General features: G+C 45.5%; 246 protein-coding genes, 1 tRNA gene, 4 pseudogenes and 1 riboswitch (2 of these 252 running past the window's edge). Of the genes and pseudogenes, 58 read left to right on the forward strand and 193 right to left on the reverse strand.

From position 1 onward, the window contains the following. Nucleotides 1-557, forward strand: the 3' portion of a protein-coding gene (locus NYE38_RS11740; protein WP_007408393.1) for a membrane protein insertase YidC. Its footprint begins 280 nt before the window's first position; 557 of the gene's 837 nt are visible here — the last part of the coding sequence; the start codon falls outside the window, past its left edge; the stop codon is at nt 555-557. A gap of 114 nt (nt 558-671) precedes the next feature. Here NYE38_RS11740 and NYE38_RS11745 read toward each other — a convergent pair whose 3' ends face one another. Genes NYE38_RS11745 through mce form a run of 3 tightly spaced genes read right to left on the reverse strand, consistent with a single transcriptional unit; the run spans nt 672 to nt 3,742 of the window. Continuing rightward, nucleotides 672-1,787, reverse strand: a complete 1,116-nt coding sequence (locus NYE38_RS11745) for a tripeptidase T (RefSeq protein WP_014472086.1) — start codon at nt 1,785-1,787, stop codon at nt 672-674. Nucleotides 1,788-1,803: 16 nt separating this feature from the next. Continuing rightward, nucleotides 1,804-3,327, reverse strand: a complete 1,524-nt coding sequence (locus tag NYE38_RS11750; RefSeq protein WP_014472087.1) for an acyl-CoA carboxylase subunit beta — start codon at nt 3,325-3,327, stop codon at nt 1,804-1,806. Continuing rightward, a complete protein-coding gene (gene mce / locus NYE38_RS11755; RefSeq protein WP_017418104.1) occupies nt 3,314-3,742 on the reverse strand; it encodes a methylmalonyl-CoA epimerase in 429 nt (142 codons plus the stop codon). The genes NYE38_RS11750 and mce overlap by 14 nt, the downstream gene beginning before the upstream one ends. Nucleotides 3,743-3,835: 93 nt before the next feature. Between mce and prli42 the strand changes: the two genes are divergently transcribed. Beyond that, nucleotides 3,836-3,931 (forward strand): stressosome-associated protein Prli42, encoded by a 96-nt coding sequence (gene prli42 / locus NYE38_RS11760; RefSeq protein ID WP_007408390.1) that lies wholly within the window; start codon nt 3,836-3,838, stop codon nt 3,929-3,931. Nucleotides 3,932-3,944: 13 nt separating this feature from the next. On the opposite strand, the gene NYE38_RS11765 is transcribed toward prli42, so the two are convergent. From NYE38_RS11765 to brxB, 6 genes are all read right to left on the reverse strand, one after another. Beyond that, nucleotides 3,945-4,475 carry a L,D-transpeptidase gene (locus NYE38_RS11765; protein WP_014418329.1) on the reverse strand — a complete coding sequence of 177 codons (531 nt, stop codon included), beginning with the start codon at nt 4,473-4,475 and terminating at the stop codon, nt 3,945-3,947. 69 nt (nt 4,476-4,544) lie between these two features. Further along, a complete protein-coding gene (locus NYE38_RS11770; protein ID WP_025649867.1) occupies nt 4,545-5,498 on the reverse strand; it encodes an aromatic acid exporter family protein in 954 nt (317 codons plus the stop codon). A gap of 76 nt (nt 5,499-5,574) precedes the next feature. Then, on the reverse strand, nt 5,575-6,297 hold the full coding sequence (locus NYE38_RS11775) for an amino acid ABC transporter ATP-binding protein (RefSeq protein WP_014470639.1): 723 nt from the start codon (nt 6,295-6,297) through the stop codon (nt 5,575-5,577). Then, nucleotides 6,290-6,949 (reverse strand): amino acid ABC transporter permease, encoded by a 660-nt coding sequence (locus NYE38_RS11780; RefSeq protein ID WP_014470640.1) that lies wholly within the window; start codon nt 6,947-6,949, stop codon nt 6,290-6,292. Before NYE38_RS11780 ends, NYE38_RS11775 begins: the two co-directional genes overlap by 8 nt. A 61-nt stretch (nt 6,950-7,010) precedes the next feature. Next, entirely contained in the window at nt 7,011-7,778 is a 768-nt protein-coding gene (locus NYE38_RS11785) for a transporter substrate-binding domain-containing protein (protein ID WP_025649866.1), read from the reverse strand. A 245-nt stretch (nt 7,779-8,023) separates the two neighbouring features. After that, nucleotides 8,024-8,461, reverse strand: a complete 438-nt coding sequence (brxB, locus tag NYE38_RS11790) for a bacilliredoxin BrxB (RefSeq protein WP_003153223.1) — start codon at nt 8,459-8,461, stop codon at nt 8,024-8,026. 178 nt (nt 8,462-8,639) lie between these two features. On the opposite strand from brxB, the gene NYE38_RS11795 reads away from it, so the two are divergent. Continuing rightward, nucleotides 8,640-9,536, forward strand: coding sequence for a YegS/Rv2252/BmrU family lipid kinase (locus NYE38_RS11795; RefSeq protein ID WP_163113635.1), 897 nt, complete (start codon nt 8,640-8,642; stop codon nt 9,534-9,536). A 43-nt stretch (nt 9,537-9,579) separates the two neighbouring features. Here the strand turns inward: NYE38_RS11795 and NYE38_RS11800 are convergent, their stop codons facing one another. The 8 genes from NYE38_RS11800 to NYE38_RS11835 form a co-directional block, all read right to left on the reverse strand. Continuing rightward, nucleotides 9,580-10,842: a dihydrolipoamide acetyltransferase family protein gene (locus NYE38_RS11800; protein WP_095352957.1), complete on the reverse strand. Its 1,263-nt coding sequence runs from the start codon at nt 10,840-10,842 to the stop codon at nt 9,580-9,582. A gap of 21 nt (nt 10,843-10,863) precedes the next feature. Continuing rightward, a complete protein-coding gene (bfmBAB, locus tag NYE38_RS11805) occupies nt 10,864-11,847 on the reverse strand; it encodes a 3-methyl-2-oxobutanoate dehydrogenase subunit beta (RefSeq protein ID WP_003153216.1) in 984 nt (327 codons plus the stop codon). Nucleotides 11,848-11,859: 12 nt separating this feature from the next. Beyond that, nucleotides 11,860-12,852, reverse strand: coding sequence for a thiamine pyrophosphate-dependent dehydrogenase E1 component subunit alpha (locus NYE38_RS11810; protein WP_017418111.1), 993 nt, complete (start codon nt 12,850-12,852; stop codon nt 11,860-11,862). A 22-nt stretch (nt 12,853-12,874) separates the two neighbouring features. Next, a complete protein-coding gene (lpdA, locus tag NYE38_RS11815; protein ID WP_070082090.1) occupies nt 12,875-14,296 on the reverse strand; it encodes a dihydrolipoyl dehydrogenase in 1,422 nt (473 codons plus the stop codon). Further along, nucleotides 14,286-15,401, reverse strand: coding sequence for a butyrate kinase (gene buk / locus NYE38_RS11820; protein WP_095532169.1), 1,116 nt, complete (start codon nt 15,399-15,401; stop codon nt 14,286-14,288). The genes lpdA and buk overlap by 11 nt, the downstream gene beginning before the upstream one ends. Nucleotides 15,402-15,418: 17 nt before the next feature. Next, complete coding sequence (gene bcd, locus NYE38_RS11825) at nt 15,419-16,513, reverse strand: branched-chain amino acid dehydrogenase (RefSeq protein ID WP_003153209.1); 1,095 nt, start codon at nt 16,511-16,513, stop codon at nt 15,419-15,421. 13 nt (nt 16,514-16,526) lie between these two features. Continuing rightward, nucleotides 16,527-17,420 (reverse strand): phosphate butyryltransferase, encoded by an 894-nt coding sequence (yqiS, locus tag NYE38_RS11830; protein ID WP_039063302.1) that lies wholly within the window; start codon nt 17,418-17,420, stop codon nt 16,527-16,529. 122 nt (nt 17,421-17,542) lie between these two features. Beyond that, nucleotides 17,543-19,612 carry a sigma-54-dependent Fis family transcriptional regulator gene (locus tag NYE38_RS11835; protein ID WP_167340747.1) on the reverse strand — a complete coding sequence of 690 codons (2,070 nt, stop codon included), beginning with the start codon at nt 19,610-19,612 and terminating at the stop codon, nt 17,543-17,545. Nucleotides 19,613-19,765: 153 nt separating this feature from the next. On the opposite strand from NYE38_RS11835, the gene NYE38_RS11840 reads away from it, so the two are divergent. Continuing rightward, on the forward strand, nt 19,766-20,008 hold the full coding sequence (locus NYE38_RS11840) for a DUF2627 domain-containing protein (RefSeq protein ID WP_007408378.1): 243 nt from the start codon (nt 19,766-19,768) through the stop codon (nt 20,006-20,008). 29 nt (nt 20,009-20,037) lie between these two features. Here NYE38_RS11840 and prpB read toward each other — a convergent pair whose 3' ends face one another. The 10 genes from prpB to ytaF form a co-directional block, all read right to left on the reverse strand. Further along, a complete protein-coding gene (gene prpB, locus NYE38_RS11845; RefSeq protein ID WP_052827637.1) occupies nt 20,038-20,943 on the reverse strand; it encodes a methylisocitrate lyase in 906 nt (301 codons plus the stop codon). A gap of 18 nt (nt 20,944-20,961) precedes the next feature. Next, on the reverse strand, nt 20,962-22,389 hold the full coding sequence (locus NYE38_RS11850) for a bifunctional 2-methylcitrate dehydratase/aconitate hydratase (protein WP_340802461.1): 1,428 nt from the start codon (nt 22,387-22,389) through the stop codon (nt 20,962-20,964). Nucleotides 22,390-22,414: 25 nt separating this feature from the next. Beyond that, nucleotides 22,415-23,512 carry a citrate synthase gene (mmgD, locus tag NYE38_RS11855; protein WP_017418116.1) on the reverse strand — a complete coding sequence of 366 codons (1,098 nt, stop codon included), beginning with the start codon at nt 23,510-23,512 and terminating at the stop codon, nt 22,415-22,417. Between the two features lie 23 nt (nt 23,513-23,535). After that, on the reverse strand, nt 23,536-24,669 hold the full coding sequence (locus NYE38_RS11860; RefSeq protein ID WP_014418343.1) for an acyl-CoA dehydrogenase: 1,134 nt from the start codon (nt 24,667-24,669) through the stop codon (nt 23,536-23,538). 29 nt (nt 24,670-24,698) lie between these two features. Beyond that, nucleotides 24,699-25,550 carry a 3-hydroxybutyryl-CoA dehydrogenase gene (locus NYE38_RS11865; RefSeq protein WP_065180866.1) on the reverse strand — a complete coding sequence of 284 codons (852 nt, stop codon included), beginning with the start codon at nt 25,548-25,550 and terminating at the stop codon, nt 24,699-24,701. A 19-nt stretch (nt 25,551-25,569) separates the two neighbouring features. Continuing rightward, the gene (locus NYE38_RS11870) at nt 25,570-26,751 is read right to left on the reverse strand and encodes an acetyl-CoA C-acetyltransferase (protein ID WP_123117326.1); all 1,182 of its coding nucleotides are present in this window, start codon (nt 26,749-26,751) and stop codon (nt 25,570-25,572) included. Nucleotides 26,752-26,892: 141 nt separating this feature from the next. After that, the gene (locus NYE38_RS11875) at nt 26,893-27,630 is read right to left on the reverse strand and encodes a glycerophosphodiester phosphodiesterase (RefSeq protein ID WP_015240188.1); all 738 of its coding nucleotides are present in this window, start codon (nt 27,628-27,630) and stop codon (nt 26,893-26,895) included. 87 nt (nt 27,631-27,717) lie between these two features. After that, nucleotides 27,718-28,344 carry an N-acetylmuramoyl-L-alanine amidase gene (locus NYE38_RS11880; protein WP_017418119.1) on the reverse strand — a complete coding sequence of 209 codons (627 nt, stop codon included), beginning with the start codon at nt 28,342-28,344 and terminating at the stop codon, nt 27,718-27,720. A 19-nt stretch (nt 28,345-28,363) separates the two neighbouring features. After that, a complete protein-coding gene (locus tag NYE38_RS11885) occupies nt 28,364-28,681 on the reverse strand; it encodes a hypothetical protein (protein WP_014721488.1) in 318 nt (105 codons plus the stop codon). 308 nt (nt 28,682-28,989) lie between these two features. Continuing rightward, entirely contained in the window at nt 28,990-29,613 is a 624-nt protein-coding gene (gene ytaF, locus NYE38_RS11890; RefSeq protein ID WP_007408366.1) for a sporulation membrane protein YtaF, read from the reverse strand. 146 nt (nt 29,614-29,759) lie between these two features. Here ytaF and NYE38_RS11895 point away from each other — a divergent pair, with 146 nt between their 5' ends. The 6 genes from NYE38_RS11895 (at nt 29,760) to alr (ending at nt 34,073) form a co-directional block, all read left to right on the forward strand. Then, a complete protein-coding gene (locus NYE38_RS11895) occupies nt 29,760-30,392 on the forward strand; it encodes a helix-turn-helix domain-containing protein (RefSeq protein WP_014418348.1) in 633 nt (210 codons plus the stop codon). A 296-nt stretch (nt 30,393-30,688) separates the two neighbouring features. Further along, nucleotides 30,689-30,826 (forward strand): hypothetical protein, encoded by a 138-nt coding sequence (locus NYE38_RS11900; protein ID WP_014470646.1) that lies wholly within the window; start codon nt 30,689-30,691, stop codon nt 30,824-30,826. A gap of 93 nt (nt 30,827-30,919) precedes the next feature. Then, nucleotides 30,920-32,038, forward strand: a complete 1,119-nt coding sequence (locus NYE38_RS11905) for an NADH-dependent flavin oxidoreductase (protein WP_025649857.1) — start codon at nt 30,920-30,922, stop codon at nt 32,036-32,038. 126 nt (nt 32,039-32,164) lie between these two features. Next, nucleotides 32,165-32,377 (forward strand): spore germination protein, encoded by a 213-nt coding sequence (locus NYE38_RS11910; RefSeq protein WP_029973891.1) that lies wholly within the window; start codon nt 32,165-32,167, stop codon nt 32,375-32,377. Nucleotides 32,378-32,502: 125 nt separating this feature from the next. Beyond that, on the forward strand, nt 32,503-32,715 hold the full coding sequence (locus NYE38_RS11915) for a spore germination protein (RefSeq protein WP_014418351.1): 213 nt from the start codon (nt 32,503-32,505) through the stop codon (nt 32,713-32,715). Between the two features lie 176 nt (nt 32,716-32,891). After that, nucleotides 32,892-34,073 (forward strand): alanine racemase, encoded by a 1,182-nt coding sequence (alr, locus tag NYE38_RS11920; RefSeq protein WP_007408361.1) that lies wholly within the window; start codon nt 32,892-32,894, stop codon nt 34,071-34,073. A 147-nt stretch (nt 34,074-34,220) separates the two neighbouring features. On the opposite strand, the gene spo0A is transcribed toward alr, so the two are convergent. The 26 genes from spo0A to NYE38_RS12050 all read right to left on the reverse strand — a co-directional run bounded on the left by spo0A (nt 34,221) and on the right by NYE38_RS12050 (nt 56,581). Continuing rightward, nucleotides 34,221-35,021, reverse strand: a complete 801-nt coding sequence (gene spo0A / locus NYE38_RS11925) for a sporulation transcription factor Spo0A (RefSeq protein WP_003153177.1) — start codon at nt 35,019-35,021, stop codon at nt 34,221-34,223. A gap of 280 nt (nt 35,022-35,301) precedes the next feature. Further along, entirely contained in the window at nt 35,302-36,582 is a 1,281-nt protein-coding gene (spoIVB, locus tag NYE38_RS11930) for a SpoIVB peptidase (protein ID WP_007408360.1), read from the reverse strand. A gap of 163 nt (nt 36,583-36,745) precedes the next feature. Next, entirely contained in the window at nt 36,746-38,476 is a 1,731-nt protein-coding gene (gene recN, locus NYE38_RS11935) for a DNA repair protein RecN (RefSeq protein WP_007408359.1), read from the reverse strand. 31 nt (nt 38,477-38,507) lie between these two features. Further along, nucleotides 38,508-38,957 carry a transcriptional regulator ArgR gene (gene argR, locus NYE38_RS11940; protein ID WP_003153173.1) on the reverse strand — a complete coding sequence of 150 codons (450 nt, stop codon included), beginning with the start codon at nt 38,955-38,957 and terminating at the stop codon, nt 38,508-38,510. 96 nt (nt 38,958-39,053) lie between these two features. Beyond that, nucleotides 39,054-39,899 (reverse strand): TlyA family RNA methyltransferase, encoded by an 846-nt coding sequence (locus NYE38_RS11945; RefSeq protein WP_007612503.1) that lies wholly within the window; start codon nt 39,897-39,899, stop codon nt 39,054-39,056. Then, nucleotides 39,896-41,797 carry a 1-deoxy-D-xylulose-5-phosphate synthase gene (gene dxs, locus NYE38_RS11950; protein WP_340802458.1) on the reverse strand — a complete coding sequence of 634 codons (1,902 nt, stop codon included), beginning with the start codon at nt 41,795-41,797 and terminating at the stop codon, nt 39,896-39,898. Before dxs ends, NYE38_RS11945 begins: the two co-directional genes overlap by 4 nt. Before the next feature lie 143 nt (nt 41,798-41,940). Then, nucleotides 41,941-42,831, reverse strand: a complete 891-nt coding sequence (locus NYE38_RS11955; protein ID WP_007408353.1) for a polyprenyl synthetase family protein — start codon at nt 42,829-42,831, stop codon at nt 41,941-41,943. Beyond that, a complete protein-coding gene (locus NYE38_RS11960; RefSeq protein WP_007408352.1) occupies nt 42,821-43,075 on the reverse strand; it encodes an exodeoxyribonuclease VII small subunit in 255 nt (84 codons plus the stop codon). Before NYE38_RS11960 ends, NYE38_RS11955 begins: the two co-directional genes overlap by 11 nt. Next, nucleotides 43,072-44,418, reverse strand: a complete 1,347-nt coding sequence (gene xseA, locus NYE38_RS11965; protein WP_003153166.1) for an exodeoxyribonuclease VII large subunit — start codon at nt 44,416-44,418, stop codon at nt 43,072-43,074. The genes NYE38_RS11960 and xseA overlap by 4 nt, the downstream gene beginning before the upstream one ends. Before the next feature lie 123 nt (nt 44,419-44,541). Continuing rightward, nucleotides 44,542-45,393: a bifunctional methylenetetrahydrofolate dehydrogenase/methenyltetrahydrofolate cyclohydrolase FolD gene (gene folD / locus NYE38_RS11970; protein WP_007408350.1), complete on the reverse strand. Its 852-nt coding sequence runs from the start codon at nt 45,391-45,393 to the stop codon at nt 44,542-44,544. An 11-nt stretch (nt 45,394-45,404) separates the two neighbouring features. Next, entirely contained in the window at nt 45,405-45,797 is a 393-nt protein-coding gene (gene nusB / locus NYE38_RS11975) for a transcription antitermination factor NusB (protein WP_007408349.1), read from the reverse strand. Nucleotides 45,798-46,061: 264 nt separating this feature from the next. Further along, nucleotides 46,062-46,469, reverse strand: coding sequence for an Asp23/Gls24 family envelope stress response protein (locus NYE38_RS11980; protein ID WP_003153156.1), 408 nt, complete (start codon nt 46,467-46,469; stop codon nt 46,062-46,064). 21 nt (nt 46,470-46,490) lie between these two features. Next, entirely contained in the window at nt 46,491-47,843 is a 1,353-nt protein-coding gene (gene accC / locus NYE38_RS11985; protein ID WP_007408348.1) for an acetyl-CoA carboxylase biotin carboxylase subunit, read from the reverse strand. 14 nt (nt 47,844-47,857) lie between these two features. Beyond that, a complete protein-coding gene (accB, locus tag NYE38_RS11990; protein ID WP_007408347.1) occupies nt 47,858-48,337 on the reverse strand; it encodes an acetyl-CoA carboxylase biotin carboxyl carrier protein in 480 nt (159 codons plus the stop codon). Nucleotides 48,338-48,490: 153 nt separating this feature from the next. Continuing rightward, the gene (locus NYE38_RS11995) at nt 48,491-49,141 is read right to left on the reverse strand and encodes a SpoIIIAH-like family protein (protein ID WP_340802457.1); all 651 of its coding nucleotides are present in this window, start codon (nt 49,139-49,141) and stop codon (nt 48,491-48,493) included. Between the two features lie 3 nt (nt 49,142-49,144). After that, nucleotides 49,145-49,837 (reverse strand): stage III sporulation protein AG, encoded by a 693-nt coding sequence (spoIIIAG, locus tag NYE38_RS12000; protein WP_012117967.1) that lies wholly within the window; start codon nt 49,835-49,837, stop codon nt 49,145-49,147. Further along, nucleotides 49,830-50,450, reverse strand: coding sequence for a stage III sporulation protein AF (gene spoIIIAF, locus NYE38_RS12005; protein WP_003153146.1), 621 nt, complete (start codon nt 50,448-50,450; stop codon nt 49,830-49,832). The genes spoIIIAG and spoIIIAF overlap by 8 nt, the downstream gene beginning before the upstream one ends. A gap of 16 nt (nt 50,451-50,466) precedes the next feature. Beyond that, nucleotides 50,467-51,675, reverse strand: coding sequence for a stage III sporulation protein AE (gene spoIIIAE / locus NYE38_RS12010; protein WP_015240197.1), 1,209 nt, complete (start codon nt 51,673-51,675; stop codon nt 50,467-50,469). 32 nt (nt 51,676-51,707) lie between these two features. Continuing rightward, nucleotides 51,708-52,097, reverse strand: coding sequence for a stage III sporulation protein AD (gene spoIIIAD / locus NYE38_RS12015; protein ID WP_071392571.1), 390 nt, complete (start codon nt 52,095-52,097; stop codon nt 51,708-51,710). A gap of 12 nt (nt 52,098-52,109) precedes the next feature. Continuing rightward, the gene (gene spoIIIAC, locus NYE38_RS12020) at nt 52,110-52,316 is read right to left on the reverse strand and encodes a stage III sporulation protein AC (protein WP_003153142.1); all 207 of its coding nucleotides are present in this window, start codon (nt 52,314-52,316) and stop codon (nt 52,110-52,112) included. A 22-nt stretch (nt 52,317-52,338) separates the two neighbouring features. Beyond that, nucleotides 52,339-52,854: a stage III sporulation protein SpoIIIAB gene (spoIIIAB, locus tag NYE38_RS12025; protein ID WP_007408343.1), complete on the reverse strand. Its 516-nt coding sequence runs from the start codon at nt 52,852-52,854 to the stop codon at nt 52,339-52,341. Next, nucleotides 52,848-53,771, reverse strand: a complete 924-nt coding sequence (spoIIIAA, locus tag NYE38_RS12030) for a stage III sporulation protein AA (RefSeq protein ID WP_007408342.1) — start codon at nt 53,769-53,771, stop codon at nt 52,848-52,850. Before spoIIIAA ends, spoIIIAB begins: the two co-directional genes overlap by 7 nt. Nucleotides 53,772-53,848: 77 nt before the next feature. Continuing rightward, nucleotides 53,849-54,130, reverse strand: coding sequence for a YqhV family protein (locus NYE38_RS12035; RefSeq protein WP_003153124.1), 282 nt, complete (start codon nt 54,128-54,130; stop codon nt 53,849-53,851). Nucleotides 54,131-54,275: 145 nt separating this feature from the next. Continuing rightward, nucleotides 54,276-54,833: an elongation factor P gene (efp, locus tag NYE38_RS12040; RefSeq protein ID WP_003153123.1), complete on the reverse strand. Its 558-nt coding sequence runs from the start codon at nt 54,831-54,833 to the stop codon at nt 54,276-54,278. Between the two features lie 24 nt (nt 54,834-54,857). Next, on the reverse strand, nt 54,858-55,919 hold the full coding sequence (locus NYE38_RS12045; protein ID WP_003153122.1) for a Xaa-Pro peptidase family protein: 1,062 nt from the start codon (nt 55,917-55,919) through the stop codon (nt 54,858-54,860). A 131-nt stretch (nt 55,920-56,050) separates the two neighbouring features. Continuing rightward, a complete protein-coding gene (locus NYE38_RS12050) occupies nt 56,051-56,581 on the reverse strand; it encodes a YqhR family membrane protein (protein ID WP_003153121.1) in 531 nt (176 codons plus the stop codon). A gap of 221 nt (nt 56,582-56,802) precedes the next feature. Between NYE38_RS12050 and NYE38_RS12055 the strand changes: the two genes are divergently transcribed. Together NYE38_RS12055 and NYE38_RS12060 are read left to right on the forward strand one after the other, a co-directional pair. Beyond that, nucleotides 56,803-57,759, forward strand: a complete 957-nt coding sequence (locus NYE38_RS12055; protein WP_007408341.1) for a DUF1385 domain-containing protein — start codon at nt 56,803-56,805, stop codon at nt 57,757-57,759. A gap of 34 nt (nt 57,760-57,793) precedes the next feature. Continuing rightward, nucleotides 57,794-58,189 carry an SA1362 family protein gene (locus NYE38_RS12060; RefSeq protein ID WP_017418130.1) on the forward strand — a complete coding sequence of 132 codons (396 nt, stop codon included), beginning with the start codon at nt 57,794-57,796 and terminating at the stop codon, nt 58,187-58,189. Here NYE38_RS12060 and NYE38_RS12065 read toward each other — a convergent pair. The 3 genes from NYE38_RS12065 to NYE38_RS12075 all read right to left on the reverse strand — a co-directional run bounded on the left by NYE38_RS12065 (nt 58,186) and on the right by NYE38_RS12075 (nt 60,540). After that, complete coding sequence (locus NYE38_RS12065) at nt 58,186-59,061, reverse strand: patatin-like phospholipase family protein (protein ID WP_015388011.1); 876 nt, start codon at nt 59,059-59,061, stop codon at nt 58,186-58,188. The genes NYE38_RS12060 and NYE38_RS12065 overlap by 4 nt on opposite strands. 114 nt (nt 59,062-59,175) lie before the next feature. Continuing rightward, the gene (mntR, locus tag NYE38_RS12070; RefSeq protein WP_007408338.1) at nt 59,176-59,604 is read right to left on the reverse strand and encodes a transcriptional regulator MntR; all 429 of its coding nucleotides are present in this window, start codon (nt 59,602-59,604) and stop codon (nt 59,176-59,178) included. A gap of 99 nt (nt 59,605-59,703) precedes the next feature. After that, entirely contained in the window at nt 59,704-60,540 is an 837-nt protein-coding gene (locus tag NYE38_RS12075; RefSeq protein ID WP_167340752.1) for a biotin/lipoate A/B protein ligase family protein, read from the reverse strand. Nucleotides 60,541-60,733: 193 nt separating this feature from the next. Between NYE38_RS12075 and NYE38_RS12080 the strand changes: the two genes are divergently transcribed. Then, nucleotides 60,734-61,114 (forward strand): rhodanese-like domain-containing protein, encoded by a 381-nt coding sequence (locus tag NYE38_RS12080; RefSeq protein WP_007408335.1) that lies wholly within the window; start codon nt 60,734-60,736, stop codon nt 61,112-61,114. A 52-nt stretch (nt 61,115-61,166) separates the two neighbouring features. Here the strand turns inward: NYE38_RS12080 and gcvPB are convergent, their stop codons facing one another. Genes gcvPB through gcvT form a run of 3 tightly spaced genes read right to left on the reverse strand, consistent with a single transcriptional unit; the run spans nt 61,167 to nt 65,096 of the window. Then, entirely contained in the window at nt 61,167-62,642 is a 1,476-nt protein-coding gene (gene gcvPB / locus NYE38_RS12085; RefSeq protein WP_007408334.1) for an aminomethyl-transferring glycine dehydrogenase subunit GcvPB, read from the reverse strand. After that, a complete protein-coding gene (gcvPA, locus tag NYE38_RS12090; protein ID WP_017418133.1) occupies nt 62,635-63,981 on the reverse strand; it encodes an aminomethyl-transferring glycine dehydrogenase subunit GcvPA in 1,347 nt (448 codons plus the stop codon). The genes gcvPB and gcvPA overlap by 8 nt, the downstream gene beginning before the upstream one ends. A 14-nt stretch (nt 63,982-63,995) precedes the next feature. Then, nucleotides 63,996-65,096 (reverse strand): glycine cleavage system aminomethyltransferase GcvT, encoded by a 1,101-nt coding sequence (gcvT, locus tag NYE38_RS12095; protein WP_017418134.1) that lies wholly within the window; start codon nt 65,094-65,096, stop codon nt 63,996-63,998. A 178-nt stretch (nt 65,097-65,274) separates the two neighbouring features. Continuing rightward, nucleotides 65,275-65,375: riboswitch (glycine riboswitch) on the reverse strand. Nucleotides 65,376-65,519: 144 nt separating this feature from the next. Between gcvT and NYE38_RS12100 the strand changes: the two genes are divergently transcribed. The 4 genes from NYE38_RS12100 to sinR all read left to right on the forward strand — a co-directional run bounded on the left by NYE38_RS12100 (nt 65,520) and on the right by sinR (nt 68,725). After that, complete coding sequence (locus NYE38_RS12100; protein WP_017418135.1) at nt 65,520-67,190, forward strand: SNF2-related protein; 1,671 nt, start codon at nt 65,520-65,522, stop codon at nt 67,188-67,190. Between the two features lie 21 nt (nt 67,191-67,211). Then, a complete protein-coding gene (locus NYE38_RS12105; protein ID WP_014305407.1) occupies nt 67,212-68,006 on the forward strand; it encodes a YqhG family protein in 795 nt (264 codons plus the stop codon). Between the two features lie 176 nt (nt 68,007-68,182). Further along, nucleotides 68,183-68,356, forward strand: coding sequence for an anti-repressor SinI family protein (locus tag NYE38_RS12110; protein WP_014418369.1), 174 nt, complete (start codon nt 68,183-68,185; stop codon nt 68,354-68,356). Between the two features lie 33 nt (nt 68,357-68,389). Then, entirely contained in the window at nt 68,390-68,725 is a 336-nt protein-coding gene (sinR, locus tag NYE38_RS12115) for a transcriptional regulator SinR (RefSeq protein ID WP_003153104.1), read from the forward strand. A gap of 47 nt (nt 68,726-68,772) precedes the next feature. Here the strand turns inward: sinR and NYE38_RS12120 are convergent, their stop codons facing one another. From NYE38_RS12120 to tapA, 3 genes are all read right to left on the reverse strand, one after another. After that, nucleotides 68,773-69,558, reverse strand: a complete 786-nt coding sequence (locus tag NYE38_RS12120) for a TasA family protein (protein WP_017418136.1) — start codon at nt 69,556-69,558, stop codon at nt 68,773-68,775. 64 nt (nt 69,559-69,622) lie between these two features. Further along, the gene (locus NYE38_RS12125; RefSeq protein WP_012117977.1) at nt 69,623-70,207 is read right to left on the reverse strand and encodes a signal peptidase I; all 585 of its coding nucleotides are present in this window, start codon (nt 70,205-70,207) and stop codon (nt 69,623-69,625) included. After that, nucleotides 70,179-70,850, reverse strand: a complete 672-nt coding sequence (gene tapA / locus NYE38_RS12130; protein ID WP_025649852.1) for an amyloid fiber anchoring/assembly protein TapA — start codon at nt 70,848-70,850, stop codon at nt 70,179-70,181. Before tapA ends, NYE38_RS12125 begins: the two co-directional genes overlap by 29 nt. Before the next feature lie 258 nt (nt 70,851-71,108). On the opposite strand from tapA, the gene NYE38_RS12135 reads away from it, so the two are divergent. Then, nucleotides 71,109-71,438, forward strand: a complete 330-nt coding sequence (locus tag NYE38_RS12135) for a DUF3889 domain-containing protein (protein WP_012117979.1) — start codon at nt 71,109-71,111, stop codon at nt 71,436-71,438. 40 nt (nt 71,439-71,478) lie between these two features. Here NYE38_RS12135 and NYE38_RS12140 read toward each other — a convergent pair whose 3' ends face one another. The 9 genes from NYE38_RS12140 to NYE38_RS12180 form a co-directional block, all read right to left on the reverse strand. Continuing rightward, nucleotides 71,479-71,658: a YqzE family protein gene (locus tag NYE38_RS12140; protein WP_003153093.1), complete on the reverse strand. Its 180-nt coding sequence runs from the start codon at nt 71,656-71,658 to the stop codon at nt 71,479-71,481. Between the two features lie 56 nt (nt 71,659-71,714). After that, nucleotides 71,715-72,092 carry a competence type IV pilus minor pilin ComGG gene (gene comGG, locus NYE38_RS12145; RefSeq protein WP_017418138.1) on the reverse strand — a complete coding sequence of 126 codons (378 nt, stop codon included), beginning with the start codon at nt 72,090-72,092 and terminating at the stop codon, nt 71,715-71,717. Continuing rightward, nucleotides 72,093-72,488: a competence type IV pilus minor pilin ComGF gene (gene comGF / locus NYE38_RS12150; RefSeq protein WP_025649850.1), complete on the reverse strand. Its 396-nt coding sequence runs from the start codon at nt 72,486-72,488 to the stop codon at nt 72,093-72,095. It lies immediately after the preceding gene. 13 nt (nt 72,489-72,501) lie between these two features. Further along, entirely contained in the window at nt 72,502-72,816 is a 315-nt protein-coding gene (gene comGE, locus NYE38_RS12155) for a competence type IV pilus minor pilin ComGE (protein WP_017418140.1), read from the reverse strand. After that, a complete protein-coding gene (gene comGD / locus NYE38_RS12160; protein WP_007612572.1) occupies nt 72,800-73,237 on the reverse strand; it encodes a competence type IV pilus minor pilin ComGD in 438 nt (145 codons plus the stop codon). Before comGD ends, comGE begins: the two co-directional genes overlap by 17 nt. Then, nucleotides 73,227-73,535, reverse strand: a complete 309-nt coding sequence (gene comGC / locus NYE38_RS12165) for a competence type IV pilus major pilin ComGC (protein ID WP_014418376.1) — start codon at nt 73,533-73,535, stop codon at nt 73,227-73,229. Before comGC ends, comGD begins: the two co-directional genes overlap by 11 nt. A gap of 4 nt (nt 73,536-73,539) precedes the next feature. Continuing rightward, complete coding sequence (gene comGB, locus NYE38_RS12170; RefSeq protein WP_014418377.1) at nt 73,540-74,577, reverse strand: competence type IV pilus assembly protein ComGB; 1,038 nt, start codon at nt 74,575-74,577, stop codon at nt 73,540-73,542. Next, on the reverse strand, nt 74,564-75,634 hold the full coding sequence (gene comGA / locus NYE38_RS12175) for a competence type IV pilus ATPase ComGA (RefSeq protein ID WP_012117985.1): 1,071 nt from the start codon (nt 75,632-75,634) through the stop codon (nt 74,564-74,566). The genes comGB and comGA overlap by 14 nt, the downstream gene beginning before the upstream one ends. 192 nt (nt 75,635-75,826) lie before the next feature. Continuing rightward, on the reverse strand, nt 75,827-76,777 hold the full coding sequence (locus tag NYE38_RS12180; protein WP_014418379.1) for a magnesium transporter CorA family protein: 951 nt from the start codon (nt 76,775-76,777) through the stop codon (nt 75,827-75,829). 145 nt (nt 76,778-76,922) lie between these two features. Between NYE38_RS12180 and NYE38_RS12185 the strand changes: the two genes are divergently transcribed. Next, entirely contained in the window at nt 76,923-78,224 is a 1,302-nt protein-coding gene (locus NYE38_RS12185; RefSeq protein ID WP_017418142.1) for a hemolysin family protein, read from the forward strand. Nucleotides 78,225-78,261: 37 nt separating this feature from the next. Here NYE38_RS12185 and NYE38_RS12190 read toward each other — a convergent pair whose 3' ends face one another. After that, nucleotides 78,262-79,092 (reverse strand): STAS domain-containing protein, encoded by an 831-nt coding sequence (locus NYE38_RS12190; RefSeq protein ID WP_017418143.1) that lies wholly within the window; start codon nt 79,090-79,092, stop codon nt 78,262-78,264. 71 nt (nt 79,093-79,163) lie between these two features. On the opposite strand from NYE38_RS12190, the gene NYE38_RS12195 reads away from it, so the two are divergent. Beyond that, a tRNA-Gln gene (locus NYE38_RS12195) sits at nt 79,164-79,234 on the forward strand. Nucleotides 79,235-79,298: 64 nt separating this feature from the next. Here NYE38_RS12195 and NYE38_RS12200 read toward each other — a convergent pair. Continuing rightward, on the reverse strand, nt 79,299-79,679 hold the full coding sequence (locus NYE38_RS12200; protein ID WP_003153079.1) for a Spx/MgsR family RNA polymerase-binding regulatory protein: 381 nt from the start codon (nt 79,677-79,679) through the stop codon (nt 79,299-79,301). A 236-nt stretch (nt 79,680-79,915) separates the two neighbouring features. On the opposite strand from NYE38_RS12200, the gene NYE38_RS12205 reads away from it, so the two are divergent. After that, nucleotides 79,916-80,161: a DUF2626 domain-containing protein gene (locus tag NYE38_RS12205; RefSeq protein ID WP_003153078.1), complete on the forward strand. Its 246-nt coding sequence runs from the start codon at nt 79,916-79,918 to the stop codon at nt 80,159-80,161. A 38-nt stretch (nt 80,162-80,199) separates the two neighbouring features. Here NYE38_RS12205 and NYE38_RS12210 read toward each other — a convergent pair whose 3' ends face one another. Then, a complete protein-coding gene (locus NYE38_RS12210) occupies nt 80,200-80,838 on the reverse strand; it encodes an MBL fold metallo-hydrolase (protein ID WP_017418145.1) in 639 nt (212 codons plus the stop codon). A gap of 154 nt (nt 80,839-80,992) precedes the next feature. On the opposite strand from NYE38_RS12210, the gene NYE38_RS12215 reads away from it, so the two are divergent. Further along, on the forward strand, nt 80,993-81,166 hold the full coding sequence (locus NYE38_RS12215; protein ID WP_003153076.1) for a DUF2759 domain-containing protein: 174 nt from the start codon (nt 80,993-80,995) through the stop codon (nt 81,164-81,166). A gap of 32 nt (nt 81,167-81,198) precedes the next feature. Here NYE38_RS12215 and NYE38_RS12220 read toward each other — a convergent pair whose 3' ends face one another. The 5 genes from NYE38_RS12220 to NYE38_RS12240 all read right to left on the reverse strand — a co-directional run bounded on the left by NYE38_RS12220 (nt 81,199) and on the right by NYE38_RS12240 (nt 85,046). Then, the gene (locus tag NYE38_RS12220) at nt 81,199-81,513 is read right to left on the reverse strand and encodes an MTH1187 family thiamine-binding protein (protein ID WP_003153073.1); all 315 of its coding nucleotides are present in this window, start codon (nt 81,511-81,513) and stop codon (nt 81,199-81,201) included. Between the two features lie 5 nt (nt 81,514-81,518). Next, a complete protein-coding gene (locus NYE38_RS12225; RefSeq protein ID WP_017418146.1) occupies nt 81,519-82,556 on the reverse strand; it encodes a hypothetical protein in 1,038 nt (345 codons plus the stop codon). A 72-nt stretch (nt 82,557-82,628) separates the two neighbouring features. Continuing rightward, entirely contained in the window at nt 82,629-83,756 is a 1,128-nt protein-coding gene (locus tag NYE38_RS12230) for a M14 family metallocarboxypeptidase (RefSeq protein WP_065180872.1), read from the reverse strand. 82 nt (nt 83,757-83,838) lie between these two features. Then, nucleotides 83,839-84,801 carry a glucose kinase GlcK gene (gene glcK / locus NYE38_RS12235; RefSeq protein ID WP_017418148.1) on the reverse strand — a complete coding sequence of 321 codons (963 nt, stop codon included), beginning with the start codon at nt 84,799-84,801 and terminating at the stop codon, nt 83,839-83,841. A gap of 35 nt (nt 84,802-84,836) precedes the next feature. After that, entirely contained in the window at nt 84,837-85,046 is a 210-nt protein-coding gene (locus NYE38_RS12240; protein ID WP_007408313.1) for a YqgQ family protein, read from the reverse strand. 197 nt (nt 85,047-85,243) lie between these two features. On the opposite strand from NYE38_RS12240, the gene nhaC reads away from it, so the two are divergent. Continuing rightward, a complete protein-coding gene (nhaC, locus tag NYE38_RS12245) occupies nt 85,244-86,608 on the forward strand; it encodes a Na+/H+ antiporter NhaC (RefSeq protein ID WP_017418149.1) in 1,365 nt (454 codons plus the stop codon). A gap of 76 nt (nt 86,609-86,684) precedes the next feature. On the opposite strand, the gene NYE38_RS12250 is transcribed toward nhaC, so the two are convergent. From NYE38_RS12250 to rpmG, 3 genes are all read right to left on the reverse strand, one after another. Further along, complete coding sequence (locus NYE38_RS12250; protein WP_003153061.1) at nt 86,685-86,858, reverse strand: hypothetical protein; 174 nt, start codon at nt 86,856-86,858, stop codon at nt 86,685-86,687. A gap of 70 nt (nt 86,859-86,928) precedes the next feature. Continuing rightward, complete coding sequence (locus tag NYE38_RS12255; protein WP_017418150.1) at nt 86,929-87,483, reverse strand: 5-formyltetrahydrofolate cyclo-ligase; 555 nt, start codon at nt 87,481-87,483, stop codon at nt 86,929-86,931. A 78-nt stretch (nt 87,484-87,561) separates the two neighbouring features. Next, nucleotides 87,562-87,711 carry a 50S ribosomal protein L33 gene (gene rpmG, locus NYE38_RS12260; RefSeq protein ID WP_003153056.1) on the reverse strand — a complete coding sequence of 50 codons (150 nt, stop codon included), beginning with the start codon at nt 87,709-87,711 and terminating at the stop codon, nt 87,562-87,564. Nucleotides 87,712-88,057: 346 nt separating this feature from the next. Here rpmG and NYE38_RS12265 point away from each other — a divergent pair, with 346 nt between their 5' ends. Together NYE38_RS12265 and NYE38_RS12270 are read left to right on the forward strand one after the other, a co-directional pair. Then, nucleotides 88,058-88,411 carry a hypothetical protein gene (locus NYE38_RS12265; RefSeq protein ID WP_003153047.1) on the forward strand — a complete coding sequence of 118 codons (354 nt, stop codon included), beginning with the start codon at nt 88,058-88,060 and terminating at the stop codon, nt 88,409-88,411. Next, a complete protein-coding gene (locus tag NYE38_RS12270; protein WP_003153042.1) occupies nt 88,408-88,872 on the forward strand; it encodes an endolytic transglycosylase MltG in 465 nt (154 codons plus the stop codon). The genes NYE38_RS12265 and NYE38_RS12270 overlap by 4 nt, the downstream gene beginning before the upstream one ends. Before the next feature lie 97 nt (nt 88,873-88,969). On the opposite strand, the gene pstB (NYE38_RS12275) is transcribed toward NYE38_RS12270, so the two are convergent. From pstB (NYE38_RS12275) to NYE38_RS12315, 9 genes are all read right to left on the reverse strand, one after another. Then, complete coding sequence (gene pstB / locus NYE38_RS12275; protein WP_003153040.1) at nt 88,970-89,752, reverse strand: phosphate ABC transporter ATP-binding protein PstB; 783 nt, start codon at nt 89,750-89,752, stop codon at nt 88,970-88,972. Between the two features lie 11 nt (nt 89,753-89,763). Continuing rightward, nucleotides 89,764-90,570 (reverse strand): phosphate ABC transporter ATP-binding protein PstB, encoded by an 807-nt coding sequence (gene pstB / locus NYE38_RS12280; protein WP_017418152.1) that lies wholly within the window; start codon nt 90,568-90,570, stop codon nt 89,764-89,766. An 18-nt stretch (nt 90,571-90,588) separates the two neighbouring features. Beyond that, nucleotides 90,589-91,473 carry a phosphate ABC transporter permease PstA gene (gene pstA, locus NYE38_RS12285; RefSeq protein ID WP_017418153.1) on the reverse strand — a complete coding sequence of 295 codons (885 nt, stop codon included), beginning with the start codon at nt 91,471-91,473 and terminating at the stop codon, nt 90,589-90,591. Continuing rightward, nucleotides 91,473-92,402 carry a phosphate ABC transporter permease subunit PstC gene (pstC, locus tag NYE38_RS12290; RefSeq protein ID WP_017418154.1) on the reverse strand — a complete coding sequence of 310 codons (930 nt, stop codon included), beginning with the start codon at nt 92,400-92,402 and terminating at the stop codon, nt 91,473-91,475. The genes pstA and pstC overlap by 1 nt, the downstream gene beginning before the upstream one ends. 48 nt (nt 92,403-92,450) lie before the next feature. Next, the gene (locus NYE38_RS12295; protein WP_017418155.1) at nt 92,451-93,353 is read right to left on the reverse strand and encodes a phosphate ABC transporter substrate-binding protein; all 903 of its coding nucleotides are present in this window, start codon (nt 93,351-93,353) and stop codon (nt 92,451-92,453) included. A 155-nt stretch (nt 93,354-93,508) separates the two neighbouring features. Then, entirely contained in the window at nt 93,509-95,656 is a 2,148-nt protein-coding gene (gene pbpA / locus NYE38_RS12300; protein ID WP_017418156.1) for a penicillin-binding protein 2A, read from the reverse strand. Between the two features lie 101 nt (nt 95,657-95,757). Continuing rightward, nucleotides 95,758-97,047 carry an MFS transporter gene (locus NYE38_RS12305; RefSeq protein ID WP_014305429.1) on the reverse strand — a complete coding sequence of 430 codons (1,290 nt, stop codon included), beginning with the start codon at nt 97,045-97,047 and terminating at the stop codon, nt 95,758-95,760. A gap of 117 nt (nt 97,048-97,164) precedes the next feature. After that, nucleotides 97,165-97,770, reverse strand: coding sequence for a superoxide dismutase SodA (gene sodA / locus NYE38_RS12310; protein WP_003153025.1), 606 nt, complete (start codon nt 97,768-97,770; stop codon nt 97,165-97,167). Nucleotides 97,771-97,936: 166 nt separating this feature from the next. Continuing rightward, the gene (locus NYE38_RS12315) at nt 97,937-98,419 is read right to left on the reverse strand and encodes a DUF456 domain-containing protein (protein WP_017418157.1); all 483 of its coding nucleotides are present in this window, start codon (nt 98,417-98,419) and stop codon (nt 97,937-97,939) included. A gap of 158 nt (nt 98,420-98,577) precedes the next feature. On the opposite strand from NYE38_RS12315, the gene NYE38_RS12320 reads away from it, so the two are divergent. The 3 genes from NYE38_RS12320 (at nt 98,578) to ispG (ending at nt 100,987) form a co-directional block, all read left to right on the forward strand. Further along, the gene (locus NYE38_RS12320) at nt 98,578-99,342 is read left to right on the forward strand and encodes a DUF1189 domain-containing protein (RefSeq protein ID WP_017418158.1); all 765 of its coding nucleotides are present in this window, start codon (nt 98,578-98,580) and stop codon (nt 99,340-99,342) included. A gap of 91 nt (nt 99,343-99,433) precedes the next feature. Further along, a complete protein-coding gene (locus tag NYE38_RS12325) occupies nt 99,434-99,736 on the forward strand; it encodes a LysM domain-containing protein (RefSeq protein WP_003153022.1) in 303 nt (100 codons plus the stop codon). A 132-nt stretch (nt 99,737-99,868) separates the two neighbouring features. Next, entirely contained in the window at nt 99,869-100,987 is a 1,119-nt protein-coding gene (ispG, locus tag NYE38_RS12330) for a flavodoxin-dependent (E)-4-hydroxy-3-methylbut-2-enyl-diphosphate synthase (RefSeq protein WP_170616544.1), read from the forward strand. A gap of 34 nt (nt 100,988-101,021) precedes the next feature. Here ispG and NYE38_RS12335 read toward each other — a convergent pair whose 3' ends face one another. Further along, a complete protein-coding gene (locus NYE38_RS12335; RefSeq protein ID WP_087920773.1) occupies nt 101,022-101,399 on the reverse strand; it encodes a DUF308 domain-containing protein in 378 nt (125 codons plus the stop codon). Nucleotides 101,400-101,532: 133 nt separating this feature from the next. On the opposite strand from NYE38_RS12335, the gene NYE38_RS12340 reads away from it, so the two are divergent. Then, nucleotides 101,533-102,114 (forward strand): nucleotidase, encoded by a 582-nt coding sequence (locus NYE38_RS12340; RefSeq protein WP_007408297.1) that lies wholly within the window; start codon nt 101,533-101,535, stop codon nt 102,112-102,114. A gap of 30 nt (nt 102,115-102,144) precedes the next feature. Here the strand turns inward: NYE38_RS12340 and NYE38_RS12345 are convergent, their stop codons facing one another. Both NYE38_RS12345 and NYE38_RS12350 read right to left on the reverse strand, forming a co-directional pair. Next, on the reverse strand, nt 102,145-102,555 hold the full coding sequence (locus NYE38_RS12345; protein WP_003153018.1) for a Fur family transcriptional regulator: 411 nt from the start codon (nt 102,553-102,555) through the stop codon (nt 102,145-102,147). Nucleotides 102,556-102,678: 123 nt separating this feature from the next. After that, nucleotides 102,679-103,560 (reverse strand): YitT family protein, encoded by an 882-nt coding sequence (locus tag NYE38_RS12350; RefSeq protein ID WP_017418159.1) that lies wholly within the window; start codon nt 103,558-103,560, stop codon nt 102,679-102,681. 118 nt (nt 103,561-103,678) lie between these two features. Between NYE38_RS12350 and NYE38_RS12355 the strand changes: the two genes are divergently transcribed. After that, complete coding sequence (locus NYE38_RS12355; protein ID WP_017418160.1) at nt 103,679-103,933, forward strand: DUF2624 domain-containing protein; 255 nt, start codon at nt 103,679-103,681, stop codon at nt 103,931-103,933. A 28-nt stretch (nt 103,934-103,961) separates the two neighbouring features. Here NYE38_RS12355 and NYE38_RS12360 read toward each other — a convergent pair whose 3' ends face one another. Continuing rightward, on the reverse strand, nt 103,962-104,855 hold the full coding sequence (locus NYE38_RS12360; RefSeq protein WP_017418161.1) for a deoxyribonuclease IV: 894 nt from the start codon (nt 104,853-104,855) through the stop codon (nt 103,962-103,964). An 11-nt stretch (nt 104,856-104,866) separates the two neighbouring features. Beyond that, a complete protein-coding gene (locus tag NYE38_RS12365) occupies nt 104,867-106,183 on the reverse strand; it encodes a DEAD/DEAH box helicase (protein ID WP_017418162.1) in 1,317 nt (438 codons plus the stop codon). 165 nt (nt 106,184-106,348) lie between these two features. Between NYE38_RS12365 and vrrA the strand changes: the two genes are divergently transcribed. Together vrrA and NYE38_RS12375 are read left to right on the forward strand one after the other, a co-directional pair. Then, entirely contained in the window at nt 106,349-107,065 is a 717-nt protein-coding gene (vrrA, locus tag NYE38_RS12370) for a VrrA/YqfQ family protein (RefSeq protein WP_017418163.1), read from the forward strand. Nucleotides 107,066-107,187: 122 nt separating this feature from the next. After that, nucleotides 107,188-108,132 (forward strand): 4-hydroxy-3-methylbut-2-enyl diphosphate reductase, encoded by a 945-nt coding sequence (locus NYE38_RS12375; protein WP_017418164.1) that lies wholly within the window; start codon nt 107,188-107,190, stop codon nt 108,130-108,132. A gap of 20 nt (nt 108,133-108,152) precedes the next feature. On the opposite strand, the gene NYE38_RS12380 is transcribed toward NYE38_RS12375, so the two are convergent. From NYE38_RS12380 to rpsU, 25 genes are all read right to left on the reverse strand, one after another. Next, nucleotides 108,153-109,274 (reverse strand): Nif3-like dinuclear metal center hexameric protein, encoded by a 1,122-nt coding sequence (locus NYE38_RS12380; protein ID WP_017418165.1) that lies wholly within the window; start codon nt 109,272-109,274, stop codon nt 108,153-108,155. Next, nucleotides 109,267-109,971, reverse strand: coding sequence for a tRNA (adenine(22)-N(1))-methyltransferase TrmK (locus tag NYE38_RS12385; RefSeq protein WP_032860295.1), 705 nt, complete (start codon nt 109,969-109,971; stop codon nt 109,267-109,269). The genes NYE38_RS12380 and NYE38_RS12385 overlap by 8 nt, the downstream gene beginning before the upstream one ends. A gap of 125 nt (nt 109,972-110,096) precedes the next feature. Continuing rightward, nucleotides 110,097-110,459, reverse strand: coding sequence for a cytochrome c550 (gene cccA, locus NYE38_RS12390; protein ID WP_017418167.1), 363 nt, complete (start codon nt 110,457-110,459; stop codon nt 110,097-110,099). A gap of 350 nt (nt 110,460-110,809) precedes the next feature. Continuing rightward, entirely contained in the window at nt 110,810-111,931 is a 1,122-nt protein-coding gene (gene rpoD / locus NYE38_RS12395; protein WP_003152998.1) for an RNA polymerase sigma factor RpoD, read from the reverse strand. Nucleotides 111,932-112,123: 192 nt separating this feature from the next. Next, nucleotides 112,124-113,935, reverse strand: coding sequence for a DNA primase (dnaG, locus tag NYE38_RS12400; protein ID WP_110085428.1), 1,812 nt, complete (start codon nt 113,933-113,935; stop codon nt 112,124-112,126). A gap of 21 nt (nt 113,936-113,956) precedes the next feature. Continuing rightward, nucleotides 113,957-114,463, reverse strand: a complete 507-nt coding sequence (locus NYE38_RS12405; RefSeq protein ID WP_014418404.1) for a YaiI/YqxD family protein — start codon at nt 114,461-114,463, stop codon at nt 113,957-113,959. Between the two features lie 255 nt (nt 114,464-114,718). Then, nucleotides 114,719-115,531: a pyruvate, water dikinase regulatory protein gene (locus NYE38_RS12410; protein ID WP_003152991.1), complete on the reverse strand. Its 813-nt coding sequence runs from the start codon at nt 115,529-115,531 to the stop codon at nt 114,719-114,721. A gap of 25 nt (nt 115,532-115,556) precedes the next feature. Next, on the reverse strand, nt 115,557-116,195 hold the full coding sequence (gene ccpN, locus NYE38_RS12415; protein ID WP_003152989.1) for a transcriptional regulator CcpN: 639 nt from the start codon (nt 116,193-116,195) through the stop codon (nt 115,557-115,559). 99 nt (nt 116,196-116,294) lie between these two features. Continuing rightward, nucleotides 116,295-118,334 (reverse strand): glycine--tRNA ligase subunit beta, encoded by a 2,040-nt coding sequence (gene glyS, locus NYE38_RS12420; RefSeq protein ID WP_340802410.1) that lies wholly within the window; start codon nt 118,332-118,334, stop codon nt 116,295-116,297. Further along, nucleotides 118,327-119,214, reverse strand: a complete 888-nt coding sequence (gene glyQ, locus NYE38_RS12425; RefSeq protein ID WP_106067886.1) for a glycine--tRNA ligase subunit alpha — start codon at nt 119,212-119,214, stop codon at nt 118,327-118,329. The genes glyS and glyQ overlap by 8 nt, the downstream gene beginning before the upstream one ends. Nucleotides 119,215-119,515: 301 nt before the next feature. Beyond that, entirely contained in the window at nt 119,516-120,283 is a 768-nt protein-coding gene (gene recO, locus NYE38_RS12430; protein ID WP_106067885.1) for a DNA repair protein RecO, read from the reverse strand. A gap of 36 nt (nt 120,284-120,319) precedes the next feature. After that, a complete protein-coding gene (locus tag NYE38_RS12435; protein ID WP_007408286.1) occupies nt 120,320-120,463 on the reverse strand; it encodes a YqzL family protein in 144 nt (47 codons plus the stop codon). Nucleotides 120,464-120,618: 155 nt separating this feature from the next. After that, nucleotides 120,619-121,524 (reverse strand): GTPase Era, encoded by a 906-nt coding sequence (gene era / locus NYE38_RS12440; RefSeq protein ID WP_014470680.1) that lies wholly within the window; start codon nt 121,522-121,524, stop codon nt 120,619-120,621. After that, the gene (locus tag NYE38_RS12445; RefSeq protein ID WP_017418172.1) at nt 121,505-121,915 is read right to left on the reverse strand and encodes a cytidine deaminase; all 411 of its coding nucleotides are present in this window, start codon (nt 121,913-121,915) and stop codon (nt 121,505-121,507) included. Before NYE38_RS12445 ends, era begins: the two co-directional genes overlap by 20 nt. A 123-nt stretch (nt 121,916-122,038) precedes the next feature. Then, nucleotides 122,039-122,413, reverse strand: coding sequence for a diacylglycerol kinase family protein (locus NYE38_RS12450; protein ID WP_340803135.1), 375 nt, complete (start codon nt 122,411-122,413; stop codon nt 122,039-122,041). Continuing rightward, complete coding sequence (gene ybeY, locus NYE38_RS12455) at nt 122,394-122,867, reverse strand: rRNA maturation RNase YbeY (RefSeq protein WP_003152973.1); 474 nt, start codon at nt 122,865-122,867, stop codon at nt 122,394-122,396. The genes NYE38_RS12450 and ybeY overlap by 20 nt, the downstream gene beginning before the upstream one ends. Then, complete coding sequence (locus NYE38_RS12460) at nt 122,868-125,000, reverse strand: HD family phosphohydrolase (protein WP_065180881.1); 2,133 nt, start codon at nt 124,998-125,000, stop codon at nt 122,868-122,870. 80 nt (nt 125,001-125,080) lie between these two features. Further along, nucleotides 125,081-126,040: a PhoH family protein gene (locus tag NYE38_RS12465; RefSeq protein WP_007408283.1), complete on the reverse strand. Its 960-nt coding sequence runs from the start codon at nt 126,038-126,040 to the stop codon at nt 125,081-125,083. 3 nt (nt 126,041-126,043) lie between these two features. Continuing rightward, complete coding sequence (gene yqfD / locus NYE38_RS12470) at nt 126,044-127,228, reverse strand: sporulation protein YqfD (protein WP_015417843.1); 1,185 nt, start codon at nt 127,226-127,228, stop codon at nt 126,044-126,046. Between the two features lie 17 nt (nt 127,229-127,245). Next, on the reverse strand, nt 127,246-127,527 hold the full coding sequence (gene yqfC / locus NYE38_RS12475; RefSeq protein WP_003152966.1) for a sporulation protein YqfC: 282 nt from the start codon (nt 127,525-127,527) through the stop codon (nt 127,246-127,248). A gap of 56 nt (nt 127,528-127,583) precedes the next feature. Next, on the reverse strand, nt 127,584-128,018 hold the full coding sequence (locus NYE38_RS12480) for a hypothetical protein (RefSeq protein ID WP_014418408.1): 435 nt from the start codon (nt 128,016-128,018) through the stop codon (nt 127,584-127,586). A 27-nt stretch (nt 128,019-128,045) separates the two neighbouring features. Beyond that, entirely contained in the window at nt 128,046-129,038 is a 993-nt protein-coding gene (gene floA / locus NYE38_RS12485; protein ID WP_014418409.1) for a flotillin-like protein FloA, read from the reverse strand. Between the two features lie 24 nt (nt 129,039-129,062). Next, a complete protein-coding gene (locus NYE38_RS12490) occupies nt 129,063-130,379 on the reverse strand; it encodes a nodulation protein NfeD (protein WP_224443290.1) in 1,317 nt (438 codons plus the stop codon). A 122-nt stretch (nt 130,380-130,501) separates the two neighbouring features. Next, nucleotides 130,502-130,948 (reverse strand): GatB/YqeY domain-containing protein, encoded by a 447-nt coding sequence (locus NYE38_RS12495; RefSeq protein WP_007408278.1) that lies wholly within the window; start codon nt 130,946-130,948, stop codon nt 130,502-130,504. Nucleotides 130,949-130,962: 14 nt separating this feature from the next. Next, a complete protein-coding gene (rpsU, locus tag NYE38_RS12500) occupies nt 130,963-131,136 on the reverse strand; it encodes a 30S ribosomal protein S21 (protein ID WP_003152957.1) in 174 nt (57 codons plus the stop codon). 171 nt (nt 131,137-131,307) lie between these two features. On the opposite strand from rpsU, the gene NYE38_RS12505 reads away from it, so the two are divergent. After that, nucleotides 131,308-132,234, forward strand: coding sequence for a Na/Pi symporter (locus NYE38_RS12505; protein ID WP_021494332.1), 927 nt, complete (start codon nt 131,308-131,310; stop codon nt 132,232-132,234). A gap of 37 nt (nt 132,235-132,271) precedes the next feature. Here the strand turns inward: NYE38_RS12505 and mtaB are convergent, their stop codons facing one another. From mtaB to gpr, 12 genes are all read right to left on the reverse strand, one after another. Next, entirely contained in the window at nt 132,272-133,627 is a 1,356-nt protein-coding gene (gene mtaB, locus NYE38_RS12510) for a tRNA (N(6)-L-threonylcarbamoyladenosine(37)-C(2))-methylthiotransferase MtaB (RefSeq protein ID WP_014305444.1), read from the reverse strand. Beyond that, complete coding sequence (locus tag NYE38_RS12515; protein ID WP_007408275.1) at nt 133,627-134,397, reverse strand: 16S rRNA (uracil(1498)-N(3))-methyltransferase; 771 nt, start codon at nt 134,395-134,397, stop codon at nt 133,627-133,629. Before NYE38_RS12515 ends, mtaB begins: the two co-directional genes overlap by 1 nt. A gap of 22 nt (nt 134,398-134,419) precedes the next feature. Next, the gene (gene prmA / locus NYE38_RS12520) at nt 134,420-135,355 is read right to left on the reverse strand and encodes a 50S ribosomal protein L11 methyltransferase (RefSeq protein ID WP_025649832.1); all 936 of its coding nucleotides are present in this window, start codon (nt 135,353-135,355) and stop codon (nt 134,420-134,422) included. 23 nt (nt 135,356-135,378) lie between these two features. Further along, the gene (gene dnaJ / locus NYE38_RS12525; protein WP_003152895.1) at nt 135,379-136,506 is read right to left on the reverse strand and encodes a molecular chaperone DnaJ; all 1,128 of its coding nucleotides are present in this window, start codon (nt 136,504-136,506) and stop codon (nt 135,379-135,381) included. A 185-nt stretch (nt 136,507-136,691) separates the two neighbouring features. Then, nucleotides 136,692-138,530: a molecular chaperone DnaK gene (dnaK, locus tag NYE38_RS12530; RefSeq protein ID WP_007408273.1), complete on the reverse strand. Its 1,839-nt coding sequence runs from the start codon at nt 138,528-138,530 to the stop codon at nt 136,692-136,694. A gap of 24 nt (nt 138,531-138,554) precedes the next feature. After that, complete coding sequence (gene grpE / locus NYE38_RS12535; RefSeq protein WP_003152892.1) at nt 138,555-139,130, reverse strand: nucleotide exchange factor GrpE; 576 nt, start codon at nt 139,128-139,130, stop codon at nt 138,555-138,557. A 59-nt stretch (nt 139,131-139,189) separates the two neighbouring features. Then, nucleotides 139,190-140,221, reverse strand: coding sequence for a heat-inducible transcriptional repressor HrcA (gene hrcA, locus NYE38_RS12540; RefSeq protein WP_017418176.1), 1,032 nt, complete (start codon nt 140,219-140,221; stop codon nt 139,190-139,192). 80 nt (nt 140,222-140,301) lie between these two features. After that, the gene (gene hemW, locus NYE38_RS12545) at nt 140,302-141,441 is read right to left on the reverse strand and encodes a radical SAM family heme chaperone HemW (RefSeq protein WP_025649831.1); all 1,140 of its coding nucleotides are present in this window, start codon (nt 141,439-141,441) and stop codon (nt 140,302-140,304) included. 59 nt (nt 141,442-141,500) lie between these two features. Beyond that, the gene (gene lepA, locus NYE38_RS12550) at nt 141,501-143,336 is read right to left on the reverse strand and encodes a translation elongation factor 4 (RefSeq protein WP_013352938.1); all 1,836 of its coding nucleotides are present in this window, start codon (nt 143,334-143,336) and stop codon (nt 141,501-141,503) included. 132 nt (nt 143,337-143,468) lie between these two features. Further along, complete coding sequence (locus NYE38_RS12555; RefSeq protein ID WP_017418178.1) at nt 143,469-143,807, reverse strand: YqxA family protein; 339 nt, start codon at nt 143,805-143,807, stop codon at nt 143,469-143,471. 16 nt (nt 143,808-143,823) lie between these two features. Continuing rightward, nucleotides 143,824-145,017: a stage II sporulation protein P gene (locus NYE38_RS12560; protein WP_007612673.1), complete on the reverse strand. Its 1,194-nt coding sequence runs from the start codon at nt 145,015-145,017 to the stop codon at nt 143,824-143,826. A 67-nt stretch (nt 145,018-145,084) separates the two neighbouring features. After that, nucleotides 145,085-146,191: a GPR endopeptidase gene (gpr, locus tag NYE38_RS12565; RefSeq protein ID WP_003152878.1), complete on the reverse strand. Its 1,107-nt coding sequence runs from the start codon at nt 146,189-146,191 to the stop codon at nt 145,085-145,087. A gap of 202 nt (nt 146,192-146,393) precedes the next feature. On the opposite strand from gpr, the gene rpsT reads away from it, so the two are divergent. Continuing rightward, the gene (gene rpsT, locus NYE38_RS12570; RefSeq protein WP_003152876.1) at nt 146,394-146,660 is read left to right on the forward strand and encodes a 30S ribosomal protein S20; all 267 of its coding nucleotides are present in this window, start codon (nt 146,394-146,396) and stop codon (nt 146,658-146,660) included. A gap of 16 nt (nt 146,661-146,676) precedes the next feature. On the opposite strand, the pseudogene holA reads toward rpsT, so the two are convergent. Beyond that, nucleotides 146,677-147,718 (reverse strand): annotated as a pseudogene (gene holA, locus NYE38_RS12575) (DNA polymerase III subunit delta). Between the two features lie 39 nt (nt 147,719-147,757). Further along, nucleotides 147,758-147,909, reverse strand: a pseudogene (locus NYE38_RS12580) (hypothetical protein). 40 nt (nt 147,910-147,949) lie between these two features. Between NYE38_RS12580 and NYE38_RS12585 the strand changes: the two are divergent. Continuing rightward, nucleotides 147,950-148,084 (forward strand): YqzM family protein, encoded by a 135-nt coding sequence (locus NYE38_RS12585; protein WP_003152870.1) that lies wholly within the window; start codon nt 147,950-147,952, stop codon nt 148,082-148,084. Nucleotides 148,085-148,102: 18 nt separating this feature from the next. Here NYE38_RS12585 and NYE38_RS12590 read toward each other — a convergent pair whose 3' ends face one another. The 3 genes from NYE38_RS12590 to NYE38_RS12600 all read right to left on the reverse strand — a co-directional run bounded on the left by NYE38_RS12590 (nt 148,103) and on the right by NYE38_RS12600 (nt 151,705). Then, nucleotides 148,103-150,454, reverse strand: a complete 2,352-nt coding sequence (locus tag NYE38_RS12590) for a DNA internalization-related competence protein ComEC/Rec2 (RefSeq protein ID WP_017418179.1) — start codon at nt 150,452-150,454, stop codon at nt 148,103-148,105. Next, nucleotides 150,455-151,024 (reverse strand): ComE operon protein 2, encoded by a 570-nt coding sequence (locus tag NYE38_RS12595; protein ID WP_003152868.1) that lies wholly within the window; start codon nt 151,022-151,024, stop codon nt 150,455-150,457. It abuts the gene before it with no gap. 66 nt (nt 151,025-151,090) lie between these two features. Continuing rightward, nucleotides 151,091-151,705, reverse strand: coding sequence for a helix-hairpin-helix domain-containing protein (locus tag NYE38_RS12600; protein WP_017418180.1), 615 nt, complete (start codon nt 151,703-151,705; stop codon nt 151,091-151,093). 58 nt (nt 151,706-151,763) lie between these two features. Between NYE38_RS12600 and comER the strand changes: the two genes are divergently transcribed. Continuing rightward, nucleotides 151,764-152,585 (forward strand): late competence protein ComER, encoded by an 822-nt coding sequence (gene comER / locus NYE38_RS12605; protein ID WP_014305449.1) that lies wholly within the window; start codon nt 151,764-151,766, stop codon nt 152,583-152,585. 68 nt (nt 152,586-152,653) lie between these two features. Here the strand turns inward: comER and NYE38_RS12610 are convergent, their stop codons facing one another. From NYE38_RS12610 to NYE38_RS12645, 8 genes are read right to left on the reverse strand one after another with little or no spacing between them, the layout of a single operon-like run. After that, entirely contained in the window at nt 152,654-153,391 is a 738-nt protein-coding gene (locus tag NYE38_RS12610) for a class I SAM-dependent methyltransferase (protein ID WP_014305450.1), read from the reverse strand. After that, nucleotides 153,388-153,744 carry a ribosome silencing factor gene (rsfS, locus tag NYE38_RS12615; protein WP_003152864.1) on the reverse strand — a complete coding sequence of 119 codons (357 nt, stop codon included), beginning with the start codon at nt 153,742-153,744 and terminating at the stop codon, nt 153,388-153,390. The genes NYE38_RS12610 and rsfS overlap by 4 nt, the downstream gene beginning before the upstream one ends. Then, complete coding sequence (gene yqeK, locus NYE38_RS12620; protein WP_017418181.1) at nt 153,741-154,322, reverse strand: bis(5'-nucleosyl)-tetraphosphatase (symmetrical) YqeK; 582 nt, start codon at nt 154,320-154,322, stop codon at nt 153,741-153,743. The genes rsfS and yqeK overlap by 4 nt, the downstream gene beginning before the upstream one ends. Then, on the reverse strand, nt 154,312-154,881 hold the full coding sequence (locus NYE38_RS12625) for a nicotinate-nucleotide adenylyltransferase (RefSeq protein ID WP_017418182.1): 570 nt from the start codon (nt 154,879-154,881) through the stop codon (nt 154,312-154,314). Before NYE38_RS12625 ends, yqeK begins: the two co-directional genes overlap by 11 nt. Nucleotides 154,882-154,891: 10 nt before the next feature. Beyond that, the gene (gene yhbY, locus NYE38_RS12630) at nt 154,892-155,182 is read right to left on the reverse strand and encodes a ribosome assembly RNA-binding protein YhbY (RefSeq protein ID WP_003152858.1); all 291 of its coding nucleotides are present in this window, start codon (nt 155,180-155,182) and stop codon (nt 154,892-154,894) included. Next, the gene (gene aroE / locus NYE38_RS12635) at nt 155,176-156,018 is read right to left on the reverse strand and encodes a shikimate dehydrogenase (RefSeq protein ID WP_017418183.1); all 843 of its coding nucleotides are present in this window, start codon (nt 156,016-156,018) and stop codon (nt 155,176-155,178) included. The genes yhbY and aroE overlap by 7 nt, the downstream gene beginning before the upstream one ends. Nucleotides 156,019-156,037: 19 nt before the next feature. Beyond that, the gene (gene yqeH / locus NYE38_RS12640; protein ID WP_014418423.1) at nt 156,038-157,138 is read right to left on the reverse strand and encodes a ribosome biogenesis GTPase YqeH; all 1,101 of its coding nucleotides are present in this window, start codon (nt 157,136-157,138) and stop codon (nt 156,038-156,040) included. A 2-nt stretch (nt 157,139-157,140) separates the two neighbouring features. Then, complete coding sequence (locus NYE38_RS12645) at nt 157,141-157,659, reverse strand: YqeG family HAD IIIA-type phosphatase (protein ID WP_007408254.1); 519 nt, start codon at nt 157,657-157,659, stop codon at nt 157,141-157,143. A 357-nt stretch (nt 157,660-158,016) separates the two neighbouring features. Here NYE38_RS12645 and NYE38_RS12650 point away from each other — a divergent pair, with 357 nt between their 5' ends. Then, nucleotides 158,017-158,157 (forward strand): sporulation histidine kinase inhibitor Sda, encoded by a 141-nt coding sequence (locus NYE38_RS12650; protein ID WP_003152850.1) that lies wholly within the window; start codon nt 158,017-158,019, stop codon nt 158,155-158,157. A gap of 132 nt (nt 158,158-158,289) precedes the next feature. On the opposite strand, the gene NYE38_RS12655 is transcribed toward NYE38_RS12650, so the two are convergent. The 3 genes from NYE38_RS12655 to NYE38_RS12665 form a co-directional block, all read right to left on the reverse strand. Then, the gene (locus tag NYE38_RS12655) at nt 158,290-158,424 is read right to left on the reverse strand and encodes a hypothetical protein (protein ID WP_003152848.1); all 135 of its coding nucleotides are present in this window, start codon (nt 158,422-158,424) and stop codon (nt 158,290-158,292) included. Nucleotides 158,425-158,498: 74 nt separating this feature from the next. After that, on the reverse strand, nt 158,499-159,230 hold the full coding sequence (locus NYE38_RS12660) for an SGNH/GDSL hydrolase family protein (RefSeq protein WP_025649828.1): 732 nt from the start codon (nt 159,228-159,230) through the stop codon (nt 158,499-158,501). 69 nt (nt 159,231-159,299) lie between these two features. Further along, nucleotides 159,300-160,034 (reverse strand): polysaccharide deacetylase family protein, encoded by a 735-nt coding sequence (locus NYE38_RS12665; protein ID WP_013352949.1) that lies wholly within the window; start codon nt 160,032-160,034, stop codon nt 159,300-159,302. A gap of 234 nt (nt 160,035-160,268) precedes the next feature. On the opposite strand from NYE38_RS12665, the gene NYE38_RS12670 reads away from it, so the two are divergent. Then, entirely contained in the window at nt 160,269-160,895 is a 627-nt protein-coding gene (locus NYE38_RS12670; RefSeq protein WP_017418184.1) for a TVP38/TMEM64 family protein, read from the forward strand. Between the two features lie 15 nt (nt 160,896-160,910). On the opposite strand, the gene NYE38_RS12675 is transcribed toward NYE38_RS12670, so the two are convergent. Together NYE38_RS12675 and NYE38_RS12680 are read right to left on the reverse strand one after the other, a co-directional pair. Next, complete coding sequence (locus NYE38_RS12675) at nt 160,911-161,381, reverse strand: GNAT family N-acetyltransferase (RefSeq protein WP_063636714.1); 471 nt, start codon at nt 161,379-161,381, stop codon at nt 160,911-160,913. Next, entirely contained in the window at nt 161,347-162,603 is a 1,257-nt protein-coding gene (locus NYE38_RS12680) for an MFS transporter (RefSeq protein WP_134986546.1), read from the reverse strand. Before NYE38_RS12680 ends, NYE38_RS12675 begins: the two co-directional genes overlap by 35 nt. Before the next feature lie 458 nt (nt 162,604-163,061). On the opposite strand from NYE38_RS12680, the gene sigK reads away from it, so the two are divergent. From sigK to NYE38_RS12720, 8 genes and pseudogenes are all read left to right on the forward strand, one after another. Further along, a complete protein-coding gene (gene sigK, locus NYE38_RS12685; protein ID WP_014418430.1) occupies nt 163,062-163,787 on the forward strand; it encodes an RNA polymerase sporulation sigma factor SigK in 726 nt (241 codons plus the stop codon). Nucleotides 163,788-164,261: 474 nt separating this feature from the next. Then, on the forward strand, nt 164,262-165,104 hold the full coding sequence (locus tag NYE38_RS12690) for a sialate O-acetylesterase (RefSeq protein ID WP_065180885.1): 843 nt from the start codon (nt 164,262-164,264) through the stop codon (nt 165,102-165,104). Then, on the forward strand, nt 165,101-165,628 hold the full coding sequence (locus tag NYE38_RS12695; protein WP_065180886.1) for a PadR family transcriptional regulator: 528 nt from the start codon (nt 165,101-165,103) through the stop codon (nt 165,626-165,628). The genes NYE38_RS12690 and NYE38_RS12695 overlap by 4 nt, the downstream gene beginning before the upstream one ends. A 545-nt stretch (nt 165,629-166,173) precedes the next feature. Beyond that, the gene (locus NYE38_RS12700; RefSeq protein ID WP_017418188.1) at nt 166,174-168,027 is read left to right on the forward strand and encodes a T7SS effector LXG polymorphic toxin; all 1,854 of its coding nucleotides are present in this window, start codon (nt 166,174-166,176) and stop codon (nt 168,025-168,027) included. 11 nt (nt 168,028-168,038) lie between these two features. Further along, nucleotides 168,039-168,494 (forward strand): SMI1/KNR4 family protein, encoded by a 456-nt coding sequence (locus tag NYE38_RS12705; RefSeq protein ID WP_003152829.1) that lies wholly within the window; start codon nt 168,039-168,041, stop codon nt 168,492-168,494. A gap of 131 nt (nt 168,495-168,625) precedes the next feature. Further along, nucleotides 168,626-169,468: a hypothetical protein gene (locus NYE38_RS12710; RefSeq protein ID WP_003152826.1), complete on the forward strand. Its 843-nt coding sequence runs from the start codon at nt 168,626-168,628 to the stop codon at nt 169,466-169,468. 100 nt (nt 169,469-169,568) lie between these two features. Beyond that, nucleotides 169,569-169,685, forward strand: a pseudogene (locus NYE38_RS12715) (sigma factor-like helix-turn-helix DNA-binding protein); the annotation flags it as partial. 232 nt (nt 169,686-169,917) lie between these two features. Further along, nucleotides 169,918-170,790 carry an AraC family transcriptional regulator gene (locus NYE38_RS12720; protein WP_017418189.1) on the forward strand — a complete coding sequence of 291 codons (873 nt, stop codon included), beginning with the start codon at nt 169,918-169,920 and terminating at the stop codon, nt 170,788-170,790. Between the two features lie 98 nt (nt 170,791-170,888). Here the strand turns inward: NYE38_RS12720 and NYE38_RS12725 are convergent, their stop codons facing one another. Beyond that, the gene (locus NYE38_RS12725) at nt 170,889-171,788 is read right to left on the reverse strand and encodes a LysR family transcriptional regulator (protein WP_017418190.1); all 900 of its coding nucleotides are present in this window, start codon (nt 171,786-171,788) and stop codon (nt 170,889-170,891) included. Nucleotides 171,789-171,918: 130 nt separating this feature from the next. Here NYE38_RS12725 and NYE38_RS12730 point away from each other — a divergent pair, with 130 nt between their 5' ends. Continuing rightward, the gene (locus NYE38_RS12730) at nt 171,919-173,175 is read left to right on the forward strand and encodes an amino acid permease (RefSeq protein WP_017418191.1); all 1,257 of its coding nucleotides are present in this window, start codon (nt 171,919-171,921) and stop codon (nt 173,173-173,175) included. Nucleotides 173,176-173,836: 661 nt separating this feature from the next. Here NYE38_RS12730 and psiE read toward each other — a convergent pair. From psiE to yrkP, 3 genes are read right to left on the reverse strand one after another with little or no spacing between them, the layout of a single operon-like run. Beyond that, complete coding sequence (psiE, locus tag NYE38_RS12735) at nt 173,837-174,253, reverse strand: phosphate-starvation-inducible protein PsiE (RefSeq protein WP_012118039.1); 417 nt, start codon at nt 174,251-174,253, stop codon at nt 173,837-173,839. A 45-nt stretch (nt 174,254-174,298) separates the two neighbouring features. Beyond that, nucleotides 174,299-175,597 carry a two-component system sensor histidine kinase YrkQ gene (gene yrkQ, locus NYE38_RS12740; protein WP_021494348.1) on the reverse strand — a complete coding sequence of 433 codons (1,299 nt, stop codon included), beginning with the start codon at nt 175,595-175,597 and terminating at the stop codon, nt 174,299-174,301. Next, the gene (gene yrkP / locus NYE38_RS12745; RefSeq protein ID WP_022552925.1) at nt 175,584-176,279 is read right to left on the reverse strand and encodes a two-component response regulator YrkP; all 696 of its coding nucleotides are present in this window, start codon (nt 176,277-176,279) and stop codon (nt 175,584-175,586) included. The genes yrkQ and yrkP overlap by 14 nt, the downstream gene beginning before the upstream one ends. A 267-nt stretch (nt 176,280-176,546) precedes the next feature. On the opposite strand from yrkP, the gene NYE38_RS12750 reads away from it, so the two are divergent. The 3 genes and pseudogenes from NYE38_RS12750 (at nt 176,547) to NYE38_RS12760 (ending at nt 178,800) form a co-directional block, all read left to right on the forward strand. Further along, complete coding sequence (locus tag NYE38_RS12750; protein ID WP_017418195.1) at nt 176,547-177,764, forward strand: DUF418 domain-containing protein; 1,218 nt, start codon at nt 176,547-176,549, stop codon at nt 177,762-177,764. Continuing rightward, nucleotides 177,683-177,927: pseudogene (locus tag NYE38_RS12755) on the forward strand (hypothetical protein). Before NYE38_RS12750 ends, NYE38_RS12755 begins: the two are co-directional and overlap by 82 nt. 315 nt (nt 177,928-178,242) lie before the next feature. After that, a complete protein-coding gene (locus NYE38_RS12760; protein ID WP_263612077.1) occupies nt 178,243-178,800 on the forward strand; it encodes a GNAT family N-acetyltransferase in 558 nt (185 codons plus the stop codon). A 475-nt stretch (nt 178,801-179,275) separates the two neighbouring features. Here the strand turns inward: NYE38_RS12760 and NYE38_RS12765 are convergent, their stop codons facing one another. From NYE38_RS12765 to NYE38_RS12800, 8 genes are all read right to left on the reverse strand, one after another. Further along, nucleotides 179,276-179,812 (reverse strand): AAA family ATPase, encoded by a 537-nt coding sequence (locus tag NYE38_RS12765; protein WP_014305463.1) that lies wholly within the window; start codon nt 179,810-179,812, stop codon nt 179,276-179,278. A 159-nt stretch (nt 179,813-179,971) separates the two neighbouring features. Then, nucleotides 179,972-180,190, reverse strand: a complete 219-nt coding sequence (locus NYE38_RS12770) for a hypothetical protein (RefSeq protein ID WP_063636810.1) — start codon at nt 180,188-180,190, stop codon at nt 179,972-179,974. Between the two features lie 98 nt (nt 180,191-180,288). Beyond that, nucleotides 180,289-181,665 carry a Tet(L)/Tet(K)/Tet(45) family tetracycline efflux MFS transporter gene (tet, locus tag NYE38_RS12775; RefSeq protein ID WP_224443294.1) on the reverse strand — a complete coding sequence of 459 codons (1,377 nt, stop codon included), beginning with the start codon at nt 181,663-181,665 and terminating at the stop codon, nt 180,289-180,291. A gap of 208 nt (nt 181,666-181,873) precedes the next feature. Beyond that, nucleotides 181,874-182,395 (reverse strand): streptothricin N-acetyltransferase SatA, encoded by a 522-nt coding sequence (gene satA, locus NYE38_RS12780; RefSeq protein WP_017418199.1) that lies wholly within the window; start codon nt 182,393-182,395, stop codon nt 181,874-181,876. A gap of 140 nt (nt 182,396-182,535) precedes the next feature. After that, a complete protein-coding gene (locus tag NYE38_RS12785) occupies nt 182,536-183,036 on the reverse strand; it encodes a DinB family protein (RefSeq protein ID WP_025649660.1) in 501 nt (166 codons plus the stop codon). Between the two features lie 195 nt (nt 183,037-183,231). Beyond that, complete coding sequence (locus tag NYE38_RS12790) at nt 183,232-183,516, reverse strand: DUF2651 family protein (protein ID WP_077722623.1); 285 nt, start codon at nt 183,514-183,516, stop codon at nt 183,232-183,234. A 231-nt stretch (nt 183,517-183,747) separates the two neighbouring features. Next, nucleotides 183,748-184,551 (reverse strand): HAD-IIB family hydrolase, encoded by an 804-nt coding sequence (locus NYE38_RS12795; protein ID WP_017418202.1) that lies wholly within the window; start codon nt 184,549-184,551, stop codon nt 183,748-183,750. Between the two features lie 32 nt (nt 184,552-184,583). Continuing rightward, a complete protein-coding gene (locus NYE38_RS12800) occupies nt 184,584-185,396 on the reverse strand; it encodes a Cof-type HAD-IIB family hydrolase (protein WP_017418203.1) in 813 nt (270 codons plus the stop codon). 236 nt (nt 185,397-185,632) lie between these two features. Here NYE38_RS12800 and NYE38_RS12805 point away from each other — a divergent pair, with 236 nt between their 5' ends. Continuing rightward, nucleotides 185,633-186,358, forward strand: a complete 726-nt coding sequence (locus tag NYE38_RS12805) for a MurR/RpiR family transcriptional regulator (protein ID WP_017418204.1) — start codon at nt 185,633-185,635, stop codon at nt 186,356-186,358. A gap of 94 nt (nt 186,359-186,452) precedes the next feature. Here NYE38_RS12805 and manA read toward each other — a convergent pair whose 3' ends face one another. The 6 genes from manA to NYE38_RS12835 all read right to left on the reverse strand — a co-directional run bounded on the left by manA (nt 186,453) and on the right by NYE38_RS12835 (nt 194,096). Then, a complete protein-coding gene (gene manA, locus NYE38_RS12810; RefSeq protein ID WP_017418205.1) occupies nt 186,453-187,400 on the reverse strand; it encodes a mannose-6-phosphate isomerase, class I in 948 nt (315 codons plus the stop codon). Nucleotides 187,401-187,414: 14 nt separating this feature from the next. Continuing rightward, a complete protein-coding gene (locus NYE38_RS12815) occupies nt 187,415-189,373 on the reverse strand; it encodes a fructose-specific PTS transporter subunit EIIC (protein ID WP_017418206.1) in 1,959 nt (652 codons plus the stop codon). A 152-nt stretch (nt 189,374-189,525) separates the two neighbouring features. Next, the gene (locus NYE38_RS12820; RefSeq protein WP_065180375.1) at nt 189,526-191,478 is read right to left on the reverse strand and encodes a BglG family transcription antiterminator; all 1,953 of its coding nucleotides are present in this window, start codon (nt 191,476-191,478) and stop codon (nt 189,526-189,528) included. A 223-nt stretch (nt 191,479-191,701) separates the two neighbouring features. After that, on the reverse strand, nt 191,702-192,619 hold the full coding sequence (locus tag NYE38_RS12825) for an MBL fold metallo-hydrolase (protein WP_025649665.1): 918 nt from the start codon (nt 192,617-192,619) through the stop codon (nt 191,702-191,704). Between the two features lie 46 nt (nt 192,620-192,665). Further along, nucleotides 192,666-193,148: a Cys-tRNA(Pro) deacylase gene (ybaK, locus tag NYE38_RS12830; RefSeq protein ID WP_063636726.1), complete on the reverse strand. Its 483-nt coding sequence runs from the start codon at nt 193,146-193,148 to the stop codon at nt 192,666-192,668. 63 nt (nt 193,149-193,211) lie between these two features. Further along, the gene (locus NYE38_RS12835) at nt 193,212-194,096 is read right to left on the reverse strand and encodes a LysR family transcriptional regulator (protein ID WP_007408231.1); all 885 of its coding nucleotides are present in this window, start codon (nt 194,094-194,096) and stop codon (nt 193,212-193,214) included. Nucleotides 194,097-194,220: 124 nt separating this feature from the next. On the opposite strand from NYE38_RS12835, the gene NYE38_RS12840 reads away from it, so the two are divergent. Beyond that, entirely contained in the window at nt 194,221-195,429 is a 1,209-nt protein-coding gene (locus NYE38_RS12840) for an MFS transporter (RefSeq protein WP_017418209.1), read from the forward strand. 149 nt (nt 195,430-195,578) lie between these two features. On the opposite strand, the gene NYE38_RS12845 is transcribed toward NYE38_RS12840, so the two are convergent. The 7 genes from NYE38_RS12845 to NYE38_RS12875 form a co-directional block, all read right to left on the reverse strand. Then, nucleotides 195,579-198,740 carry a bifunctional cytochrome P450/NADPH--P450 reductase gene (locus tag NYE38_RS12845; RefSeq protein ID WP_017418210.1) on the reverse strand — a complete coding sequence of 1,054 codons (3,162 nt, stop codon included), beginning with the start codon at nt 198,738-198,740 and terminating at the stop codon, nt 195,579-195,581. Nucleotides 198,741-198,767: 27 nt separating this feature from the next. Then, nucleotides 198,768-199,334 carry a TetR/AcrR family transcriptional regulator gene (locus tag NYE38_RS12850; protein ID WP_003152789.1) on the reverse strand — a complete coding sequence of 189 codons (567 nt, stop codon included), beginning with the start codon at nt 199,332-199,334 and terminating at the stop codon, nt 198,768-198,770. Nucleotides 199,335-199,543: 209 nt separating this feature from the next. Next, on the reverse strand, nt 199,544-200,083 hold the full coding sequence (locus tag NYE38_RS12855) for a methyltransferase domain-containing protein (protein ID WP_013352999.1): 540 nt from the start codon (nt 200,081-200,083) through the stop codon (nt 199,544-199,546). Nucleotides 200,084-200,254: 171 nt separating this feature from the next. Further along, the gene (locus tag NYE38_RS12860; RefSeq protein ID WP_007408227.1) at nt 200,255-200,410 is read right to left on the reverse strand and encodes a hypothetical protein; all 156 of its coding nucleotides are present in this window, start codon (nt 200,408-200,410) and stop codon (nt 200,255-200,257) included. 172 nt (nt 200,411-200,582) lie between these two features. Further along, a complete protein-coding gene (locus NYE38_RS12865) occupies nt 200,583-200,723 on the reverse strand; it encodes a YrzI family small protein (RefSeq protein ID WP_003152787.1) in 141 nt (46 codons plus the stop codon). A gap of 389 nt (nt 200,724-201,112) precedes the next feature. Continuing rightward, nucleotides 201,113-201,913, reverse strand: coding sequence for a formate/nitrite transporter family protein (locus NYE38_RS12870; protein ID WP_017418211.1), 801 nt, complete (start codon nt 201,911-201,913; stop codon nt 201,113-201,115). A gap of 267 nt (nt 201,914-202,180) precedes the next feature. Continuing rightward, nucleotides 202,181-202,549, reverse strand: coding sequence for a DUF2294 domain-containing protein (locus NYE38_RS12875; RefSeq protein ID WP_007408224.1), 369 nt, complete (start codon nt 202,547-202,549; stop codon nt 202,181-202,183). A 306-nt stretch (nt 202,550-202,855) separates the two neighbouring features. On the opposite strand from NYE38_RS12875, the gene fdhF reads away from it, so the two are divergent. After that, nucleotides 202,856-205,798 (forward strand): formate dehydrogenase subunit alpha, encoded by a 2,943-nt coding sequence (gene fdhF / locus NYE38_RS12880; protein WP_139068256.1) that lies wholly within the window; start codon nt 202,856-202,858, stop codon nt 205,796-205,798. A 17-nt stretch (nt 205,799-205,815) separates the two neighbouring features. Next, on the forward strand, nt 205,816-206,307 hold the full coding sequence (locus tag NYE38_RS12885; protein ID WP_007612765.1) for a DUF1641 domain-containing protein: 492 nt from the start codon (nt 205,816-205,818) through the stop codon (nt 206,305-206,307). A 38-nt stretch (nt 206,308-206,345) separates the two neighbouring features. On the opposite strand, the gene NYE38_RS12890 is transcribed toward NYE38_RS12885, so the two are convergent. The 5 genes from NYE38_RS12890 to NYE38_RS12910 form a co-directional block, all read right to left on the reverse strand. Next, complete coding sequence (locus NYE38_RS12890) at nt 206,346-206,576, reverse strand: YrhC family protein (protein ID WP_012118061.1); 231 nt, start codon at nt 206,574-206,576, stop codon at nt 206,346-206,348. Between the two features lie 83 nt (nt 206,577-206,659). Beyond that, complete coding sequence (locus tag NYE38_RS12895; RefSeq protein WP_025649668.1) at nt 206,660-207,802, reverse strand: bifunctional cystathionine gamma-lyase/homocysteine desulfhydrase; 1,143 nt, start codon at nt 207,800-207,802, stop codon at nt 206,660-206,662. 1 nt (nt 207,803) lies between these two features. After that, nucleotides 207,804-208,727: an O-acetylserine dependent cystathionine beta-synthase gene (locus tag NYE38_RS12900; RefSeq protein ID WP_061862423.1), complete on the reverse strand. Its 924-nt coding sequence runs from the start codon at nt 208,725-208,727 to the stop codon at nt 207,804-207,806. A gap of 47 nt (nt 208,728-208,774) precedes the next feature. After that, on the reverse strand, nt 208,775-209,470 hold the full coding sequence (mtnN, locus tag NYE38_RS12905; protein ID WP_003152774.1) for a 5'-methylthioadenosine/S-adenosylhomocysteine nucleosidase: 696 nt from the start codon (nt 209,468-209,470) through the stop codon (nt 208,775-208,777). A gap of 20 nt (nt 209,471-209,490) precedes the next feature. Then, on the reverse strand, nt 209,491-210,132 hold the full coding sequence (locus NYE38_RS12910; protein ID WP_025649669.1) for a class I SAM-dependent methyltransferase: 642 nt from the start codon (nt 210,130-210,132) through the stop codon (nt 209,491-209,493). A 183-nt stretch (nt 210,133-210,315) separates the two neighbouring features. On the opposite strand from NYE38_RS12910, the gene NYE38_RS12915 reads away from it, so the two are divergent. Continuing rightward, nucleotides 210,316-210,519 carry a YrzA family protein gene (locus NYE38_RS12915; RefSeq protein WP_003152771.1) on the forward strand — a complete coding sequence of 68 codons (204 nt, stop codon included), beginning with the start codon at nt 210,316-210,318 and terminating at the stop codon, nt 210,517-210,519. 39 nt (nt 210,520-210,558) lie between these two features. Here the strand turns inward: NYE38_RS12915 and NYE38_RS12920 are convergent, their stop codons facing one another. From NYE38_RS12920 to greA, 3 genes are all read right to left on the reverse strand, one after another. Then, a complete protein-coding gene (locus NYE38_RS12920) occupies nt 210,559-211,275 on the reverse strand; it encodes a YrrS family protein (protein WP_021494371.1) in 717 nt (238 codons plus the stop codon). 63 nt (nt 211,276-211,338) lie between these two features. Then, nucleotides 211,339-213,093 carry a penicillin-binding protein 2 gene (locus NYE38_RS12925; protein WP_029973382.1) on the reverse strand — a complete coding sequence of 585 codons (1,755 nt, stop codon included), beginning with the start codon at nt 213,091-213,093 and terminating at the stop codon, nt 211,339-211,341. Nucleotides 213,094-213,146: 53 nt separating this feature from the next. Beyond that, nucleotides 213,147-213,620 (reverse strand): transcription elongation factor GreA, encoded by a 474-nt coding sequence (gene greA, locus NYE38_RS12930; RefSeq protein ID WP_003152766.1) that lies wholly within the window; start codon nt 213,618-213,620, stop codon nt 213,147-213,149. 613 nt (nt 213,621-214,233) lie between these two features. On the opposite strand from greA, the gene NYE38_RS12935 reads away from it, so the two are divergent. The 3 genes from NYE38_RS12935 (at nt 214,234) to NYE38_RS12945 (ending at nt 215,870) form a co-directional block, all read left to right on the forward strand. Next, complete coding sequence (locus NYE38_RS12935; RefSeq protein WP_340802363.1) at nt 214,234-214,893, forward strand: hypothetical protein; 660 nt, start codon at nt 214,234-214,236, stop codon at nt 214,891-214,893. A 255-nt stretch (nt 214,894-215,148) separates the two neighbouring features. Then, nucleotides 215,149-215,658 carry a hypothetical protein gene (locus NYE38_RS12940; protein WP_165417701.1) on the forward strand — a complete coding sequence of 170 codons (510 nt, stop codon included), beginning with the start codon at nt 215,149-215,151 and terminating at the stop codon, nt 215,656-215,658. Between the two features lie 17 nt (nt 215,659-215,675). After that, complete coding sequence (locus tag NYE38_RS12945; protein ID WP_063095592.1) at nt 215,676-215,870, forward strand: hypothetical protein; 195 nt, start codon at nt 215,676-215,678, stop codon at nt 215,868-215,870. 56 nt (nt 215,871-215,926) lie between these two features. On the opposite strand, the gene NYE38_RS12950 is transcribed toward NYE38_RS12945, so the two are convergent. The 9 genes from NYE38_RS12950 to NYE38_RS12990 all read right to left on the reverse strand — a co-directional run. Continuing rightward, the gene (locus tag NYE38_RS12950; protein WP_340802357.1) at nt 215,927-216,940 is read right to left on the reverse strand and encodes an N-acetylmuramoyl-L-alanine amidase; all 1,014 of its coding nucleotides are present in this window, start codon (nt 216,938-216,940) and stop codon (nt 215,927-215,929) included. A 41-nt stretch (nt 216,941-216,981) separates the two neighbouring features. Beyond that, entirely contained in the window at nt 216,982-217,404 is a 423-nt protein-coding gene (locus tag NYE38_RS12955) for a holin family protein (RefSeq protein ID WP_044802500.1), read from the reverse strand. A gap of 51 nt (nt 217,405-217,455) precedes the next feature. Next, nucleotides 217,456-217,644 carry an XkdX family protein gene (locus NYE38_RS12960; protein WP_043867136.1) on the reverse strand — a complete coding sequence of 63 codons (189 nt, stop codon included), beginning with the start codon at nt 217,642-217,644 and terminating at the stop codon, nt 217,456-217,458. Continuing rightward, entirely contained in the window at nt 217,641-218,003 is a 363-nt protein-coding gene (locus NYE38_RS12965) for a hypothetical protein (protein WP_069007352.1), read from the reverse strand. The genes NYE38_RS12960 and NYE38_RS12965 overlap by 4 nt, the downstream gene beginning before the upstream one ends. Continuing rightward, entirely contained in the window at nt 218,000-219,277 is a 1,278-nt protein-coding gene (locus tag NYE38_RS12970; RefSeq protein ID WP_069007353.1) for a BppU family phage baseplate upper protein, read from the reverse strand. The genes NYE38_RS12965 and NYE38_RS12970 overlap by 4 nt, the downstream gene beginning before the upstream one ends. Before the next feature lie 12 nt (nt 219,278-219,289). Further along, entirely contained in the window at nt 219,290-221,785 is a 2,496-nt protein-coding gene (locus NYE38_RS12975) for a peptidase G2 autoproteolytic cleavage domain-containing protein (protein WP_342399235.1), read from the reverse strand. A 119-nt stretch (nt 221,786-221,904) separates the two neighbouring features. Further along, on the reverse strand, nt 221,905-223,608 hold the full coding sequence (locus NYE38_RS12980) for a phage tail spike protein (RefSeq protein ID WP_340802348.1): 1,704 nt from the start codon (nt 223,606-223,608) through the stop codon (nt 221,905-221,907). A gap of 14 nt (nt 223,609-223,622) precedes the next feature. Next, complete coding sequence (locus tag NYE38_RS12985; RefSeq protein ID WP_340802346.1) at nt 223,623-224,462, reverse strand: phage tail domain-containing protein; 840 nt, start codon at nt 224,460-224,462, stop codon at nt 223,623-223,625. Continuing rightward, a protein-coding gene (locus NYE38_RS12990) for a phage tail tape measure protein (protein WP_340802343.1) crosses the window boundary here: on the reverse strand, nt 224,456-228,054 show its 3' portion. 889 nt of this gene lie beyond the right edge of the window; the window shows 3,599 of its 4,488 coding nt (coding positions 890-4,488); its start codon lies beyond the right edge, outside the window — the gene reads right to left on this strand; it ends in the stop codon at nt 224,456-224,458. The genes NYE38_RS12985 and NYE38_RS12990 overlap by 7 nt, the downstream gene beginning before the upstream one ends.

A 228,054-nucleotide genomic window follows, 5' to 3' on the forward strand; every position in this document is an offset into this window, starting at 1 on the left:
TCCAGGAAAAAATGGCTGTGATCAAACCGCAGGTCGACAGCATTCAGGCTAAAATGAAACAAACGAAAGATGCGGAAAAACAAAAAGAACTGCAAATGGAAATGATGAAGCTTTACCGTGAGCACAATCTGAATCCGATGGCAATGGGATGTCTTCCGATGCTGGTGCAATTCCCGATTTTGATCGGTTTTTATTACGCCATCCGCTCAACGCCGGAAATTGCTTCACACTCATTTCTGTGGTTCAGCTTAGGGCATTCTGATATTCTTGTATCACTGTGCGCGGGAGCCATGTATTTCTTACAGGCTTATATTTCCCAAAAATTAAACGAGAAATATTCACCGGCTGCTCAAAATCCGGCCGCGATGCAGTCAGCCAAAATCATGGTCTTTATTTTCCCTGTCATGATGACCGTTTTTTCACTTAACGTACCGGCTGCGCTGCCGCTTTACTGGTTTACAAGCGGACTGTTTTTAACAGTGCAGAATGTACTTTTACAGCAGACGCATCATAAAAAGAAACAAGCTGCGGCTCAGGCGGAGCCCGCCAAATCATAATACTGAAACCCTGCCGGAACCTATCCGGCAGGGTTTTTTTCTTGTATCTGCAAGGCTTTAAGCCAATTATTATGAAGAATGAAAAAAGCACCCAATCAACTGGGTGCTTCGTTTTTAGTTGGCCGCTGTTTCGATAATGGCAACGACCATTTCCGCCGTTTTGACGAGCTCTTCAATCGGCATTTTTTCATTTTTCGTATGGATTTGTTCATAGCCTACTGACAGGTTGACTGTCGGAATGCCGTGGCCGGCAATGACGTTTGCGTCACTTCCGCCGCCGCTCGTCTGAAGTTCGCTCGGCCGGCCGATTTTTGCCGCCGCTTTTTTCGCGACTTCCACAACCTGATCGCCGTCCTGATATTTGAAACCCGGATACATGACAGCGATGTCCACTTCCGCGCGGCCTCCCATCTCAGCTGCAGCAGATTCGAAAGCTTCTTTCATTTTCTGCACTTGCGCTTCCATTTTTTCAGGGACTAATGAACGCGCTTCAGCCAGAATATCGACTTGGTCGCAGACGATATTGGTTTGTGTGCCGCCTTCAAAACGCCCGATATTAGCCGTTGTTTCTTCATCAATACGGCCGAGCGGCATTTTTGAGATCGCTTTTGACGCGATTGTAATAGCGGAGATGCCTTTTTCCGGTTCTACTCCTGCATGAGCCGTTTTCCCGAAAATGGTTGCCCTCACTTTCGCTTGTGTCGGCGCGGCTACAATGATGTTGCCGACTTTCCCGTCTGAATCAAGCGCAAAACCGTATTTCGCGGTAATATCTGAACGATCCATTGCTTTTGCCCCGACTAATCCTGATTCTTCTCCGGCTGTGATGATGAATTCAATTGTTCCGTGCTCGATGTTTTGTTCTTTGAGTACTCTGATGGCTTCAAACATTGCGGCAAGGCCCGTCTTATCATCAGCGCCGAGAATCGTCGTGCCGTCGGTTTTTACATAACCGTCTTCCACAACCGGCTTAACGCCTTTGCCCGGGACAACCGTGTCCATGTGCGATGTGAAATAAATCGTATCCGCATCTTTTGTGCCCTTTAAAGTACAGATTAAATTGCCGGCTCCGTGACCCGTCACTTCTTTTGTATCGTCTTCTTTTACGCTCAATCCTAAATCAGTGAATTTTTGTTTGAGCACTTTGCTGATTTCCGCTTCATGCTTTGTTTCTGAATCAATTTGGACGAGTTCCAGAAATTCTTCCAGCAGGCGTTTTTCGTTTACCATTTACAGTTCCCTCCGTTTAAAGCGGTATATTACCGTGCTTTTTTTTCGGTCTTTCCTCTTCCTTATGCGCAAGCATGTCAAATGCCTGAATCAATTTTTTCCTCGAGTCTTCCGGCCGGATGATATCATCCACCATTCCGCAGGCCGCCGCTTTATACGGACCGGCATTTTCCTTTTCGTATATGGCTTTTTTTTCGCGCTTCGTTTTTTCCGGATCATCAGAAGCCTGTATGTCTCTGCGGTATAAAATCGACGACGCGCCTTCAGCTCCCATCACGGCAATTTCCGCATTCGGCCAGGCGAATACAAGATCTGCCCCGAGGCCTTTCGAATTCATGGCGACATAAGCGCCTCCGTAAGCTTTTCTGATGATGAGCGTCACTTTCGGCACGGCCGCTTCGGCAAAAGCATACAGCAATTTTGCTCCGTGACGGATGATTCCCGCGTGCTCCTGCTGAAGGCCCGGCAGAAATCCCGGTACATCAGCGATCGTTAACAGCGGAATATGAAACGCGTCGCAAAAACGGATGAATCTCGACGCTTTGTCAGCGGCATCTATCGTAAGGCTCCCCGCCAAATGTTTCGGCTGGTTTGCGATAACACCGACTGTGCGCCGTCCGATCTTCAGAAAACCGACAGCAATGTTTTTGGCAAAATACGGCTGAATGTCAAAAAACGTTCCGTCATCCGCCAGTTCTTTTATCACCTGTAACATATCGTAAGGTTTCGAACTGTCCGCGGGAACGAGGGTATTTAATAACGGCCTGGCGTCTTCCTTTTTAACGGGTGATGCCGTCTGTCTGCCGTGCGGAAGATAAGAAAGCAGCGTTTTCACTGCGGAAAGAGCCTCTTTTTCCGTTCGTGCGGAATAGTGGGCATTTCCGCTGATCACATTATGTATTCCCGCACCGCCTAAACTTTCCGCGTCAATCTGTTCACCCGTAACCTGTTCAATGACTTTCGGGCCTGTAATAAACATGTGCGACGTATTTTCCGCCATAATTACAAAATCCGTCAGAGCGGGTGAATAAACAGCACCGCCGGCACACGGCCCAAGGATGACGGAAATTTGCGGAATCACTCCCGAGTAAAGGACGTTGCGCCTAAAGATATGACCGTATCCATTTAATGATACCACACCCTCTTGAATTCTCGCACCACCTGAGTCGTTCAGCCCGATGATCGGGGTTTTATTTTTCGCGGCCAGATCCATCACCGCTGCGATTTTCTCCGCATGTGTCTCGCCGAGCGTCCCGCCGAGTACGGTAAAGTCATGAGCAAACAAATACACGGGCCGTCCGTCAATTGTGCCGTATCCGGTAATGACGCCGTCTCCCGGCGCATTTTGACACCCGGGCATGCGGCTTTTGGCAAACGGCTGAAGCTCTGAAAAACTGTCTTTGTCCAATAAATAGGCAATTCTTTCTCTTGCCGTCAGCTTGCCTTTTTTATGCTGTTTTTCATTTCTTTCCGCTCCGCCGCCGTTTGTTAAAAAGGAACGTTTTTCGTTTAAGTGTCTGATATGCTCACTCATGCTCATCTTGAGTTTCTCCTTTTTCAATTGTTTCACAAAGCTCAATCAGGACCCCGTTCGCCTCTTTTGGAGAGAGAAATGCGATCTTCTTCCCGCCCGCGCCGTTTTGCGGTTCATGATGGATCAAAGTCATGCGGCATGATTCAAGCTCCTTGATCGTTTCCTTCATATCGGCGCAGCGGAATGCCAAATGATGCAGTCCTTCGCCTCTTTTCTGTAAAAAAAAGCTGACGGGAGACGCGTCCGACAGCGGCTCAATCAGCTCAAGCTTTGTGCCTCCCGCTTCTAAAAAAGCAACTCTCACATTTTGGCCGCTTACCAGCTCGTCTCCCATATACGTAAACACGAGCATCCGTTCGTAAAATCCTCTCGCGGCATCAATAGAGCTGACGGCAATGCCGACATGATCAAGTTTTTTCATAGCGCGGCCACCTGCTTTCCGCCATAGGATATGGCTTGTTCATACAAGCAAAACACGTTAAAATGATAGACAGTAATCTTAAGGAGTGAAACAATGTCTCAAAAATTTATGAAAAGCGCCGTCATCGTCATTTTGGGCGTATTTATACTTTCAACCCTCCTCTCAGGCATTATGATGTATTTGCGGTAAAAAAGCAGGCGCCTCATTGCAAGGGGGTTTCCTGCTTTTTTATGAGGGCTTTCCGCTCTATTGCAATGTCCTCGAATGAGCGGTTTTCTTTTGTAATCAATACTTTCGTTCCGGGAGGGATAATCCGGAAAATACGGATGACATCCCGGTTTTTCATACGGATGCAGCCGTTTGATACAAACCCCCCGATCAGCTCTTCTCTGTTTGTTCCGTGAATGCCGTATATCCTGCCGTCGGTTCCTTTCGCGTCAAAACCGATCCAGCGGACGCCGAGCGGGTTTTCCGGCGCGCCTCCCTTTACATTTTTCTTCCGGTAATACGGATTGACGGCTTTGACCGTTACCGTAAATTCTCCTTCAGGCGTCAAATCATCCGTTTTTCCCGTCGCCACCTGATAAATGCCTTCTATTCGGTTATCCTTCACAACAGCAAGCGCATTTGTGGCTTTATTGACGATAATATAAGGGTCACCCGGCAAAGGGTTTGCGCCAAGCGGCCAAAGCGGAGACAGCAGCAGGGCGGCTGACAATAAAAAAAATCGCATGGGCTCCCCTCCTTTTTTCATTAGAATGACCAATGAAAGGAAGACTCATGCGATTGATCCATATGTTTTTTACAGCTTGATGCCTTTGAAATAACTTTTAATCACGAGATATTGTTCCATCTCACCGAGGAGGTGGAACAAAGCCGCCCGCGCTTCAAACTCCTCGCGCGTTGCCGGGAGCGGCATTTCTTCAAATTCCGTTCTCATTTCTGCAAGTCTTTTTAAAAATTTATGAGCGGTATTGCCGGGGTGAATGGCTTCCCTTAATTCATGGATGAAATGGGCGATTATTTTGCCCTGCTCCACCGTTATTGAAATAGAGGTAATCTTCGGCAGCAGCCGTTCAATGATTTCAAATTGTTTCTGTCTCATCTTAAAATAATGATAGTAAAGATTTTCATGGCGCAAAATATGATTCTGCACGTCCCGGTAGGCAAGGTTTTTCGCCTCTTGAATCATCTGATGCGTCTCCGGTATTTCCTTTCCCGTCCAATCTTGCTCACCAGTTAACAAATACCGTTCGATTTCAGCGAAGATGACGGCAAAATTGTCCTCAATTTTTTTCCGGTACGCCGCAAGTTTCCTATCGAGGCTCGGCATATACAGATTCATTAACAGCGCGACACCGATACCTACGGTGATCAGCTGGAACTCATTCCAGATAAACGCCATCGTAATGCCGCCGGACATATATAGATGAAGAATGATAACTGAGCTTGTGACGATCCCTTCGTTTATTTTCAAGACGACTGTAGTTGGAATAAACAGCACAAGCAATATTCCGATCACAAACGGATAATAGCCGATCAGTCCGAAAAAGACATATGAAAAGACGATTGCCAATAAACAGGCGGCAAATCGGGCCCACGAGGCCTGAAGCGACCGCTTTTGCGTAATTTGGATGCACAATATGGTGATGATTCCTGCGGATGCGAAGTTTTGCAGATGCAACAGCTGGGCTAAATAAATGGCCAGCGCCGTTCCAAGTGCGGTCTTTAGTGTGCGGTAACCGATTTTAAACATTGCTTGCTCCATTCTGTTTGTTTCTTTCTCAAAAAAAAGAAGAAGAGCATTCTTCTTCTTTTCTTACAGTTATATTTTATAATATTTTTTCTAAAAAGTCCTGTGCTCTTTTTGACTTCGGAGAAAGAAAAAATTCTTCCGGCTGCCCGTCTTCCACTATCGTGCCTTCATCCATAAATAATACGCGGTCTGCGACTTCTTTGGCAAATCCCATTTCGTGCGTGACGATGACCATCGTCATGCCCGTTTGAGCGAGCTCCTTCATAACCTCAAGAACTTCTTTGACCATTTCCGGGTCAAGAGCTGAGGTCGGCTCGTCAAACAGCATGATGTCAGGATTCATGGCAAGGGCACGCGCGATGGCGACACGCTGCTTCTGCCCGCCTGACAAACGGTTCGGATAGTCGTTCCGTTTTTCAAGCAGTCCGACTTTTTCAAGGAGAGCGCACGCCTTTTCCTCCGCCGCCTTTTTGGACTCTTTCTTCACGCTGACCGGCGCATATATGATATTTTCAAGCACCGTTTTATGCGGAAACAGATGAAAATGCTGAAATACCATCCCGATATTTTCCCGCACTTTCAGTTTATTCGTTTTAGCAGCGGTGATTTCTTTTTCTTTAATGGCAATCGTTCCGCCGCTCGGGGTTTCCAGCAGATTTAAGCAGCGCAGAAACGTTGATTTGCCGGAGCCGGAAGGTCCGATGACAGCGACGACTTCCCCTTCTGCGATCTGTGTTGAAATGTTTTTCAGTACTTCATGTTTTCCGAATGATTTTGACAGGTTGTCGACCTTAATCATTGGCTTTCAGCTTCCTTTCTACGCCTTTTCCGATGAATGCTAAGATCAAAACGAGCACGTAATAGATGAAACCGGCCACAATGAGAGGTTCTAAATAGTTGTATGTTGCGGCACCGGACTGGTAGGCCCGTCTCATAATATCGCCGAGACCGATTACGGTGACGATCGCCGATTCTTTCGTCAAGGTGATTAATTCGTTAATAATGGCCGGAGAAATGTTTTTAAATGCCTGCGGCAGAAGCAGATCTTTCATCATTTTTCCGTACGGCACACCGAGAGCGACGGCAGCTTCTTTTTGTCCTTTGTCAATCGCGTTGATTCCCGCTCTGATAATTTCAGAGACGTAAGCTGCTGAATTAAGTGATAATGCGGTGACCGCCGCCCAAAATTGGTCGATCTGAAAGCCGAGAAGCTGCGGCATCCCGAAATAAATAATCATCAGCTGCAGCACGAGCGGCGTGCCGCGGAATATCGAAGTATAAAAATCCGCAATCCATTTCAGCGGACTGATCGTGCTGATTTTAAACAAACTGAGCACGATGCCTAATACAAGGCCGATGACCGCTGAAACGAGCACAATTTTCAATGTGACGGCAAGGCCTTCCAATATAAAAGGAATTTGGGGTATTGTCGCTGAGAAATCCAAATTCATACGTTTGATCTCCTTTACCTGTATTCAAGATAAAAAGCTCAACGAAAAGTTGAGCTTTCTTTTATTTCTCGTTGGTGAACCATTTTTTCTTCAGTTTTTCGATTTCTCCGTTTTTCTCCATTTCTTTCAGCGCTTTGTTAAACTTCGCTGTCAGATCACTGTCTTTGCGGAACGCAATCGCGGAGCCCGATTCGTCTGATTTCGCATCTGCTGACGCAAAGCCCTGCAGATCTTGATTTGAATTGAAATAGCCTTGTGCTACGATGTCTTCGATAATCGCGGCATCAAAACGCCCGGATTTAATCTCTTCCGTTAAGTCTGAGATCCGGTTGCGGTCTTCAAGCTGGAAACCGTATTTCGAAGCAAGTTTCTTGCCTTTTTCTTCTTGAATGGAGCCGAGCTGAACACCGACGGTTTTGCCTTTCAGATCATCCAGGGATTTAATGCTGCTTCCCTTTTTCGTAACGATCATATTGTTAGCAGTATAATAAATACCGGAGAAATCCACTTGCTTTTTCCGTTCCGGCGTAGGTGTCATTCCTGATAAAATCATATCAACCTGCTTAGACTTCAGGGCTGTGATCAGGCTGTTGAAGTCCATGTCCTGCACCTCAACGTCATAGCCGGTCTTTTTGCCCAGAGCTTTTGCCAAATCAACGTCAAACCCGACGATCTGATCGCCGTCTTTATATTCAAATGGTTTATAATCAGCCGATGTACCCATAATCAATTTGTTCTTTCCGCCCTCTGAGCCTGAATTGCCTGATCCGCAGGCGGACAGCGCAAAGGTGATACATGCGGCAACCAATACCAACAGCCATTTCTTCATGATTCATTTCCCCCATATCTACTGATCTCTTAAATTTGAATATTTATTCGTTAACTTGTATTTTAAACACTTTTTAATTGTGATGCAATACTATTTTTGAAAAATATATTTTCCTTTCTGTGTTTATTATAGTCATTGTTTTTCAGGTTAGTGACAGCTGAACGCCGATGTATAAATATTTATATTTATACAGATACCATATAAAAAAACCCCGCAAGCGCTTGGCTCCGGGGTTTTTCTTTCACTTATACTTCTTCACAATATTCTTCAAATGCTTCCTGCAGTTTTGTGACGACGGCCATCGGCTCATGGCCTTCAATTTCATGGCGTTCCACCATTTTCATGATTTTCCCGTCTTTTAAAATGGCAAATGACGGAGAGGACGGCGGATAGCCTTCAAAGTATTCTCTCGCTTTGGCTGTCGCTTCTTTATCCTGTCCGGCAAATACCGTCACAAGCTGATCCGGGCGTTTATCGTAATGTACGGAATGGTACGCGGCAGGCCGTGCAATACCGCCTGCGCATCCGCACACAGAGTTGACCATGACGAGTGTCGTTCCTTTTTTCGAAAGCGCTTCGTCCACTTCCTCAGCGGTTTTCAGCTCTGTATACCCGGCGGCCGTGATTTCCTGGCGGGCTTGACGCACGACATCATTCATAAATAAATTAAAATCCATATTCAATTGGGACCTCTCCTTTTTGATCATCTCTTCTTATGATAGCAAGGAACCTCCCTATCGGCAAATGACACCGCTCATATCCAATTGTTTTTTGTCCCTTTTATGTTCCCGATGTAAGTTTATGACCCTTTAAAAACGGGAAACTTGTTAAGGAGATTGTCTGAAATAAAGGAGCAGTCATATGAGCCAACGGAAAGCAGTTTTAATTTATAACGGAAACGCCGGTCAAAAACAGATTGATAAAACGCTCGGCACGGTCGTCCCCATTTTGGCCCAGTCAGCTGATGAACTTTTGATTAAACCGACCAAACATCAGGATGATGCCCGTCAGTATTGTGAAAATCTCGACAGTTCAGTTGACCATTTATATATTTTAGGCGGAGACGGCACTGTGCATCAATGCATCAACAGCATCAGCAAGCTTGATCACAGACCCGCTGTCGGCATTTTGCCGGGAGGAACGTGCAACGATTTCTCCCGGGCGCTCGGCATCCCGCAAAACCTTCAAAAGGCCGCTGAAGTGCTCGCGGCCGGACATAAACGGATGATTGACGTCTGTAAAACGGATGACGGCTATTTTCTGAACTTCTGGGGCATCGGACTGATCACCGAAGCATCAAGCCATATTAATGAAACTGAAAAAGCATGGCTTGGTAAAATCAGCTACTTCACGAGCGCCTTGCGGACGATGACAAGCGCGAACCCGTTTCCTGTCAAATTGACGATTGACGGCGAGGTGAAAGAAGACGAAGCCGTAATGGTGCTTGTCATGAACGGGCATTATATCGGGACAAACAGAGTTCCCCTGCCTGATGCCAGCCTCCAGGACGGCTTAGCCGATGTGTTAATCTGCCGCAACACAAGCCTTGCCGCGTTGCGGGAGCTGATGACGATGGAACAGGGTTCGTTTGATGATTTCAAAGGGGAGCTGTCCTATATTCAGGCCTCCAGGATTGAAATCGAAACCGGACGTGAGATGGACGCGGATACAGATGGCGAGGTATACGGAACAACACCTTGTACGATCGAAGTGAAAAAACATCATCTCACTATGCTTGTTCCCGAGGATTCACAATGAAAATAAAAAAACTCCTTTTGCCGCCCGGGCAAAAGGAGTTTTTTTAATAGACGGAAGTATGTTCATCAATGTTTTCTAAGATCTCTTTGACGCGTCCGAGGAATCGGCCGCACACGAGCCCGTCGAGCACTCTGTGATCTAAAGACAGGCAAAGATTAACCATATCACGAACGGCGATCATCCCGTTATTCATGACAACCGGACGTTTGACGATAGATTCTACCTGAAGAATCGCCGCCTGCGGATGGTTGATAATGCCCATAGATTGAACTGAGCCGAATGATCCCGTGTTATTGACGGTAAATGTGCCGCCCTGCATATCTTCCGCGGTAAGTTTTCCGTTTCTCACTTTTTTCGCAAGGTCTGTTATTTCTCTGGCTATGCCTTTAATCGTTTTTTCATCAGCATGCTTAATAACCGGAACAAACAGCGAATCTTCCGTGGCAACGGCAATGGAGATGTTGATGTCTTTCTTTTGGACGATTTTGTCTCCCGCCCACATGCTGTTCATCTGCGGGAACTCCTTGAGAGCCTGCGCCGCCGCTTTTACAAAGAAAGCGAAAAACGTTAAATTGAAGCCTTCTTTCTGTTTAAATGAGTCTTTAATGCTGTTTCTGTACGCCGTCATATTCGTGACGTCCACTTCCATCATCGTCCAGGCATGCGGAATTTCTGTTTTGCTTTTATGCATATTGGCGGCGATGGCTTTTCTGACGCCTGTAACCGGAATTTCAATATCACCGGCTGACAGAGCGGGTGCCGGCGCTTGTTTTTGCTGTTGTTTCGGCGCTTGTTGCGTTGTTTGAACGGCAGCCGGCACCGGTGCTTCCGACTTCTGCTTCATTCCCGAATCAATGATCTTTTGAATGTCTTTTCGCGTAATTCTTCCGCCTGCACCCGTTCCTTCAACTTCTTCAAGCTGAATGCCGTGTTCTCCCGCTAACCTGAGCACGGCCGGCGAATAACGCGCTTTATTTGACTGATCTTTACCTTGACGGTTTGCATCTGTGTCTGAAGGGGTATTCTGCTCTTCTTCCCGCTTCGGCGCCTCTTCGGTTTCCGTTTCTTCTGTTTCAATTTTGCAGATGATCTCGCCGACTGCAAGAGTCTGGCCTTCTTCTCCTACAAGTTCTCTAATCGTACCGGTAAAAGAAGACGGCACCTCCGCGTTCACTTTATCTGTCATGACCTCCGCGATGGGGTCATATTTATTCACTTGATCACCGGGGGATACCAGCCACTTGCTGATCGTCCCTTCCGTCACGCTCTCTCCGAGCTGAGGCATAGCCATTTGTTCAATCGCCATGTCAAAAACCTCCTTACGTCTTTAAAACTCCGCTAATTCTCTCATCGCGGCTTCTGCTTTGTCAGGATTCATCATGAAGTATTTTTCCATTGTCGGCGCATAAGGCATTGCCGGAACATCAGGACCTGCAAGCCGCTTGATCGGCGCGTCTAAATCAAATAAGCAGTTTTCAGAAATAATAGCGGCGACCTCGCTCATAATACCGCCTTCTTTCGTATCTTCTGTGATCAGCAATACTTTTCCCGTTTTAGACGCGGCTTCAATGATGGCTTCTTTATCTAACGGATAAACCGTACGCAAATCTAATACGTGTGCGGAAATTCCGTCTTTTTCAAGGCGCTCGGCAGCCTGCAGAGCAAAATGGACGCATAATCCGTACGTAATAACAGTAATGTCGCTGCCTTCGCGTTTTACATCCGCCTTTCCGATCGGAAGGACGTAATCATCCGCAGGGACTTCGCCTTTAATCAGACGGTACGCCCTCTTATGTTCGAAAAACAGCACCGGATCTTCGTCACGGACTGCAGCTTTCAACAGCCCTTTTGCGTCATAAGGAGTTGAAGGCATGACAATTTTAAGGCCCGGCTGGTTGGCAAAAATAGCCTCCACAGATTGGGAATGATACAACGCGCCGTGCACGCCGCCGCCGTAAGGCGCTCTGATGACCATTGGACAGCTCCAATCATTGTTTGAACGGTAGCGTATTTTGGCCGCTTCTGAAATGATTTGGTTGACCGCAGGCAGAATGAAATCGGCAAACTGCATCTCGGCAATCGGGCGCATGCCGTACATCGCGGCGCCGATCCCGACTCCGGCAATCGCTGATTCCGCAAGCGGCGTATCCATCACCCGCTCTTCTCCAAACTGTTCATAGAGACCCGCCGTGGCTTTAAACACGCCGCCTTTTCTCCCGACATCTTCCCCGAGAACAAAAACGCGCGGATCTCTTTCCATTTCTTCTTTCATTGCTGCATTAATACTGTCAATATAAGACATTACAGACATAAGTATTCCTCCCTACTTCGCATAAACGTGATCAAGCGTTGATTCAGGAGATGCGTATGGCGCTTTCTCCGCTTCGTCTGTCGCTTCGTTTACGATAGCCATGATGTCATCCAGCATGGTCTTTTCTTCTTCTTCACCTAGAAGCCCGGCTTCTTGCAAGTATGCTTTGTATATAAGAAGCGGATCCTGTTTCTTTGCTTCTTCTACTTCTTCGCGTTCTCTGTAGCTGCTGTCGTCGTCATCACTGGAATGCGGCGTCAACCGGTAGGAAACCGTTTCTATTAATGTAGGACCTTCGCCTTTAGATGCCCGTTCGCGCGCTTCTTTCACGGCCCGGTAAACTTCCAGCAGGTCGTTTCCGTCAACTGTGACTCCCGGCATGCCGTAGCCTGCCGCCCGGTCGGAAATATTTTCGCACGCCACCTGTTTGTCATACGGAACAGAAATAGCATACTTATTGTTTTCACACATGAAAATGACCGGCAATTTATACACGGCGGCAAAGTTTGCCCCTTCGTGAAAATCCCCCTGGTTGGAAGATCCTTCTCCAAAGGTAACGAAAGAGACGATATCCTTTTTATCCATGCGTCCCGCAAGCGCGATTCCGACTGCATGAGGCACCTGCGTTGTCACAGGGGATGAGCCCGTTACGATTCTGTTTTCCTTTTGCCCGAAGTGGCCAGGCATCTGCCTTCCGCCTGAGTTCGGGTCAGCCGCTTTCGCAAAACCGGACATCATCAAGTCCTTTGCAGTCATACCGAATGCAAGCACAACTCCCATATCTCTGTAGTAAGGAAGCACATAGTCGGTATCACGGTTTAAAGCATAGGCCGCGCCTACTTGAGCCGCTTCCTGTCCTTGACATGAAACAACGAACGGAATTTTGCCCGAGCGGTTTAAGAGCCACATTCTTTCGTCGATTTTTCTGGCTAACAGCATGGTTCTATACATTTCAACGGCTTCTTCGTCAGAGAGCCCTAATGCTTGATGGCGGTTTGTAGTCATTCAAACCCCTCCTTCTTTCCTTTTAAAAATGAATCGCGTTTCCGTCTGCGGCTAACGCAGCTTCTCCAATCGCTTCTGAAAGCGACGGATGCGGATGTATGGACTGGCCGATTTCCCAAGGAGTCGCGTCGAGCACCTTGGCAAGCCCCGCTTCAGAGATCATATCGGTGACGTGCGGGCCGATCATATGAATACCGAGAATATCATCTGTATTCCGATCGGCGACGATTTTAACAAAGCCATCGCTTTCTCCGTATACAAGAGCCTTTCCGATTGCCATGAACGGAAACTTCCCGATCTTCAGTTCATGTCCTTTTCGGGTTGCTTCCTCTTCTGTCAGACCGACACTCGCCGCTTCCGGATTTGAATAAATGCATTTCGGCACAAGAGCTGCATCAAGCGGAGCCGGATTAAGACCCGCCATATGCTCAACGGCAATGATGCCTTCACGGGAGGCCACATGTGCAAGCTGAAGACCGCCCACAACATCACCGATCGCATAAATGTGCGATTCCTTCGTCTGCCCGGCTTCGTTCACGATGATAGAACCGTTTTCCGCTTCAATATCCGTGTTTTCAAGGCCGATCCCTTCAATGTTCGGCTGGCGGCCGATGGAAACAAGCATTTGTTCCGCGTGATACGTTTCTTTTTTTCCATTCTTTTCAGCGGCAATTGAAACGCCGTCCGCTTTTTCCAATGTATCCGGAAGCACTTTCGCACCCGTCACGATCTTAATTCCTTTTTTCGTTAACAGTTTTTCCATCTCGCTTGAAATATCACGGTCTTCCGTCGGCAAAATGCGGTCCGCATATTCAATCACAGTGATATTGACGCCGAAATCGTTCAGCATGGATGCCCATTCAATTCCGATGACACCGCCGCCGACGATCATCATGGATTGGGGCAGACGTTCAAGCTCTAACGCTTCATCTGATGTCAGAATATATGTACCGTCTGCTTCTAAACCCGGCAGCATTTTCGGCCTTGAACCGGTTGCGATAATCAATTGTTTCGGTATCAGCATGTCGTTTTCTTCACCATTTGCGTATTCGACGGAAACCGTACCGGGAAGAGGTGAGAAGATGGAAGGGCCGAGCATACGTCCGTACCCGTTGAATACATCAATCTTCCCCTTTTTCATCAAGTGGGCGACACCGCCGGCCAGCCGGTCAACGATTCCCTGCTTTCGTTTTTGCACGCTGTCAAAGCGGAGGGAGACACCTTCCGTTTCAATGCCGAATGCTGCCGCTTCCTTTGCGGTTCGGTACACTTCCGCGCTTCTTAACAGCGCTTTACTCGGGATACATCCTTTATGCAGGCATGTTCCGCCGAGCTTTTCTTTTTCTACAACGGCCGTTTTTAAGCCGAGCTGGGCCGCTCTGATGGCGGCTACATAACCGCCCGTGCCGCCGCCCAGAATGACCACATCATACTCAGTCGCCATTTGTTTTCACTCCTTCGCCGATCTGATATTGCTTTGACTGCTCCTCACCGGCTAAAACCCGAAGCGCGCCTTGCGCGAGAGATTGCAGTTCATTTTCTCCCGGGTACACCAGTACATCCGAAATCCAATCTATGTACGATTTGATGGCGGATACGAAACTTTTCCCGTACGCCAATCCGCCCGTCAGAACGATAATGTCTACTTTTCCTTTTAAAACGGCGCTTGCCGCCCCGATTTCTTTTGCTACTTGATAAGCCATGGCGTCATAAATGAGACGCGCGTTTTCATCGCCGGCCTGAATGCGTTTTTCCACCTTCACCGCGTCCGTTGTCCCCAGGTAGCCGGAGAGTCCGCCCGTGCCGACAAGTTTTTTCATCATATCGGCTTTTGAATACTTGCCGGAAAAACACATTTCTACCAAATCACCCGCCGGAACAGTTCCCGCGCGCTCCGGGCTGAAGGGTCCTTCTCCGTGAAGCCCGTTGTTGACATCCGTCACCCGTCCGCAATCATGGACACCGACTGTGGTGCCGCCTCCCATATGAGTGACGATCATCTTCATCTGTTCATACCGTTTGCCGAGGGACGCCGCCGCCTGACGGGCAACAGCTTTTTGGTTCAAAGCATGGAAAATGCTTTTCCGCTTGATTTCAGGCATTCCTGATACTTTAGCGAGCGGAGTCATCTCATCCACCACGACCGGATCGACGATATACGCGGGGATATTTAATCCGTCAGCTATTTCCCTGGCAATAATTCCGCCCAGATTAGAAGCATGCTGGCCGTTGTAGCCGTTTTTCAAATCAGTGATCATGGCGTCATTCACTTCATATGTGCCGCCCTCAATCGGTCTGAGCAGGCCGCCTCTGGCACAAACGGCATCGAACTTTGAAATGTTGATGCCCTGTTCGTGCAAAGACTCAAGAATGCTTATTTTTCGAAATTCGTATTGGTCGATGATGCTGTTAAATGTTTTCAGCTCTTCTTCGGGATGCCGCAGCGTCTTTTCAAAGATACAGCGTTCATTGTGAAAGACACCGATTTTCGTTGATGTTGAGCCTGGATTCAGAATGAGAATGCGTTTTTCCTTTTCGAACATTTTCATACCTCCAGATCAAATTCCTATCGTCTGCTTAATATACTTTGGCCGTTTTGCAGAAACTGGCTTCTTGAACGGCGCATGCGCTCAATTCGTTCCTCAGCCAGACGGTCGGCCGCTAAGTATGTCGGAATGCCGTCACGCGCGGAAATATCGAGCACCCGCTCAATGTTTGCATAGATGCCTTCAACCTTTTTCAAAGCCCGCTCAGCATTGTAGCCGTAAAGCTCATCGGCCACATTGATGACCCCGCCTGCATTGATGACATAATCCGGAGCGTACACGATTCCCATTTCATGAATGGTATCGCCGTGACGTGTTTCTTTCAGCTGGTTATTGGCCGCTCCCGCAATGACTTTCGCCTTCAGCTGTTTAATCGTGTCATCGTTAATGACGGCGCCGAGAGCACATGGGGCATAAATATCGCACGCCTGTGAGTAAATGTCGCCGGGATCAACTGCGCGGGCGCCGAAGTCCTCAACGGCACGTTTAACAGATTCTTTATTGATATCCGTTACGATTAAAGAAGCGCCTTCTTCGTGAAGGTGGCGGCATAGATTGTAAGCCACATTTCCCACGCCTTGCACGGCAATTGTTTTACCTTCCAGGGAATCAGTGCCAAACGCCGCTTTCGCTGCGGCTTTCATCCCTTTGTAGACGCCGTACGCCGTAACGGGAGACGGATTTCCTGATGAACCGAATGCCGGAGAAATTCCGGTTACATAGTCTGTTTCATCATGAATGATGTCCATATCTTCAACGGTCGTGCCGACGTCTTCCGCCGTAATATACCTTCCGTTTAAGCCTTGGATGTAGCGGCCGAACGCGCGGAACATTTCTTCATTTTTATCTTTGCGCGGGTCTCCGATAATAACGGTTTTCCCGCCGCCTAAGTTTAAACCGGCAGCCGCATTTTTATAAGTCATGCCTTTTGCAAGTCTTAGTGCATCTTCAATCGCCGCTTCTTCACTGTCATATGTCCACATTCTTGTTCCGCCGAGTGCGGGGCCGAGCGTCGTATCATGAATCGCGATGATCGCTTTTAATCCGGATTGTTCATCTTGGCAGAATACCAATTGTTCGTAATCATAAGTCTCCATATATTTAAAAATTTCCATAGGTTCGTTCCTCCTACTGTTCTTGTGATGCGCAAATCGCAAGCGCAATTGAATACAGTTTATTTTCTGCGGTATCCGCTCTGCTCGTTAATGCGATCGGCGCTTTTGCACCGGCGATGACGGCAGCAACACTTGCTTTCGCAAAATAAATCATTGACTTATAAAGCATATTTCCAGCCTCGATTGAAGGAACCAAGAGAATATCCGCCTGGCCCGCTACGCTTCCGGAAATCCCTTTTTGCAGCGCAGCCGCTTGGGATACGGCATTATCCAAAGCAAGCGGTCCGTCCGCAATGCAGCCGGTAATCTGTCCTCTGTTGCACATCTGGACGATCGCAGCCGCGTTCAGCGTCGCCTCCATTTTCGGATTAACCGTTTCAATAGCGGCAAGGACTGCGGCTTTCGGCATAGGGTTCCCTACTGAATGTGCGACATGAACCGCATTTTGCAGAATATGCCCGAGCTCTTCAAGAGACGGGGCAATGTTCAGCGCTGAATCAGTCACATACATCAGCCGGTCATAGTCCGGCACCTCAAAAACGGCTACATGTGATAACACCCTTTTTGAACGAAGCCCTTCATGGCGGTTTAAAACCGATTTCAGAAGAGTTGAGCTCGGGAGATTCCCTTTCATTAAAACGTCCGCCTCTTGTTCACGCACTGCGCGCACTGCTTTTGCCGCAGATTCTTCGGGTGAATCGGCGTGGATGATTTCAGCATTGAACTTCGGCTCATTTGCCAGAAGCTCTTTCAGCTTTCCGCTGTCACCCGTCAGTAAAAATCGTGCCGACAAGTGTTCTGCCGCCATTTTGACGGCCTGGATCACTTCTTTATCTGCTGCGTGGGCCACTGCAATGGTTTTTGCGTTTTTTGCCGCGGCTTTTTCAACTAGGTCTCTCAGCTTCATTTTGTACCACCTTCCTTGTGCGAATCCGCTTTTAACAATGCAAGTTCCGTGCCAAATATACGGGAGGGTTTATTCCGGCTTTTTTCAAGAAAACATGCAGCTGTTTGCGCTTTCTCTGCAATTTATTGCATGCCGTCATTTGCAAGGCCGTACTTGTCCATTTTGTAGTACAGATTCCGAATGCTGACACCAAGCGCTTTTGCCGTTTTGGTTCGGTTGAATTTATGCTTTTCAAGCGTTTTTTGAATGACGTGTGCTTCAAATTTTTCAACAGCCTGAGACAGCTTTTCCCCTTCCACATCCGGAAAATCACTTTGGGTGCCGTTTTTTTCATTCAGCTCTGATTCAAAAACAGGCAGATGCTGCTGTTCGATCCGTTCCATGTGCGGCTCTAAAAATATCATTGCCCGTCCGAGAACATTTTCAAGCTCTCGGACGTTTCCCGGCCAGCTGTAGGCTGATAAAGCTCGCAGCGCGTTCGGCGTGAGCCCCTTTACATTGCGGCCGTAATCCTGATTGATTTTTTCAATGAGCCGAATGCTCAGCGCTTCAATATCTTCTTTGCGCTGCCGAAGCGGCGGGATTGAGATCGGATAGCGGTTAATCCGGTAATACAGGTCTTCACGGAACGCGCCTTCCGCCATGGCCTTTTCGATGTTGACGTTTGTCGCTGCGATAATTCTGACATTGACAGAAATCGCTTTAGCGCCGCCGACTCTGATAATTTCTTTTTCCTGCAGAACTCTGAGCAGCTTTGCCTGGGTGCTTTGGGTCAGCTCTCCGATTTCATCTAAGAAAATGCTGCCGTTATTCGCTTCCTCAAATAGTCCTTTTTTGCCCCCGCGCATCGCGCCCGTAAACGCGCCTTCCTCATAGCCGAAAAGCTCGGATTCTAGCAGTGATTCAGACAAGGCCGCACAATTGACCCGAATGAACTTATTGTATTTTCGGTCGCTTTCATTATGGATGGCGTGGGCGAAAAGTTCTTTTCCTGTGCCGGATTCTCCCCGCAGCAGAATCGTCGCCGGCGTTTTCGCCCCGAGCTTCGCCTGTTCAAGGGCGACCAGCATTTGCTCACTCGTGCCGATAATGTCGTCAAACGTGTATTTCGCTTCAAGCGTGCGGATGATCTGGCGCGCCCGATTCAGCTCAGCAGTCAGCGTTTTAATTTCTGACACGTCGTGGATGACGCCGACGCTGCCTTTTAAAATACCGTCCACAATAACGGGGGCAACATTTACGATAACATCCTTTTTATTGGGGCCGACCTTCATTCTCACACCCCGCACGGGCCGCCTTGTCCCCAATACTTTCAGGTGCATGCTCTCCCCTTCTGAGATATCGGTGGAAGCGGGTTTTCCGATGACTTCGCTTTCTGACAGCCCGGTCATTTTTGTATACGCTTTGTTGATTAACATTCCGATGCCGTTTTCATCAACGACAGAAATGGCCTCGTCGGATGATTGTATAATCGCTTCAAGCATGGTGCGGATTTGTTTTAAGTTCGTGACCTCTTCCGCCAGTTCAACTGCGTCGGTGATATCTTTAAACACGCATAACGCGCCAAGAAGTTTTCCGCCTTCATCAATGATCGGCAGTCTTGTCGTGACAATCTGCAGGTGCTTTCCGAGAAGCTGCTTCTGGTTATATTCCGGCTCTCTCGTTTCCAGAATCCGCGGCAGCTTTGTGTTCGGCACTACATCTTTAATTTGGCGGCCGATGACATCCTCCCGTTTTTGGCCGACCATTTTTTCTGCCATCTGATTAAATAAAATGATCGTTTCGTTGACGTCTATAAAAATCATGCCGTCGTGCGTTGAATTAAAAATCCGGTCATGCTTATACGTCTGCGACTTCAGCATTTGGATAAGCTGCTGTTTTTCCTCCATCAGCTGAAACACCATGTACGCCAATTTTCCCGGCATGACGATGGTTTGTTCTTTTTTCTCATGGAGCAGCTCATCCATGACCGCTTTATCGCCTGTTGTATGGATGATAATATCTATATCTTCAGTTATGTAGGGTTTCCAATCTGATGAGGTTGCAATTCCATATTTCCGGGCTTCTTGCAGCCCTTGCGCCTCCGGATCTTGATCAACCACCGCAATAATCCGGATCAGCTTTGTTTTCATCAAAATCTGTAGGAGCGCCGTGCCTCCTTTACCAGCACCTATAATCAGCACCTTCTGCATCCCGATACCCCTTTATATGAAAAAATTTGCACACCTGTATTTCCCGTTGCAATAATTTGCACAACCCCTATGTTACCACGTTTTGATCTCTTGACAAAATATTTTTTCGATTGGACAATAAAGGAAAACATATCGTAAAGGGGTTTTCTGAATATGAGCCGGCTTGTTGCGCTTTTGATTCTGGTCCTCCCCGGCGCTGTCGCGGCGCTCGGCATTAAGCTGATGAGAGATGCATTATTCGGGCATGCGTTTTCCCCGTTTCCGTCCCTTTTTCTTCAGGGGGCGGCCGGATTGGCGTTTTTTTTGTTCGGCCTTTATGTTCTGGCCGGGTTTATTCTGTACAGAGATCGGAAACGCAATCAAGTCAGCCCGCGGTTCAGGAAAAAAAAGCTGTAAAAAAAGCCCTTGCAAAAAAAAGGGCTTTTTCAGTCGTCCGGCAGTATCGTTTTGGCAATGGATTGATCCAGTTCTTCATAGTCATCGTAAGCGATCGTTTCATATAGTTCTTTTCTCGTCTGCATATCCGAAAGCCCCTCTTTTTGCGAGCCTTCTTCTTTCAGAAGGCGGAAAATACGCTCAAAAGCCTTGGCCGCCGTTCTGAGTGACGTGACCGGGTAAATGACCATCTGACAGCCCATATCGGAAAATTCATCAGCACTGTAATACGGCGTTTTTCCGAATTCAGTCATGTTTGCGAGAATCGGCACACTGATTTGTTTGGAAAACGCTCTGAATTCACTTTCGGATTGGAGCGCTTCCGGAAAAACAGCGTCAGCACCCGCTTTTATATAAGCGGACGCCCTTTTTAATGCCCCCTCCAATCCTTCCTGCTGTCTGGCGTCTGTTCTCGCAACAACAAGAAGAGTCGGCGCGGCCCGCTTGACCGCTTGGATTTTTTGCGCCATTTCTTCAATCGGCACGAGCTGCTTCCCATTCAGATGTCCGCATTTTTTCGGCAGGCGCTGATCCTCCATCTGGACGGCGGCCGCGCGCGCTTCATACATTTCTTTCGCCGTCCGGGCGGCATTCAGCACTCCTCCGAAACCCGTGTCAATATCGACAAGGACGGGCAGATCAGACGAGCGGACCAGATCTTTAACCCGTTCAGCCATTTCCGCCGACGTGATGATCCCTAAATCGGGCAGCCCTCTGCTCGCCGTGTAAGCCGCGCCTGATAAATAAAGAGCCGAAAACCCCGTTTTCTTGGCGATAAGAGCGGCCATCGCATCATGGGCGCCGGGGATCTGCAGTAGATCCGGCGCTGTCATCAGCGTACGGAACCGCTCTGCAAGCTCCTCTTGAGACGACTGCTCGCTGACGATCCACGTCATGTTTGTCACCCTCCTATTTTATACGAGAAATAAGTCCATAAATTCACTGACGCTGAGCTTCTGCATTCGGCCGCTATGTTCGCAGGCCTCTTTGATTTTACGCTGCTGCTTCAATGAAAAATGAGTGCTGATGTTTGCTGAAAACTTGGCAAGAATCTTCGGAACGGCTTCTTTTCTGCGGAACCGGTGCCCGAGCGGGTATTCACATTCAATCCGTCCCGTAGCCGTGCCGTCTGTAAAATGCACCTGTACGGCATTTGATATGGATCGCTTATTCGGGTCTAAGTAATCTTTTGAGTACGCTTTGTGTTCCGTCACCTCCATTTTGCTCCGCAATGTATCAATTCGCGGGTCAGACGCCGTTTCCTCTTCATAATGATCCGCCGTGATATCTCCGAAAAGCAGCCCGATTGCCGTAATATACTGGAGGCAGTGATCCCGGTCAGCCGGATTGTGAAGCGGCCCTTTTTTATCGATAATCCGGATAGCCGACTCATGGGTCATAATCGTGATCCTGTCAATGTCTTCGATGCGGTCTTTCACCTCAGGATGAAGCCGGACCGCGCATTCCGCCGCTGTCTGGGCGTGAAATTCAGCCGGGTAGGATACTTTAAACAAAACATTCTCCATCACATAGGACTCAAGCGGGCGGGCAAGCTTCATTTCCTGCCGGTTAAACAATACGTCTTGAAATCCCCACCCAGATGCGGTCAGAGCCGTCGGGTACCCCATTTCACCTTTTTGCGCCATAAGGGCCAAATATACGCCTCTGCTCGTCGCGTCGCCGGCCGCCCATGATTTGCGTGATCCGGTGTTCGGCGCATGACGATACGTTCTGAGGCTTGAATTATCAATCCAAGCGTGAGATACGGCGTTATTGATTTCCTCTCTTGAGCCGCCCAGCATTTGTGCGCAAACAGCCGCAGTCGCCACTTTCACAAACAGCACATGGTCAAGCCCGACTCTGTTTAAACTGTTTTCCAAAGCGAGAATTCCTTGAATTTCGTGCGCTTTGATCATTGCGCAAAGCACATCACGCACGGTAAGCGGTTCTTTCCCTTCTGAAATCCGCACTCTGGATATATAATCCGCACAAGCCAATATGCCTCCGAGATTGTCAGACGGATGCCCCCATTCGGCCGCAAGCCACGTATCATTATAATCGAGCCACCTGTTGATACAGCCGATATTAAAGGCAGCCGTGACCGGGTCTAAAACAAAAGGCGTGCCCGGGACTCTGCTGCCGTTGGGCACGGAGGTTCCCGGGACAATCGGGCCGAGCAGCTTTGTACATTCGGGATAGCTGAGCGCCAAAATTCCGCAGCCTATCGTATCAAGAAGCACATGTCCTGCCGTAGTGAAAGCTTCTGAACTGTCAATCTCCTGATGGAGCACGTAGTCAGAAATCTCTTCGATTACAGCATCCATTCGGCGGGGTTCTGTCATGTTTTCATCTTCCTTTCTCATCTGTTTACAGGCGCGCTCCGGTATAGCGGACACGCGGGCGGAAAAGCCGGTTTCGGCTGTGCTGTTCAATAACATGAGCGCACAGTCCGACCGTCCGTGCGCTGAAGAATATAGGCGTATACAGCGGGATCGGGATGCCGAGCATGTAATAGACCGGCGCTGCGTAGTAATCTAAGTTCGGATAAAGGCCTTTTTTCTCCCGCATGACGGTTTCTCCGGCTTCACACATATGATAAAGACGGAAATCACCTGAAAGATCAGACAGTTTTTTCAATGCTTCTTTCATCATGAGCGCCCTCGGGTCCATTTTTTTCATGTAGACACGGTGGCCGAAGCCCATGATTTTTTCTTTGTTTGCGAGTTTTTGAGTTAATAATTGTGTAAACCCGTCTGTATCCTTCGCTTCCTCAAGCATGTACATAACCGCTTCGTTCGCTCCGCCGTGAAGGTTTCCTTTAAGCGAGGCGACGGCTCCGGTCAGCGCGCCGTAAATATCCGATTGCGTCGAAGCAATGACACGGGCCGTAAACGTTGAGTTCGGCAATTCATGCTCACTGTATAAAAGAAGCGACCGGTCGAAGATTTCTTCTTCCAAAGATGACGGCGTTTTTCCGGTAATCATATATAAAAAGTTTGCGCTGTATGATAAGGTTCCGACCGGCGCCAAAGGCTCCAGCCCGTTGATGACTCGATAGCTGTTGACCGTCAGATTCGGCATTTTGCCTATCAGTCCGCGTACGCGGCGCTGATTTACGGAAGATGAACGGTCATCGATGTCCTTGTCAAAGCCTCCAAGGGCGGACAAACCCGTCCTCAGTCCGTCCATCGGGTGAGTATGTTCGGGCAGCAGACGGCATATGTGCAAGATTTCCTCGGGAAGATGTCCGCCGCGCCGAACGTCTTCTTCAAGCGCCGCCTTCTCTTTCGCATCAGGAAGTCTGTCTTCCAATAAGAGATGAACAATGTCCATATAGCCGGCCGTTTTAGAAAGCTCAATCAGATCGTGGCCTTTGATTAAAATACTGCCCTGCTGTGTATCCAGGAAAGAAATCCCCGTTTCCACCGCAATGACGCCATCTAAACCGGGAGAATAAGATTCCATGGTTTCGCTCCTTTGCGCACTTTTTATTGAAGAAGATACTTAGAAATAATCAGCCTTTGAATCTCATTGGTTCCTTCATAGATTTGCGTGACTTTCGCATCCCGAAATAAACGCTCCGCGGGATATTCTTTCATATAGCCGTAGCCGCCGTGAATCTGCACAGCCTCCACCGCCGCTTTCATCGCCGCATCGGACGCGAATTGCTTCGCCATAGATGCTTCTTTTCCGCACGGAAGCCCTCGCTGATACAGATCAGCAGCATGATAGACCAATAATTTGGCAGCTTCCGCATTCGTCGCCATGTCAGATAATTTAAATGAAACGGCCTGATTCGAAGCGATTGGTCTGCCGAACTGGCTGCGGGTTTTGGCGTACTCCACCGAGCAGCCGAGCGCCGCTTCGATAATCCCGAGCGCCTGAGCCGCTATGCCGATCCGTCCGACGTCAAGGTTTTTCATGGCGATTGAAAAGCCCTCGCCCTCTTCGCCGAGCCGGTTTTCAATCGGAATTTCCGCTTGGTCAAACTGCAATTCGACAGTATTGGAACCTAACAGTCCGAGCTTTTTTTCTTTTTTTCCGACAGAAAAACCGGGTGTGTTTTTTTCAACGATAAACGCGGAAATCCCCTTTCTCCCCTTACCCGGATCGGTTATGGCGAATGTCAGATACAGATCTGCCGCTCCGCCGTTTGTAATAAAGATTTTTGAACCGTTCAGAATATATGAACCGCCTTTTCGCACGGCCGTTGTTTTCAGGCTTCCCGCATCAGATCCGGATTGAGGCTCAGTAAGCGCAAACGCCCCAATATATTCGCCCGCTGCCAGCTTCGGAATATACGTTTGTTTTTGGGCTTCTGTCCCGAAATGCAAAATCGGGATTGTCCCTACCGATGTGTGGACGGATAAAATGACGCCGACGGCCGCGCTGACTTTTGATATTTCATGAATCGCTAAAATGTAAGATGTTGTATCAGCACCCGCCCCGCCGTAAGCTTCCGGGACGGGAATGCCCATCAATCCCGCTTCGCCCATTTTTTTAATCAGCCGCTCCGGAAATTCATCTGTTGATTCCATGAGCTCAACCACCGGCGCGATTTCCTTGCGGGCAAAATCACGCACCATTTTTCTCATCATGATGTGCTCTTCTGTAAAATGCATGGCTGCCGTCTCCCCTCATGATCTTTACGTCATCTGCCGTACTCATAAAAACCGCGCCCGCTTTTTTTGCCGAGCCAGCCGGCGCTGACATATTTTCTGAGCAGAGGGCATGGGCGGTATTTCGGATCTCCGAGCCCCGCATAGAGAACCTCCATAATGGAAAGGCACGTATCCAGCCCGATGAAGTCAGCTAATGTTAAAGGACCCATCGGATGCCGCATGCCGAGCTTCATCACCTCATCAATCGCTTCCTTTGAAGCTGCTCCTTCGTAAAGGCAATAAACGGCTTCGTTAATCATCGGCATTAATATGCGATTAGATATAAAGCCCGGGAAGTCATTGACTTCGACAGGGGTTTTATTCATCCGGACGGCAAGCTTCTTTACTGTTTCCGCTGTTTCTTCCGATGTGGCGAGTCCTCTGATGACTTCGACAAGCTCCATGACAGGAACCGGATTCATAAAATGCATGCCGATTACTTTTTCAGGCCTTTTTGTGGCCGCGGCAAGCTCCGTAATGGGAAGAGAAGACGTATTGCTTGCCAATACGGCATGAGAGGGACAGATTTTATCAAGTGTGTCAAACAATTCCGCTTTTGCTTTTTTGTTTTCGGCAATGGCTTCAATTACAAAATCAGCATCTCCCGCTTCTGTGAGCTCTGCCGGAGAAATACGGCTGAAAACGGCATCTGTCTCCTGCTGTGACTTCCGTCCTTTTGCCTGCTCTTTCTCCAGGTTTGCCTTTATGCGGTGAAGACCCTTTTTTACCATTTCCGGCTCCCAATCGTATAACTTGACGGCAAACCCGGCTTCTGCAGCCGTCTGAGCGATGCCTGCTCCCATCTGACCGGCACCTGCGACCATGATTGTTTTCATCTTCATCCGGCGCTCCCTCCTTTGATCAGTACACCTCCAGCAGGACGGCATCTCCTTGAGCCGCTCCGCTGCATATAGCCGCTATGCCTAAACCTCCTCCGCGACGCTTTAATTCGTATATTAAACTCATGATGATTCTCGCTCCGCTTGCGCCGATCGGGTGGCCGAACGCAATCGCCCCTCCGTTTACATTCACTTTTTCCCGGCTGAACCCGGCTATTTTTTCACTCACGAGCACGACGGACGCAAATGCTTCATTTACTTCAAACAAATCAATATCGTCAACGGACAGTCCGGTTTTTTTCAAGAGCCGGCTGATGGCCTCTCCCGGCGCGCTTGCCAGCTCGGACGCTTCCAGTCCGACTGACGCAAAGCCAAGTATCGCTGCGAGCGGCCTGACATGCTGCTTTGCGGCTTTTTCCTCTGACATCAGCACAAATGCTCCGGCCCCGTCATTTACACCTGGAGCGTTTCCGGCTGTAACCGTTCCGTCGGCTGTAAAAATTGGCTTGAGCGCTGCGAGCTGCTCAAGGCTTGTATCAGGGCGCAGCCCCTCATCCGCTTCAACAGTATGCTGTTTGCCTTTTTTGCCGGTCCAGGTGACAGGGACAATTTCTTCACGCAATTTGCCCGCTTCAGACGCCTCTGCCGCACGTTTCTGGCTCAAAAGAGCGTAATGATCCTGTTCATCCCGGGAAATGCCGTACTTTTTGGCCGCAGTGCTTCCGTGGACAGCCATATGCACCTGGTCGAACGCACAGGTCAGCCCGTCATGAACCATTAAATCCTGAAACACCCCGTCCCCCATCCTCACACCCCAGCGGCCGGCCGGAATGGCGTACGGAATGTTGCTCATGCTTTCCATTCCGCCTGCAATCAGCACGTCCGCACCTTTCGCCCGGATCATTTGATCACAGATGGTAACGGCCCTGAGCCCTGATGCACAGACCTTATTAATGGTTTCAGCCGGAACGGACCACGGAAGCCCGGCATATCTTGCAGCCTGCCGTGCCGGAATCTGCCCGGCACCCGCCTGGACGACCATTCCCATCACCGCTCCTTCCGCTTCGCTTTCACTGATAGCGGCGCGCTTGATTGCTTCTTTTATGGCAATGCCGCCAAGCTCGGCTGCCTTTACTTCTTTTAATGCGCCGCCGAATTTTCCGAACGGCGTTCTTGCCGCACTGACGATAACCGTTTTTCCCACAATTTTGCCTCACTTTCAATAAGATAAAAGATAACGCTTACACAAAACGCCCTGTTACAATATATGAACCGGCTGACCGAGTTATGATTGCACCGCCTTTTTCCCGCCCATAAAAAAAAGAAGACTGTCTGAACAGTCTTCTCAGCTGCGGCATTCTTCTTTTATAGAAACAGCCAGCTTTGGATAATCGGTAAAAATCGCGTCTGCTCCCGCTTTCATCAGCTGCTTCATATCCTCAGGACGATTGACGGTGAACGGACGGAGCGCCGCTTGGTGTTTTGCAAGATGTTTGATCACTTCAGCGCTCACCGCCGGCGTACCGAGCTTCGGATGATAACCCGAAGCGGGAATGGCTGCAAGATACCGTTCAGGCCGGTACAGCACATCCATTGTCAGCACCGCCCGTTCAATTTCAGGCGCCAGGGCGTGGCAAACCGCGAGACTCTCATGATTAAATGAAGAAAAAATAACGCGCTTTTCCAGTCCGTAATATCTGACTTTTTTAATCACTTCTTCTTCCATTCCTTCGTAACGGAATACACTGTTTTTCAGCTCAATGTTTATCAGAAAATCAGCACGTTCCGCAAAACGCAGCACATCTGACAAAAGCGGAATTCTGACACCTTTAAAAGCATCTTTCCATTTTCCGGCGGCATCGGCGGTTCTGATTTTGTCATACGCCGTATCTTTCACAAATCCTTTCAAAGACGTCGTGCGGTCGAGGGTTTCATCGTGAATGACCACGATCCGGCCGTCTTTTGTCATCTGTACATCAAGTTCAATTCCGTCAGCCCCGTCCTCAATCGCTTTTTTGAACGCGGGCATCGTATTTTCCGGGCAGTCGCCCGACGCCCCCCGGTGGGCAAAAATATTCGTCATATGTGTCACCTCAGGTGTTTGTCATCGGTTTTCTCTATTATAATCGTTATGCACATAAGGAGGGCGCTATTTACACATATTTTATAATTACCGGCCGCTGTAATAGGTTTCGATTCCGTTTACAACGGCGTCCGCGGCGTGCTCTTGTCCGTTATCGCTTTTCAGCTTGTCCGCATCTTGAGGATTTGTGATAAAACCTAATTCAGCCAGCACACTCGGCATCTTTGAATATGTAATGACATAAAAAGGAGCTTCTTTTACGCCTCTGTCCTTCATCCCTAAAGACGTGACAAGCTGCTGCTGGATGTCGGAAGCAAGCCTTTCGCTGTCTGCGCCTTCATATGTCGAATTAAAATACGTTTCCGTGCCCGATGCCGTTGAGACGGCTGAATTCGTATGGAGGCTGACGAATAAATCGGATTGGCTGGCGCTTGCTTTCGCCACCCGCTCGTCCAAACGTAAAAAAGTATCGTCAGTCCTTGAAGCTACAGGTTTTGCGCCTTCTGTCTCCAATTTGGCGATCACCTTGTTTGACACCGCTAAATTGATGTTTTTCTCAAGCAGTCCATTTCCGCCGGCCCCGCTGTCTTCTCCGCCATGTCCGGCATCGATATAAATGGTTTTCCCTTGCAAAGGTTCAGCTGCATAAGCAGACGGCGCAAGCAGAAGCAGAGCGGCACCGAAGGCAGCAGCGCTTTTTGTCAGTAAACCCACGTTTTTTTCCTCCCCGTTTTCACATATCTGTTTCTTTTTTCAGTTCCTCAAGCCGTAATTGTCCGTTGCTCTCTTTTTTATAGGTGATTTGCACCGCCGTATGTTCAGGCAGAGACTGACATTCAAACCGCTTGGCGAAAGGCACCTTCACCTCTTGCCTTTCTCCGTCAATTTCGACCGCGATTGTATCGTTTCCGGCCGCTTTTATAAATGTTCCTTCCTGTGTAAATGACGGCGCCGCATCAGCCTCCGCGGTATACTCGCAGCCTGATAACAGCCATGCGGTGAAGATCAGAAGTATGACAGACTTCACACAGATCACCTCACGTTTTCTCATTCGGCTTTATCTTTGAACAGAATGGCCGATTTGTAAAGGGAGCCTTCATTCCTCCAGCGCTTTTCCATATTTGGAATGAAGGCTATCTGACCTGCTGTTTACCTGAACTTAGAAAGAAAACAAGCTGATCAGTCTATGAAAAAGGTTCTGTCTGAAGGCCGAATATGCAGAATTTAACGGAAACGGACGACTTTCTGTTCATTTTGAAAAAATATCAGATCGGCAAAAAAAGAGAGCCGCGTCATGCGCTCTCCCGAATAGAAACATTCATATTTATTTTGAGCTTTTCATAAAATGAACGGGACAACTTAAAAGAGCAGCGTATTGGCGGCAATGATGAGAATAATCACTCCGCTCAGCACCGTGCTGAACTGTCCGACGTGAAAAGAACCGATGCGCAATGATGCGGCTTTTTTTCCAAGCGAGCAGCCGATCCATATGGTCAAAAAGCTTCCGACCGCCGCAGTGATGGAAATGGCAGCGGGAGAAAGTCCGATCAACCCCGCGCTTAATCCGTTGGTCAGCGCATTTGCGGATACGGCCACCCCGAGAACCATGGATTCCAATATACCGATTTCTCCCGAACCGTCGGCATCCGCTGCCTCCGGATTTTGCAGCAGACCGGCAAAACGGCCTTTTTTTCCTGACGCGCCAACACGCGCTGTTTTTCTCGGCACAGCCAGCAGAATGATGCGGATACCGATGACAGATAAAATAAACGCCGCCAGCAATACAGGAAGAAAGCCCGGTAAAACGGCTGAAATCCATTTGCCGAAATAAATTCCGATATAACTGAATACAAAACAGATAAAAGCGATCATCATATTCGACGCATGCGATATTTTGATTTTTCTGATGCCGTATGACATCCCCACTCCTAAATTATCAATGCTCGAGGACACTGCCAAACCTAAAATCAATAACCAAGCCATGTTCGTTTCTCTCCATTCTTTGATGTCTTTTCAACATGTTGTGCCGTTGAATCTACACTATCCTATTCAGCAGCACAGAAAAGGTACCTTTTCTGCAAAAATTATTGATTAATGATCATCATTCCGGCGGAAACGAGGTGACACCCTTGACAGAAAATAAAAATAAGACACTGGGGCCCCTTTTAAAATCACTGCTTGATAAGCACTCGCTCTCCATGAGAAAACTCGGCGCCTTAACAAACATTGATACGGCCACCATCTCCCGGATTATAAACGGCAAGCAGAAGGCCAATTTAAAGCATCTTCAGGAATTTTCAAAACATCTCCGCACCCCGCTGGAGGAATTGCTTGAGGCGTCAGGCATAGACATCGGCCATGAAAAAGAAGCTGCGCCGCAAGACCCGATGCACGCGATTCAGGATATGCTGAATATGGCCGAGATGTTTGATCAGCCTTTTTCCCGGGAGCAAATTGAACGCGAACTGACCAGATATGAACAATATGCCAAAACCCAGCAGGGCCATCGCCTGATTTGCGATGAGTTTCAAAAGAAAATGGACAATGAAGAAAGCGTCGGCCCTTTTATTGATCATTTGAAAAACATGCATCATCAGTATATGGATGAATCAACACCGGCTGAAGACCGCGCGATTCTCGGGAGCGCGCTGCTGTATTATATTTTAGCGACCGACGTCATTCCGGATTACATGTTTCCGATCGGCTACCTGGATGACGCCATCGCCGTTCAAATCGCTTTGAACCGGCTGAAAAAAAAGTAAAGGCGCTTAAAAAAGCGCCCTTTTTGTGTTGAAAAATATGAAACACCGCATTACGGTTTTGTCAAAACAGAGACAGCTGTCATATGATACATCAACCTAACAAAAAGGAGGGTGTCTTCTATGGACAGCAACACAGTTGTGGCAGTGTGCGCTCTGTTAAGTGTTGTGATTCAGATCGGAACGATATTCGCCGCAGGAAAGTGGAAAAAAGAATAAATAAAAACAAATTGACGGTTTTTTCGCACAAGCGTATGCTTATAAATAACCTTGTAAAAGATAAGAAAGAAGATATGCATATGAAAAAAATCATTCTCCTCTTCGCCGCCGCTGTCATATTCAGCTCGATCGGCCATCAAATTTCAGGAGGATATAAAGATCCTGAAAAGGAACGGAGAAAACCGTTTCATTCGTTTAAATGGTTCAGCCGGTCATAACCTCAGGAAGAAGAACAAGCAAAATAATTGCACACAATTAAAACATAAGCTAGAATACGGACGAGTTAAACTCCTAAGGAAGAAGGCGAAATGATGAAGCAAACTTATAAACCGCTGTTTGAACCTTTTACGTTCGAAAGCGGCGTCACCATACCAAACCGTATTTCAGTCGCACCCATGACACACTATTCATCAAATGATGACGGAACGATTTCCGACCGTGAATTAAGCTACATTACTCCCCGTTCAAAAGAAATGGGCATGGTCATTACGGCATGTGCAAACGTAACGCCAGACGGCAAAGCGTTTCCAGGCCAGCCCGGCATCTATGATGATTCTCACATTCCCGGCTTGAAAAAACTCGCTCAGGCGATCCAGTCTCAAGGAGCGAAAGCCGTTGTGCAGATTCACCACGGAGGATTGGAATGCCCTCCTGAACTCGTGCCAAACAACGACGTCGTCAGTCCGAGCGGCTCAGAAGAAGACGGGAGACAAACGTCCCGGGCTCTCACCGAACAAGAAATTGAGCACATCGTGAAAGCATTCGGCGAAGCGACACGCAGAGCGATTGAAGCCGGCTTTGACGGTGTTGAAATTCACGGGGCAAACGGGTACCTGATTCACCAATTTTATTCACCGAAAACAAACCGGCGCACAGACCGCTGGGGCGGAAGCGATGAAAAGCGCCTTGCGTTCCCGCTTGCAGTCGTTAACGCTGTCAAACAGGCAATTGATACACACGCTGAAAATCCATTCGTTCTCGGCTACCGCCTGTCACCGGAAGAGCCGGAAACACCGGGGCTTACAATGAAAGAAACATTCATGCTCGCCGACGCGCTTGCGGAAGAGAACTTGGATTATCTGCATATTTCACTGATGGATGTCAATTCCAAAGCCCGCCGCGGGGCGGATACTTCACGGACCCGGATGGATTTATTAAACGAACGCGTCGGCCATAAAGTGCCGCTGATGGCCGTCGGTTCCATCTATACCGCGGACGAAGCGCTTGCCGTATTAGAAAGCGGAATTCCGCTGGTGGCTCTGGGACGTGTCATTTTGATTAACCCCGAATGGGCGGTGCTGGTCAAAGAAGGCCGCGAACAGGAAATCGAAAAAGCCATTCAAGCATCTGAAATTGAGAAATACCGACTTCCTGAACCGTTATGGGAAATGATTCAGAATACAGGCGGCTGGGTGCCGTTTGAAAAGTAGACTAAAAAAACTGCCGGATGTCCGGCAGTTTTTTTGATTCACAAGTTTTTACCGCTTTGTTTACTCCTATTTCTAACACACAGCGTACATATAGTAAATAGATTAATAGAAAGGAGACCGTATATGATGGCTGGTTTTCCTATTACGATTAACAGTCTTTCCGGAAACGGGGTTGTCAATGTCGGCGGTGCGTTTTCGATAAGTCCTTTAACCGTATCAAAAACCGTCTACGGCTCAGGAGGGGGAAATACAGGGTTGGTCCTGCAAATGAATCAATCCAGTACATCTCAATCTTCAAGCTCTCAATACTCTGATCAAAATGTAACGAAAACACTATGACATCCCCATTTCCCTCCCTTTCCGGCTGGCAGCAGCCGGATTCTTTTTGCCGTTTTGTTTAATCTTATTCCATATCACAGCGTACATATAGTTAGTAGACTGTGAGAGAAAGGAGAAAAAATAGAATGAGCGGTTGCCCGATTACGATAAACAACGTATCAGGAAACGGAGTTGTCAATGTTGGCGGCGCCATATCCATCAGTCCGCTGACTGCATCAAAAACCGTTTTCGGTGCCGGAGGGGGAAATATCGGCATTGTCATTCAAAACAATGCTGTGAGCCACACCAAAATGTTTGAACATCAATTTTCAGATCAGAATATTGTAAAGTCAATTTAAGGGCTGACAAGCAGCCCTTTCAGCATAAATAAAGCAGGCTCACTGATTTCCCGAAAACTAGATTTTTAAACATCAGCGATCACCTTTCCATGTTTTGAATGATTTCAGTTCAAGATGAATAGAATGCAGATTGAAAGCATGAGTACTGAATCTCATTAAGGAAAGAAGGAATCGTGATGAAAAAACTTTGCCGGGAAGTTTGGATTGAAGTTGACCTTGATGCGATAAAAAAGAATGTACGGGCGATCCGCCGCCATATTCCGAATACGTCTAAAATTATGGCCGTCGTAAAAGCGAACGCTTATGGCCACGGGTCTGTGGAAGTAGCGCGGCAGGCACTGGAAAGCGGGGCGAGCGAGCTCGCTGTCGCCAGCGTCGAAGAGGGAATTGTGTTACGGAGAGCGGGAATTACGGCACCTATTCTTGTGCTCGGCTTCACAGCTCTCAGCTGTGTGAAAAAATCTGCCGTTTGGAACATAACATTATCAGCGTTTCAGGTCAGCTGGATCAAAAAAGCGAATCGGATATTGGAAAAAGAAGCAGATTCGAAACGGCTGTCCATTCATATCAATGTGGATACCGGAATGGGCCGGCTGGGTGTGCGTACGGAAGAAGACCTTTTAGCAGTGGTGAAAGCGCTCAAGTCGAGTACATACCTGTCATGGGATGGCATCTTTACACATTTTTCAACAGCGGATGAACCGGACACTGAGCTGACGATGCTGCAGCATGAAAAGTTTATCAGCTTTCTCCGCTTTTTAAAAAATCAAGACATTACGCTGCCTACCGTGCATATGTGCAATACAGCCGCCGCTATCGCCTTCCCGGAATTCAGCGCCGACATGATCCGTTTAGGCATTGGGTTATATGGTTTATATCCGTCCGCCTCGATAAAGGAACTGAACCTCGTGGATCTCACACCCGCACTAAGTTTAAAGGCGCGTATCGCTTATGTGAAAGCCATGGTGACAGATCCCCGGACCGTCAGTTATGGCGCCACATATATTGCCGAACCGGGTGAAATCATCGCGACGATTCCGATCGGCTATGCTGACGGTTACTCCCGCGCCCTGTCCAACCGCGGGTTTATTCTGCACCGCGGCAGACGGGTGCCGGTGGCGGGGAGAGTGACAATGGATATGATCATGGTCAGTTTAGGTGAGAATGAGGGCAAACAAGGAGAAGAAGTCGTCATCTACGGTAAACAACAAGGAGCCGAGATTTCCGTTGATGAAATTGCCGAAATGCTCGGTACGATCAGCTACGAAGTCCTATCTGTGTTAAGCCGCCGCGTCCCCCGCTTTTATTTCAGAGACGGCAAAATCATTAAAATATCAGCTCCGGTATTATACGTGTAGACGTCATAGATCCCGCTTTTATGTATAAAACAAGTACCGGCGTGGGTGATTCCCATTGTTTTCGTCAGCAAAATTTCAAAACGCCTTCTATTCCGCGTTCATGCACGGAATAGAAGGCGCGAAAAAGACATTTAGCCAAAAGCTTTGTTACGAAGCTTTATGCTCCAATCTCAGCTTGTCAGCAACCATCGCGATGAATTCTGAATTGGTTGGTTTTGCTTTTGTCATGCTTACCGTATATCCGAACAGTGAAGAAATGGAATCAATATTTCCCCTGCTCCATGCGACTTCAATGGCGTGGCGGATGGCCCGTTCTACACGGCTTGCGGTCGTGTTGAATTTTTTGGCGATGTCGGGATAAAGGACTTTTGTGATGCTGCCGAGGAGTTCAATATCGTTATACACCATGGAAATGGCTTCCCGCAAATAAAGATAGCCTTTGATATGGGCAGGCACACCGATCTCATGGATAATGCTTGTAATGCTGGCATCGAGATTTTTCCGCTTCGGCTCCGGCTGGCTGCGGATAATGCTGCTTTGCGCGGACGGCGCACGGTGTGTGACACTGCTGACATTTCCGCTTACCTGGCGGATATGGCCGACAAGGTTTTCCATATCAAACGGCTTCAGGATGAAATAGGACGCGCCTAAATCGACGGCTTTTTTCGTAACGTCTTCCTGACCGAATGCCGTCAGCATGATGACGTTCGGCTGCTTCTCGAGCTCTGATTCCCGCAGACGCTCCAAAACCGCAAGTCCGTCCAGATGCGGCATGATAATGTCTAAAACGAGCACATCGGGATTCTTATCTTTAAACAAAGAAAGACATTCCTGTCCGTTATAAGCAACGCCGATCACTTCCATATCATCCTGTCCCTCTATATATTCACTCAACAGGCTTACAAGCTCTCGATTATCATCAGCAACACAAACTTTAATTTTCTCCACGTTTCTTCCTCCCCCAATGTATTAACAGGACGCAACCCATTTGACTGCTACATGTTACATTCGACAAAACCACTACTTCCCCTTTTAAAAAATCCATATTTACCAATAATAGTGGTATATCTTTGTTTTTCTAGCATTTTCTAGGTTTTTCGACTAAAAATTAAGTTTGACAAATCAGGAAACGTGAATTTGTCGAAAAATCTTCATGTCTTATTTTACATGAATCCAGGAAAGAAGTGAAGAACGCATCACATAAAAAAACTGCCGGATCATCCGGCAGTCAGCTTGCTTTGTCTTTCCCGTAAACATCAACACCCGCTTCAGACAGCATCCATTCGATATGAACGCCGTAGCCGCTTGTCGGATCATTGACAAATACGTGGGTTACGGCTCCGACGACCTTTCCGTTCTGGATGATCGGGCTTCCGCTCATCCCCTGAACGATTCCGCCTGTTCTTTTCAGCAGTTTCGGATCTGTCACCTTCAACACCATTCCCTTTGTCGCCGGGAATTTTTGCGGCGTGGTGCTGACGATTTCAATATCAAATTTCTCTACTTTATCGTTTTCAATAACCGTCAGCATTTGCGCAGGTCCTTTTTTTACTTCATTTGACAAAGCAATCGGAAGCGCTTTGTCGGAAATGTTGTTTTTAATCGGCTGATGCAGTGTCCCGAAAATGCCGAACGGGCTGTTGCGGTTAATATCGCCGATCGTTTTCCGTTCTGACGAAAACCTTGCCAGTTTTTCGCCGGGATTGCCTCCTTTTCCTTTTTCAATCGATGTTACAGTTGAACGGACGATTTCTCCGTCTTCTACAACAATCGGTTTTTTTGTATCCATATCAGAGATGACGTGGCCCAATGCGCCGTATTTTTTTGTTTTCGGTTCAAAAAATGTCATGGTGCCGATGCCGGCTGCCGAATCGCGGATATAAAGGCCGATTCGATATTTCCCCTCGGCTTCGTCCTTTGTCGGAATCAGCTTTGTTTTGATTTTTTGCTTATCGCGTTTCACCAATAAATCCAAAGATTCACCGGTTTTGCCCGCTTTTTGAATAAACGGGGCGATATCGCTCATTTTTTCAATTTTATGTCCGTTCATTTTAATAATGATGTCGCCAGATTCAATTCCCGCTTGTTCTCCCGGAGACTTTTTCCCATCCTTTGTCATCACCTGGTGAAAACCGACGACCAAAACACCGACTGAATGCAGTTTTACACCGATGGACTGTCCGCCCGGAATGACCTTCAATTCTGGAAGAACACGCACTTTCGTTTTTTTAATGGGAAACCCGGCAAGATCATATACTACTTCTGACCGGCCTTGTGTTTGCCCTGTTATGTTTGCATGGCCGTGCTCTTCTTTCAGCGTAAAGGCTTCTGATAATTCGCCCTTTTCAGCGCTTATTGATGCATTGACCGGAACGGCTTGTGTCTGGTTTTCAAAGACGCTCATTTCTGACGGTATCAGTAAATATTCTTTAAATGGCTTAAAAAAGCCTACACTTAGTAAAGAAACAAGGAGAATTACACCTATTGCTTTCCTCATGTTATCGTGCATTCATTCCTTCACTCTCCTCGCTCCTATCCCACACCACTTTCTTTTTCTGCTACATCTATACTTTTGCCTTCCTGCGCTTGATTTATAACCGGCATACGAAGAAAAACATTGGATACACTGTTAGAGAAATGGAACAAAAAAATAAGCTGCCTGTATCAGCAGCTTATCCTGTCGTTTTTACCTGTCCGGCCTGTTTTAAAAGCTCTTGTGCATGCCGTTTTGTCAGATCGGTCACTTCAACGCCCGCAATCATGCGGCCGATTTCCGCTACCTTGTCCTGTTTGGAAAGCGGCGTGACATGCGTTGTCGTCCGGCCGTCTTTGAATTCTTTTGCGATCAGAAGGTGCGTATCCGCCATGGCGGCAACCTGCGGCAGGTGTGTAATGCAGAGCACCTGTGAACCGGTCGATACTTTATGGATTTTTTCCGCGATGGCTTGGGCAACCCGCCCGCTTACACCGGTGTCCACTTCGTCAAAGATGATGGAGGTGACATCCTGCTGGGAAGAAAAAATACTCTTCATCGCCAGCATCACCCGTGAAAGCTCGCCTCCGGAAGCGACCTTTGACAGCGGTTTTAAAGGCTCACCGGTGTTTGTTGAAATTAAAAACTTCACAAGGTCAATCCCCTTTTGGGTAAGCTGCACGGGCTGCCCGTTGACAACCGGTGCTTCACTTGCTGACGGATCGGTTTTCACGAGAAATTCCGTATCAAACGTTGATTTGCCCATATACAGACTTTTTAATTCCTGATGAATCGCTTCCGCCAGTTTCTTAGCCCAAGCTTTTCTGATTTTTGATAAATTGGCGGCTTCTACGGCCACATCTTTGCCGACCGACTCCAGTTCCTTCTTCAGCGCTTCAAGGTGGCTGTCGCGGTTCTCGATTTGATCGATTTCCTCTTCTATTTTGGAGCCGTATTCCAAAATGTCTTCTACCGTCGCTCCGTATTTGCGCTTCAGCTGTTTAATCTCGTTTAAACGGGTTTCAATAAAATTCAGCCGTTCCGGGTCATATTCCAGATCATCTAACAGATTGCGCATCTGAAAGGTGGCATCCTCCAGCAGATAATAGGAACTTGACACGCTTTCTGACAGCTTTTGCAGCGGTTCATTGATATCCGAAATATCTTCAAGCTGGGCAGAGGCCATTCCGACCCAGTCAAGCCCCCCCTGCTCGCTGCGGAGCGCATTATAGGCGTTTTGCAATGATTCATAAATTTTTTCAAAGTTGGATATCTGCTTCCGCTCTTCCTGAAGAAGCTCGTCTTCATTCAATTCAAGCTTCGCCGACTCGATTTCTTCAAGCTGAAATTGAATCAGGTCTAACCGATGCGCCATTTCCTGCTCGCTTTCTGACAGCTTCTTCACTTTTTTGAGCAGCTTCATATAACGCTCATAGCCTTCATGGTAAGCCTGAAGCGCGGATTCGGCCTCAGCGCCCGCAAACCTGTCCAACAGCTCTAAGTGTTTATCGTCCTCCATTAACAGCTGGTTATCATGCTGTCCGTGAATATCTAATAAAAGTCTGCCGATTTCCCTTAAAGCCGCAATCGTCACTAATTTTCCGTTGACACGGCAGACGCTTTTTCCTCCGGCATTGATGTCCCTTCTCATGACAATCATGTCGTCAGATGCGTCTATTCCCTGCTCACGGCATACTTCAAACACGGGATGACCGCTGTCCAATAGAAACAGTCCTTCAAGCTCGGCCTTTGTTTCACCGTAACGGACAAATTCAGACGAGCCGCGGCCGCCGACTAATAGGGAAACGGCGTCTATAATAATTGACTTGCCGGCCCCTGTTTCTCCCGTCAGGACGGTGAGCCCCCGTTCAAACGAAATCGTCAGTTCCTCTATAATGGCAAAGTTTTTTATTGATAGTTCAGCTAACAAACAGCATTCCACCTTTTATCTGATAATTACGCTACAGCAGCTCCAAAAGACGGCTTTGTACGCCTTCTGTATCTTCAGGCGTCCTGCAGATGATTAAAATTGTGTCATCTCCGCAGATCGTGCCCATGATTTCTTCCCATTCGAGATTATCCATCAGAGCGCCGATTGCCTGAGCATTCCCCGGCATCGTTTTTAATACGATCATATGGCTTGCTGAGTCAATTTTTACGAACGCATCCATTAATGAACGCTTCAGTTTTGACAGCGGATTGAACCGCTGATCCGCCGGCAGGCTGTATTTGTAGGAGCCGTTGTTCGTCGGCACCTTTACGAGATGCAGCTCTTTAATGTCTCTGGAGACAGTCGCCTGGGTTACCTTATACCCTTCTTCTCTCAGCATGTCAACTAAGTCATCCTGCGTTTCAATCTCATGGCTTGTAATAAGCTCTCTGATTTTTATATGCCTTTGGCCTTTTGTCATGTAAGCACCTCTGTTTTCAAGCTGTTCTTGTCATTATGTTAACCGCTTCTTGATAAAAAGTACATGATGGCAGAAAAAAGGAATAATAGCCCCCTATTATTCCGGTACATCTGTCTTTTTGGCTTTTAATGTCTCATGTGCTTCGCGGACGGTACGGAGAATGTCTTCTTCCGGCAGTTCAGCGCCGTTTCCGTCTTCTCCGCCCCATTCCAAATGAAGCAGAAACTCAATATTGCCGTCTCCCCCTGTAATCGGTGAGAAGGACAGTCCTTTCACTGTATATCCTTCAGAAGCGGCAAATTGATTCATGCGGCGGAGAACGTCAGTATGAACACCGGGATCTCTGACAATGCCTTTTTTTCCGACGGATTCCCGTCCGGCTTCAAATTGCGGCTTCACCAGTGCGATACAATCGCTCCCCGGTACAAGCAGCGTTTTTAAAACCGGCAGAATGAGGCGGAGTGAGATGAAAGAAACATCGATTGTCGCAAATTCCGGCAAACCCTCTGTGAAATCGGAAGGCTCGGAATAGCGGAAATTCGTCCGTTCCATGACGACGACCCTCTCGTCCTGTCTGAGCTTCCAAGCAAGCTGATTATAGCCGACATCCACTGCGTAGGACCGCTCGGCTCCGTTTTGGAGGGCGCAATCCGTGAATCCCCCTGTAGACGAGCCGATGTCAATCATCGTTTTTCCTTTTACCGAGACGGGAAACACTTCCAGAGCTTTTTCAAGCTTTAATCCGCCTCTGCTGACGTATTTAAGAGGGTTTCCTTTTACCGTTAACGGAAGATCCCGGGCGATTTTTTCACCCGGTTTGTCCAATCGGTTTTCATTTGAGTATACGATGCCCGCCATAATGGCGCGTTTCGCTTTTTCCCGCGTTTCCGCAAGGCCTTTTTCTACAAGAAGTACATCTAATCGTTCTTTTTTTGCTGTCATGATCCAATTCCTTTATGTGTCTTCGGCGGCATCAGCAGTTTGATCCGGTTCATAACCTCAACCTTAGTGAGACCGATTTCTTCAAGCAGGGCGGTTACGCTGCCGTGTTCAATAAACCGGTCTGGGATGCCCATTCTGTCAATCGGTGTATGATACATGCCGAGGTCATGAGCGTATTCAAGAATCGTGCTGCCGAATCCGCCTTCAAGCACGGCTTCTTCTATCGTTAAAATCGGCAGACCTTCATTAAGAATGGCCTTCATCATTTGTTTATCAATCGGTTTTATGAACCGCGCATTCACGACACGCACGGACAGGCCTTCTTTTTGCAGTTCTTCAGTCGCTTCCAGCGCCATTTCAATGGTCGTACCGAATGTTAAAATGACCGCGTCTTTTCCGGGACGGAGCACTTCCCATGTTCCGATCGGAATGGTTTTCAGCTCTTTATCCATCTTTACGCCGAGCCCGTTCCCGCGCGGGAAGCGCATCGCGATCGGACCCTCCTCATAATTAAGGGCTGTATTGACCATATGGCGGCCTTCATTTTCATCCTTCGGCATCATTAAAACGAGGTTTGGTATATGCCGCAAAAAGGCGATGTCAAAGACGCCTTGATGCGTCTCCCCGTCAGCGCCGACCAAACCGGCGCGGTCAATGCCGATAAACACATTCGCGTTTTGACGGCAGATGTCATGGACGACCTGATCGTACGCCCGCTGCAAAAAGGTCGAATAAATCGCAAGAAACGGCTTCATGCCTTGGAGCGCCATTCCAGCCGCCATCGTCGCCGCATGCTGTTCTGCGATTCCGACATCAAACATGCGTTCAGGGAATTCTTTCGCAAACCCTTCCAGTTTAGAGCCGACCGGCATGGCCGGTGTAATCGCGACAATTCTGTCATCCTCGCGCGCCAGCTCCTGCACGGTGCCGCTGACAAGTCCGCTCCATGAAGGCGCCGCGGCTTTCGGCTTGACGAAATCACCCGTATTGATTTTATACGGACCCGTTCCGTGCCATGTGCCGATTGTGTCGGTCTCAGCCGGTTTATAGCCTTTGCCCTTTTTCGTAATGACATGTAACAGGACAGGGCCTTTCGTTTTTTTGGCGTATTGCAGGTTTTCAAACAGTTCGTGGTAGGAATGACCGTCAACCGGGCCTAAATACGTAAAGCCCAGCTCTTCAAAAAACATGCCTGACACAAGCATATATTTCAAACTGTCTTTTATCCGTTCCGCTGTGGCGGCCAATTTTCCGCCGACGGCCGGGATGCGCTTAAATAAATATTCAAGCTCGTCTTTTACCCATTGATATTTGCCGGCCGTGCGAAGCCGTCCAAGCATAGAATGAATCGCCCCGACATTCGGCGCAATGCTCATCTCATTATCATTCAGGATGACGATCATATCTTTTTTCTCATCACCGATATGGTTCAGCGCTTCAAGCGCCATTCCTCCGGTTAAAGCGCCGTCTCCGATAATCGGGATGATATATTCTTTCGATCCTTTAATATCACGGGCGGCAGCCATTCCCATCGCGCCTGAGAGCGAGGTTGAACTGTGGCCTGTTTCCCATACGTCATGTTCGCTTTCGCTGCGTTTCGGGAAACCGCAAAGCCCTTTATATTGGCGCAAGGTTTCAAACTCCTTGCCGCGTCCGGTTAACAGTTTATGAACATAGGACTGATGTCCGACATCCCATAAAAATTTATCTTTCGGACTGTCAAATTCTTTGTGAAGCGCAATTGTCAGCTCGACAACCCCGAGGTTCGGCCCGATATGGCCGCCAGAGGCAGATAGCGATGTGATGAGGAAATTGCGGATCTCCTCACTCAGCTCTTCCAGCTCTTCAATTGACATCTTTTTAAGAAATGACGGGTCCTGTATTGATAAAAGATCCAAAGCGGATCAACTCACTTTCAGCATGAATTTCTGGAAATTAAACAGTGTCTTTTTGAAAAAAGAAAAAGACTCCCTTTGTATTTTCATCGAAACTGCTTACATTTTACCATAGGAGCGGCAGCCCCTTCAAATCAGGACCGTTTTTAATGATCTCTCGCCGCGATTAAATCACAGAGGTCATGCAGCAGTTCTTTCTGAAGAGAAAGGCCGCTGATAATCTGTTTCGCCTCGCTGATATGATACGCAAGCTTTTCTTTCGCGCCTTCAAGCGTTAAAAGCGACGGATACGTTGATTTTTCGTTCGACGTGTCTGAGCCGACCGGTTTGCCGATCCTCTCCTCATGCCCTTCAATATCAAGGATGTCGTCTCTGATTTGAAATCCGATGCCAATATGGCTGCTGAACAAACGGAGCTTTTCGACTTCATCCTCCGGCGCATCTGCCAAAATGGCGCCCGCCGTCACGGAAAAACCGAGGAGCTTGGCCGTTTTCCGCTCGTGGATGGATTCCAGCTCCTCAAGCGTTATCCGCTTTTGTTCCGCTTCCATGTCGGCAGCCTGCCCGCCGACCATTCCTTCCGTTCCTGCCGCACTAATCAGCTCATCGACGAGACGGAGGCGTTTTTCTGCTGAAACCGCCTCAGACACGTGAGATGTGATCAATTTAAAGCTTTCTGTCAGAAGCCCGTCTCCGGCCAATACGGCCGCCGCTTCCCCGAAGACTTTATGGTTTGTGGGCTTTCCCCGGCGCAGATCATCATCGTCCATGCAAGGAAGATCATCATGGATTAAAGAATACGTATGAATCATTTCGACAGCGCACCCAACCGGAATCCCGTCTTTTTCATCTTTTCCGTAAGCATTCAGAACGGCTAAGACGACGAGGGGGCGCAGCCTCTTTCCGCCCGCTTCCAAAGAATACAGCATAGATTTTTTGAGGGTTTCCGGCATCGCAAGCCGTTCTGTATATAAAGAAAGCTGCTGTTCAATCAGTTGTTTGCGCGATGCTAAAAATGCGTCCAGTTTATTTGTCACCTTCGTCTTCCTCCTGAACGCTGAAAGGTGCAAGTTCTCCGTTATCTTTTAAAATAAAGTCCATTTGCTTTTCGACATGCTGAAGCTTTTCATGGCACATTTTTGAAAGGGCCATCCCTTCCTGAAAATAATTAATCGCCTGCTCCAGCGGCACGTCTCCTTCTTCAAGCTTTGCCACAATGCCTTCAAGGCCTTTCATCGCCTCTTCAAATGTCAGCTCTTCACTTTTTTTGGTTTCTGTCATTTTCGTTCGCCTCTCTTTTGCAATACTTCACACGTCAGAACGCCGTCTGTCATCTTTACTTCAAGCGTATCATTTTGTTCCACTTGATCAACGCTTTTGATCAGCTCTTTGTCTTTATAGGCCAGACTGTATCCTCTCTCCATCACCTGAAGGGGACTTAATGCATTCAGTTTACCAAGAACCGTCTGAAACTGCGAATGAAGCTGCTTCAGCTGGACATTCATGCTTCGGGCGAGCTGATTTGAGCGCTCCTCGTACCGTTTTTTCGCCTGTTTCAGCTGGGTTTCAGGGTGGAGCGCCGTTAATCTGTACGTATTCCGCTCCAGCTGCCTTTGTTTCCTGTCCGTAAGCCCTGTGAGCTGTGATTGGAACTGCTGATACAAAAGGTCAAACTGCTGTTCTTTTTGGGTATACAATCGTTTCGGAAAACGGAACGCGTAGGATGACTGGAGCGATTGGACCCGTTCTTTTTTCTTGCTGATATGCTGCTGCATCGCTCTTGTCAGGCGGACTTCCGCCGTTTTTGTCCGTTCCATTAAGTCCGTCGTGTGGGGAACGGCGATTTCTGCCGCTCCTGTCGGCGTTGCCGCCCGGATATCCGCGACGAAATCACTGATTGTAAAATCTGTTTCATGTCCGACGGCTGATATAATCGGAATGGCGGAAGCAAAAATCGCCCGGGCCACGATTTCTTCGTTAAATGCCCACAATTCTTCGATCGATCCCCCTCCCCTTCCGACGATCAGGACGTCACACATTTTTTGTGCATTGGCTTCTTCAATGCGCTTCACAATCGATCTGCTGGCATTTTCACCTTGAACGAGCGCGGGAAGCACAATGACTTTCACAAGGGGGTATCTTCTTTTGAGTGTGGTAATGACGTCTCTGACGGCTGCTCCCGTCGGTGACGTGACGACCCCGATCGTGGCCGGAAAAGCGGGGATGGCCTGCTTATGCCGGTCATCAAACAACCCTTCGCCGGCAAGTTTTTTCTTTAATTCTTCATATGCTAAGTAGAGCGCCCCCACACCGTCCGGCTGCATTTCTTTCGCGTACAGCTGATAGCTTCCGCTCGGTTCATAGACGGAGATGCCGCCTCTTACGATGACCTTCATTCCGTCTTCTGGCTTAAACGCAAGCCTCGAACTTTGCCTCTGAAACATGACGGCCTGCATGCGGGCATGCTCATCTTTTAATGTAAAATAGATGTGGCCTCTCGTATGAATTTTAACATTTGAGAGCTCACCCTTAATCCAAATGTCTTCAAGATGAGGGTCCACATCGAATTTTCGTTTAATGTATTTGGTCAGCGCGGAAACCGTGACATATGCCGCTTCACTCACATCCTGCACTCCTTTCATAAAGGCTTTTTGCCCTAAACTAAGAAAACCCGCTCTGGCTGAAAGGAGCCTTAAGAAGCGGGTATTGTGCTCATTGTCACAATTTTTGTGACTGTCTCCGGTTATCTATGATAACGTACGTCTGGCAGATTTAACAGTATTATGCGCAAGCATTGTGATGGTCATCGGACCTACTCCGCCCGGCACCGGCGTAATGAAAGATGCTTTTTCTTTCGCTTCATCAAACTGAACGTCTCCGCAGAGTTTTCCGCTTTCGAGACGGTTGACGCCGACATCAATGACAATGGCGCCCTCTTTGATTTGATCAGCTTTGATGAAGTTCGCTTTACCGACCGCTACCACAAGAATATCTGCTTTTTTCGTATGCTCAGACATATTTTTCGTGCGGGAATGGCAATATGTGACGGTCGCGTTTTCGTTCAGCAGCAGCTGGCCGACCGGTTTACCGACAATATTGCTTCGTCCGACTACAACAACTTCTTTGCCGGAAAGATCTACGTTCGTCTTTTTCAATAACTCGACAATTCCGTGCGGCGTGCATGGAAGAAATGTATCTTCGCCAAGCAGCATTTTCCCGACGTTGAGAGGGTGGAAACCGTCAACATCCTTATCAGGGGAGATCCGCTCGATTACGGCTTTTTCAGAAATATGATCCGGGAGCGGCAGCTGGACGAGAATGCCGTGGAATTCCGGATTTTGATTATACTGATCAATCACTGTTAAAAGCTCCGCCTCGGTTAAGCTTGAGTCAAAGCGGTCAAGCTTAAATTTCATTCCCATTGTTTCAGCGGCTTTTTTCTTGCCTGTCACATATGAAACAGAAGCGGGATCGTCTCCGATTAAAATGACCGCCAAGCCAGGCACTACGCCTTGTGCTTTCAGCTCTTCTACTTCTTTTGCCAATTGTTCGCGTTTTTCTTTAGCCGTTTCTTTTCCGTCGATGATTGTTGCAGTCATTTTCTTTCCTCCTATGATTCGATATCAGTTTTAATGTTAGAAAGAACCCCGTTTACGAATTTTGCAGCTTTATCGTCGCCGAACCGTTTTGCCAGCTCGATTGCTTCATTTAATGACACGTTAGCAGGAATGTCGTCAGAATAAACCATTTCATACACCGCCAGACGCAGGATCGCGCGGTCTACGTTTGCAATCCGGTCAAGCTTCCAATTGACGAGATGGCCGGAAATCATTTCATCAAGCTGAACCTGATGTTCGATCACTCCGTACACCAGCTGTTCAAAGAAGGCATCTGTTTTTTCACCATCAAGCGCGTGCTCAATGGCATCGTTCGGTGCAATATCGCTGACATCAATCTGAAAAAGTGCCTGCAAAGCTTTTTCTCTAGCTGTTCTTCTTTTCATTTTCTTTCTCCTTCAGATCCGCTTTATCCGCTTGTCGTTAAGCTTAAAGAGATCATAACATATTTTTTTCTCAATCGCATGTCGAAATTTAGGTTTTTTCACCCTAATGCCGAATATTTTCACAAACCGTATTAATTTCATTCGGATTTCACAGCATGAAGAAACTCGGCTGCCGTTTGTAAGCCGGCTTTCTTCATGCCTGAAATGACGGGAAACGTATAAAAAACCAAAGGGCTGCCCATCCCCTTGGTTTTTATACGCTCATTACATTTCTTCGTCGATTTCGACTTCTTGGGCTTTCGTGTCAAATTGAATGCCGACGATATGAATATTGATTTCATTAATGGTCAGAGACGTCATGTTTAATAAGGTTTGGCGGATATTCTCCTGAACGCTTGCCGCCACTTTCGGGATCGAGATCCCGAATTGAACGACGCAATAGACGTCGATGGTAATCCCGTCATCGGCTAAATCGACCTTTACGCCTTTGCCGTGATTGATTTTGCCGAAGCGTTCTACGACGCCCGTGGCGAAATTGCCGCGCATTTCAGCAACTCCTTCAACTTCGGAAGCCGCGATGCCGGCAATGACTTCAATGACCTCAGGAGCAATTTCAACCTTGCCTAAATGAGCCTCATCATGATCCATTTTAAGCACACTGTTGTCTTCCATTCAATTCACCTCCCGCAAAAATTATGAGCCCATTACATCATATGTTTCTAAAAACTTTGTATTAAACTCTCCGCTGACAAATGTTTCGTGTTCAAGCAGTTTCAAATGGAACGGAATCGTCGTTTCAATACCTTCAATCACGAATTCGCTCAGCGCGCGTTTCATCCGTGCGACTGCCTCATCACGCGTTGTTCCGTATGTGATGACTTTAGCAATCATACTGTCATAGTACGGCGGGATCGAGTAGCCGGGATATGCGGCTGAATCCACGCGCACACCGAGTCCGCCCGGCGGCAGATACATGTTAATTTTACCGGGTGAAGGCATGAAGTTTTTCGCAGGATTTTCAGCGTTGATGCGGCATTCAATCGCCCAGCCGTTAAATTCAACGTCTTCCTGTCTGAGCGAGAGCTCCTGTCCGGATGCCACTTTGATCTGTTCTTTGATCAGATCCGTTCCCGTCACCATTTCTGTGACAGGGTGCTCTACTTGAATACGCGTGTTCATTTCCATGAAGTAGTAGCGCTGTTCTCTGTAGTCATAAATGAATTCTACTGTGCCGGCTCCCGTGTAACCGACGGCCTTCGCTGCTTTTACCGCTGCTTCACCCATCTGCTCCCTGATTTCAGAATCAAGCGCAGGTGACGGTGACTCTTCAAGAAGTTTTTGCAGACGTCTTTGGATAGAACAGTCACGCTCTCCGAGATGGATCGTGTTTCCGTAATTATCCGCAAGCACCTGAATTTCAACATGGCGGAAATCTTCTATGTACTTCTCGATGTACACACCCGGATTTCCGAATGCCGTAGCGGCTTCCTGCTGGGTAATCTCAATGCCTTTGATCAGTTCTTCTTCTGTGCGTGCGACCCGGATGCCTTTTCCGCCTCCGCCCGCAGTGGCTTTTATAATGACAGGATACCCAATTTCACCTGCAAGCGAAACCGCTTCTTCCGTATTTTTTATGATTCCTTTTGAACCGGGCACAATCGGCACGCCCGCCAGCTGCATCGTGTCGCGCGCGATATCTTTTGTTCCCATTTTTGAAATGGCGTCAGCCGTAGGGCCGACAAACGTTACGTTTAATTCCTCGCACAGCTCGGCAAAGTCGGCGTTTTCAGCTAAAAACCCGTATCCCGGATGAATCGCATCCGTGCCGGTCAGCTTTGCGACGCTGACGATGTTCGTTACATTTAAATAGCTTTCTTTTGATGTTTTCGGCCCGATACAAAAAGCCTCATCGGCCATTTGGACATGCAGGGCGTCTTTATCTGCCTCAGAATAAACGGCTACAGTTTCAATGCCCAGCTCTTTGCAGGCACGGATGATTCTGACGGCGATTTCTCCTCGGTTGGCGATCAATAGCTTTTTAATCATAATAGCAGGTCTCCTTACTCAGCTTTTACAAGAAATAGAGGTTGTCCGTATTCGACCAGCTGGCCGTTTTCAACTAACACTTCAACGATTTCTCCTTTTACTTCGGCTTCAATCTCGTTAAAGAGTTTCATTGCTTCTACGATACAAACAACTGTATTTTCGCTCACTTTTGAACCTTGGTTTACGTAAGGGCCGGCTTCCGGCGATGAAGAAGCATAAAACGTTCCGACCATCGGAGACGTAATTTTGTGCAGGTTTTCGTCTTGTTTCGGCGCTTCCTGAGCAGGAGCGGCTTCACTCGCTTCCGGTTTTGCAGCCTGCGGAGCAGGTGCGTAAGCGGCGGGAACGGCTTGGGCTTGTCCCGTTACATTCACTGCCGGCGCTTCATTTTTTTTCAGTTTGAGGCTTACGCCTTCAATTTCGTAAACAAATTCGTCGATGGAAGATTCATCGATTCTTTTTATCAGTTCATGAATTTCGTTGATTTTTAACATCAGTTTCCACTCCTATGTATAAAAAATAGAAATTTATGGGTTGCTACTAAAAGTACATACTATGTTTATCTTACAGGAGCGCTTGTGTAAATTCAACACTGATCTAAAATGACATCAGAAAAGCCCGCAGCGGGTGCGGGCGGTTCAGGTCTCTTACTTTGTCGGTTCAAACGTGACGGCGACGTCTTTCATCGTCTTGATTTCTTTTTTTACCAGGTCAATGATAGCGGAAGCTTTTGCGTTTGAATGTTTGTCAGACATGACGGTAATGTTGATTTTGTCTCCTTCAGCATCCACGAGCGCATCTTTGTAGCCTTGTGTTTTAATCAGCGTTTCCAGCTGTTTTTCCGTCCCTTCAGCATTGCTCAGCGCCGTCATTTTATCGTAGGCTTCGCTTTTTTCCTTTGCGGTCGCATCATCGCTTGAAACAATGCTGTTTAACTGTTCCCTTTCTTTGCTTCTCGCGTCTTCAAGCTCCATGCGGTATGCGGTAAATAAGTTTTCATCAGCTGTTTCTGTGGCGACCGATCCGACTTTGTCCGATGCTTCGGCAGATGTTTCTTTATCCTCTTTTGTGCCTTTAGAATCTTTCGTTCCTTTAGTGCCGTCTTCTTTTTCCGTGCCGCTTCCGCTCTTATCTTTCGTTTCAGGAGCCGGCGTTTTTTCAGTGGCGACTTCTCCGCTGCTTTTTTCGCTTTTCATCTGCACGGCATTTTTGCTTTCCGGCGACATAATATAATAAACACTTAATACCACGACGAGACTGAGCATTGTTAAAAGCCAAACCGTTTGTTTTTTCAGCATGATTTATGAATCCTCCTTGATTTTTTTAGGGGCAACCGCTACACGGTAGCTCGGAACATCAAGCACCCTTGTGACGGCATCAATGATGGTTTTTTTTATTTGAACGTTGTCCACTCCCTGAGCGACAACGAGTACACCGCGGATATCGGGCTTTTTCGTCTGGACGACGACCGGGGTTTCCTGATCCCCGTTTCGAATCATGACAATTTGTTCTTCAGAGGTTTGATCGGTTACGCTTCTTTTGCCGCCTTCTTTATCGGTTTCTTCAGTGGTGGTGTCTTTTTTCGTTTTATTTTTCTCAAACACTTTCAAAGATGTTGCGTCTACGTTTACGACAATTGAGACATCCTCCACGCCGATAATCGTTTCAAGGATTTCTTTCAGCTGGTTTTCATAGTCTCTTTCGTAATCATCGATCGTGGTTTTTGCGCTGCCGTCTTTCGATGCCTTAAAAACGGGTGCGCTTTTTTGCCCGCTTTTGTCTTCCGTTCGGCCGGACATGACGGTCTGCGCCGCTTGGTCCTTCCCGGTTTTCTCCGGTGAAGAGAACAGCTGGCTGACCAGCATAAAAGATACCCCGAGCACAAACACGAACAGAAAGTAATGATATTTTGTCAGTTTTGGTTTTTCTCCGTCTTTCGCCTGTCCGATCATCAGCTGTTTTTTGAGTATGGTCCATAGTCCGTTTTTATTCATGGCCGTTTTTCTCCCCGCCTTCCATATAAACCGTAATTTTCTCACTGCCGATTTCCCATATATCCGCAAGTTTTTCTTTGATGTCTGCGGCCTCTTTTTTGTCGGCTGCGCCTTCCGGTTCGTATTTGCGGTCTGTGCGGATGTCGATCGGTGCGACGGTTTGCACGGTTTTTTCAGAAGATGGGGCCATATACACGCTGATCGTTTTTACATCTTCTTCTGAACGAACCTGTTCTTCCGCTGTAAGGCGGATGTCGTCTATTTTGTATTCGTCATGACTGAACATCTCCTCCGCTTTCTTTTTTAGTTGGACAGCCATTTCTTCTAAAACATATGCGCGGTTTGATGCTTGTATTTCTTTTTTTTCTGATTTAATTTGATTTTTTATATCAGCGGATTGAGATTGCTCTTGTTTTGTCAAATAATCGAAGATGATTTCCGGGTCTGTTTTGAAAAGTTTGAATATCGGGTTGAGCATGACAATGATTAACAGCAGGCTGACAACCATCTTGGCGTATTTTTGCATACTGGAGCTGGGCAGCAGCATGTCGATGACGATGGCGAATAAGATAAATAAAATAATGCTTGTCAGCCATTCTGTTAAAAAGCTCATATCCAATGGGCCTCCTTTATTTCATCATCATGGTGAGGTTGCCTGCTGTAATAATGACTGTGATGCTGAGGAAAAACATGAGAGAGACGATGGCGAGCGCCGCGAAAATATACAGTACGCTTCTGCTGATGACGCCGAGGCACGTAATGACGGGCCCGCCTCCGAGCGGCTGCAGAATAGCGGCCGCGAGCTTATAAATAAAAGCGAGCGAGAGCACTTTGATCGCCGGAAACGCGGAGATGCAGATCAAAATTCCGACTCCGAGGATTCCCACGGTGTTTTTTAATAGGAGCGAGGCGCTGATGACCGTATCCGTCGCATCCGTAAACATCCGGCCGAGTACGGGAATAAAATTGCCTGTTATAAATTTTGCAGTCCTGAGCGTAATCCCGTCCGTCACGGCAGCCGAAGCCCCCTGTACGGAGATGACGCCGAGAAACACGGTGAGGAATACGGCAAGCGCTCCGATCGCGATATTTCTGAGCAGATTGGCAAGCTGCGTGACTTTATATTGATCCGTCATCGTGCTGACGATGCTTAAAATCGCTGACAGGAAGATAAGCGGCATGACGATGTTTTGAATGAGAAGGCCGCTCGTATTCATCAGAAATAAAATAACGGGGTGAAAAAAAGCTGCGGAGACGGCTCCCCCGGAAGACGCCAAAAGCGCGAGTAAAAGCGGGATGAGCGCGAGAATGAAGCTTGTCATCGTCTGGATCGCTTCACTTGCATAATTGACGGCAACATGAAAGCTGTTTAAAGCGAGAATAATCAGCACCATGTAGACGATTGCATAAGCCACTTTGCTGACGGTGCTCTGCTGGAACGCATTTTGCAGGAGCTGCAGAATGACACAAAAAATGGTGAGAAGAATCAAAGTTCCCAGAAGCTTTCCGTTTGCGAGCACTTCATGAAACAAGTATGAAAATAAAGCCTTCAGCCATGCCTCCGGTGAGAACGTTTTTTCTCCGTTAATAAAGTCGACGATGCTTCCCTTTTGGCTTTCAGGCAGAAGACCGCCGTATTCTGTCATGATGTCGTCCCAAAACTTTCCGATGCCTTCTGTTTTCAGCGCTTCGGCCTGCTTTTTCGCCACTTCATCAGCGGATTCTTGGTGAACTGCGGTTTCCTGCGACGCACCGTCTGTTCCGGCAGCTTGTACACATTCAGTCTGAAAAAATAAGAGGATGAACAAAAAAGCTCCCGCCCACCGAAAGCGCTTCATTTTTTGTGCCCCCCTTTCCATTTTATTTATGATCAAGAAGGAATAAGTCCGAGAATCGTTTCAATAATGACGGTGAGTATCGGCACGGCCATTACCAGTATCAAAATTTTTCCGGCCAGCTCTATTTTCGAAGCAATCGCTCCCTGGCCCGCATCCTTTGTCAGCTGCGCTCCGAATTCAGCGATGTAGGCGATGCCGATAATTTTTAAAATGGTTTCCACATAGACCATATTGACATTTGCATTGACGGCTATTTTTTCTATCATTCTGATAATGTCGTAAATCTGGTCGATGAGATAAAGAAAGATCACGCAGCCGCTGAAGACGACAATCATAAACGCGAAAGTCGGTTTCTGTTCTTTTACGATCAGGGAGAGAAATGTGGCGATCAGGCCTAAACCTACAATTTGAACAATCTCAATCTGTAAGCCCCCCTATCCTTGGAATAGAAACACAGCTTTGATCTTTTTGAACAGGTCATCGACAATCGTCGCCACCATAAATAAAATATAGATAAAGCCAAGCAGCGTCACCCATTGGGCGTATTCTTTTTTTCCCATTTGGTCAAGTATGGTGTGCAGAAACGCAACCACGATACCGACTCCGGCGATTTGAAAAATGACATTTACGTCGACTCCCATTTTATGTTTGCTCCCCTCATGTTTACATCAATAGAAGAATGAGTAACAGTCCGGCTAAAAATCCTAAGCTTTTCACCATTTTTTCATTTTTCGCCTGCGCCCGTCCGGCATCCGCTTCCGCCGCTTCCAAATGTGTAAGCGCAAGCTTGATATGTTTCTGCTGAGAAACACGGTCATGGAGCCCGAGCGTCTCTCCGAATTGCTTCAGCACATCATATTCGCTTTTTTTCATCGCCATGGACGACCAATTATGTTTCAAGCTCTGTTCCCAAGCCGTTTTGGCGGAATCGCTTCCCTGCTCAAGCCTTCTGCTGAAAGCTTGAAACAATAACGATACAGGTTTGGAAAGCTGTGCAGCAATTTGTCCCGAGGCGGTATGCAGCGGTGTATGTCCGAACATGATTTCCGCTTCAAGCGATTGGAGCGCCGCGCGCAGCTGACGGATCTGCCTCGGCCTTTCTATATACATTTTGGCGATCTCAAATCCGGTCCAAGTCGTCGCTGTCAGAATAAACACGGCACCCAAAAGCTTCAGCATGTCATCACGCTTTCAGCATGTGGAACAGGTTCCCCATCCTTTCCGTACATCCTGCTGATCGTTCCCGGACCGCGGCGCCTTGACAGTTCAACATACCGGTCAAACACGTTTTCCTCCCAAAGCATTTTCAGCGACGGCCTCTTGACCAAGTCTTTCATATTCCACCCGTGCGCAGATACGATGACGGATACGCCCGCATGGAGCGCCTCCAGCAGCGCTTGTGAGTCTTCCATTCTCCCGATTTCATCCACAATTATGACATCAGGACTCATAGAGCGAATCATCATCATCAGCCCTTCCGCCTTCGGACAGGCATCAAGGACATCGATTCTGCGGCCGAAACTGTGCTGGGGAATGCCCCGCAGGCAGCCGGCAATTTCCGAACGTTCATCTACGATACCTGTCTTTTTTGCGGGAATGCGTTTTGATCCGGTGCTGGAAAGCCGGGCCAAATCACGAAGCAAAGTCGTTTTCCCCGTTTGCGGAGGACCGATGATCAGCGTATTCAGCCAGTTTTCTTTCCATAAGAAAGGAATGAGCGGTTCTGCGATTCCCAGCTTCTCCCGGGCGATTCGGATATTAAAAGAAGTAATATCCCGGAGTCCTTTGACGGCTCCGTTTTCGACGATGACTCTTCCGGCCAGCCCCACGCGGTGGCCTCCTCTGATTGTGATATATCCTTTTTTCAGCTCTTCTTCCAGCGTGTACATACTGTAATTGCTGAGCCGGCTGAGGATCAGCTGTGCGTCGCCGGCCGTACAGACATATGACAAATACAAAGGTTGTCCTTTTTGGATCAGTTCAACCGGCCTGTCGACGCGGATTCTGATTTCTTCTGTATCCCGCCTCGCTTCTTCGGGCACGGCGGAGATGGCATCTCTCAATAATTCAGGGAGAACCTCTGTAATCTCATTCAATAGAGTCTCCTCCTTTTTTACCGATTGGCTTCTTTAAAATGTATGATCCGGGACAGACTTTATGACACCCCGGCCCTCTATTTATGCACACCGGCCAAAATCAGCACCACTCCCGCAAAAATCAATATTAATTTTGCATATGAGAGCTGTCCGGCAATCTGATAAATGCCGATCGTCATTGTGATGATAAAGATCAGCGGGCCGACGATTGCCAAAATACTATTCACCACAACCGCCTTTCTGATGTCGTTTGTCAAAAGCATGATAATAGCGGCCGATAATTCAATGAGCGAGGACAAAACTCGTAAACCGGCCATCGTTAAAACAGTAGAATTGATTGAACCAAACAAAAATTTCATTGCAATCCCCCAACTTCAAGCATTTTGTTACACTATATGCTCTAGCTGACGGAAGTAGTCTCACTATTTTCATATAGAAGAAAGATTCAGGCAGAACGCAAAAAAAGCCTGCCCCGTAAAAGGAGCAGACTCCGAATTTCTTTGACTACGCTCTTGACACGTAAGAGCCGTCTGATGTATTTACAACAAGCGTATCGCCTTCGTTCACGAAGAACGGTACGTTTACGACAAGACCTGTTTCCGTTTTGGCAGGTTTTGTGCCGCCTGACGCCGTGTCGCCTTTAATTCCCGGCTCTGTTTCAACAACTTTCAGTTCAACTGTGTTCGGCAGTTCAATACCGAGCGTTTCAGACTGGTACATCATGATGTGCACAGACATATTTTCCAGAAGATATTTTAATTCTTCTTCGATTTGGTTTTCGTTCAATTCAAGCTGTTCATATGAGCTTGTATCCATGAACACGTGCTGATCGCCGTTGGCATAAAGATACTGCATCGTTTTTGTTTCGATTTGCGCTTTCGCGACTTTTTCACCTGCACGGAATGTTTTCTCCTGAATAGCGCCCGTGCGCAGGTTACGCAATTTAGAACGGACAAATGCCGCTCCTTTTCCCGGCTTTACGTGCTGGAAGTCAACGACGCGCCAAATGCCGCCGTCTACTTCAATCGTTAGTCCTGTACGAAAATCGTTAACTGAAATCATGTTTGGTGTCCTCCTATATTCCGATCACAAAATAATTAATTCTTTAGGGGAATGCGTAATTGTCCGGTTGCCGTCCTCAGTAATGATGATATCATCTTCGATTCTTGCGCCCCCAACTTCCGGTATGTATATGCCCGGCTCAACCGTTACCGCCATGCCGGGCTCAAGAACAGCCGATGACCTGAAAGACAGCCCCGGTGATTCATGGACTTCCATTCCAAACCCGTGTCCTGTCGAATGGCCGAAATACTGTCCGTAGCCTTTTGCGGTGATGTGATCCCTCGTCAGGGCGTCCGCTTCTTTTCCCGTCATGCCGGGTTTAATATGCAGGACACCAAGCGCTTGGGCATCGTATACGACCTGATAAATCTCTTTCAGTTTATCACTTGGCTCTCCGACCGCGACGGTGCGTGTGATGTCAGAACAATAGCCTTTATAATAAGCGCCGAAATCGAGCGTGACCAAGTCTCCCTTTTCAATCAATTTGCCGCTTGCCACTCCGTGGGGAAGGCTGGATCTGACTCCCGAGGCGACAATCATATCAAAGGAAGAGCCGTCTGCTCCTTGACGTCTCATATAAAATTCAAGCTCGTTTGCAACTGAAATCTCTGAGATGCCCGGTTTGATAAACGTCAGAATATGTTCAAACGCATCATCCGCAATCTTCGCAGCTTCCTCTAATATCTTAATCTCTTCACTTGACTTAATCAAGCGCAACTTTTCAACGGAATCCGCGACGGGAACCATCTCCGCTTCCTGCAGCACCGCTTGGTAGGATGCATATGTTCCGTACGTCATGCTGTTTTGCTCGAAGCCGAGTTTTTTAATGCCGTACTCAAGAATCGTATCCGCAGCCGTTTGGATTAAGCTTCCGCCGTGCTCGATAATGTCAAAACCCTTCACTTGCGTCTTCGCCTGCTCGGTGTAACGGAAATCCGTGATAAATGCCGCACGTTCTTTCGATATGACCGCAAGGCCTGACGAACCCGTAAATCCCGTCATATACTGCAGATTGGCGGAGCTTGTCACCAACATTCCGTCTATATCCAGCTGACCGAAAAGATTTCGCAATTTCTCAAGTTTCATTCCCTTTCTCCTCCTCGCCGATTCTTGACTGCCGCCTGACAACGCGGGAGCATCCCCGCCCGGTTTTCAGCATAAAAAATGTTCACTTCTCGTGAACATTTTACCATACCGGACAGGGATTATACACTTATTCACTTGTTGCCTAGCGCCCTTGCAAGCTTGTCTGACGTAAGTTCATTGTAGTTGAAGGAAATTGAGTAGCCGACAAACAAACCGTACAGAATGTAAAGGCAAAGCGTCGTCACGATTGTATCTGATTTCAATTCAGTGACGGATTTCACATCTTCGAAAATCGGATTGAATAAGAAAAAAACCGCACACCATAAAATGACGCCGTACACCATCCCCGGCCACATGGTTTTAAAACGCTTCAGGCAGACGAAATAAATAAACGCCCCGGCAATTGAAATGAATCCGATGACAACGATGCTGACCATCGTGCCGAGCCATTGTTTTTTCCATTCTCCGATCATAAACGGCTGAAGAATCATGTTGGGGCTGATCTCTGAAAAATGAAAGACATACCCGAGATAGCCGATCAAACTCCAAAATACACCGCCGGCAAATCCGATACCGCAAATTCTGCCGGTAAATGAAACAGGCTGCTGATCATCATCCTGCTTCTTTTTTTCTTCCTGTTCTGAATGTTTTTCGCTTGTCATCATGGCACCTCCAGTCATAGACTGCCCCAAAATTGAAAAGTCATAAAAAACTGCGCCATATTTTCATTCAATGAGTAAAATCTAAAGAAACGGGGTATACTGCATGTAGAAAAAGCATTGATTTTCCGGCTGTCTAACTAGAGGTTTACCGCGGTTTCCTGTACAATAGAGTGAAAGGAAATGGTTAGTAAATCCTAAAAAAACAGGCAGGTTGATAAACAATGTCCAAACAAAAAACGCCCCCTGCTTACGGCGGGCAGGCTGTCGTTGAAGGGGTCATGTTCGGCGGCAGAAAAAATTATGTTACCGCCATCCGCAGGAATGACGGAAGCATTGATTTTTTCAAGCTTCCGAGAGTGCCGAACGCGAAGCTTTCGGCTTTAAAAAAGATTCCTTTTTTGCGGGGAATCGTCGCCATCATTGAGGCGAGCGCCAACGGCACAAAGCATTTAAACTTTTCCAGCGAACGTTACGGGCTTGATCCTCAAGATGACGCCAAGCTGGAGCAGGAAGATAAGAAAGGTTCGGGCTTATCGATGTTTTTCAGCCTGGCGGTGATCGGCGTTCTGTCGTTTTTGTTCAGCAAATTCGTTTTTACGCTCGTCCCGGTCTTCTTAGCGGAGCTTGTAAGGCCCGTATTTTCCTCAGACGCCGCGCAGATCGGAATCGAAAGTCTGTTTAAGCTTATTCTGCTTCTCGGCTACATTTATTTTTTATCAATGACGCCGTTAATTAAAAGAGTGTTTCAATATCATGGAGCCGAACATAAGGTCATAAACTGTTATGAACAGAATTTGCCAATTACAATAGAAAATGTTCAGAAGCAGTCACGGCTTCATTACCGTTGCGGTTCAAGCTTTATTTTATTTACGATCATTGTCGGCATGTTCATCTATTTACTCGTTCCGACAGATCCGCTTTGGGTGCGGATTTTAGACAGGATTGCGCTTATACCGGTCGTTCTCGGCATCTCCTTTGAAGTGCTCCAGCTGACGAACAGAGTGCGGAATATCCCCGTTTTGAAAGTGCTCGGTTATCCCGGCCTGTGGCTGCAGCTTTTAACGACAAAGGAACCGGCGGATGATCAGGTCGAGGTTGCCATAGAAAGCTTTAACGAGCTTCTCAGACTGGAAGACATTTCAGAACAGAGCGAAAAGCCGTCTCACAACGTAATCTGAACCGTTACCGTTATTATTTTGGAGGTGGGCAGTTATGAATCATCGTGTACAACCTTTTTTTGCTGTATTGATAGCGCTTGGCGCATTCGGTTTCATTTATGCGGCGGTAACCAACCCCGGGCAGATGATTTCAAGAGCGATCACCGTTATTATCGCAGGCGTTATTATTTATTTTATCGTGAGGACGGTCCTGAACCGCCGCACCGGCCGTGACGGAACCGCTTTCAAAAAAGCGGCCAGACAATCGCGGCTCCGAATGAAGGAGCAAAAAGCGAAGCACCGCGCCGGACACAGAGGCCGGGTCAGCCATTTGCGGAGCGTGCCGAGCAGCAGCAGACCGAAGCCGATGATTCTTAAGAAAAAAAGCCAGACCCAGCTTACCGTCATAGAAGGCAAAAAGAATAAAAAGAAAAACAGAGCGCTTTTTTAATAGCTCCATTGCTTCAAAAATTGCTCTGTTCTGCTTTTTCCTAGCTCAATGAGAGCTAGTTTTTTTTGCGGTGTGAGATGAAACTCCGTCGCCATCACATGTTCCACCGGAATAAAAATAATATTCTGTTCGTACTTTGTCGCGATATGCCTGGCATCATGAGCGTCTTTCATCGTTTCAAACAGAGCCCCGAACAGCTCAAAAGCGTTGCGGATTGATTTTTTCGGGCGCTCTTTTTCGTTGGGCGAAAGCGAAATTCCGATGACCGGCCGTTTGCGTTCTTTTGAATACAGCCAAATCGGGAAATTGCTTAACACACCGCCGTCAACGACCGTTGAGGTGCCTTTTTCGGTCTTCAATTTTATCGGTTCAAAAAAATAAGGAATGCTGCAGCTCATTCTGACGGCTCTGGCAACCGGGAACATCTCCGGATTTAATCCGTAGCGGGGAAGATCGTCAGGAAGCACGATCATCGTTCCGTTCGTCAGATCTGAAGCGATGAGACGGAGCGAGCCTTTTTTCAAATCGCCGAACGCGATGATGCCCTTCGCTTTTAATTTATCCGCAATCCACTTTTCCAGCATATCGCCTCTGTATAGTCCGAGGCGCCAATATATCGACACCCACTGCAGGATTTTCAGCGGGAGGAATGAGCATCTCTGATCAAGCAATTGCCTTCCGTCCACCTCATCTATGATGGAATGAACCTCTCTGCTCGTATAGCCCGCAGCGATAAATGCGGCAATAATCGCGCCGGCGCTTGTTCCGGCGAGCCTTTCAAAGCGAAAGCCCTTTTCTTCCAGCGCTTCATAAGCGCCGGCAAGCGCCACCCCTTTTATCCCCCCTCCCGAAAATACGCCGTCAATCTGCATAGCGCGCCCTCTCCCTTCCATCTCAAGGTGTATTATTATTTTAAGAAACGGCTGGGCGAAATAGACCAAAGAATGAAGACATTAAAAAAAGGGCGCCCCATTTCGGGCTGCCCTTTATTCACCGGGATTTTCGGTTTTTTTCTGTACGGATTTCAATTCTTTTTTCCGGCTTTCGTCATCTTCAAAATACTGAACGAGGTCGCCGATGCGGTCAATGCTGTTCCAGCTCAGATGATGTTCGATTCCTTCAACATCATTGTAAATCTTCTCTTCATCAACACCAATGATTCTTAAAAACTGCTCAAGCAATTCGTGTCTGTATACAAGCCGTTTGCCGATCTTTTTGCCTTTTGACGTCAATACGAGCCCGCGATATTTTTCATAAATCAAATACTCGTCTTTATCTAGTTTTTGAACCATTTTCGTTACAGAGGAGGGGTGGACTGCCAAAGCTTCCGCGATATCAGAAACCCGTGCATATCCTTTTTCTTCTATCAGCATATAAATCTGTTCAATATAATCTTCCATACTTGGTGTTGTCATAAGTAACCCTCCCAAAAAGCACCTTAACTTTATAAACCATTACAAGTTTACACTAACGGTCATGAAAAAACAAGGATGCTTCCGGTCTGTCAAGCCTTATCAGCGCTTATAATTCCATTCATCAGACGCGTATTTCGTCTCAGCCAGCTCATTGACAAATGCAAGCTCTTCAGACGTGAGTGTGTAAGGCTCAAGATGAATGTTCAGCCCTTCCTCAAAACCGGCTTTAAAAGCGATTCTGGCCTCATCCATCGTTACCCGTTTCGGTGCTAAGGCGTTGATGGCTACCGCTTTGTTTTTGAAATTCCGCTGCATGCGCTCACGGACTCTGTCGCTCGGATATAAAAACAGATCAAACAGCTTATCCTCATCAATGTCAAGCAGGATGGAACCGTGCTGAAGAATGACGCCTTTTTGGCGTGTCTGTGCGCTTCCGGCAACTTTCCGTCCTTCGACGACCAGTTCATACCACGAAGGCGCATCAAAGCAGACGGACGAGCGCGGATTTTTCAAGCTTTCTTTTTCTTTCTCCGTTCGCGGAATCGCAAAGTAGGCATCAAGTCCAAGGTTTCTGAATCCCTGCAGAATACCTTCTGAAATCACCCGGTACGCCTCTGTCACCGTGGCCGGCATTTCCGGGTGATCCTCTGAAACGATTACGCTGTATGTCAATTCTTTATCATGCAGAACACCCCGTCCGCCTGTCGGTCTTCTGACAAACCCGAGGCCGTGTTTATGTACTGCGTCAAAGTTAATTTCCTTCTTAATATTTTGAAAATACCCGACAGACAAAGCTGCCGGATTCCAGCCGTAAAAACGGATCACCGGAGGAATTTTTTTTTGGCTGTGCCAATATAAAAGCGCTTCATCCAGCGCCATGTTAAATGCCGGGCTTTCATTCCCTGAGTCAATAAACCGCCATGTTTCTTTTTCCATACACTGAACCCTTCTTTATCGTTTTAATAAAATCAGTTTAACAAACTGCCTTGAAAATGAAAAATATTTCGTTTCATTAAGGATGACAATCGCTTCATGCTTTACTATAATAGTATTTGTCCCAAAACGTCCGGTAAGCCTTGTTTTCAGGAAGCGGGGCTTTGATTTTATAAGCTAAAGGAGTAGAATCGCATTGTCTAATATGATTGCTTTAATTATTGTTGCGGCGTTTATCGTTTATATGATCGTGTCGTATTTTTACCAGCAGCGTTTAATGAAAACACTTACGGAAGAGGAATTCCGCGCGGGCTACAGAAAAGCGCAGCTGATTGACGTCCGTGAACCGAATGAATTTGAAGGCGGCCATATTCTCGGCGCGCGCAACATTCCGCTGTCACAGCTGAAACAGCGCAAAAGTGAAATCCGTCCTGATAAACCCGTTTATCTGTACTGCCAAAACAATGTCCGCAGCGGACGCGCGGCACAGACGCTCCGCAAACACGGCTGTAAAGATATTTACAACCTGAAAGGCGGATTTAAAAAATGGGGCGGAAAAATTAAAGCAAAAAACTAATCATAAAAAAGAGCTTCCGTATAAAACGGACAGCTCTTTTTTTTACACCGTGTCAGCGGCTGCCGTCAAGTGTACGTTCGTATTTTAAAACGGGCTTTCTTGCCGCCTTGGTTTCATCCATTCTTTTGACAACTGTTGTATGCGGCGCCTCCTGAACGATTTCAGGCGATTCCTCCGCTTCCCGCGCAATTTGAATCATGGCATCTATAAACGCATCTAGCGTTTCCTTTGATTCCGTTTCCGTCGGTTCGATCATGATGCTTTCTTCAACATTGAGAGGAAAATACACAGTCGGCGGATGATAGCCGAAATCCAAAAGCCGTTTGGCAATATCAAGCGTTCGTACGCCGAGCTTTTTCTGCCTTCTTCCCGATAACACAAATTCATGCTTGCAATGACGGTCATACGGGAGATCATAATAAGGCGCGAGTCTTCTCATCATATAATTTGCATTTAAAACCGCGTTTTCGGTCACAGCTTTTAAGCCGTCAGGCCCCATGGACCGGATATACGTGTAGGCTCTGACATTAATGCCGAAGTTGCCGTAATAAGGTTTTACACGCCCGATCGACTGCGGCCGGTCATAGTCAAAAGTCAAACGCCCCTCTTTTTTCGTGAGAACGGGTTTCGGCAGATACGGAATGAATTCTTTTTTCACGCCGACCGGACCTGAGCCCGGTCCTCCCCCGCCGTGCGGCCCGGTAAATGTTTTATGCAGATTAAGGTGAACGACGTCAAATCCCATATCTCCCGGTCTTGCTTTACTTAAAACGGCATTTAAATTCGCTCCGTCATAATAAAGCTTTCCGCCGGCCTGATGGACGATTTCAGCCATTTCCGTAATGTTTTCCTCAAATAACCCGAGGGTGTTCGGATTCGTCAGCATCAGCGCCGCTGTTTCTTCGTTTACCGCTCTTTTCAAATCTTCAATGTCAACCAGCCCGTGCTCATTTGACTTAACGGTAATCGTTTCAAAACCGGCGACCGTGGCGGATGCCGGATTCGTACCGTGGGCTGAATCAGGGACAATCACCTTCGTCCGTCCGAAGTCTCCCCGCGCTTCGTGATAGGCGCGGATCATCATCAGGCCGGTCCATTCGCCGTGAGCGCCCGCCGCAGGCTGCAGCGTCACCTCGTCCATGCCCGTAATCTCCTCCAAGTGTCCGCTTAAATCGTATAAAAGCTCAAGCGCCCCCTGAACCGTGTCCTCGTCCTGAAGCGGGTGAATGGCGGAAAAACCTGCGATCCGGGCAATTTTTTCATTTAATTTCGGATTGTATTTCATCGTACAGGAGCCGAGCGGATAAAAGCCTGAATCAACTCCGTGGTTCCTCTTAGAAAGAGCGGTATAATGCCGCATAATATCGAGCTCTGATACTTCCGGCAGCTTTGCGTCTTCATCGCGGATATAGTCACCGGGAAGAAGGCTTTCAAGCTCTGTTTCCGGCACATCAAGCTCCGGAAGGCTGTAACCGATACGCCCTTCGCGGGACATTTCAAAAATAAGCGCCTGATCTTGATTATTCATGTTGATCCCCCAATCCCGCAATAAGCGAATCGATCTCTTCTTTTGTTCTCAGCTCTGTGACGGCAATGAGCATATGCTGATTCAGTTCCGGATACGCAAGGCCTAAATCATATCCGCCGATTATGCCGTCTTGCAGGAGCCGCCGGTTTGCTTCCTTGACGGGAAGATTCAGCCTGACGGCAAATTCATTAAATATCGGGCCGTCAAATGCTACGTGCAAGCCGGCTTTTTCCGCTTGGCGTCTCGCGTAATCAGCTTTCAATATATTTTGGCGGGCCATGTCTTTGACGCCGTTTTTTCCGAGCGCCGTCATCGCGACTGAAGCCGCTAAAGCATTCAGCGCCTGATTTGAGCAAATGTTAGACGTGGCTTTGTCTCTTCTGATATGCTGCTCGCGCGCCTGAAGAGTGAGAACAAAGCCTCTTCGCCCGTTTTCATCTTCCGTTTGGCCGACAAGCCGGCCCGGCACCTTTCTCATCAGTTTTTTCGTTACTGCAAAATAGCCGCAATGCGGGCCGCCGAACGCCGCAGGTATGCCGAAAGGCTGCGCGTCCCCGACGACGATATCAGCTCCGCATGCCCCGGGCGGTGTCAAAATACCGAGCGTGAGCGGGTTTGAAGAAACAATCAGCTGGCTGTTTCCTTTATGTGCGAGCGGCTCAATGTCCTTTAACGGCTCGATTTGTCCGAAGAAGTTCGGATACTGGACGATCACGGCGGCCGTTTCATCACAAACGGCATGTTCCAATGCTTCAAGATCTGTGACGCCGTTTTTCGCGGGAACCTCTACAACCTCAATATATTGGCCCTTTGCGTATGTTTTCAAAACATCACGTGATTCCGGATGAACGGCTGCGGAAATGACGATTTTTTTCTTTTTCGTATGGCCCGACGCAAGCATCGCCGCTTCCGCCAGCGCCGTTCCCCCATCGTACATAGAGGAGTTTGCGATATCCATTCCCGTTAATTCACAGATCATCGTTTGAAATTCAAAAATCGCCTGCAGCTCTCCTTGTGAGATTTCAGGCTGATAAGGCGTATATGCCGTGTAAAACTCTGATCGGGATATCACATGATCGACGATAACCGGCTGGTAGTGATCGTACACTCCTGCACCCAGAAAAGATGCATATGTAACAGCGTCTTTATTTTTCGCCGCAAGCTTTGTCAGCTCTCTCGTCAGCTCAGTTTCTGACTTTGCTTGTTTAATGCGGTAGTCTTTTTGAAACCGTACATTTTCCGGAATATCGGCAAACAGTTCATCAATTGTTTCTGCGCCGATGGCTTTCAGCATTTCTTTTTTATCCTGTTCTGTCGCGGGCAAATATCGATGCTTCATATGACTCTCCTTTTTCAGCTCTGTTTTGGACGTTTATAAAACGGTGTGCGGACAATCTTCGCTTTTACCGTTTTTTTACGGATTTCCACTTCTACTTCCGTTCCGACTTCACTGAATTCCGTTTTGATTAAGGCAAGGCCGATATTTTTCTTTAAAGTCGGAGATTGCGTGCCTGTCGTGACTTCACCGATCGGAACACCGTCTTTTTTCACGGCGTACCCGTGTCTCGGAATCCCTTTTTCAATCATCTCAAGTCCGACCAGCTTTCGCGGGGCTCCTTTTTCTTTCTGTTCGCGCAATACAGACTTCCCGAAAAAATCGGAATCTTTCTTGTGTTTCACGGCAAATCCGATTCCGGCTTCAATCGGTGTAATATCTTTCGTCAATTCCTGACCGTATAAAGCAAGCTTCGCTTCAAATCTCAGCGTATCACGGGCGCCGAGGCCGCACGGAACGAGACCTTCATACTCTCCCGCTGCAAGTATCTCCTTAAATAGATGAACTGCATCTTCATTGCGGCAATATAACTCAAACCCGTCTTCACCGGTATAGCCTGTTCTTGAAAGCAGGACTTGTCGTCCGGCAACGTCCGCCCCATCAATAAACGTAAACGGCTTTAAGGAGGACAAATCACATTCTGTCAGCTTCGCAAGAACCGACTGAGCATTCGGCCCCTGAACGGCAAGCAGTGAAATCCCGTCAGACTGATTCGTCAGCGTGACATCGCCTTCCGCATGTTCCGTCAGCCAAGCGATGTCTTTTTCAATATTAGACGCGTTAATCACGAGCAGATAGCAGCTCCCGCTTTTCTGATAGATCAGCAAGTCATCCACCGTACCGCCGTCAGGAAAACACATGGCAGTATAGAGCGCGTTTCCCGGCTTTAAATCGGCAACGTCATTTGTCATCATTTTTTGCAGAAAAGACAGGGCGTCTTTACCGGATACTTCAACTTCCCCCATATGGGACACATCAAACAGGCCCGCTTTTGTACGGACGGCTTCATGCTCCTCTTTAATAGAAGAAAATTGAACCGGCAGCTCCCATCCTCCAAAATCAATTGTTTTTCCGCCGTATTCTTTATACACGTCATAAAGCGGTGTTCGTTTCAGCATCATCTTCCCCCTTCAGTCATTGGCGCATTGTAAAAACATATAAAAAAGGACAGAGAAACACCTCATGAAAATGAAGGTTTCTCTGTCCCGGCACCTGAAAGTTTACTTTATGAACATATCATAAAGACGTCCCCTTTGGTGGCCTGCTTCTTCTAAGTGCAGACACTCTCCAGAGTTGCGTCGAGCAAGAGTTCTTTTGCCTGAGAGATTCACTCCGCAGTTTGCTCCTTCGGCGCCCGGACGCACATCTTTCGTCCGAGTCTCTCCCCTTGCTGTCATTCGCTCATATTTACCAATTTTATGGACATACTAAAGCAATATCTTTTAGTGAAATCATTACTTATATCCTACCACCCTCACTTACGTCCGGCAACAAAAATTATGACAAATCAGTTTTTTAAAAGAAAGGCGGTTTTGTTACATATGACAGCAGAGATCATATTTGATGCAAACTGGCCGGGAGAGTTTTCTGAGCGGCTGAAAACGGACGGTCCCTGGTCAAATTGGGAGATGTACAAACTGTCGGCTGAAGTCCAGCAGACCCTTGCCATTCCTGAATTTGAAGGATTGAGGGCTCCTTTATACCTGCCCGATTTTACTCCGCTTCCCCATCAGCTTGAAGTCGCGCAGAAAGTCGTTGAAAAAATGAACGGCAAGGCGATTTTAGCTGATGAAGTGGGGCTCGGAAAAACGGTGGAAGCGGGCCTGATTTTAAAAGAATACATGATTCGCGGGCTGGCCAAAAAAATCCTGATTCTTGTGCCGGCATCACTCGTTTCCCAGTGGGTCAAAGAGCTTCAGGAGAAGTTTTTGATACCCGCTGTTGAACAGAAGAAAAGCTATGTGTGGGAACAGTGCGATATCGTCGTTTCTTCTATTGATACGGCCAAACGCTCGCCTCACAAGGACATTGTGCTTTCTATTCCGTATGATCTCGTCATTATTGACGAGGCGCACAAGCTCAAAAACAGCAAAACGAAAAATTATGAATTTGCGAGAAGTCTTGTGAAGAAATACTGCCTGCTTCTGACGGCGACGCCGATTCAAAACCGGATCGAAGAAATCTTCAATTTAGTGTCACTGTTAAAGCCCGGCCATTTAGGAAATGAAAGCGGATTTCAAGAAACCTTCAATCAGAAGGACGGGATTGACGCTCATGAGCATTTGAAAGAGCTCGTCAATAAGGTGATGATCCGCAACACGCGGAGCGACACCGGCCTTACATGGACGAAGCGCCACGTGGAAACAGTGCCGATCACCTTTTCACCGACGGAACAGGCGCTTTACGATGACATTGCCGCACTGAAAAACGGCACGGAAAAGCCCGCAAGCGCATTTTCCATTATGACGCTGCAAAGAGAGTGCTGTTCAAGCAGGGAAGCCGTGTATATGACGCTCAAAAAAATGCTTGACCAAAAAGACAAACATGCGCCCGCATTCGATGACCAGACGATCGCTAATTTAATGGACCGCATTAATCAAGTCACGCAAAACTCAAAAGCGATTCAAGTTGTTGACTTGATCCAAAAGATTAATGATAAAGTCATTATTTTTACTGAATACAGGGCGACACAGATTTACCTGCAATGGTTCCTTCAGCAGAACGGCATAAGCTCCGTTCCGTTCAGAGGCGGATTTAAACGCGGAAAAAAAGACTGGATGAAGGATCTCTTCCGCGGCAAAGTGCAGGTGCTGATCGCTACAGAAGCCGGAGGCGAAGGGATCAACCTGCAATTTTGCAACCATATTATCAATTATGACCTCCCGTGGAACCCGATGCGGCTTGAACAAAGAATCGGAAGGATTCACAGACTCGGTCAGGAAAGAGATGTCCATATCTACAATATGGCGACAAAACATACGGTGGAAGAGCATATCTTAAAACTTCTGTATGACAAAATTCATTTATTTGAAAATGTCGTCGGAGAATTAGATGACATTTTAACAAAAATCAAAGTGAGCAATTTTGAAGACCATTTGCATGATATTTTATGCCATTCGCTGACAGAGGAAGAAATGAGAATCAAAATGGACAATCTCACCTCTTTTCTGTCGTACGGTACGGACAAGCCCGCCAGAAAAAAAGAATCTTAATCTAAAAGGAGGAAGCGCGACATGAGACAGCAGGAGGTTCACCAATTTTTACTGCGCTTTTTTGAAGCGAACCACTGTCCGATTACAGAACACGGGCCGGGTTTTATGACGGTTCAGTTGACGGTCGAGATGGACAAACAAATTATGAACCGCCCGTTTTATTGGCATTGGCGTGAAAAAACGGGCGGCGAACCGAACCCGATGAAGATCACGTTCATCACTGATAAAGAAACGGCTCCGGAGGATATGGACGGCGAATTTATTTACTTTGGAGCCCCGCGCCTCTTTCAAATCTTTCAAGCAGTTAAACAAAATGGGAGATTTACAAGAATATATGAGAAAATTGTATCAGCCGGAGCCAGAGTGCCGCTTCAGCCCTGGCTGGGATTAAATGTAGTGATTTCATACCAATCCGACATGAAAAAAGACAGACTTTTGTCTTTAGGCCTGCATCTTGTTTCTGGAACAATTATAGAAGGGTTTCAGCAGAAGCTTGCACCGCTTCCGCTGACCTCGCAAATATCAGACTATTGCTTTACCATATCGCCGATGATTAAGCCGGAAAGCGGGATTAAAAGGATGGAGCATTACTTAAAAGACGCTGCCGCCAAAGAGCCGTCAGACTGGGCTGACAGCGCGATCGCCAGATGGAAAAAGGACCTCAGGCTGCTCGATCAGTTTTATGAGCAGACAGAGGAAAAACCTGAGGAATACCATTTGGAAAAACAAGCGCTGAAAGCCTTATATCAGCCGAAAATTCACATTCAGATTGAAAACGGCGGTTTATTTTTCCTGCAAAGTAATTTTTCTGGATAAGCGTTATCCATTCGACACCTTTCCCGTTTTTTCTGGAAATTCTATATTATAATAAAAGTATATAGAAAAAATTTCTGGCGTTTCGCATGCGATGAATCACTTCCAGACATGTAAAGATAAGGTCATGGCCGGATTGGCTGAAATACATAAACAAGTATTTTAGGAGGAGAAAATGCATGAAAAATGCAAAAACAGAATTTTCACAATTAGATAAGGAATGGGTTGAGCTGATATTAGAAGCCCAAAAAGCAAATATCAGCCTAGAAGAAATACGCAAATACCTGCTTTCGAATAAAAAGTCTTCTCAACATATCCAGGCAGCCAGAAGTCATACCGTAAATCCTTTCTGAATGTGCTATAATATCACAAGGAAGGTGATGACATTGATTGGCCAGCGTATTAAACAATACCGAAAAGAAAAAGGCTACTCACTATCAGAACTAGCTGAAAAAGCTGGGGTAGCGAAGTCTTATTTAAGCTCAATAGAACGAAATTTACAGACGAACCCCTCCATTCAATTTCTCGAAAAAGTCTCCGCTGTTCTGGACGTCTCGGTTCATACTTTACTTGATGAAAAACATGAAACCGAATACGATGGTCAATTAGATAGTGAATGGGAGAAATTAGTTCGCGATGCAATGACATCCGGGGTATCAAAAAAACAATTTCGTGAATTTTTAGATTATCAAAAATGGAGAAAAGCGCAAAAAGAGGAGTAGTGCCGCCATATGTGCACAACTCCTCTTTTAACTGTCCGACTTTCGGATTAGTTTTTATCCTCACTGTGAGCCTTTTCATTTTCCTTGACGTAACCGTCTTTATCCGTATGATCTTTCGTAATGGTCAAGCCGTTCCATTGCGTTGCTTCAAAAGAGAATTGAAGAGAAATCGCATTGCCTTGGAACTTGTTTTGCACACTTAATCCGTCCGCAGTTTTTGCGGTGTCATTTTTAAATTGGATTTCCATTCTCACCTGGTCATAATCAGCAGGCGTTTTCGGAACTCCGTCGTACTCAGGAGCTGTTTTGCCGTTAATGGTTGCTACATTGACTTTTCCGCTCCCACTCAGGAATTTCGGATCAATGTGCTTGCTGATCGCTTCGGCAGCTGCTTTATCCTGTTTTGTTGACATTAAGTATAAGTCTTTCAGGCTGGCCGCCTTCAAAATGATATTTTTAGGATAGCCGTTGCCCCCTTCTTTACCGACTGTCAGAACCGTAATTTCAAACTGGCTGAGGAAATCCTCCGCAGATTCATTTCCTTTCTTTGCTCCTTTAAAGTCAGTAAAATTCAAAGCCATCAGCACTTCTTTAATGGCAAGTGAACCGTTGTTTCTGAATTCGAAATCTTTCGTCAATTTATCGCCTGGTTTTAAGTTTGACAAATTGACATTGGCTGATTGTTCTTTAGCCGATAAATCAAGTGTTCCTGACGCAAATGTAGCGTCCGTCGACTTCACATCATTAAATGCGGCCCATGTGCCTCCTCCTACTAATGCTAAACCGAGTGCGGCTGAGGCAACGCCCAAGCTTAATTTCTTTTTCATACCCATGTTTGTACTCTCCCCTTACTTTTTATTTTTGTTATCAAATCCTGTCGCCAGGTTGCAACCGTATTCATGTGGAGATGGTTCCCTTTTTCGCATGTTCTTCCAGCGCTTTCGTTTTCCGCTCAATATCGCGGAGGGCGCTGACAATGACTGTTATTGAGTAAATCAAAAGCATGACGCCGGGAACGATTAACAGAATCGCCGTTCCGATCGGCTGGCTGGCCAAATGTATGACATATCCGGCATACGGAAGCTGATATCCCGTATACTGGGCCGCCACTTTTTCAGCTTGAACGGGTGCGGCATCCGGGGCGGCATTATGGTCCCCTTTTGTCTCAAACAGCAGGTTCCCGTCCTTTTTTGTGATCCCGATTATTCTGTGTGTGACGGCTGTTCCGTCATCTTGCGTAAAGGTGATCACATCCCCTTTTTTTAAGTCATTTACGTCAGAAATTTTCTTTACCGCTATGAGCGAACCCGTCTTAAATTCCGGGTCCATTGAACCCGACAGCACGGATTTCAGCGTATAGCCGAAAATGGCCGGCTCACCCCCGGAAGCCCGGGTCGAAATCACCGTTAACGTCAGCACAATAATCAAGCTGAAGATGACGGCATACAAAATATTACTGATCAGTTTCAGCGTTTTTTTCATGTTCTTCCCCGCTTTCTTTTACCGGCTCAGCCGGCTCTTTCTCCGTTTTCTTTAGATCGGAAACGGTCGCCTGTTCCCGGCATTTGACGAGTTTCATCGGTTTTGACCACTCAAATTTTTCTTCGTCGGCCGGGTACCCTTCAGGCTTGTAAACCTTGAATGCGTATATGCCCGGCTGCAAAGACCGCTTTGACTCAATTTTATAAATCGTTTTGCTTTTTTTATCAGTAATAAGCCCTTTATCCACAACATTGCCGTTTCGTAAAGGCTGCTGCTGAGAAGTGATTTTATGGAGCTCCCATTTCCAGTCAGAAACAGTCCGCTCTTTTCCCTTATTCTCCAGCTCGGCATAGAGCTGAAGCGGCGCACACACGGTGCCTGACGTATCAGTTTGATTTGTTATATGTAAATCACTTTGATCCCAGCGTTCGTCATAACGGCAATCGTCATCCGTATATTGAAAATCTCCGCAAGTTTGAACCGGGAGACTGAAGCTTTTCACATCATTGAAGGAGGAACTTGTATCACCTGTGAACTGAGCACATATCATCACGGACAGGCAAAAAATGAACGAAAGCCGTAAAAATAGCATCATCCGCCATCTCACCTTGCCCTTTTTTTCCATTCGCAACAATCGGAACATGCCTTACCCCCTGTAAAACTGTTAATAAATATGACAACCGTTCTCTTTAAAGAACTGTATGAACAAAGTATAATCAAGGATTATCGTCTTGAAAAATGTCAAATTCGGTCAAATTGTTCGTTTTTGAGAATGGTATCTTTCAAAAACATCGTTTTGCTTCAAATTACACACCTTTTTGGAATTTTTTCTAATAAAACGTGAGAAAATAACGAGGTGCCTAGCACAAAATGGAAAGTATATACAGCGAAAGGACGAAGAATGATGATCAAACAAAGTCTGATTTGCCTTTCTCTTCTTGTTTTCGGGGTTTCAGGAACAGCTCAGGCGGAAACGGTGCCTTATTATGCTGTTCACCATAAATCAAAATGGGAAAAGTTAGCAGAAAAAGAAGCTAAAAAAAGATATCCGCTCGCCCAAACGTTATTTATTCAAAAGGTGTGGGACCGGAAAAGAACGGATGAAGCAGTCAAGCAATACCACTTGACATTGCGGGATGGCGCAAAAGAATTTGGTGTGTTCGTTACGATTTCTTTTAATCCCTACAGCCAAAAAGTAAATAAAATTGCCGTCATTGAGGAATACCAATAAGGCCCTCCTGTATCAGGAGGACCTTTCGTGTGATTCAACTTTATTTTTTCCGCTGCATCCACAGCTTAAAACTGTACGGCAATATTCCGAACCAGTGCTGAGAAGCCGGCACTTTCTTTTCTTTCCGCACTTCTTTTCGCTCTCTCCGTTCCTGTTTCGGCGTATCGAAATATTTAACGAATTGCTCAGTCATATATTTTACATAATCATTTGTTTTCACGGCTCTCACCTCATAGTGCTGTCTTTACTATGAAGTGTTGTCCCGCCGCCTCTTTTTTATACTTCCGTCCATTGAATCAGCTGTTTCTTCTTCTGATCGAACAAAAGGTGAGCCTCCCGTCTCGTGCCTGTCGTGGTTTCCGCCTGAATTGTAACCTGAACCGTTTCCCTTCGATCACTCCCGGTGATGTGAAAAGAAACGGTGCCGTACGGAAAACGCTGTGTACCAGTTTGGCCCTTTTGTCCCTGTGTCATATGGCGGCTTGACAGCAGCGCGCCGTTTTGGAGCAGGTTCTCTCCGATCCAGTACTCCCCGGCCTCTTTTGCAAATGTTTTTCGGGTGATGAAATCAGATGAAGTATAGCTGATGACAAGTAAAACTGCGGCAGAAACAAACAGAACCGCGGGATATATAAAACCGTCAGATTTGTACATTTAATCACCTTTAAAAGAGCTGTAAACCGGAATGACCGCCTGATTCTTTTTACCTGTAACGCTTGAGATCTCTAATAAGAGCAGGCCATTTTTCACATCAGCCGTTAATGATGCCGCGTTTTGCAGGATCGGCACGTGGCCTTTTCCGTTTACTCTTTTCCTTATCATCTTATGATAAATTTCAAAACGCACTTCTTCGCCTCCTGTTTTCCGGCATGCTAACGCCCGTCCGCCGTCCGCCGGCTTCACAGTCTCAGCCTGTTTACATTCGTTCATGATCTGCTGAACGGCAATTTGATGCTCCCGGCTGTCTAATCCGCCGTTATCGGTCCGGTTTGATAAGAACAGATGTAAAATCGGGCCCAGGGTGCCTGATAGGAAAAGACAGACTGCCAAGGAGAACAAAACATTAAGAAGCGTAAAGCCAGTCTGTTTTGAGAATGCTGAGGCACATTTCTTTTTCGCCGGGGTCAGCCGCACACACTTTGTAATACTCACCATCCTCCTTCCACTTCACACCGGGAGACGGCGGCTTTTTTCCGGTCATCATATAAGTGCTGATATGTTTCTGAAGAAGCTGGTACGCTTCCTGGCGATCTTCTATTTTCAGGCCATCTGTCAGCATGCCCGTCCAGACCGGAATGATAGACGTCATAAGGAACAGCCAAATGGCCATTGCTGATAGCGTTTCAATAGTAGAGAACCCCTTATTTCCGTTTAGCATGGACATTTCCGCTCCCTAAGTAAACTGTGATCTCATAGGTGAACCCGGCGCTCTTCAATTGTATCTTTCCTCCCGAATTCGGATGGCCTTTTTCGTTAAATTCAAGGCTCTCCGGTAAAGTCACAAGCGTAATGTGAAGCGAATCAAAAGAACGCTCGACAATCCTTCCGCCTGACTGCAGTTTGTATTTATGCTCTTTTGGAAGAAAAGTGATTTTTGTTCTTTTATGTTCTGCGATAGCCGTTTCCTGAGCAAGCTGAATATCTTTTTGGAGCTGTTCTGTTTTTTGCCGCACGGCAAGGTGGGTGCAGACCGGCGGAACCGTCGTGAACAAAACCGTCAGCAGGACGGACGCCAGGCTTAACACAATCAGGCTTTCAAGAAGGGTAAACCCATTTTCTGTCCGCCTGTTATTGTTCAACTGTAACTTCTCCGCCACTAATTAAGATCTGTTTACCATTCGGGCAGGCTGTATTCTTTTTGATATACCCCTCTGATTGTAAATCGTTCATATCCGGCATTTTACCTTCATGGTCGATTTCGTACGCCGTCACTTGGGCTTTCACCATATTCTGCAGTCCTTCACAGCCTTTACGCTGAATGCTTTGATTATGTTTTGTAACGTTAGGAATGGTGATTAAAAGCAGAATGGAAACGATAAATAAAACAATCAGCATTTCAATTAAAGTAAATCCATCTTGATTTTTCAGACGAAGCACTCCCTTACATTTGGTTCATCATCTGGTACATCGGCATCAGCATTGACATGTAGACAATTAAAATCATACCGGCCACAACACCGTAAATGACAGGCTGGAGAATGCCGGTATACTTCGCCGCGTTTTGTTCAAGACGCTCCATCATAAACTGGCTGTACGTATAAAGTTCGCGGTGAAGCCGGCCGTTTGCCTGTCCGTGGCTGACTGCAGCCGCAAGGTCTTTTTCATAGCACGGATGCCCGGAAAGAGCGGATTCTATGGTTTCTCCGGCTTTCAGACGTGTAATGAGCATCTCTGCTTCTTCACGATAAAAAGGCAGAAAAGATTGTTCTTTAAAAGCTGTTAAGCTGTCATAGATAGAAAGGCCGGATTTCAGAAGACTGCTGAGCTGTAAAGAGAAAAAGTAGCTGTTAAAAAGAACGGCCGCTTTTCCTAATAGTGGTATTTTCACAACAATCAGCATTTTATCTTGCGGGGATTTTTTCTTACATAAGAACCAAACGTACAAAAACAAGCAGAAAGCGGCGGACAGCGCCAGTGCGCAGGCTTCATGAAAATGCCGAAAAAATGCAAAGATGAAAGCAGTCGCACCGGAGGTATTCATATTCATTGATTGATAAATCCCAGAAAACTGCGGAATGATTAAACTTTGCAGGATATAAAACATGACACAGACGGAAGAAATTAAAAACATCGGATACCGGAGCATTTTTTTGATTTGATTCGTCTGCATGAGCTTTCTCTGTAATAATTCGCCGCTTTGTTTCATCGCCCCCGGCAATTCCCCGTGTTTCTCCGCGAAATAGCAGATAGAGACGGCTTCTTTGTGAAAAGACAGTGCCTCAAGCACTTGGTAAAACGCATCACCTTCCCTCAGCCGTCGGATTCCGTCCGTCAGCTCTGCAAGCTGACGTTTATGCAGCTGGAGTTTCAGCAGTCTGAGCCCTTCAATCAGACTGTATCCTTTTTCCGTCATTTCACCGAGCCTTTTCAAAAAAGCCGCTTGATCCTTCAACGGCCAGGTTCGTTTAATCCGCTTCATGATACACCCACCGATCGTAATTGTCGGTCGTGACATAGCCGAGAGCGATTCCTTTTCTGATCAGCCTGCGGAGCGTCTGATATTGAAAATTGGCGTGCTCTCCCTTTGCTTCCTGAAAGCATTGGGTGAGGTTTTTCCCGTAGAGCAGTTCATAAATGCCCGCACGGCGTGTCTGCCTGTACATCCGGCAGTACACGGAACAGTTTTCCTCTTTGCAGAACGGACATGTTAAATCAACCAGACGCTGAGCGGCAATAGCAATGACGGTTTGTTCAATTTCTGTCATGTTCACGCCAAACTCCAGCAGCCTGTATATGGCGCCCTTAGCATCTCTTGTATGCAGGCTTGAAAGAACGAGGTGTCCCGTCATGGCGGCGCGGACTGCGATTTCAGCCGTCTCGGCATCCCTGATTTCCCCTAAGATGATCATATCGGGATCATGTCTTAAAATCGCTTTTAAACCGGCGGAATATGTGACTCCGGCTTTTTCATTCACCTGAACTTGCAGCACATCCTCATCTCTTGTTTCTACGGGGTCTTCAAGCGTGACAATCCGCCGGTTGAAATGCCGTTTTGCATAGTTGACAAGCGAGTAAAGAGTGGTCGTTTTTCCAGATCCGGTCGGGCCGGTAAACAGAAGCAGGCCGTGCGAATGCTTCAGAAAGGACAATAATGCGGCGCCCGCCCCCCGAAATAAAGACAGTTTATCCAGAGGGGGAATCTGCCGCTTAGGCAAAAGCCTGATGACAAGACTTTCATCATTCATTGTCGGCAAGGTTGACATTCTCAAATGAACGGTTTCTGTCGGAAGCGGCAGAGACAATGACCCGTTTTGCGGCTTTCGTCTTTCTCCTATATCCATGGCCGATAAAAACTTGAAATGAGAAATAAGCCTTACACATTCCTCTTTTTTTAAGACTCTTTTTTTCACAAGAGCATGGCCGATGCGAAAATGAATGAAAGCATCCCTTTCTCTCGGCACAATGTGTATATCTGAAGCCCTTGCCGTATAGGCCTCGTTTATGATGTTCCTGCTGTATGTTTCAATATTTTTCACAAGACTTCCCTCCTTCCGCACGTATTGTAAATCAGATACATAAAAGCCGGCAAAGGAGAGATTATGCGTTTTACACTGTGTAAAACGCAAAAAAATAAAAAACAAGCCCCCTGACATTGATTTACCGAATGAAATCCGGAACCATTCGGCCATTTTCAGCCATCAAAAAAAGCAGGCGAATGCCTGCTCTTCTTAGCGTTTCTTTTCTTTCCGCAAATATTTTTTTTGATGCTCCCTCAAAATGTCCCCTGTCCAGCCTTTGTGCCGCAGATAAATATAAATCAGCAGGGTTGATACAATAATGAGCACGATGGAACAGATATACGCATATTTCCAATGAAGCTCCGGCATGTTATCAAAGTTCATCCCCCAGAGAGCTCCAAGCGCCGTCATCGGTGTAAAGAGTGTTGTAAAGATCGTCAAGGCTTTCACAATTTCATTTCCTCTTTGGGAGGTAATGACTTCCTCGGCGTGCAGCAGATTGCTCAATTCCTGATCAAACTCATTGATATATGTAATTCCTCTTTCCATCTTTTGATGAGCTCTGAGGTAATCTTTCTGCCTGTCATTTTTCGGAAGAAAAGCTTCTTTTAAAGCCATTTCTACTTTTTTAGCCCCCAGTGTAAGACCTTTCCAAATGAACAGCTCATGGCGCAGTTTATGCACATTTTCCAAGATTCCTTTGCTGTTGTCATCATGAATCTGCCATTTCAGCGTCCGCTGCTTGACTTCAAATTCATCCAGTCCGATCAGATAGGAATTCATCAGCTCTCCCAGTAAAACGAAAAAGCCTTCAATCGGATTTTCACAGGTTTGAATCTGCTGTGTGGCATGCTTTTCTTTTACACCGCGCAACAGCGAAAAATCAAAATTAATTGTAAAAAAGAAGTCTCTCGTAATATAAAAGTGAAATACGGTATGGTTTTTTTCATCATCTAATCCTTGATGATAGATTAAAGAACCGAAAACCGCTTCATTATTCTGATCATTTGTATCTGAGCGCAGAAAGTTTATATGATTTTCATGTTCAAACCACTTTTCGCATTGCGGCCAGTGATTGTGATGGATCATTTTTTTCGCTTCCGTTTTTTCATGCGGACCGAGCTGGTACCACAGCCAGTCCGCACCCGAATGTACCTTCATCTCTTGTCATCCTCCAGTATCGCTTTCTTGTTTTATTACCGTAAATGAAGCAGACTAAACCAGGTTCGATGTTTGAGCAGCCTTCTACAGTGGTATTATTCCGAAAAAAGGGAGGTGCAAGCCTTCCTTCGCGGAAGGCGTTACATTGTATATCATCAAACTATCTGCCATCGTACTATTTATTTTATTGACGGCGTGTTTTGTCGCCATAGAGTTTTCAATCGTTAAAGCAAGGCGCTCCCGCATTAATCAGCTCATTGAGGAAAATGTAAAAGGAGCAAAAGCAGCCAAGCATGTCATTACACACCTCGATGAATATTTATCGGCGTGCCAATTGGGCATCACCGTCACCGCTTTGGGGATCGGCTGGCTGGGTGAACCGACAGTCAAAGCAATGCTTCAGCCGTTATTTTTAAAAACCGGAGTTCACGAAGCGGTTGCCCAAGTACTGTCATTGATCATCGCCTTTCTGCTGGTTACATATGTGAATGTCGTCATCGGCGAACTCGCCCCGAAAAGTTTTGCTATCCAAAAAGCCGAGCGGATTACACTTTTATCTGCCAGACCGATGATTTTGTTTTATAAGTTAATGTTTCCGTTCATCTGGCTGCTCAATCATTCCGCCCGCCTGATTACAGCAATGTTCGGCTTGAAGCCTGCTTCCGAACATGAAATGGCTTATACGGAAGAGGAATTGCGGGTGCTCCTTGCCGAAAGCTATCGAAGCGGCATGATTAAAAAAAGCGAGCTGCATTACGTAAATAACATTTTTACATTTGATAAGCGCACTGCCAAAGAAATTATGGTGCCCCGGAATGAAATGGTGAGCCTGCCGTTAGACAGCGGATCGGGACATATGCTCCGGGACATTATCAAAACAAATAAATATACCCGGTATCCCGTAGTAAAAGGAGATAAAGATCATGTAGTCGGCATCATCAATATAAAAGAAGTTTTATTCAGATTCCTGTCAGAAGGAGCGGCGTTTACAAAACACGAACTCAGCCCTTACATCCAGCCGGCGATCCACGTGATTGAGACGATTCCGATTTATCAATTATTCGTTAAAATGCAGCGGGAACACGCCCATATGGCCATTCTCATTGATGAGTACGGCGGAACCGCGGGATTAGTAACGGCGGAAGATATCATTGAAGAGATCGTCGGCGAAATCCGCGACGAATTTGATACGGATGAAACACCTTCCGTTCAAAAGCTTGGGAAGAACCGCTATCTCCTGAACGCCAAATTGCTGATCAGTGAAGTCAATGATGTACTCGGAACAGAGATTACGGCTGATCAAGTCGATACACTCGGGGGCTGGTTTCTTACTCAGCATATTGACGCGAAGCCCGGGAGCACCATTGATTTTGAAGGCTACACATTTACGGTAAAAGAAATCGACAGCCATCATATCATTACGATTGAAGCTGACAAAGCTGAATAGCTGAGGGAGAAATCCCTCCCGGCCATTCAGCTTTTTATCATCTTAATGATTCTTTTACGATAAATCCGTTTTTTGCCAGCGCTTTCGCCAGACTCTGCTCCGTTTTCACCTGAGAAAAATCAATGCCAAGCTTCACGACGGTCTGCGCGATTTCCGGCCTGATGCCTGAGATTGTCGTTTCTATGCCAAGAAGTTTTGTGCTGTCAATCACTTTAAAAATCTGATAAGCGACCATCGTATCCACAATCGGCACACCTGATATATCTAAAAATAAATAAGAAAGCCGGAGTGAAGAACATTGATCAAGCACCGATTCCAAAATCATTTTTGCCCGGTAGGTGTCAATTTCGCCGACGAGCGGCAAAATTCCAATACCGTCGGCAATCGGCATAATCGGCGCGCTTAGTTCGTTAATCATTTCTTTTTGGGCGTTTAATTGTGTAACCGTCACTTTATAATATTCCTCTGTAAATACTTCAATCATATGGTCAATTGCTTTGTTCAGCTTCTCTCCCCAATGGAATACCGCATTCACCCCAGGCTTCTCAGACATTTTTTCACAGCATGTCTGTATGCGGTTCCAGACCAATCTCCGGAATTCTTTAAAGCTCGTGACGCTTTCATAGACCGGTACTTCATGGACGGCCCGGTCCCTTGCGAACTGAAGCGCCCATTTTGTCAGCTCCTCTTCCCCGCCGTCTTTTTCCGATAGAATGCCGGCAACGATTTCAATTAACAGACGGTGCTGCATTTCCGCTTTCTGATCGTCTGAAGGCCGCCCCGATTTTGGTATGAGCAGCCACTGGCGTGTGATTTCACCTGATTCTTCAATTAAGGTTCGAGATAATGTTTCGTTCAAATGTTTCACGGGTCTCCTCCATTCAAATTCCTTTGTATGTATAAATCGGCGCCGGACGCACATACTGTAATTACATCCGATGGGCTATAGCCAAGCGGTAAGGCAATGGACTTTGACTCCGTGATCGTTGGTTCGAATCCAGCTAGCCCAGTCCCGCAACCGCAAAAAACGAAGATTAGCTGATAAATTTTGATCAGCGGATCTTCGTTTTTCTCTTATGATACAGATTGATGTACCGTTTTTTTCTTCGTCAGCTTCATCAGTTCTCCCGGATTGTATCCGATAACGAGCTTATTGCGATCGATCAGAATCGGACGCCGCAGCAGTTTCGGCTTCTCAGTCAAAAGCTTCAGCACTTCATTTACAGTCATTTCTTCAATGTTCAGGTTGAGGTTTTTAAATGTTTGGCTTCTCGTCGCCAATATTTCATCAATTCCTTCGGTCGTTAATGATAAGATCTGCTTCAATTCATCAATTGTCGGTGTCTCCCTGAATAGATGGCGCTCTTGAAAGTCAACATTGTGGGCTTTTAACCAATGTTTCGTTTTTCGGCATGATGTGCAGCTCGGGTATGAATAAAAAATAAGTTCTTTCATTTTTAAAAATTCCTCCCTCGGATAATCCGTCTCTTTGTTAACATAAGTACCCTGAACTTTTTTTCATTAAACATATTTCAAAAAAATTTTTCGGATCTTTTTCAGAGAGCGGCATAAGATATAAAACACAGGGAAAGACATAAATTCCACAATAAATATAATCATGAAAATGTTTACATTTCGAGTGCCGATCTATTATAATAAACTTCAGATAGACTCTCGGGAGGGGATAAGGAATGAATCGCATGTTCCGGGTGTTAGGATTTTGGACGGGGATATTTGCAGTCATGTTTTTTTTAGGGGGCATGAAAGACGCTTCTCTTTTGTTTTTTGGACAGACGATCTTTTTCGTATTTCTTTCTTATTTGAATCTGACTGAGCGGATGTATATTTATATTTTCGGAGCTTACTTAACCGTATTTTTCGCCGGATTTACATATTACTCAATTTTTATTATGACACCGGGCGGCGGAACCCACTGACAGAAAAAGACAGACCGATTAGGTCTGTCTTTTTTCATTTACAGTGAAAAACCATTAATAAACGGGTTTCGCTCCTGCTCTGTCTGGATATCCGTTTCCGGCCCGTGTCCGCTTAATACAAGTGTATGTCCGGGAAGCGTGAGCAGTTTTTGATGAATGGAATCAAGCAATACGTTCTGACTTCCGCCGTGTAAATCAGTGCGGCCGATGCCTCCCTGAAAGAGCACATCACCTGAAATCACCAGATCCGCGTCCTTCACATAATAAGAAACGCTTCCCGGTGAATGTCCCGGCGTAAACAATGTCTCCAAATGGAAAGGCCCGATGTCCAAAATGCCGTCGCCTTCGATCAGCCGTTCAGCGGGCCGTGCCGTTACGGCGATGCCCCGCAATATGCCTGATCCGTTTAAAGAAGAGTCCTCCAGCCACTTTTCTTCATTTTTGTGAAGATATACGGGAACGTCCCATCTGTCTCTTACTTCGTCAAGCGCGCCGATATGGTCAAAATGAGCGTGCGTCAGTAAGATGGCCAGCGGCTTCAGATTGTTTTCTTTTATGTAATTGTTGATTTTGTCCGCTTCCCCGCCCGGATCAAAAATAAGACAGGACTGATCCTCACTGACGAGAAAATACGCGTTTGCCTGAATCGGACCGGCCGGCATTCGTCTCCATTTCACTTTCATCACCTCTTTATGTATATGCCCTTATTATGAAGGTTTTCTGCGGAAGATTCAATGAATGCGGCCGGGAAAACGCTATCGACAAACAAAATGAAAACGGTTAAAATGAAATGGAAAGATTTTCAGGTTCCAATGACAAAGGAGGAGCATCATGTTACTTGTTGTAATCTTCGGCCTTGTCGCATTATTAGCTGTATTAGGAGTCCTGCGGGCTGTCAGACAGAGAAATATCCTGGGATTTTTGTTAGCCGCCGCCACGCTGGGCGTGTTTGGCTGGTTTACCGTAATGACCGTTGTAACCAGCGGCTATCCGACTGCACATTAAAAGCCTGTATCCAATGGATACAGGCTTATTTTTTATTGCTGCAAATGTTTGCTGACACTTTTGATTTTGCTCTCCAGCGTTGTTTCTTTATCACGTCTGTCATCAATGCGGATATTTGTCGCCACTCTGTGCAGCCCTTTTTGGAACGGAGCTTCGTGAATGTCCTGAATGACTGCGAATAAGTCGCTCAGCTCACCTTCAATCAACGTGTTCATCGGCGTGAGCTGAAATTTGATTTTGCCGGCAGCTTTGTAACCCTCCAAAATGTTTTGCACATCCGCTACATACTCACTGACGCTCGGTGTTTTTGTTCCGATCGGAATGATTGTCACATCTGCAATTGCCATTTGGTTCAAACTCCTTTTTCATTTGTTATGATTGGTTCTGTCATGCCTGTTTTCAGTGAAATCAGACGGTCATACGTAAAGCCGTATAAAGCGTATTCCCCGTTCGGAGAGATCTGAATCGGCTCCATTTCCGTGTTTTTGAGCACCGTCCGCTCCCGTTCGTCTCCTAAGTCAAAGCTGATCAGATTGTAAGAGCGGCCTTCAGGCTTAAATATGTAAAACCGCTTGTGTGTCTGATCGTAATCATATTCCATCGGCGCAAAGCTCTTATACTTTTCTTGGAGAGGAAATCGGTGTGTCACGGATGCCGGCTTTTGGAAAAGGAACTCGCCGTCTCCGTCCGATTGATCCGTTTGTCTGACGGCAATCGTCATGCCCGGGCGGGAATCGGCCCAGATGACGTGATGAAGCACTCTTTTTTCTTTTTTTGTCTGCAAGTCATAAGAATATAAAGGACCCTCTTCCTCCGTTTTCCCTTGCTTGATATATTGGAATTCATCAGTGGAGGTCCAATGGACAAAAGGGGCCTGAACGGGACTCTTTTTTAAAATGCCGTTGTTCATATCGGCCGTATAGGCTGTGAAGTCCCATGTTTCAGTAAAAACGGTAATCATCATTTGATACGGGTCATACGGATTCCAAGCCGTCTCCAGCTCATAAGAGTTAAAGGCTTTGTGATAAAGTCTTTTCCCCTGCTTGTTCATAAGCACTAGCTCAGTCTGACCGCTGCTTGTCACCTGTACGAGAATCAGCTGTTTTTTCCGGCTGATCTTTACATTGACAATATGGCCCTTTGTTTCATAGAGCCGTTCGGATTTTCCGCTGAAAAGATCATATTTCATCAGCTGATGATGTGCTGTATACAGAATCGTTCTGTTATCCAGCCATCCTTCCGTTTTCTCCGCTTCCTTTTTACTGAGCGGAACGATTTTCTGTTCTGCTGATTTTGCCGAAACGCCTGTGTCTTGCTGCTGATGAGATGGTTCACAGGCCGCTAAACACAGAACGAATGCGGACAGCAGAACACAAACCAAGTATCTCACCAGCCTTCCCTCCATTCTTTTCTATTGTCCCATATTTGTTTATGTAAACAAATGAGAAATTTCACAGATGTCTCAAAAAACAAGCGACCTCCACAAAATACCTTCCGTCGCTTGATAAATATCAGCAAACTGATGAAAAGGCAAAGGGTTTTTTCCCTTCCCAAGCTCAATGGTATAGCCCTCTTTTCCATACTGTTGTATAAACCAATCCCTAAAACCGGCATGGCTGTCAATGGTTTTAACGCCTTGATAGCGGTTTCCGCTTATCGCTTCAAACTCCCGAATCATCTGAGATGATTGCTCCGGTTCACATCCTTCGTATCCCCAATAAATCTCTTCTCCCTGCGTATGAAGCGCGATCAGCCGATCAGGCGGCTGATCCGTTATCAGCCGATGCATCGCCTGCGCCTCCGGTTCAGTGAGCGGCGCCGTTCCCGGAAAATCACGGTATGAAGGGGCTTTCGGTTTGCGCCTTTGTTCAATATCCCAATTGGATGGGAAATGTTTATTTAAATCCACACCGTTTATATTCGCCTTCCATTCGCGGTAATCCGGGCGGTGCTCATTTAATTGATTAAGAAATTCATTTTTTTCTGATAAATCTTCACATCCGTAAAGTACGAGATCAACACCGTCGGGATTTACGAGCGGAACGAATGACAATGATGTCAGGCTGAATATATCAAGCGCAGAGTGCCCGAAAACAGTTTTATTTTCGCATAATGCCGCGCAATATTCTTTACACCATTTAAGCGCGACCGAGGTGGTGATCCATTCATTGGCATGAAATGAGGCGTTTACATGGACTTTTCTTTCAGCCGTATCCGCACCTATTTTCAGCTCATAAAGCGGCTTTCCCAATACGGAACTGCCGATTTTACGGCACGTGACAAACGGAAAGACATCCGTTATTTTCTCAATTTCTTCATAAACCGATTGGGAGCCGTACACCTTTTCTTCCTTCACCCATTGATCATCGGAAAGAATCCTTTCACAGTGCCGGATGTATCGCGAAAGCCCGCTCAGCGTCTCAAGCGGCGGCCCCTCTGACTGCCCGCTCACGGCAAAGCCGGGACAAAATAATTCATCGCTTTCCGCCGTTTTATCAGCGGCTTTCAACAGTTTTTCATCAATTGAAAGCACCTTTGCAATATCTTTCATATGCTGTTTCAATTCAGGTTTGACACGAATTCCCGCCATGTTCATCCCCCTTTTTTTAAAACTATATGACAGGGGAGATAAAAAAAGAAAGCTGCCCGCGATATGGGCAGGCAGACTTTCTTCAGCAGTTTTGATGTTTGAGCCATTCATTTTTGGCAATCCACGCCCCGCCGATGACTCCGGCGTCATTTCCAAGTGCCGCAATCGAAATATCGGCCGCTTCCGCAGAACGCGGGAACGCGGTGATTTTGAAGGTCTCTTCCACTTTTGACCGCAGGATTTCACCCGCTTTAGACACGCCTCCGCCGAGCACGATTTTCGTCGGATTCATGGCGCTTGCCAGATTTCCGAGCACGAGGCCTAAATGTTTTGCGACGTAATCGACGACTTCAAGCGCTGTCTTATCCTGCTGTTTAGCCGCTTCGAACACGTCACGTGCCGTCAGATCGCGCACTTGTAAGAGCGAAGAGTCGGAAACCGCCGCAAGCTTTTCTTTCGCGATGCGGACGATGCCGGTTGCGGACGCAATCGTTTCGATGCAGCCGGATTTTCCGCAATTGCACGGAGCTCCTCCTTCCGGAATACTGCAAATATGACCGATTTCTCCGCCGGCCCCGTTTTTACCGTGAACGATTTCTCCGTTGACGATGATGCCTCCGCCGACTCCGGTTCCGAGCGTCACTAAAATGACATCTTTGGCCCCGTCACCTGCACCCTTCCACATTTCTCCGAGCGCCGCGATATTGGCATCGTTTTCAATGACGGCCGGAATACCCGTTTCCGCCTCGAGATGGTCTTTCAGCGGATAGTTTTTCCACCCCATATTTGTCGTCTCATAGACCATTCCCGTCGCCATTTCCACGGGTCCGGGCGCTCCCATTCCGATCCATTTTACGATCCGTTTCGGCTTGTTCAGTTCTTCCAGCTTCTGATCAAGCGCTTTGGCGATCGTGACCGTAATTGTGTTTCCTGATTTATCGGTCGGAACTTCCCATTTATGCTGAATTTCACCGTACATGTTGATAAAGGCCAGCTTGATGGTTGTTCCGCCAAGATCAATCCCCGCAAACCATGTATCTTCCATAATAATCTCCTTTTCTTATTTAAAATCCTGCTGTGTTATCTGCCTTTAATCCGCTCCGATTCTCTCTGAAGAACTCCGGCGGCTTTTTGCCATAATTCTCTTTCAATCACGTTTGACAAGTACATTTCCTTTAATTCATCTTTCATAAAGTCAATTTCGGCTTGTCTGTCACCGAAATAAACGATATGTCCGAATGACTTAAACAGCTGCTGCACGTCATAAAATGAATTCATCTTCTTCACCATTTCTATTCTTCTTAGTATAAGCGTATTTCATCTCTGATCCGGGCGTCAAGCAAAAAACGATTGGAGAAAATATCCTTGTATTATTTTCATAAATTGTATATTCACAATTGTAAAAAAACACTCATTTATGCGTTTTTCTGTTACAATACTTTCGTGCCCAAAAGCACAAAAGGATTAAAGTTTGATGGGGTGTTGTTTTGAAACAAGAAAAAAGGCTGACGTTCATCTCAGCCATCAGTTTATTTGTCTTGATGTTAGCAGTCATTATTTCCTGCCTGTTTTTCTTTCATACAGAGCCGCATATGCCGCTGTTCTTTTGCGTCATTATTCTGTCTCTGGCAGGTTTGTGGCTCGGTTTCTCGTGGGAGAGTCTTGAAAAAGGAATTGTCAGCGGATTGAAAAACGGTGTGCAGCCGATTATCGTGCTGGCTTTGATCGGTGTGCTGATCGGCGCCTGGATGTACAGCGGCGCCATTCCCACCGTCACCGTTTACGCTTTGTCAATTATACAGCCGAGTCAGCTGCTTTTGACCGCATTATTTTCCTGCATGATTATCAGCACGCTTGTCGGCTCAAGTCTGACAACTGTCAGTACAATCGGCGTCGCGCTGTTAGGGGTAGCAAGCGCGGCGGGAGTTCCGCTCGAATGGACGGCGGGAGCAGTCATTTGCGGGGCTTGTTTCGGTGATAAAATGTCACCGATGTCCGACACGACAAATTTTGCCGCCGGAATTGGCGAAATTCCGATTTTTAAGCATATTCGCCATATGATGGGCACTACCGTTCCGGCACTGCTGATCACGATTGTTCTTTTTTATATTCTCGGTTCATCGGTTTCAATAAATGCCGCTTCAACGCAAAATATTGAGGCGGTCATTTCCGGAATGAAAGAGGCCGTGCACGTTACGCCTTGGTCGCTTCTTTCACCTCTGTTGGTGATCATTTTAGCTGTGAGACGGGTTTCCGTGATTCCGGTGCTTACCGCCGGTATTATTTCCGCAGGGCTTCTGACTGCTGTTTTTATTCCTGACAGCAGCATTCAAGGATTTATATCCGCCCTGCAAAGCGGGACGGCGTTTAAAACCGGCGACCAGGCTGTGGCCAGCATTATCAACAGAGGCGGGCTCCAATCGATGATGGGATCAGTCTCTCTGATCATGATCGCCTTTGCGCTCGGCGGCCTGATGGAAAAAACGGGCCTGATCGCGGCGCTGCTTCAAGGATTGATAAAAGGCGTGCATACGAAAGGACGTCTTGTCATGGCGACCGTCTTCTCAAGTATAGGCGTAAACCTTGCGACAGGTGAGCAGTATTTGTCGATCTTAATTCCGGGTCAATCTTATAAACCTTTATATGACAAGCTCGGCATTAAGCGGATTCACCTTGCGCGGTCGCTTGAGGACGGCGGAACATTGATCAACCCGCTGATTCCCTGGGGAGTAAGCGGTGCTTTTATGGCAAGCGCATTAGGGGTTTCCGTCATCGACTACCTGCCGTTTACCTTTTTCCTGTACATTTCTCCTATGATCTCAATTCTGCTCGGTTTCCTGAAAAAAAGCTGACAATACGAGAAAACCTGCCGTTTTTTACCGGCAGGTTTTCTTATGCAAAAAATCCCGCTGAAAAAACGGGATTTGTTTAAAATGCCTGCTGAATGAATTTGTTTCTGATAAACGGTATTTTTAAAAAGAAATGAATGAATGTCCGTCTGATCCCCGGCTGGCTGAGCACGCTGTTCATCAGACGGTAGCGGTTTTGGTAAACGGCTAAAACAGATACGGCGCATAATGAGTAGATCAACAATTTTTTCATCTTATCCCTCCTGCCCCTATCGTTTGTCAAACAGCGAGAATTATTCCGGTGCAAGAAGTTTTTTATGCGATTAAGCGATGGTTTCAGATTCAGTCACGATCATATCGACCGGAATATCGTGGGGCATGCGGGGAATGCGGTCTGTCAGCTGGCAGTCAAAGAGAAGCGACACGGTACGGCCTTTATAACCGGAGAGGTACCGATCATAATATCCTCCGCCGTATCCGATTCTGAAGCCTTCCCGGTCAAAAGCCACGCCGGGCACAATCACAAGGTCAATGTCTTTTTGGGCGGCTTTTTCCGTCAGGCTCTCGATCGGTTCACTGAGGCCCGCATATACGGTTTCCAGCTGATCATACGCAGAAAATGTACGGAACTCCATCGCTCCCGTCTGCGGAAAGCATTTTGGGATACAGACTTGTTTTTTCTCTTTCCAGGCCTGTTCAATAATCGGCCGTGTCGGAATTTCCAGGCGTGTCGAGATGGTAACGGCGATCACGCGGGCCTGTTTCCATTCTTTTAAAGAAAACAGCGTTTCACGCATGCTGCGGCATTTTTTCTCCCATTCACTTTCTGTCATGTCAGAAAGCTTTGCTTTTATATCGGTTCTGATTTGTGCTTTCACGTTCCTCAAACCTCCCTGAAAGACAAAAAAGCCAGAACTTTATTGAAAGCTCCAGCTTTTTCCGCTGTTTTAAACAGCTTATTTTGTTTCACGGTGTAACGTAGATTTTTTATCACGTGGGCAATATTTTTTAAATTCAACGCGGTCCGGATTGTTGCGTTTGTTCTTTTTAGAAATATAGTTACGCTCACCACATTCAGTGCAAGCCAAAGTAATATTAACGCGCATTATTTTCCCTCCAAACTAAATATCATTTACTTATTCAGACTTATATATAATACCACTATAATGGACGGAATGCTAGAGTGATTTACATGAAATGTTGTTTAAGTGCAGAAAACATCAGTTTACGCTTCTGATCCTCTGAATGAGCCTGCGTCAGATGAAGGGAAAATATGACGAAACAGGACAAAAAAGGACTTTCTGATACGAAATCTATAGAGAAATAACCGTTTGCTCCCCGAATAAAAAAGATTTCCCGACAAAATTCCGTTTTTTTCTCTATTTCCTTTAGAATGGCGGCGTTTTATGGTATAAAAAAGAAGGGCAAATTAATAATAGAAGGTGATGAAACGTGGAAATTGCTATTATTGCGTTGTTTATCGTCAGTATAGCGCTTATTGCATTCTCATATTCTCAAAGAGATCCGATGAAAGACGTGGAACAGGAGCTTGAAACGCTTCAGCTTTCCGCCATGCAGGAAATTTACAAGTTGAAAAAGAAAATGACGGTGCTTGAAGAAGAATTGCTGGAAACCAACCTCGTGATCCGCAAAGCCAAAAGCAGCGGCATTAACCAAAAAATCGCCAAACAAATCATTTCAAAATATAACAACGGAATGTCTGCGGAAGCCATCGCAAAAGCGGAGCACGTGTCTGTCGAGGACGTCAATACCATTATTAAAGATAATGAGAAGGTGCTCGTATGACAAAACGGGGCATTCAGGCTTTTGCAGCAGGCATGATTTTAGCGACGGCCGTTCTCGCCGCTGTCTTCTATTTGACTGACCATGACCAGGCAGCCGCCGTTAAAACTGAAAAAACAGCATTGACAGAAAAAGAAGTAAACAGCTACCTCGACGATCAGCACAAAGTCTCCGTCAACCGGGATGACTATCAAAAACTGCTTGATTCTAAAGAAAAATCATTAAACAACGACCAAAACACAGACGCTAAAAAGAAAAAAGTAACATACAAACTGACGATTAAAGACGGAATGAGCACTGCTGATGTGTCATCCATTCTTGAAAAAGAAGGTATTATTCCTTCAGCGAAAGACTTCAATGATTACGTCATTGACGCAGGCTACCACAAAGAAATCCGCGCCGGCCATTTCAAAGTCGACTCAGATATGAGCTTTAAAAAAATCGTCAAAACATTAACCCGCTAAAAAAGCTTGCAGGCATCGTCCATTCAGATGGATACGGCCGGCAGGCTTTTTTAATAGGCATATAAAAAGGACCCGGTCAATGGCCGGGCCCTTTTTTTTATCCGAATTTTCCGGTGATATAATCATGTGTTTTTTGATGATCCGGCTGAGAAAATATTTTGCCTGTATCGCCCCACTCCACCAGTTCGCCCATATAGAAAAACGCGGTTTGATCAGAGACCCTCGCAGCCTGCTGCATGTTATGAGTCACAATGACGATTGTATACTTTTCTTTCAATGTCAAAATCAGCTCTTCTATTTTCCGCGTGGACACGGGATCAAGAGCGGACGTCGGTTCATCCATCAGAAGGACGTCCGGTTTGGTGGCGAGCGCCCTTGCGATGCACAGCCGCTGCTGCTGACCGCCTGACAGTGAAAGCGCCTGCTGGTGAAGGCGATCCTTCACTTCATCCCAGAGCGCTGCTGCCTTTAAAGATTCCTCGGCGATTTCAAGGAGTTTCTTTTTATTTTTTTCGCCGTGAATTCTCGGACCGTACACGACATTCTCAAATATTGACTGCGGAAACGGATTTCCTTTTTGAAACACCATACCGATCTGTTTTCTTAATTCTGCCGCATCCGTCTTTTCCTTCAGCAGATTGCGTCCGTTATAGATCATGTCGCCTGTCACTTTGACATTCGGAGCCATTTGCAGCATTAAATTTAATGTTTTAATAAAAGTGGATTTCCCGCAGCCGGACGGACCGATGATCGCAGTTACCTTCCGCTCCTCAAAACCGATCGTAATGTCTTTTAAAGCCTGATGGGCTCCGTACCATACATTCATGCCGTGAATATCAAATAAATTCTGTGTGTGCACCGCTTCCTTCACAAGACTCACAGTCCTTCCCCCTATCCGAACTTTCCGTTAATGTAGTCATCTGTCTTTTGCGCTTTAGGACTCGTAAAAATTTGTTCTGTCTGCCCGTATTCCACCACTTCCCCGTTTAAAAAGAAAGCCGTTCGGTCAGACACCCTCAGCGCCTGCTGCATGTTATGCGTAACGATAATAATCGAATAATCTTTTTTCAGTTCTGTCAAAAGCGTCTCGATTCTGGCGTTTGAAATAGGGTCCAGAGCGGATGCCGGTTCATCTAAAAGAAGCACGGCAGGTTTCATCGCAAGCGTACGGGCGATACAAAGGCGCTGCTGCTGGCCGCCTGATAACGACAGAGCCGATGAATGAAGCCGGTCTTTGACTTCATCCCAAAGCGCCGCCTTCGTTAAGCTTTCCTCGACCGCATCATCCAAAACGGCTTTCCTGCGTTCCCCTGCATACTTCAGCGCATGTGTGATGTTATTGTAAATGGATTTCGGGAACGGATTCGGTTTTTGAAACACCATACCGATCTCCCGTCTGAGAGACACGACATTAATCGCTTCACCCAAAATATTCAGCCCTTCATAAAGGATCTCTCCCTCGCTTCTTGCCGAAGCAATGGCATCGTTCATTCTGTTAATCTGTCTCAAAAATGTTGATTTCCCGCAGCCGGACGGACCGATCAGAGCCGTCACCGCATGTTTTTCAATATTCATGTTTACGTCTTTTACCGCTTGTTTGTCACCGTAATAAATTGATAAATGCTTCACTTCCAAAATCGAAGACTCCGGCAAACGCTTTGTCTGTTCCGCTTGTTCCCTGATGATGTGATCAATCATGTTTTCGCCTCTTTCCGATTAATTTGCCGTAAGCTTTTTATAAATGACAGACCCGAGCCATCTCGCACAAAGGTTAAACAAGAGAACCGAAATCACCAGCACCGCCGAGCCGCCGTTTGCAATCGCTTCGGCGTCAGGGATGATTCCCTGCGTATTGACACTCCATATATGAACCGCCAGCGTCTCAGCCGGCCTGAAAATATTGAAAGGAGATGATTCAGAAAACGGGTTCAAATCCGTAAAGTTCAGCCGCGGCGTTGTCAGCCCCGCTGTAAATAACAATGCGGCCGCTTCTCCGAATACTCTTCCTGATGCGAGAATGGCGCCGGTTAAAATCGAAGGAATCGCACTCGGAATCAGCACCGTTTTGACGGTATGCCATCTCGATACGCCTAAAGCGAGAGAAGCTTCTTTCAGCTCCTTAGGGACTGCAGTGAGCGCGCCTTCTGTCACCCGGACCATAACGGGAAGGTTAAAGACCGTTAATGCGAGCGCGCCTCCGATAATCGTGTAGCCCCATCCGGTCAGGTTGACAAACATCAGCATGCCGAACATCCCGATGACAATGGACGGAAGCGAAGACAGCACCTCAATACACGTTCTGATAAAATCGGTGATTTTATTTCGGGGCGCATATTCAGCCATAAAGACGCCGCCCCCCACACCAAGCGGTATCGTGATCAGCATGGTGATAAACAGAATGTAAAAGGAGTTAAAAAGCTGATCCCGTATTCCGCCGCCTGACGCAATGGCGCTTGATTTTGACGTAAGAAAATGCAAGGAGATTTCAGAGACGCCGTGAATAAGAATGTACAAAAACAATCCTGCCAAAATCGCCGCGATTACAGCGGCGCATAACCCGAATACACCGGTGGCCAATTTATCCGTTATTTTCCGGTTCATTACACTTTCCTCCTAGATGACAAGTAGCGTATGAGCAATATAAACAGAAACGACATGATGAGAAGAACAAGCCCCATAGACCATAACGTATTATTTTCAATACTGCCGTATGTGGTATGGCCCATGTTTAACGTAATAATCGTCGTTAATGTTCCCGCCGTATCAAGCAGGCTTTCCGGCAGAAGCTTTGTATTTCCGATAACCATCTGTACGGCGAGTGCTTCTCCGAACGCTCTTGCCATCCCGAGCACGACAGCGGTCAGCAATGTCGGAAACGCCGCCGGGATAAGCACCTTTCTGATTGTCTGCCACCTCGTCGCACCAAGCGCATATGAACCGTCGCGAAGGTGTTTCGGAAGTGACGCAAGCGCATCAGCGGAAATCGATGTAACAGTCGGCAGAATCATTACCGAGAGTATGATCGTCCCCGCCAGAAGGCTGTGACCCGTTCCGCTTGATTTAAAAGAGCCGATAAACGGAACCAATACTGTAAGACCTATGAATCCATAAACGACGGACGGAATGCCGACAAGCAGCTCAATTACCGGCTGCAGCACCTTCTTTCCCCAAGTCGGCGCAATTTCCGTCATAAACACGGCACCCGCAATACCGAGGGGCGCTGCGATCAGAGCGGACAGAACCGTGACCGCAAATGATCCGAAAATAAAAGGCAGCGCGCCGAACTCAGGTTTTGCCAGGGTTGGATTCCAATTCAGACTTGTTAAGAACTCAATCGGGCTTACACCATTTACAAAAAAAGATTGCAGCCCCTTTATGCCGAGAAAAATTGTGATCGCCGCTGATGCCGCAATGATAATCGCGGCACACACAGACACAATCACCCTTCCGCGGACTTCATCCAATTGCCTGTTTTGTTTTGAGCTTATTAAGCGTTCGCTTACAGACTCTTTTTCTCTGTGATTTATCATTTGTTTACACTCCTATAAAGAAGAAGAGGCGGGGAGCCCGCCCTCCCCTCAGCTTTGCTTGCCGTTTGCGTCACGTGTGACTTTCATATCAGAGATCGGAATGTAGCCCTGATCTTTTACGATACTTTTCTGTACTTCATCGCTGTTCATATAGTCAAGAAACGTTTTTGTAAGGCCTGACGCTTCACCTTTCGTATAAGAGTGCTCGTAAGCCCAAATCGGATACTCGCCTGTGACGACGTTTTTCTCTTCCGGTTTGATGCCTCCGATCGATAAAGGCGTTACTTTGTCATCGTTTATATAAGAGAATGCCAGATAACCGATTGCTCCCGGCGTTTCCGCAATGATTTTTTTGACTGTATTGGAGGAATCCTCTGTAATGCCCTCTGCAGGCTCTGCTCCGTCAAGAGCATATTTGACGAACGTAGCGCGTGTTCCAGATGAATCAGGACGGTTCACGAGTGTAATTTTTTGATCTTTACCGCCAAGCTCTTTCCAGTTTTTAATTTTTCCTGTAAAGACGTCTGTCAGCTGTTTTTTGGTTATATCCTTTACGCCCGCACCGGGGTTGACCGCAGCCGCCATCGCCACTACCGCTACTCGGTGGTCTTTTAGGGCTTTCGCATCAATGCCTTCTTTTTCTTCAGCAAAGACATCTGAGTTGCCGATTTGCACTGCCTCTTCAGACACTTGCGAAAGTCCTGTTCCTGAACCTCCCGCTTGCACCTGCACATCAGCATCCGGATGTTTTTCCATAAACTTTTCCGCCGCTGCCAGTACTAACGGCTGCATGGCTGATGAACCAGAAATTGTTAAAGAACCTGATGCTTTTTTATCCTCACTTGCAGATTGACTGTCTGTCTTGCCGCTTTCCTTTGCATTTCCGCATGCTGCAGCAACAATCATAACAGCAGCCATCAGAAGCATAAGCATCCATTTGTTTTTTTTCATTTCCTGAATTCCCCCTGCATTTAATGTGTAATTTGTCCTACACGTATAGAGTAAAGGGTTCTTGTAAAATGCGTATAAATCAAGTGTTAAGGTTTTGTAAATCCGGATGTTTTTTTGTATAAAAAAAACGCTCACAGGTTGTGAGCGTTTTTCTGTTAGTTGCTTGTATTGCCGTTTTCAGCGTCTTCCTGAATTTTATCTTCGTTTTTCTGCTTCGTATTATTATCTTCTTGTTTCTTTTTCAGCTCAAAGTATTTGTCCAGAGCTGCTCTTCCTATATCATTCGTAATCGAATATCGATCGCTGTAATTAATATAGGCCCAAGGAACGACTACAGAAATAGCCACTTCCGGATTATCAGCAGGTGCATACGCGACAAGAGTCGTATTATACGTTCCTTCACCTGTCTCTGATTTGTCAGGACCGTCATAGAAAGATTGCGCCGTACCCGTTTTACCGGCAGGATTGTATGTCGCCGTCGCAAAATCAGTTGCGGCTGTCCCTTTTGTCATGACACGTCTGAAACCTGCCTGCACTTCTTTAATGTCTGCATGATTCATATCAATCTTATTCAGTACTTGAGGCTGAACAGACTCTACAACGGCTCCGATTCCTTTTTTCGAATCAGGCTGTCTGACCTCTTTTACAAGCTGAGGTTTCAAACGATAGCCTCCATTGGCGATCGTTGATACATACTGCGCCATTTGCAGCGGTGTAAACGTATCATACTGTCCGATGGCAAAGTCTAACAGAAGCCCGGAAATTCGCTGTGTCCCTTGGTACCCGGTTGCTTCATTCGGAAGATCAATCCCCGTCTTAACTCCGAGTCCGAACTGATTGAAGTAGTATCTGAAAGTATCGAATGCCTTCATATCAAGCGGCAGGGACTGGCCTTTTTTGTACTCCCCTTTACCAACAGCAATCGCCGTTTTGAACATGAACACGTTTGATGATTCCTGAAGCGCTTTTTGGATATCTACGGGTCCTAAATTCGTCCATGATTTTTTCGGGTTTTTACTTCCCTTGAAATACATAGGTTCATCCTGGAAAACGGTGTTCAAATTAATCGCGCCCGTCTGCAGTCCGGTCAACACCGTCGCTCCTTTGACCGCCGATCCCATTGCGTAGGAGGAAGTCATTGCGCCGAGGGCATAATCATTAATTTTGTACTTTCCATGGTCATTCGTAATCTGCTTGCCGGCCATCGTCAGCACTTCTCCGTTTTTCGGGTTCATCATGACGACGAAGGCCCGATCAAGAAGCTTCGTGCTCGGTCTCGCTTTTGCCGATCTTAAATTTTTCTCAATGATTTTTTCAACGGATTTCTGCAGGTCCATATCAATGGATAAAACAAGGTCTTTGCCGGCCTGTCCTTTTGAAATCACTTTGCTGCCCGTGACATTTCCGGATGAGTCGGTTAAGTTCTGCACTTTCTCTTTTTGACCCTGCAGCAGGCTTTCATATTGATATTCTAAATAGCTTTTTCCGACCCTGTCATTCCGGCTGTAGCCGAGTGACAGATAGTGATCCAGCAGATTGGAAGGAAGACCTTCGTTCGCACTGGATACACTGCCGAGCAATGTCCGGATCAGGCTTTTATAAGGATAAGACCGTTCCCAGTCAGACGTCACGTCAACTCCCGGCAGTTCATCTAAATGTTCACTGACGACGGCCATTTCTTTTGCCGACACCCCTTCATTTTTGATGTATTGAGGCGTCAGTGAGTAGCCTGAATCCATCTGCCTTTTGATCGCAAGGATCTGCATATCTTTTGAAGTGAGCTCATTCAGCTGTTTGTCTGTGATACGTTTCAGCTGAAGCTGATATAAATCATCTTCAGACAGTTTTTTGTCTTCAGCTTTTTGCTTTTCTTCGGCCGTAATCAGTTTTTTCGCTTCATCAGGCCTCGTTAACATCCAATAGTCTTTTTTATCCCGCTCAGTCACCTTTTTGGTGCTTACCTTAATCATACCCGACAGTTTTTTTGCGATTTTTAAACGCTGCGCCTGGGTGGTTGAGGCTGAACGTGTATATGTAATCGCATTTAATGCTTTATTCGTTACGATGGGATTTAGGTTCCGGTCGTATATTTTCCCTCTCGGAACCGCCGTGCTGACATCAGACTCCTCTTGCTTATTAGCGGCGTTTTTATAATCATCACCCTGAACGATCTGCTTGATGCCAAGCTCGACGATAATCCAAGTGAAAATAAGAAACGCAACCAAAAACAAAAAATTAAGCCGGATCGGCAGTGATTTTTTCTTTTCTTTGTTTACAGCTATTTTCTTTTTATTTCTCCTCATGACATCACCTTTTCTTATTTACAGAAAGAAATGACACCTTCTGTTCAGGTGCCATTTTTCATTCTAAAGGTTTTTTCGATATTTTTCTACAGATAACCCTTTTATCTTTCTCCTTTTATAAAATTCGGTTCCGCAGCCTGTTTTTGTCGGTCTTCTTCTACTGTTTCATCAGAAGTTTCCGTATCCAGTCTGATGTCTTTTATAAAGTAATAAATCAGCGGATGGCCGGCTCCGAGCAGCACGAGCGCCGCCGGTATTCCCACTTTTTCCTTGAATAATGTAACGATTACAAGGAAACAAAGGATGGAAACGATCCGGCCCGCATTTAAAAATAACTCCCTGAGCACAATGTATTCAATTCTGGCTTTTCTGGCAAGACGCGCCCGGCCTATCACATCATATGTAAGCGAGACATACGGCACGAGCAGAACTGGATAGCCGATCGCAATAAACACTCCGTACAAAAGGAGCGTCGTGAAGCTCATTTTAAAAATGATGAGAAACAGGGCGCCGTACAAGATCAATCCGCCGATAAGAATCGCCTTTTTCCGAGCTCTTTTTTTGATGAGCCTTGATGCAAAATAATAGGCAAAAAAAGAAACCGCGGAATTGACGAGACCGAATGTTCCGAGCGCCAGCTCACTGTTTGTCGCAATGAATACAAATACGCTGATTAAAAAAACAAAAATCCCTTCTCTCAAGCCTTGAAAAAAGTGCGCGTTGGTAATCCGGCGCCAATTCAGATTCGTATGGCGCTCATCAAAAACTTTTTTCAGCATAAACCGGCCTTTCGACTCCCTCCGCTTCAGAAAAAAGCTCATGACCACGGCAAGGGCAAATAAACCGAGCGACAGGCTGAAAATGATTGTATAACCCGTATTGTTTTCAAGTCTTGAAATGACATATCCGGCCACAATCGGACCGATCATGCCCGCCGATGAAGACAAAATGCCTAAAAACCCGTTAAAAAAATCTCTCGTTTCCGGTTCCGTAATTTCGAACGTCAGCACATTAAAAGCCAGCCAGTAAAAGCCGTATCCAACTCCGAGAACGGCCCCTATCAAAACGAGACGGGAAGCCGCAGTTTCTCCGGCAAGCAGCACACTTAAATAAAAAGCAGCCAAAAAGATAACGCCGAACCTGAGAATAAACACCCTGTCAATTTTTTTAGCCAGCCGGCCGGCCAGCAGAAAGGTAACCGGCTGCATCGTTACGACCGACAAATTGTATATGGCCAAATCAATAAATTTTCCCGACTGCTTCCACAAATACACGTTGACAAATGTATTTGACAGCGCGATGCCCAATGAGTAAAGGCCGCCAATCGTCAATAACAGCAGCAGCCCTTTATTTATTTCGATGTCGCCGATAATTTTTTTTATTTTGCTCATCATTGACTCCCCTTTACTACACATTAGTTTGTCTCACTCAAACTGAGATATGTAAAAGGATTCAAAGTCAATAAAAAAACAAGGCCTCCCGCGGGAGACCTTGTTTGATCGAACTATTTATTTTGCTTCGCTGTAAAGACGGGCAACTTCATCCCAGTTCACAACATTCCAGAAAGCTGAAATGTAATCAGGACGGCGGTTTTGGTAGTTCAGGTAGTACGCATGCTCCCAAACATCAAGACCGAGGACAGGCGTTTTACCCTCTGAAAGCGGTGAATCTTGGTTTGGCGTGCTTGTAATTTCAAGTTTGCCGTTGTTTACAACAAGCCAAGCCCAGCCTGAACCGAAACGGCCGGCAGCTGCTGCGGCGAATTTTTCTTTAAATTGATCGAAGCTTCCGAACGTGCTTTTGATCTCTTCAGCAAGCTCACCAGTCGGTTCGCCTCCGCCGTTCGGAGATAAAAGAGTCCAGAATAAAGAGTGGTTGGCATGTCCGCCGCCATTGTTGCGGACAGCTGTGCGGATGTCCTCCGGCACTGCGTTCAAATCAGCAACAAGCTCATCTACAGATTTCTCTGCAAGCGCTGATCCTTCGATCGCTTTGTTGAGGTTTGTCACGTATGTGTTATGGTGCTTCGTATGATGAATCGTCATCGTTTCCTTATCGATATGAGGTTCTAAAGCATCATAAGCGTAAGGCAATTCTGGAAGTTTGTAAGCCATAATTTTTTTCCTCCTTTAAATATATGTACTGAAATGCCGCTTAACGCGAACTTTTCTAATCTCAATGTAACAAAAGAAAGCATGGTAATCAATGAAAAAGCTCACAATCCGGCGATTCCAGCAGACATATTACACTTTATCCGTTCACTGCCGAAATTAAACCTTTCTAAAGCACCGTCCATAAGAAATATCCGATCATAAAGAGCTGAATGACGCCTTTTGCCGCCACGCTTGTTAAAAAGCCGATTAACGAGCCGAGCCCCACTTTTGCCGCGGACTTGATATCCTTTTGATGAACAAACACCTCAGCGCAGACAGCACCGATAAACGGGCCTATTATAATGCCTGCCACAGGAATAACGAAGGGCCCGATCAACAATCCGATCGTGCTTCCCCAGATTGCCGCCCTGCTTCCTCCGTACCTTTTAACGCCAAGTAAATTTGACACATAATCAGCTGCAAATAAAACGGCCGCAAATACCGCCTCAATGAGCCAAAACAGGTAAGAATAAGGACTGAAGGAAAACAAAAATCCGTAGAGAAGAAAACCGGCCACAATAAAAATAACGCTTGGAATCACCGGATATACAAGCCCGATAAAAGCAATGACGAAGACCGCAATGATAATCAGCCAATACAAAACACTCATGACAAAAACACCCTCCTTTGTTTTGCGGGCGATCACCGCTTCCCGCTTTATCTTATTATGTATGATTCCTTATCACCGCTTTAAATACTCTCACTTGTGTTCATCCCCTGTGAACGATACAATAAGCAACATATACCAGTTTAGGCTAGGAAGTGAAGATGTTGAACATATTTACGGCTTTATTGAAAAGTACATACTCTCCGGCAGATATTGCAAAAACACGGTTTCAGGGGATAGGAAAAGCGATCCTTTATGTATTTTTGCTGTCTGTCCTTTTTACGCTGCCAAGCGCTTATTACCTTTGCTCCGGCACCGTAAACTCAATGAACGGTTTCAAAACCGTGTTAAAGAAAGATTTCCCTGATTTCAGCATTTCAAACGGAGAATTGCAGACGAAAGCATCCGCCTCTAAGGAAACGGAAGCGAACGGGTTCGTCATCGTGTTTGATCCCACAGATGCTTACCGCGCGAAACAAATAGCGGCGAAACAAAATGCGATCGGCATTTTGAAAAATAAAATGGTGCTTGCTGTAGACGGACAGGCGACAGAAATGAATTATTCGCTGATGCCTGCCGATATCACAAAAAAAGAAATCATATCAGCATTAAACCAAAATAAAACAATGATCGTCACCGTCCTGTCCGTTCTGCTGTTCATCATGACAGCGGCCGGAAAATTCATTGAAGTATCATTTCTCGCCGTCATCGGCCTGATATTGAAAAATGCGCAAAGAAAGACATTGAATTACCAGCAGCTCTGGAAGCTTTCGGCTTATTCAATTACACTTTCGACCATATTCTTTACGATCATGCGCGCGCTTGTTATTACGGTGCCGAGTGAATTTTTAGTGAATTGGTTTGTAAACTTTATCATCCTTTTCCTCGTCTTAAAAGAGATACCGCGAAGAAAAACAGCTGTGTAACAAAGACTGCCCCCGGCGGTCTTCTTTTTTGTCATGAACAAAATGGGACAAGCATACAATGAAGTAAAAATGTATGCGGGAGGCGGTTTGAATGAAGCGGCTTACTTTTGTATTCGGCAGTTTATTTGTGATATTCATTATCTTTTACGATCTTAAAATCGGCACGATCCCTTCTCAAGACCTTCCGGCATACGCAGCGGCGGCACAGCCAGCCCAACAAGAAGCTTCATACAGAACGGTTACGGTCAAAAAAGGCGATACGGTGATGTCGATAGTCGGCGCACATAAAGCGCCAGATGATATTGCACAAGATTTTGAAGCGCTGAATCCGAATGTAAAAGCAAACGCCATTCAGGCAGGCACCGCTTATAAATTCCCCGTCTACCGCAATTAAACGTTAATTTCTTGTCAGTTCGGCAAATACACTGTTACAATATAACATGTAAATAGAAGTTGCCTGACATGTAAAAGGCTCAGCCTGCAAAAACGGTAACTACAATTAAGGAGCGATTGACAAGTGAGTGAAATCACACATCGTACAAAAACGCGTCCCGTCAAAGTGGGACCTTTAACAATAGGCGGAAATAACGAAGTCGTCATTCAGAGTATGACGACGACCAAAACACACGACGTAGAAGCAACAGTTGCGGAAATCAACCGTTTAGCCGAAGCCGGCTGCCAAATTGTCCGGGTGGCATGTCCGGACGAACGCGCCGCTAACGCGATTGCCGACATCAAAAAACAAATTTCCATCCCTCTCGTTGTCGATATTCATTTTGACTACAAGCTTGCATTAAAAGCAATTGAGGGCGGCGCCGACAAAATCAGAATCAACCCGGGTAACATCGGCCGCCGCGAAAAAGTGGAAGCCGTCGTAAAAGCGGCGAAAGAAAAAGGAATTCCGATCCGGATCGGCGTAAACGCGGGTTCTTTGGAAAAACGCATTTTAGAAAAATACGGCTATCCGACTGCTGACGGAATGGTTGAGAGTGCGCTTCATCATATCAAAATCCTGGAAGACCTTGACTTTCATGACATCATCGTCAGCATGAAAGCGTCTGACGTCAATCTAGCCATAGAAGCATACGAAAAAGCGTCAAAAGCATTTGATTATCCGCTCCACCTCGGAATTACAGAATCGGGCACGCTGTTTGCCGGAACGGTAAAAAGCGCGGCCGGACTCGGAGCGATTTTAAGCAAAGGAATCGGAAACACGCTCCGGATCTCTCTGAGCGCCGACCCGGTTGAAGAAGTAAAAGTAGCCAGAGAACTGCTGAAATCATTCGGTCTTGCTTCAAACGCGGCTACGCTTATTTCATGCCCGACATGCGGACGGATCGAAATTGATCTTATCAGCATCGCAAATGAAGTGGAAGAATACATTTCTAAAGTCAAAGCGCCGATTAAAGTAGCCGTTCTCGGATGCGCCGTTAACGGACCGGGTGAAGCAAGAGAAGCCGATATCGGGATTGCCGGTGCGCGCGGCGAAGGCCTTCTTTTCCGCAAAGGCCAAATCGTCCGCAAAGTCCCTGAAGAAACCATGGTCGATGAGCTGAAAAAAGAAATCGACAAGCTGGCAGAAGAACACTACGCAAAGCTTGAAGCGGAAAAAGCAAAAGCAGAACAAGAAACACAAAAAGCTTGACGGATATTCCGCCAAGCTTTTTTTTTGCGTTGTGTTAAAAAAACGGTGTAATGAAGATGCCGAGCACAAGGGAAACAATACCGATTCCCATCGCCCATCCGCCTAAAGCGCCTGCTCCTCTTCTTCTGGCGATATAGCCGACGATAATGCCGCATGCCCCTAATAAAACAGGGAGCACAAACAGGGAAATGATAGAAATAGCCAATGCTGCATACCCTATCCCCCGGCCTTCACTTACTCCGTCCCGGTTATCATCACGGTCTGCTGCCCGGTCAGAAGCACGATATGGCTCTGAAATTTCAGCCGCTGTTTCTTCTGAATAAACATCACGCGTGATATCGGTTCCTTCCGATCCATGATCCACATAGTAGTCGTTGCCTTTTCGATTTTCGTAATCGTATGCCACCTTCAATTCCCCCTTTTTCTTTTATGAAAGGAGCTTTTTTAGTTTCCGCGTTTTTTACGGATTCATGTTTGCTAAACTTTTCTGGTATTGTTAATTGTTTATGTTACACTTGAAGGGATGAATTTATAGGAGTGTGGACATGTTACGGTTAGGTATAGATATTGACGGCACAGTTACGGCACAGGATACATTTGTCCCTTATTTAAACCGCTCATTTCATCTTTCCATTACCTTGGATGATATGACTGATTATGATCTGACGAAGCTTTTGAACATTACAGACGAGGAATTTTGGGAATGGATGAACGTTCATGAAGCAGCCATATATAAAGAAGCGAAGCTCGCGGAATTTGCCAAGCAGGCACTGGACGGACTGAAAGAAGAGCACCGTCTGATCTACATTACGGCAAGACGCGGCCACTTAGAAGATGTTACGCTGGACTGGTTTGCAAACCGGGACATTCATTACGATCACATTGAGCTTGTCGGAGGCCATCACAAAGTGGAAGCCGTCAAAAAACACGGCATTGATTTATTTTTCGAAGATCACCACGGCAATGCAACAATGATCGCAAAAGAAGCAGGCATTCCGGTTATCCTTTTTAACTCCCCATATAATCAGCTCCCCATCGATTCCAATATTATCAGGGTGCAGAATTGGCTTGAAGCCGTCGCCTGGATTAATAAAAACAAACATAGCTTTCAGCATGTGAAAAGCTGAAAAAAACCTCCTGTATAAGCAGGAGGTTTTTTATCGGCACGCCGGACAGGTGCCGTAAATTTCAAACTTATGGCCGCTGATTTCATACCCTTCCAAATCATCGTGCAGCTTATCCATCGGACAGGACTCAATTTCCTTCGTTTTCCCGCAGGTTAAACAGATAAAATGGTGATGATGATGGGTATAAGAGCATGTAAAACGGAACAGTTTTTCTCCGGAAAGCTCCGTCGTTTCCAAAATGCCGAGTTCTTCATATAACGAAAGATTTCTGTATATGGTATCAAAGCTCAGACCCGGATAGTCGTCATTTAATGCGGCAAGCACGTTTTTGGCGGTCAGATATTTATCAGAATCAGCAAAAAGCTGCAGCATGTCTTCTCGCTTACTCGTATATTTATACCCTTTTTCTTTCAGCAGGTTCAACGCTTCTTGTACGTTCATGAGGACCTCCCCTTTACAACACGGTATCGCTCCAAAAAGAAAATGGCAGCTGTCTGAACAGCAGGCCATTTTCTTATGATGTATCAAATTATACCTATAAAATGATGAAAAGTAAATGAAAGCCTAGTGAATCGCGGTTTTGAACTTACCGCCCCTCGTTTCATGGGTATTCATGATCGTAATAAAGGCGTTTTTATCAATTTCAAACACAATGGACTTCAATTTAGTCACTTCAAGCCTTGTCACGACCGCGTAAATGACTTCTTTGGTTTCATCCGTATATCCGCCTTTTCCCTGAAGCTTGGTGGTTCCCCTTCCAAGCCGGTGCAAGATTGCGTCTGAAATTTCCGCATACTGATCTGCCACAATAATGACCGCTTTTGTTTCATCAAGCCCCTGGATCACGGCGTCAATCGTTTTCATGGCAATATAATAAGTCATGAAAGAATACATCGCCTGCTCCGGACCGAACACAAAACCGGCCCAAATAAAAATAAACACATTGATGAGCATAACGAATTCTCCGACTGAGAAGGGCAGCTTTTTTGTGAGAAGGATACCGAGTATTTCAGTACCGTCCATCGAGCCTCCGTTTCGGATGACAAGGCCTACCCCGAAACCGAGCAAAAGCCCGCCGAATACCGTCGCCAAAATAGGCTGGGTCGTAATGGCCTCCACATGGTGCAAGGAGGATTCAATCAGCGCTAAACCGACGATTCCGATAACAGTAGAGATGAGAAATGTTTTTCCGATATATTTATATCCGAAAATCATAAATGGAATGTTGAGTAACACAACGAATAAGGCGAAATTGAGGAGGGGATTGGACATAAAGAGGTGGTCTAAAATTAATGAAACACCGATAATGCCTCCGTCGATAAAATTATTAGGGACCAGAAACAATTCAATACTTACAGCGGCTGAACCCGCCCCGATCAGAATCATGATGACCCTGAAGATAAAGTGTAAAAATGATTCTCTTTTATGCTGTTTATTTGGGGTCATAAAATCTCCTTTCCTGTAATAACTATTTTAAACAGTAAGCAACTTCATTTTACCATTAAAAGCCGTAACATTTTAATGATTTGCTCAATACATTATGTCTAAAGAGGTGAAAGTATCGATGATTTTAATACAAAGAATTATTTTGCAGCGGCTCAATCAAGTCACTGCGGACGATCTTCTGAAATATTCCAAGCAATACGGAATCAGCATTACGAGAAGTCAAGCGGCTGAGGTAGCGGCTCTGATGCACGGAAAAAACGTCAATATTTTTGATGAACAGGAGCGGCTTCGCCTGCTGAAAAAAGTGGAAACGATAACCTCAAAAGAAACGGCTCGGAAAGTTGACGAACTTTTCAATCAATTCTCAGGGTAAAAAAGGAGGGGCAATTCCCCCTCCTTTTTTATTGAGCTGATATTTTTTTAAGAAGCTCCTGATCAAACTGCTTTTCTTTCAGCATTTCGATTTCAAAACGGTACGGCGGCTTCTTATTTTTCTTGTCTTCGCCTACATACGGTGTTTCGAGGATTTTCGGAATATCGGCAAGCTGCTCGTGATGAACGATGTACTGCAGAGCGTCAAAACCGATCTCTCCGAACCCGATATTTTCATGGCGGTCTTTCCGGGCGCCTTTAATATTCTTACTGTCATTCACATGAAGGACTTTTATCCGATCGATACCGACGATTTTATCAAACTCGTTAAGAACGCCGTCAAAATCATTGGCGACATCATATCCTGCATCATGGGTGTGACAAGTGTCAAAGCAGACGGATAGATGTTCATTATGCGTAACCCCCGAAATGATCTCGGCCAGCTCTTCAAAGCTTCTTCCGCATTCTGATCCTTTGCCCGCCATTGTCTCCAGCGCAATCTGCACGTGTTGACCGGGAACAATCACTTCGTTTAAACCTTCAATGATTTTTTTGATGCCCGTCTCAGCCCCGGCTCCGACATGCGCCCCTGGATGAAGCACGATCTGTTTCGCGCCGATCGCTGCCGTTCTTTCAATTTCAGAACGCAGAAAATCAACGCCCAGCTCAAACGTTGCCGGATTTGTCGTATTTCCGATGTTAATGATGTACGGCGCATGCACGACAATCTCGTCGATGCCGTTTTCCTTCATATGGGCGCGGCCCGCTTCAATATTCAAGTCTTCAATTTTTTTGCGGCGCGTATTTTGGGGAGCGCCCGTATAGATCATAAATGTGTTCGCCCCGTATGAAACGGCTTCCTTGCTTGCGGCAAGGAGCATATGTTTTCCGCTCATTGAGACGTGTGAGCCTAATTTCAGCAACCCGATTCCCCCTACTTTCCTCTGTTAGATTGGTTTCTTCTCTGCTTCTTTCTGATTTTTTCCATTTCGTAGCTCATTTTCTTTTTATAGCCCGGCTTTACTTTTTTCGGCTTTTTCACAAGGCGTTTCGCCATTTGGTCAGCCTCATTTGCCGTCTTTTTGCGATTTTTGCGGCGGTGGCGGTCATCGCCTTTCTTCCATTCGCCGTTTACAAGCTCCGCATATTCAAACACAATACCCATCTTTTCGAGTCTTACGAGCGCATCTTCGTCAGAAAGCTCATAAATGGTCAGTGCTTGGCCTGATGAACCGGCGCGTGCGGTTCTCCCGACGCGGTGAACATAAAAATCCAGATCGTCCGGAAGCTCATAGTTGATGACGTGGCTTACGCCTTTAATGTCAATTCCTCTTGCCGCAAGGTCTGTCGCAATGACATAAGTGAATTCCAGATCATTAATCTGCTTCATTACCTTCTTACGCTCACGCGGCGTTAATCCCCCGTGCAGAAGACCGATCCTCATGCCCTTTTCAGTCAGGTATTTCGCAATATGGTCAGCCGTGTTTTTCGTATTGGCAAACACAATGCCCAGATAAGGGTTCAGATGAGACATCATATCAAAAAGCAGTTTGTCTTTATCACGCTGTTTAGAAGGAACCAAAACATGTTCAATCTTTTCGGCTGTGATTCTTTTCGGCTCAACATGCGCGTACTTCGGATTTTCCATATACTTTTTCAAAAACGGCTTCAGCTTTTCCGGAATCGTAGCTGAGAACACAAGCATCTGAAGTTCTTCCGGCATCCGCGATCCGATATAATCAACGTCTTCTAAAAAGCCCATGTCAAGCATCAGATCAGCTTCGTCAATGACGAGAGACTGCGCTTTATAGACGTTCAATGCCTGCGCCTTAATCAGATCCGCGATCCGGCCCGGCGTTCCGACGACGAGATGAGGCTGTGTTTTCAGCTTATCAATTGATTTTTGCTTGTCCGTCCCGCCGATGAAGCATTTTGTCCGGATCGGCTCATCTTCCGCACCCTGTGTGATTTTGAGCGCTTCCTGATGAATCTGATTGGCAAGCTCTCTCGTCGGCGCCGTGATAACAGCCTGCACCGTATCAGAACCCGGATCAATCCGATTCAAAATTGGCAATAAATAGGCGTGGGTTTTCCCCGTCCCCGTCTGGGACTGCCCGATCACGCTTTCGTTTTTCAGTACGGCAGGTATCAGCCGCTTTTGAATATCTGTCGGTTCATAAAAACCAAGGCGGTGAACTGCATCTATAATAAACGGTTTTAAGTTGTATCCATCAAATTTAGTTTCTTTCATTTTTCCCAGCTCCTTAAAGCGGCACATTCTGTGTCCATCATCACATTATAACCGATTTTATTTAAAAACACCATGTCTTGGGGGAATCCTGTTTTCGAGACAGAAAAGCAAATGCCCCCTCCGATGCATATTGTAATAGCAGAGAGACAGAAAGGAGGTACAAGTATGTTTCCACAGCAGCCGATGAGAAATATGGCGCAGCAGGGCCGGCCGTTGATGAATCCGCGTATAAGGATGGGAGGAAGACCGTCATTGCCGGGCCGGCAGCTGATGCAGCAGGGCCGGCAGCTTTTCCCTCAGCAGCAGATTGCAGGAGCAGGCCTGAGAAACGCAGGCACAGGCGGAGGGGGCTTAAAAGGAATGCTTTCCCGTTTTTTACCCGGTTCAGGAGGAAGCGCTGCCGCGTCCGCTCCGACAGCGGCCAGCGGAGGAGCAGGCGCCGGACTGCAGGGATTGCAGGGGATTCAGAGTCTGGCAAGTCCGGCATCCCTGTCGAGCATGCTCGGCAACGTCCAGAAGGTGCTGGGCGTGGCGCAGCAGGTTACGCCGATGATCCAGCAGTACGGCCCTTTAGTACGGAATCTGCCCGCCATGATGAAGCTTTACAGTCAGTTAAGCAGCAACGATGATGAGACAGAAGATAAAGATGAGAATAAATCTGACGAGACAAAAGAAACAGACGAACAAGACAAAAAGGATGAAGCTGAAAAAACAGACGAAACAGAAGATGAAAACAAATCAGACGCCTCGTCTAAAACGTCAAAGAAAACGTCTGAAAAAGCATCCGCTTCAAAAGAAAAAGATGACGCTGAAGCAAAATCAGAAGAACGGCCGCGTCCAAAAAGAACATCGGGCAGATCAAAACCGAAATTATATATTTAACATTCTTTGATATCTCACGAAAGATTAGCTATAATGAGATCAGAAGAATGCAAGATTTAAGCCGTTTAACTACGGCTTTTTATATTGCCTCTACACTCACTTTTGATAGGAGGACATCTACATTGGACGTTATCAAAATCTCGCCGCGCGGCTATTGTTACGGCGTTGTTGATGCCATGGTCATAGCCAAAAACGCGTCACTCGATAAAACATTGCCAAGACCTATATATATACTCGGAATGATCGTTCACAATAAGCATGTCACAGATGCGTTTGAAGAAGACGGCATTTACACGCTTGACGGCACAAACCGTCTGGAGATTTTAAAGCAGATTGAAAAAGGAACCGTTATTTTCACGGCTCACGGAGTATCTCCGGAAGTAAGAAAAGCCGCTGAGGAAAAAGGGCTCGTTACGATTGACGCCACATGCCCGGACGTCACAAAAACACATGACTTAATCCGAAAAGTAAAAGCGGAAGGCTATCACGTCATTTATATCGGCAAAAAAGGCCACCCCGAGCCTGAAGGAGCCGTCGGCGTCGCCCCTGAAATCGTGCATCTCGTTGAAACAGAGGAAGACGTGAGAAACCTCGATATTCAGGCTGAAAAATTAATCGTTACAAACCAAACGACAATGTCCCAGTGGGACGTCCACGATATTATGGAATCAGTCAAAGAAAAGTACCCGTACGTGGAATACCATCAGGAAATCTGCCTGGCCACACAGGTTCGTCAAGAAGCTGTATCAGAGCAGGCAAAAAAAGCGGACTTAACCATTGTTGTCGGTGATCCGAAAAGCAATAACTCCAACAGGCTGGCGCAAGTGTCAGAAGAAATCGCCGGAACAAAAGCCTACCGAATCGGAGACATCAGTGAACTGAAGCTCGAATGGCTGAAAGACGTCAATACCGTCGCCATTACCGCAGGCGCATCAACACCGACACCGATTACAAAGGAAGTCATCCGCTTTTTAGAGCAGTTTGACCACAACGATGAATCGACATGGCAGCTTGAACACAGTGTGCCGCTTAAAAAAATCCTTCCGAAAGTAAAAATAAAAAACTGAGGCCCGGGGCCTCAGTTTTTTTATAAGAAGGTAAATGGGTTTGTATCTGTTTCGGAAGCGAAAATGCGCACGTCATAGTTTTTCTCTCCGGCCATTGCCGTAAGCTTCTCAGCCGTGCCTTTTCTCATGATCTTTTCAGCATAATGCCCAGGGTCCACAACGTTTAATCCCATCATCATCGCATCATGCGCTACATGGAAATAAAGATCGCCCGTCACGTAAACATCTGCACCCTTCCGCTTTGCCTGATAAATATATTTATTTCCGTCACCGCCAAGAACCGCGACTTTTTTCACCTTGCTGTTTCGCTCTCCGACCATCCGGACTCCGTTAACGTCAAACTTTTCTTTCACAAACAGAGCAAACTCTTCAAGCGTCATGTCCTGCTGAAGTTTTCCGATCCGGCCGAGTCCTTTTTCAAGCGGAGACTGCTCCACCGGATAAATATCATACGCTACCTCTTCATACGGATGGCTTTTTTTCAGCGCTTTTACGACGGTTTTCTCCATACTTGCCGGAAAAACGGTCTCAAGTCTCACTTCATGGACGAGTTCCAGCTCTCCCGTCTGTCCGATAAACGGGTCTGCCCCCTCCAGCGGCTTAAAGCTCCCGATTCCCTCAGAAGAGAACGCGCAATGGCTGTAATTGCCGATATGTCCCGCTCCGGCGTTGCCGAGTGCGGTTCTTACAGCTTCTTCATAGTCTTTCGGAACATATACGGCAAGTTTTTTCATCGGGTCCGAATATGTCGGGACGAGCACTTCTGTGTCTGTCAGGCCGAGAGCTTCGGCAAGCAGATCGTTAACACCGCCGTCCGCTACATCAAGATTCGTATGAGCCGCATATACGGCAATATCATGCTTTATACATTTCTCAATCAGTCTTCCGCCCGGCTGATCAGTGGTGATCTGTTTAAGCGGCCGAAAAATCGGCGGATGGTGGGCGATAATTAAGTCAACTTTTTTCTCAATGGCTTCATCTACCGTTTGTTCCAAAACATCCAGTGTCACCATGACATTTTTCACCGGCTTATTCAATGTACCGATCTGCAGTCCGATTTTATCTCCTTCCACCGCATAAGCCTTCGGTGAAAATTGTTCAAACAGCTGGATGATTTCCTGTCCGTTCACATGTTTAGGCATGTCCGATTACCTCCTTCAGCAGAGAAATCCGCTCTTTCAATTCAGCTAATTTTTCATGATTTTCATGCTTTGCGCTGCGGCTGATCTGTTCATAAATTTGTTCAGTATGCTTAAGTTCCTGGCTCCATTTCCGAAGAAACACTTCATTCCTCTCTTTTAACAAAAACGGACCCGCAAGCATTCCGGCAGCCATCGGCACGTCCCGATAAGGCGCATCACGGTCGCCAGTTTCCGCAACGAGGATTTCATAACACTTTCCGTCTTCTTCGAGAATCACTTCATCAAGCAGTTCATAGCCTTCCTGATACAGCCACTCTCTTATATGAACGGCATGAATATTCGGCTGCAGAATCAGCCGTTCACGCCCCGTCAATTTCGTTTTTCCCGATTCCAAAATATGAGCGATCAGCGCTCCGCCCATGCCGGCGATCGTAATGGCGCCGGCTTCTCCTTTTTCAAGGACGCTCAGCCCGTCACCTTTCCTTACGGAGATAAGAGTGCTTAAGTCCAGTTTTTCCACCTGCTGTTTGGCGGATAGAAACGGTCCGTCTGTAATTTCACCGGCGATTGCCCGGCTTGCCAAATGATTCAAAACGGCATAGCAAGGAAGATACGCGTGGTCCGACCCGATATCAGCAACCAGGGCACCCGGAGGGATATATTCCGCCACAGACTGCAATCTTTTCGATAACTTCATTTCATTCACAATATCACAACTTTTCTCAGGTTCTTTTTCCTTTACTATCATATAAAAAAACCGCCCGGAATCCAAGCGGCGGATAGAGTTTTTCATATGTCTTTTATATAGGGACCGGTAAAGCTTTATTTAATGTCAGAAACCCATTTTGCCATGTCATCCAGCTTTTCGGCCGGCACAAGGCCCGCGGGCATCCCGTTGCCGCCTTTTTCAATTTTTGTTTTAATCTCAGCGACATCTTTTCTTTTGCCGACGCCTTTTAAGTTCGGCCCTGAGACACCTTCATAGTTTTCCCCGTGACAGGTGATGCAGTTCGCTTTATAAATTTCTTCAGGTGAAGCGTTTGCAGTTTCCTTTTCGGCATTTTTGCTTTCACCGCCGCTTGCGATCTGATGCGCATCTCCATTTCCTTTCACTGACAGAAAGAAAGTCAGCCCTATTCCCAGAACTGCAATGAGCAAAAAAGGAATCAGCGGATTCCACTTCATATCTCCATCCCCCTTTTTCATTCTCCCCCTATGTAAACACTTCTAATTCTAACTTATTTTTACAAAAAGTAAATGGTCTTGCTCAGCAATTTCATTGATTTCACAATTTATACAAAAAGCAAGAATAACTGTTTTGTTTATCACAAAATTATCTTTATTCTATTGTATAATGAATTGTATACGCTTACAATAAAGAATATAAATAAACTTATCTCATTTTCCCCCTTTCAGGACATGCCGCATTTTTTCCGAACTCATTTGCAAAACATATGCTTATCCAGTAAAATAAAGGTATATTATCCATATATCTTATACATAAAAAAGAACGGATCAAAAAGACCCGTTCCATTCTATTCGAGAAAATCCTTCAGACGTTTGCTTCTGCTCGGATGTCTCAATTTGCGAAGCGCTTTTGCTTCAATTTGGCGAATACGCTCTCTCGTTACTCCAAACACTTTGCCGACTTCTTCCAAAGTTCTTGTGCGTCCGTCATCCAGACCGAAACGGAGACGCAGCACGTTTTCTTCACGATCTGTCAACGTATCCAGCACATCTTCCAGCTGTTCTTTTAAAAGCTCATATGCCGCATGATCCGACGGAGATGTCGCTTCCTGGTCTTCGATGAAGTCACCGAGATGTGAGTCGTCTTCTTCACCGATCGGCGTTTCTAAAGAAACAGGCTCTTGAGCAATTTTTAATATTTCACGGACTTTTTCAGGCGTAAGATCCATGTCTTCAGCAATCTCTTCCGGTGTCGGCTCTCTGCCAAGATCCTGAAGAAGCTGACGCTGCACCCGGATTAATTTGTTGATGGTTTCCACCATGTGAACCGGGATACGGATTGTTCTCGCCTGGTCAGCGATGGCGCGTGTAATCGCCTGTCTGATCCACCAAGTCGCATACGTACTGAATTTATATCCTTTACGGTAGTCAAACTTCTCGACGGCTTTCATGAGACCCATGTTTCCTTCTTGGATCAAGTCTAAGAAAAGCATGCCGCGGCCGACATACCGTTTAGCAATGCTGACAACTAAACGAAGGTTTGCTTCAGCCAGTCTGCGTTTAGATTCCTCGTCACCCTCTTCAATTTTTTGAGCGTAGGTGATTTCTTCTTTAGCAGAAAGAAGATTTACCCGTCCGATTTCCTTAAGGTACATGCGGACTGGATCATTGATCTTTACGCCAGGCGGTACGCTGAGGTCATTAAGGTCAAATTCTTCTTCGGCTTTGGCAAGCTGTTGAATATTAGGATCTTCCGTTTCTTCATTTTCACTAATTAATTCAACACCTTGTTCTCCTAAAAATTCATAATACTCATCCATTTGGTCTGATTCAATTTCAAAGCTGGACATGCGTTCAGCAATTTCTTCATATGTTAAAACGCCACGTTTTTTTCCAGTTTCAGTAAGCTGTTCTTTTACCTGGTCTAATGTAAGTTCTGTTTCTGTTTCGTGGGTTTGTTTATCAGCCATTATGGATCCCTCCTTCCAAAGCTTGCAACGAATTCTAAAAGCGGTATGTTTCTTATCCGCCCCGGAAGCCTTCTCTCTTTTTCAGCATGCAGGGCTGCGGATAATAAATGACAATTCATGATGAGGTTAAGCGATCTATTTGCTCCTCCGCAAGGAATCATTGCCAATCAGAACGCAAGCCTCTTTTTGGTGTTACTTTAATGATCGGTTCAATGCAACAATTTCTTGAGCCAGAGACGCAGCTTTCAAGAAGTCTTTCTGCCTCTCCGCATCCGCTCTTTCTGCTTCTTTTTCCTTTATCATTGACCATTTTCGGTGATCCAACACTTTTTTTACGTAATCGGATAACTCGGCCTCTGAGAGCTCCTCGTTTACTTGGAGCATCCCTATATCTGAAAGCAGCTGGCTGATTTCCTCATCCTGCATTCTCGCCATAAGATGCTGCGGCGTCATGTCAGCACCCTCTTCATAAACAGCGTACAGGTATGCTGCCAGCGCACGATGTCCGTCAATGTTAAATTCAAAGCCGACACGCTCAATCACTTTCTTGATGACGTTTCGGTCTCTCAGCATATGAGCGAGCAGAAGTCTTTCCGCGTTCTCATAGGCGGGACGGAGACGGCGCCGTTTCGCTTTTGTCGTCACCCGGGCCCGTCTTGTCTGCGGTTCGGCGTTTTTGTCGCCGGGGGTGTTTTGTCTGGCGTAGATGGAAAGCTGTTCCGTCAAAGATTCTACCGAAAGAGAAAATTCCGAGGCGAGCTGCTTCACATACATTTCCTGCTCAAGCGACCCGGAAAGAGCGCTGATTTCTTTCAGCACTTCTTTCATATAAGCGAGCCGGTCTCCTTCGTCAGATAAGTTTTTCCCTTTGCGGAAATATTGCATTTTAAAAGCCATGACCGTAACGCTTGCATCAATGATATCGGTCCGGAATTTTTCTCCGCCCCGGGTTCTGATATAATCATCAGGATCAAGCCCGTCAGGCAGCATGCTTACTCTTACCTTACAATCGGCTTTCTGGAGCAGGCCGGCCGCTTTCAGCGTAGCTTCGTACCCGGCTTTATCCGAATCGTAACAGAGAATGACCTCCTGAACATTTCTCCTGAGGATTTTCACATGTTCTTCGGTGAGCGACGTCCCCATTGTGGCGATACTTTCTTTTACGCCTGAGCTGACGGCGGATATGACGTCAGCGAAGCCTTCAAACAGAACGGCTCTCTCCTCTTTCCTGATCGGCAGGCGCGCCTTATGAAAGTTATACAGAAGCTTAGATTTATGAAACAGCGGCGTTTCCGGGCTGTTCATATATTTCGGCTGCTGGCTTCCGAGCGCCCTTCCTGAAAAAGCCGCCACGGCTCCGTGGTGATCATGAATGGGAAACATAATTCTGTTTCTGAAACGGTCAAAATACCCGCTGCCGTCTTCCCTTCTGATCAGCAGACCCGCTTTTTCCATCAGTTCTTCCTCAAAACCGCGCTTTTTCAAGAATTTCGTCATGAAATCCCAGGAATCCAGCGCGTAGCCGATTTCAAACTCATCTATGAGCTCTTTCGTAAAACCCCTTGATAAAAGGTAATCTAACGCTTCCTGGCCTTCCTTTGTATTTATTAGCAAATGATGGTAAAATTTCTTCAGAAGCTCGTGGGCTTCCGCCATCTTCTGCTCTCCGGAAGATTCCGGCCTGGATGCAGAGTGAATCGTTATATCATCAGGGAAATCAATCTGATATTTATCCGCAAGGTGAGAAACAGCTTCCGTAAATGAATAGCCTTCCATCTGCCGTAAGAAAGAGAAAACGTTCCCGCCCGCACCGCATCCGAAGCAATGAAAGATCTGCTTATCGCTGGAGACGGAAAACGAGGGCGTGTTTTCCCCGTGAAACGGACAGAGCCCAAAGTAGTTGCGGCCTTGCTTTTTCAATTGGACATAATCACCTATGACTTCAACAATGTCTGCTGACTGCTGCACCTGATTAACTACTTCATCTGGTATGCGGTTTCCCATCTTATAACACTCCGTCGTACATTATTCGATGTTTTGATTTGAAATCCCTTCATCATTCGACAGGATTTTTTTAAGCAGGGTAACAAATCGATTCCGATCTTCTTTATTTAATTTTTTAGGTCCTTTGGAATGAATGCCGCTTCTTCTCATTTTGCCTGACATATGACGGCTCATCAGAGCGAAGTCAATCGTGTCTTCAGTATAAGAACGGCCCCTTTCCGATAAGACGGCAATATTTCTGTTCAGCAAAAGAGAGGCTAAACCGATATCCTGCGTGACTACGACGTCTCCCGATCTCACATGGTTTGCGATATATAAATCCGCCGCTTCTTTATGAGGATCAACGTATACCCAGTTCTCGTCTTTGCTTCTGGAAAGCTGGTAGTGTTCAAATGATGCGACGAAAATAACCCGAACGCTGAATTGCGATGCAATGAGCATTATTTCCTCTTTTACGGGGCATGCGTCTGCATCGACAAAAATCGTCTTTTCTTTTTCATTTAGAAGACTAATTCTCCATCCCTCCATCAATCTCCTGCATAAAAACAAGCGAAATCGCATATGCTCCATGACTGCGGATCTATTTTGAGCTTTGTCGAAAAATTTCCGGGAGTTATTCTTGACATCTTACCCATAATAGTTTATTCGTATCACACGAAGCTTAAACCTAAAAATAAACATTTTATCACAATTTTTTATTATAATACAAACTTCGCGAAGATGCCATCCTTTTTGTTTATTCCCTATTTGCATACCCAAAAACCCAGGATAAAGCGTCCTGAGTTATCGGCCCTTTGTTTTGAGATGATGAATGATGTTCGCTGTTTCCTCGACCGCTTTATTCGAAACGTCAACGACTTGGCAGCCGATCCGGTCCACGATTTTCTCAAAATACTCCAGCTCTTCTTTAATTCTGTTGATATTGGCATAAATGGCTTTGTCATTTAAGCCGAGAGATTTTAACCGTTCTTTACGTATATGGTTCAGTTTATCAGGGCTGATTTTTAAGCCGATGCATTTTTTCGGATCAACGCTGAACAGTTCTTCCGGCGGATCGACCTCAGGAACGATCGGCACATTGGCCACTTTCAGACGCTTATGGGCAAGATATTGTGATAATGGGGTTTTAGACGTTCTGGATACTCCGAGCAGGATGATATCGGCTTTTAAAATGCCTCTTGGATCCCTGCCATCGTCATATTTGACGGCAAACTCGATCGCCTCGACCTTTTTGAAATAATCTTCATCAAGCTGGCGGACGCGGCCCGGTTCATATTTGGCGGTCAGACCGTAAGCCGATTCCATTTTATCGATGAGCGGACCGATAATATCGTAATACAGCACATTCGCTTTTTCCGCTTGTTCAACCAGGTATTTGCGCATTTCAGGAACAACGAGCGTAAAACAAATAATGCCGCCGTCCGCTTTGGCGAGAGACACGACTTCATTAATGGTGCCGATATCTTCCACATAAGGTATTCTTCTGATATGCGTATCATCGGCTGAGCCGTTAAACTGGCTGAGCGAGGCTTTTACAACGAGTTCGGCGGTTTCTCCGACTGAGTCTGATACTACATAAATGATGCGATTGTCCATGTTATCCCCCCGTTAGTTTTCAAGCTTATATGATTTCATTTTCTGATAAACTGACAAGTATCTTAGTCATATTCGTTTTGGTAAACCGGCCGATGACCTCAAAGCCTTTATCCGTATCTTTAATAACGGGCAGGGCATCGATCTGTTTCTCAATTAAATACTTGGCGATGTCCATCACATAATCATCACGCCGGCAGACGGCGATATTCGGCATTCTTGTCATGATAATATGAACCGGTATTGAGGCAAGTTCCTGCTGGCCGATGCTCGCCCGCAGCAAATCTTTGCGTGACAGCACACCGACTAAGACAGCATCACGATCTACGACAAATAACGTGCCGACATCTTCTAAAAACATGGTGCAGATGGCATCGTATACCGAGACATTTTCATTGATGACAACAGGGATCGATTGAAAATCTTTCACTTGCAGCTTTTTCAATTTATCGGCAAGCAGCTGATTTCCCGTTTTCCCCGTATAAAAATAACCGACCCGCGGACGGGCCTCTAAGAAGCCTGACATGGTGAGTATGGCCAAGTCCGGCCGCAGCGTGGCCCTCGTTAAATTGAGCTGTTCTGCGATATGCTCTCCGGTAATCGGGCCGTTTTCCTTTACAATCTGTAAAATTTGTTCTTGCCGTTTATTTAATTCGATCGTACTCACCACCTTTATGGAAGGGTTTCTTTATCTATGTTTTCATTCTGTGATGTTATGTAAAAGGGGAAAAGACGATTGCCGATCACACAGCAACCGTCTTTTTCTTTATTTTACAATAAGATGATTCATATTAGCAAAAGACTTGATCACATCTGCTAGAGCGGTCATTTGCGCTAAACGGTTGGTTTTTAATGCTTCATCGTCCGCATTTACCATCGTGTGATTAAAGTAATCTTCGATCGGCTCTTTTAATCCGCTGAGCACGGCAAGCGCCTGTTCATAGTTTTTGGAGGCAAAGCTTTCCGCGACACTGTCTTTTGTTTTTTGATAAGCGTCAAACAGCTTTTTCTCCTGTTCATTTTCAAACAGATCCGGCTTGATATCGCGGCTCTCGCCTTTTTTGCTGATGGAGATGACCCGGCCGAGTGATTCAGCCGTTTCTTTAAAGCCGGGTGTGCCGAGGTGCTTCTCAAGCACTCTTGCCTTATGAACGGCTGCATACGGCTCAAGCTCTGTGCTGTCCAGAACGGCTTCAATAACGTCATGACGGATGTCTTCAGCGTTTAAAACGTATTTCAGACGCTGTGTAAAGAAATCAAGGAGCTCATTTTCTTTTTCCGTTTCTGTCAACGACAGCAGTTCTTTAAAAGAAATGCCCCAGTTGCGGTCGATCAGAATGGAAACAATGCCGCTTGCCTGACGGCGCAATCCGTACGGATCCTGAGAACCTGTCGGAATTACGTCAATGCTGAAGAAGGAAGCAATCGTGTCCAGTTTATCAGCTAACGCCACGACCGCGCCGGTAAAGGTTGAAGGCACTTCTCCCCCGGCCGCTCTCGGCATATAGTGCTCATTGACAGCGGCAGCGACGGCATCATCTTCACCGAGCATGCGCGCATATTTTTCTCCCATCACGCCTTGAAGCTCAGGGAACTCATAGATCATATGTGTAACCAGGTCAAATTTAGAAATCTCTGCGGCGCGCTTCACAAGTTTTTGCGTCTGTTCATCCGCTTTCAGGCGGACGGCAAGTTTGCCCGCAATGGTGACCACTCTTCTTACTTTATCTCCAAGGGAGCCGAGCTCTTCATGGAAAACGATATTTTCCAATTTCTTCACGTTCTCATCAATGTTCAGCTTTTGGTCTTCTTTGTAGAAGAACGCAGCATCTGAAAGCCTTGCTCTCAGCACTTTCTCGTTTCCGCGGGCAACATTTTCAATTGCATGGCTGTTCCCGTTTCTTACCGTAATAAAATGAGGCAGCAGATTCCCGTTTTCATCTTTTACCGGGAAGTAGCGCTGATGCTCTTTCATTGTTGTCACAAGCACTTCTTCAGGGATAGAAAGAAACTCGGATTCAAAAGATCCGTAAAGCGCCGTCGGGTATTCCACCAGATGGTTGACTTCGTTCAGCAGGTCCTCATCGATCGGAATGTTCCATTTCTTCTCAGCCGCAAGCGCATCCAGCTGGCTTTGGATCATTTGTTTGCGTTCTTTCGGGTCAGCAATGACGCTTTGTTCTTTCAGCAGCTTTTCGTATGATGACGGCGCATCAACAGATACTTCTTGGCCGAGAAAGCGGTGTCCCTGCGTGTTCCGGCCCGTCTCGACATTTGTGATTTCAAACGGAATGACGTCTTTTCCAAAGAGGGCGGCAATCCATTTGATCGGACGGATATAGCGCAAATCCTGCGTGCCCCAGCGCATGTTTTTCGGAAAATGCATTCCGGCAATCAAATTTTCCAGCTGCGGTAAAAGTGTCTTCGTCTCTTGTCCCGCCTGGAATTTTTGAACGAAGACATATTCCGTGCCGTTTACATCTTTTATATACAGGTCATCCACTCCGGCGCCTTGGCCTTTTGAAAATCCGATAGCGGCTTTTGTCCAGTTTCCGTCAGCATCCAGAGCGATTTTTTTCGCCGGGCCTTTTGCTTCTTCCTGAATATCAGCCTGTTTTTCTGCTACGTCTTTTATATATACTGCCAGACGTCTCGGCGTATTAAAAAGTTTCACTTCGCCATGGGCGATATTTTTTTCAGCCAGCCAGCCGGTCAGCTTTTCACCGAGCTGCACCATGCTGTCATGTAAAAACCGCGCCGGCATTTCCTCGAGTCCGATCTCTAAAAGCAAGTCTTGTTTACTCATGGGAAGAGCCCTCCTCTTTAAGCATTGGGAACCCTAATTTTTCCCGTTCTTCATAATACGTTTTTGCCACTTTTCTCGCTAAGTTGCGGACACGGCCGATATATCCCGTCCGCTCTGTCACCGAGATCGCGCCTTTTGCATCGAGCAGATTAAATGTGTGAGAGCATTTCAGCACATAATCATAGGCCGGATGCACAAGCCCGTTATCCATTTGTCTGATTGCTTCTTTTTCATAGGTGCTGAACAAATGGAAAAGCATATCCACGTCAGATGTTTCAAAAGTATAAACGGAATGCTCGTATTCAGCCATCATAAATAAATCTTTCACAGTAAATCCTGACGTCCATTCAAGATCAAAGACGTTTTCTTTATCCTGAATATATGACGCGAGACGTTCAATACCATATGTGATCTCAACGGACACCGGTTTACATTCAATTCCGCCCACCTGCTGGAAATATGTAAACTGAGTAATTTCCATCCCGTCAAGCCATACTTCCCAGCCGAGACCTGCACAGCCTAAAGACGGGTTTTCCCAGTTGTCTTCTACGAAACGGATATCATGTTCAAGCGGGTCAATGCCGAGCGCACGCAATGAATCAAGGTAAAGCTCTTGAATGTTATCAGGCGACGGCTTGATAATGACTTGGAATTGGTGATGCTGATAGAGCCTGTTCGGGTTTTCACCGTACCGTCCGTCCGCAGGCCGTCTGGACGGCTCAACGTAAGCTACTTTCCACGGCTCCGGCCCGATGCTCCGTAAAAATGTATACGGGCTCATTGTGCCTGCGCCTTTCTCCACATCATACGCCTGCATGAGCACACAGCCTTCACTCGACCAGTGCTTCTGCAAGGTTAAAATCATATCTTGAATGTTCATTTCAAGCACCTCCACTTTCTCCATTCTTTTACAAGTGCGGCGGCAATCAAAAAACTCCCGTCTCTATGCTTGCCGGCCGCAAACATAGGGACGAGAGTTCTCCCGCGGTTCCACCCTAGTTGCTGAGGATGTGAATCACTCAGCCTCTTTTTAAAGGGTTGCTCAAGAATGCCTTTCGTTGCGCGCTCATCCTTAGCTTACACTGTCCTAAGGTCGCTTATATGAGTTGGACGCAAGTACTTCTTTCTGTCACTGCAACATATTTTATAATAAATGATCATATAAAAAGATGGGCAGAATGTCAACTTTTGTTTTCATCCAAAAGGTGCTTCATGCTTTCCATCTGGTCTAAAAACCGTTTAGACTTTAAATAAAGCCCTGAATATTCCTCATAATACAGATCGATAACCCGTTTAAGTTCGTTTTTGGTTTCCTGTTTTAATGAGACGCTGCCGAGCCTTCCGATATCAAAGTAATAAAAAAGCCTTAGCAGCCTTGCCGTTTGCGGCGAAATCGGAACTCTGTACGGATCCTTTCCAAAGCAGCGGTGGCAGATAAAACCATTATCTCTTACCGAAAAATGAAACGTCCCGTCCCGGCTTTTGCAGTGGACACAATGATTCAGCTCCGGATACAGTCCCATGACGCCGAGCATTTTCATCTGAACGATGAAGGTGATCACGTCCGGGTCAGTCCCTTCATTCAGCCTCTTAAAGGATTCGAGAATCAATTCGAATAAATAGGGGTTCGGTTTCTTCTCTTCCGTTCCTTTGTCAGTAAGTTCAGCGATAAAAGCGGCATATGCCGTCAAAAACAAGTCTTCTCTGATCGTTCTCATGCTGAGAATCATTTCACCCTGCTGGAGCGTGCCGAGTCCAGATGTTCTTTGCATTAAAAATGACCCGTACAAAAACGGCTGGCTGACTGCTGACAGCCGGCTGGCTGACTTCCTGGCGCCCCTTGCCATGACGCCGATTTTGCCGTGTTCCCTCGTCAGCAATGTCACGATTTTATTCGTCTCCCCGTAGTCATTCGTACGGAGCACGATTCCTTCACATTTAGTCAGCATTTCCGCACCTTCCAACAACGGGAGGGGCCAAGAGGTTTACAAAATTGGAAAATCAATTCGGGCTAGCTCATCTTCCGGTTCTTCGGGTCTTTCCAGGTTCTCTTTTTCCAGTTCTTTAAAAAGAAGGTACGTATCAACACTTCCTGTTTGAGAAAATACGTTCCAGGTAAAATTCAACACAAAAAACCCACCTTTCATCATTAAACTAGCTTTGCAATCCAAATTCTTACCCTTATCTTGACCTGATGTCCTCCTTTTCATGTTAAACAAATTTTGCTAACGAATCCCTGCTTCTGTGAGGTAATCTCACACCTCAGGCATGCGCCTTAGATGAATTAATATTCATCCTCTTTGAAGCCGAAATCACGCAGCTGAGACATTTTATTCCGCCAGTCCTTCTGCACCTTCACCCATAATTCCAGGTAAACGCGTGAGCCCAAAAGAGCTTCAATATCAGCCCGCGCTCTTTTGCCGACTTCTTTCAGAAGCGCTCCTTTTTTGCCGATGACGATGCCTTTTTGAGAATCCCGCTCGACCACAATGGTGGCGGCGACATGGATGGAGCCGTTTTCCTGCCCTTTAATGGACTCGATAGCGACAGCGATGCTGTGCGGCACTTCTTCCCTTGTCAGATGGAGCACCTTTTCCCTGATCAGTTCAGAAATAATGAACCGCTCGGGATGGTCAGTCACCTGATCGCTCGGATAGAACTGAGGCCCTTCCGGTAAATACGCTTCAATCTGCGCGAGAAGGGTTTCGACATTGTTCCCTTCCAAAGCTGAGATCGGCACGATTTCCTTAAACGGATAGCGCGTACGGTACTCATCAATTAAAAGAAGCAGCTGGTCAGGGTGGATCTTATCAATTTTGTTTACGATCAGAAAGACCGGCGTGGACGTCTGTCCGAGCTTTTCAATGATAAACTCGTCGCCTTTTCCGTACCCTTCTTCGGCGTTAATCATAAATAACACCAAGTCAACTTCTTTCAGCGTATTCTGCGCCACTTTCATCATAAAGTCGCCAAGCTTGTGCTTTGGTTTGTGAATGCCCGGTGTATCAATAAAAATGGTCTGCGACGTGCCGGTTGTCAGCACCCCTTGGACTTTATTTCTTGTCGTCTGGGGTTTGTCGCTCATGATGGCGATCTTTTGACCGATGACCCTGTTTAAAAAGGTAGACTTTCCTACATTCGGCCTTCCGATGATAGATACAAATCCTGATTTAAAGCTTTCGTTCGTCATGTAAATCCTCCGATGAAAATGCGCCCGGCAATAATTCTTCCGCAGTCATTTCTTTTATTTGTCCTTGTAAGTTGGTCAGAATAACAAGCATATCCTTTGAGCACAGCTCGGAAATTACTTGTCTGCAGGCTCCGCACGGCGAAACCGGTCCCGGAGTATCCGCAGCCACGGCGAGCATCGTAAATTCCGTATCCCCCTCGGAAACAGCTTTGAATATCGCCGTGCGTTCAGCACAGTTGCACATGCTGTATGCCGCATTTTCAATGTTGCAGCCTCTGTACACTTTTCCGTCTTTGGTAAGAAGAGCGGCTCCCACTCTGAAATTTGAATACGGCACATACGCTGTGTCCCGCGCTTTTAATGCTTCTGCAATCAATTCTTGTCTGTTCATGTGTACTTAATTCCTCTCTTACCTTTATCCTGTATGATACCGCTGTCACTTTTATTTTACATAATTATGATTGGTTTTTCACGCCCATTTTTGGCAATGTAAAATAATTGTAAGAATCTTCTGCTAACATATCTTCGGCAAGAAGATGAGTAAACCAATGATACACGATATCACGGCAAAGACGCAAACGGCTCCGGCGGCCGCGTCCTTTGCCGCTTTTGCGAGCGGGTGATACTGATCGGTAACTAAATCCACAACATGCTCTATCGCCGTATTTAAAAGCTCCAAAGCAAGCATCCCTCCGATCAGCACCAAAACAACGGCCCATTCGGCTGTGCTCAGCCCGGTGAGAAAACCGCAAAGAATAACGGCGCAGGCCGCGATGATATGAAATTGAAAATTACGCTCTGACCGCGCCGTTTTCCAGATTCCCCTCCATGCATGGACAAAGCTTTTCAGGAACCTGCTCCACTCGTTTTTATGATCTCGTGAGTCCATACTCATCCAGCAAATCCTTTTGCTTTGAAAACATTTCTTCCTCTTCTTCTTTTGTCATGTGATCATAGCCAAGCAAATGCAAAAAGCCGTGGACAGCCAGAAAACCGAGCTCTCTCATAAACGAATGGCCGTACTCTTCCGCCTGCTCTTTCGTTCTGTCTGCGCTGATGATAATATCTCCTAAAACAGGCGGCATGTCGGCGCCTACGATTTCAACCTCGTCCTCGCCTTCTTCTTCAAGCGCAAACGAAATGACGTCAGTCGGAGTGTCTTTTCCCCGGTAGTCTCTGTTGATTTCTCTGATTTCTTCATTTGTCACAATCGTGACCGATACTTCAGCCTGATCCTGAACGCCTTCTTTTTCCGCCGCGAATTGGAGCAGCTTCTCCACTTCTTGGAGCGCATCAGCTGAGACGCTGTTCGTTTCATCAACAATATCTATGAGTAAACCCATTTATTTCACCTTCTTCGTAGCCTCCGGATATTCAATCCGGGAGTGGAAAATTCCTTTTAACGTCGCACATAGTGTTTTTGCGATCGTATCCAGTTCTCGGAACGTGAGATCACATTCTGAGAATTGTCCGTCCTGAAGCTTATCGGATATAATTCCCCGCACCAGTTTTTCGATCCGCTCGGGATTGGGATTATGCATGGAACGGACGGCGGCTTCAACGCTGTCGGCCACTGAGATAATAGCCGCTTCTTTCGATTGCGGCTTCGGCCCCGGGTAGCGGAACTCTTTCTCTGTAATCTGGTCGCCCTTTTCTTTCGCTTTATAATAAAAGAATTTCAAAAGGGACGTTCCGTGATGCTGCTCCGCGATATCCACAAGCTCTTTCGGAAACTTATAGCTTCTGAGCATATTCGCACCGTCTGTCGTATGTGCGATAATGATATTTTTGCTGAGCTGCGGAGACAGCTTGTCATGCGGATTATCCATATTCATCTGATTTTCAATAAAATATTGCGGACGTTTCGTTTTGCCGAGATCGTGATAATACGCTCCGACCCGTGCTAAAAGACCGTTTGCCCCTACGGCTTCACAAGCCGCTTCCGACAGATTTGCCACCATGACGCTGTGATGATATGTACCGGGTGTTTCCGTTAAAATCTTTCGAAGCAGGGGATGATTCGGATTAGACAGTTCAATCAGCCTCATCGTTGAAAGAATGCCGAATCCCGTCTCAAAAAACGGCATCAGACCGATAATCAGAACGGATGAAGCAAGTCCCGAGACGACCCCCATCAGCATCAGCGTTCCGATTTCAACCGGTGACAGCGCCGTATTTTGTATTAATAAAAGCGACAGCACGATAATCATATTAATAAATGAGACGAACAGTCCCGCCTGCAATATTTTTGATCTCGCATTATGTTTTCCCAGAAACAGAATGCCTGAAATGCTGCTGATTAAATAGTAAATGCCGATGACGTAATTAAATGTTCCCGTCACACCCTGATTAAACATCATACTGCCGCAGATCGCCAGAATGATGCTTCCTAAAATGGCGAGCCTTTCATTGAGCAGCAGCCTGATTAAAATCGCGCCGGCGACGATCGGCACAAGATAGCCGATATTGGTGTATTCAATCTTCTGAAAGAGACTGACGACTTCCATAATGACGAGAATAAGCGTTGTAATGATAGAAAACAGCAAAAGAGATTTATTTTTCAGCTTAAGCTCCTGCTGCTGTTTCTCAAAATAGTAGACAAGCGTGGCAATAAACAGCCCGATCATCAGAAGGAGACCGCTGATCGGTTTTAACAGGTTGGAATTATTCAAAAGCCCCGTCAGTTCGAGCTTCCTGTATACTTCCCGGTCGATCAGATCATTCTCTTCCACGAGAACCTGTCCTTGTTTGATCTGTACCGGCTGGACGCTGTCTGACGCTTCCTGGCGTTTTTCATCCGTCGCTTTCGGATCAAATACATAATTCGGGATGACTGCGTATTTTCCGATTTCAGTCGCAGCCGCTAAATATTTTGACGGCACAGAAGCGCTTTTCAGCTCTTTTGCGACCTTATCCTTCGCTTCGGCAAGCTTTTCAGAAGGAATTTCACTGCTCATCACCGTATTCACCGCGGTAATGACGGAATCCCTCACAAATGAGAAATCTTCATTGTTTGCATGGAGAAGCGATTTAATGGCATCTTCCGAGACGGATTCATTGACATCCTGTGTCAGCTTGTTTTTCACCGATTTTACCAGTGATTTTTCCGAAGGTGACTTTTTGTCTTTTTCCGCATCTTTTTTCACTTCGCCGATGCTGTCAAAAATGGAAGTAATCAGGTCAAGCCGGTTGTCGGTATAGCCTTTTTTCAGAGTGTATTGATCTTCCACCGCATCTTCGGCCGCCTGCTTTTTCGATTCCGTCGCCTGCTGATCTTCCACTGTGGCGGGCGCGTAAATCGTCTTATCACTGACTGCAAACAAATCCAAATTAAGTGATTCAGGTTTTACATGAATAAAGAGCAAACCAAACATGATCGCTGAAAGCAGCAGGTACAGCAGCACATGGGCTGAGCGGGCATGTCTGAAACTGCGGAACCGTTCTCGGGCGCTTTTGCCCTTTCCCTTCTTTTTCAAAACAAGAACCTCCTCCCTGAAACATCAGGAACACATCATATAAAAATGACCCGATAACGGGAGATCGGGTCATTTTTGCATTACTTTTGCTTATCATAAGCTTCAATAATTTTTGCAACAAGCGGATGCCTGACCACATCTGTCTGGTCAAGTTCAATCACGGAGATGCCGTTTACGTCCTTCAGCATGTCCTTCGCTACTGCAAGTCCCGATGTGACGCCTTTCGGCAGGTCAATTTGGCTTACGTCGCCCGTAATGATCATTTTAGAGCCAAAACCCAATCTCGTCAAAAACATTTTCATTTGAGCGGGAGTGGTATTCTGGGCTTCATCAAGAATCACATACGCGTCGTCAAGCGTCCGCCCTCTCATATAGGCAAGCGGGGCGATTTCGATAACCCCTCTTTCCATAAGACGCTCCGTATGGTCGCTTCCGAGCACATCATGGAGCGCGTCATACAGCGGGCGCAGATAAGGATCTACTTTTTCCTTTAAATCTCCGGGCAGAAAGCCGAGGCTCTCGCCGGCTTCCACAGCGGGTCTTGTTAAAATGATTTTTTTAATGTGGCCGTTTTTTAAAGCGTGCACCGCTTTTACGACCGCCAAATAAGTTTTGCCGGTTCCCGCCGGCCCGATGCCGAACACCATGTCGTTTTTCTTCATCGCCGCCACATATTCTCTTTGGCCGATGGTTTTGACACGGATCGGTTTGCCTTTTGCCGTTTTCGTTATTTCCTCTTCATACATGCTTTCAAAATAGTCCAGTTCATCTTTTTTTGCCATTTTCACGGCATACAGCACATCACGTTCCGAAATCTCGATCCCCTTGCGAATTAAAGTAAGGAGCGAGCCCAATAATCTGTCAGCGATCTCAAATGTTTCATCATTCCCGGAAACGTAAATGGTTTCACCGCGTGTGATGAGGCTAATGCCCAGATCCTTCTCCATTAAATGTAAAAAAGCATCTTGGCTGCCGAACAAAGAAAGTGCTTCGTCCGGGCTTTTCAGTTTGTGATTAATCGCAAGTAAATGTTCTGCCATTCTTTAGTCTCCCTGAACAATAGGTGTGGTTTGAACGATATCTTCTATAACTTGGTAGAGAATAATCAACTTTACTTTACCATTCTCAACGGATTGGTGCAAAACTTTTTCACTTTCCACCTCTCCGCTGCCGTTTAATCGCTTTTCTACATCTTGTCTTCCCATTTTGATACCGGCCTGAACCGCTTCGCCTTTCGTATAAGTCCGCACGGATGTTTCACTTTCTCTTGTCTGTTCTTGAACGTAAGAAACCGGAAGCTTCATCCCCAGAAATTGAAACGGATGCTTTTCTTCCTCTGTTTTCGGATGTTTCAGCGGCTTCTCATTAAATTCAAAGCCCCAAAAAGGCACGCCCCATGATCCGAAAGACAGCTTGTGCTTCGTCCTTACTTTACCCGTATATAGCGTAAATGATGTTTCAAGAGGCACGGTTACTTCTGACTTGTACCATGTTTCTCCGTAAATTTCCGCTTTTGAGGCGACTTTCCGGTCTTCATTTCCGATCAGTCCTGAGACGAGGAGCTGTCCTTTGTCAACATGATCGTTCACAAAAGCCATCGGCTGCCCCTTTTGCACGAACATCCTTTTGATGACCGCCTTCTTTTTGGCAACGATATGGCGGGGGCTCACGTACTTTTCTTTTGTCGGTTCGTTTTTTTCGACCACTTTCATATGAAGGGCTGTCCCGTTCAATTCCACACCGACCCACGTAATATTATCGATACCGTTTGTTAATGATTTTTGAATTTTCTCCGGCGTCATCATTAAAAATTGCAAACGGCCTTTTTTCACACCGATTTCTTCAAGGTGCTTTACCATCTGATGCTCGGTTTCGGGCTTGGCCCCTTTAATATCAATTTCCCAAATCATGTTGGACAAAAGAAACAATATAACAAAAAATATCACAAATCCCGCAGTGAAGCCCAGGTTTAATTTTGATTTGAGAAGCAGAAAGGGAAGACCCTTTCTTTTTGTAAAGCTTGCTTTGCATTCATGTTTTCTGATGACTCTTCTGAAAGCATGTACATCCTGAAGCTGAATCATCAGCAGGACACAGTCTTGCTTTTTTTTCACCGCAAAGATGGCGATTCCGTTTCTCGTGCATTCATTCAGCAGCCGTTCAATCCCTTTTCCTTTGACTTCTACTTGGACTTTACCCGAAAAAAATGACAGCCATTTGTTTTTCACATTATTTCCCCCCGGCTTTATGAATCGACATATCGTACGTGATCTATCGTGCCTTCCAAAAGAATTTCCTCAGGAAGGATTGCCTTAATGACCAAGTTTTTTCCTGATATGATACATTGCCCCTGCTTGAGCATCAGCCTGACTTCTTCTTCGCTGAACAGCAGGAGGCCTCTGTGATTCTCTATGTAGATATGAAGTCTGCCGACCATCGTAATACGAGGCAGATCCATCATAACGTCCGGGGGAATTTCCAATGCTCTTGTCAGCCATGCCTTTACACGATTCTTTCTTTGCCCCATAAAAAAAGAACCCCCTTTCATCTCATATGTATGATTTGAAAAGGGGTTCTAACACTTTATTTTTTACCGATGTTCCGCATGGTCCGGTGCGGTTTTTTTGCACGGGGCGGACCCAAAACCTCACTGAATATAATGCCTTGGACCGCAGTTTCTTTATTTATTTTGAGGGCTGATTTCTTCAGAGACGCGTTTCGTGCGCGTGCGGATGTCAGCTTATGTTCAAGCCCGTTAAACATCTGCTCCGTCTCCGCTAGGCGCTTTTCAGCTTCCCTTCTTTTTTGCTCAAAAGGGTTCTCTTTTGAAACGGCAGGCAATTCTTCCGCTTCCGGCTTATGCTCTTTCTGCGGCTGTTTTTGATCCTGCTTTTTTGCCTGATTTCCGGGACGTGTACCCGGCGGACGTTTTTCATCTTTGTTTTTCTTGCCGAATATTGCCGATATAATGCCGATGACGGCGGCAATGACGAGCGGATTTGTCAGAATCTCGTGCATATAGCGGCTCCCTCCTTAATAGAGAGGTTATTGTTGGTCTTCATCTTGCTGGTCATTCGTCAGCTTGCCGATAGAATCCCTCATGTCCGTATCCGCGTCGATATTTTTTATGTTCATATAGTCCATGACGCCGATGTTTCCTTCACGCAACGCTTCTGCCATCGCAAGCGGCACTTCGGCTTCTGCTTCCACGACTTTTGCACGCATTTCTTCTACGCGAGCGCGCATTTCCTGCTCTTGGGCGACCGCCATGGCGCGGCGCTCTTCGGCTTTGGCCTGCGCAATGTTTTTGTCTGCTTCTGCCTGATCCGTCTGAAGAATCGCTCCGATGTTTTTGCCGATATCAACGTCGGCGATGTCAATCGAAAGAATTTCAAATGCGGTGCCTGAATCCAGCCCTTTGCCAAGTACGGTCTGCGAAATCATATCAGGATTTTCAAGCACTTTTTTATGATTGTGTGAAGAACCGATTGTCGAGACAATCCCTTCTCCGACACGGGCGACAACCGTCTCTTCTCCCGCTCCTCCGACAAGGCGCTCAATATTGGCTCTTACCGTGATTCTGGCTTTTGCTTTTACTTCAATTCCGTCCATGGCGACACCCGCGATAAACGGTGTTTCAATGACCTTCGGATTGACGCTCATCTGTACGGCTTCCAATACGTCACGCCCAGCCAGGTCAATGGCTGCGCAGCGTTCAAATGTCAGTTCAATATTGGCACGCTGTGCCGCAATCAGGGCATTGACCACCCTGTCGACATTACCTCCGGCCAGATAATGGCTTTCGAGCTGATTTGTTGTTGCGGATAGGCCGGCTTTATGCGCTTTAATTAACGGATTGACAACGCGGCTTGGTATGACGCGCCGCAGCCTCATCCCGACCAAAGTGAAAATGCTGATTCTGACTCCTGCCGCAAGCGCCGAAATCCATAGCATCACCGGTACAAAGGTGAAGAATATGGCTAACACAATAATGGCAGCAGCAACTAATGCTAAAATCGCCAAACTTGACAGTTCCATCTAATTCCTCCTCAAGGTTATCATCTATATTTCTCTCACGACAATGCGTGAGCCTTCCGCTTTCACTACTTTCACCTGTCTGTCTTTTTCAGTGAATGATCCTTCCGAGACGACATCCAGACGTTCATCATCAATAATGACGGTGCCTGACGGTCTGAGGGCTGTAGCGGTAACGCCGACTTTTCCCAACAGCTCCGTCCGGTTCTGATTTGAAACATAACCGCTCTCCGTGCTTGTTGAATCAGTTAATATTAATTTTTTAAAGAATTTCATTCGTTTCCCCAACACCCTTGTTAATATGATAAAGGCTGTAATAGATACAGCAAAGGCGATCAAGAGAGAAACCGCCATTACAGTAAAGCTGCCCGCAGCGAGAAAGAGGCTCGCTATGACGCCTGCAATACCGATAAGACCGATTATGCCTCCGGGCAGAAATATCTCTAAAAGGATAAAAACCAAGCCCGCGCAAAATAAGAATACGCTGTCATAGCCGGCGAATCCGGCAGCGATATGCCCGGTAAAAAACAGCAGCATGGCCGTCAGTCCGACAGCACCCGGTATCCCGAGGCCCGGCGAGAACAATTCAATGGTCAAACCAAGCAAAGCAAGCGTTAATAAGACGGGGACAACAAACGGATTTGTCAGCCATCTGCCCAGTTTGCCGACGAAACCTTCTTTTGCATGGTGAACATCCGCTTTGTCAAAACCGAGCTTTGTATATAAAGCATCAAGGTCTGAAACCGTGCCCTCCGAATATCCGACTTCCTTGGCTTTTTCAGCTGTCAGTGTCAGCAGTTTTCCCTTTGGGGCGCCCGCTTCCTTTGCGTTGATGGCGGGGTCAGCCATGGCCAGCGCATATTTCGGATTTCGGTTGTTTTTAACCGCTGCGTCCTCCATTTCTGCATGCCACAGTGATTGAGCCTTTTTGTCCGCCGCGTTTCCTTTTCCGTCGATGATGGCTGCGGCACCCATTTTTCCGCCCGGCGCCATATAGATTTCATCTGCCTGAAGCGCTATATACGCTCCGGCAGAAAGCGCCCGTTTATTAACGTAAGCGGTAACAGGCACATCCGCGCGGCCGATGATATCCGCAATATCCAAGGCTGATTGAACGGCGCCTCCCGGTGTATTGATGTCAAGAATAATGTGTGACGCGCCGGACTCCTTCGCTTCTTTGAAAGAACGCGATAAAAACGAGGCGAGCCCCTGTTCGACATTTTTCTCAACCGGGATGACATAAACCGATGGGTGATCAGCTTTCGCGTTCAATTGAACCCCTAATAAAGATAATACAAATAAGCCCAATAGAGCAACAGCAATTCCGTTTTTTTTTCGGAACAAGGCAAATATACCCTCCTTCCCGTTTCGTTCTTCTTTATATACGTAACAAATGTACTTTAGTTTCATTTTTTTATGTATAAAAAAAGACATCTCTCTAGGAAAGATGTCTTTTTTCTCGTCAATTAAGATAATTGACTGCTGACAAGTCTGTTAATTACGCTGCCGTCAGCTTTACCTTTTACTTTAGGCATAATAGCACTCATCACTTTGCCCATGTCCGCTTTGGAGCTCGCACCGACTTCAGCGATGGTTTCATTTACAATTGTCTGCAGCTCTTCTTCAGAAAGCTGCTTCGGTAAATAAACTTCTAAAATGTCCAGCTCTTTTTGAACTTTATCTACTAAATCTAAACGATTAGCGTTTGAAAATTCATGGAGGGAGTCTTTACGTTGCTTAAGTTCACGAGATAGGACAGTAAGTTCCTCATCCTCGGTCAAACTGTCTTTCTTAAGCTTAATTGCTTCGTTTTGAAGTGAAGCTTTCACCATTCGAACGACAGTCAGTTTGTCTTTCTCACGGCTTTTCATATACAGCTTCATATCTTGGTTAAGTCGCTCAAGAAGACTCATAAATCCACCCTCTTTTAGAATTTGCGTTTTCTAGCAGCTTCTGACTTTTTCTTGCGCTTTACGCTAGGTTTTTCATAAAATTCGCGCTTTCTTGCTTCTTGCAAAGTACCTGTCTTTGATACACTGCGTTTGAAGCGACGAAGAGCATCTTCAAGCGATTCGTTTTTTCTAACGACCGTTTTTGACATTCTCTTTCCCTCCCTCCGAATACACCAATCGACTACCTTTAAAAAGATACATATATAAACATGTACTTTGACATTATAATATAAGCCATCAGTCAGGTCAACTAAGCGAGCTCACTTTTCCGTCATGAATAAGGCTGCTTGTCTATATAATGATGGAAAGGGGTGTTTCGTTTGATGATACTGATTCTCTTTACCGCACTTATCCTGATTTTTTTACTCGGAATGAGCCTGCTCAGGCAGGGGCTGATCGCATTAACGTATTCAAAAATTGAGAAGAGCCTGCTCTTATTTACCGACCACCCTTTGAAAGCTTTTCTCATAAGCATCGTATTCACTGGTTTTCTTCAGAGCAGCTCAGCCTTCATGGTCATTGTCATCGGCTTTGTCAGCGCAGGCGCTTTATCTTTTAAACGGACCATTCCGATGATTCTCGGCACGAATGTCGGCTCCACGTTTACGACGGAGTTTTTAGCCATAAAGATGGATGTGCTCATTTGGGTGCTTTTTATCGGAGGCCTTGTGTTTATCCTCATCCGTAAATATCCGTTCAGGCAGATCGGCATAAGCTTCCTCGGTCTCGGCATCATCTTTTTTTGCATCACATGCTTCAGCCGGCTCGCCGTTCCGCTGACAGAAATGAAGGCGGGGGCGGAGGTTTTGCGCCATGTGAATGATTCGAGCTGGTCCGCTCTTTTTATCGGTATGATATTGACGGCAATCATTCATTCAAGCTCCGTCTGCATCGGCATTTTGATGAGTTTTATGAACGAAGGGGTGATCGGCATTGAACAAGCGGTCAGCGTCGTTCTGGGATCTAATATCGGGACATGCGTCACGGCCGTCATGGCTGCTGTTTCAGGCGGTTATGCCGCCAGACAGACCGCCGGTGCTCACGTTGTGTTTAATATTCTCGGCGTGCTGCTCGTATTTCCCTTCCTGTCCGCATCAGCAGGTTTTACGGAGCGCCTGTCTGATGATCCCGCGCAGATGATTGCGCATTTCAGCCTGTTATTTAACGTAGTCACCGCCCTATTGTTTCTGCCGTTCACACATTTGTTTTACCGGCTGATTGACAGGCTGATTCCTCCGAAACCGTAAAAAAACCGATGCGGGAAGGCACCGGTTTTTTTATCTGTTATGAAGACATGCGCATGTTCCGGGTCATTTCATCCTCAACGACACGGACGAATTGTCCTTCGTTATACGGATAGCCCGCTTTTTGAATTTTGACTTTGACAAGTTTGCCGATTACATCCTCCGTGCCTTTGAAGACGACTTTCATGTAATTGTCCGTATAGCCGACGAACATGCCGTCTTCATCAGACTCTTTAAACGCCTCTTCCGGAATGATTTCCAGAACCTCTCCTTCATAATCGGAGGCGTATTCTTTTGCAAGCTGGTCAGACAGCGCGATCAGCTTATGCACCCGTTCGTTTTTCACGTTCTCGTCAACCTGGTCTTCCATTCTGGCCGCAGGTGTTCCGGTGCGTTTGCTGTAAGGGAATACGTGAAGCTCTGAAAACTTATGTTCTTTAATGAACCGGTATGTTTCCATAAATTCTTCTTCCGTTTCACCCGGGAAACCGACGATGACATCAGATGTAACGGCCAGACCAGGCAGCGCTTCTTTCAGCTTATTTAAACGGTCCGCGAAAAATTCCATCGTATATTTGCGTCTCATCCGTTTCAGAACGGTGTTTGATCCTGACTGAATCGGGATATGAAGGTGACGGACGATTTTATCAGACGCATCCAGCACTTCAATCACTTCATCAGTGATTTGGCTTGCTTCAATAGATGAAATTCTGATCCGCTTCAGTCCTTCTACACGTGTATCAAGCTCGCGGAGAAGCTTGGCGAAATTATAATCTTTCATATCTTCGCCGTAGCCGCCCGTATGAATCCCCGTCAGGACGATTTCTTTATAGCCGGCATCCACCAGCTGCTGCGCCTGTTTAATGACTTCTTCCGGATCGCGGGAACGAAGCAGGCCGCGCGCCCAAGGGATAATGCAGAACGTACAGAAGTTGTTGCAGCCCTCTTGGATTTTTAACGACGCTCTTGTGCGGTCAGTAAAAGCGGGAACATCCAGCTCTTCAAACACGCGTGCTTTCATAATATTGCCGACGCCGTTGATCGGCTGGCGCTCTTCCCTGTACTGCTCAATGTAACCGAGCATTTTTTCACGATCCTGCGTGCCGACGACGATGTCAACACCCGGGATGGCCATAATTTCTGCCGGAGAGGTTTGCGCATAGCACCCTGTTACGCAGATGACGCCGTCAGGATTTTGGCGGATCGCCCGTCTGATGACTTGACGGCTTTTTTTATCTCCCGTGTTTGTTACCGTACATGTATTAATGACATATACATCTGCTGTCTGTTCGAATTCTTTTCGTTCATAACCCGCATCTTTAAACAGCTGCCAGATTGCTTCTGTTTCATAATGGTTGACCTTGCAGCCAAGGGTATGAAAAGCAACAGTTGCCATTACTGATCACCTCTTAATAACTCTGTATGATAGGAAACTGCGCTTAACGCGTAAAGAGGCGCAGTTTCAGTCCGTAAAATTCTCGGTCCGAGGCCGCATAAGACGGCGCCTTTTTCTGAAAGCTGATGAACTTCAGACTCAGTCAGACCGCCTTCAGGGCCGAATACGATTAAAAGAGACGAACCTTGCGGAAGGCTTTTGAGCTCCGCGGCGAAAGCGCCCGTTTCTCCCTGCTTTGATGACTCCTCGTATGCAACGACACATTTATCGACATTCTCCGCCATTTCAAGCAGCTGCCGGAACGTATGAACGGTTTTCACTTCGGGAATTTCATTGCGGTACGATTGCTCCGCCGCTTCCTTCGCGATTTTCGCCCATCTCTCCCGTTTTTTCTTTGCCTTTTTATCGTCAAGCTTAACGACGGATCTGGCGCCTTGAAAAGGGATGAACATACTTGCCCCCAGCTCGGTCCCTTTTTGGATAATCCATTCAAGCTTATCACCTTTCGGAAGGCCGCTTGCGATCCTGATCTTCAAAGGCAGTTCACGGTTTTCACCCGTCCACTCAGCAATGCTGCATGATATATGATCTTTAGAAACCTCTTTAAGCAGGCATAACGCTTCATGGCCGTCTTTCGAACAGCAGATAATCCGGTCTCCCGCACTCATTCTCATGACGTTCGCTATATGGTGGACGTCTTCCCCCGTGATTTGAAAATCAGGAGTTTCGTCCATCTCCTGCTTCGTGAGCTCGATAAAATATCGTTGCATACGCTGTGACACCTACTAACTGTTATTTTTTCGCGATGATGCTGACCCAATCTTCCATAGACAGAATTTCTATGATGGTAAAGCCGGCTTTTTCCAACGCTTCTTTTACTTCCTGTTTTTTCTGGCCGATAATGCCTGAAGTAATAAAATGGCCTCCGTCTTTGAGCAGGTCGTACGCCTGTGATGTAAAGCGGAGAATCACTTCCGCCAAAATATTTGCGACAATGACATCATGTTCGCCCGTGATGCCGTCTAACAAATTGTTCTGCTTCACTTCGGCCGTATCACTCACTTTGTTCAATTTCAGATTCAGACGCGCGCTTTCAACAGCGACCGGATCAAGGTCATACGCATGAACCGATTCGGCCTCAAGCATGGCGGCCGCGATGCTTAAAATTCCTGAACCGGTGCCGACATCAATGATACGGTCGCCTTTTTGAACGATACGCTCAAGCGCCTGAATGCATAAAACCGTTGTCGGATGCGTTCCCGTACCGAATGCCATACCCGGGTCCATTTCGATAATCAGTTCATCAGTATGAACAGGTGTATACGTTTCCCATGTGGGAACGATCGTGAACTTTTCAGAAATTTTCACAGGATGATAATACTTTTTCCAAGCTGTCGCCCATTCTTCTTCATTAACTTCAGAAATGGTGATTTTGTTTCTGCCCAAATCAATGTCGTACAAAAGCAGATTGTTAATCGTCTCTTTAATGCCGTCCACCGTTTCGCCGAGGAAACTGTTGATCGGCAGATACGCTTTGACAATGACACCCTCATCGGGGTAATCATTGGGGTCGAGCTGGTAGATTTCCCCGTAAACATTCTCACGCTCTTTCATTAAATCAAGCGGATCTTCGATGACAACCCCGCTCGCACCAGCTTCATGCAAAATATTTGAGATGGGTTCGACCGCTTCATGTGTTGTGTGAATGCTGATTTCGGACCATTTCAAAACTACCAACTCCTATCCAATCATTACTCGCCTTTAAATGCGCGTTTTACTTTGTCAAAGAAACTCATTTCTTGTTCATCCGGCAGGTTTCCGCTGACTTCAGCGAACTCGCGGATGATGTCTTTTTGTTTATCTGTCAGATTCGTCGGTGTGACGACGCGGACGACAATGTGCTGGTCGCCTTGTCCGTAGCCCCGGACGTTCTGAACGCCTTTGCCTCTTAATCTGAATTTCGTGCCGGTTTGTGTGCCGGCAGGTATTTTCAATTTCACTTTTCCGTGAAGCGTCGGCACTTCCACTTCGTCTCCGAGTGCCGCTTGGGCAAACGTTAACGGCATTTCGCAATAAATATCGTCTCCGTCGCGCTCAAAGAACTCGTGGGCGCGCACATGGAATACGACAAACAGATCTCCCGCCGGCCCTCCGTTTACGCCCGGTTCACCTTGGCCCGGAACGCGCAGCTGCTGTCCGTCATCCACACCGGCAGGAATCGTGACATTGATTTTTTTCCGTTTTTTCACTTTGCCCGTGCCGCCGCAGTCAGAACACTTGTTTTTGATGATTTTTCCTGTTCCTTCACAGTGGTGGCAGACTCTTCGGTTAACCACTTTGCCAAACGGCGTGTTCTGTTCGACGTTCAGCTGGCCTGAACCTCCGCAGTGCGAGCACGTATCCGGCTTTGTTCCCGGCTTCGCGCCAGACCCTTTACATGTTTCGCAATTCTCTTCGCGCGGAATTTCAATGATCGTTTCTTTTCCGAAAGCCGCGTCTTCAAATGACAGGGTCATTGTATACTGCAGATCCGCGCCTTGCCGCGGCGCATTCGGGTCACGGCGTCTCGTGCCGCCTCCGAAGATGCTTGAGAAGATGTCATCGAAACCGAAGCCGCCGAAGTCTCCGCCGCCTCCGAAACCGCCGCCGAATCCCTGGTTAGGGTCTGTATGGCCGAATTGGTCATATTGAGCGCGTTTTTGGTCGTCTGAGAGCGCTTCGTACGCTTCTTTTACCTCTTTGAATTTTTCATCTGCTCCGGATTCTTTATTGATATCAGGATGATATTTTTTTGAAAGCTTCCGATAGGCTTTTTTGATTTCATCCTTTGAAGCGCTCTTACTTACCCCAAGCACTTCATAGTAATCACGCTTACTCATCTCGCTTCACTCTCCCGAATTTCTCACATAAATTAGATTGTATCATTTTGAATTATGTTTTTTCAATTCCTTTTATCCCGGGCAAGAAAAAAAGTCAAAGCCAAGAGATGCCTGACTTTGACTTTCTGTCTGTTGAATCAGAATATGCTGTGTGTTCTTCCGCCTATAGCCATGCGGGAAAGAACTTATTTTTTCGTTTCGTCGTCTTTTACTTCTTCGTATTCCGCATCGACAACGTTGTCGTCCGCTTTTTTGCCTTCAGCGTTTGCTCCGCCTTCAGCCTGCTGCGCTTTTGCAGCTTCTTCATAAAGCTTCATAGAAAGCTCTTGAACGATTGTTTGAAGCTCATCTTTTTTCGCTTTGATGTCTTCAATTTCGTTTTTCTCGATAGCGGCTTTCAGCGCGTCTTTCGCGTCGTTTGCTTTTTTCACTTGCTCTTCGTCCACTTTGCCTTCCAGATCTTTTAATGTTTTTTCCGTTTGGAACACAAGCTGGTCAGCTTCGTTGCGGACTTCGATTTCTTCTTTTCTCTTCGCATCAGCGTCAGCGTTTTCTTCCGCTTCTTTTACCATGCGTTCGATCTCATCATCAGAAAGACCTGAAGAAGATTTGATAGTAATGTTTTGTTCTTTTCCTGTGCCTAAGTCTTTCGCTCTTACGTTTACGATACCGTTTTTGTCAATATCGAAAGAAACTTCGATTTGCGGTACGCCGCGCGGTGCCGGCGGGATATCAGTAAGCTGGAAGCGGCCGAGCGTTTTGTTGTCGGCAGACATCGGGCGCTCACCTTGAAGCACGTGAATGTCAACAGCCGTTTGGTTGTCGGCAGCGGTTGAGAATACTTGAGACTTGCTCGTCGGAATTGTCGTGTTGCGGTCGATCAGTTTCGTGAACACGCCGCCCATTGTTTCAATACCGAGAGAAAGCGGTGTAACGTCAAGAAGAACAACGTCTTTTACGTCTCCCGTGATGACGCCGCCTTGAATCGCTGCACCCAGCGCTACAACTTCATCAGGGTTTACGCCTTTATGCGCTTCTTTACCCGTTTCTTTTTTGATTGCTTCCTGTACGGCAGGAATACGTGTTGATCCGCCGACAAGGATAACTTTGTCGATTTCGCTTGCAGAAAGATCCGCATCTTGAAGAGCCTGACGGACAGGAGCCATTGTGCGCTCAACAAGGTGAGCGGAAAGCTCTTCGAATTTAGCGCGGGTCAGGGTCAGCTCAAGGTGAAGCGGACCTGCTTCTCCCGCCGTGATAAACGGTAAAGAAATTTGTGTGGATGATACGCCGGAAAGATCTTTTTTCGCTTTCTCAGCCGCATCTTTCAAACGCTGAAGCGCCATTTTGTCTTTTGAAAGATCAATGCCGTTTTCTTTTTTGAATTCTGCTACGAGATGATCGATGATGACTTGGTCAAAGTCGTCCCCGCCAAGACGGTTGTCACCGGCAGTTGAACGGACTTCAAACACGCCGTCGCCAAGTTCAAGAACAGATACGTCAAACGTACCGCCGCCAAGGTCGTAAACAAGAATTGTTTGGTCTTCGTCCGTTTTATCAAGTCCGTATGCAAGCGCTGCTGCAGTCGGCTCGTTGATAATACGCTCTACTTCAAGACCGGCGATTTTACCGGCATCTTTTGTCGCTTGGCGCTCTGCATCGTTGAAGTATGCAGGAACCGTGATAACGGCTTTTGAAACTGTTTCGCCGAGGTAGCTTTCAGCATATGCTTTCAGATGCTGAAGGATAATAGCTGACACTTCTTGAGGCGTGTAGTCTTTTCCTTCGATTTCCACTTTATAGTCAGTACCCATATGGCGTTTAACAGACATGATTGTGTTAGGATTTGTGATTGATTGGCGTTTCGCCACTTCCCCTACTTGGCGCTCGCCGTTTTTAAATGCAACGACTGACGGAGTCGTACGGTTTCCTTCAGCGTTGGCGATGACTGTAGGCTCTCCGCCTTCAAGCACTGCCACACATGAGTTTGTCGTACCCAAGTCAATTCCGATTACTTTACTCACTTTGAATTACCTCCTGCTATGTAGTTATTGATTCACTTTTACCATTGAAGGACGGATGACGCGATCCTTCAGTTTGTAGCCTTTTTGCAGTTCTTCGATAACAATATTGCTGCCGAAGTTTTCATCTTCCACCTGCATGACGGCTTGGTGAAGGTTCGGATCAAATTCCTGACCGACAGCTTCGATGGCTTCAACGCCTTCTTTTTCAAGTGCGTCCATCAGCTGGCGGCGGACCATTTCCATACCTTGCAGCAAGCTTTTTGTCTGCTCGCTTTCAGCTTCTACCTGTAACGCCCGTTCAAAGTTGTCGAGAGCCGGAAGGATTTCCGTTACGACGTTTTGAGAACGGTATTTCTGAGCAGCTTCCATCTCAAGGCGGCTGCGTCGTTTATAGTTTTCAAAGTCTGCTTGAACACGCAAAAGCTTGTTTTCTTTTTCATCAAGCAAACCCTGCAATTCATCAATTTGGTGCTGAAGGGCTTCTTCCTGACCTGCCGTTTCTTCATGCTGCTCTTGTGAAGCCGCTTGTTCTGCCTGTTCTGTCACTTCTTCTTGTTCTGCTGCTTCAACCTGTTCTGCGGTTTGTTTTTCTTCTGACATTGTGTTCACCTCCCTCAAATGCTGTAAAAAGATGACTGAAAATGATTGCCAAAATTCCCTTATTCATCATACAAACTTGTGAATGCTTTTGACAAGTCCGAAGTCACATGCTGCAGCAGGCTGACGACTCTTGAATAATCCATGCGCGTCGGCCCGATAATCGCGATTGATCCGATCTGTTTCGTATCAACTGTATAAGTGGCCGTGATTAAGCTGCAGTTTTCCATTTCTTCGTAGTCGTTTTCTTTGCCGATTTTGATTGAAATCCCCGCTTTTGATGACTGAAACAGCTTCAGAACATCCTGCTCTTTTTCAATTAAAGATAAAAGCGAGCGGACCCTTTCAATATCATGGAACTCCGGCTGATTCAGCATGTTGATCTTTCCGCCGAAAAACAATTTCTCAACGTGGGCCGCCGGATGGAATGTGGAGCGGAGCGATTCAAGTATGCTGTCATAGTTGGCGATATGCTGCCTTAAATATGTGACAACCTCTTTAAAAATGCGCTCATTCAGTTCGTCCATCGGCACGCCCGCTAATCGATCGTTTAATATATTGACCAGTTTTTCAATATCGGCCAAATCCACTTTAGCCGGGAAATTGATGGTGCGGTTTTCGACATGCCCCGTGTTCGTGACGAGGATGGCGACCGCCTTATCCGGCTGGATCGGAACGATTTGAATCTGTTTAAGATAGTTCTCGCTCAGCGTCGGCCCGAGGACAATCGATGTGTAGTTTGTCAGATCGGACAAGATTTGCGCTGATTTTTGGACTGTTTTTTCCAGCTCGAAGATTTTTTCTTTAAATATCGAGTGAATTAAATCCAGATCGGTTTTTGTCAGCTTGACGGGTGACAGCAAATGATCGACATAATACCTGTACCCTTTTTCCGACGGAATCCGTCCTGAGGATGAATGGGTTTTTTCAATAAAGCCCAATTCCTCCAAGTCAGCCATCTCGTTTCTGATCGTTGCAGAGCTGAATGTAATCTCGTCTTTTTTTGAAAGAGTTCTTGATCCTACAGGCTGCGCTGATTGTATAAAATCATTAATAATCACTTGCAGGATCAACAGCTGACGATTTGTTAACATCATCATCACCCCTGTTAGCACTCAAGGTCAGCGAGTGCTAATTCTATATCAAAAGTAACAAACCAAAAGAAAAATGTCAATTATAACTCACCCAAAAAAGCGCCAAAAACCTCATTTCCTAATAATTTGCCCTCATGCGTTAATGCAACCGATTCTTCCGTGTCACAGATCAGGCCTTTTTCGGTTAAATCTTTGAGAACATCGGGAAACAGTTCGTCAACCGAGCGTCCGAATTTATCGAGGAAAGCTTGCTTTTGTACGCCGGACATTTTTCTGAGACCGAGGAACATTTCTTCTTCAATCTGCTCCTCACGTGTCACCTCGTGCGTGTCACGATAAGGCAGCCCCTTTTCTTCGATGAGCTGAATGTAATGTTTCACAGGCCCGGCGTTGACGGTGCGCGTGCCGCTGATATACCCGTGAGCGCCTGCGCCAAAACCGAAATACGCTTCATTGCTCCAATACGTCAGATTATGCTGCGACTCGTATCCGGGCTTTGCAAAGTTGCTGATTTCATATTGGCGGATGCCTGCTTCACTCATCTGCCTCATGACCGTTTCATACATCTCGGCCTCTTGTTCTTGCGCCGGGAGATGCAGGCGGCCTTTTTGCATTAAATTATAAAACACCGTTTTCGGCTCTACGATCAGCGAGTAAACGGAATAGTGCTCCGCACCAAGAGACAAAGCCGTTTTGACGGAATTGTCAAGATCGGCCAGCGTCTGACCCGGCAGGCCGAACATCAAATCGAGACTGATGTTGTCGAAGCCGAGAGCCCTCGCACGTTCAAAGGAAGTGAATACGTCCTTTTGTTTATGCACTCTGCCGATTTTTTGTAAAAGCTCATCTTCAAAGGTTTGAACACCGAAGCTCAGCCGGTTGACACCGGCATTTTTCATGATTTTTAATTTTTCCGGGGACAAATCATCCGGATTCGCTTCCGCGGCAAATTCTATGAGTCCGTCAGAAGGTTTCAGCACGCGGTGAATGGAATCCATCAATTTTTCCAGCTGGGCGGGTGAGAGCGATGTCGGCGTGCCTCCCCCGATAAAAATCGTGCGGAGATCGGGGCGTCCCGTCCGTTCTATTGTGTTTATCATTTCCTTTTCGAGTGAGTTTAAGTACTCATCGACAGGCTGGCTCTGAATAAAATATTTATTGAAATCGCAATAGTGGCAGATATGCTCACAAAACGGAATATGAATATAAGCTGATTTCATTTTGAAACACCTTCTTCTTTACAGAAAGAAGCCGCAGCGCGGGACTGCGGCGGCTTCCGTTATTTTTTCGGGCTGTCATCCATTTTAAGAACGGCCATAAACGCTTCCTGCGGCACTTCTACCGAGCCGACCTGCTTCATCCGGCGTTTTCCTTCTTTTTGTTTTTCAAGAAGCTTCCGTTTCCGCGAGATGTCTCCTCCGTAACATTTTGCAAGGACGTTTTTCCGCATGGCCTTAATGGTTGAGCGGGCCACGATTTTCTGTCCGATCGCTGCCTGTACGGGCACTTCGAATTGCTGGCGGGGAATCAATTCTTTCAATTTTTCGACGATGACTTTCCCGCGCTCGTATGCGTAATCGCGGTGCACGATAAACGACAGCGCATCAATTTTTTCTGCATTCAGCATAATATCCATTTTGACGAGTTTGGACGGTTTGTAGCCGATCAGCTCGTAATCGAAAGAGGCGTACCCTTTCGTGCTGGATTTCAGCTGATCAAAAAATTCATATACGATTTCCGCAAGAGGCATCTCATATACAATGCTGACCCGGTTGGCGTCTAAGTACTGCATATCGATAAAGTTGCCCCGTTTCCCCTGACAAAGCTCCATAACCGCTCCGACGTAATCGTTCGGAACCATCATCGTCGCTTTGACATAAGGTTCTTCCACCCGCTCTATTTTTTGCGGGTCAGGCATGTTTGACGGGTTATCCACGATGATCTTTTCGCCGTCCGTCATATAAACGTCATAAATAACGCTCGGCGCGGTCGTAATAAGGTCAATTTTAAATTCCCGTTCAATCCGCTCTTGAATGATTTCCATGTGAAGCATTCCTAAAAAACCGCAGCGGAAACCGAAGCCGAGGGCTTGTGACGTCTCCGCCTCGTATTGAAGAGATGAATCGTTCAATTCAAGTTTTTCCAGAGCTTCACGCAAATCATTATATTTGGCTGTGTCAATCGGATAAAGTCCGCAGTATACCATCGGATTGAGTTTGCGGTAGCCCGGAAGCGCTTCTGCCGCAGGCTTAACCGCGCTCGTGATCGTATCACCGACACGGGTGTCGCCGACGTTTTTGATTGCGGCTGTCAAATAGCCTACGTCACCGACTGTCAATTCGTCAGCCGGCTGCGCTTTCGGCGTAAAGACGCCGACTTCAATGACTTCAAACTCTTTTCCGGTTGCCATCATTTTAATTTTCTGGCCCGGTTTGACCGTTCCTTCTACGACTCTGATATACGCGACGACTCCGCGGTACGCGTCATAAAGCGAGTCAAAGATGAGCGCTTTCAGCGGAGCTTCCGGATCTCCCGCGGGAGCCGGCACTTTTTCTACGATCTGTTCTAAAATGTCTTCGATGCCGATGCCCGCTTTCGCTGAAGCGAGGACGGCGTCTGAAGCGTCAAGGCCGATAACGTCCTCAACCTCTTGACGCACACGTTCTGGCTCTGCGCTCGGAAGATCGATTTTATTAATGACAGGAAGAATCTCAAGATCATTATCAAGCGCCAGATAGACGTTCGCCAATGTCTGCGCTTCTATTCCCTGAGCCGCATCAACAACGAGAATCGCGCCTTCACAGGCAGCCAGGCTTCGCGAAACTTCATATGTAAAGTCGACGTGTCCGGGCGTGTCGATGAGATGGAATATATATTCTTCTCCGTCTTTTGCTTTGTATTTCAGCTGAACGGAATTTAATTTGATGGTAATTCCCCGTTCGCGTTCAAGGTCCATTGAATCAAGCAATTGTTCTTTCATTTCCCGCTGGGTGATCGCCGATGTTTTTTCTAAAATCCGATCCGCCAAGGTCGATTTGCCGTGGTCTATGTGGGCGATGATGGAGAAATTCCGGATTCTTGACTGCCTCTCTAAACGCTTTTCTTTATCTGTCACAATCTATCACTCCTACTATTAAACGCAAAATACACTAGCTTAGATTATATCAATAGGATTGTAAACATTCAATTAAAACAAGAAAGAGAAAAGCTTCCTTTAAGGAATCATCCGCTTTTCTCTTCATCAATGCTAACGGTTCAGTTTCGAAACCCACTCATACATCGCCTGCGCCGAGTCCGTCACGGTATTTGAAAGGGTTTCTCCCGCTTTTGAAAACAGGTTGAAGGTTTCCGCCTGTTCCAGCTGTTTTTGTTTTTCTTCCAGATCTTTCGCCGTAACGGTTTGCCCCAAAATGGAAGCTTCTTTTTCCTGTCCTTCTCCGCCGCCGAGCGTGAATGCTCCTTTTAAGGAGGGATCTTTGTATCCTTTCATATCAAGCATTCCGCTGTTTGCCTGCTGCATGCCGAACAAAACGCCGAAAAACATGACAATGGCGATCAGCAGGCATTTGCTGGTAAAACGGATCATTCGAATCACCTGATTTCTATTGTTTTTTCTTCTCTCCTGATTGCGAGCTGACCTTTTCTGCATCCCAGTACAGTTCGCTGAACACATCGGCCACGGCATCTGATGCGCGCCTCAGTTCTTCAAGATTGTTATCCACGCCCCCGAATTCCAGCAGAAGCGACCGATCGTTTAAATCTTGGTTGTATACTCCATTATCTCCCGGAGAGCCTTTTGATAAAACACCGACGCTTAAGCCGGGGTATTTTTTCTCCATCAGCTTATGAAGTTCACTTGCGAGTTTATAGTTTTCTTCAAAATTAGCGCTTTTTTTGCCGACGACGATGGCGACTCTGGCATAGCTTTTTCCTTTGATGTCGGCTGTCGTATTTTTCTTGCGGCGGGAATCCCGGTGAATGTCTATGGTATATTGCAGGTTTTTATTTTTGGCGAGCGCGCTTTTTACGACCGGCCTTGATTCGTCATAGCTTCGCGCATAATTTAAGCCGTCTTTGTTCAGGCGGGCCTGAATGTCGGTTTTATCTACGGTCGCTCCTACACCTTGCGCTTCAAGCGCTTTTCCGAACATATCTCCGACAAGCGTGACATTGGCCTTCGAATGGCGGGCGTTATCCGGATTTGTTTCCCCCTTTAACAGAGGAAGATAGGATTCGGTATTATGAGTGTGGTAAATAAAAACGACTTTTTTGCTGCCTGTTGAATGTTTCGGCGGCGCCGTTTCTTCTTTTTTCGTTTTGTTTTCGATTTCTGCCAGGTTCACTTCTTTTTCTTTTTCCATCACCTTCGACGGCGGCGGAGATTCAGCAGGCATATTCGTATAATCCGTCCCCTGCCCCGCCAGAAGGATCTCCGTATCGTATTGGGCAAATCCCGGCAGCTCACGTCCCAAGAAACTCCGCGGGTCTTCCATATTAATACTTGTCGCCAGTTTTAAGGAAAGCCGGGACAGCTGAAAAGAGTCTTTTTCAGGAAGCTCTGAGGCGAAATAATGATTTTCCATACCGAGGAGGTGTGCAAACGCGTCACCCGGAAGTTCTCCGGCAATTCCGTGAAGAGAATCCGAAGAAAGCCTCAGTTCAGGGCGAAGCGATGTGAGCACACCCGATAATACGAAAATAACGATAAGGCTTGTCATAAACAAAAACATGCCCTTGAGCGCATTTCCACCGTTTACTGCAACGACAATTTGACGGTTTCTGCGTTTTTTTCTCATGATTTGAATCCCTCCAGCGCTTGTCTAGTAATTACTCTATGAACAAGCTAGAGGAGGTAGAACCATTTTAATGATTATAAGAGCCTTTGTTATCTTGTGACACTTTTTCATGAAGGGCGGTGTTTAACCCGTTTGCAAGCACGTTCGCCATATCATCAATAAAGGTGTCAATCTCCTTCGGTGTGACCATCAGATTATGGCCGAGCGGAGAGAGCACTTCGTGAATCAGCTGGCGTTTTTCGTTTTCGTCCAGTGTGCCGACAATACCGAGAAAGGATTGGCGTTCTTTTTCTCCGGGAAGGTCTTCGTCTGTCAGCACCTTCTTTTTGCCGAAGTTCATTCCGGCGGGCACCAGAGATCTTGACGGGCTGTCATCTTTCATCTCTCTGCCGAAATGCTTTAATATATAATCCACCGTATCGCTCGCGATCGTAACCGCATCAACGACAGTCGGTACCCCGATTGCGATGACGGGGATGCCGAGCGTTTCCTTGCTTAATTCTTTTCTCTTATTGCCGACGCCTGATCCCGGGTGAATGCCCGTATCAGAAAATTGGATGGTCGTGTTCACCCTTTCAACGGCTCTTGCCGCAAGAGCGTCTACCGCAATCACAAAATCCGGCTTTGATTCTTTGATCACACCTTGAATAATATCGCTCGTTTCAATTCCCGTTAATCCCATCACACCGGGAGCAAGCGCGCTGACCGGCCTGTACCCTTCCTGTACGTTTTCCGGCTGAAGCCTGAACAGATGCCTTGTCACAAGAAGGTTTTCGGTCACGAGAGGGCCGAGCGCATCCGGCGTCACATTCCAGTTGCCGAGACCGACGATCAAACAGCTTGCATCCTTTGGAATCTTTAATGCCGACAGATAGGCGGAAAATTCCTCGGCAAACACTTCCGTTACTTTTTCCTGCATGTCAGAGTCGTGTTCCCGAACCCCTTGAGCCTCGATCGTGACATAGCGTCCCTGCTTTTTCCCCGATAGCTCGGCGCCTTCTTTGGTAATATCGACGGTTCTGACTTTAATGCCGCCCTTGTCGCGTTCTTTTTCAATAAACCCGTTTATTTCTTTTGTCTGACCGGCTTGTCCGTCTTTTACCGCCTGTTTCGTTTCTACCGCTAAATCCGTCCGTATCAGAAATTGATTGACATCCAGTTCGTTGTTTTTCACAGGAAAGACCTCCTTCAATCATCGTGGTATATAGTGTGACCATTTACAAAACGAATCATGCGAATTTACCCATCAACGAAAAATACTTTACATTTATATTGCAATCTAAAGTTCTGTTTGATAGAATACAATTTGTTCTATTGTGAAGAAGATTTAACCTTAAGACACTGTGCTACAGGTTGTATCTTAGGAGGTGAAACACATGCCAAACATTAAATCAGCGATTAAACGTACAAAAACAAACAACGAACGCCGCGCTCATAACGCGACAATCAAATCTGCTATGCGTACTGCAATCAAACAAGTTGAAGCTTCTGTTGCTAACAACGAAGCGGATAAAGCGAAAACTGCTCTTTCTGAAGCAGCGAAACGCATTGATAAAGCAGTGAAAACAGGTCTTGTACACAAAAATGCCGCAGCTCGATACAAATCTAGACTTGCGAAACAAGTGAACGGACTTTCTGCATAATACAAAAACGATCCCTTTAACGGGGATCGTTTTTTTCATTCAGTCCGGAGAAGCTCAAGGAGAAAGAGCTCCAGCAAGAGCTGCTTGTCCTTTTTCCCCGTTTTCATTTCATAATCCATCACTGCGAGCCTTTCTATAATACGCCGCAGCTCTTCTTCAGAAAAAAGCCTCGCCTGATCCATCGCCAGCTTTACCCGGAAAGGGTGCACCTTTAAGTTGGAAGCGATTTGCTTTTGGCCGTATCCTTGTCCTGCAAAATACTTCGTCTGCATAATCAGACGGAATTGGTTGGCGATCAGCGCCATAATTTTGATCGGTTCTTCGTTTTGTTTTAAAAGATCATAAAATATTTGAAGACTTTCCGTCCGTTTTCGGTTCACGATTTTGTTGATCAGCTCAAAAATATTCTGCTCCAAACTTCTTGCGACGAGCTCCCGGACATCTTCAAGTGTGATCTCATGTCTGTCACCGGTGTAGGCGGAGAGTTTTTGTATTTCCTGATATATGGAAGACAGATGGCCGTTTGCAAGCAGAACCAAATGCTCGGCAGCTTCTGTATCGATCATTTTATTTTCGGATTTCGCCAGATTAATCGTAAAATCAGTCGTCTCCTTTGCATTCAGCTCCTTAGCTTCAATCATAAGGGCTTTTTGCTTCAGCGCTTTCGTCAGCTTTTTCCGTTCGTCCAGCTTCTCATACGGAGCCACAATCACAAAGACCGTGTAAGGTGCAGGCTCCTTCAGATAAGTCTCCAGAGCGGCTGTATTATGCTCTATTTTTTCTTTCTTTTTTTCCCCTGTTAAAAAAGACGGATTTTTTACGATGACCAGCCGCTTCTCTCCCATAAACGGAAACGTTTCCGCATCGGTTACGGCCTGGTCAAGCGGATCTTCTTCAAGATCAAAAACAGACAGGTTAAAATCCTTTGTCTCCTCATCAACGACAGCTTGTCTGATCCGGCTGACAGTTTCTTGGAGCAGATACGTTTCTTTTCCGTATAAACAATAAACGGAGCGGACATCCCCTTTTTTCAGGGCTTTCCAAACATCAAATACCATGATCGTATGACTTCCTCTCTTTCTTGATCCCCTTCTATCCTAAATTGAGTTCGGCAAATAGTAAAGAGGAAGCTTTAAGGACAGCTTCCTCATTTATAATAAACGCCTGATTCACAAGCTCCCGGGTCTGCTTGTAAAAAGGCGATAATCACAAGAACAGAAAACGTTACCATCACTTCTAGATTTTTCAAAACAATTCCAGTATACTTAGGGAAGTCAGGAGGGATGAAATTGAATGATTTTGAAAAAAACGTTCAAAGCAAACGAAATGATGCTGTTGACTCAGCTGTCGGTTTTGTCGTGTCCTTCGGATTTTTCGCCTTTTTGTTCGTGATGGCAACAGCCATCCATCTTATCGGCTCTTAGCCGCATTCCGGGCTGCTGTCAATCGGCAGTCTTTTTTACTTCTTGCGCCCTGATTTCTTCTATATCATATGGAGGGAAGACGGAAAACGTTCCGGCGCCTTTTTTAAATCTGTATTGAATCGTTCCGCTGATATCGGTGCGAAGCACATTGACAGAGTACGCCTTCAAACGATCCAGCACTTCTTCATGCGGATGATGGTATCGATTCTCTTTTCCTGCTGAAATCAGCGCCGCTTCCGGCTGAAGCTGTTTCAAAAAGGCTTCACTCGTTGAGCTTTTGCTGCCGTGATGACCCGCCTTCAATATATCAGCCTTCAGATTCGGATACGTTTTCAGCACTTCCGTTTCGCCGTCCGATTCTAAATCTCCCGTCAAAAGCCAGCTCACTCCGCTTAAAACCGTCCAAAGCACCAGTGACGAATCATTTTTACTCCTTCCGTCAGACGACTCCGGAGACAGCACCTGAAACTGAAGATCACCGGCTGTAATGGTGTCGCCCCGCTTTGCTTCGGCAACGGGAATGTTGTTTTCTTTCGCCATATTTAATATGTTCTGATCCTTCGGTTCTTTTACGAATCCCACGGGGACAATTAACCGTTTGACTCTATGATTTTTGATTAACACTCCGGCTTCTCCGATGTGATCTTGATCCGCATGGGTTAAAATCAGCGCATCCAGCTTTTTCACCCCTTTTCCGTTTAAAAACGGAATCAAAACCTTCTCGCCGATAGAATACGGGTGGCGTTTTTCTTTCCATGATTCTCCGGGATAAGCAATCACTCCCCCTGTATCAACCATTACGGTCCCTTTGCGGTGCGGCGCGCTTATAAACAGTGAGTCTCCCTGCCCGATATCAAGCATATCCGCTTCTCCCCATGGACTGAAATACGGACGGCATATTAAATAAGCCAAAACCGCGCAGAAAAAAAGAACCGATTTCCTGAGTTTTAAAAAACCTCCCTTTTCCAAAGCCGCAAAAAGAGTAAAAACGGAAACCGCAAGCAGAAGAAGGGAAAGAAAGTCAGGCTTTGACACAATCATAGTAAATAAATCAACGGATGCCGCATATGTAATGAAATCATGTACAGGCTTCATCACAAGGTCGAACATATCAAACAAACATTCTCCCATCTGCCCTGAAAGTAAAAGAAGAAGGAAACCGATGACAGAAACCGGAATGACAAATAACGTATAAAATGGCACCATCACCATATTCATCGGAAAACTGACAAGTGAAATTTGCTGAAAATGATAGAGAAGAAACGGAAGTGAGCTGAGCTCCGCAATGAATGAAGCCATCGCAAGCCCGGCAAGTCTGCTTTTCCCTGCTTTCTTTAAAATGGAGGATGACAGAATTAAAGAGGCGCTTACCGCAAAGGAAAGCTGGAAGCCCGCCTGCCAAAGGAAGTAAGGATTAAACAGCAGGAGCAGCAGATAAGACAGGGACAATGCAGCGGAGGAATGAATGCCGCGTTTAACAAGAGTTCCGGCGATATAAAATCCCAGCATGAGGGATGCGCGCAATACGGATGGGGCGGCACCGCTCAGCAGCGTATACACCGGCAAAAACAACAGCAGCAAAATTCCCGCTTTTTCTCTTGTCAGCCCGATTCTGATCAGAGCATAAAATAATCCCGCCGTAATAAGACCGACATGCATTCCGGAAATCGCCATTAAATGAACGACTCCCAAATTTTGATATGCACTCAGTATATCGTCCTCTATAGAAAATCTTTCACCTAAGGTCAGCGCTTCAACAATTCCGGCGGAAGATTCAGGCACGTGATTCCGAATGATCGAAATCAAATTTTTTCTGATGTTCAGCAGTTTAAACAGCGGCTGTTTGGATTTTTCACACTGCTGAATGGAAGTCACGGAAAATAACCAGTGAATCTGCTGAGAGTAAAGATATTCCTTATAATCAAAACCTCCGGGAACCGTCGCATGTGCAGGCTGCTCCAGAGAGCCTGTAAACGTGCAGCGCATCCCCGGTTCAAGCTGTTCAATGAGTCTCTTTTCCTCAAGAGACCGGATTTTGTACGAAGCCGCCCATTTTTCCTTGTCATGTGTACGGATAACGGCTGACATTTTCGCTCCGTCAACCTTCGGAATGTTAGTGATGACGACCTGTTCAGTATAACTGCCGGCCTGATACCGCGTTACATTCGCAGCGTCACAAACCGTATAAAGAAAGAAATAAAGACAAAAAGAAACGAGGCAGACAATAACCGGAGCATGCTGCTTTGTTTTTACAATAATAAAGAGAAGATACAGAAGAAAAAGGAGCAGAACCCAGAAGACATGAGCGGCGGCAATTCCCGCAGTTGCAGAAACCGCCGCCAGAGGCAGAAGAAGGTATTTATATTTCATTTATACGTAACTGGTAAACAGCTCATTGGCCTGTTCATGAATTTTTTTCAGTTCATCTGCCTTAACCCCCGCATCAGATAATTGCTGAATCAGACCTGCTACAAAAGACAATTTTTCGCGGTTTTTCAGATCGATGATCATTTCATCAAGTTCGACCTGCTCCACCTTGACTCCGGCTTGGCTGAACAGCTCTTTTGCATAAGGCTGTGTTTTGTAATCTTCGGCATAATAAACCGTTTTGATACCTGCCTGAATAATTGATTTGCAGCATTGAATACAAGGATAATGCGTCACATAAATTTCGGCGCCCTCCGTCGGAACACCGAACTTAGAACATTGCAGAATCGCATTCATCTCTGCATGTATGGTCCTCTGGCAATGATTATCTATTAAAAGGCATCCTTCATCAGCGCAATGGACGCCGCCGGCAATTGAGCCGTTGTATCCGCCGGCAATCATCCGCTTATCTCTGACTACGGTTGCCCCGACTGACAGTCTCGGACATGTGCTTCTCAGCGCCAGCAAATGGCTTTGCGCCATAAAATATTGATTCCATGAGATTCGTTCCACAAGTGTTCCCTCCAAAAAGTCTTGTTGCTTTTCTAAGTTTACATAGATTTAAGCAGAACCGTCAATTCACTTTACCGTAATGGAAGTTTTTATCCGCTCAAATGACTTTTCTCCAAAGCCTGATACATTCATCAAATCTTCAGCAGTCTGAAACCGTCCGTTTTCTTCTCGGTAGGCGATAATGGCTTCCGCTTTTTTCTGCCCCACCCCGGAAATCGCCTGAAGTTCGTCCAAAGATGCCGTATTGATATTGACAGCTGCATTCTCCTTTTCACCCACTGCTGTTTTCGGGTGATTCTCTTCTTCGCCTTCACTCGGAATATAAACAATCGTCCCGTCCTGCAGCTGCTCTGCTAAATTAACATTCAATTCATCCGCCTTTTTCTTCAGGCCTCCGGCTTTTTCAATGGCTTGCGTCACTCTGTCTCCCGCTTTCATTTCATACACGCCGGGATTTCGGACCGCGCCTTTCACATCAATCATAATCTTATCGTCTGCGGTGTCTTTTTTGTCCGCGACGGATGCCGAGGCTGTTTGGCCGAGCACGGACTGCTGTTTGACCGGCTCTTCCTTTTCAGAACGAAACAGCCAAATACAGATAAAAACCGCCCCTGCCGCAAGACAAGCGCCCAGAATTTTCAGGTTCCGCCGCAGCCGCTCCGTCATCATCGCTTTCGTCATATTGCATTGCCTCCCCGCATAAGGTTTAGAGGATTAAGGGAAAAAGGAGGGGAATTCATTGAAAATAGGCTTTATCGGCACCGGAAACATGGGAACGATCCTGATTGAATCGTTTATCGAATCAAACGCTGCCGATCCCTCACATATCACCATCACAAACAGAACAATCGAAAAAGCATTAAAACTAAAAGAACGTTTCAGCGGCATCCATGTCACCGAGGATCAGGAAAAGCTCGTACAGGATAATGAAATAATATTCATTTGTGTAAAACCGCTGGATATATATCCTTTGCTGAAAAAACTCACACCGCATTTACGGAAAGATCACATTTTAATCTCCATTACCAGCCCCGTTCAGACGGATCAGATTGAACATACGGTTCCGTGTCAGACGGCCCGCGTCATTCCGAGCATTACGAACCGCGCCTTGGCCGGCGTCTCGCTTGTTACGTTCGGCAAAAGCTGCAGCGAGTCTGCAAAAGCGGATATTCAAACGCTGTTCACTCATATTTCAAAACCTGTGGAAATCAGCAGCGGCATTACAAGAGCGGCGTCAGACATTGTCAGCTGCGGACCCGCTTTTATGAGTTATCTCGTTCAGCGCTTTATTGACGCGGCAGTGGAAGAAACGGACATCACCAAAGAAGAAGCCGTGATTATGTCGACAGAAATGCTTGTCGGTCTCGGAAAGCTTCTTGAAACGGGGCATTACACGCTTCCCGCCTTGCAGGAAAAAGTATGCGTAAAAGGCGGCGTCACCGGAGAAGGACTGAAGGCTCTCGAAAGCGGTGTTCAGGATATGTTCAATCGTGTCTTTCAGCGTACACATGACAAATACGATGAAGATATATCGTTAGTGAAGAAGCAATTTCACGTGTAACTGAGTATGCCATAAAGAGCTTTATCGCGCCAATCGCAAAAAATGCATTTTAAAAACCATCGTTCCGTTTAAACGATGGTTTTTGGTTTGCCTGCCGTAAAGAAAAGACGTTCAGACTCTGTTGAAGGAGGCCGGTCTGTAAAATCAGCCGTCACTTTCTTCAATTCAAATCCGGTCTCTGCAAGCATTTGTTTATATTCTTCAATGTAAAATGTTTTTTGCTCATGCGTCTCGTCATAGCGGTCATAAGATTGTCCGTTCCATACGAAAAAGGACATATCATGGATGACAGAAAGCTCTTCATCGCCGGCAAAGCTTTGCCAGATATAGCTGATCTGCTCATCCTGATCCGCATGGGTGCTGTCCGGAAAAAGCTCCGTCATTTTATACGGGGAATGGACGTCAAACAGAAGCAGGCCGCCCTCCTTCAAAACTTGAAAAACACTTTTGAAGGTGCTTAAGACATCATTTTTCGTTTTTAAGTAATTTAGGGAATCACAGCAGATGACTACGGCATCAAACTGTTCTTCAAAACCGGAAAGCTCTCTCATATCCTGCTGGAGAAAAAGAATCGGCTTTCCTGTTTTTTTCTGCTGGGCACAGCTCAGCATATCTTCACTCAAATCAATCCCCGTGACTTCGCAGCCTTTTTCAGCAAGCCTGATGGATATTTCTCCGGTTCCGCAGGCAAGATCAAGCACCCTTCCCTTTTCCGGAAGAGACGCTTCGATCCAGCCCGCCCATTCATCATACGGCGCATGGGACATTAACTCGTCATATACACCGGCGAAGCCTTGGTAAATCATGAGTTCAAGCCGAGTTCAAGCTCTGCGAGCGGCGCGTCGCCCCATAGCTTTTCAAGATTATAGTAGCTTCTTTCATCTTTATGGAAAACGTGGACAATGACGTCGCCGAGATCAACTAAAACCCAGCGGGCCTCATCAAACCCTTCCATCTTTTTGACATCAATGCCGTTTTCTTCTGCCTGATCTTTAATTTCGCGCGCAATGGCCTGAACCTGTTTATCAGAATTCCCGTGGCAGATTAAAAAGTAATCCGCTACAAGTGAGATTCCTTCCATGTCCAGCGCTAAAATATCTTCTGCACGTTTATCGTCGCATGCTTTTGCCGCGATTTTTAATACGGAAGCTTGATTCATTTTCCATATTCCTCCTGTCGTTTTTGAGACACCAGCCAGTTATAGGTTGCAAACGTCTCCGGAAAGACCGGCTGGTTTTTGTTCATCAGAAATATCATTGTATTTTTCATCGCTTGTATGAGCGCTTCGTTCAGATCTGTTTCCGCCAGACGGCGCACCTCTTCCACTCCGGGAAAATGGCGGCCGGGTTCAATGTAATCCGCAACGTAGATGACTTTGTCTAAAAGGGTCATTCCGGGACGCCCTGACGTGTGATAGCGGATTGCATCCAAGATCTCGGGATCAGTGATCCCCGCTTCTTTCTCAGCCAAATACGCTCCCACAGGGGCATGCCACAGCTCGGCATTGTAATCCAAGAGCTCAGCCGGCATTTTTTCCCGCACGATGATCTGCTTCATTTCTTCTTTCGGCCGGAATTTCGCATAATCATGAAAAATAGCCGCCATTTCCGCTTTTTTCGGATCTGCTCCGAACCGGCCTGCGAGAATAACCGCCGTATCTGTCACGCCGATTGTGTGGATGTAGCGATGCTCGGTCAGCTGTTCTTTGACGCAGGCAAGTGCTTCCTCACGATTCATATAAATCATTCTCCTCTATATACTGCCTCACTTTATCCGGCATTAAGTATTGCGTCGGCTTTTTTGCTTTGAGACGTTCTCTCAGCATCGTTGACGAAACGTCAAATTCCGGAACGTCGGCAAAAAGCAGCGGGTACGGGGTCTCAATATGATACCCCGGGCGCCGCACTCCGATAAATTGAATGAGCGTGAGCAGTTCGTCCAGTTTGTACCATTTCGGCAGATATTCAATCATATCCGCCCCGATAATAAAGAAAAGCTTGTCGTTCGGGTGCCGCTCCTTCAGCAAACGGACGGTATCATAGGTATAAGAAGGGCCTTTCCGGTCCATTTCCGCAAGCTCAAGCTTAAAGCCGGAATTAGAGCTGATGGCAAGCTTCAGCATCTCCACCCGGTGCCGGCTGTCTGTAAAGTCTCCATTCTGCTTATGCGGAGGGATTTTATTTGGCATAAACCAAATCTCATCGAGCTCCGCCTGATGAAGGACTTCATTAGCCATCAGAAGATGTCCGTTGTGCGGAGGGTCAAATGTGCCCCCGAATATTCCGATTTTCTTCATGTCAACCACCTTACGGAAGCTCGATTTGTTTATTTTCCTTTGATTCCTTATACAATACGATCGTATTTCCGATCGTCTGCACCAATTGTGAACGACTGCCTTTCACAAGGGCTTCTGCGACATCATTTTTATCGTCTTCGCAGTTTTGAAGCACGCTGACTTTAATCAGCTCTCTTGCTTCTAAAGCCTCGGCAATCTGTTTCACCATGTTTTCGTTGACTCCGCCTTTTCCCACTTGAAAAATAGGCGTTAAGTGATGCGCTTTTGAACGCAAAAACCGTTTTTGTTTTCCTGTTAACATTGTGTTCCTCCTAGTTTTCCTTCAACAATCGCTCTCATTAAGCCGCTGTCAGGCTCTTGTTCCGTCCACAGCTTGAAAGACAGTGCGGCCTGTTCCACAAACATGCCGACACCGTCAAGGGTTGTTAAACCTCTTTTTTCAGCTTCTTTTAAGAACGCCGTTTGAATCGGGTTGTATACGATATCACAAACGATGGCGCCCGTTTTGGCCCGTTCCAATGAGAGCGGCACGGCATCCGTTTTCGGATACATGCCGACAGATGTTGTATGAATAATGACGTCATATTGTTCAAGCTGATTTTCAGCTTCTTTTAAAGTAAGGGCGCGTTTCTGCTGAAAAGAGGGAGCAGCCGCAATCAGACTTTCTGCTTTTTCCGGCGTGCGGTTGCAAACGTCAAATTGTTTCGGCTCTCTGCGGACGATCGTTGTAAAAATCGCTCTTGCCGCTCCTCCCGCCCCAATCATGAGGATGGAGAGCTCTGATATCGATTTGTCCAATACTTTGACTAAGGATTTATAAAACCCATCTCCGTCAGTATTATACCCGATGAGCCTGTCTCCCTCTCTTTTGACGGTATTTACGGCCCCAAGTACTTTCGCGCTTTCATGTATTTCATCCAGATGCTCCATGATCGCGACTTTATGCGGGACTGTGACGTTCACTCCGCAGATGCCAAGCGCCTTGATTCCGTTAACGGCGTCCTTGAGATGATGAGGTTCCACCTGAAACGCAAAATACTGCCCGTTGATGTTTTTATCTTGCAAAGCCGCGTTATGAATATCGGGTGACATTGAATGCCCGATCGGATTTCCGATTACTCCGTACAATTGTTTCATGCTCCCTCTCCCCTTCTCTCTATATTAATGAACGGCGGACAAATACGTGTACGCCTTTCGGAGCGTATGCCGTTATTTTTTTATCTGCTTGCTGCACCGTGACCCAGCCGAGACCGGAAAAAACGATATCCGTCTTTCCTTCTTTAATCGTAAACGTGTGGGGCGTAAGCTCCGGAAATTCATCCAAATGATCTTTTCCGGGCGGGGTAAGCAGTTCTCCCGCATGCTTTTCGTATAAGGCATCAGCATTTTCAAGCTTTGTTCTGTGAATCATCAATTCATTCGGCATATAGCAGACAAACGCCGTTTTATCGCCTGATACATAGTCAAACCGGGCAAGCCCGCCGAAATAAAGCGTTTGTTTTTCATTCAGCTGAAAAGTGCGCGGCTTCAGTTCTTTTTTCGGTGTCAGCACCTTTAAGTCACGCTTGTCCACGTAATGCGCCATCTGGTGATGGTTAATGATTCCCGGCGTATCATAAAGTGCAGATCCGTCATCAAGCGGGATTTCAATCGCGTCAAGTGTCGTGCCCGGAAATTGAGAGGTGGTAATAATATTCTCTTCCCCTGAAACCTCTTTAATAATCCGGTTGATAAATGTGGATTTGCCGACATTGGTACAGCCCACCACATACACATCGCGCCCTTCGCGATAATGTTCAATGGCGTCAATGACTTCTTTCATCCCTTGTCCGCGGGAAGCGCTGATTAAAAAGACATCAAGGGGTTTTAAGCCGTATTCTTTCGCTTCGCGTTTCATCCATTGAACGAGGCGTTCCCGTTTTACGGATTTCGGCAGGATATCGGCCTTATTACCGACAAGAATAATCGGATTACCGCCGACAAAGCGGTTCAGCCCGTTTATCCAGCTTCCGTTAAAATCAAAAATATCAACGACTTTGACAATAAGAGAGTCAGTATCGCCGATTGTGTGCAAGATATTTAAAAAGTCATCATCCGTTAATGAAACATCTTGAATTTCATTGTAATTTTTCAGTCTGAAGCAGCGCTGGCAGATGACATTCTCTTTCGTGAGCGATGCCTTTGGCGCGTATCCGAGACCTTGTTTATCCTCGGTCTGGATCGCTACTCCGCAGCCGATGCAAACAACCTTTTCCATTTCTAATCCTCCCACTGAATATGGCCTTTACGTTTCAAAGAACTCAATATTCTCCGTTCAATCCGGCGGTTAAAGCGCGTCATGACTCCGTCAGAGGAAGCGACAGGCACGACGAGGATCGTATGATACCCGTTTCTGTTTCCGCCGAGAACATCAGTAAGCAGCTGATCGCCGATGACCACACAGTCTTCTTTTTTCAGATCCATGCTGCTGACGGCTCTTTTAAAGGCGCGTCCCATCGGTTTTCTTGCCTTATAAATAAACGGTATGCCAAGCGGCTCCGAGAATAATTTCACTCTTCGTTCATTATTATTGGAGACGATCGTGACTTTAATGCCGTGCTCCTTCATTTCTTCAAACCACTCGATTAATCGAGGTGTCGCACTCGGTCTGTCCCACTCCACAAGCGTGTTGTCAAGGTCTGTAATAATCCCTTTCACATTGCGTTCTTTGAGCTTTTCCGGTGTGATATGAAATATATTTTTCACAAATTCGTCAGGTAAAAAAAACTTTTTTAACAAAACCCGCACCCTTCCTTTTCTTTCTATCATCTATATGTCGAAACCTGTCAGATTTAAAAACAAAGTCGGACTCGGTAAAAAAATTTCGACAAAAATTGGGTTTCTTCACCAGTTGTGGATAAAATTACACACATTATCCACTCTTATTACATCCGGATTTATCCAGATTATAAACAAGATACTAACAAGTTATCCACTTACGAGTGTGGATAACAGAACGATTGTTCTTATTTGTATTTCATGGTAGATTAAAGATAACCTCACCATGATTGAAACGCAACCTTCCATCATATGCTTGCGTCTGATGATTGATTACAATTGTAAGGAGGTGCCACTCCCATTAATTGGGTCCCCGGCATGAGAAAGCTTTCTGATGAATTACTAATAGAATCTTATTTCAAAGCCAATGAAATGAATTTGAGCCGTGAATTTATCGAGTTAATTGAAAACGAAATCAAAAGAAGATCGCTCGGACACATTATTTCCGTTTCCTCTTAAACAGAAAAAAATTCCCGGGCGAATTTCCTTTTTTTACTCAGATGACTGATATTATATCACTTCGGTTATGCGCATTACTACCACTTTCAACAAAAAACACCCCTAAAATAGAGGTGTTTAAGAGGATGGCTGCTATATATTGAACCAATACAGACCGCCCAGGACGAGAATGACGACGAGCAGCACAACAAAAAATGCGTACCAGTACCCCGCATTCACCCGAGGAGGCGGGCATACAGGATATTGCGGAGGGAAACCGCGGTTCATAGCAATCGCCTCCAAAAGATGTTTTTTCTACAGCCTATGAAGCAGAAGCAAAACGGTTTAGGCAGCTGACGGCGTCAGCGTTCCAAAACCCGCCCATTTTTTATGCCTTCAATTAAGATTCTGGCACCTTTTGGCGTCATATGATTTCCGGAGGGATCTATCAGTCCGGATTGGATCAGCGCCCGGTCTGTATCTTTGCCGCCGTCCGCGCGTATAAAGTGTTTCCAGTTATCCACCAGCGGCACTTTCAACTCAGCTGCAACCTGCCTCGTAACGCCGTTATAGGAATTATGCCATTTTCTCGCGCCGCCTTTTTCTTTAAAGGCTGAGGCTTTATATCTCGAATAGTAATAGAGATGATGCGTTCCGTTTCCTTCTATAACCGGGATGCACGTCATTAAAATCGGCTTTATGCCGTGATTTCTGCTTTCGTTTATGAAATAAGTCAGGTTTTCTTTAAACCGTTTCTTTGATACTCGCGGCTGATCTCCCGTCAAAATGCCCGCATCATTTGTTCCGAACATGATAAATAAATATTGGGGCTTACGCTCCAGCACATCGCTTTGAAAGCGCAGGCGCGCATCCTCAGTCGTCTGGCCGCCTATTCCCGCATTTATAACCGTAAGACGGCCGCGTTCCGCTGTTTTTAAAATGTTTACCCACTGCTGCGCCTTCGGATAATCACGATAATCCCAGTTGGAACCGCGCGTATTGCTGTCGCCGAACGCGACAACACTTTTCTCTTTGCCCGCAGCGCATCCTGATAACAGACAGGTTATCGTAATAAAAAGAACAGCAAACTTCATTTTCTCTCCCTCCAAACCTTACCTCCTATGGTACACATCTCTTTGGCGGCTTTCAACGCGGCGCTCTCTTTACTGGATATGAAAAGGACCGGAATCCTGTCCGATCAAATCCGAAACCTTAACAAACGTGTAGCCCTGCTTTTTCAGCTGGGGAATGATTTCTTTCAAAGCCTCCACCGTCTGGCGCCGGTTTCCTCCGCCGTCATGCAGAAGAACGATATCTCCATCTCTGGCATGTGAAACAACGTGCCTGACGATTTTTCCTTTTCCGGGCCTTTTCCAGTCCCTCGGATCTTGGTTCCATGACCACATGATGATATGATAGCCCTCTTTTAAGATGCTTTTGAAAGCCGTCTGATTCAACGACCCTCCCGGCGGGCGGAATAACTTGTCCCCTTCCGGCTGCAGCGATCTGATATGATGCGCGGAGCTGTGAAGCTCTTGTAAAATGTCTTTGCGTTTTAAACGGTGAAAATAAACATGGTTCATCGTATGGTTGCCGATTTCATGTCCTTCTTCAACGATGCGTTTTGCCGTTATGGGGTATTTGTCTATACGGCTCCCGATACAAAAAAAGGTTGCTTTAACATTGTGCTGTTTCAGCACGTCTAACACAGCCTCCGTATAGACAGGATGGGGGCCGTCATCGAAGGTTAAAGATAGCTTCTTTTTTTCAGACCTTATATCCCAGTACACGTTTCCCGTCTTCTCCATGTCACTTCTTTTTAAAGATTTCGCATCGGCGGACACGGCAGTGAGACTCGTGAGAACGCATATCATGATGATCAGATGAAAGCATCTCAACGTTTACACCTCCAGTAAACACTACTGTTAACGTGTCCCCTTTTATAAAAAATCATTCTCTGCATCAAATGATGCACATCACCCGCTTCCCGCTTGTTTTTGTCCAAATCCGGGTGCAGCCGTTTCTCATCAAACGGCAAATGCTGATAAACAAGTACGCTTATCGGACAGCTTATTTTAATAGAAGGAGATAGATTTGTGCTGTATACTAATTGAAAAGAGGTGAACGTACAGATGATAAAAAAGGGATTCAGTCTTGCCGTCATCATTGCTGTCGTGATGATCGGCTTTATGCAAAAAGACGTCTGGCTCAGCATGATTCGCGCGGGCGGCATGTACGCCGTGCTTATGAGTATCCTTCTGGTCGCAGCTGACGTATTTTTTCCGATCGTTCCATTCGCCATTATCGCAGCCTTAAACGGAGCGGTTTTCGGGATTGTAAACGGAGTGTGGATTACATTGTCAGGCGCGATGCTCGGAACAATGGCATTGTTTTTTCTCGTCCGGTACGGATTCAGAGACTGGGCCAGAAAAAAGCTGGTGGCTTACCCGGCCGCGGCTCAATATGAAGATTCATTTCATCAGCACGCGTTTACGGCGGTGCTTTTCGGGCGGCTGATTCCGATTATACCGTCGCTTGCCATGAATACCGTCTGCGGGCTGAGTAACATACGATGGCCGATCTTTTTTTCTGCGTCGGTGCTCGGCAAAATTCCGAACATTGTGATCGTGACCGTCGCAGGCGCTTCATTTACAAGCAACAAACTGCTGTCTTTCGGGATTTACGGAATGTATATGCTCGTCTTAATGGCGGTCATTTATAAGAAGTTTCCCGGTCTTTTAAAAACAACGAGAAAATGAAACGCGTACCGCCCCCTATTCCGGCGGTACGGCTCCTCTCATTCTGAGAACTTTTCCGTTACATTCTGAACCGATCACTTCCATGTTTTTCTTTCTGTAAAATGACAAAGCCGCTTCATTGCCCGGCGAAACTCTCAGGTGATATTCCGAAACACCGTTCGCTCTGAAAAACTGATTCGCGTATTGATGCAGTTTTGTTCCGCTCCCTCTTCCCCTCTGCTGCTCAGTCATATAGTAAAGGTGCACATAACCGATTTTTTGGCTGCGGTAAAATTTGATGGAAGCTTCAAGCTGTCCGATCGGCTGCCCGTTATGAAGAAGCAGCATAAAACCGTCGGGAAAGCATTTGATTTGGGATGACAGCCATCTGAGATATTCATCCTTATTAAAATGATCCGCCGTGCCAAAGCTGACGAAAAACGAATCCTCACGAAATGAAACGGCCGTCTCTTTATGTTTGTTTACATTGATCCGCTTGAAATACATCGGGAGTCCTCCTTTTTGAGGCTGCAAATAAGAACGAGCATAAAACGGCTGCCAACGCCAGCATAACAGCAGCCCCTGCGAGGACGATGCCGCGGACGGAAGAACTGACAGCCGCCGCTCCGAAAACCGCCGTTACCACTATAATGAAGACGGCTTCGACTAATGAATAAAAGCTCCCCACTCTCCCCATAATGTCCACCGGAACATTTTTTTGATAAAACGTCTGAAATCCCGTATTGGCAAACGCCAGAAAAAAAGCGAGAAGGAAAAATCCGAAAGCAGCCGTCCAAAAAACGTCAGAAAACGCATAAATCATATATCCAACCGCTGTGAATAAAGAGCCCATTCCCATCAATAAAGAAGCCGGCATTTTTTTATTAAAGAACACATTGACAAGCGCCCCCGCAATAACCCCTGCCCCTGAGACACTGACGAGAAAACCGTAATCGGCATCAGTCAGCTGAAGAACTTCTTTTGAAAAAGCGGCTTCAAGCGAATCAAGCGCGGATGGCATAACGGTCATGACCAGACTGAATAAAAAATAAATGATCATGACGTTTCGCGCCGTTCGGCTGAAGCGATAGACGAGCTTCCAATCTTCTTTGCACACTGCCAAAGAAAGCTTCTGTCTGGGAGAATGTACGTGGGGCTCATTTTCAAGGTTCGGCAGCATCATCGTGATGAAACCGGACAGCACTAAAGCCGCCGCATTCACCCAAATCGCAAAAATCGGCGTGCCGGCGATAAAAAGCAGCCCGGCCGCAGCCGGACCGAGGAGAAAAGCCCCTGATTCCGACAAAGCCCTTAGTGAATTGAATCGTTTTCTCCTTTCAGCCGGGATAAGCATCGTCACATACGCCATGGAACACGGACGAAACATCGCATTGGCCATTTGAATCAAAAATACAATACAATAAACGGAAAATAAAGACCGTGCAGTAAACATCAGCGGCAGAACGGCAATGAATGCAGCCCGGATGAAATCAAGCGACATCATCATATTCCGTTTGTTGCACCGGTCGATGATGCTGCCCGCCCACCCATTTGTCATCAAAACAGCCGCAGGCCTGATTAAATAAAGGATGGAAACCGCAAAAGCAGACCCCGTTTCTTTTAAGACAATAAGATTAAGAGACAAAAAATAAATCCATTCACCAATATTTGCTATCCCGATTCCGGTTAACAGAAACATCGGGTACCGCCAAGACTTCAGGTTTTTCATCTTATCCCTCCCTTAGAAATAAAAAACGCCCTCAAGACAATAAAGTCTTGAGGACGGGAAACAGCCCGCTATGCCACCTCAATTCGGTTTGGTGCCGGCCATGCCGGGTACAAAGCTTACTCGGTAACAGGAGTATCCGCCGCATCATCCTCGTGTTGCATGATTCCGATGCGAAGCTAAGAGGTTTGTTTCAACACATCCATTCATACTCCTTCACAGCTCCCGGAGCTCTCTGTCATGAATGATATCTGTCTACTCGTCTCTTCAGCGCTTTTCGGTTATATTGTTTTTACCCTTACTTTTTTTAACAATATACAGGCTCAATCAGCAAAAATCAAGAGGCTGTAAGAAATAAAACCCGATTTTGATTAATTTCCCTGTACAGACACAAACAGCCCTACCGACACATACAGTTACATATAGGCGATTGCCTACATAACTTTGTGGAGGTGAGGACGGTGACAGGTGTTTTTGCAGCGCTCGGGTTTATTGTGAAAGAACTTGTGTTTTTAGTATCATACGTGAAAAATAATGCCTTTCCACAACCGCTCTCAAATAATGAGGAGAAAAAATACTTAGACCTTATGGCTGAAGGAGATGAACACGCCCGCAACATGCTGATCGAACATAATCTCCGTTTAGTCGCCCATATTGTGAAAAAATTCGAAAACACGGGAGAGGACGCGGAAGATCTGATCTCCATCGGTACAATCGGGCTGATCAAAGGAATTGAAAGCTACTCAGCCGGAAAAGGCACGAAGCTTGCCACATATGCCGCACGATGTATTGAAAATGAGATTTTAATGCACCTGCGCGCATTGAAAAAAACGAAAAAAGACGTCTCCCTTCATGATCCGATCGGCCAGGATAAAGAAGGGAATGAAATAAGCCTGATCGATGTCCTCAAGTCGGAAAGCGAGGATGTGATCGACACCATTCAGCTCAACATGGAACTTGAAAAGGTCAAAAAATATATCGACATTTTAGACGACCGCGAAAAAGAAGTCATCGTCGGCCGCTTCGGGCTTGATCTAAAAAAAGAAAAAACGCAGCGCGAAATCGCAAAGGAGCTCGGCATTTCAAGGAGTTATGTGTCGCGGATTGAAAAACGCGCATTGATGAAGATGTTTCATGAGTTTTATCGGGCGGAGAAGGAGAAGCGGAAGAAGTCGAAGGGGAAGTGAGCGAAAAGCCGGATCTGACATCCCGGCTTTTTCTGCATTTTAGGACATTGCTCTTCAAGTATAACTTCAGGATTTAAAAATAAAACATAACAAATAAATAGAATTGGTACAATGGTTAACCTTTTTAATAATTTTTTATTGATATTTAACCCCTTCAACACAGCCCTCCCTTTTTAACAATCCATTTCATTTGGGCTACACCCCCATCATTGAATGTATTTCCTATGAAAAATGATTTTGAACCTCATAGGAATCCTTACATAACAGGGTTTTTGTTGTTTTTTCATGTTTATCAAGACCTAAAGCAAAAGAACTTGCTAATTCTCAAATACATCCACCAAATGTTCAATGTTAGTTTGTTCTTCATACATACTAATAATAAAAATAAAACCTAGTTGAAACTTTACAAGACAGCCTGAATTGACTATAGTCTAATTAGACTAAAATATTGATGTAAAGAAGTGAAAAAATTAGATGATAAAGTCTTTTTTAATGTTGGGGCAGTCGAATATGGCGGGCCGTGGATTTTTGAATGAAGTAGACCCTATCTATAATGAAAAAATTAAAATGCTGCGCAATGGACAATGGCAGATGATGACAGAGCCGATTAATTACGACCGTCCGGTTTCCGGCGTTGGCCTGGCGGCATCTTTTGCAGATGCATGGTCAAAAGCTCATCCCGATGAAGAAATTGGCTTGATCCCGTGTGCGGAAGGCGGCAGTTCATTGAATGACTGGCATCCGGAAGGCATCCTTTTTCAGCATGCTTTGTCCGAAGCCCGCTTCGCCCTCCGTTCCAGTCAAATTTGCGGAATCCTTTGGCACCAAGGTGAGAGTGACAGTTATCGTTCGCTGCATGAAACTTATTACGAGAAATTAACTCATATCATTGAGACGCTAAGAAACGAGTTGAAACTTGATGAGGTACCGTTGATTATTGGAGGGCTTGGTGACTTTCTTGGGAAGACCGGTTTTGGACAGCACGCGACTGAATTTCGACAGGTTAATGAACAATTGCTGCGTTTTGCTAATGAACAACAGAATTGTTATTTTGTTACTGCGGCAGGTTTGACTGCGAATCCTGATGGCATTCATTTAGACGCAGCTTCACAACGCAAATTCGGTTACCGCTATTTCGAGGCTTTTTCGAAAAAGCACCATATCCTGAAACCCATTTCGGGAGAGGAGCAATCACTGAAAGTGAATGGTGACTATTCTAAAACAGAACAGATTTACCTTCATAGTATGGATTTGGCTTCGGGTAAAATCACGTACGCGGAATTTGAGGCGCGGATGGCGAAGGTGATGAAACCATGATTCCCTTACTTATCCTTGGCTTGCTCATCCAAAACCCCGGAGCTCACGGCTATGAACTTCTGGCCTTAATGGAAAAACGTCATTACAAATACATTGTTAACTTCACGAAAGGTTCATTTTATTACAATCTGCAGCAACTTGAAGAAAAGTGTTTGATTGAACAGATTCAGCAGAAACCCTCAACCAGCGGGCGTGAAATCCGTAACTTTAAAGTCACAGATTCGGGAAGGGCAGAATTTGAAAAATTAATGATCAAATACGGCACCAAATCGGAATATGTGAACCTGCAATTTTATGGGGCGTTACTCTTTGCCGATGAATTCGACAAAAATAAATTACTGGATCTGATCCAATCACAAATCGATCAGACTAAAACTCGAATCGAGCTCCTTGATGAATACCTGTCCATCACTCAAGAAATTCCCGGCACAATCAATTACTTTCGCCGTATGAATGAAAATTCCCGTTCACATCACTTGGTTAATTTAGAGTGGTTCGAAAAATTGAAAGCAGAAATAGAGTGAACTATTGCATAATAAAAAAATGCAATGTTACATATATCAGAATATTAGTTACCTACATATAAAACCTGTGTCGCAGATATCTAGTAACACCATTGATACAGGTTTTATACTCCTTCTTTAATTAAACCAGTATAGGGTTGTCAACACTTGCCCCAAACAAGAGCAAGTGAATCTGCTGCGTGTTCTTCTTTTTCAATCCGTATGAATAACCGCTTTTTTTACACCTATTCAGTATTCAAGTAAGGCAACTGATTTTTCTCCTTCGTCCGCTAAACTGCTGCTTGCTCTGTTGTTTTAGCTTTATCTGAATCTGTTTTATCTGTAGAAGCAGAATCAGACCCACATGCAGCCAAAGTAAAGCTTAGAGATAATGCACCAATGCCTAACCATTTCTTCCATTTTTCATCAACTGAATTAATCCTATTTTAAGATTTTGTTAAAGTTCAAATCTCCTAAAGAAAGTATCTTTAACAAAAGGAAGAAGCTTCTTACATGTAATATAATGTGGTAAAATTTAGATAAGATTAAGTGGGAAGGAGACAGATATGAAAGTATTTGAAGCATCCTCGTTAATCTCAGCAGCGGAAAAGCGAGCAAAAGAATATGATCAGATTAGAGAACAATTTATCAATCTCAGGAAAGCTTTTCAGGGGATGGCTGACTTAGACGACAGTGAGTTTTCAGGCAAAGGCGCCGACAATATCAAAGCCTTTTTTCAAGACCACGCAGGCGTTACAGACAGCTGGCTTAATCTGATCGATATGAAGATTGCTTTTCTTAACAGTATCTCAGGAAAAGTAACTGATGCGGGATTAGCCGATTCGTTTGTGGAAGAGTCCTTTTTAGAACATGAGCTGATTCATGCGAAGAATAAATCAAAAGCCATCATGCAGGAGCAGCGCAATGAAATGAAAGGTATCCTTGATGAAATCAGCGATATCATTCATCTTGATGTTTTCTCTACAGAAGATGTCGATCAAAAGCTGGATTCAGCAGACAAAAAACGGGATAAGACCATACATAAACTCGGAAAGCTTGATCACGATCTAACGAAAGAATACGCAGAAACAGAAGCGAACGAACAGTTCATCCAGGCCGACTTTCAACAGCTCCAAAATGCCACGGGTAAGGGAAAAAATGCAACACCACTTCACTATAACGCCAAGGCGTACAGAGAAAGTGACATACATAAGAAAAAAGGCGAGATTGCAAGACATTCAGATGCTTATTTGACGATTAAAAAGGAAGAAGCGAAAGAGCGGGAAATCAAGGATCTGAAGAAAAAGCTCGCTGACGGTGTGACCGATCCGGATGAATACTTGGAAATTGCGAAGAAGATCGGTTACGAGAATCTTGAACCTTCCCAGCAACAATATGTGATTCAGCTTGAACAAGCACAACAGCTCGAAGAAGTTGGTGAAACCACATGGGAAGTCCTGAAAGGAGTTGGAGTCGGTCTCTACGATGTCGCTAAGGATACTGTGACTGGCGTTAAAGATTTAGCTGTCGGGACTTGGGAGTTTTCCCAGCTCTCCGAAGAACAAAAATTAGCCAAAACAATTTCAGCTGTATTGAAGACACCTTCCTATGCAAAAATCATATGGACAAACATAGCGGATTCATGGAATGATAAAATGGTTAACGGAGATGCTTACTCACGATCTCATTATGTTACCTATGTGGTCGGGAGCCTTGTTGGACTTAAAGGCGTTGGCTCTGCTGTGAAAGTAACAAGCAAACTTGGTAAAGCCGGTGCTGCCAAAGTAGATAAAGTGATTGAAGCTGGAGAAAAAGCAGCTACTAGACATGTAAACAAAGGGATTACCGTAGGGAAAAACTACATAAATTCTTTATCTAGAAATAAAGATGATCTAGCACTTGTAGGTATAGCACAAGATATTGAGAATACCCATAATGTAAAGAATACGTCTATATTAAAAAAAACAATACAATCCAAACATGATCAATTTGTTAAAGCTGCACCATACACGTACGAAAACAGTGCGGGCAAAACAACGACCATTAACTTAAGAATGGGTCATTTGAAAAATGATGTCCATCCAGTAACAAAAGTTCCCTATGATAAAGACGGATTTCCAATATTCGAATCAAAACATACACTCACACTTGATAAAGCCGACTTTAAAAAAAGTAGAGACCAGCATTTTGACAAATTAAATAAACAATTATATAAGCAGATTGAAGAAGATCCATCATTGATTAAGAAGCTTGATTTGAACGAAGATGATTTACTTGATCTTCAAGATGGAATAACACCAGAGAAATACACATGGCACCACCATCAAACTCCTGGAAAAATGGAGCTAGTAGATCGAGTCATTCATGCTAAAACTGGTCACACTGGCGGATATAAAATTTGGGGGAAAGATGAGAAATAGGAGGTTAATCAATGCAAAGTATTAAATGGAGAAAACGAAGCACTTTTAAAGAGGCGACAAACAGTCAGATCGAAGAGGTAGAAGAAAAATTAAAAATCAAGTTCCCGACAGATTACAGAGAGTTCATTAAAGACCATAATGGATGCTCTCCTATAGATAAAAAGGTTGTCTCATTCCAAAATTCTCGAGAATCAATAAACAATTTACTGAGTATAGGAGATCCAACTCGACCAATTGATCTCCTTAGTACACTTGATAATGTTAAAGATCGGTTAGTTGATAAGATCATACCTTTTGCTACAGATGCAGGGGGAAACCTCTTTTGTTTTGATTATAGATTGTCTTCTCAAGAACCCGTAATTGTTTTTTGGGATCATGAGATCGCTAATGAAGATAAGGGAAGTTCCATTAGCTATGTTTGTGATTCATTTACAGACTTAATGGACAAGCTTGAAGAACAACATTAAGTTTTTTGACTATAGTTCTGAAATTTCCGAACATAACTCTGAGTGTCCTTGGCATTCAAGGTTCTAAAAATAGCAGAGGAATATTGAATAATGTTTGATAATTCATTTTTAGAACAGAAGGAGTTTAACTATTGATTGATCTTACAAATACCGGTCTAAGTATTATTGCATCATTGTTAACCATCATAACAATAATTATAGGGTTTGCCGCTACCAAAGAAACTCCTACTAAAATAATTCAACGAGGCAATAACAACTCTGTGCATATTGGAAAAAAGAAAATCAATATAATAAACATTTTCATGCCTAGTCAAAATCAAATAGATAAAGTCACCAATGCAAAAAGGGAGCCCGGCTCAGATAACTATTTTATGATTGTTCTTTTTTATATAGCTATCATTATCTTTGGTGCATTTTATACTAGTTACTATTATTGGTTTGTTGCAATTCTGTTGGCTGTCTTTATAATCCGGTTTATTAAGTTTATTCGTTTTTCAATTGCCATAAAGCTTACATCAAACTTATATGACAAAAGTAAATTCTTCATCAATTTTATCCAGCAAATAATTTTATGTTGCATTCTTCTAAGTCTGCTGTTTTTTTCAGCACCACAGGAATTACAAATAGTTGCTGATCATATAAAAGTAAATTTTGAAGGAGGCACCTCCTTTAAAATTTGGCTTATAGACTTATTTAAATACACATTCAGTATATGGAATACTACTACTTTTTATTTTTTCATTTTTAGAAGCGCAGGGATGTTGATTCTTACTCTTTTTGTATTCTATTCAACAGGCAAGAATGCATTACCAATTTATAAACACAATTCTTTCAACAGAAGAAAAGTGTTGTTTAATGAACTTTCTTCTTATATTTTTGTTATTATTCTTATTTTTTTCTCACTCTACCCATGGATATTCATAGACCTAAAAAACAGCTTAGAACCTTTATGGAATGAATGGGCACGCAAATAAAAAATGTCAAATTTATTAATGTTAAGGCCCCTATAGAGGGTCTTCTCTTATTTTAATAAAGTTTTAAGTTGCTCTTTCAGTCTATAAATACCATCTCGATAAGCTCGGCATTTCAAGGAGTTATGTGTCGCGGATTGAAAAACGCGCATTGATGAAAATGTTCCATGAGTTTTACCGGGCGGAGAAAGAGAAGCGGAAGAAGTCGAAGGGGAAATGAGCGAAAAGCCGGATCTGACATTCCGGCTTTTTTTATTTTCTTTTCAATATAAAACAATGATAACTTCTTTCATCTTATGAAACCCAAGAGTTATTAGGTGTTTTCTTTATCTGTACAAATACAGGTGAATAACTTAATTTATTACATATAAGTTATCCTGCAAAACTGTGCACGAAATGTCGGGTAGATACATTTCGCTCTTGTTATTCTTTTGTTAAAGGAGGTCAAATAAATGGATTCGCTTAAAAGGATGAACAGCGCATTAACGTATATTGAAGAAAACCTCACGAACGATATTGATTTCAAAGAAGCAGCAAGGCTTGCTTTCTGCTCTGAATATCATTTTAAAAGGATGTTTTCCTTCCTTACAGGTATTTCATTATCGGAATATATTCGCCGCAGACGTCTTACTCTTGCAGCTTTTGAACTTAAAGACAGCCGCGTAAAGGTGATTGATCTTGCGATAAAATACGGTTATCACTCACCAGATTCTTTTGCACGAGCATTTCAAAATCTGCATGGCATAAGACCATCAGAAGCTAAACATAATGGCCATTCACTTAAAGCTTATCCGCGAATGACCTTCCAGTTATCAATCAAAGGAGGAAATGAAATGAACTATCGCATTGAAGAGAAAGAGGCATTTCGCATCGTCGGCATTAAAAAAAGAGTCCCTATTTTGTTTAAAGGCGTGAATCCTGACATTGCATCGATGTGGGAAAGTTTAGATGAAGCAGCAATCAATCAACTAAAAGAGCTTTCTAATGTAGCGCCTGTAGGACTCATTAGTGCATCCACGAACTTTTCTGAAGGCCGGACAGAGGAAAACGGAGAGCTTGATCACTATATTGGCGCAGCCACAACGAAACATTGCCCAAATCACCTATCACAGCTTGAAGTCCCTGCCTCAACATGGGCTGTATTCGAAGCAGCCGGATCATTTCCGGATGCACTGCAGGAAGTATGGGGGCGGATTTATTCCGAATGGTTTCCATCGTCACATTATGAACAAATTGAAGGCCCGGAAATCCTGTGGAACGAGCATAAAGATGTAACATCGCCATCTTTTAAAAGTGAAATTTGGATCCCCATTTCAAAAAAGTAATATATCTTACAATGAAATTAGAGGAATTGAAGGTTTTAAGGGAGGGGTCTCATCCCCTCCTCTTTTTGCACCGACTCGAAAACTTTAATGAGCATCGACTATAAAGTCTGAGTTCTTTTCCATAATTCCGCATGTTTTTTTACGATATTTATAAATTCAGCCATCGCTAAGGAATGCCATCTTTTTTTATGATAAGCCACCTGCGTTAAAATACGTGTTTCATCCAAAATCAATCCACTTAATTTGTTTTCTTTCAACTCTTTTTGTACAGTGATCAACGGTAATAACGAAATTCCTAATCCGCACATCACACACTGCTTAATTGCCTCAACACTCCAGAATTCAAAGGTATTCTCCGAAACCAGTCCTTGGTGTTTCATATACTCTTCAAAGTAAGTACGGTAGCTGCACCCATGTTCTGTATATAAAATCACTTCATCAGATGAAAGATAAAAATCATCAAATGGAATATTTTTTAACTGATGATGTTCAGGGAATATCAATATCATTGGCTCAGTTATCAGTTTTTCTATATATAAATCAGCTTCCTCTTGTTCGTACCCCAAAAGAAACGCTAAATCCACCTTCCCATTTCGGAGATCATTTTTTAATTCCCAGCATGTCGATGATTTTAATGTTATTTTCACTTTAGGAAAGAGCTTTTTGAATTCGTGAATAATTGGAGGTAAACGGTAAACCGTTAAAGATTCCGGAGCACCAATAACGAGAGTCCCGATCGGTTCATCGTTTGATTGTATTTGTTTTACTTTTTCGGAAATCCTGATCATTTCGTTTGCATAAGGAAACAAAAGTTCCCCCGCTTCAGTTAACAGCATTTTCTTCCCAAAACGATTAAATAACGGTTTTCCTATTTCTTGCTCAATATCTTTAATATGTGAAGTTATGGTCGATTGGGCATAACCCAAATATTCAGCTGCCTTTGTAAATCCTCCCTTTTCCACAATTGTTATAAATGTTTTTAAGTGCCGTATTTCCATCATGTCTCCCCCTTTGAACATCACTAATTCCGATGGAAAAGTTCATATATATCTATTTTACCGATGAAAGGAAACAAATTACAATTGGAATATGATCGTAAAACACGTTTAGGAAAGGATGGAATGTAAAGTGAGAGAAAGAAAACTCGGCCCCGTACTTTTAAGCGGATTAATTGTTGGTCCTATTTTAGGATCGGGAATTATATTGCTTCCACCAATCATTTATGGTAAGACTGGAGATTATGCCATATTAGCATGGTTTATGATGATGATCATTAGTTTTCTATTTGCTTCATTGTTTGGAAAATTGAGTGTTTTATTTCCGAATGAATCTGGTGTTGCGCATACAGTCGAACTTGCATTTGGACAACATATAAAACAATTAACTTCTGTATTTTTTATTATTGCGGGCAGTGTGGGGCCAGTTGCCGTTCTCATGACAGCCAGTCAATATCTAAAGGCTTTGTTCAAAAGTAATGGTTGGCCGCTAGAGACATATGGAATCATTCTGATGATGATTTGTTTATTCGTTCTATTATTGAATATCTCTTCTGTAGGAAAAGTGTCATTTATGTTCTCCACAATTGCCACAGTAGTATTGTTAAGTGGAGGAATTAGTTCAATCCCCTTTATGAGGGATAAAGCTTTTATTAAAACACCATTTCATCTTGATGATTTTGGTTATAGTATTCTATTACTTTTTTGGGCTCTAGTAGGTTGGGAAATTATAGGGAATTATAGTTTGGATGTCAAAAATAGAAAAAGAACGATTCCCCAAGCAATAGTAATAAGCTCAGTGGTCATCACAACGGTTTGTATCGTTGTAGCTGCTTCTTATCAATGGATTAATTTACATCAGGCACACACATTAACGATTATTTTAATTCCATTGCTTGGAACGTTTGCTTCACCAACAATGGCTTTCATCACAACAATATTATGTATGAGCACATATTTATTGGTTACTGGCGGAGTATCACGTCTAATAGCCTCAGAGAATAAAAAAATAACCTTGATTTCTTTCCGCTCCAAAACAAACATACCAATTGGAGCCCTAGGCTTATTAACATTAATTCATGCTATCGTTTTTATTCTTTTATTTATAAACTTCATTAATGTTGAACAAATTGTCGGCATAGCAAATGCTTTCTTTATTAGTAATGCGATTTGCGGTATTTTGTCTGCATATAAACTGCTACCTGGTAAGTTCTCAAAGAGTTTATCATTAATGCTTATTATCAGCTTTTTGATTATCCTTTCTTTCTCATCAATATGGATTTTATTAATGATTGCCCTTATAACTGCTTTTTATTTGATCCGACATTTTATTTGGATGCGTCAATTAAAGAAATCCGCTACTAATTCTCAAGACAAATTACGATTTTAAGAATTTCTCACCCAAGCTTGGAGTGTATAAACAAAAACGGGAGATTTTACAGTTCGTATAGGACATAGTTATTTCTTTTACAATGATTACTTACGGACACCTTCCGCTCATTTACATCATTTTATATTCATTTTGACCAGAAAAAGGGCACTGTTTTCAGTCTGTCCAAGTAAAAAAGGAAGGGTTCTTCCCTTCCTTTAGCCCCAACTTGATCCCCTGCCATTTTGAAACCAACATTTGAAGCACTGTCTGCATCAACAAAGTGAGTAAAAGGTAAGATGCTACTTGATCCATACTGTCTGTCAATGAAATTCGACTAATCATCACTAATGATAAGTTCAGTCATTGCAGATAACTTGAGTTTTCATCCATCATTAAGGTTCAAAGTCTGATGTTCAAGCAGCATCACCCCTTGGGTAATGCTATGTAACAGCCGTTTGTCCTGATAAAGTTATTTTCATTACACTCCTTTTATTCATTTGCCATCATTTCTATTTATCAATTATAGTTAAAAAATGTTGAGGAAAAAACAATAAACGTCCGTCCTAACTTTTTCATCTTATTTATTAAAATTTTAATCTCTTCCTTGTAAAATAAAGAAGCAATCTCATTCACAATTAGGACATTTCAGTGGCGTATCGGTATAAAGTGAACTAATTTATTAATGTTCAACAACAGAATTTCGTCTATTGACAATAAAGAATGCACAAATCATTGCCAGAATGGCCATCGCCCACCAGAACGTTGAGATCGCCTGATCATGATCGATGATAATCAAACGAATGACAGCCGTGATGCCAATATAAATAAAGTAGCGAAGCGGGAAATGAAAGTCTGATTTGAAGTATTTGATAATCAAAGCAATGAACTCAAAGTACATGAAGAATATAAGCAGTTCCCCAAGCATCTCATAATAGCTGTCCACTTTGTTGAACAGTGACTTGTATACGAATTGCACGATGTACCATGTCTCGCTGATCAGAAGTCCGCTTAAGGCTATCGCCAGGAAGAACAGACAGACATTGAGAAGCGCTTGTAACAGGTAAGGCGCCTTTTTAAAATTGTTGGAAAATCTCATCTTGTTGTCTCCTATTACAATATTTTCGTCGTTTTGATTCGCAGCCTACATCTTTCTGTTCCAAAATCGCAGCACGATGCAGTACTTGGAATTCTTTTGTATACTGTGAAACTGCCCCTGCATGCGGGACATCATTCGCGCAATGCTTCTTTCACCGAGTCCGTTGCTGTCCGGTGTTACATCCGCAAGTTTAATCGTATTGCTAACATGAATCTCAAATATTTCTTGATCCGATATAAACGTGATGCTGATTTCTTCTTCCGGATCTGCGTATTTAAATAAGTTTGACAACACATTATCAAATACACGCCCAAGCTCCTCCAAATTCACGTTAATATAGGTTTCCGGCAGCTCGCCTGAAATATGGACCCGGAAATGCTCCTGATGAAGGATAGCAATCTGATCTGATATTAGATCGTAGATCACTTCTTTCACTGCAACGGTCTCCAGATCGGCCTCATATTCCTTGTCCAGCAGGAAATACGCAAACAGATTGTCAGACAAGCTTTTTAATTGCAGTGCTTTACCATAAGCATTGGCTACATACCGATCTTTGCTGGAACCCGCTTCGCCTCCCTCTTTTTTGGCAAACTCCAGATTCATGATCAGCGACGTCAGCGGTGTGCGCATATCGTGCGACATTTCGGTAACCAGGCTGCGGCTCTCAGCTTGCAATTCCTCGATAGCTTTAAGTTTATCCAGGAAAGCTTTCCGCAGATCCTCAATGCTCTTTGCAATCATCGCTAATTCATCATGCCCTTTTATCGTCATCTCGTAGTCCAGCTGGCCCCCTTCAAGAATATGAATCTCTTGGTGAAGCGTTTTAAGGTAGCGAAGACTTTGGCGAATGCCCAAGAGAACAATGATTAAAAAGATGAGGGTTGCACCGAGCAAATCCAAAGTAAAGGCCAGATCATAATATCGGGAAGAGTAGAAACCGTCGATAATGACTCGTCCTTCACCATCGCTGAACTTGACCGGATGTGAATGATTTTGAGCATACTGAGTCAGCTTTTCCTTTCCATAATCCGATTCAGAATAAACGGAATCATATTGCAGCTCCTGATCCTTGAATATGGTGAGGTTAATATAATTTTCTTTTTTGACCCACTCGCCAAACGCTTTTCTATCCGATGTAGACAACTCATTTTCTGAAACGTACTGACTGAATTTTTGAATGTATCTCGCTGACTCCTTGTGGTAATACTCATCCGAACTCAGGTATCCCTCGATCAGATCATCTGTGATCTTTTGCAACGTCAGAAAGATCACACCGCTCACAATCGCAGCAACCATGATCAGCAAAGCCAGTTTTTTGGTTAGCGTAAATTTACGATGCGCCAAATCGATATCCTCTTCCCCATTCAGTTTTTATATAAACCGGACGTGCCGGATCATCCTCAATTTTGGAGCGCAGCTTCCGAATATGCACCATCACCGTATTGTTGGAACAGTAAAAGTAAGGCTGTCCCCACACACTCTCATATATATTTTGAGCAGAAAATATTTTGTTGCGTTTGCTCATCAGCAGTTTCAGGATACGATATTCCAGATCTGACAGCTTGATTTGCTGCTCCTCTTTCCAAACCTCATTAAATTCTTCGCTCACTCTCAGTTTGCCCCCGATAAGAAATGTTTCTTCCTGTTCCTTCTTTTCCTGATAGATTGTATATCTGCGTAATTGAGCAATCACTCTGGCGTGAAGTTCCTCTTCCGAGAAGGGTTTAGTCATATAATCATCGCCGCCGGCGAGTAATCCCTCAGTTTTATCGAGTGTACTCGATCTGGCCGTCAGAAACAGAATTGGAACGTTAGAGGTTTTCCTGATGTGCTGACAGGTTTCGATTCCCGAAATGCCTGGCATCATAATATCCAAAATAACCAAATCGAGCGAATCATTCACAAGTTGCAATGCTCGCTGCCCATCCTTGGCTCTTAGCACCTCGTATCCTGCACGCGTAAGGGATTCCTCCAAAAGATCACCAATATCATGATCATCCTCTACGACTAATATTCGATGGGTCATGCCTCTTTCACCTCATGATTCTTGATGTTATTTCTCGTGTGACCTTACTATATATCATTCATAAGTAACACGTACGTTATAAGATACTACGTAAATCTTAACAGTTTATGAAAGCTGATGTTCGCCACAAATTTGTCACATTTTCTAAAAAAATGATGAACCTTCATAAATTGTTAAGATTCTGTCTTTATATTTATCCATTGTAAGGCTCAAGTTTTTCAGATCCGCACTGCACATTGCAATGATAAATGGAAAAGGAGTATTGATATGATTGTACAAAACGAAGGACGCGGGCAACCGGTAAGTCTGCGGGAACGGGTTCATTTTCTGGACATCGTACGTGGATTTGCCTTGCTTGGCATTATTATTGTCAACTATTTCCTGATCGTAGATTCAGTAAAGGGATTCGAAATGGCCTCCGATGACGTACTGCACAATCTGGTTTCCTGGTTTGCCGAAGGGAAATTCGTTACATTATTCTCCTTCTTGTTCGGAGTTGGGTTTATGATCTTTATGGATCGAGCCGCGCAGAAGGTAGATAGTCCCAACAAGCTGTTTGCCCGTAGGTTATCTATCCTGTTGGGATTTGGCATTTTGCACATCACATTTGTTTGGGTCGGTGACATATTGACCTTTTACGCCGTAAGCGGCTTCCTGTTACTCGCCTTCTATAAACGCACGGCCAAAACGGTGCTTAGATGGATTATCGCACTTATCGTGTTTCAATTCCTGACCCCTGTTTTCACAATGTTGTACAATGTCATCAATACTGCAGGGTCAAAAAACCCGAATTTTTCAGAGTTTACTTTGTTTAGCCACACAACCCTTACTTACATGGAATCCATCAGCACTCGGTGGACAGATATGGTCACGATGGCGGCTGGCTCTTTCTCTATGATCTATTCCATGTTTCTCATGTTTCTGCTGGGCGTGTACTTTGTTAAGATGGAATTTTTCAAAGACATGGAAGCGAAAAAGTTCATATGGAAGCGTATCTGGATCATTAGCACAATCGCTTTTCTAATAACACAAAGCAGTATATTACTAGACATGTTTAATCTTTCTGAGAATATGCTGTGGAAGGACATTTCCTCTGTCTTGGGTCAAAATGGCGGCTTAACCGGAAGTATGTTTTATATGAGCACTTTTGCAATGCTGTTTCTGTACGTTCCTCAGCTGCGAGGCCCTATGATGATATTCACCAAAGTCGGACGGATGTCATTGACCTGTTATCTGCTTCACTCTATCATTGGAACAGTTCTGTTCCTCCGGTACGGATTCGGGCTTGCGGATCATATTCAATCCGCCGGCACGTTCATGTTCAGTCTGGCCGTGTACTTCGTGCTTATGAGCTTTAGTACATTGTGGTTGAAACGATTTAAGTACGGTCCGATGGAATTGATATGGCGCAAGCTGACGTACGGCAAAGTAAACGGGAGTCCCAAAGCGACTCCGCTGCATTCGGAAAAATCTATTCAGAAATAACCCCCTTGCACAGATTGCATGACTTCAAATTAGTTGTTGAGAAGCGGGCATTAAACGGACAGATTTGATATATATACTAGTTATTTTTATATCATTTAGGCTTCTTTGGGCTAATAAATTCACCAGAGTTTACTCAATGTGCATTGCTCATGACCGAATCTAAATTGAATCTTTTACGCATGTTCATAGTCAAAGGCGCCACATTCGACTATTTTTGCAACTTTTCGCAGGAAAAGTTTGAGAATGATGGCAAATCCCGCGTACCACACTTAATACGGCAGTGAACAATAGTAAATAAGGGTTACATGCAGCTTGTTTTCTAAGGAAACAAAGAAAAAGACATCATACAAAAAGACAGGAGAAAGCTTTTGAAGTATTTTAACGCCAAAATTACCGCGGAAGAAAAAGCGGCAGAGCAGCTGGAATGTTTTACTGAACGACTGAACTCGTTATTTCAGCAACTGAAGGAGTGACAATCATGAAAACAAAAAAGGAACCAAAAGTTATTCTGGAACCAGCAAAGGAATCTGATCTGCCAGAATTCCAAAAAAAATTACAAGAAGCCTTTGCGATCGCCGTGATTGAAATGTTCGGTGATTGCGAAGGCGGACCGATTCCATCGGACAATGATGTTCAGGAGTCTTTCGACGCTCCCGGAGCAGTCGTTTATCATATTCTTCGGGATGGTAAGAAGGTAGGTGGTGCAGTAGTACGTATCAACAGCGAAACACATCATAATTCGCTTGATTTATTCTATGTATCTCCAGAACATCACAGCCAGGGGATTGGTCTTTCTGCTTGGAAAGCCATAGAAGCACAGTATCCGGATACTGTGCTTTGGGAAACCGTGACACCTTATTTTGAAAAGCGAAATATCAACTTCTATGTGAATAAGTGCGGATTCCATATCGTAGAGTTCTACAATGAACATCACTCTGATCCGCATATGCATCGCAATGGACGCGAAGATGACAAGTCCCTGCCGGATGATGATGACTTTTTCAGATTTGTAAAGGTTATGAAAAAAAAGGACTAAACAATTGAACACTGCGATATGCCGCAGTGAATTGCCGGTAACTTTTTTTAAAGATATTTGTTTGGATCGAAAAAATTCTAAGTTAACCAATAATTCCCCATGTTTACAGAGTTGATTAATAAACTATACGAGGGATAAACGAATAAAGCCTTCCCCTTCTTTTTGAGGAGAAAGTATTAAAAGGCGGAAAGCCCTTCTCGTTATGAGAGGGCTTTAATTCGGTCTGAAAATGAAATGGATAATAAATATAAACAAAGAAATAATTAATTAGGTGATGAACGATTTATACGAATTTTAGAGAAATACTCCAACGGAGAACTTAACGAATAACAAATCACTTCTCTTTTGTGGGATGCTGCCGAAAATAAATCACTTCACAACAGACAAACTGAAAGCGGTATAAAAAAACAGCTCCGTTAAAATGGCCGGAACTGTCTTTGACTTTTGGATTTTGCAGTTATCTCCATCCGTCAGTTTAATTAGAATTCAGATAATCCAAGACACGATCAACTCTTTCATTGACTGAGTAATCTCCTTCAATTTTTAACAATGGACAAGATAAATCTGCCATCCAATGTTCGTGTAAAGCTTTGCTTCTAACTTCCATTCCGGCATGATCATATAAAGAAGCCCACTCTAAAAATGTTTTTGATTGTTCATATTTACTGCCGCCGGCTAACACTTCGTTTCCATAACGCTGAAATTCCCTATGCCTTAATCTCTCAAGCCGTATATCCTGCGGAATCCATAAGAAGATGACAAGGTCAAAATAACTTTTTAGATCATCGCCCCAGCGGCACACTGCGCCAGAAAGAATCCATTTCTCATTTATTGTCAAGTCTTTTTTAAGTAACTTTCTTCTTTCAGGGATTTCTCTTTTTTTAGTGAATTTATCTGTCCAATAGTAATCATCAGTATCAAGATGCGTATGCGGCAAATGCTTTGATAATGCAACACCCAATGTTGACGTTCCGACACCAGAGGCTCCCAATATGTGAATCTTATTTTTCATACTTCCCCCTCCTTATGAAGCAACCAAACTCCCTGTTGCATAAGGTACTTACTATTATTTTGACATAAATCCCCAAAAACCTTTACTTTGCCAGGGGAATCCAGATGCGGTTAAAACCATACCGCTTACGAACATCATGGTCATTTTCAAACAGAATGATTAACTTTCTCTCCGGCCTATTTTAATATCCTCATACACTTTTTCAAAAGTCTCGATTGGCAGTGAAAACTTGGTTGTTTTCTCGTTACGGTGATTGATCACGATCTCAATTTGATTATTTTTTTGTTCAAACTCAATAAGTGCATTCTCCCATTTATCTCTGATTGAAATGATACAATTTCCATTTTTCTTTTCCTTTTTCTTATAAATGTAATTCACTTTAACTCCCCTTTCATTGATCGGCAAAAGGTTTCGGAATAAGGAAGCTCCTCAAAAAAAGGATCAAAACTTTTATCAAGTTTGATCCTTTTCCCTTTTTAGTCATTTCTTCGCGAACGTTTATAGACATTCACGGTTACCAGCCAGCTCATAACAACGATTCCTGCAAAAAGAATGAGCATATTACTGTACAAATAAGCGGAATGATCAGCGTTAACAGGCAGCAGCCTTTGATTCAGCAAGCGGATCGATAATAAACCGCCTGCAATCGAAATACCCGTTCCCTCTGATAAAAAGCTCGTAAAATTAAGAAGACTCATTCCGGCGCCGGCTTCCTTTTGTTTCAAACTGCCAGACACAATTGTAGATATAACCGTTTTTGTGAAGGAGAGCCCCCCAAAAACAAAAACGATGATAACGGTCATGAGCCAAGGTGCCGCATCTATGAAAAAGGCAGCGATTAAAAAGCTGGAAGACATCAATACAATCCCAATGGTCAGCACATACAAAGAACCTTTCCGATCAACAAGCCATCCCCCAATGTAACCGAAGATGATGACGCTCATTGTCCCGGGGAACATAATCCCGCTTCCAATTGCCGCAGTACTTAAATGGTGAACATCTTTCATCATATAAGGAACCATAGAAACAAATCCTGCAGCAGTGCCGAATATCAGGCCTCCGCAAAGGACGCCCATCATAAACAAAACATTTTTCCCCAGTGCAGGGTCAACAAAGGGATCTTGAGTTTTCCTAATATGTCTCACAAATATCAGGAAAGCTAGAATACTGATGATCAGAAAAGACATTCTATATGAAGTTGTAAACAGCAGAAAAAATACGATGCCTGCAGACATTAATATAATCCCCGTCATATCAAAGCACCCGCTGACTCTTTCTTCCTTTTCCAGCAGTTTCATCAGGAATGGAACGGTGATAACTGTTGCTGTCGGAATAAGCAGCAAATATGACCAGTGAATATAATGAGCGATCATTCCGCCAATAGCTGGTCCGACACCTTCCCCCATTGCCACCAGCGAACCGATCAGACCAAATGCTTTACCCCTGTTTTCTTTCGGAATATAGCGTACTACTGCAACCATCACAAGAGCCGGGAATGCGGCTGCACCAGCCCCTTGAATAAATCGGGCCAGAATGAGTACAGGAAAGAAAGAGTGTCCGACAAATCCAATGATCGATCCGAAGCCATTTACCATAATTCCAAATAGGAGCAGTTTTTTGATGCCCAGCTGATCTGATAACTTCCCATACAGAGCAGTTCCGATGGAAAAGGTTAACATAAAGGCCGTGTTCACCCAGTTTGCACTCGCTGGCAGTTTATGAAAATCGTTGGCGATATCAGGTAACGAGACGTTCAAAACCATTTCATTTAATACGCTGAAAAATGACAGAACACAAAGCCAAATGAACACTTGGTTGTGCCGTAAAGCTGACTGTGAATAAGGCGTATTCACAAATTTCCCTCCATTAATGAGGGCAGACGCAGTTTATAGGGCCATTGATACGCTTCCCTCTTTTAATTGTACCCTGTTCATTTTTTTGCACTTCATACATAACTCCCCCTGCATTGATTGATATACCTTATTATAAATCCTCAAGCCGATGTTTTGAATACTTTGCGGCACACACCCGCAAATGACGAAACATCAAATACTGTTATATTTAAAATTTACAGTACCAAAAAACCGCAATTTCATTTGCTGTTGAAAGATTGGAATAAAGCATTGTATCGACCGCTCCTATGACAAAGTTATTTTTGGCATAAAAATGACAAGCTGAAACATTAATATCTTGTGTTTCAAGCATAAGACCGCATAAATGATTCTCCTTTGCCCACTCAATCGCTTTATGTAATAAAGCCGTCCCGACACCATTTTTTCTATAATCTTTTGCAACGGCAATGTCTTCAATCAGTGCGTATCCATTCCAATTAGAACGAAGCTTACTCCGGCCGACACAGTCGTTCTCTGCGTAATAAAAAAAGACAACTTTATCCTCTTCTTCAATATAACTGACATCAATGTCTTCATCATCATATTTTTTGACATAAGGTTCAGCAAATTTCTCCTCTGAATATGTCCAAACATTGTTTTCAAATGAAGGGATGATTCTCCCTGAAACAACGAAAGGTTCGTTTGGTTTATTGAAGTCTTTCATATTGAAACAAGTCATTTTAGTTATCATCATAATCACCTTTCTGCAGTTATTGAATTCACTTTACACCTTTTGAACTGTTGATTCGTCTGCATGTCACGAAGACTAAAACAAAAAAGATACCAACATCGATTGGTATCATCTATTCATTCGAGCCCTGCAACAACATCCTATTTCGGAGCTTCCAAACCAAATGTTGTCCATTCCTCTTTTGCCGGACCATAAATACCCGGAACAGGTAAACCCGCTTGTCTCATAAGGACAGTCATTTGTCCTCGATGATGGTTTTGATGTTGAATTAAAAACATCAAAAGTGAACCATTTGGCAATTGCTGACCAATAAAGTTGACACATTCTTGAAGTGTATCATCAGTCCATTGCGTTTTTAACGCCTGTACAAATGCATTACTGGCTTGGTGATAACTCTCAGCAATAAACCGCGCCGATGCAGGAACAGGAAAATCTTCAGCAGGAGCATGAAACGTTAAATCTGTGTTTGAGGTAATGATGTGAATGGCCGCAACAGTATGCCATGCAATACGGCCTAAAGTCCAATGTTGTGAAGTGATTTCTTGTTTAAGTGATTCATCAGTCAGATGATTCAGCAGTTTTTGTGTCGCATCGGCTTCGAATTCCCAAGATTTCAAAAAATGGTCTAAGGTTTGAAACATAAAAATCCTCCTTATCCTTTTTTGTTTTTCTATGTATCTGCAGTTCAATTATAGTGCTCCGTTTAGTTAAAAAAGAACAAAACGATAGACAGACATGACAATAACAGACAAAATATAAGAACATAACAGATCACTCTATACTTCCTTTTCTTCAATCGGCAAAAAAGGATCGCTGCTCAAACAGGATTTTTCAGTCTAATATTTTCGCTTTGCAAAAGTCCATATCGTCTTAGTGATTGAACCGGAGATAAAACAGCTCCCCGTCATCATAGCCACCCAAATGAAAAATGTCGGTTCGGCACCTATTACAATAAACATAAATATCAAGGACAAAATGAATACAATAACAACCATCATCCATACTTTTTTGAAAATGAAATATCCTAAAATCCCTAACAGAAAAGAAGCTGCCGGAAGAAAAATGAGAATGATATACGCGGGACTCAACAGCGGGCTAATACAAACACCTCCCAATTTCAAAACGAGGAAGTTCCTACTTTTTGTCTGATATCAAATGATATGAAGTGATTTTTTTCATCTTGATATTACGCCGTTTCATTCATTTTATACATATTATACCAATACAATCGAGTCAAATATAGATATTTATTCATTTTTAACATATTTCAGAAAAATCAGGAGTGAATTAAAGTCTGAGAATAGCCCGCTTTTTCTTTCCCTAGTAAGTCCTGCCGCATTGGCTTTAGCCCATCATTGTTTTTGCAGCGCTAATATTCTCATAATCGTGTGCATGACGCTGCTTGCCTCATTTGATTTGATGACAAAGTGTGCTGCATCTTTTATTTCGTCAATGGCATTCTTAACCGCAAAGCTGTAGGATGCCGCTTCCATCAATTCTTTGTCATTGCGGCCGTCTCCGAACGCCATTGTTTCATCAGCCGAAACCCCTAATAATCGCTGCAGTTCTTGTACTGTTGTTCCTTTATGTATTCCGATATTTGATATGTCCATCCAGGTATCCTCTGATGCTACGATATATAATTGGTGAAAAAATTCATGCAGCTTTTCTCTCGTTTCCGGACAGTTGGCGTCGGGATCATGAACCGTAATCTTGATAAAATCGTCTTTTATCTCAGTAAAATCAGTTATTTTCGTTACATGTGCATAAGAAGCATTTACATATTTCATTTCACTTTCAGACAGATTTTCTTTTACGATCGCGCCATTTTTTGTGCATGCGATAATGCTATGCCCGCAGCTGATTTTTTCTAAAGCGCCTATAATTGACAGTCCCGCTTCATTGCTGATCAAAGATTCATATACGAATTTGCCGTTCTTTTTTATACGTGTGGCACTGTCTCCTAAAATCCAAAAATCTTTCGCATCTTCTCCGAATAAGGCTTCCACCCTTTCACACTGCTTCCCGGTGCAGAGGGCGAAAGCGACATGCTGTTCCTCCATTACTCGTTTTGTCTTTTCAAATAACGTTCTGTCAAAATCGCCTTGATTATTTAAAAATGTGCCGTCTAAATCCGTAATCACTAATTTAATCATCGTTCAGCACCTCCGCAGTTAAAATGTCTTTTTCAGACAAAGGGTTTTTCACATTTGAGGATGGAATCAATCGCATTTAAGACCCCTTCTTCATTGTTTGATTGCGTGATATGCGCGGCAGCCTGTTTAATGCTTTCCTGCGCATTATCCATGGCGATCCCGTATTTCACGGCGGACACCATCTCCAGATCATTGCCGCTGTCTCCGAAGGCCGCGCATTCTTCATCATTTATCCCCCATTGTTTCTGGAGAAGCTTAATCCCGCTTGCTTTATGAAGCCCCGGTATGATCAGATCTATGTCACCGTGCCCGCTTGATACAGGCGTGACGAAAGACCCGATGGCGTTTTTTAAATGGCTCAGAAGTGCGGAACAATGTTCGGCGGGAAAGCTGATGGAAAATTTAAAAATGTCATCATCGATGTTTTCAAAATGCGGCACCCTTTTTAACACATAATAATACTTACTGGCATGCAGATATTCATCTTCACTGGCATTTTCATGAATATACGCGCTTTTTTTTCCGCAGACAATGACGTTTTTCACCTCATACTGCTCTAAAGCACGGATTACTGCTATTATAGTGTCTTCAGACATGTTACCCGCGAATACTTCTTCTCCGGCATTCACGACGAAAGCGCCATTCTCGGCAACGAAAGCGATTTCACTTTTGATTTCCGGAAAGAAGGATGTAAGCTGCGCATATTGGTTTCCGCTTGCTACGGCAAATTTAATTCCCCGCGCTTTTAATTCACGATACTGATTCATAAAACGCTCTTTGTTATATGCCATTTCATCATTCAAAAACGTTCCGTCCATATCAACCGCTATCAGTTTGATACTCATATTGTCCTCCTTTTTTCGGCCGCTTTTGTCAGCGGCCCTTGAAGAGATCATGCATAAAGCGTATGAACGAATTATATCCACAGGTGTTCCGTGCCGTAAATCATTGGATGACGTCTTGTTTTGAATGACACAAAAAGTGATTTGTCACATAAATATAACACTATGTTTCTTTTAAAAATGATATGTTACGATGAGATGTACATTCACCATTCTCATAAAAAGGAGAATCCCCCTGCATGTTCACACACGAAATGATTGCTTCATTTAACGAGCTTGAAACTTCTTTATACAACTACATCTCCCAAAACAGCGAGAAAGTCGTCTATATGCGCATCCGTGAATTGGCAAATGAAACCCATGTATCTACGGCTTCTATTTTACGTTTCTGCAAAAAAATAAACTGTGAAGGGTTTTCAGAGTTTAAGGTGAAGCTGAAAATGTATGCGGAGGCAAATAAAAAAACGATTTTAAAGAGTCCCCATCATTCCGTTGCCGAGTTTTTTGAAAGAACAGTAAGCGAAGGGATGGAAGAAAAGCTGAAGGAAGCAGCAGCCCTTGCGGCCGATGCAGAAAGCGTCATTTTTATCGGAGTGGGTAGTTCAGGAATTCTCGCCGAATACGGAGCCAGATATTTTTCGTGCTTAGGGAAACTTTCAATGTATATTAAAGATCCTTACTTTCCGGCCCATTCCCATTTCCGCCATAACAGCATCACGATCGCATTATCGGTTTCAGGTGAAGGAGATTCTACAGTGACTCATCTGAATCAGCTGAAACAAGAAGGAAGCCGGGTCATCAGTATTACAAATCATAAACATTCAACCATTGCCAAAATGTCCGATGTGAATATTTCATATTACGTGACGGAAGAATGGGTTGAAAATGCGAATGTCACCACCCAAATCCCCGCTATGTACATACTTGAATCAATGGCTCGGGAGATATACAAATTGAGAGAATAAATTCAGGAACGAACCACTGATACGCTGGAAATTTCGGCATTTTTGCAAAAGTGATGAGAAACCCTTCTCTGATGCTAGAGAAGGGTTTTGAGGATCACAGATGAGACACAATACAATTTGCATGGCCGGCCAGTTTATATTCTCCCAAACCGGAAGGCAGGAGAATATGATCTCCTTTTCTAAAGGGATATTCATGCCCGCCTGCAATCATTATTCCGTCTCCTTCGATCACGCTGACAAGAAGGAAGGGCTGATGCTGGAATAGATTTGCTTCACCTTTTACATCCCACTTTTCGACTGAAAAATAAGGACATTCTATTAAAATAGCCGCAAGCAGATCATCTGTTTGTTTATAGTGAACGGTCGGCCGTTCACGGACAGATGGAACGTCTATCACTTCTATACTTTTTTCCAAATGGAGCTCGCGCATCCTGCCGTCCGCATCTTTTCTTCCGTAGTCGTACAATCTGTAAGTCGTATCTGAATTTTGCTGCGTCTCTAAAATAAGTGTGCTCTTTCCAATCGCGTGAACGGTGCCGCTTGGAACAAAGAAGAAATCTCCCGGCTTTACCTTAACTCTGTTCAGGAGCCCGTCCCATTCTCCGTGCTTAATCATGGATATCAGTTCTTCTTTTGTAGTTGCGTTGTGGCCGAAAATGATCTCCGCATCTTTTGCACAATCAATGATATACCAGCATTCGGTTTTTCCAAGTTCTCCGTTTTCATGCATTTTGGCAAAGTCATCATTCGGATGCACCTGAACGGACAGGTCTTGGTCCGCATCCAAAATTTTTGTAAGAAGAGGAAAACGGTCTCCTTCAAGGTTTCCGAATAAATCTCTGTGATGCTCCCACAATTCACCGAGCGTACATCCTTTATACATGCCGTTTCGAACTGTGCTCTGTCCATTTTGATGAGCGGCGAAGGCCCAGCACTCCCCTGTCCGCTCGGACGGAATATTATAGTGAAAATCACGCAGGGCGGCGCCTCCCCAAATTCTTTCTTTGAAAACCGGATTGAAAAATATCGGTTCAGTAGACATGATCATCCCCCGCTTTATTCGATTTCTTCCAGAAGCTCATACGCCTCTTCTTTTGTCTGAACGGAGAGCAGCCTTTCCCGATAGCTGTCATCCATCAGTTTTCGGGATAACATCTGCAATATTTTCAGATGCTGATTTCCGCCGCTTTCCTTCGGTACGGCAATCATAAAAATCAGTTTTGCATCAGAACCATCAAGGCTGTTCCAGTCAACACCCGAACGTCTTATTCCGAATGCGACACCCGGCGTTTTGACGGCTTCAGACTTTCCGTGCGGAATGGCGATATTCATACCTATCGCCGTGGTTCCCTGCTGTTCCCGGCTCAAAATGGCCTGCTTAAATCCGCTGTCAGACAGCAGCATACCTTGACGGGACATTTTCTCGATCATTTCATCGATAATGTCATCCCTCGTTTCGCCGGATAAATGCGGTTCAATCAAGTCCGTACTGATAATGTCAGTCAGTTTTTTGATTTCGGTCATCCCGGCTTTTCGGCTGTCAGCCTGAGATGGTTCCTTTGTTTCTTTTGCCGCTGCAGCTTCATTTGGTGCGGCAGACGGCAGCACCTCGCCGGACGCGGGGGATTTCGCCATATCTTTCTTCAGTACATTAACCAACAGAGCGGTGACAAGAGAGCCTGCTGTTACAGCGATAAAAAACATCAATACATGATCTACTGCTCCAAGTACAGCAACGATGGGGCCGCCGTGTGCCACTCTGTCCCCCACATGGCCGATCATCGCTATCACCGAGCCGGTCATAGAACCCGCCATAATACTCGGGATCACACGAAGGGGATCTTGGGCCGCAAATGGAATGGCTCCTTCCGTGATACCGAAAAGGCCCATCGTAAATGACGCTTTTCCCATTTCTCTTTCTGCGGCGGCGAATTTTCTTTTTCCTAAAAACGTCGCAATCCCAAGCCCTATCGGCGGTATACAAATGGAAACGGCAATCGGGCCCATAATTTCATAATTTCCTTCTCCGATCATTGCCGATCCGAATAGAAAGGCCACCTTGTTTACGGGTCCTCCCATATCAAAGGAGATCATCGCTCCTAAAATCAATGCCAGGAGAATTGAGCTCGAGCCTTTCATTCCCGCAAGCCAAACCGTTAATGATGCGAAAATATGAGCGACGGGGGCGCCGATCAGAAATACAAACGCCAAACCGACGATCAGTGAGGCAAACACCGGAATAATAATGATCGGCATAATCGGCTGTATTGCTTTAGGAACTTTACATTTTTTGATTCCAAGCGCCGCATATCCCGCCAAAAATCCCGCAATGATTCCTCCAAGAAATCCTGCGCCGCTCGCACTGTCGTAAAAGCTGCCGGATGCCGCAATATATCCGCCGATCATTCCGGGGACAAGACCCGGCTTATCGGCGATGCTGAACGCGATGTACCCGGCTAAAATCGGGATCATGAATGAAAAAGAAGCGCTGCCGATCTGTTCAATCGTTTTCCAAAAAGACGCATCCGGAATGACTAAGCCCTTTGGTGTTTTTTCTCCTCCAAGCGTCAATGCAACCGCTATCAATAATCCGCCGACGACAATGAAAGGAACCATAAAAGAAACGCCGTTCATTAAATGACGGTAAATCGGGTTTTGTTTTTTGCCCTGCTGACTTGCGGTTTGAGCTTTTGAAGCAGATTGATAGATCGGCACTTCACCGCTAAGCGCTTTTTGAATTAATTCTTCCGGTTTGCGGATGCCTTCCTGAACCCCGACGGCCAGCAGCTTTTTTCCCGCGAATCGGTCTTTGTTCACCGAACGGTCCGCCGCGATAATGATTGCGTCTGCTTCCTGGATTTCCTCTTCGGTCAGCCTATTTTCCACCCCGATTCCGCCCTGGGTTTCCACTTTGATCTCAACGCCTAATCTGCCGGCTGCTTTTTGTAAATTTTCAGCAGCCATATACGTATGGGCAATGCCGTTCGGACATGATGTAATCGCTAACAGTTTCATATAAATCCTCCTTTGCAGTCTGAATTTCAAGATCTTGTCTCAACTTTATACTGAAATCAGCCTGTGATAAGCGCGTTTTTTTACCATAAGTTCCGGAAATAACGGCATTTTTCCCTATAAACAGAAAAAAAGCAGGGAGCCATCCCCTGCTTTTAATAGTTTAAATACGATAAAAACGTCATCACATTTTTTTCTTCCGTCAGTTTTTGAATAAATGCCGGCTGCTCGCTAAGATAGGAAAGCTCACTGAATAATTGCTTTACCTTGTTTTGATCTTCGTGTTTGACGGCAAGCATAAATACAAGCGACACCTGTTCCGTCCCCCACTCAATGGGCTCTTTTAAGGTGGCGATTGCAATGGCTGATTGTTTGATATATTTAGAGTTCGCGTGAGGGATGGCAATACCCGCCCCGATATTTGTCGCCGACATTTTTTCTCTCATTACTGCATGAATGCCATACTCTTTTTCTACATAGCCTTTTTCATACAAAGCCCGCGCCAGCTTTTCAATGACCTGATAACGGTGCTCTGTCTCTTGCTGTAAAAAAACGAGAAACGGAGTCGTATCGTTCAGCATTTTAAACGTTTTTTGCTCCCGGCGGTGCGATGTATCAAGCTGTTGCATAAATGCGCTGAGCTTTTTTTCATCAGCAGGCTCCAAAAGCGGTGATACGACAATATGAGGAATCGTTACATTTCCAAGCCCTATCGTAGAAATGACGAAATCTATATCTTTATGCTTTTTGATATACTCTGTCAGCTCCGCTTTTGCGATACAGTCTTTTACCGTAATGTGATGAAATTTGCGTTCAATTTTAGTCCGCAGCAATTGCGACATGCCAATGCCCATATGGCAGACGATGATCGTCCTTTTAGGGTTATGACTGCTTCGGCGCAGCCGTTCGATCGCTGCCTGAAAATGCAGCGTCAAATAGGCTGCCTCTTCTTCAGGAATATAAAGATCAAATGTTTGATTGATGTCTTCTAAAACGTCAATGATAAGATGAAACAAATAAGGGTACATTTTTTTGATGTCGTGAAGCATGGGGTTTGAAACAGAGAGATCATAGCTCAGCCGCTTCAACACCGGATCGAGATGAATGTTCAATCCGTTGATCAGTTCCTGGTCTTTATGAAAATCCAGCATTTGCAGTTCTGAAACACAGTTGATCAAATGCCTGACGACTTTGGAAAGCTCAGAATCTTCAAGATCAAGCTTCTTTTCTTGCTGCGATGGATAGCGGACTTTCCCGCCTATTATATGTAAAGTTAAATAGACGGCTTCTTCCTCAGGAAACCGGATGGCAAATACCGGCTCAAGCCGTTTTAAACAAGCCAGTGTCCATTCATATTCTTTCTTCTTTTTTACCGCCTCCAGCTGTCTTGCAGAAATGGCGACCGGCTGTTTCATTTTGATACGGCGGATCGTCAGCAATGTATGCAGCAGCAAACTTTCAAATGTTTCATCCGTAAAATAGATAGAATGGTTTTTTTGTAATAACTTGATTTCTTTTCTCACAAAGTCCGCTTCATGACTTAAAAACTTACTTTTTATAAATTGGCTTGTAAATTCCGCATTATCAATCAAATCTGAAATTCGCGCCAATGCTTTTCTTTTGTTTTTTTCGTCCCCTTCAATCTTTAAGCCGAGCCGCTGTTTAGATACCAGCGTGAGATCAAATCGCTTCAGCCACTCTTCAACCGCACTTACATCCTTTTTAATGGAAGCTCTGTTTACAAAATGCTGTGCGGCAATTTCTTTTGCGGAAACGGGCTTTGAATTCATTAATAAATCATAAGCGATGTGAAGTATTCTTTCTTCATCGGTCTTGTGCCGGCATGTAAAGTGCTCATTATAAATTTGCCGGCTTAACCGTAACCTTTCCTGTTCAGATATATGTAAATAGACGCCTAATCCCGGTTTGCGGATCAGCTGCGCTTGAGCATGTTCATTCAGGAAATCTTCAATCGTTTTCAAATCATTCCTGATCGTTTTTTCAGAACAGCGGACCCTGTCTGCGAAATCTTGCACAACTAAGTAGTCATCAGGTTCAGATAACAACAGATACAAAATCTTTTTCTGCCTTGAATTCATGTATTTCATCTGTTTTTCTATCCTTCCTGTCCGTTTCTGCTGGAGCAATTGTGATAGGTTAAATATACTGCGCATACGAAACCGTTTTCATTTTATAGTGAAACAAAAGAGTAAAAAGTTTTGTTTTTTACCGCAGGTTCCGGAAAAATCATGTTTTATACAGAGCTATTCACATTGACAATAAAACACCAACCGTTTTTAAACGATTGGTGTCGGCAGCGAAAACCTGCTGTTACAGCCAAAATGTTTCGCCAAGCGCTAATGCTTTCAGGTTTTCAGGAGGTAATGCAAGCCGGTCCCACTCGCCGTGCAGTCTGCTTAATGCTTCCGGGCCTGTATCATCAGCAAGCCGGAATGCCCCGTAATGCATCGGAATGAAGCTGTCAGCCTTCAGCTCCAAAAACGCTTTCACGGCGTCTTCCGGATTGATATGTGACACTTGCATAAACCATTCCGGTTCGTATGCTCCGATCGGCATCAGAGCCGCCTTAATACGAAACCTCTCTCCGATTTCTTTAAAGCCTTCAAAATAGCCTGTATCTCCTGCAAAATAAATGGACTCGCCGTTTTCGCTTTCTATGACCCAGCCTCCCCAATGAGAGGTATCGGTATCCCAAAGCGTTCTCCGTGTCCAGTGCTGGGCCGGAACAAATGATATATTCACCCCCCGCAACTCAAAACGATCCCACCAATTCATTTCATGAACCTTTTTGCGGCCTTTTTTGATGAACAGCTTTTTCAATCCCGCAGGCACGTAAAAATCCGGGTTTCCTCTCAGTTTATTTATACTCGGAAAATCAAGATGGTCATAATGCCCGTGTGAAATGAGCACGGCATCAATGTCAGGCAGTTCGCTCAATTCATATCCCGGCTCTGTCAGCCGTTTTTGAAAACCCATCCGCCGCGCCCATACAGGGTCGGTCATTATGTTAAGCCCCTGTATTTGGATCAGAAATGAAGAATGGCCGATCCATGTTATGGCGGTTTCCGTCCGATTGACGGCAACATCACGGACATCCCTAGTGACCGCTTTCGGAATGTTCTCGCTTAAGTCTTTACTTTTCTCTCTTCGTTCTTTCATCCATTTCAACATGTCCCTGAATCCATGTTCATTCTTCACGCCATTCAAGTTTTCATATCTTTTTTTCATTATCATTCTCCCTTGACACGTGTATTCCATTAGATTCATCGGACATTTATACAATGTCTGTAAATACCGCCCCGCTTGCTTCGGCTAAATCTTGAGGCGCTGCTTTCAGCTGCATTCCGATTTTCCCCGCACTGACAATCATAAACTCCAGTGTTTCAGCGGATCTATCAATAAAAGTCGGAAACCTTTTTTTCATGCCGATCGGAGAGCAGCCGCCGCGCATATAGCCGGTCACTCCTAAAAGGTCCTTCATGGCAATCATTTCTATTTTCTTCTCACCTGCCGCCTTCGCAGCCTTTTTCAGATTCAGTTCTTTTGCAACGGGAATGACAAAGACGTAATAACGATCTGTTCCTGCAGATGCCACTAAGGTTTTATAAACATATTCGGCAGCGTATCCGATTTTTTGTGAAACGGAAAGACCGTCTGCGGGCTGTCCCCCTTCTGTTTTGTAACCTAATAGCTCATAGGGAATGTTTTGCTGCTCAATGATACGGACAGCATTTGTTTTCACTGTTTTTTTCGCCATGGTTTTCCTCCATTTTCTGTATTTCTGCTTTATTTTCAACTTCGATTTTAATAAAATGACCGCTCAGTTGCGTGCTTTGTAATACTCAAGTGCAAACTGTTTAAAACGCTCAGCAGCGGGAGAGAGTGCATGGTTTTTCAGCTGGGCTAACGCTATGGTGCGTTCGCATTGGTAATCTGCAACCGGAAGAAAAACGACCGGAAAGTATGAATGCTCCGCGGTTTTCGGCAGCACTGCAGCCCCAAGACCCGCGGCGGTCAGCCCTAATATGGTTGACACTTCCTCTCCTTCAAATGCGAGATGCGGGTGTATATTCAAATCCCGGCACATCAGATCAAACATATACCTCAGTCCGTATCCCGGTTTAAATCCGACAAAATCCTCGTCCTGCATCTCTTTCATTTGAATGCTTTTATTTCCTGCAAGCGGGTGGTTCTCAGGTAGCACCGCATAAAGAGGTTCTTTCTCCAGCACTGTCCATTGTAAAAGCTCGCTGGGAAGCGGCGGGGAGCTGAGACAGATATCCGCATCTCCCGTTTCCACCATTTTGCGGAGCGTTTCATTTGCGCCTTGATAAAGCCGGAAGGTCACGTTTGGGTATAGCTTTTTAAATTCGGCAATCAGTTGAGGCATTAAGCGCAGCCCGAGCGTATGAAGAAAAGATACAGATATTTCGCCGTGTTCCAGGCTCATATTTTTTTTCACTTGTTCAACGCCTTCATTTAAAGCTCGTCTCGCTTGTTTTGCTTTTATTAAGAACTGCTCTCCGTGCCTTGTCAGCCGGACGGCTTTTGTCTCTCTGTAAAATAACGGCGCGCCTAATTCTTCTTCGAGCCTGATAATCGATCGGCTTAATGCCGGCTGAGAAATCATCCTTTCTTTTGCCGCATTTGTGAAATGCTGATGAGTTGCCGCCGCAATGAAGTTGTCAATTTGATGAAGCTCCATTTTCTCCTTCTCCCCTTTCCTCATAACCTACACGCATTATTTCTATAGTTATTATAAATTAGACACATTGAAATGAAAAGCGTACGATACATATATAACCAACAGTGAGAAAAGAGGGACATTCATGACGTTTATTCAGCCTCATACAAAGGCTTACAGAAAGGCCAGCTTGGCTCTGTTTATCAGCGGCTTTGTGACATTTGCCACGCTTTACACGACACAGCCGCTTATGCCTTTGTTTTCGGAAGAGTTTCATATTTCCGCTGCAGCTGCCAGCTTAACTTTATCCATCTCAACAGCCGTTTTGGCATTTTCATTATTGGCCGCCGCTTCGTTGTCTGACGGATTCGGCAGAAAAAAATTAATGGTGCTGTCGTTAACAGCTACTTCTGTTTTAGGTATATTAACAGCGTTCAGTCCGGCTTTTCCGGCGCTTTTGGCGATGAGGGGGCTGCTCGGTATTTTTCTGGCAGGCGTTCCTGCTGTCGCTATGACATATGTAGGCGAGGAGTTTGATCCGAAGGGCCTCGGGAAAATGATGGGCTTGTATATCAGCGGCACAAGCATCGGGGGAATGAGCGGCAGGCTGTTAACGGGGCTTCTGACCGATGTATTCGGCTGGCGGCCGGCGCTTGCCATCATCGGCATTCTTTCTATTGTATTAAGCTATTTGTTTTGGCGTTTTCTTCCGGCTCCGCGCCATTCATCTCAGCGGCATGCGGGCGTAAAAGCGGCATGTAAGGAATACGGAGCGGTTCTGCACCGCAAACGGCTGCTTTTGTTAATATCTCTGGGATTTATATTAATGGGGAGTTTTGTGACATTATATAATTATATCGGCTTTCATTTAATGGCGGCTCCTTATCATTTGTCGCAGACTGTGATCGGTTTTATTTTTATTGTCTATCTCGCGGGAACGTTCAGCTCTGTCTATATGGGGAAAAAAGCAGATCTTTTCGGAAGCGCAAAAATGATTAAGATTGCGATTTTTGTTATGCTTGCCGGCGCAGCGGTGACACTTTTGCCCCAGCTTGCGCTTAAAATCGCGGGGATTGCCGTCTTTACCTTCGGCTTTTTCGGCGCGCATTCGATCGCAAGCGCCTGGGTCGGCCGCGCAGCCGGTGATCAGCGCGCGCAAGCCTCTTCATTATATCTGCTTGCATACTATATCGGTTCAAGCGTGGCAGGGTCTTGCGGCGGTTTCTTTTGGACGCATTTTCATTGGATCGGTATCATTTCATTTATTTCGGTTTTGCTATTAGTGTCTTATCCGGTTTTATTTCTGGCGGAATTCAGAAAAAAGGGACATAGCCGCCTGCATGTAAATCAATAAAAACATTAAAGATTTGTGTCTTTTGTCCGATACTAAAGTTAAGGCCGGCACGATACTCCCTATAACTATTCCTTTTGATTCAGTAGATTTCAAATATCGTGCCGGCTTTCTTCAATTAAAAAACATTCTTCAGTTGTCTCACTCTTCTGTTACATACCTGCCCAAACATCTTTCGCATATCTTCCTTCCGCCTGCAGCTGTTCAAGCCAATTCAAGGAAACTTTTGAATCAGTGTTATGCACCTTTTCATACGCCTGAAGCAGTACATTTTCTACGGCCGGAGCCATTTTGCTTCCGTCGCCGCATATATAGAGATGGCCGCCTTGGTCAAGGAGAGCAATAATTTGTTCAGCCTCGCGAACCAGGACATCCTGTACGTAAACTTTACAGTCCTGATCTAACCTGGAATACGCCCGATGCACGGTGACAAGGCCGTTTTTCTCCGCATGGTCGAATTCATCTTTGTACAGATCGTCTTCTTCCGGATGTCTGCAGCCGAAGTATAAATGAGCTTCGCCCAGGCTGTTACCGGACATTTTTTCTGCAGCCCGCGCCTGGATAAATCCCCTGAACGGTGCAATTCCGGTGCCTGCTCCGATCATAATGAGAGGCGTTTTCGTATTTTCAGGCAATGCAAAACCCGACTGCGGCGAGCGGATGAAACAGACCGCAGAATCGCCATTTTGTAATCCGGCTAAATAGTTCGAAGCCACGCCTCTGTATTCTCCCCGGCCGCTCCACGCCGGAGCCGTCACAACGCCGACCGTGATACTGAGCTCCCTTTTGTTTGACTTCGGTGAGCTTGAGATTGAATAATAGCGCGCCTTTAAGGACGGCAGAAGTTCTAAAAAGCGCTCAAACGGCAGTTCACAAGCCGGATAATCTTCCAGCAGGTCCAGCATGGTCATTCGTTTTTTCAGCACGTTTTCTTTATATGCCGCATCGTCAGAATAAAGATGCTCCAATTCTTTTTGGTGCGGCGGGCACACGGTATGGGCGGCAAGTTCGCGAAGCTGGGCTCTCGTTGCCGGTTCCTGCAGCTCTACATATGACGCCAAAAGCTCCGGCGCATTAACCGGCCGGTCCATCGGCAGATGAGGCAGCTGCCGGCCCTTGATCTTAAAGTGCTGGTTCGGATCAAGACCGAATCGGCGAATGACACGGCTGATCAGTTCCCCGCTGTTTTGCGGAAGCACCCCGAGATGGTCTCCTTCCTGATACGTTTCGGTTTTCGGGAGACGCAGCTCAATATGCCGGACTGAACGCTTGCTGCTTTCGGTATGAAGCTCTTTGTTTGTGATGACTTCCGCCTCAAATGCTTTGTACGTTTTGGCAATCGGCGTCTCGGCTGCTTCACTTACGTATTCGATTGATAACTGTGATTTGTTTGCCTGTTTTGGAGCGGCCTCTATATGAAAAGCCTTCATGATGTCCTTCCAGAATGAGTCTTCCCAGGCTTCCTGACTGTACTCAAAATCATCGGCATTGTCGCCCTCCCCGATAGAAGTCAGCCTTTTTGCCCCTTTTTCTTCAAGCACTTTGTCTATCAGGCGGGGGATCCTCTGGTAAGTGGCGGCCCAGTTGCGGTCTCCGCAGCCGAAGACAGCATAAGAAACACCCTTTAATTCCTGATCTTCAAGGGTTTCCATCCATTTCACAAAACCCGCCGCATTATCAGGCGGCGCCCCGTTATAAGAAGCCGTCACAATAACGACTGCGCCTTTTACAGGCAGTTTCCCTGCATAATCATCGAGCGGGCCGGTTTCAGTTGAAAATCCTTTGCTTCTGCCGATGTCAGCCAGCTCTTCCGCAATTCCTTCCGCAGTTCCCAAATTTGAACCGTAAAGAATGAGAAGCGGAGTTCCGTGGGACGGTATTTCTTTCGTTTCTTCTTTGTGACCGCTGCCTTCAGCTTTATGGTTTTGTGCGGACTGCTGATTGGACACATCCTTGTTTTTCACACGGATTTTAAAATCACCGGGCTTAATGGTTAAAGCTTCTTTAATCGTAAGCTCATAATCAGTATGATCAATCAGTTCAAAGTGTTTAAGGACAAGGCCGAGCACCATTGTCGCTTCCTGCAGGGCAAACTGCATCCCGATGCATGCGCGCTGTCCGTTTCCGAACGGCTTATACGCATCAGCCGGAATTGCCGCGGGATCGCTGAACCTTTCCGGACGGAATAGCTCGGCATCTTCTCCCCACGCGCTTTTATCCCGGTGCAGCTGCGGAGTCAGAATCGTCACCGGCTGTCCTTTCGCAATCGGATATTTCCCGCCGAGAACCGTATCTTCTTTCGCGTACAGGGAAAATGCCGGGGCAGTCGGATACAGCCGCAAAGTCTCGTTCAGCACCATGCGGATATATGTCAGCTGCTGAATCTGCTTATATTCAGGTGTCTCACCCGTCAGCACCCGCTCGGCTTCCTGAACGGCTTTTTTCAATTTATCTTTATTTTTCAGCAGGCAGTATATCGCAAAAGAAAGCAGCCCGCTTGTGGTTTCATGCCCCGCGATCAAAAAAGTAATGATTTGATAACGGATATTTTCATCATCCAGCCTTTCCCCCGTTACAGGGTCTTTCGCTTCAAGCATCAATGCTAAAAGGTCAGACAGATTCTCATCCGGATTTTCCCTCCGCTCAGCGATGATCCGGTCTACAAGCGAATTCATCTCTTCAATATCCTGCTGGAACTGATGTCTCGTTTTGATCATCAGCTTGTCCTGCAGGCTGTGTCTCTGCGATTGGCGCATGGCCTCCTGCAGCGCACGAAGCATGCTCGTGATAAAAGGATGCTGTGTGTCGCGGTAAAAGCTGTTAAAGCGGTAATGAAATCCGCACAGGCCGATTGTATCCAGCGTCAGGCGCGTCATATCTTCGGCAACGTCAATTTCTTCATTCGGATTTAATCTGCTCCACTTCTGCACGAGCTGCATGGCAATATCAAGCATCATTGAATGATAGCCTTTCATCGCCTTCTGGCTGAAGCTCGGCAATAAAATCCGATGCGCTTTCTGCCAATTCTTTTCGTGAGTCCAGCTCGTAAATAGTCCGTCACCGCCAAACTCACGGACTTTCAGCAAGGCTTTGCTGAGGTTTTTATCAAATCGCTTTTCATCACAGACTTCTGCCGCGAGCTCGCGGCCTGAGACGAAGACCCCGACAGAGCTCGGAAATTCAAAACGAAAGATCGGGCCGTATTCTTCGGCAATTTTCCAGAGCGATTGTGACAGTTTTTCTTTTTCCAAGTGAGGGAGATTTTTCAGAGGTCCGTATGTTTTCGGCTGCGGTATAGCGCTTAGCTGTTTCATATCGATCTTCCTTCCTTCGGCGAATAATTAATGAGTTCTGATGGCATCCCAAGAACATTGTTCCAGTTCTTTCAGAAACGGTTTTGTTATTTCGACGCTTCCCGTCCGAATAAGCTGATAGAGTTTGAGATATGCCCCGAGCAGCAGCGCCATCAGCACATTGGACGGCAGATTGCGGAGCACACCTTCAGACTTGCCGCGCTGAAAAAAGACGTCAAGCATCTGTGTTATTTCATCAAGAAGCTTACGGCTCGTTTCATTCAGAAAGTAGGCGTCCTTATTCGTTTCAAGAAAAAACAATGCATACTCACTTTCCTTCGTAAAATCAATCAGACAATAAAACAGGTGATGAAACCCTTCTCTTACAGAGATACCCTGAAAGTCCGTTTTGACTTTTTTCATAAAACGCTGCGCACTTTCCTGATACAGTACGTTCACAAGTGTCTCTTTACTGTCAAAGTAACGGTAGATTGTGCCGGTTCCGACATCGGCCTGAGCGGCAATCATCGGAATCGTCGTGGCGTCAAATCCTCTATCTGTAAACAAAGTAAGCGACGCTTTCATAATGAGTTCAACCTTGTTTGAAGCTGTCATTTCATCCCCCTTTCTAAATGCGGAATGAATGTTCATTCCGTTTGTTCAAAATATTTAAAATGTACGGTCATCTGATTACCATTGTATAAGAAAAAAACTTTTTTTAATATAAAATAGATGTGAAATAACCAAAAATAAGGAAATATGCCCAATTTCACAAAAAGAGCTGCAGTGACTTAAGCAGCTCTTTTTATTTCCCAAGAAATATTCTATTTAATGGCAGTAATAAAATGGAATGAATCTCTGCTGACAACTGAAATGTCTCTGAAATGCTGATCATAGAGCACCTGAATCACATCCTTCTCACTCATCCGCGAAGGTTTCAAAACCATATAGAAACATCCGTCAATTTGAAGAACGCGGTACACTTCTTTACATGCTGTCCTGTAATCGCTGACTGTTTCAGCAGTATGTAATGAGAAAACTTTATGAAAGCTGCGATCGCGGAACGGTAAGCTTTCAGGCCTCCCCTGCTGAATGTTTCCGAGCCCGGCTTTTATAACCGAACGGTTTGCGCGCTGTGTTTTCCGTATTTTACGTTTCGATGTTTCTATGCTTTTAAGACTGCCCTTTTCAAGCTGTCCGATGATTTGTTTAAACATTGAGCCGTTTCCGGTCCCGATTTCCAAAATGCGGTCGTATTCCTGTATGTCCATCAAGATTTGCTGAATGACTGACTCTGCCGGTTCTGATGCAGCAAAGTATTTCGCGCGCATTCGTTTTAATGCTGAAGATGTATGTTGCAACATTGTATAACACCCGCTTTTCCATTCCTGTGATTTATTATTCAGAAATAATATTACCTCGTATTAGTATGAGGTACTAACTAGACGCACTTCTCTTCATGAACGTTTCGATTTATTTGAAATTTATATTTGTTTTCATAAAAAAAGACGGAAAACGTAGGTTTTCCGCCTGCTCTAGTACCAATAATACGGTGCTATATATCTTGTCTGCCGGGAAAGCGCCGCCATTCTCTGCCGGCGGTACGGGTTGCCGTAGCCGTGTTTAAATGAATGGGGCATTGACGCATACCCGTGCCCGATGGATGGAATTCTGTTCTGACCGCCTTGCATGCTATCACCCGCTTACCAATTTTTCTTTCTTTACCATGGTATGCAGGCCGTCTGCGATGTGACAGCAACATCCTCGCTAAACCTGGTCCTTCTCCATTGTGTAATGATTCAGCAGTTCAATTCTGAACATGATAATCTCCTCCTTCTCCTCCGTTTTGGCCCTTCGTGTCCGTTAGTTCATATAAAAATGTTTCAGCTGGCGTTCTTTCGCTTCATTATAAAACTCTTCGACCTGCTGTTCTCGTTCATACTCTTCCGCACTTTTAAAACGCTTTGAAATGGTCAGTGTTAAAAAGAAAAGATTAATGGTCATTATCGCTCACCCCCTTTCAATATCCGCGCAAGCGAAAATAACCCGCAGCAAAGTTCATATGCGCTGCGGGCAGACTAAATCCGCAGACAAAAGAAGACGGTGCTTCTTTCCCTGCGGGGAGCTGCGAATGTCCTGATACTCCGAAATTAACGTGCTTGACGGGCAGAGGTTAAGGAAGGACACGAACTCTTCCACAGGCTGAATCGGTTCAATTGTAGATTTTGATTGCCGTTTAACGTCGTCATGTGATTCAACCTCCCTTTGCTTTTTTCTTACTTTGTAAGTATATCCATCAGCTTCCATTTTGTAAACATTTTTTTCAAGATTTGGACGGAAAATGTGCTGGCATTCCGCTTCAATTGTCCGTGTTTTCCGGCATCTTTCTTACCTCAGGAAACTCTTTTCATCCCTTGCTTTTTCTGATCTTTTTTTGAATATGCAATAAAATAAATAAGGCCGACAAACACTGCCCCGCCGATGACATTCCCGATAAAGGCCGGAATGAGATTGCCAATCAGATCACCCCACGAAAAAGAACCTGCAAAAATCGCAGCCGGGATGATAAACATATTGGCTACAACGTGCTGAAAACCAATTGCGACAAACGCCATAATCGGAAACCATATACCCGCGATTTTTCCGGCTCCGTCTTCTGCGCCGAAAGAAAGCCAGACGGCCAAACAGACAAGCCAGTTACAGCCGATCGCCGAAACAATGACTTTTCCAAACGGCATATCCAATTTGCCTTGTGCGACCGCAATCGTTTTTTCCAAGTAAGGTCCTGTTTCGGTTAATCCGACAACATGTCCGAAAAAGTAAGCGACAAACAGTGCGCCGACAAGATTCATCAACGTCACGATCACCCAATTTTTCACTAATGCACCGGCGGATATTCTTCTGGAAAACAGCGCCATGGATACCGACATCATATTTCCTGTAATCAGCTCCGCGCCGGCAAGAACGACGAGCACCAATCCGATGGGAAACACGGACGCCCCGATTAAACTCGACAGGCTTCCCCATTCTTTCGGAAGGTCGCCGATGACACGGATATCAAGCAAATAACCGAGTGCGATAAACGCTCCTCCCAAAAATCCTAATACAATCAGTCCTGAAAGCGGTGAATGCACCTTTTTTACCCCTGATTCGACCGCAAGCTCCGCTATTTCGTCCGGTTTACGAAAAGCCATAATAACCCCTCCATTTAACAATTCAGCCCGCAGTTTCCAAAGACGCCTAACAAAAAAGGCAGCATTCAACTAACCCGTCTGAAAAAACGAGGGTTTGAATGCTGCCTAACTTGTATGCATACCCATACAACAATATCAAGCAGAATGAAAATATGCGGTATAGAATATGTACAGATCATGCACACATTCCATAAAAAATCGTCCTTAGGCCACTGCCGGCAGTTCATATCATATCAAATGTGACAATTTCGTGTCAATTGAATATTGTCAGCTTTTGATTTCTTCTTTATGCTCTTCAATTGAGCGGTCAAAGACAAACACCGATACAGCAATATTTTCCTCTATTTTTATATCTGAAAACAGATGCACCAGCTTTGCTCCGATGAGCTCTTCCATTCCGTCAGGCGTTTGTTTTGAATACAGTTCCTGAATTAAGCTGGTCCGCGCCGCATGAACCATTTCTCTTCCTTCAGGCGTGCGTGCGATAAACTGCTCACTTGCGCTTAGATTGCCGTAAAGTGTAGATACCGCCATGTTATCCACAAAAACGGTGTGAATTCGTTCAGGCCCCTTTCCAAATAATTCTTTGCGCAATTTCCGGATAATATCGTTAAATTCATGAATTTTTTTAGACATACTGTCCCCTCCGATTTTAGCCTATGAAAGACATTCCCGGTTCCCCTTTGTGACATTTCACCTGGTTAAAGTTTTCCTTTCGTATTGTATTATAATAAATATCACCTTATAATAAAAGCAGTGAAGATGGATTTGTAATAGGAAACGTGTTACGAGTCTATCGTTTTATACAAATAGGATTGGTCTGTTAGTAAGACTTGCTAGTGAACTATTCCGCCATGCGTATTTATACCGTTCTCCGGACAGGAGGCCGGTATCTATGTGCATGGCTTTTTTTCGAGTTTAAAAGATGGAGGGGAATTGGAAGTGACAGACGTTCAGTCTATCCGTGTCAAAATTGACGGCACGGAGTGTGAAGCACCAGAGGGGTCTAAGATTTTAGATATTTTAAACCAAAACGGAATTGAGATTCCGCAAATATGCCATGTACCGGAAGTGGATCCGATTCAAACATGTGACACCTGTATTGTTGAAGTAAACGGGAAATTGCAGCGCTCTTGTTCCACGGCTGCAGAAAACGGGATGTCCATCTCGCTTACGTCGGGAAGGGTAAAAGAGGCTCAGACAGAGGCCATGGACCGCCTGCTCGAGAATCACCTGCTTTACTGTACGGTATGCGATAACAACAACGGCAACTGCACACTGCATAATACAGCGGAAATGATGGGAATTGAGCATCAGAAATATCCGTATACGCCGAAAGATGATTCAAAGTGTGCGGTTGATATGTCTCACCCGTTTTACCGCTATGATCCGAACCAATGCATCGCCTGCGGCCAATGTGTGGAAGTGTGTCAAAACCTTCAGGTGAACGAGACCCTTTCAATTGATTGGGAGCGCGACCGCCCGCGGGTCATTTGGGATGAAGGCGTCGCCATTAATGAATCTTCCTGCGTCAGCTGCGGCCAGTGTGTCACTGTCTGCCCTTGTAACGCACTGATGGAAAAATCAATGCTCGGCCAAGCCGGATTTATGACAGGTATAAAAGAAGATGTCATGGAACCGATGATTGATTTAGTAAAAAATGTTGAACCCGACTATACAAGCATCTTCGCCGTGTCAGAAGTGGAAGCGGCTATGCGCGATAAACGGACGAAAAAAACAAAAACAGTCTGCACGTTCTGCGGCGTCGGATGCTCTTTTGAAGTATGGACAAAAGGCCGTGACATCCTTAAAATTCAGCCTGTTTCCGATGCTCCGGTTAACGCGATTTCCACTTGTGTGAAAGGGAAATTCGGCTGGGACTTCGTGAATTCGGAAGAACGGATTACAAAACCGCTCATCCGGAAAAACGGCGCATTTGTTGAATCGTCATGGGAAGAAGCCCTTGACCTTGTCGCTTCAAGACTCGGTTCGATCAAGGCCGAACACGGAAATGGTTCTGTCGGTTTTATTTCTTCTTCTAAAATTACGAATGAAGACAACTACGTCATTCAAAAATTGGCACGCCAAGTATTTGAAACCAACAACGTGGATAACTGTTCACGCTACTGCCAGTCACCGGCAACGGACGGCTTATTCCGCACCGTCGGTATGGGCGGAGACGCCGGCACAATTAAAGATATCGCAAAAGCGGGCCTCGTGCTCATCGTCGGCGCCAATCCGGCGGAAGGACATCCGGTTCTGGCCACACGCGTGAAACGCGCCCATAAGCTGCACGGCCAAAAACTGATTGTTGCCGATCTGCGCAGAAATGAAATGGCTGAACGGTCCGACCTCTTTATCAGCCCGAAACAAGGGACTGACCAGGTCTGGCTCATGGCAGTAACGAAATATATGATTGACCAAGGCTGGCACGATCAAGCGTTTATTGATGAAAATGTCAACTACTTTGATGATTATAAAGAAACGCTGGAAAAATACACATTGGAATATGCGGAGCGCATCACCGGACTTTCTCAGGATACGATCATCCGCATTGCCGAAATGATTCGTGATGCAGACGGCACTTGTGTTCTTTGGGGCATGGGCGTAACCCAGAATACAGGCGGCTCTGATACATCAGCGGCGATTTCCAACCTGCTGCTTGCCACAGGAAACTACCGCCGTCCGGGCGCCGGAGCCTATCCGCTGCGGGGACATAACAACGTTCAAGGCGCTTGCGATATGGGAACTCTTCCAGGCTGGCTTCCGGGATATCAGCATATTACAGATGATGCGGCACGCGCTAAATTCGAAAAAGCTTACGGTGTTGAAATTGACGGCAAGCCGGGTCTTGATAATATCGAAATGCTCCATGCGATTGAAGAAGGAAACATGAAAGCCATGTATCTCGTCGGTGAAGATATGGCGCTCGTCGATTCAAACGCCAACCATGTTCATGACATTTTATCCAGCCTTGATTTCTTTGTTGTACAGGATATTTTCCTTTCAAGAACGGCGCAATACGCGGATGTCATCCTGCCTGCGGTTCCATCTCTTGAAAAAGACGGAACATTTACAAACACAGAGCGTCGTGTGCAAAGATTGTATCAGGCGCTTCCGACACTCGGCGATGCAAAACCCGACTGGTGGATTATTCAGGAAGTCGCCAATCGTTTAGGCGCTGATTGGAATTACACGCATCCTAGCGACATTTTCTCAGAAATGGCGAGCCTTTCTCCGCTGTTCGGAAAAGCAAGCTACGACGTTCTTAGCGGCTGGAACAGCTTCCTGTGGGGAAGCTTTACGGGAGAAAGCACTCCGCTTCTTTATGAAGACGGCTTTAACTTCCCGGACAAAAAAGCCCGCTTTGCGCTGAGCGATTGGGTGGAGCCTGCTGTATTCCCTGAAGTATATGACCTGCATATTAACAACGGACGGATGCTTGAACATTTCCACGAAGGAAACATGACAAACAAGTCAAAAGGCATTCAGTCTAAAGTTCCGGATGTATTTGTTGAAGTATCGCCGGAGCTCGCGGCTGAACGCGGAATTTGCGACGGGACAATGATCCGGCTCGTCTCTCCTTTTGGAGCGGTTAAATTGAACGCGCTTGTGACAGACCGCGTCCGCGCAAATGAGCTTTATCTGCCGATGAACTCTACAGATAAAGATTCTGCGATTAATTTCCTGACCGGGCCTGCGTATGATTCACGGACACATACACCTGCCTATAAGCAGACAAAAGTCCGCATGGAAGTGCTCGGTTCCTGTGATACTCCGCCGCTTCCGAAAACGAATCCGCGGAACAAAAAACGTCATCCGCAAAACGGTGTGGAAGCTCAGCGAAAATGGAACCGTCCGGGCTATGTGCACTTAACTGATTAAGGAAAGGAGGAAACATTATGGCAAGCCCAATTACTGAAATTCAAAAAGAAACGAAAACAGAGGAACAGCTGAAAGCTGAAAAACTGGAAGAGCTGAAGACGCTTCTCGCAGAAAATGAAGAAGCCGTCGCGAAAACGATGTCCATCATGGCAGAGCTGAATAGCTTGGGCATTTTTGATGCCGCCGGCTATATGCTCCAGGCAAAAGAGGAGATTGCCAAAATCGCACTCGGACAGATTTCCCGGGAACCTGTCACCAATCTCCTGAATACGATGATGGCCGCGGGAGGCGCGCTGTCAAAAGCTGATCCCGAATTTATGGGCAGACTTTTAGAAAGCGCCATGGCCGGGACGGATCAGGCGCAAAGATTTTTAAAAGAGGACAGGAAAGTCAGTATGTTTGAACTGATGAAAGCCGTCGGTGATCCTGATATTAACCGCGCGCTCGGCTTCGGGCTGCAGTTTTTAAAAGGAATGGGAAAAGAATTACGCGAAACCCCGTCTGAATAAGAAACGAAAAAGCCATTGTCAAAAGACAATGGCTTTTTTTATTCATCGGCCTCTTCCAGCCTCTTTTTATAAATAAGTGAACGGTCAACGCAGAAATAAGCGCCCGCTAAAAATACACAATCCGTTACAAACATCAGCATTTTCTGGCCCGCAGTCAGCCCTTGTCCGGGAAGAACCGCGCCGATATAAATGAAGGTGCTGACTGCAAGCAGAATAAATGCGTAATGCTTAAAATCTTCTATTAATGATTTCAGTCTTTTCTTCTCCATATAAGGTCACCTGCCAGTTTTATAGTCTACCAACATTATAATACAAGCTGACAGCCGACAGAGAATGTAAATCTATCCATTCTTTATAAAAGGGAATCAAGCGCCTGTTTCACATCCGCCGTTAAATCCTCAGTATCCTCAATACCGACTGAGATCCGTACGAGCCCGTCGGTAATGCCAAGCACAAGCCGGCGGTCGCGCGGAATCGAAGCGTGCGTCATTCTGGACGGCACGGAGATTAAGCTTTCAACCGCTCCTAAGCTTTCAGCGATTGTAAACAGGTTCAATTTTTCTAAAAACGCGTCGACGCGTTCACTGCTGCCGATATCAAAGGAAATCATTCCGCCGAAACCGGAGCTTTGCGCTTTTGTCAGCTCATGGCCCGGATGTTTCGCTGATCCCGGATAGTAGAGCGTCTGAACGGCATCATGCGCTTCAAGCAGCTCGGCGATTTTCCCGGCGCTGTGATTGATGGCATCCATTCTGAGTCCCAGTGTTTTAATGCCTCTCATTAAAAGCCATGAATCCTGCGGTCCTAAAACGCCGCCCGTTGAGTTTTGCACGTAATGAAGCTTTTCACCGAGCTCTTTATCAGCCGTCACAACTAAGCCGCCGACGACATCGCTGTGGCCGCCGAGATATTTTGTCGCGCTGTGCAGCACGATGTCCGCGCCAAAGCTGAGCGGCTGCTGGAAATACGGCGTGTAAAACGTATTATCGACGATAAGCAATACGCCCGCTTCTTTTGCGATGTCAGACATCAGTTTGAGGTCAGTCACTTTCAATAGCGGATTTGTCGGTGTTTCGATATAAATGGCTTTCGTATTCGGGCGAATGGCCTTTTTGACTTTTTCTTCATTGCTCGTATCAACAAAGTCCGCTTCAATGCCGAAGCGGTTCAGCACACCTGTCATCACCCGGTAAGTGCCGCCGTATACATCATCCGTCAAAATAACATGATCGCCGCTGTCAAACAGCATCATGACGGCAGTAATCGCAGCCATGCCTGAGCCGAACGCATATCCCGCCGCGCCGCCTTCAAGCTCCGCAATTAAGCTTTCAAGCGCCGTCCGCGTCGGATTGGCCGTTCTTGAATATTCATAACCCGTGTGCTCGCCCGCTTTCGGCTGCCGGTACGTGCTTACTTGATAAATCGGTACGGAAACCGCTCCTGTTTTTTCATCTCCCGTAATTCCTCCGTGCACCATCAGCGTTTTTTTCTTCATCTTACTGACCTCCTTGAAAAATGTTTTTGCTTATATATCGATCGCTGCCGTCAGGGAAAATGGTGACGATATTTGATCCGGCGGGCGCTTTTTTCGCTTCTTCAAGCGCTGCATAAAGAGCCGCCCCTGAAGAGCTTCCTATTAAGAGGCCTTCTTTCTCGGCCGCTTCTCTGACAAGCGAAAACGCCGTATCGTCTTCCACCGTGTAAATGGCGTCAAAATGGTTCTCGTCCATATAATCCGGGATAAACTCCATGCCGATGCCTTCCGTTTTATGGGCATGCGGCTCTCCTCCGTTCAGGATCGAGCCTTCCGGTTCAACGATCACCGTTTTGACGGCAGGATTTTTCTCCTTTAAATAAGCTGCCGTACCGGCAAAGGTGCCGCCGGAACCCGCTCCTGCGACAAAAGCGTGGATATCCCCGCCGAGTGCGTTCCATATTTCGGGTCCGATCGTTTTGTAGTAAGTCAATGGATTTACTCGGTTTTTAAATTGCAGAACGGCATAAGAATTATTAATCTCTCTCTCCAGTTCAAGCGCTTTTCGGATGGCTCCCTGCATGCCTTCTTCTCTCGGCGTATGCACGATGTCCGCTCCGAGAGCTTTCATAATTTGCTGCTTTTCTCTGCTGAAATGCTCCGGGACGCAAAAAACGGCGCGAAGCTGATGCTTTCTGGCGCACAGAGCGAGTCCGATCCCGGTGTTTCCGGCAGTCGCCTCAATGATAACGCCGCCCGGTTTCACCTTTCCCGTGCGAAGCGCATCTTCAATGAGCATCCCGCCCAGCCTGTCTTTAATGCTTCCGCCCGGATTCATCATCTCAAGCTTAGCATAAACCGCTGTTCCCTCCGGTATATCAAAATGATTGAGACGGAGCAGCGGTGTATTTCCGATCAGTTCTGTAATATCTGTTATCACGTTCAATATGTGTCCTCCTCCTGGAAAAGCGGAGGAGAACGAGAATCCCCCGCTTAGTGAATTCGTTTGATGACATTCAGGACAAGCTCAGTTGAATGAACGGCAGCCTGTTCTAAAAATTTATCAAATGAAACGTCAGATTCTTTTCCGGCAATATCAGATAAAGCTCTGATGACAACAAAAGGCGTTTTGAACTGGTGGCACACCTGTGCGACAGCCGCAGCTTCCATTTCAACCGCGTACAAATCCGCAAATTTGGCGCGTACGTCTTCAACCCGCTTCGGATCATTCATAAAAGAATCTCCCGTAGCGATTGTGCCCTTGGCGACTTGAATGCCGTTCAGTTCAGAAACCGCTTCCTCAGTAATGCTGATCAGCTTTTCATCAGCTTTGTATGCTGCCGGAAGACCCGGCACCTGTCCGTATTCATAGTCAAACGCCGTCACATCCACGTCATGATGGCGGACATCTGTTGAGATGACGACGTCGCCTACATTCAATGTATGATGAAAACCGCCCGCTGAGCCTGTGTTAATCACATAATCAGGTTTGAAACGGTCAAGCAGGAGCGTCGTGCTGATCGCCGCGTTGACTTTTCCGATACCTGATTTCAGCAAGATGACTTCGACGCCTTCATAGCTGCCAGTTGTAAACTCACAGTGAGCGATCATCTCTTGTTTTGCGTCTTTCAGTTTGCTTCTTAAAATCGTAACTTCCTCTTCCATTGCTCCGATGACTGCCAGTTTCATTTATACACAATCCCTTCGATTTACCGTTTAATCGCCTCCATTATCCAGACAAAGTCATTTTGCTGCGTAAACCGCGCGGCAAATCCCTCTTCTGAAAAGATGTTTTTCATTGTCGCGAGTGTCGGATAATGTTCCGTCTTTAAATCGTCCGCTAATTGATGATAGCCGTTTCGGATTGCTTTTTTAATGGTTTCATCATAAGCTTCATGATCTTTAAAGACTGTATCGGCAAACACTATTTTATCATGCTTCTGAAGGATTGCGCCATACTGCTTTACAGCCGTTCGCTTTTCTTCATCGGTTAAATGATGAAAGGCGTACGAGCTGACGATGGTATCTATTTGAAAAGGCGGAGCGGGAAACTCCAGAAAATCTCCGTCACTGAACACGGCTTTGTCAGAAAGCTTGTCAGCCGCCAGTTTTCTCATTGACGGAGACGGTTCTACACCAAACACCTTTTTGTTCGCGGCGGCTAATTTCGCCGTTAAATTCCCCGTTCCCGGTCCGAACTCTAAAACGTTTGAACCTGAAAGTGCGACAATGCTGTCAAGAATATTGTCATATCCTTTAAAAACAGCGGCATATTGTTTGTCAGCCCCGTGCACTGTGGCATCATAAGTCGCTGCCCAATCTTCAAATAAAGGAATAAATTCACGGCCCATATTTTTCACTCTCCATAATTTATAATTCCTATGAGTATAGTATGGATTAATCGTGGAACAGTTCCTATCCTATCACAAAAAAGAATGGAAGGGTACTAAAATACTTTGGGATTATTGCGCAATTACGGCAGAAAGGCTTATACTTTCATTGACTCAGAAGAAAAATCAGGAGGATCTGTACTGATGAATTTTCAATTGGATTTAATCAAAGATAAAGTAGAATTTTTCGAAGCGGCATCTTTGCAGGAGCTTGAAAAGAAAATAAACGTTCAGATTGAAAACAACCAGGCGATTATGCTTCGCGTCCGTTCTGTATCCCATCAGGTGACGGCCGTTGACGGCAGAATCCTTTACAGCGCGTCGGTGCATTTTTCAGCTGACGTATGACAGAAAAAAGCAGCTGAATAATCAGCTGCTTTTTTGCGGTTATTTTAACGTTTCTACTTTTGTCGGCTTCCAGCCTTTTTTGTCTTTCCAAGTAATGGTGACCTGATACTTTTTGCCGTTCGTTTTGTCTAAAACTTTACCCTTCGCATCTTGCGGGCTTCCATTGTTTCCGAGCCACAGCACTGTCATGTGATCTTTTGACACGCCTGTTGCGTAAGAGATGGCGTCAAGCATTTCGGACCAGTCTTCAGAGCTTGAGTCATACGTCGCCGCATGTTCTCCCGTCTGCTTTGTGCCGACCGCTTTCCATTTTGGGTTAACAATTGTTTTCTCGACATCGCTTGATGAGCCGCCCTCTGTTATCTTTGCCCCTTTAAAAGGATCGCTTGAATCAGAGTCTTTTTTGCTGCTGTCATCACTTTTCGATGAATCATCGTCTTTTTTGCTGTCAGAGTCTGAAGATGAATCAGATGTGTCCTTATCCTGTTTATCTTTTTTGTCATCGTCTGATGCCGTATCTTTTTTGCTGTCTTTTATGTCTTCATCGGATGTCTGCTTCGTCTTGCCTGATGCAGGTGTTTCCTGCTTCTGGCTCGTGTCCGCTTTTTCGCTCACGTCGCCCGACGGACTGTTGATGAAGAGGCTGACTGCAACGACGACAATAAGAATAGATACGATAGCAATTAAAATGTTAAGCACCATATTTGCTTTTCTGCGCTTATCACGGTTTTCAAAACGAGATTGTTTATTGCTCAATCATTCTGCACTCCTTTATCCCTCTTGCTCAGCATATATTTTAACATGGGCTGAGCGGTTGTTCTATGTCTGATTTATTTCATTTTCATGTACCTTTTTAACAATATCATAAAACACTGTATTTGTCAGAGCCTTATCCCCCGGCGTGTCCATGTGCAGCACCACGAGAGCGTATTTCGGCTTGTCCGCGGGAAAGTATCCCGCAAACCATTTGTGGTAAAGCGTCTGTTTTTCTTTTGTGAACATTCCCGTCTGGGCCGTTCCCGATTTGCCTGCTATCTCATACGGCAGATCCTGAAACCTTCGGCCGGTTCCTTTCGGTGAGGTGACGACTTCTCTGAGAATTTTTTGAAGCTGCTGCGCCGTATATTTGTCGATGTTTTCCCCTTTTAACGGCTGATCTTTGAATGACGCCATCGTCGTTTTGTTTTTGTATTCAATTTTGTCCGCGATTTTCACTTGTTTTTTTTCACCGCCGCGCGCGATCGCCGCCATCATATTGGCGACTTCAAGAGGCGTGACTTTCACGTTTTTTTGCCCGATCGCTGTCTGTGCGACGGCTTTTTTTACGGTTTTGTCTTTGTCATCTCCCCAAATGACCCCGCTTTTTTCATTATACAGCTGCCTGAATCCGTCTTCCCGGTACAGCTTGCCTTCCCAGCCCGCCCGCTGGGTGAGACCGAGTTTTTCCGCCATGTTTTCAATAACGGAATCATCTTTTTTGATCAATTTTTCCGCAAGACTTGTAAACGTATAATTGCAGCTTTGGGCAAAGCTTTCTCCAAAACTGAGCGTGCCTTTGTCATCCCCCGGCTCTCCGTACAGGTTGAGATTGCAATTAAAGGATGTGCCCGGCTTCACTTCGTTTTGTTCTATTGCGGCTGCGGCGATCACCGTTTTAAATACTGATCCCGGATAAATCGGCGTCAGCATGTAATTTTGCAATGTCTGCTGCTTTGACATGTCGGCGTCAGGCTTTGATACCATTCCGAGCACACTGCTTTTTTCAATGTCTAAAAGGACGGCTCCCCCCTTTTTTAACCCGCGGTCTTTCAATACATCTTCCATTGCTTTTTGAATATTGCGGTCGATGGAGGTTTTGACTTGCAGCGGATAAAACGCGTTTGCTTCAGCCGTATATTTGACGTCCATTCCGAATAAAGGGTTTCCCCTTCCGTCGACATGATACAAAAGTTTTGTGTCCTGATCCGCCAGTAAAAACTCATCAAACGTCCGCTCCATCCCGCTTGTCCCGATTTTTGCCGTGATCGGCAGTTCCTTCCTGCCGGGGTATTTCTTTTTCAAAAGCTCAGGGTCCTGGTTTGTCGCGCCCAACAGATGAGCGGCTATGTTTGTTTCTTTGCTGTCTTTCATATATACGCCGTAAATGCCGGGATATTTCAAAGAATTGATATTTGACACGGATTGTTTCGTCAAATGTTTTATTTTTCTGCTGTTCAGGATCACCGGTTTTTTTGCTTCCGTGAGCAGCTGCCTGAGCTCCCTCTGTTTCATTCCGAGAATGTCTGATACCCGGTCAACCGGCCAATCCTGCGTCACGAGAAAGGGAAACAGTATGACGGCAGGCTGCTTTTTTCCGGTCAGTTCTTTGCCGTTCCGATCAAGAAAAGAGCCGCGTCCGTCTGAAATAAGGACTTCTTCCGTCCGCTGCTTGACGCTTTCCTGAATCAGATTAATATTGGATTTTGAAAAAGATTCTGTAAAAAACAGCTGAATTTCAGCCAGCCTCGCAAGGAGAAAGAAAAACACGAGCAGAAAACAAATCACGGCCGTTTTCAGCCTTTTTGATACGATCATAAAAAAACACCTCATCCACATTTTGGACGAGGTGTTTCATTGTTAAACGGATCTTATGAAATTTTCACAATTTTCACGAGCATTTCTCCGCCCGGCGTCTGAACTGTCACTTCTTCGTCCACTTTTCTGCCGAGCAGGCTTTTGGCGATTGGCGAGTCGTTTGAAATTTTTCCTTCAAACGGATCAGCTTCAGCGCTTCCGACAATCGTGTAAGATTCTTCTTCACCGTCCGGCAATTCGATAAATGATACGGTTTTTCCCAAACCGACTACATTTGAACCGCCGTCGTCCTCGATGATTTTCGCATTCCGGATCATGTTTTCAAGCGTCGTGATGCGCCCTTCCACAAATGCCTGTTCTTCTTTTGCGGAATCATACTCAGAGTTCTCTGACAGATCTCCGAAGCTTCTTGCGATTTTAATGCGTTCTACTACTTCTTTACGTTTAACCGTTTTCAATTGCTCTAATTCTTGTTCAAGTTTTTGTTTTCCTTCGTGAGTCATCGGAAAAACTTTTTCTTGTGCCATGTTCCTTCACTCCTTGGTGGTTGTCCCTCAACAATAACGTGTGATTATGTATGAGAGCATAAACGAAAAAATCAAGAATGAGAACACAGGGCAGTCCTCGTTCTTCTCTCCCATATAGGTACTGTTTATCTTAAACTGAATGTGTGTTTTCTGCAAATGTTTCGGTTTATAAACAGGGAAAGAAGGGAACTGTCTCATTCCCTTCCAGCCTATACATAATATGGTCTGAGTTATTTATGTCTATGCTATGGTATTACAAAATTGCATTTTGTTCAAGGATCGTTTGAATCTTCGTGACCATCAGATCAATGGTTCATCAATGGTTTTCATTGCAATTGATTTGCAAACAAAAAGCATTATATCAGGGATTTCTTTTGTAATAGGCATATTCTTTTTACTCTGGTTTTCTTTGTTTCATAAAAAAGGGTGGGCATCCTGTGGGCAAATGGGCATCGAGAGGGGGGTTTTTCATTATTTCAAAAGAGCTTCGAGCCTCGCACTGTCTTCAATCCCGTTATTCCATCATTATCAAATTCCTTACAGAGCATAGAAATGAATCCTCCTTTGCTTTAAAATGTAAACGTTCGTTTTAAATAAGAGGGGGATTTTTTACATGAAAAAGTATGGAATATTATTTTCGGCTCTTCTTTTGTGCTTTGCTTTTTCCGCTTGCGGGAAAAGCTCATCTAATGAAACTTTAAAAGAGCCGGAGGGAAACACTATTGCCACAGAAAATAATAAAGAACAATCAAACAAAAAGACGCTGGATTCTGTCGGGGATAACTTATACGATCCAAACACAGGCACTGTCACTTTAAATTCAAGCAAAGATCTAAGAGAAAAGAAATTAACAATTGGAGACTTAAGTATAACATTCGTTGACGCTAAAGTAATAACTGTCACTAATATCTCGGTTGTCTTTAAAGAAAAATTAGAACAAGTTTTTGGTGTTCAACCAAAAGAATTTACATATGCCCAGATTAAATACAAGACTGCAAATACCAGTAACGATGATATTTCTTGGAGAGGGTTTCTCCAGGCAGTAAATGAAAAAAAACAACAAGTTGATTTGGATTTCAATTTGGATTTAGGTTTGCCAAACCCATCATCAATCAAAATGATGTCCAAATCGAAATTAGATAATAATATGGTGTGGGTACCCGTTGACAAAAATGAAAAGAGAATACGACTTAAAGCTGCTGATGTTTTAAAAGATGATAATTCGAAGAGTGATTTTATTGCGTATGGAAAAGAAATCACATTAGATTTATGATTGATTGCAAGAAGGTTTGTTTAGATAAAATTTTCTTCAAAGGCCCTGCTGATTACACAGGGCTTTTTGTGTGTTTCGTTTCTTCTTTCTGCGACAGATATAACAATCCAACTGACACGTCTGAAACTAAAGACTCTGCTCACAAAAGCCTTCCATCCAACTTCTTAACTATTTTTACCATTTTCATGGAAACGTTATTGTTTGCGTGTTACGCTCGAATTGTTATAAGTATGATTCCATGAAGGGAGAAACTAAATGAATAGTGTATTAGGGAGCTTCAAAAAAAGAATGTCAATTGTCTTTGCTTTAGTTTTGGCTCTGGGCTTTTCGTCTGTTTTCGGAACGCCATCCGCTCAAGCTGCACAGCAGGATAAGTACCAAGACAAAAGAGAAGCTGAACGTCTTGCTATCGCCCTTTATGAAGCATCAAATTATGACATCGAGAATAACAGATATTCATTTGATGTTGATAAAGCTATCGCGGCGGGGGTTACTTTAAGTGATGCTGTCCAAATGAAGAATTACCTTGAATCCCTTTCACCAGCTCAAGCGAAAGACATTCATGATCAGCAAATGGCTGCAGTAAAGGACGGGGAGAACCAACCGCAAGTTTTACCGATTATTTTATGGGCCGCAAGAATATTGGCGACGGCCGGCCTTGGGTGGGCGGCTAAAAAGTTATTGGATATGGGCGGATATGAGTTCTGTAAGAGATGGAAAAACTATAACAGTGTCACGAAATATGTTTGCAAATTCATAGGATGACATCTAGGAGTGATTAAATGAAACTGTGGTTTCTTTATGTATTGATTGCAACTGTGATTTCTATGTTTATACAAACGGGATTAGACAATGTCGGAGTATTGAACTTGAAAAATGTGTGGGCTGATTTTTTTAGCTGGCTCGTCATTTTCTTCGTGGTTTACGTATTAATTGAATTGGCGGGAAGGGCCGTTATCGGTTCGCGCAGCAATTAAAAAAAGCCCCTCATGATCAGAGGGGCTTTTTTCCCCTTTGACAAGGGACAACTTACTTAAACCATTTTTCCATATTGTCCAGACACATACCGCCGTTTGCCGTCGTGGATGACTTCCCAATAGCCTTTAGAGTTGTTTGAACCTTTAACAGAACCTGAGATGTTAATTGTCTTGCCGAGACCAATTGTATCCACATTCTTGGCGTTTTTACGGTCTGGTTTGTCCATAATAATGGCTGCACTTTTAACACCAACAATTTTAATTTTGCCTACAGACTTAATACCCCCGCTTGTATTGTTTGAAGGTTTAGCAGGAGCAGATTTTGAAGGGGTTTTCCCTAACTCTGCATCGCTCTTGATATATCTTACATTAACGTAACCGCTGTATGTGGCTCCTTTAGAATTGGTATATTTAATGTAACCCCAACCATTTTGAGTCGATCCTTTTTTATATTGGACAGTCGAACCTTTAGGAAGAGCAAGCACAATAGACGAGTTGGCATTGCGTTGAGTTCTCACATTAAGGCTGTCAGTAACAACTGTATTTTTAATATAAGATTCTTTTGTTTTATCAACAGGAGAATTTACCGTTTTAGACGGGGCGCCGCTGATACCGGCTTTAAAGGAGTCCCATCGATCAAGCAGCTTGCGCGGACAATACTTGCCGGACCAGTGCTGGTGAGGGACCACGTTTGCAAGGGAAATACCCTGATCCTTCATGAGCTTTTTGATCAGCCATTGCGCATTTGCCACGGCTTTCTCAAAATCCCCATCGCTATTCTCGCAAATTTCAATGCCGATAGATTTCCGGTTCCCGGTTCCGCGGTTTCCGTCTCCCGCGTGCCAACCGTTTTCATTCAATGGCAGATGCTGATAAATCTCTTTGTCGTCTACTGTAAAGTGCCAGCTGGTGGGTGTTTCCGGATTTTTCTCATAACGGGCGTGCATGGCTGCGCTTGCCCCTTGTGCCGTGTTCGCCGTGTTGTGAACGGTGATGTATGCCGGGTCCATTGCGTATCCCGGTCTGTTTTTGTGTCCTACTGGAATAAAGTCCTTTGTGATTTTCTCCATGTTTCATCGTCTCCTTTTGAGTAATAAAAAAGCCGCTGGATTTACTCAGCAGCTTTGTCCTCTTTTTCTGTTTTCTGATCGTTGTCACTTTCAATTACATGAAGCCGGTCAGTGATGGCGGCCGGAATTTTAACGCCGATCTGCGCTAAATTCTCTGTGATGGAAAGGCCCTCATTTGCAATATAAAAAAGAACGGTCGCAAAGGTCAGGACGCCGTTCAGATCCATAATCGTATCAATAGCATTCGCCACGATAACCACAAGGAAACTGAGCATCTTACGCACATAGCCGAACCATGCGCTACGGCTCCGAAGCTCCTTGAATTTCCATGCCTTTATCACACCGGTAATGATGTCAATGATGTTCAGCACCAGCATTAAATCAAGATATTTCACCTCCCCAAAAAGATATGCTCTTGCGATCTGTAAGCTCTCAAAATTCATCCACACGTATATTCCCTCCAATTGTTATCACCTCCTTCGAGGCAAAATAAAAAACACCTCTCCGGGTGTTGATCAGTTTGCGGCGCCGCCTAAATCCACACTGACAGGTTGTTTTGTCATTGGATAGGTTAAGCCGGTTATTTGTTTGTATTGATCTTCTGTAATTCTCCCCCATTCAACAAAACGGGCCACGTCTGCATTACTGTAGTATTGCGGCCCCCATCCATAGATGGTTTTAACGCTTGTAAACCAATCCATCATACCCCTTTCCCTCCCTCCGCCAGCATTAGATAAAGATTGGCAATCATTTGCGCTTGTGACTCGGCCAGGCTTTGCGCTTCCGCAAGCTGCGTTGTGATGGCCGCGTTCTGAGCTTTCAATTCATCAACGGTAAAAGGCATCCGCCCGCTTTCAATTTGCTTTTCCAGGGCTTCTTTTTCTTCTTGGGTGGCCGCCTCCGTCCATGTCTTCTCTGCTGGATGATACATCGCCTTTATGAAAGATGGAGGCTGGACGGTTGTACAATTCTCAGGGATTGTATAGTTACCTTCTTCGTCAGGCTCAATCAGAACGGGTTTGGTCAAAATGAAATTTTCATCATATTCATAAACCTGAATCATGCTGTCCCTCCTTCCTGAAAGCCCACGACCACATCCAGATAGTAGCCTCCGCCCATCTTACTTGAGTCCGCCGGGTCCGGATATTTTATTTTTAAATCCCCATTATCATAAATGATTAAATTGGCTGTGCCGCCTGTACCACTTAACGGCACTGTTATAACGGAACCGCCAGCAGGTGCGTATTCCGCGGGGATGGAGCCGAATATAATTTCGGCGTCTGTTTTCACATGCCCCCGTAAGATTAAAAACGCCCCCCACTTTGCGTACATCGGTGTCCGCGTCCCTGCGGCGGCTCCATTCTTCAGCATGATGTTGGCATAGGTGGCAGCTCCGTTCCATGTCTTCCGTTCAGCTTTAGAAATATGCCGTTCTTGGTTGTAATTATGGGCCGTGAACTGACGTAATAATTCTTCCAGTTCATCTTTAAAACCCGCTGTGAATAACTTTGATAATTGTTCCAATGTATCTTTGAAAGGTTTGGTAACATGAATGTCCGTATTATTGGCGTGAGTGTTTACCTTCTCTTGCGCTCCACTTTCTGTTTCTTTACTGTCCCAAGCCTTCCGATCTGCTGCAGAAACATGATTTTCTTGATCGTTCGCATGGGCGTCTACTTTCTTTTGCGCGCCGGAGGGAGTTTCCTTGGCATTCCAAGCCTTTCTTTCGGCAGCCGTAATGTGCTTTTCTTCGTCATTCGCATGTTCATCCGTATAAGCTCTGGCCTTTTCCTCTGCAGCATCCGCCTTCTGCTTCGCGCCCTCTTTCGTTTCAATGGCTTCAAGATCGGCAAATTTCTTCTGTAATTCCTCGACGGTTCGGCTGATCTCTTTGATGGTATGGTTTATCTCGTCTTTCAGCGTTTCAAAATCGTCAATGTAATAGTCAGCTGTCGGAATGATGTTCTGATCTTCTAACGTTTTGGCGATAGAGAAGGTAAAAAATGAAGTCGCCAGCGCCTGCCCGTTTGAATAGTAAAGTTTGATTTCAGCCTTTACCGTTCCATAGTGCTTAAGCTCTTCATCTGAAAGCATATATTCCGCATTTCCGTTCACCTTGTCGGTGATGGCAAGGCTCTTTTTGTAAAATGACCCATCTTCATACAATAGAACGATTTTCGCGTCTACAGCAGACAGGGGCAACGGCGTGCCATCCTTTGTAAAAGAAAAAGACAGCTTCGCGCTGCCCGTGTCCTGCGTCATGAATTGGATGTTCGTGGTTCGCCCGTTTGTCCGGTTCGCATTGATGTCAAATGCGACGCCCCCCGTTTTGTACATTCCTTTTCCTCCTTAGTGCTGCGGCGTAACAATCATTTGAGCTACACCGTATCCTTTTTCCGCATCATACGGAGACTTGATTCTCATAACAGTTCCATAGCCTCCGCTCTCCGCTTTAGTCGCGATTCCGCCAATTGCTGATACGCTATCCCCAACGGCCACTGTTTCGTCAATCCTGACAAAGACTTGACCAATCAGGCCGATGACATGCCATTCGTCCCGAGAGTCACGCGGCACATATTCGAGAGAAGGGTCGTAGTCTGGATTAAGTTTGGGGAGACGGATTTCTTCGCCGCCGCGAAAAACTGTCTCGTAGAGTAACCCGCCGAATTCATTTCTTTCGTACTGCTCGTTCCAATAGAACGCAGCACCGCCGAGCACCACGCCCGCAGTTTCCGAAACAACTCCGAGAATCTTGTCCTCTTTTTCCGCTTTTCGAATCTTTTCGCCTTCTAGTGCAACGAGATAACTAGAATCAATTTTCTTGCCGTCAGCAGACTCAAAATACTCAGCGAAGTCTTTGAAATCTGAGACGCTCTCCACTCGCCCTGTGCCACGAATATGACCGCCAGTCGAATCCAACTCCCATCTCGTATTTTTTGTTGAGGCAGTTCCTGTCCCATAACCGCCTCTAACGCTGTATCCGTTATCGTTGATAACCCCCTGAGCTGCAAGAATAGCCCTTGAGTTGCCGTCACCTTTTGTGTGGCAGTTATTGACGGCTATTAGCGCTTGACGCGACCCCTCAGTTGTTGATCCGCCCCGGACACCCAGCAGAACATTGGCAGGGCCTTTTGCGATGTTGTCACCTGTACTGCCTAAAATGGCACTCGCTTCATGCAGTGCAGAGCCGGAAGTGTTACCGCCCATAAAGCCGCCTTTTACTCTTGTCGGGATAGTGCTGTACTCTCTCCCGGCCAATTGAGCAGATATCTTATACCCGGCTGCTTCTACACCTGCAATGGTTGTTTGATTATTCGGTGAACCAATTCCGACGGTTCCGTTTTTACCTATAATCGTCCCATTCATAATGCTTGAATGATAAACCCCTCCGCCTAAACCGAAAGCCGCAGGAGCCGAGTTGTAAATATCAAAATTTGAGATCTTTACGTAATCAGCTTTTTGTGGGCCTCCGTACACTCGAATATCATGAGAAGCCTTTCTGAACCCTCTCATTTTAATACCGTTTACGGTGATATTTCTGCAGCGATACTGAAAGGCTACCACCGGACTGTTTTTATAATCGTAATTGGGATTTCCGATTGCGGTAAAATTGACAATCTGCACGTTCTTATATGCGGATACAACAAGAGCGCGCGGGGTAATTCCCTCATACAAATCATTAAAAACCGGTTCTATTGCGGTGCAGTCCGTTAACGTCACATCATAAGCTGTGGTACTCTCAGGATCATCTGCTTTATGGTGGCCGATATGCCGCAAATCATAAGCCCGCACGTCCCGATATGAAACGTGGCCGAGGATATGAACATTTTGAGAAGCCGGCCATTCGGTATGCGCCTTAACTTCAACGCCTCGGATGTTTCCTTCTGTATAGTTGTTGAGCAGCCATACATGTTTAGAACCGTCATCAATCTCAATGCCGTTAGAGTTAGCCTTTCCCGCGGCATGTGCGATGCCTGTCGGGTTTGTGCAATGGCAGTTTGATATGAAAATATACTCACTGTAATGGGTTGTTATCCCGTCATCCCCATATCCTGAGTTAACACAGCCGTCAATCCATACATATCTGCAGCCGTCTTTTGTATACTCGGTATCTGGCAGATGGTCATACGTCGGCGCTGTTATATCAATGCCGTGAAGTGCGGGGTTAATGTTCTCTATATTTTTAATCCAGATGAATTTTGAATTCGCAAAGGCAACGCATGTCGAATGTTGCCCGCCCGTCGCCCTTAAACCTCCCTGCCTTTCTCGATTCCAGTCTGTTGAAAACCCTTCAACGTGAATATTTCGATTCCCTTTTTCATAGTCCGCATTCGTAATGACCCATTCTGACGCCGGTGTCTCATCATTCAAAATCAAGAATGTAACGCCGATTCCCTGGCCGACCAGACGAACCCAGGAAGGGATTTTCAAGCCTTTCACGACGTAAATGCCAGCTGACATAACGACCTGTACCTTACCGGTCCCGAATGCCTTCTTAAATGCTTCCGTGCTGTCTGTTTTTCCAGTTGGATCAGCCCCGAAGTCATCAACGTTTACAACGCGTTTAATTTTCCTGTCGAGCTTGCTGAATTCCCTATCGAGCCTGTCTTTCAATGTTGCGGCAATTTCCCCATCCGTCGTTACGCGGGAATCCACGACTTCTTTCACGTCTTTACCATCATGATTCAGTACAAGGTTAGTAAATCGCGCAAACAGATTTTTCAAACGGTTTTCGACGGTGTACCCATCATGTGTAATCTGTGAAGAATCATGAACGGCAATTCCTGCTCGGTGCCTTTTAAGATCATCATCAATTTTATTTATTCCATTTTCTATAGTTTCCATGTCATCCCGTATTTGTGATGTATACCGGGCATTTCGGGTGGTATCATAGTCTTTGGTTAGCCTGACCAATTCAGAACACTCCTTTCAACTAAAACGAAAAGCACCCCAATAGAGGTGCTTTAAATCATCATTCTTAATTTCTGAACATAACGTTTTTGATCTTTCAATCGTTTTTCTTGCTCCATGCGGATATCCTGGATATCTTTACGGAAATTAGCAAAGTTCAATGTTGGCTTTGCATATGGATTTAAGGGCTTGTATTGAATGGAAAGCAGCCTGACATCGTCTTCATAAGTCACACCGTATGCTGTATCAGCCAACACATGAAGTGTGTCTCCCTTCCAAAAATCATCTTGTATGTCAAGAAGCTTCGGCTCATAGATGTATTCATAATCCACTTCGATCTCCATCTTCGGGTAAGGATTCACGTATTTTTTAAGCGCCGTCATCATGCTGGATTCTTTTTTATAACGCTCGTCGCGCAACGGTTCCGCCCACCTCGGCATGCCATCAAGCAGGAACTTATCTTCGTCAGGGTGCTTGTAAAGGACTGGCTCAAAGACGTACTCCGTTTTTTTGCTGTCGGTGCTGCTGTTTTCCTTAATAGCTCCGAATCCCCGCGCCCGGGTAGAGCATCCTTCTGTCGATGTTTTAATTTTAATGCCGGGCATATTATAACGAGAATCGAGAGTGTGATTGATACGCTTTCCCATCTTTTTATAGATATAAATCTTGTAATTATCTACATCCAGCTCTAAACCGTAGTCTTCCACAATTTCGCTTATCAGCTCATTCGCAAACTTGTCACCAAAATTCTCCTGCTCTACACTTTTAAATTCACTTTCCTTGTCTTTGAAAATATAAGAGAATTTCGTTCCCTTCAATGTGAAATCAAGCATTTTTCTTACAGTCAATGTACCGCTGATCGTCTCTTCTACATAATGGTTATTCAAAACGGCAACGAAAACATGGCTTGCAGAAACTTTCTTGCTGAGTGTCTTTTCCTGATCGACTTCGATCATCGTAATAAAGTATTTTTGATGGTTAAATTTCTTTTCATCCAGGTAAAGAATATTGTCATTTATGAGCAAGTCATATTCAATGCCATTATCAGCAGTCCGAGTGATCGTAAACTCAATATCTTTTTTTCCGGTGGTGTCATCTAATAGATCCGGATCGGCACCAATGACTTCGACCACTTGATTTCCGCCCTGACTGGAAACATGCAGTTGAGGGAAGTAAACGTCTTTTGGCAAGTTTTGATTCAACGTAATGTCTTTACCGTCATATTCTTTACTTGGTATGTCCGGCTCAGGATCTGGTGTGCTCGGATTACTCGGTTCGTCTGGTACTCCCTCAGTTGTATCATATTTCGTTAATTTATAGGTGAAAATGAGGCTGTTCAATTTTGTTGCGTAATTTGGGTCGGTAGCATACCCGGCTTTGACGAGAGCCGCAGTTGCTTTCTGATAATCTGTTTCCCCGACGACAGCTTTATAATGGTTTTTGTCCCAGCTGAGGCCATTCAAGTACAGGTTCGCCAGGTCTTGTATAGATTCTTTCCATGAAGGGTACTTCCTGAATTTAGCCGGAACTTGTACGTTTTCTCCGTTGATAACTTCCCATGTTTGCATAATGACATATTGGCCGTTGTATTCGCCCTTCATACCGAAAAGGTTATGCCCTTTTGTCGCCAATTCACTTGTGCCCCAAGCGCTTTCTAAGCATCCTTGCGCAATGATCAGTGATGCGAGAATACGGTGCTTTTTATATATTTGCTGGGCGTCTCCGGCAATCTCTTTAACAAAATCTGTATTCGCCATACAAACCGCCTGCCTTACAAGTAATAGAGCCGCGTGTCAAATTCTATGACAAAATCATCGGCATTCTGAACTTCAAACTCATTCCATCCAATTTCGAGATTTGGCAGACGTCCAGATGTTTTTATTGGTTTATTATTGAGCAACGCGTACTGCTTTAGAAATGATACCTGCTGTGACTTCTTCAACTCCTGTTCAATCGTTAACTTTTCGCCATTGGTATGATTGATTAGCGTTACATTCTTCCCCTTGGCGTTCAATAGGACGTTATACGCGTGATCAAGAGGATTGATTTGGACGTCTCCGGAATTAAAGACAGAGAAATGTTTTTGATTCTTAAAATAATAGGCCAGATTGTCATCTGACCGCAGGTTCATACCGATATTCCAGTTCTCTCCTGACTGAGTTTGCGCTGTTTTGGTTGAATGTTTAGATTCTGCCATTCCGGTAATATTGGTAAACTCCACTGAGAAGCTCGCGCGTGTCTTCTCTTTTTCTTTCGGAATACTAAAATTCCCATCACAAGTGACAAGGAAACGGCGATTCGGCCATAAGTCAGTTGAAATATAATAGGAAAACGGCTTCACCAATAACGCATAAAGCTGATGCCTAAGCATATAAAAATTATTGTGAATGAATGAGTCCACATATATCTCCACAGTAACTTTTCTTGGCGAATAGGTCACATCCCGTGGGTGTTGTGCTGGGATAACTCCATGACGACGCGGGCTTGTAATTGTTTCCCGATTAATAATCGGCGCTTCCGCCAAAAAACTCAACACTTCAAATTGAGGGAGCAAGCTGTCAAGGCTCTGCTCCCCCAATCCGTTATTAAAATCCAAAAATAGCTTTACCAAGACGGCTTACCCCCGTTTCTATATTGTTTTCTTCTATATCGGTCAGCACTCGTTTGATCTACTCGGGCACCATCAATATAGGTGTTGTTATCTTTTAAGATCAGCTGTTGCAGTAGCTGAATGTTCTGCTGGAGAGCGTCGATCTGCTGCCCCATCATACTGATTTGCCTTTCTTGATTTTCCACGACCCGAGTCATATCAATATTGACGCTTTTATCATTTTCAGGCTGTGCCGCGGATGCTTTTTGAAGCAATAGTAAAGCCTTCGAGATCATCCCTTCCTGCAGAGAAGGCAGGACGCCAAGCTCACGCCCAACCCGCGCCCACAATCCGATGTTCCTTTCGCGGTATGCCGGATCTTTCGTAATGGTGGTTTCATCGTACCCTCGTTCATTGAGGACGGCGAGCTTGGAGCCGCCGCGCCCCGGAGAAGTACCGCCCTTTGCATACCCTACGTATGGGCCGCCGCGGGCCATTGATTTCAAGCCGGGATGATTTGATATGTCTCCATATCGCCCTTTGATGTAATTAATAGCAGCCAAAACGCTATCTACGGGATTCAAAATGTTGTTGTGACCCGGAAATGCATTTGAGGCAAACGTACTTGGAATCGTCTGCATTAGTCCCTGTGAAGGATTACCTGCCTTCCAGTTAGAGTCCCACCTGTTGACGACATTTGGATTCCCTCCGGACTCTTTCATGGCAATCGTGATCAAGCCGGGAACCCATGAAAACGGGACGCCAGCGATGCCGACGGCTTCTGTTACCCATTTTTGGACCTGGGCAGATCCGGTTGCGCCTTTATAGGCATCTGCCGTAAAAAATCCCACATCCGGCAAGACCCCTTTTAAGAATTGAAGGGCACCGCTTTTTAGCGTTTTGAGAATACCAGTCCCTAACCCGTCAATTCCGGTTCCTGTTTTAAACGGGATCATGCCTTTGAAAATGCTGCTGATTATCTTTTGCGGCCCTTTCATAATCATTTCCATAACGCTAGAAGCGACATCCTTCGTTTTGCCAATGACATTCTTCCCGACAGAGACAGCGCCTTTCACCAGCTTTTTTGATCCCTCAAACGCATTTTTGAAGAAGTTTCCGACCCCATTTGCATAACCGGGAAGCCCTGTGGCAGCTGCTTCTTTCGACTGAGCGTGCGGAAGAACAGACGTACCGCGCGGAAGATCCCACACTTGTGGGCCGCCCATTCCGACAATGTAAGTGCCGATACCGGGCGTGTGAGCAAGCTCCCATCCTTCCTCTCCGACTAATGCCCGGCCGCCGGGGTGGAAGTCTGTTCCTTTGGCATAGGCTAACCCCGGTGCGATTTGCATTGTAGAAGACTGGCGACTGTCGTAACCTGCCGGCTTCCACTGGGGAATTGTAGGAATGTGCATAAATTCCAAAACTGTATTTATGCCGTCAGTTATAGCGTTTACTTTGGTTGCTAAATCTACTTTTAACTGATCCCAGACACCTAGCACTTCACCTTTTTCCCAATCAACTTGACTGATATGGCCTTCAGCTTGTTTTTTTGCCTCTTCTACGACACCTTTATGAGTTTTCTCCGCTTCACTAATTGTCTTTTTAGCCTGACTCTTTGCATTTTTAACGGTTTTATCGTGTTCTTTCTTAGAAATAGAACCTTTCACATAATACTGTTCATCAGCGGCATCAATAACGGCATCACGTTGCTTCTCAGCGGCTTTTATTGTTTTATCTTTTGCCTTGTTACTGTTTTTTACTACGGCCGCCGCTTGTTTAGCAGAAAGATTAGACGTTTCTTCTTTTAATTTTTTCGAGATTTTGGTTTGCTCGTCCTTGCTACGTGAGAGTGCAGTCTCCATTTCAGCAAGCATTTTGCCTTGAATTTTAGCTATTTCTTTATTTTCTTTTTCCGTGGTTTTTCGATTTTCACGGGCGGCAGTCCTATAAATTTCATCTACTCGATCAACATACTTTTGGATCTTCTTTTGTTTTTTCTCGTTATAAGCATCAATTTTGCCAATGATTTTATTTTCTTCTTTATCAGACATCCCTTTATTAGAAGCATAAAATTCTTTTAGCACTTTAGTTGCATTGGTCGCGCTGGTTTTGTATCCGTTTTTCAAAGAATCTCCCATGTCTTTAAAGCGCTTTGACATGTCATCTGCGATATCGTTCGTGATGGTAGCATTGGTCGCTTTCAGGGTGTTCAGCTTGGCTGTAACCTCAATGTTCATGTCTTCATAGGCGTTGACGGCTTTTGCTGTGGATTTTGATACACCGTCTCCAAAATCAATTGTCGCCGGAAGCACTCGTTTCTTTAAATTGTCATAATACTTAAATCCGGCATCAGCTAAGAGGGTCACACCCGTAATGAGCGCGCCGACTGGTCCGCCCAACAACCCAAGTCCGCCACGTAAAAGACCGACAACAGCAGTGCCTTTTTTAAGTATGTTAAAGAGGCCGAAACCGCTTTTTGCAAGCTTCGTAAATCCGCCCGCTCCTTTTACTGCACTTAATCCTGTTTTGATAATTCCGGCGCCGAACTTTAACAGTTCAGGGGCAAAGGTGAGAACGAGGCCGGCAATTGTCCCGATTGGACCGCCGAAAAGAGTAAGCCCAGTACCGGCCACACGAGAGGCGCCGCCAAGCCCGCGCATCGCTTTCGAGCTTTTATTTGCCGATTGCTCCAGCCGGCCAACTCGTGTCGTTGCCACGGTGTTTGTTTGGTTGAGCCTTTCCATTCGGGTAGCTGCTACCGTTGCGGCAGTGGAAGTTGTCGCAATACCAGCTGCCGCTGTTCGGGATGCGGAGCCTGCCGCAACGGCTTCAGTCGTATAAACGCCGAGACTTGCCGATGCCCGATTGACGTTACCGGTTAAATATCCCCCCGCCGTACGGAGCATGTTCCATCCTGCTGCGATCTTCGGTAATGCCCCGATTAACAGCAAGGCAGCCCCGCCAAAAAGAGAAAATACTGTTACAGCTCCGGCCGTAATAGCAATTGTGCTTGCGACGGATTTCGGTAAGGCGTCGAACCATGTCACTAATGAAGTCAGGCCGTCAGTAGCAGCTCTGATGATCGGTATAAACTGGTTTCCCATGGTGATGACGGCATTGTTTGTTGCAGATTTCAGATATTCTACAGATCCGGCCAGGTTGTCCATCTGCGTGTCAGCCACTTTTTCAGCAATACCGCCGCTGTTTTCTATTTCCTTTGTGAATTCTTCCAGCTTATCTTTACCTGCATGCATGAGCGTGATAAATCCAGATATAGCATGTTGTCCGGCCAGCTGTTTAGCGATCCGGATCTGTTCTGTTTCAGTATAATTTTTTGTTTTCTCTGTGATCTGCCCCATGATGTCGGCCAGCGGGCGCATCTTTCCGGTAGAGTCTGTCACTTTTAAACCTAATTCTTCAATAGCCGAAGCCGCAGGTTTAGGCGGAGCCGCTAAACGAGTAAGCGTCGATCGAAGTGCTGTACCCGCCATGTCTGCCTTTATTCCGCTGTTTGCAAGAATACCGGTTGCCGCGGCCAATTCTTCCATACTGAGACCTGCTGTTTTAGCAGCCGGAGCCGCATATTTCATCGTTTGGCCAATCTCCTGCA

The sequence above is a fragment of the Bacillus sp. EU63 genome (assembly GCF_038592915.1).
Taxonomy (GTDB): domain Bacteria; phylum Bacillota; class Bacilli; order Bacillales; family Bacillaceae; genus Bacillus; species Bacillus velezensis.

Excerpts from the sequence above, each read along its gene's own strand:
- NYE38_RS12785 (WP_025649660.1), bottom strand. The coding sequence starts at position 183,036 with ATGTTTCAAACCTTAGACCATTTTTTGAAATCTTGGGAATTCGAAGCC.
- glcK (WP_017418148.1), bottom strand. The coding sequence starts at position 84,801 with ATGGAAGATACATGGTTTGCGGGGATTGATCTTGGCGGAACAACCATC.
- NYE38_RS11995 (WP_340802457.1), bottom strand. The coding sequence starts at position 49,141 with ATGCTGAAAAAACAAACGGTTTGGCTTTTAACAATGCTCAGTCTCGTC.
- NYE38_RS12825 (WP_025649665.1), bottom strand. The coding sequence starts at position 192,619 with ATGAAAAAAAGATATGAAAACTTGAATGGCGTGAAGAATGAACATGGA.
- yqeH (WP_014418423.1), bottom strand. The coding sequence starts at position 157,138 with ATGGAAAAGGTTGTTTGCATCGGCTGCGGAGTAGCGATCCAGACCGAG.
- NYE38_RS12655 (WP_003152848.1), bottom strand. The coding sequence starts at position 158,424 with ATGAACCGCGGTTTCCCTCCGCAATATCCTGTATGCCCGCCTCCTCGG.
- NYE38_RS12965 (WP_069007352.1), bottom strand. The coding sequence starts at position 218,003 with ATGATTCAGGTTTATGAATATGATGAAAATTTCATTTTGACCAAACCC.
- NYE38_RS12935 (WP_340802363.1), top strand. The coding sequence starts at position 214,234 with ATGAAAAAGTATGGAATATTATTTTCGGCTCTTCTTTTGTGCTTTGCT.
- NYE38_RS12295 (WP_017418155.1), bottom strand. The coding sequence starts at position 93,353 with ATGAAAAAAAACAAATGGATGCTTATGCTTCTGATGGCTGCTGTTATG.
- accC (WP_007408348.1), bottom strand. The coding sequence starts at position 47,843 with ATGATTAAAAAGCTATTGATCGCCAACCGAGGAGAAATCGCCGTCAGA.
- NYE38_RS11860 (WP_014418343.1), bottom strand. The coding sequence starts at position 24,669 with ATGCATTTTACAGAAGAGCACATCATGATGAGAAAAATGGTGCGTGAT.
- NYE38_RS12205 (WP_003153078.1), top strand. The coding sequence starts at position 79,916 with ATGAATCGCATGTTCCGGGTGTTAGGATTTTGGACGGGGATATTTGCA.
- NYE38_RS12110 (WP_014418369.1), top strand. The coding sequence starts at position 68,183 with ATGAAAAATGCAAAAACAGAATTTTCACAATTAGATAAGGAATGGGTT.
- NYE38_RS12480 (WP_014418408.1), bottom strand. The coding sequence starts at position 128,018 with ATGCACGAGATTCTGACAAATCCGCTCGTCATTGCCGCCGTCATCGGC.
- glyS (WP_340802410.1), bottom strand. The coding sequence starts at position 118,334 with ATGAGTAAACAAGACTTGCTTTTAGAGATCGGACTCGAGGAAATGCCG.
- NYE38_RS12650 (WP_003152850.1), top strand. The coding sequence starts at position 158,017 with ATGAGAAAGCTTTCTGATGAATTACTAATAGAATCTTATTTCAAAGCC.
- NYE38_RS12680 (WP_134986546.1), bottom strand. The coding sequence starts at position 162,603 with ATGAAAAACCTGAAGTCTTGGCGGTACCCGATGTTTCTGTTAACCGGA.
- NYE38_RS11795 (WP_163113635.1), top strand. The coding sequence starts at position 8,640 with ATGAGCCAACGGAAAGCAGTTTTAATTTATAACGGAAACGCCGGTCAA.
- rpsU (WP_003152957.1), bottom strand. The coding sequence starts at position 131,136 with ATGTCAAAAACGGTCGTTAGAAAAAACGAATCGCTTGAAGATGCTCTT.
- mmgD (WP_017418116.1), bottom strand. The coding sequence starts at position 23,512 with ATGGAATCTTATTCTCCCGGTTTAGATGGCGTCATTGCGGTGGAAACG.
- NYE38_RS12450 (WP_340803135.1), bottom strand. The coding sequence starts at position 122,413 with ATGGACTCACGAGATCATAAAAACGAGTGGAGCAGGTTCCTGAAAAGC.
- NYE38_RS12215 (WP_003153076.1), top strand. The coding sequence starts at position 80,993 with ATGTTACTTGTTGTAATCTTCGGCCTTGTCGCATTATTAGCTGTATTA.
- NYE38_RS12670 (WP_017418184.1), top strand. The coding sequence starts at position 160,269 with ATGATAAAAAAGGGATTCAGTCTTGCCGTCATCATTGCTGTCGTGATG.
- NYE38_RS11885 (WP_014721488.1), bottom strand. The coding sequence starts at position 28,681 with ATGAGAAAACGTGAGGTGATCTGTGTGAAGTCTGTCATACTTCTGATC.
- NYE38_RS12700 (WP_017418188.1), top strand. The coding sequence starts at position 166,174 with ATGAAAGTATTTGAAGCATCCTCGTTAATCTCAGCAGCGGAAAAGCGA.
- NYE38_RS12885 (WP_007612765.1), top strand. The coding sequence starts at position 205,816 with ATGGCAAGCCCAATTACTGAAATTCAAAAAGAAACGAAAACAGAGGAA.
- NYE38_RS12240 (WP_007408313.1), bottom strand. The coding sequence starts at position 85,046 with ATGGTGAAGAAGATGAATTCATTTTATGACGTGCAGCAGCTGTTTAAG.
- NYE38_RS12660 (WP_025649828.1), bottom strand. The coding sequence starts at position 159,230 with ATGAAGTTTGCTGTTCTTTTTATTACGATAACCTGTCTGTTATCAGGA.
- NYE38_RS11850 (WP_340802461.1), bottom strand. The coding sequence starts at position 22,389 with ATGACAGAACCCCGCCGAATGGATGCTGTAATCGAAGAGATTTCTGAC.
- NYE38_RS12875 (WP_007408224.1), bottom strand. The coding sequence starts at position 202,549 with ATGTCTAAAAAAATTCATGAATTTAACGATATTATCCGGAAATTGCGC.
- efp (WP_003153123.1), bottom strand. The coding sequence starts at position 54,833 with ATGATTTCAGTTAACGATTTTCGTACAGGACTAACGATTGAAGTAGAC.
- NYE38_RS12465 (WP_007408283.1), bottom strand. The coding sequence starts at position 126,040 with ATGGCAGAACATTTACTTGCGATTAATCACAAACTGAAAAGCCCGGAC.
- NYE38_RS12365 (WP_017418162.1), bottom strand. The coding sequence starts at position 106,183 with ATGAAAGAAACTAAATTTGATGGATACAACTTAAAACCGTTTATTATA.
- NYE38_RS12765 (WP_014305463.1), bottom strand. The coding sequence starts at position 179,812 with ATGAAAAATAAGATTCACATATTGGGAGCCTCTGGTGTCGGAACGTCA.
- NYE38_RS12445 (WP_017418172.1), bottom strand. The coding sequence starts at position 121,915 with ATGAACAGACAAGAATTGATTGCAGAAGCATTAAAAGCGCGGGACACA.
- greA (WP_003152766.1), bottom strand. The coding sequence starts at position 213,620 with ATGGCACAAGAAAAAGTTTTTCCGATGACTCACGAAGGAAAACAAAAA.
- NYE38_RS12695 (WP_065180886.1), top strand. The coding sequence starts at position 165,101 with ATGATTCCCTTACTTATCCTTGGCTTGCTCATCCAAAACCCCGGAGCT.
- NYE38_RS12850 (WP_003152789.1), bottom strand. The coding sequence starts at position 199,334 with ATGACAGCTTCAAACAAGGTTGAACTCATTATGAAAGCGTCGCTTACT.
- NYE38_RS11810 (WP_017418111.1), bottom strand. The coding sequence starts at position 12,852 with ATGACTACAAACCGCCATCAAGCATTAGGGCTCTCTGACGAAGAAGCC.
- nusB (WP_007408349.1), bottom strand. The coding sequence starts at position 45,797 with ATGAAAAGAAGAACAGCTAGAGAAAAAGCTTTGCAGGCACTTTTTCAG.
- NYE38_RS12055 (WP_007408341.1), top strand. The coding sequence starts at position 56,803 with ATGTCCAAACAAAAAACGCCCCCTGCTTACGGCGGGCAGGCTGTCGTT.
- NYE38_RS12705 (WP_003152829.1), top strand. The coding sequence starts at position 168,039 with ATGCAAAGTATTAAATGGAGAAAACGAAGCACTTTTAAAGAGGCGACA.
- yqfC (WP_003152966.1), bottom strand. The coding sequence starts at position 127,527 with ATGGGGCAAAGAAAGAATCGTGTAAAGGCATGGCTGACAAGAGCATTG.
- NYE38_RS12625 (WP_017418182.1), bottom strand. The coding sequence starts at position 154,881 with ATGAAGAAAATCGGAATATTCGGGGGCACATTTGACCCTCCGCACAAC.
- NYE38_RS12980 (WP_340802348.1), bottom strand. The coding sequence starts at position 223,608 with ATGGCGAATACAGATTTTGTTAAAGAGATTGCCGGAGACGCCCAGCAA.
- satA (WP_017418199.1), bottom strand. The coding sequence starts at position 182,395 with ATGATAACTAAAATGACTTGTTTCAATATGAAAGACTTCAATAAACCA.
- NYE38_RS12315 (WP_017418157.1), bottom strand. The coding sequence starts at position 98,419 with ATGAGTGTTTTGTATTGGCTGATTATCATTGCGGTCTTCGTCATTGCT.
- NYE38_RS11770 (WP_025649867.1), bottom strand. The coding sequence starts at position 5,498 with ATGTTTAAAATCGGTTACCGCACACTAAAGACCGCACTTGGAACGGCG.
- NYE38_RS12590 (WP_017418179.1), bottom strand. The coding sequence starts at position 150,454 with ATGAAATATAAATACCTTCTTCTGCCTCTGGCGGCGGTTTCTGCAACT.
- NYE38_RS12380 (WP_017418165.1), bottom strand. The coding sequence starts at position 109,274 with ATGCCTAAACATGTGAACGGACAGGAAATCATCCAGCTGTTTGAACAA.
- rpmG (WP_003153056.1), bottom strand. The coding sequence starts at position 87,711 with ATGCGCGTTAATATTACTTTGGCTTGCACTGAATGTGGTGAGCGTAAC.
- spoIIIAB (WP_007408343.1), bottom strand. The coding sequence starts at position 52,854 with ATGCTGAAGCTTTTGGGTGCCGTGTTTATTCTGACAGCGACGACTTGG.
- NYE38_RS12135 (WP_012117979.1), top strand. The coding sequence starts at position 71,109 with ATGATGATCAAACAAAGTCTGATTTGCCTTTCTCTTCTTGTTTTCGGG.
- NYE38_RS12895 (WP_025649668.1), bottom strand. The coding sequence starts at position 207,802 with ATGAAGAAAAAAACGCTGATGGTGCACGGAGGAATTACGGGAGATGAA.
- NYE38_RS12860 (WP_007408227.1), bottom strand. The coding sequence starts at position 200,410 with ATGCAAGGCGGTCAGAACAGAATTCCATCCATCGGGCACGGGTATGCG.
- NYE38_RS11900 (WP_014470646.1), top strand. The coding sequence starts at position 30,689 with ATGAAAAAAATCATTCTCCTCTTCGCCGCCGCTGTCATATTCAGCTCG.
- comGB (WP_014418377.1), bottom strand. The coding sequence starts at position 74,577 with ATGAAGCGGATTAAACGAACCTGGCCGTTGAAGGATCAAGCGGCTTTT.
- NYE38_RS11980 (WP_003153156.1), bottom strand. The coding sequence starts at position 46,469 with ATGGAAGACAACAGTGTGCTTAAAATGGATCATGATGAGGCTCATTTA.
- NYE38_RS12340 (WP_007408297.1), top strand. The coding sequence starts at position 101,533 with ATGTTACGGTTAGGTATAGATATTGACGGCACAGTTACGGCACAGGAT.
- alr (WP_007408361.1), top strand. The coding sequence starts at position 32,892 with ATGAAAAAACTTTGCCGGGAAGTTTGGATTGAAGTTGACCTTGATGCG.
- NYE38_RS11945 (WP_007612503.1), bottom strand. The coding sequence starts at position 39,899 with ATGACAGCAAAAAAAGAACGATTAGATGTACTTCTTGTAGAAAAAGGC.
- vrrA (WP_017418163.1), top strand. The coding sequence starts at position 106,349 with ATGTTTCCACAGCAGCCGATGAGAAATATGGCGCAGCAGGGCCGGCCG.
- rpsT (WP_003152876.1), top strand. The coding sequence starts at position 146,394 with ATGCCAAACATTAAATCAGCGATTAAACGTACAAAAACAAACAACGAA.
- yqeK (WP_017418181.1), bottom strand. The coding sequence starts at position 154,322 with ATGAATCGTGAGGAAGCACTTGCCTGCGTCAAAGAACAGCTGACCGAG.
- NYE38_RS12840 (WP_017418209.1), top strand. The coding sequence starts at position 194,221 with ATGACGTTTATTCAGCCTCATACAAAGGCTTACAGAAAGGCCAGCTTG.
- spoIIIAG (WP_012117967.1), bottom strand. The coding sequence starts at position 49,837 with ATGAATAAAAACGGACTATGGACCATACTCAAAAAACAGCTGATGATC.
- gcvPB (WP_007408334.1), bottom strand. The coding sequence starts at position 62,642 with ATGAATAATCAAGATCAGGCGCTTATTTTTGAAATGTCCCGCGAAGGG.
- NYE38_RS11960 (WP_007408352.1), bottom strand. The coding sequence starts at position 43,075 with ATGACAGAAACCAAAAAAAGTGAAGAGCTGACATTTGAAGAGGCGATG.
- mntR (WP_007408338.1), bottom strand. The coding sequence starts at position 59,604 with ATGACAACACCAAGTATGGAAGATTATATTGAACAGATTTATATGCTG.
- NYE38_RS12815 (WP_017418206.1), bottom strand. The coding sequence starts at position 189,373 with ATGAAACTGTTAGCGATTACATCATGTCCGAACGGCATTGCCCATACG.
- NYE38_RS12800 (WP_017418203.1), bottom strand. The coding sequence starts at position 185,396 with ATGAGTATCAAACTGATAGCGGTTGATATGGACGGAACGTTTTTGAAT.
- NYE38_RS11910 (WP_029973891.1), top strand. The coding sequence starts at position 32,165 with ATGGCTGGTTTTCCTATTACGATTAACAGTCTTTCCGGAAACGGGGTT.
- argR (WP_003153173.1), bottom strand. The coding sequence starts at position 38,957 with ATGACAAAAGGCCAAAGGCATATAAAAATCAGAGAGCTTATTACAAGC.
- yqiS (WP_039063302.1), bottom strand. The coding sequence starts at position 17,420 with ATGAAGCTGAGAGACCTAGTTGAAAAAGCCGCGGCAAAAAACGCAAAA.
- accB (WP_007408347.1), bottom strand. The coding sequence starts at position 48,337 with ATGTTAAAAATCAACGAAATTCATGAACTGATAAAAAGAATCGATGAA.
- NYE38_RS12870 (WP_017418211.1), bottom strand. The coding sequence starts at position 201,913 with ATGGCTTTTCGTAAACCGGACGAAATAGCGGAGCTTGCGGTCGAATCA.
- NYE38_RS12845 (WP_017418210.1), bottom strand. The coding sequence starts at position 198,740 with ATGAAACAGCTAAGCGCTATACCGCAGCCGAAAACATACGGACCTCTG.
- folD (WP_007408350.1), bottom strand. The coding sequence starts at position 45,393 with ATGACTGCAACAATCATCGACGGAAAAGAAACGGCTAAAGAAAAACGC.
- manA (WP_017418205.1), bottom strand. The coding sequence starts at position 187,400 with ATGTCTACTGAACCGATATTTTTCAATCCGGTTTTCAAAGAAAGAATT.
- NYE38_RS12855 (WP_013352999.1), bottom strand. The coding sequence starts at position 200,083 with ATGTTGCAACATACATCTTCAGCATTAAAACGAATGCGCGCGAAATAC.
- pstC (WP_017418154.1), bottom strand. The coding sequence starts at position 92,402 with ATGATAAATCACAGAGAAAAAGAGTCTGTAAGCGAACGCTTAATAAGC.
- NYE38_RS11865 (WP_065180866.1), bottom strand. The coding sequence starts at position 25,550 with ATGAAGATGAAAACAATCATGGTCGCAGGTGCCGGTCAGATGGGAGCA.
- NYE38_RS12220 (WP_003153073.1), bottom strand. The coding sequence starts at position 81,513 with ATGGCAATTGCAGATGTGACAATCATTCCGATCGGAACAAAAACACCG.
- NYE38_RS11905 (WP_025649857.1), top strand. The coding sequence starts at position 30,920 with ATGAAGCAAACTTATAAACCGCTGTTTGAACCTTTTACGTTCGAAAGC.
- era (WP_014470680.1), bottom strand. The coding sequence starts at position 121,524 with ATGACGAACGAAAGCTTTAAATCAGGATTTGTATCTATCATCGGAAGG.
- pbpA (WP_017418156.1), bottom strand. The coding sequence starts at position 95,656 with ATGAGGAGAAATAAAAAGAAAATAGCTGTAAACAAAGAAAAGAAAAAA.
- psiE (WP_012118039.1), bottom strand. The coding sequence starts at position 174,253 with ATGAGATTTTCCAACAATTTTAAAAAGGCGCCTTACCTGTTACAAGCG.
- NYE38_RS11780 (WP_014470640.1), bottom strand. The coding sequence starts at position 6,949 with ATGAATTTGGATTTCTCAGCGACAATACCCCAAATTCCTTTTATATTG.
- floA (WP_014418409.1), bottom strand. The coding sequence starts at position 129,038 with ATGGAACTGTCAAGTTTGGCGATTTTAGCATTAGTTGCTGCTGCCATT.
- NYE38_RS11745 (WP_014472086.1), bottom strand. The coding sequence starts at position 1,787 with ATGGTAAACGAAAAACGCCTGCTGGAAGAATTTCTGGAACTCGTCCAA.
- NYE38_RS12675 (WP_063636714.1), bottom strand. The coding sequence starts at position 161,381 with ATGTATTTCAAGCGGATCAATGTAAACAAACATAAAGAGACGGCCGTT.
- NYE38_RS12200 (WP_003153079.1), bottom strand. The coding sequence starts at position 79,679 with ATGAAAGAACTTATTTTTTATTCATACCCGAGCTGCACATCATGCCGA.
- bfmBAB (WP_003153216.1), bottom strand. The coding sequence starts at position 11,847 with ATGTCTGTAATGTCTTATATTGACAGTATTAATGCAGCAATGAAAGAA.
- NYE38_RS12750 (WP_017418195.1), top strand. The coding sequence starts at position 176,547 with ATGATTGTACAAAACGAAGGACGCGGGCAACCGGTAAGTCTGCGGGAA.
- hrcA (WP_017418176.1), bottom strand. The coding sequence starts at position 140,221 with ATGTTAACAAATCGTCAGCTGTTGATCCTGCAAGTGATTATTAATGAT.
- NYE38_RS11875 (WP_015240188.1), bottom strand. The coding sequence starts at position 27,630 with ATGACGAATATTTTTGCCCACCGGGGGGCGTCGGGCGACTGCCCGGAA.
- NYE38_RS12975 (WP_342399235.1), bottom strand. The coding sequence starts at position 221,785 with ATGGAAACTATAGAAAATGGAATAAATAAAATTGATGATGATCTTAAA.
- NYE38_RS12230 (WP_065180872.1), bottom strand. The coding sequence starts at position 83,756 with ATGGCGGGAATTCGTGTCAAACCTGAATTGAAACAGCATATGAAAGAT.
- cccA (WP_017418167.1), bottom strand. The coding sequence starts at position 110,459 with ATGAAGTGGAATCCGCTGATTCCTTTTTTGCTCATTGCAGTTCTGGGA.
- rpoD (WP_003152998.1), bottom strand. The coding sequence starts at position 111,931 with ATGGCTGATAAACAAACCCACGAAACAGAAACAGAACTTACATTAGAC.
- rsfS (WP_003152864.1), bottom strand. The coding sequence starts at position 153,744 with ATGAATCAAGCTTCCGTATTAAAAATCGCGGCAAAAGCATGCGACGAT.
- NYE38_RS11915 (WP_014418351.1), top strand. The coding sequence starts at position 32,503 with ATGAGCGGTTGCCCGATTACGATAAACAACGTATCAGGAAACGGAGTT.
- hemW (WP_025649831.1), bottom strand. The coding sequence starts at position 141,441 with ATGAAATCAGCTTATATTCATATTCCGTTTTGTGAGCATATCTGCCAC.
- NYE38_RS12060 (WP_017418130.1), top strand. The coding sequence starts at position 57,794 with ATGAATCATCGTGTACAACCTTTTTTTGCTGTATTGATAGCGCTTGGC.
- buk (WP_095532169.1), bottom strand. The coding sequence starts at position 15,401 with ATGAAAATGTTCGAAAAGGAAAAACGCATTCTCATTCTGAATCCAGGC.
- bcd (WP_003153209.1), bottom strand. The coding sequence starts at position 16,513 with ATGGAAATTTTTAAATATATGGAGACTTATGATTACGAACAATTGGTA.
- mtaB (WP_014305444.1), bottom strand. The coding sequence starts at position 133,627 with ATGGCAACTGTTGCTTTTCATACCCTTGGCTGCAAGGTCAACCATTAT.
- NYE38_RS12820 (WP_065180375.1), bottom strand. The coding sequence starts at position 191,478 with ATGAAATACATGAATTCAAGGCAGAAAAAGATTTTGTATCTGTTGTTA.
- NYE38_RS12560 (WP_007612673.1), bottom strand. The coding sequence starts at position 145,017 with ATGAGAAAAAAACGCAGAAACCGTCAAATTGTCGTTGCAGTAAACGGT.
- NYE38_RS12690 (WP_065180885.1), top strand. The coding sequence starts at position 164,262 with ATGATAAAGTCTTTTTTAATGTTGGGGCAGTCGAATATGGCGGGCCGT.
- NYE38_RS12120 (WP_017418136.1), bottom strand. The coding sequence starts at position 69,558 with ATGGGTATGAAAAAGAAATTAAGCTTGGGCGTTGCCTCAGCCGCACTC.
- NYE38_RS11835 (WP_167340747.1), bottom strand. The coding sequence starts at position 19,612 with ATGCAGAAGGTGCTGATTATAGGTGCTGGTAAAGGAGGCACGGCGCTC.
- NYE38_RS12805 (WP_017418204.1), top strand. The coding sequence starts at position 185,633 with ATGTTCACACACGAAATGATTGCTTCATTTAACGAGCTTGAAACTTCT.
- NYE38_RS11800 (WP_095352957.1), bottom strand. The coding sequence starts at position 10,842 with ATGGCGATTGAACAAATGGCTATGCCTCAGCTCGGAGAGAGCGTGACG.
- NYE38_RS12345 (WP_003153018.1), bottom strand. The coding sequence starts at position 102,555 with ATGAACGTACAAGAAGCGTTGAACCTGCTGAAAGAAAAAGGGTATAAA.
- NYE38_RS11840 (WP_007408378.1), top strand. The coding sequence starts at position 19,766 with ATGAGCCGGCTTGTTGCGCTTTTGATTCTGGTCCTCCCCGGCGCTGTC.
- NYE38_RS11750 (WP_014472087.1), bottom strand. The coding sequence starts at position 3,327 with ATGAGCATGAGTGAGCATATCAGACACTTAAACGAAAAACGTTCCTTT.
- mtnN (WP_003152774.1), bottom strand. The coding sequence starts at position 209,470 with ATGAAACTGGCAGTCATCGGAGCAATGGAAGAGGAAGTTACGATTTTA.
- comGE (WP_017418140.1), bottom strand. The coding sequence starts at position 72,816 with ATGCTAAACGGAAATAAGGGGTTCTCTACTATTGAAACGCTATCAGCA.
- NYE38_RS12035 (WP_003153124.1), bottom strand. The coding sequence starts at position 54,130 with ATGAAATTTTTGTTTGGTTCAATCAATTCTACTGTTTTAACGATGGCC.
- NYE38_RS12940 (WP_165417701.1), top strand. The coding sequence starts at position 215,149 with ATGAATAGTGTATTAGGGAGCTTCAAAAAAAGAATGTCAATTGTCTTT.
- NYE38_RS12890 (WP_012118061.1), bottom strand. The coding sequence starts at position 206,576 with ATGGAGAAGAAAAGACTGAAATCATTAATAGAAGATTTTAAGCATTAC.
- spoIVB (WP_007408360.1), bottom strand. The coding sequence starts at position 36,582 with ATGCACGATAACATGAGGAAAGCAATAGGTGTAATTCTCCTTGTTTCT.
- spoIIIAF (WP_003153146.1), bottom strand. The coding sequence starts at position 50,450 with ATGAGCTTTTTAACAGAATGGCTGACAAGCATTATTTTATTTATCTTA.
- NYE38_RS12610 (WP_014305450.1), bottom strand. The coding sequence starts at position 153,391 with ATGATTTACCAAGGCTTCGCCGGTGTATATGACGAGTTAATGTCCCAT.
- recO (WP_106067885.1), bottom strand. The coding sequence starts at position 120,283 with ATGCTGACTAAATGTGAAGGAATCGTGCTCCGTACGAATGACTACGGG.
- NYE38_RS12050 (WP_003153121.1), bottom strand. The coding sequence starts at position 56,581 with ATGACAAGCGAAAAACATTCAGAACAGGAAGAAAAAAAGAAGCAGGAT.
- NYE38_RS11765 (WP_014418329.1), bottom strand. The coding sequence starts at position 4,475 with ATGCGATTTTTTTTATTGTCAGCCGCCCTGCTGCTGTCTCCGCTTTGG.
- spoIIIAC (WP_003153142.1), bottom strand. The coding sequence starts at position 52,316 with ATGGGAGTCGACGTAAATGTCATTTTTCAAATCGCCGGAGTCGGTATC.
- NYE38_RS11785 (WP_025649866.1), bottom strand. The coding sequence starts at position 7,778 with ATGAAGAAATGGCTGTTGGTATTGGTTGCCGCATGTATCACCTTTGCG.
- NYE38_RS12045 (WP_003153122.1), bottom strand. The coding sequence starts at position 55,919 with ATGAAACTTGAGAAATTGCGAAATCTTTTCGGTCAGCTGGATATAGAC.
- NYE38_RS12865 (WP_003152787.1), bottom strand. The coding sequence starts at position 200,723 with ATGACCATTAATCTTTTCTTTTTAACACTGACCATTTCAAAGCGTTTT.
- NYE38_RS12760 (WP_263612077.1), top strand. The coding sequence starts at position 178,243 with ATGAAAACAAAAAAGGAACCAAAAGTTATTCTGGAACCAGCAAAGGAA.
- gcvT (WP_017418134.1), bottom strand. The coding sequence starts at position 65,096 with ATGCTGAAACGAACACCGCTTTATGACGTGTATAAAGAATACGGCGGA.
- NYE38_RS12105 (WP_014305407.1), top strand. The coding sequence starts at position 67,212 with ATGAGACAGCAGGAGGTTCACCAATTTTTACTGCGCTTTTTTGAAGCG.
- sodA (WP_003153025.1), bottom strand. The coding sequence starts at position 97,770 with ATGGCTTACAAACTTCCAGAATTGCCTTACGCTTATGATGCTTTAGAA.
- prli42 (WP_007408390.1), top strand. The coding sequence starts at position 3,836 with ATGTCTCAAAAATTTATGAAAAGCGCCGTCATCGTCATTTTGGGCGTA.
- NYE38_RS12960 (WP_043867136.1), bottom strand. The coding sequence starts at position 217,644 with ATGATGGATTGGTTTACAAGCGTTAAAACCATCTATGGATGGGGGCCG.
- gcvPA (WP_017418133.1), bottom strand. The coding sequence starts at position 63,981 with ATGAAGCATCGATATTTGCCCGCGACAGAACAGGATAAAAAAGAAATG.
- NYE38_RS12385 (WP_032860295.1), bottom strand. The coding sequence starts at position 109,971 with ATGAAGTTATCGAAAAGATTGCAGTCTGTGGCGGAATATATCCCTCCG.
- NYE38_RS12925 (WP_029973382.1), bottom strand. The coding sequence starts at position 213,093 with ATGATCGTATCAAAAAGGCTGAAAACGGCCGTGATTTGTTTTCTGCTC.
- yhbY (WP_003152858.1), bottom strand. The coding sequence starts at position 155,182 with ATGTTAACAGGAAAACAAAAACGGTTTTTGCGTTCAAAAGCGCATCAC.
- NYE38_RS12320 (WP_017418158.1), top strand. The coding sequence starts at position 98,578 with ATGTTGAACATATTTACGGCTTTATTGAAAAGTACATACTCTCCGGCA.
- NYE38_RS12125 (WP_012117977.1), bottom strand. The coding sequence starts at position 70,207 with ATGAAAAAAACGCTGAAACTGATCAGTAATATTTTGTATGCCGTCATC.
- ytaF (WP_007408366.1), bottom strand. The coding sequence starts at position 29,613 with ATGGCTTGGTTATTGATTTTAGGTTTGGCAGTGTCCTCGAGCATTGAT.
- NYE38_RS12915 (WP_003152771.1), top strand. The coding sequence starts at position 210,316 with ATGAATTTTCAATTGGATTTAATCAAAGATAAAGTAGAATTTTTCGAA.
- tapA (WP_025649852.1), bottom strand. The coding sequence starts at position 70,850 with ATGTTCCGATTGTTGCGAATGGAAAAAAAGGGCAAGGTGAGATGGCGG.
- NYE38_RS12075 (WP_167340752.1), bottom strand. The coding sequence starts at position 60,540 with ATGGAAAAAGAAACATGGCGGTTTATTGACTCAGGGAATGAAAGCCCG.
- NYE38_RS12305 (WP_014305429.1), bottom strand. The coding sequence starts at position 97,047 with ATGAGCAAAATAAAAAAAATTATCGGCGACATCGAAATAAATAAAGGG.
- NYE38_RS12970 (WP_069007353.1), bottom strand. The coding sequence starts at position 219,277 with ATGTACAAAACGGGGGGCGTCGCATTTGACATCAATGCGAACCGGACA.
- NYE38_RS12495 (WP_007408278.1), bottom strand. The coding sequence starts at position 130,948 with ATGAGTCTTCTTGAGCGACTTAACCAAGATATGAAGCTGTATATGAAA.
- mce (WP_017418104.1), bottom strand. The coding sequence starts at position 3,742 with ATGAAAAAACTTGATCATGTCGGCATTGCCGTCAGCTCTATTGATGCC.
- NYE38_RS12405 (WP_014418404.1), bottom strand. The coding sequence starts at position 114,463 with ATGGAGGGATGGAGAATTAGTCTTCTAAATGAAAAAGAAAAGACGATT.
- NYE38_RS12250 (WP_003153061.1), bottom strand. The coding sequence starts at position 86,858 with ATGAAAAAATTGTTGATCTACTCATTATGCGCCGTATCTGTTTTAGCC.
- grpE (WP_003152892.1), bottom strand. The coding sequence starts at position 139,130 with ATGTCAGAAGAAAAACAAACCGCAGAACAGGTTGAAGCAGCAGAACAA.
- yrkP (WP_022552925.1), bottom strand. The coding sequence starts at position 176,279 with ATGACCCATCGAATATTAGTCGTAGAGGATGATCATGATATTGGTGAT.
- lpdA (WP_070082090.1), bottom strand. The coding sequence starts at position 14,296 with ATGGCGACTGAGTATGATGTGGTCATTCTGGGCGGCGGCACGGGCGGT.
- NYE38_RS12910 (WP_025649669.1), bottom strand. The coding sequence starts at position 210,132 with ATGGGCCGTGAATTTATTCCTTTATTTGAAGATTGGGCAGCGACTTAT.
- dnaG (WP_110085428.1), bottom strand. The coding sequence starts at position 113,935 with ATGGGAAACCGCATACCAGATGAAGTAGTTAATCAGGTGCAGCAGTCA.
- aroE (WP_017418183.1), bottom strand. The coding sequence starts at position 156,018 with ATGAAACAATTGTACGGAGTAATCGGAAATCCGATCGGGCATTCAATG.
- NYE38_RS12725 (WP_017418190.1), bottom strand. The coding sequence starts at position 171,788 with ATGGAAATACGGCACTTAAAAACATTTATAACAATTGTGGAAAAGGGA.
- NYE38_RS11775 (WP_014470639.1), bottom strand. The coding sequence starts at position 6,297 with ATGATTAAGGTCGACAACCTGTCAAAATCATTCGGAAAACATGAAGTA.
- NYE38_RS12600 (WP_017418180.1), bottom strand. The coding sequence starts at position 151,705 with ATGACGAAAGCGATGATGACGGAGCGGCTGCGGCGGAACCTGAAAATT.
- NYE38_RS12325 (WP_003153022.1), top strand. The coding sequence starts at position 99,434 with ATGAAGCGGCTTACTTTTGTATTCGGCAGTTTATTTGTGATATTCATT.
- comGG (WP_017418138.1), bottom strand. The coding sequence starts at position 72,092 with ATGTACAAATCTGACGGTTTTATATATCCCGCGGTTCTGTTTGTTTCT.
- NYE38_RS12180 (WP_014418379.1), bottom strand. The coding sequence starts at position 76,777 with ATGAAGGTACATTCGGGTGCGGACTGGCTGTGGTACCAGCTCGGTCCG.
- NYE38_RS12795 (WP_017418202.1), bottom strand. The coding sequence starts at position 184,551 with ATGATTAAATTAGTGATTACGGATTTAGACGGCACATTTTTAAATAAT.
- ybeY (WP_003152973.1), bottom strand. The coding sequence starts at position 122,867 with ATGGGTTTACTCATAGATATTGTTGATGAAACGAACAGCGTCTCAGCT.
- NYE38_RS12270 (WP_003153042.1), top strand. The coding sequence starts at position 88,408 with ATGACAAAACGGGGCATTCAGGCTTTTGCAGCAGGCATGATTTTAGCG.
- NYE38_RS12355 (WP_017418160.1), top strand. The coding sequence starts at position 103,679 with ATGATTTTAATACAAAGAATTATTTTGCAGCGGCTCAATCAAGTCACT.
- NYE38_RS12100 (WP_017418135.1), top strand. The coding sequence starts at position 65,520 with ATGACAGCAGAGATCATATTTGATGCAAACTGGCCGGGAGAGTTTTCT.
- NYE38_RS12950 (WP_340802357.1), bottom strand. The coding sequence starts at position 216,940 with ATGGAGAAAATCACAAAGGACTTTATTCCAGTAGGACACAAAAACAGA.
- ybaK (WP_063636726.1), bottom strand. The coding sequence starts at position 193,148 with ATGGCGAAAAAAACAGTGAAAACAAATGCTGTCCGTATCATTGAGCAG.
- NYE38_RS12065 (WP_015388011.1), bottom strand. The coding sequence starts at position 59,061 with ATGCAGATTGACGGCGTATTTTCGGGAGGGGGGATAAAAGGGGTGGCG.
- NYE38_RS12835 (WP_007408231.1), bottom strand. The coding sequence starts at position 194,096 with ATGGAGCTTCATCAAATTGACAACTTCATTGCGGCGGCAACTCATCAG.
- NYE38_RS12945 (WP_063095592.1), top strand. The coding sequence starts at position 215,676 with ATGAAACTGTGGTTTCTTTATGTATTGATTGCAACTGTGATTTCTATG.
- NYE38_RS12720 (WP_017418189.1), top strand. The coding sequence starts at position 169,918 with ATGGATTCGCTTAAAAGGATGAACAGCGCATTAACGTATATTGAAGAA.
- NYE38_RS12350 (WP_017418159.1), bottom strand. The coding sequence starts at position 103,560 with ATGACCCCAAATAAACAGCATAAAAGAGAATCATTTTTACACTTTATC.
- pstB (WP_017418152.1), bottom strand. The coding sequence starts at position 90,570 with ATGATTGATCACATCATCAGGGAACAAGCGGAACAGACAAAGCGTTTG.
- pstA (WP_017418153.1), bottom strand. The coding sequence starts at position 91,473 with ATGAACCGGAAAATAACGGATAAATTGGCCACCGGTGTATTCGGGTTA.
- NYE38_RS12555 (WP_017418178.1), bottom strand. The coding sequence starts at position 143,807 with ATGATCCGTTTTACCAGCAAATGCCTGCTGATCGCCATTGTCATGTTT.
- NYE38_RS12515 (WP_007408275.1), bottom strand. The coding sequence starts at position 134,397 with ATGCAACGATATTTTATCGAGCTCACGAAGCAGGAGATGGACGAAACT.
- prpB (WP_052827637.1), bottom strand. The coding sequence starts at position 20,943 with ATGACGTGGATCGTCAGCGAGCAGTCGTCTCAAGAGGAGCTTGCAGAG.
- glyQ (WP_106067886.1), bottom strand. The coding sequence starts at position 119,214 with ATGAACATTCAAGATATGATTTTAACCTTGCAGAAGCACTGGTCGAGT.
- spoIIIAE (WP_015240197.1), bottom strand. The coding sequence starts at position 51,675 with ATGAAGCGCTTTCGGTGGGCGGGAGCTTTTTTGTTCATCCTCTTATTT.
- dnaJ (WP_003152895.1), bottom strand. The coding sequence starts at position 136,506 with ATGAGTAAGCGTGATTACTATGAAGTGCTTGGGGTAAGTAAGAGCGCT.
- NYE38_RS12410 (WP_003152991.1), bottom strand. The coding sequence starts at position 115,531 with ATGGACAATCGCATCATTTATGTAGTATCAGACTCAGTCGGAGAAACC.